Below are 228152 nucleotides of genomic sequence, written 5' to 3'. Positions count from 1 at the left end.
TTCTTCGGCCGGATTGAACCGGCAGGCCGTTCGCTCCGTCAGAAGCGCTGGATCATCCCCACCTGCACGCCCTTGACCGTCGCGCCCGGATACGCGGGCGTCAACCCCGTCACGTTCACGCCGCGCAGCGTGAACGTGCCCGTGCCGCGATTGCGCAGCCAGCCCGCGCTGGCATACAGCAGCACGCGCGGCGACAGATCGTATTCGGTCATCGCGCTGAACTGGTCGGCGTCGTTGCCCTTGCCCGACCGGTCGCGCAGGTACGCATAGCCGAGCGCCGCCCGCCAGCGCGACGACACCGCATAGCGCACCGACACGGCCGCGCCGTCGTCGTGATAGCGCGGCGTGCCGCCATCGCCGTTGAACATCGAGACGAAGCCGGTCAGCTTGCCGACCGTGTACGACACGCCGCCCATGTTCGAACGCAGCGCGCCCGAATCGTTGGTCTGCTGATGCGCGAACGCGATCCGGAACGGCCCCTGCCGGTACGCGAACGTCGCGATCGTGCCGCCCAGCCCGTTCGCGCCGCCGGCCGACGGGTCGCGCATCGACACCATCACGGTGCTCGTGAAGCCGTGAAAATCGGGCGACAGATACGTGATCGCATTGCTCTCGTACGGCGTGATCTTCGAAAGGTTGTTGAGGCCCGACGCGATGGTGCCCGCGCCGAACGCATCGATCTGCCCTTTGAACGGAATGTAGATCGGCGAATACTGCCGCCCCACGCGCAACTCCCCCCAGCGTGAGCCCACACCTACCCAGGCCTGCCGGTTGAACAGCGTGCCGGCGGTGGACAACGTGCCGTCGTTGGAGCCGAAGCCGCTCTCGATATCGAACAGGATGCGCACGCCGCCGCCGATCGGCTCCGCGCCGCGCAGGCCGATGCGCGAGCCGCGATACGCGCCGGAATCGAGCCGCGGCACCCAGCCCGAGCCGGGGTTGGTCACTTCGATGCTGGTGTCGATCACGCCGTAGAGCGTGACCGAGCCTTGCGCGAGAGCAGGCATCGCGGGCACGCACATCGCCGCGAACGCCAGCACGCGCACGCGGAAACGAGTCGAACGGCCGAACGGGGTGGCGCGCATGCTTGCGCGCGCAACGAAATCGTGACGCATGAACGAGAGGAACGGTCGCTTCGCCGGAACGCGTATCCGCGATCGACGGCGGCTCGCCCGCATGGGCGTCGAGCCGTCATCGGCCGTGGATACGCGGCCAGGTCGAACATGAAATGGAATGGAAAACCGCTGCGCCGGAAGCGAAACCGCCGGCGGGAAACCGGCCCGAAGGCCGCCTCCCGCCGGCGTCGATTCCAGCGCGGCGCACCCGAATGGCGTGCGCCGCATGCCGGGTTACTTGCTGTCCGGCAGCGCGTAGGCGATCACGTAATCGCCGAGCTTGGTGCCGAACGAGCCATGGCCGCCCGCCGCGATCACGACGTACTGCTTGCCGTTGACCTCGTAGGTCATCGGCGTGGCCTGGCCACCGGCCGGCAGGCGCTGTTCCCACAGCAGCTTGCCGTTGTTGGTGTCGTAGCCGCGGATGTAGTTGTCCGCGGTGGCGCCGATGAAGAACACGCCGCCGGCCGTGGTGGCCGGGCCGCCAAGCATCGGCATGCCCATGCGGAACGGCAGCGGAACCGGCGAGCTGTCACGCACGGTGCCGATACGGCGCTTCCAGACGATCTGGTTGGTCTTCAGGTCGATCGCCGACACGTAACCCCAGGCCGGCTGCTTGCACGGCAGGCCGAGCGGCGAGAGGAACGGGTTCAGCGTCACGCCGAACGGCACGCCGTATTGCGGCTGGATGCCCGATTCGGTGCCGCTGCCCTTGGCGCCGGCTTCCGGCTCCATCGGGTTGCCCGGCCCGCGCGGGATCAGCTTCGAGACGAACGGCAGCGCGATCGGGTTGGCGATGGCGATCTGGCGATCGGTATCGACGGCAATGCCGCCCCACTCGAACATCCCGAGGTTGCCCGGGAACACCAGCGTGCCCTGCTCCGACGGCGGCGTGAACGTGCCTTCATAGCGCAGGCGATGGAACATCACGCGGCACACGAGCTGGTCGAACATCGTCGCGCCCCACATGTCGGCGTCGGTCAGCTTCTGCTTCGGACGGAACGTCAGGTCCGAGAACGGCTGCGTGGCCGATACGTGATCGCCGGTCGCGGCGCCCTGCGGCACCGGCAGTTCCGGCGCCGGCACCACGGTCGCGCCGGTACGGCGGTCGAGCACGAAGATGTTGCCGGTCTTGGCCGGGGCGTACACCACCGGCACCTTGTTGCCGCTCTTGTCGGTGATGTCGGCCAGCGTCGGCTGGGCCGGCTGGTCCATGTCCCACAGATCGTGGTGCGCGGTCTGGTAGAACCAGGCCAGCTTGCCGGTCGATGCGTGCAGCGCCAGCAGGCCGCTCGCATAACGTTCCTGCTCCGGCGTGCGGTGGCCGCCCCAGATGTCCGGGGTGGTCACGCCCATCGGCAGGTAGACGATGTCGAGCTTGGCGTCGTAGGCGGCCGGCGCCCACGAGTTCGGCGAGTTCCAGGTGTAGTGCTCGCCCGGGCCGGGGATGTGGTTCGGGTCCTTCGCGCCCGGATCGAACGCCCACAGCAGCTTGCCGGTGCGCGTGTCGAAACCGCGGATCACGCCGGACGGCTCGCGCGTCGAGAAGTTGTCCTCGACCGAGCCGGCCACCACGATCACCTTGTCGGTGACGATCGGCGGCGAGGTCGGCTCGTACATGCCCGGCGTGGTGACCGGTTGCAGATGCTGCAGGTCGAGATCGCCGTTGCTGCCGAACTCGGCGCAGCGCTGGCCCGTCTGCGCGTCGAGCGCATACAGGTGGCCGTCGTTGACCGGCAGGTAGATGCGGCGCGTGCAGGCGCCCGGCGAGGTGTCGACGGCGGCGGTGGCCGGGGCCGACGGTGCGGCCGGCGCGCTCGCGGCGGCATCGGTGGCGCTGGCGGCGCTGCCCGATGCGGCGGCCGTGTCGGCAACCGAAGCAGCCGATGCGCCCGAAGCGGCGGCAGCGGACGCATCAGGCGTCACGCTGGCCGCGGCCTGCGATTGTGCGTCGGCCGAGAAGTCGTGATACGACACGCCGCGGCAGGTCACGTGCTGGAACGACGGATCGTTCTTCAGGCGCGGATCGAACTTCCACGCCAGCTTGCCGGTGGCCGCGTCGAGCGCGAACAGGATCTGGTGCGGCGAGCACAGGTACAGCAGGTTGCCGATCTTGAGCGGCGTGACCTCGTTGGTGATCTCGCCCGGATCGTTCGGGCCTTTCTTGTCGCCGGTGCGGAACGTCCATGCCACTTGCAGATTTTTCACGTTCTCGGGCGTGATCTGCTTGAGCGGCGAATAGCGCGTGCCTTCCTGGGTGCGGCCATAGGCCGGCCAGTCGGCGTCGGCGATACCGGGGATCGGCGAGGTTTGCGCGGGCGTCTCGGCCGCGAGCGTGCCGTTCAGTTCCTGCGGATCGTTGAAGTTCGCATAGACCAGCACGCCGGCCCAGATCAGCAGCGACACCGTCAGCGCCCAGCCGTTCGCGGCGCGCGCGCCGTTCAGCTTGCGCGTGACCAGCACCAGCAGCCAGACGCCGAACACCACCAGCACGCCGGAGCGCGGCGCGAGCGCCCAGAAATCGAAGCCGGATTCGCCGACCGACCAGATCGCGGTGCCGACCAGCAGCAGCGCATACAGCGTCAGCGCCACGGCGCGGCGGCCGCGAATCAGCCAGGCGAACACCAGCAGCACGATGCCGGCGACGATGTAATACACGGAGCCGCCGATCGCAGCGAGCCAGGCACCGCCGACCAGCAGGTAAAGCCCTGCCAGCAAGGCGAACAGCCATGTCAGGCCGCCGATGACACCGAGCGACGAGGATTGTTTTGTCATGATCCCAACCTTTTGTTTGAGACGGTTTATCAACAGATCTGCGCGTGCGAGCACGCAGGTCATCCTCCATCGTTGTTTTTTGTTATGGCGACTACGGCAACGCGAAACGGCAAGCCCTACCGCCAGCGCGCTGCGCGCATGCGGTACGGCGGAATCTGGGAACACACCACGAAGCGTGCGACGCGTCCGGCCGCGCGAGAAGAAAATCGCTGCGACGACGGCGCGTGCATCATGTCGGCGGCAGCCCGGCCCCTGGCGTGCGTGAAGCAACGCAAGGCCCGGCTGCCCGAAGAAACGCCCACCCGGTTTGCCTGATTGTCATGTCCTTCCCGTCACGTGAATGCCTGGCATACACATCGAATACGGAGACGCCGCGCGCGTGAAGCGCGCGAGCCGTCAACGCATGAAAGACTTCTGAAACATTCGGCTCATATCGTTTAGGGTCGCAAATATAACGGGTTTTCCCGCAATCTGCACGTTCGAGGGGCCGGAGGTGCGCACCTTGCCGCGTCGAAACCTGCCTCGGCTTCGCGCCGTTCGGCCCACCGCAAAACCCGTTCCCGCTCAGTGATAACCGGCGTCGCCCTCGCGCACCTTGCCGTGGAAAACGCGGTACTGCATGAAGTTGTAGACGAGGATGATCGGCAGCACGATCACCGTGCCGACCAGGATGAACCACTGGCTTTCGGGCGGCGACGAGGCATCCCAGATCGACAGCGACGGCGGCACGAGATTCGGCCACATGCTGATCACCAGCCCGCTGTAGCCGAGAAACAGAATGGCGAGCGTCAGCACGAACGGCTGCACGTCGCGGCGCCGGTTCACGGCGCGGAGGATGCCGAAGGCGCAGGCCAGCACCAGGATCGGCACCGGCGAGAACACGATCAGATGGCTGCCGCCGAACCAGCGCTCGGACACGGCCGGCAGCCCGATCACGGTCCATGCGCTGACCAGGAAGATCGCGCCGAGCAGCAGCAGGCACAGCGGCTTCATCAGGAAATAGGCCTTCGCCTGCAGCGCGCCCTCGGTCTTCCAGATGATCCAGCCGCAACCGAGCGTGGCATAGGTGATCAGCAGGCAGAAGCCGCAGAACACGCTGAACGGCGACAGCCAGCCGAACGGGTCGCCGGCGAAGGTGCCGTCGACGATCGTCGTGCCTTGCAGCAGCGAGCCGAGCACCACGCCCTGGCAGAAGGTGGCGAGCATCGAGCCGCCGATGAACGCGAGATCCCAGAGGTTCTGCGTGCGCGTGGCCTTGGCGCGCAACTCGAACGCCGCGCCGCGGAAGATCAGCCCGATCACCATCAGGATCAGCGGCAGGTAGTTGGCCGGCAGCAGCGTGGCGTACGCCACCGGGAACGCGCCGTACAGCACCGCGCCGCCGAGCACCAGGAAGGTTTCGTTGCCGTCCCACACCGGCGCGACGGTATTGAGCATGACGTGGCGTTCGCGCTCGGCGTCGAAGAACGGAAACAGCAGGCCGATGCCGAGGTCGAAGCCGTCGAGCATCACGTAGAGAAACACGCCGAGCCCGACGATGAAGGCCCACAGCACGGGAAGATCGAGAACCATCGCGTCACTCCTGGTCGATCGCGTCGCCGGGCCGCGACAGCGCCCGATTGTGCAGCCCCGGATGGGCCGTCTGCCTGTCGTCCGCATGGCCGTGGCCCGACGATGGCCCCTTGCGCATCAGCTTCAGCATGTAATACACGCCGGTGCCGAACACCAGGAAATAGACGATCACGAACAGCAGCAGCGTGACGCCCACCTGCTGGCCGGTCAGCGGCGACACGGAATGCTCGGTGCGCAGCACGCCATACACGGTCCACGGCTGGCGGCCCACCTCGGTGGTGATCCACCCGGCCAGCAGCGCGACGATGCCCGACGGCCCCATCCACACCATGAAGCGCTGGAACAGCCGCGATTCGTAGAGCCGCGCGCCGCGCCGCAACCAGCAGCCGAGCAGCACCGCGAACAGCATCAGGAAGCCGAGCCCGGCCATCACGCGGAACGTCCAGAACACGATCGGCGAATACGGGCGATCTTCGCGCGGAAAGGTCTTGAGGCCGCGTATTTCGCCATCCCAACTATGCGTGAGGATCAGGCTGCCCAGATGCGGCACCTGGATCGCGTAGCGCGTGACCTCGGCGTCCATGTCGGGCAGCCCGAACAGGTTCAGTGCGGTGCCGCCGTGCTCGGTTTCCCAGATGCCCTCGATCGCGGCGATCTTGGCCGGCTGGTATTCGCGCGTGTTCAGGCCGTGCGCGTCGCCGATCAGGATCTGCAGCGGCACGAGCGGCAGCAGCAGCCACAGCGCCATCGAAAAGCTGCGCGTGACGGCCGCGTCGCGTCGCCCCTTCAGCAGATGCCACGCACCGCAGGCCGCCACCAGGAAGCCGGCCACGATGAACGCGGCCACCGTCATGTGCAGCAATCGATAGGGGAACGAAGGATTGAAGATGATCTTCCACCAGTCCACCGGCACCAGCCGGCCGTTCTCGATGCCGAAGCCCTGCGGCGTCTGCATGAAGCTGTTCGAGGCGAGGATCCAGAACGTGGAGATCAGCGTGCCGAGCGCGACCATCAGGGTGGCGAAATAATGCGCGCGCGGGCTCACGCGCTGCCAGCCGAACAGCATCACGCCGAGGAAGCCGGCTTCCAGGAAGAACGCCGTCAGCACTTCGTAGGTCAGCAGCGGGCCGGTGACGTTGCCGGCGATGCGCGAGAAGCCGCCCCAGTTGGTGCCGATCTCGTAGGCCATCACCACGCCCGAGATCACGCCCATGCCGAAGCCCACCGCGAAGATCTTCGACCAGAACAGGAACATGTCCTTGTAGGACGAATCGCCGGTTTTCAGCCACATGCCTTCGAGCACCGCGAGAAAGCTGGCCATGCCGATGCTGATCGCCGGAAACACGATGTGGAACGACACCGTGAACGCGAACTGCAGACGCGCCAGATGCAATGCGTCGAAGATCTCCATGCGGCCCTCTCCCTGCGCCGGCACCCGGGGCGGGCGCAGGCTGCATGCCGTGCTGTCTGCGATCGTGACGGCGGTAGCGCCCGCTGAATCCGGGATGCCCGCCGCGATGGTTGCCCGTGCATCGAATCGGCCGATATCAAGCAGCGCGAAACAATCGGGTCCGTTGAAACGCGCCATCCGCTTCGCAGCGGGCGGCGCGGCCTCAACAATAAACCATCCTCGGGAAAGGTAAAAGGCGCTTGGAGGAGCGAGCCACCGTCATGAAGCGGCGGGCAGCCTTCGTGCCTGTAAGGAAAACCGGCAGGGCGCGCGCCCTGCCCGCCGCATCACGCCTTGGCGCGCGATGACACCAGCCGGTACGCGGCGATCGAGCCGCCCACCGCGATCAGCACGGGGATCAGGAAATCGTGGCCGACGCGCGTGAATTCCACCATCAGCACGATGGCCGTCAGCGGCATCTGCATCGAGGCGGCCAGGAACGCGGCCGCGCCGACGATCGCGAACGCGCCGGTGGCCGCGCCCGGCCAGACCAGGCTCCACACGCCGCCCAGCACGATCGCCAGCAGCGCGCCGTTGGCGAGGCCCGGCGTCAGCAGCCCGCCTTCCGCGCCGGCGCGCAGGCTGCCCCATTCGATCGCTACCTTCAGCACCAGCAGCGTGGCGGCCGTGCCGATCGTCAGCGCGCTGTCGAAGCCGAGCGCGGCCGGCCCCTTGCCGTTGCCGAGCAGCGCCGGCAAGGCGATCGACAGGCCGCCGATGATCGCGAAATTGAGTACCGACAGCACCGGCAGCCGCCAGTCGCGCGGCGCGGCGGCACGCGCGGCCGTGGTCAGGCGCGTGAAGCCGTAGGCGGCCACGCCGAACACCGGCCCGCACACGGCGGACCACACCACCAGCGAGGCATCGATGGCGAGCGGCCCGACCGTGTATTGATGTTCGTTCCCGAGGCCGATCCAGGCCACCACGGCGGCGATCGCCGAGCTGGCCAGCGCCGGCACGGCGGCCGACCAGCCGAAGCTGCCGAGCAGCACTTCCATCACGAACACCGCGCCGCCGAGCGGCACGTTGTAGACGGCGGCCAGCCCGGCGCCCGCGCCGCAGGCCACCATCAGCCGCTGATCGCCGGCCGACAGCCCGGCGCGATGCGCGATCCAGCCGGCCCACAGCGAACCGATCTCGCGCGGCGCCACCTCGCGGCCGAGCGGCGAACCGAGCGCCACCGTCACGATCTGCAGCAGCGCATGCACGGTCGTGCTGACGATCGGCATGCGCGGGTCGGCGGCCTTCACGGCGCGCTTGATGCTGACGAGCGGCTTGCCCCAGCGATACAGCGCCCACCAGCCGAACCCGGCCACCAGGCCGCAGCCGGTCAGCACCAGCACGCGGCGCAGCGGCGAGGCCTGCGACACGCCCTGCAGGAAGCTCTCGTTGCTGATCACGTGGGCAACGCTGTAGCCATAGGCCAGATGCTGGATCGCATGCAGCAGCAACGCCAGCAGCATGCCGCCGAGGCCCGCGCCCACGCCGGTCAGCACCGTGACCAGCGCGAGGCGCACCAGCGGGCGGCTCGCGGTTCGCGGCGCCTCGGCGACGGGCGCGGCCGAAGCGGCGGACGGACGGGACGAGGCGGCGGGACGGGCAGCGGGAGAGGACATGGTTCGGTGATCGAAGAAAGGGCGAAGGCCGGCGGTTGAACCGCGACATAAACGCGGGCGCACGCGCCCGCAATGATCGACATGCTAGACACCGCCCCTTCATGAAACAAATGGATTTTTCTACTCGATTCATTTGTTCGATGCATATCTCGAAAAGCGCCTGCGTCAGAACGCCCGCCCCCGCGTTTTCCCTGAGCAGGCCAATCTTGACGCCGACACGCGAATCGACAACACTGCACATCGACACAGTGTGATCACAGATCAAACCCGGAGACTCCCGCCTTGGCCCCTCGTATCGCCCCGCCCGCCCTGCAAGCCGTCGAATCGGAAACGATGGCCGATCAGGTCTATCTGCAACTGCGCGAAGCGCTGATGAGCGGCCGGTTCGCGCCGGGCCAGGCCCTGAGCCTGCGCGGCGTGGCCGAGGCGGTGGGCTCCTCCACCATGCCGGTGCGCGCGGCGCTCACTCGCCTGCGCGCCGAACGCGCGCTGGTGGACGGCCCGAACCGCGCGATGGTGGTGCCGCCGATGACGGTCGAGATGCTCGAAGAGTTGCGCGACGTGCGGATCGCGCTCGAAGGCTGCGTGGCGGCGCGCGCCACCGCGCGCATGAGCGATGCCGAAATCGAGGAAGTGCGCGCGCTTTGCGAGGTCATGCACGGGCACGCCGAGGCCGGCGACACGCGCGAATACCTGCGCGGCAACTTCGCGTTCCACCGCGCGATCTACCGGCACGGCGCGAGCGAAAGCACGCTGGCCATCGTCGAGAACCTCTGGATGCGGATCGGCCCGTTCCTGAACATGGTGGCGCCCGACATCCCCCACATGCGCCGCTCGATGGTGGCGCACCGCGCGATCGTCGATGCGCTGGCCCGCCGCGACAGCGCCGGCGCGCGCGCCGGCATCGCGCTCGACATCGATGGCGCCGCACACGACCTCACCGCCACGCTGAACACCGCGCAGGCCACCCGACTCAAGCCCGTGCGCGCCTGACGGCGCACCGGCAACGCGGCATCGGCGGCACCCGCCGCCGCGGTCGCGACAACCCTCAGTAGAACGAAACAGGAGACCTAACGGCATGGCCATTCTCGATCTGCTCAAACCCTATTCCGGCCTGCGCGTGCTCGTCACGGGCGGCGCCGCCGGCATCGGCCTCACGATCGCCGACGCGTTCGCGGAATGCGGCGCGCGCGTGCATGTGTGCGACGCCTCCGAGGCCGCGATCGCCGCGCTGAACGACCGCCCCGGCAAGCCCGCGATCGGCGCGACGCTGGCCGACGTGGCCGACCCGGCCGCCATCGACCGCGTGTTCGCCGACGTGCGCGCCACGCTCGGCGGCCTCGACGTGCTCGTCAACAATGCCGGCATCGCCGGCCCCACCGGCGGCATCGACGAGATCGATCCGGGCGACTGGCAACGCACCATGTCGATCAACCTCGACGCGCAATACCGCTTCGCGCGCCAGGCCGTGCCGATGCTGCGCGATTCCACGCACGGCGGCTCGATCATCGCGCTGTCGTCGGTGGCGGGCCGGCTCGGCTATGCGTTCCGCACGCCCTACGCGGCCACCAAGTGGGCGATCGTCGGCCTCGTCAAGAGCCTCGCGATCGAACTGGGGCCGGTCGGCATCCGCGTCAACGCGATTCAACCCGGCATCGTGCGCGGCCCTCGCATGACCGCCGTGATCGACGCGCGCGCCAAGCAGCTCGGCCTCGGCTACGACGAGATGGAAACGCGCTACCTCGAAAAGATCTCGCTGCGCCGCATGACCGACCCCGACGAGATCGCCGCCACCGCGCTGTTCCTCTGCTCGCCCGGCGGCCACGGCATTTCGGGGCAGGCGCTGTCGGTGTGCGGCAACGTCGAAGTGCTGTAAGCGCGCGCCCCAACGATCCGATCCACGAACCTCACGAGAATTCCTGCCATGGCCAAAGCCCGCAAGGTCATCATCACCTGCGCCCCGACCGGCGCGATCCACACGCCGTCGATGTCGCCGTACCTGCCCGTCACGCCGCGCGAAATCGAGGACGCCGCGGTGGCCGCCGCCGAAGCCGGCGCCGCGATCCTGCACCTGCACGCGCGCAACCCGTCCGACGGCAAGCCCACCCAGGACCCGGCCGTGTTCGCCGAATTCCTGCCGAACATCAAGGCGCGCTGCGACGCCGTCATCAACCTGACCTCGGGCGGCAGCCCGCACATGACGATCGCCGAGCGCCTGCGCCCCGCGCATCACTTCCAGCCGGAAGTGGCCTCGCTGAACATGGGCTCGATGAATTTCGGCCTGTATCCGATGCTCGACCGCTTTCCCGACCTCAAGCACCCGTGGGAGCACGAGCACCTCGCGAACAGCCGCGACCTGGTGTTCAAGAACACCTTCGCCGACATCGAAACCATCCTGACGAGCTGCGGCGCGAACGGCACGCGTTTCGAATTCGAGTGCTACGACATCTCGCATCTGTACAACCTCGCGCACTTCGTCGATCGCGGCCTCGCCAAGGCGCCGTTCTTCGTGCAAAGCGTGTTCGGCCTGCTCGGCGGGATCGGCGCGCACCCCGAGGACCTGATGCACATGCGCCGCACGGCGGACCGCCTGTTCGGTTCGGATTACGAATGGTCGATCCTCGGCGCAGGCCGCAACCAGATCCCGCTCGCCACGATCGGCGCGGCGCAGGGCGCGAACGTGCGCGTGGGGCTGGAGGATTCGCTGTGGATCGGCCCCGGCAAGCTCGCCGAATCGAGCGCGGCGCAGGTCACGAAGATCCGCCAGGTGCTGGAAGGGCTGTCGCTGGAAATTGCAACGCCGGCCGAGGCGCGCGCCATGCTCGGCCTGAAGGGCGGCGACGCCGTGAACTTCTGACGCGCGGCGGCCCGGGCCCTGAGCGCTGGCCGCCCGGCCGCCCCGTTCGCCAGCCCGCGCTCGCCGAGCGCACCCCACCGATAAACGCGCGACCGGCACGCCCGCGCAGGCCCTTGACCGTGAACCCGCACGCCGGGCTGGCCCCGTGTGCCGGATCGTTGCAGATGGAGACCTTTCGATGTCAACGCACACCGCTTCCCTGTCCGCCGTCGAAGGCGACGCCCGCGCGTCGCTGAACCGGCTGCTGTTCCGCAAGCTGATGCCGATCCTGATCGTCGCCTACGTCATCAGCTTCCTCGACCGCACCAATATCGCCTTCGCGAAGCACGCGATGGGCGTCGACCTCGGCATTTCGTCGGCGGCCTACGGCCTCGGCGCCGGCCTGTTCTTCCTGACCTACGCCGCGCTCGAAATCCCCAGCAACCTCGTGCTGCACCGCGTGGGCGCGCGCTTCTGGATCACCCGCATCATGATCACCTGGGGCCTGCTGTCGGTCGCGATGGCGTTCGTGCAGGGCGAAACCTCGTTCTACGTGATGCGCCTGCTGCTCGGCGCGGCCGAAGCGGGCCTGTTTCCCGGCGTGATGCTCTACCTGACCTACTGGTTCGGCCGCGAGGAACGCGCACGCGCCACCGGTTATTTCCTGCTGGGCGTGTGCGTGGCGAACATCGTCGGCGGGCCGCTGGCCGGCGCGCTGATCGAACTCGACGGCGCGCTCGGCCTGCACGGCTGGCAATGGCTGTTCGCCATCGAGGGCATTCCGGCGATCCTGATGGCCTTCGTGGTGTGGCGCAAGCTGCCGGACCGGCCGAGCACCGCCACGTGGCTGCCGCCCGAAACGGGCCGCGCGCTCGAACGCTCGCTGCTCGCCGAGCAGCAGGCCGGCAGCGCCGCGCAAGGCGGCCATTCGTTCGGCCTGGCGGTGCGCGATCCGCAGATCTGGCTGGCGATCTTCGTCTACTTCTGCCACCAGTTGACGATCTACACGATGATCTTCTTCCTGCCCGGCATGATCTCCGCCTCGGGCAAATTCTCGCCGTTCGCGGTGGGCCTGCTCAGTGCAATGCCGTGGGTCGCCGCCGCGCTCGGCGCCGCGACGCTGCCGCGTCTCGCCCGCGATTCGAAGCGCTCGCGCACGCTGCTGTGCACCGGGCTGGTGGTGATGGCGCTGGGCCTGGTGTGCGCTGCCTATGCGAGCCCGGCGCTCGGCCTGCTGTGCGTGTGCGTGGCCGCCGCGATGTTCTTCGTGGTGCAGGCGATCATCTTCACGTTCCCGGCCTCGCGGCTGTCGGGCAGCGCGCTGGCCGGCGGCCTCGGGCTCGTCAACACCTGCGGCCTGCTCGGCGGCTTCGTCGGCCCCACCGTGGTGGGCGCGATCGAACAGGCCACCGGCAACGCCAAGAACGGCCTGACGCTGCTGGCCGTGGCGCTGGCGATCGCAGCCGTCGTCGCGCTGCGCCTGAAGCACGGCAACGAGTAACGCCGACGGGCGGGCCAAGGCCCGCCCATCTCCATTCGGCGCAACCGCTGCTTCTGGATCAGAAGCGGTGCGTGATGCCTGCCAGCACCGACACCTGATTCGGCGTCGACGAGGCCGTCAGCCCGTTGATGTTCGCCACCGCGGCCTGCCCCGTCGAATCGGTGCCCGACGCGTGCTGATACAAGCCCACCAGATACACCTGCGTGCGCTTCGACAGGATGTAGGTCGCGCCGATGTCGCCCTGCTGATAGGTCACGTGGTTCGCGCCATAGCCGCGCGTGTAGTCGTAGGCCGCGCCGAGCAGCCAGGCCGGCGTCAGGTAGTAGCGCAGGTTCAGCTCGGCGTTGTGGAACGCCGCCGCGCCGCGATAGCCGAGCGGATCGAGCGCCGCGTGCGCGCCCAGCTCGCCGAAACGCGTGTTGGTGTACACCGCGCCGATGATCGCCGGGCCGGCCGTATAGGTGCCGCCCACCGCCACGATCTGCTCGTTGCCCGCCGAGGCATAACCCGAATACACGCGGCTGGCCGCCATGTTGCTGCCGGTCGCGCTCGACGTGCTGTTGTTGCCGAAGTACGAGAAGTTCGGATCCTTCACATGCACGTAGGCCGCGCCGAGCACGAACGGGCCGCCCGTGTAGCCGAGCCCCAGCGACCAGATCGAATTGCGCCCGAACTGCCCCGGCGTGCCGCCGAAGCTGTACAGCCCGCTCGCGCGAAACCCGTTCACCGTCGGCGTGGTGTATTTCACCGAATTGTTCGAACGGTAATCGTTGTTGGTGTTGTCGAGGTCGCCCGGGTGGCCGCCCAGGTAGGTGGCCCATTGCGTGCCGGCGATGAACGGCCCGATGAAATCGACCGAGGCGTCGTACTGCCGCCCCACCGTCAGCGTGCCGGCGCGCTGCGACGCCAGCCCCATCCAGGCTTGCCGGCCGAACAGGTCGCCGCCCTGCTGGAAGCCGCCCGTCGTCGACGAATAGCCGTTCTCCAGGTCGAACACCGCGCGCAGGCCGTTGCCGAGATCCTCCGAGCCGCGCAGGCCCCAGCGGTTGCCGAGCACGTTGCTGCTGTTCATCTCGAACTGGCGCTTGCCGCCCGCGTTGTTGGCATAAACGATCGCCGTGTCGATCGTGCCGTACAGCGTGACGCTCGACTGCGCATGCGCGCTCGCGGCGGCGCCCATCGCCGCGCCGGCGGCGAGGCTCGACGCCAGATGCGCGGCGAACAGGCGCCGGGTGCGCGAGCGACGCGGCGGCTGCGAATGACGCGGGTGGCGTGAATGGCGCGAAGGGTTCATGCGGGCTCCTCTTGGTCCGTCGGGCGGGCCGTTGCGTGGTGTCGTATCGTCAAATTAGTCAGGACTCCGACTCTCCCGGCACGCGGCGCGAACGCCGTCGCAAGCGGTGGTGAGGCGCGGGCCGATGCCGCGTTCGGATGCCGAAGTGTTGCCCAGCCCGCTCGCTTCGCTCCAACAAGAAAATAAATTCGCGTCAAAAAGTTTTTGCTATCGAACCGGCCGCGACGCAACGCCCGCCGTGCATCGTGCCTTCTCGAAAAATGGCCGCGCTATCATCGGGACCATTCTCGCCACGCCCGACCTGCCCCAATCTGCCCCGATTTGCCCCGGCCCGCGCCGCGCGCGCAGGCTCCGCTTCCGCCCCGTTTTCCGCTCCGCATCATGAATATCCGTTTTCTCGAAACCTTCATCTGGCTCGCCCGCCTGCAGAACTTCCGCCTGACCGCCGAGAAGCTGCACACCACGCAGGCGGCCGTGTCGAGCCGCATCGCCGCGCTCGAGGAAAGCTTCGACGTGCGGCTGTTCGACCGCAATTCGCGCTCGGCCACGCTCACGCCCGCTGGCCGCAAGATGCTCGGTTATGCCGAGCGGATCGTGCGGCTCGGCGACGAGATGCGCCGCGAGGTCGAGGACACCGACGGCGACGCCGGCCTGATCCGCATCGGCGTGATCGAATCGATCGTGCACAGCTGGTTTCCGGCGCTGATGGCGCAGATTCGCGAGCGTTTTCCGAGGCTGGAGGTGGAGGTGACGAGCGACACCACGATCCATCTCGTGCAGTGGCTGCGCGCCGATGCGGTGGATCTGATTCTTCAGACCGATACGCTGGCCGACCGCGAATTCGTCAACGCGCCGCTGTGCGAATTCCCGATGCGCTGGGTCGCCAGCCCCGCACTGGGCCTGGGCGGCGAGCGCATCACGCTCGAACAGTTGGCCGAGCACCCGGTGATCAGCTTCTCGCGGCATTCGGGGCCGCATACGGCGATCGAGCGCGAATTCGCGCGCGCCGTGGAGCGGCCGGTGCGCGTGAACTGCATCAGCTCGGTGGCCGCCATCGTGCGGCTGGTGGCCGACGGCTTCGGCGTGGCCGCGCTGCCGCCCGCCATCATCGAGCGCGAGCTGCGCGACGGCTCGCTGGTGGTGCTCGACGCCGACAGCAACTTCACGCCGATGCCGCTGGTGGCCTGCCATCGCCTGCCGCATCCGCTGTCGGCGCGCATCGCCGAGCTGGCGGCGGATACGGCGCGCGCATTCATGGCCGCGCGCGGCCCCGAGCCCGACGACGCCTCGCGCCGCGCGCCGAAACGATAAGAAAACCTGTTCAAACCGTATTTTTTTTCTTGTTGGACCGACCCGGCCCGCCCTCGCCACACTGCGCCTGTCCGAAACCTTACGCAGGAACGCCTCGATGAGCGATCAGCCGACTTCCCGGCCCGGCCAGCTTTGCATCTGGACCGACACCGACCCCAGCACCGAAGACGACTTCAACGCCTGGTACGACCGCGAGCACATGCAGGAGCGCGTCGGCATCGCCGGCTTCACGCATGCACGGCGCTTCCTCGCCAACGACGGCGCGCCGCGTCGCTATCTGGCGCTGTACGAAACCACGGCGCTCGACGTGTTCCATAGCGCCGCCTATCAGCAGGCGTTCACGCGGCAGACCGAATGGTCGCTGCGCAGCTTCGCCCGGATGCGCGACAACCAGCGCCGCGTCGGTGCGCTGACGTTCGCCGCCGGCAACGGCGAAGGCGGCCGTCTCGCGCTGTTCACGGCCACGCCGGCCGTAGTCGCCTCGCCGGCCTGGCGCGACGCCGCCACCGCCGCCGCAGCCACCACCGGCGTGCATGCGGTGCGCGTGTTCACCACCGACGCCACGCTGTCCGCGCCGATCGCCACCGGCGCAGGCGCGCCCACCGCCGCGCTCGCCGATGCGCTGATCCTCGTCGAGGCGAGCTCGGCCAGCGCCGCGCGCGACGCCGCGCAGCATCTGGCCGCACTCGCCGATCTCGAACCGTCGCAGGTGCGCGGCTTCGACCTGCTCTGGCGGCTCGCGGCCTGAGCCGCCTGCCCACACCACATCACCGCCGCATCACCGCCGCATCACCGCCGCTACCCTGATGGAGAACAACATGAACAGCCTCGCCAGCCGGTCCCCGATGGCCGGACAGCCGAAAGCCGGACGCGGCCGCCTCGCCAGCGCGAGCATGATCGGCACCTCGCTCGAGTGGTACGACTTCACCGTCTACAACACGCTCGCCGCGCTCGTCTTCAACCACCTGTTCTTCCCGTCGGTCGATCCGCTCGCCGGCACGCTGCTGGCATTCTCGACCTACGCGGTCGGCTACGTGTCGCGCCCGCTCGGCGGCCTGATCTTCGGCAACCTCGGCGACAAGCTCGGCCGCCGCGCCGTGCTGATGCTGACGCTGGTGCTGATGGGCCTGACCACCGCGCTGATGGGCGTGCTGCCCACCTATGCCACGGCCGGCATCCTGAGCCCGATCCTGCTGGTCGCGCTGCGCTTCGTGCAGGGCATCGCGCTCGGCGGCGAATGGGCCGGCGCGGTGCTGCTGGCGGTCGAGCACGGCAACCAGAAGAAGCGCGGCCTGAACGCCTCGTGGGCGCAGGTGGGGCCGTCGTTCGGCACGCTGCTCGGCACCGGCTGCATCGCGCTGCTGACCGCGGCCGTGTCGTCCGATGCGTTCCTCGACTGGGGCTGGCGCGTGCCGTTCCTCGCCAGCATGCTGCTGGTGATCTTCGGCATGTGGGTGCGCCGCAGCGTCGGCGAGACGCCCGCGTTCGAGAAACTCAGCGAATCGCACGCCACCGCCAAGGTGCCGGTGGCCGAGGTGTTCACGTTCCACTGGCGCCGCCTGCTGCTGGCCGGCGGCTCGCGGATCGGCTCGGATGTGCTCTATGCGCTGATCGTGGTGTTCACGCTGACCTATGTCACGACGGTGCTGAACCTGTCGCGCTCGCTGGCGCTGACCGCCGTGCTGTGCGGCACCGCCTGCAACGCGCTGACCGTGCCGCTGTTCGGCGCGCTGTCGGACCGCTTCGGCCGCCGGCCGGTATATCTCGGCGGCGTGCTGGCGGCGATCATCTGGGCCTTCGCGTTCTTCTCGCTGGTCAACACCTCGCAGCCGGGCCTGATCGTGCTGGCGGTGGTGGTCGGCCTGGTGATTCACGCGGCGATGTACGGCCCGCAGGCGGCGTTCGTCACCGAGCAGTTCCCGACCCGCGTGCGCTACGCCGGCTCGTCGCTGGCCTACACGCTGGCCGGCATTCTGGGCGGCGGCTTCGCACCGCTGATCATCGTCGCGCTGTTCCGCCAGTGGCATACGACAACCGCCGTGTCGCTGTACGTGACGGGCGCGCTGGTCATCACGTCGATCGCGCTGCTGGCCGCCCGCGAAACCGCGCATCGTCCGCTCGAGGACTGACCCTCAAGCCCTTCGCGGCCCGTGCCGCACTCCCCGCCGGCGGCACCCCGGCGCGCGCCTTCCAGCAAGGCCGCGCGAGGCGGCGCCGGCTCCCGCACTTCCCGATTCCGATCATGACTCTGCTTTCCTTTACCGTTTCCTCGCTCGACAGCGAGCCGCGCACGCTCGACGTCGCCCTCGACGCGCTCGTGATCGCCGGCTGGGCCGGCCGCGACGCCGCCGCGATCCAGCATCACATCGACGAACTCGCCGCGCTCGGCGTGGCGCCGCCCACCAGCACGCCGTGCTTCTATCGCGTTGCCGCCGACCAGTTGACGCAGGCGCACGACATCGAGGTGCTCGGCGGCGACACCAGCGGCGAGATCGAATGCGTGCTGTTCGACAGCCCGCTCGGCACGCTCGTGACGATCGGCTCCGACCACACCGACCGCAAGACCGAGGCGTACAGCGTCGCCGTGTCGAAGCAGGTGTGCGCGAAGCCGGTGGCGCGTGAAGCGTGGCGTTACGCCGACGTGGCCGCGCATTGGGACCAACTGGTGCTGCGCTCGCGCTTCGTGGCCGCCAACGGCACGACGCGCCTGTATCAGGAAGGCGCGGTAGACGGCCTGCTGCCGCCCGCCGCGCTCTGGCAGCGCTATGCCGAACGCGATGCGGCGGCACTGCCGGCCGGCTGCGCGATGTACAGCGGCACGCTGGCCGTGCGCGGCGAGATGGCGGCGATGACCAGCGGCGACGCGTTCGAACTCGAACTGCACGATCCGGTGCTGGGCCGCAGCCTGCACCATCACTATCGCGTCGAAGCGTTGCCGATCGTCGCCTGACGCATCCGCCCCCGGGCGCGCCCGCCGCGCGCCCGTTTCCCTATTTCGCACACGATCAATTTGCCGGAGACGCCCCGATGACCTTCGCTCCCGCCACCCCGCTGCTGCAACTGGCCGCCCGACTCGATGCCGGCGCCACCACCAGCCGCGCCCTCGTCGATACCGCGCTCGACCGGATCGCCGCCGACGGCGGCCACGGCGCGCACGCGTTCTGCCATGTCGATGCCGACGACGCCCGCCGCCAGGCCGACGCGCAGGATGCGCTGCGCCGCGCCGGGATTCGCCTGTCGCCGCTGGCCGGGCTGCCCGTCTCGGTCAAGGACTTGTACGACGTGGCCGGCCAGCGCACGCGCGCCGGCTCGCGCGTGCTGGACGACGCGCCGCCGGCCGCGCAGGACGCGCCGACCATCGCGCTGATGCGCCGCGCCGGCGCGGTGCTGATCGGGCGCACCAACATGAGCGAATTCGCGTTCTCGGGGCTGGGCGTCAACCCGTGGTACGGCACGCCGCGCTCGCCGTGGCAGCCGGACGAGCCGCGCGTGGCGGGCGGCTCGTCGTCGGGCGCGGCGGCCTCGGTCGCGCAGGGCATGGCGGCCGCCGGGCTCGGCAGCGACACCGGCGGTTCGCTGCGGATTCCGGCCGCGTTCTGCGGGCTGACCGGCTTCAAGCCCACCGCGCGGCGCATCACGACGCGCGGCATGTTCCCGCTGTCGACCACGCTCGATTCGGCCGGCGCGATCGCGCCGAGCGTGGCCTGCTGCGCGCTGGTGGACCGGCTGCTGGCCGGCGAATCGATCCAGGCCGGCGGCTTCGCGCTCGACGCCGCGCCGCTCGACGGCCTGCGCCTCGCGGTGTTGAGCCACTACGTGACGGATCAGATGGACGACACGGTGGCGCGCGCCTGGGACGACGCGCTGGCCCGCCTGTCGCGCGCCGGCGCGAAGCTCGTGCCGCTGCGGCTGCCGGTGCTCGACGCGCTGCCGTCGATCAACCGCTTCGGCTTCTCGCCGATCGAGGCGTACGCCACGCATCGCACGACGCTGGCCACGCGCGCGGGCGATTACGACCCGCGCGTGCTGGCGCGGCTGCGGGTGGGCGAACCGGCCGGCGCGGCCGACTACCTCGACCTGCTGGCCGCGCGCGCCGATGCCATCGCGCAGGCGCGCGCGGCGCTCGACGGCTTCGACGCATTCCTGATGCCGACCGTGCCGGTGGTGCCGCCGCCGATCGCGCCGCTCGAATCGGACGCCGCGCGCTTCGCGGCGGCGAATGCGCTGGCGCTGCGCAACCCGTCGGTGATCAACTTTCTCGACGGCTGCGCGGTGTCACTGCCGTGCACGCCGGCCGGCGCGGCGCCGGTGGGCTTGAGCGTGGCCGGCCTGGCGCTGGACGATGCGCGCGTGCTGCGCGTGGCGGCGGGTATCGAGCGGGTGTTCGGCGGCTGATGTACGGCTTGGGCTTGGGCTTGGGCTTGGGCTTCGAGGCTTCGGCTTCGGCTTCGCGCTTAGAAACTCGGGCCTCGGCCCAGGCCCTCCACCCTCAACGCCCCTCGATCTCCCGCTCCATCATCAGGTCTTCGTAGAACGCCCCGAAGCCCCGCGTCTTGTGACGGATGTGCATCTCCAGAATCCAGACGTGGGCGCTCGGCACCACGTCGGCCGTCGACAGCGTGCCGGCGAACTTCGGTTCGTGCGGAAAATCGGCGATCCGGTGCCCCGACATCCGCTTCAAGTTCAGTTCCCAGCCCATCGCTTGCGCCTCGCGCGTGGCGAACTCGTACAGCGCGCGCCCCGTGATGCGCTCGGCGCGCCAGAGGTCGTGCACCGTCTGCCAGAGCCGGAACACGTCGGCGCGCGCCCGATGCATCTCGGGGTCCGCGCCCACCACGAAGGTTTCGCCCGCGTCGCCCTCCCAGCGGTCCCACACCGGGCCGATATCGATGAAGAAGATGTCGTCAGCCGCCAGCACCACGCCGGGCGCGGACGGATTGCCATATTCGCGCACGGTGTTCGCGCCGAAACGCACGATGATCTTGTGCCAGCCGCGCAGCAGGCCGTGCTCGCGCAGCACCGTGCGCGCGACGCGCGTGGCGTCCTCCTCGCGCATGCCCGGCGCGATGCGCGCCGCGATCGCGTGCACGGCCGCGCGGCTGCGGCGGCGCACGTCGAGCATGCCCGCGATGTCGAAATTCGGGCCGACGTCCTCGTAATCCTCGCGCTGCATCATCGCGCCTCCTGTTGCGCACACGCTGTATCGCCCTGCGGGGGCGCGCCGGGCAGCACCACGTCGGCATGATCGAACGCGCGGTCGAGCCGGAGTTGACACGCCAGCCGCGTGCCGGGGGCCGCGTCGAGAAAGTCGAGCAGATCGGCCTCTTCCTCGCCCGGGGGCGTGATAGTGCTCTCGCTTGCGTGGCCGTCCTGGCGCGCGGTCACCGTCACGGCGCACGTCGCGCACACGGCGTTGCCGCCGCACACGTGCTGGAGCGCGATCCCGCCGCGCATCAGCGCGCCGAGCAGCCGTTGCCCCTCGGCGGCCATCAGGTAGCCTCCGCCGCCATCGGGCCAATGCAGGTTCAGGCGGACCAAGGCGTCTCGCGCGGCATGCCGCGCGACGGGCGGCGAGAACGGATCGGCGAAGAAACGCTCGGCCCGCAAGCCGCGCGCGCCGACGAGTCCCGCCTTCGCGGCCTCGACCATCGCGGGTGCGCCGCAGGCGTATACGTCGACGTTGGCGAGCGACGCGAAATCGTCCATCACGGCGGCGACCATCGAGCCGTGCCGAACGCCGTCGGCGGCAGCGTCGTCGCCCGACAGCACCGGTACGTAGCGAAAGTGCGGATTGCCGGCCGCCCACGCGCGGCAGCGCGCGTCGGCATACAAGTCAGCCGCCGTGCGCCCGCCCCAGTAGAGATGCACAGGGCGCTCGCCCTCCCACAGCCGCTCGGCCTCGATCATCGCCGCGAGCGGCGCGAAACCGGTGCCGCCGGCCATCAGCACCACCGGGCACGCGGCCGGCGAGTGCCAACCGAATTCGCCGAGCGGCCCTTCGATGCCGACGATCGCGCCCACCGCGCGCTGCCCGCCGCCCGCGAACAGCCACTCGGTAAACTCGCCGCCCGCGACCTTGCGCACATGCAGTTCGAGCGTGCGCCCGCCATCGCACGCGCGCGCCAGCGAAAACGGCTTGCAGCCGTTCGCCGACCAGCGAATCGACACGCACTGCCCGGCCTCGTACATGAACGGCGCGGCGTCGAAAAGATCGAGCCGCACCACCGCGATATCGGCGGCCACCAGCTCGACAGCCTCGATGCGCGCGGCGCGCACCGCGCTCGACGCATCGCCCGCTTGCGGCATGCGAATCGCGAGATCGGAGCGCGGGTAGGTCTGGCACATCAGCACCGGCTCGGGCGCGCCACCGGCCGCCACCTCGCGCAGCGGGCCGTCGCGGCCGGCCGCGTAGCAACCGGCCAGCACCTCGCCGCGACACTGGCCGCAAAAGCCGTCGCGGCACGAGAAGCGGATCGGCGCATCGGCGTTGATGGCCGAAGTCAGCACGTCCTCGTGCGGCCCGGTCGGAAATTGCAACTGCGTGGGGGAGTCCGTGATCTTCACGACTGTTTTTCAATCCCTCGATATCGGCGATGGCGGCATCTTGCCGTGCCGAAACCCGGGCAGCAATGATTCCGAGCCACCGCGATGTGCAATTTGTTGCGCTTATGCGGTCTGGAACGCGTATTGGCTCATGCGGCAAAATCCGCCGACTCGGCTGCGCACGTTCACCAACACGCTGACAGCCGTCGCCGCGCGGCAGGCGCTGACGCTGCCCGCCAGCACGGAGAGCGATCAACCCAACTGCGCATAGGCGATCCATTCCGGCTCACGGCGCAAGCTCACGCGTCCTTCGCGGCGAGCGCTGGCGCGGCGCTAAACCTCGGCCGCCTGCGCAGCCAACGATCAACCCGCCTGCGGATACGTGATCCGCTCCGGCTCGCGGCGCAGGATCACGCGCCCCGCGCGCACCGACACGAGCGGCTTGACCTGGCGGCGCACCGCGTCGTAATCGCTCACTGCATCGAGCACCAGCAGGTTCGCGGGCCGCCCGGCCTCCAGCCCGTAGCGCTCGCCGAGCGACAGCGCCTTCGCGCTGTGATCGGTGACGAAATCGAGGCAGCGCTGCAGTTCGTCGTAACCCATCATGTGGCAGATATGCAGGCCGGCATCGAGCACCCGCAGGATGTTGCCGTTGCCGAGCGGATACCACGGGTCCTGGATCGAATCCTGACCGAAGCACACGTTGATGCCGGCGCGATCGAGCTCGCCCACGCGCGTCACGCCGCGCCGCTTCGGGAACGTGTCGAAGCGCCCCTGCAGGTGAATGCTTTCGGTCGGACAGGAAATGAAGTGGATGCCCGAGCGCTTGAGCAGACGGAACAGCTTCGAGCAATAGGCGTTGTCGTAGGAACCCATCGCCGTGGTGTGGCTGGCCGTCACGCGCGCGCCCATCCCGCGCACGCGCGCCGCCTCGGCCAGCACTTCGAGAAAGCGCGAATGCGGATCGTCGGTTTCGTCGCAATGCACGTCGACGAGGCAGCCGCTGCGCTCGGCCAGATCCATCAGGAAGTGAATCGAACTGACGCCCTGCTCGCGCGTGTTCTCGAAGTGCGGAATGCCGCCGACCACGTCCGCGCCCATCTCGATCGCGCGCGTCATCAACGCGCGGCCGTCGTCGAACGATTCGATCCCTTCCTGCGGAAACGCGACGATCTGCAAGTCGATCAGCCCGCGCGCCTCCTCCTTCACCTCGAGCATCGCCGCGAGCGCGGCCAGCGTCGGATCGGTCACGTCGACGTGGGTGCGCACGTGCTGGATGCCGTGATCGCGCAGCATCGCGATCGCCGTGTGGGCGCGCGTCTTGGTGTCCTCGTGGGTGATGGTGGCCTTGCGCTGGCTCCAGCGCTCGATGCCCTCGAACAGCGTGCCGCTGCGATTCCATTCGGGGTCGCCCGCCGTCAGCACCGCATCGAGATGGATGTGCGGCTCGACGAACGGCGCGATCGCGAGCCGGCCGCCCGCGTCGATGTCGTCGCCCGATGCCGTGACCGAGCCCTCCTGCGGCACGATTCGCGCGATCGTCGCGCCTTCGAGTTCGAGGGTGTGGAGGCCGCTGCGGCGGCGCAGCGTCGCGTTGACGATCTTCATGGACGTTCCTGTGGTGGGGCGGGCGGCGTTCATTCTAATCAATCGACTCCGCGCCAAAAAAACGCCGCCACTGTTGCGCGATCCGGAAGGCTGCCCTCCGCGCCGCCCGGTGTTTCCGGGGGTGGCCGCTCCCTACACTGCAGTCATTGGTTCGGCGCTTGCAACAACGACGCCGGCCACCCACCCGCAAGGAGTCACACCATGAAAAAGATCGTCGTCTCGACCGCTGTCGCCATGCTGATTGCATCGCCCGCCCTGGCCTTCGCGCAAACCGCGCATCACGGCCTGACCCGCGCTCAGGTGATCCAGGAACTGGTCGATCTGGAATCGGTCGGCTACTCGCCGTCCAGCGGCAACGATTCGGCCTACCCCGCCGACGTGCAGGCCGCGCAGGACCGCCTCGCCACCAAGCGTCTGGCCGCGAGCCAGGCCGCCAAACAGTCGTATGGCCCGAACGGTGCGGCCGTGTCGGAAGCCGGCAAAGCGGTTCGGGCCGACTAAGGCAGTCGGCGCGTCCGAGCCTAGGCGCTCAGGCCATTGCCGGTCAGCAGGCAGGCAGTAATAGCAAACGGCGCGGCCACAGCCCGCGCCGTTTTCATTGGGAATCCGAATCGACAGGAGCGGACGCCATGCTTCGATACGCTCGCGCCCATACCCCACACCGCCGCGTTGCCGGCGGTACCCGATCAGCCCGCCGCACCAGCCTTGACGCGACGCGACGAGGCCACGGCCGCCTGCATGCGCGCATCGAGCGCGGCCAGCAGCGCCTCGTCGCGCGCAAGGCGATCGGGCATGTCGGCGCGCAGGAATTCCACCCACGTGCGCACCTTCGCATCGACGAAGCGTCGCGACGGATACAGCGCGTAGATGTTCATGCGCTGCAGCGTGTGGCCGGGCAGCACACGCATCAGCGAACCGTCGCGCAGCAGGCCGATCGCCGCGTACAGCGGCAGCATGCCGATGCCCACGCCCTCGCGGATCGCGATCGCCAGCGATTCGGCCGTGTTGGTCTGCAACGGCCCGCTCACGCGAATCTGCTCGACCTGGCCGGTGCGGCTTTCGAGCAGCCAGTCGTGAGTGGGAAACGCGGGCGTCTGCAAGGTCAGGCAATCGTGGGCGGCAAGCGCCGCCGGATCGGCCGGCGCGCCGCGCGAGCGCAGATAGGACGGCGACGCACACAGGATGCTGAAGGTTTCGCCAAGCTGATGCGAGACGAGTTCGGAATCGGGCAGCGACGAGGCCGTGACCACCGCCATGTCGTTGCTGCCATCGAACAGGTCGGGCATGCGCTGCGACAGCGACAGCTCGACCGAGACATCCGCATGCTGCTCGCGATACGCGTTCAGCGCGGGCAGCACGTAATGCTGGCCGATGCTCGCGTAGCTGTGCAGCCGCAGCACACCGGACGGCCGCTCGTAGGCGCCGCTGGCTTCTTCCTCGGCGGTATCGACGTCGGCCAGGATCTGCCGGCAGCGCAGCAGATAGTTCTCGCCGGCCGGCGTCAGCGACAGGCGGCGCGTCGAGCGGTTCATCAAGCGCGTGCGCAGCCGCGCCTCGAGTTCGGAAACGGCGCGCGACATCGCGCCGGTGGTCGAGTTCAGCGACATCGCGGCCGCCGTGAAACTGCCTGCCTCCACCACGCGGGCGAACACCCGCATGTTTTGCAACGTGTCCATTGTTATTCAGTACGGCAGAAGAAGCCGACATTGTCCGCCCGTCGTCCTGCCCGATTGTTGCCAGCCCTGCAACTCTGGTTTCCCCTAGGATCGATTAATGGCGGAATATCGTCCTCCTACAATCTGCGCCGCAGCGGGCCGGGCTGCGACGTCACTCCGGCCCACCTCCGTCGAACCCCGCGCGCCCGTCTCGCCCCCGCATTGTCGTGATGAAACTCCCGTCCGCGTCTGTCCGTGTTGCCGCCGAAACCCGGCGCTGGTCGGCCCGGCTCGCGCCCATGGCCCACCTTCTGCGCGAGTGGGCCTTCTCCGACGGCCTGATCTGGCTCCATCTGGCCAAGACCGTCGCCGCCGCGTTGCTGGCAATGGGCATCGCCATGCGCCTCGAACTTTCGCAGCCGCGCATCGCCATGACCACCGTGTTCGTGCTGATGCAGCCGATGAGCGGGATGGTGTTCGCCAAGGCGTTCTACCGGACTATCGGCACGGCCGTGGGCCTGGCCGCCGCGCTGGCGCTGGGCGGCCTGTTCGCGCAGCAGCCCGAGCTGTACATGGCCGGCATCACGCTGTGGGTGGGCGCCTGCATCGCGGCGGCCGTGCGCAACCGCCATTTCCGCTGGTACGGCTACGTGCTGGCCGGCTACACGGCCGCGCTGATCGGCATCCCGGCCGTGATGACGCCCGACGCGCTGTTCCTGTCGGCGCTGACGCGCGCGGCCGAGGTGACGGTGGGCATCGTCTGTTCGGCCGCCGTCAGCGGGCTGGTGCTGCCGCTCAGTTCGAGCCGCGCGCTGATGCGCTCGCTGAACGCGCGGCATGCGCGCTTCGTCGCGTTCGCGGCAGCGGCGCTCGGCGGCACGCTGGCGCGCGGCGAATTCGAGCGGCGCTTCGCCGATTTCGTCGACGACATCGTCGGCTTCGATGCGATCCGCGCCTATGCCTCGTTCGAGGACCCCCGCATCCGCGCGCGCAGCCGGCGCCTCGCCCGGCTCAACGGCGAATTCGTCAGCACCTGCACGCGCCTGCATGCGCTGCGGCAGTTGCACCGGCGGCTCGTGCATCGCCGCGCCGCGACGGTGCTGGCCGCGCTCGCGCCGCCGCTGGAACGGCTCGCGGCGGCGCTGGCGGCGTTGCAGGCGGGCGCCGCGCCGGGCACGGCCAAACACGGCGCGGCGCTGCGCGCGTTGCGCGAGCTGCTGACAGCGCTGCCGCAACTCGCTCGCGACGCACGCGCCGCGATCGCCACCGGCCCGGCCGACGACCTGCTCGATTTCGACACGGCGATCGAACTGATGACGCGCTTCGTGGACGAATTCGCCGGCTACGCACAAACCCACGCCTCGCTCGCCACCGATTCGCACGCGCTCGAAAACACCGCGCCGCGCTATACGGTGCGCACCAACAACGTGTTCGTCGCGTTCACGTTCGTGCGCAGCGTGGTGGTGCTCGGCATCGTCGGCGCATTCTGGCTCGCGACCGCTTGGCCGAGCGGCGGCCTCGCCACCATCGCCGCCGCGATCGCCTGCGCGCTCAGTTCCACCTCGCCGCGCGCGCCGCGCTTCGTCGCGCAGATGGCCGCCGGCGCGGCGGTGGCGACGCTCGCGGGTTACCTGGTGGTGTGCTACCTCTACCCGAACATCGACGGCTTCCCGCTGCTGTGCGCGACGCTCGCGCCGCTGCTGGCGGCCGGCGTGTTCGTGACCACCCGGCCCGCGCTGTCGGGCTACGGCGTGGGCTATATCGTGTTCTTCTGTCTGCTGGCCGGGCCGGACAACGTGACCGTCTACCAGCCCGACCTGCTGCTCAACAACGGCATGGCCGTGGTGGCCGCGATGCTGACGGCCGCGCTGGTGTTCGCCGTGATCTTCCCGACCGAAATGCCCTGGCTGATCGAGCGCATCCAGCGCGACCTGCGGGCGCGCGTGCGGCTTGCCTGCGAGGCGCCGCTCGACGGCCTGCACGGACGCTTCCAGTCGGGCGCGCACGAGCTGACCTCGCACCTGCGGCAACTGCTGATGAAGCGCTCGGCGCGCCATCGCGCGAGCCTGCGCTGGTTGTTCGTCACGCTGGAGATCGGCCACGCCGTGATCGACCTGCGCGGCGAGCTGACGCCGTTCGACGCGGCGCGCGCGGCCGGCACGCTGCGCTGGCTCGCGCCGGTGCGGCACATGCTGGCGATGCTGCCCGACCTGTTCGATGCACCCGACGCGCGCAAGCTGTTGCGCGCGCAACGATCGGTGGCATTGGCGATTCGCGCGATCCTGCGCGCGCGCCCGGCCTGGGAGGCCTCGTCGGCCGACAGCCGGCGCATGCGTCGCGTGCTGGTGGGGCTGCATTTCATCCGCGCCGCGCTGCTCGATCGCGACGCGCCGTTCGTGCGCGCACGGCGCCGGCCGCACCGCCTGCGCCGACACGTCGATCTCTCCTGAATCTGGAAGAATCCTGCCCAAGGCAGGTGGTTAATCCCGAGGCGGGGCGCTCCTATAGTGACCTCAACGCCGCAACCGCGGCACTTCCTCAGGAGAACCAACATGAAGCCGATGCAACTCGCGATCGCCGCCCTCGCCCTTTCCGCCGCCTGCGCCGCCCACGCCCAAACCGCCTCGGGCAACGCGCAACCGGCGCCGCAGCAAGCGCACGGCACGCAGCGCGCCCCGCAACAACCGGCGCAAACGCCCGCCGATTGCGTCGGCCCGGCCAGCTTCTGCAACATCTATTTCGGCAGCTGATTCGGCTTGATGCATCGTAACGAGCAGTACCGAGAAAGCAGGCAGCACGCATCTCAAGTCCGACGAATTCCTTCCTGAAGTATTTCGGAATTCTGACTTTTTGCTGTCAAAGTCGTCTGCGACACTCGCGGCTCGAATTTCCTCCCGCCCGCGAACATGACTGCCCTGACGACCCGCGCGACCTGCGTCGCCCTTGCCTGCTTCCTCGCCGCCTGCGGCTCCGACGACACCCCGCAAACGGCCGCCACGCCGCCGGCCACCCAGCCGGTCACGTCGCCCGTCACGGCCGCCGCGCCAACCTATTACCAGACCAAGACGCCGTACCAGCCGCAGCAAGATCCGGCCACCTACGAGGCCGCGCCGTCAGGCTACGCGCCCGTCTACACCGAACTGGTGGCGCGCCACGGCTCGCGCGGGCTGTCGAGCTTCAAGTACGACGGCGCGATCTACGCCATGTTGCTGAAGGCCGACGCCGACGGCGCACTGACCGACCTCGGCAAGCAACTCAAGGCCGACACGTTCACGATGATGAAGGCCAACGCACTGCTCGGTTACGGCGTGTCGGGCATCTCGACGCCGGGCTACGGCAACCTCACGCTGGCCGGCATCCGCGAGCATCAACAGCTCGCCGCGCGCCTGCTGCAACGCATGCCCGCGTTGTTCGACGGCTCGCGCAAGGTGGTGGTGGTCAACTCCGGCCAGGATCGCGCGGTCGACAGCTCGACCTACTTCTCGGGCGCGCTGGTCACGAACAAGCCCGTGCTGAGTGCCGCCATCACGTTGCCGGCCGCGCCCGCGCCCTATCCGGAAGGCGCGCCAGTCGCGCAGCCGGCCGGCACCAACCGCTTCCTGCTCTACTTTCATGCGCTGAAGGCCGCCACCGACCTGGTCACCACCACGACCGACGCGAACTACACCACCTATCGCGACAGCCTCACCTATCAGGCCTATTCGAGCGACGCGACCGTCACCGCCAAGCTGGCCGACATCAACGCGTCGCCCGCCGCCAGCGACGCCGCGCAGGCCGTGCTCTCGAAGCTCGTCACGCCGGCCTTCCTCGCCAAGCTCGGCACCACCGGCTATACGTTCGCGAACACCGGCACCTACACGTTCGCCTCGTCGGACGCGCTGTTCAGCAACACGCTCAAGGGCGACGGCAAGACCCCCATCAAGACGGCCGTCGATGCCGTCAACGTGCTCTACAACCTGCTGCAGGTGGCCCCGGCGATGACCGCCGAAACGGGCGGCGTGACCATGGAGAAGTACATCGCGGCGCCGCAGGCCCGCTACCTGGCCTATCTGCAGGACGCGGCCGACTTCTACCAGAAGGGGCCGGGTGTGCAGGAAGCGAACCCGGTGACGTACAAGATGGCGACCATCCTGCGCGACGATTTCTTCGCGCAAACCGACGCGATCGCCAAAGGCGACCTGACCAACGCCGCCAAGCTGCGCTTCACGCACGCCGAGGAAATCATCCCGTTCGCCTCGGTCATGAACCTGAAGAACGTGTTCGTGCCGGTGCCGGCCGCGCAAACCTACACCTACGACAACAACCCGTGGCGCGGCGATCAGGTGTCGCCGATGGCGGCGAACGTGCAATGGGACGTGTACCGCAACGGCGCGAGCCTGGCCGTGCGGATGCTGTACAACGAGCGCGAGACCGATTTCCAGGCTGCCTGCGACGGCGCCAAACTCGCGCCGACCAGCCATTTCTACGATTACGCCAAGCTGAAGACCTGCTACGGCTACCTGTGATCGGCCGCGCGGCCCGTGGCTCCGGGCCGACGCCAGCCGTATCCGACCCTCGCGCCCGCCCGGTGGATTACGCCGCGGCGGGCGCGTTTTTTTCGCGGCTTTTCCGCAACGCTTCGTCAAACCGAAGAATCCGTCGAAGCGAAATTGTTGACAACGCCCGGCCTCAGGCATAAATTCGGGTTTACACCTAGGTGTTAACCCGCAAATTCTCTTGGATTGATCATGTCGAGCGCCAAGCAAGTCCGCACCCCGTCCCGCAAGTCCTCGTTCCTGTCGCAAGTCGGCGCAGCGCTGCGCAGCGTCTGGGCGATGTTCGAGCTTCAGTCGCAACTGCAGATGCAGGCCGCCATGAGCTACGCGCGCGGCCCGGTGCCGGCCCGCGTCGTGGCGCGCCGCGATCGCCGCATCTGAATTCGCGCGTTTTTCCATCTCGTTTGAATCCGGCTCGCGCCTGAATGGCGCGCCGGGTGGCGGGCGCGCCATTCAGCACGCTCCACCGCCGCCGCACGGTTCTGCTGCTTCGATCCCGTCTCAAATGAACACGGCCCGGTTATACCGGGCCGGTTGTCGTGACGCGTCATGCATTGACATTGGGCGCGGCCGACATGCTCCCGTTGCGCTGGTAGAGCGTGCGGCGGCGTCAAAAGACCGAGATTGGCGAATCCCGGAACGGCTGCCTTGCCGGGCAGCCGGCAAGGCAGCAAACGCTCAGGCGGCCTGACCCACGACAGGCGATTCGGTGTCGGATTCGGCCCGCGAGTTCTCCGCGAACCGCGACAGGTCGCGATACGCCGCGCCCGGATGCCCCTCTCCAAGCCGCGCCCCCTCGCCGAACAGCTTCTCGCGCAACGTGCCGGGCCGGTAGGCCGTGGGATACACGCCACGCCGCTGCAACTCCGGCACGAGATAGCCCACCACGTCCTCGAAACTTTCGTGCGCGAGCGCGTAGGCCAGGTTGAAGCCGTCCACGCCGGTTTCCTCGACCCATTCCTGCAGGATGTCGGCCACCGTCGATGGCGAACCGACAAACACCGGCCCCAGCCCGCCGATACCGCCGAAGCGGGCCAGCTCGTCGATCGTCCAGGCCTTGTCGCCGCCGGCCAGATGCTCGACCGCCGAGACGATCGCATTGGTTTCCACGCGCCGCACCAGATCGGTGGGCGCGTACTCGCCGAAATCGATGCCGGTCCAGCCCGACATCAGCACCAGCGAGCCGTCGTACGACACGTAGCGCTGGTATTCCTCGAACTTGGCCTGCGCCTTCGCATCGGTCTCGTCCACGACGATCGTCACGAGCGTGTAGATCAGCAGCTTGCGCGGGTCGCGCCCCGCCTCGGCCGCGCGGCGGCGGATATCGGCCACATAGTCGCGCAGCGTCGCGCGCGTGGGCGCGGCCACGAACACGCATTCGGCGTGCTGCGCCGCGAACGCCTTACCCGCGCCCGACGCGCCGGCCTGATACAACACCGGCGTGCGTTGCGGCGACGGCTCGCACAGGTGATAGCCGGGCACCTCGAAATGCCGGCCCTTGTGGCGGATTTCGTGAATTTTCGACGGATCGGCGAAGATCCGCCGCTCGCGGTCGCGAAGCACCGCGCCGTCCTCCCAACTGCCCTCGAACAGCTTGTAGAGCACCTCCAGATACTCGGCCGCGATCTCGTAGCGGTTCGAGTGATCCTCCAGCCCCGTCTGCCCGACGTTGCGCGCGCCGCTTTCCAGATACGACGTGACGATGTTCCAGCCGACCCGGCCCTTGGTGTGATGATCGGCCGTGGAAAGCCGCCGCGCGAACGTGTAGGGATGCTCGAACGAGGTCGAGGCCGTGATGCCGATGCCCAGATGCTCGGTGGCCAGCGCGATCGGCGCGGCGAGCTGGATCGGATCGTTGACGGGAATCTGCACGCCCTGATGCAGCGCGTGATGGTTGCTGCCCTGATAGACGTCGTAATAGCCGATCACGTCGGCAATGAAGATGCCGTCGAAGAAGCCCTTCTCCAGCGTCTTCGCGAGGTCGGTCCAGTAGTCGAGATCCTTGTACTGCCACGAACGGTCGCGAGGATGCGCCCACAGGCCCGGCGACTGATGGCCGATGCAGTTCATCTCGAACGCGTTGAAACGGATGGCTTGGCTCATGATTCGATGGCTCCGGTCGGACGATGCGCCGTGCGCACGGCAATCCGATGAATCTATCGAACCGGCTGGAACGCTTCCAATATCGATTCCGGCAAACCTTATCGATGCGGCGGGGTTTGCTTATCGGCGCGGGCGGATTGTGCTCGGCAAGTGCATGGCGCAACGGCAGCCGTGGCTGCTGTCTCGCGAGCTGCAACGGAATCGAGCGGCTGAATGGCCAGGCGCAGCCCCATCGCCTTGAGGATCGCCATCATGCTGGCCAGCGACGGATTGCCTTCGGGCGAGAGCGTGCGATAAAGCTGCGTGGGGTTGAGTTCCGCATGCGCGGCTACCGCCTGCATGCCGCCAAAAGCCTGCGCGAGCTGGCGCAGCACGCTCAACAACTCGGGCTGATCGCCGTCGCCGAGGATATCGTTGATGACTTCGAGCGCCAGCGCCGGATCGCGCCGATACAGCTCGGACATCGCTTCGTCATGGGATTTGCTTCTCATTCGTCCAACCTCCATTGCCAATCGAGCCAGTAGCCTGATCTGTTAGGCAATCACCTTCGTTTATAGACGAATCAGTGTCAAGAAGAAGGCACCCCAAAGATTGGGCTTGCGCAACCATCCGAGCAAGCTAGCCGATCGACCAGCGCGACCGCTTTGGGGTATGTCAGCGTGGAGTTGCACCTTAGCGACCAGCCCGCTTCGCTGTTCGAGTGGAAGTGGCTGTTCGCGGCACAACCCAAGGGGGAGCCGCCAGCTTTTCGGTGATCCAGTTGGAAAAGGCGCGAGTCTTGGACGGCGTGCCGGCCGCCGCCGGCGTGACCACATAGACCGCCCCGCGATCGAGCAGCGCCCAATCGGGAAGGATTTCGACCAGCCGGCCCGATGCCAACTCGCGGCTGGCATACCAGTCCGATGTGTACAGGATGCCTAATCCACCGACAGCCGCTTCGACCAATAGCTCCGCATCGTCCGACGCCAGTGGCCCAGACACGGTGACGCCAAGCGTCCCGCCTCCGGGCTTGATGAAGTTCCACCGATAGGGATCGTGTCGGCCGGTGAAGCAGAGGCACGGATAGTCGGCCAGGTCGTGCGGCGTCTGGATGGCCGGATGCCGGGCGATGAAATCCGGGGACGCGCAGATCAACCGGCGGCGCTCCGCGACCTTGCGAGCGACCAAACGCGAATCGGGAAGCTCGCCCAAGCGAATGGCGAGATCGAAGCGTTCGCCGATCAGGTCGACGAAGCGATTGCTGGTGTCCGCCTCGATGGTGACGCGCGGATGCATGCGCAGGAACTCCACGATCAGCGGTGTCAACCACAGGCGACCGAAGTTGCCCGGCAAGGTGATGCGCAGATGGCCGCGCGCCTCGCCATCGGCGAACGCAATCGCTTCGCGTCCTGCCGCCTGCAGGTCGTGCAGCAGCGGCCGAATCCGTTCGAGATAGGTTCGACCGGCCTCGGTAAGCGCGACCTTGCGCGTGCTCCGTTCGGCCAGCCTGACGCCCAGGCGCGCCTCCATCGCACTCAAGCGGCGAGAAACGGCAGTGGGATCGCGCCCGAGCTGCCGACCGGCCGCGGCAAACGATCCCGTATCGGCCAGTGCCACGAAAGCCGCCAGTTCGTTCAAATCGGAGAATAGAGATTGCTGCATATTTCGCAGGTATGAACTGTATTTTCTCCATATTCTATATAAAAACGCCGTGATTTACAGTGGCTTGCCTTCAGGAGAAAACCACATGCAATCCATTCAAATCACGGCACCTTCGTTCGATGCCTTCCGTCGGGTCGCGCTGCCCGAACCCACTCGAGCTGGCACGGGACGCATCCTTGTCCGCATGAAGGCCGGCAGCGTCAACTTCGCCGATCTCGCCGTAGCTTCCGGCCACTACCCTGGCGCCCTGTATCCCAACATTGCGCTGTCCGACGGTGCGGGAGAGGTCATCGCTGTCGGTGAAGATGTCTGGCAAGTTGCCGTCGGCGATCGCGTCGCCATCCACGTCAAGGCGCACTGGATCGCTGGCCGGCCTGGCGCGGAACTCGCCAACCCGATGCGTGGTGCGACGCTGCCCGGCTCGCTGGTCGAAATCGCCGAACTCGATGCGGCCAGCGTCGTCAAGCTGCCGGACTATTTGAGCTGGGAAGCCGCGGGCACGCTCCCGATCGCCGCGATGACGGCATGGCGGGCGCTGGAGTCGGCGCAGATCGGCCCGGCATCCACGGTCGTGCTACTGGGCACGGGCGGGGTGTCGATCTTTGCGTTGCAACTGGCCAAGGCGCGCGGGGCGCGGGTCATCATCACCTCCTCGTCCGACGAGAAGCTGGCACGCGCCAGCGCTTTGGGCGCCGATGAAGTCTTCAACTATCGAAAGGATGCCGCCTGGGAGGCGTTCGTTCTGGAACGTACGGGTGGCGTCGGTGCCGATCTGGTCATCGACCCGATTGGAGGGGAAGGTGTCACTCGCTCCGTGAGCGCTGCACGGCACGGCGGCACCGTGGCCGCCATCGGGTTCCTCGGCGGTGGGACTACGCCGCTGGATTTGCTGTCGGTGATCTTCAGGGAAGTGCGCGTTCAAGGCAGCAACGGCGGGTCGGTGGCGGACTTGGCGGGAGCGGTGGCGGCCATGGCTGCACATCGCATCGAGCCGGTCATCGACCGCACGTTCGGCCTCGACGGCTTGACGAAGGCTTACGAGCTGATGGCGCAAGGCGGCCACTTCGGAAAAATTGCGATCGGCTTCGATTGGTAATGGCTTCCGCTTCCCGCCGCGCGCCTCTGCCGCGAACAGCTTGCCGATCAGTGCGACGAAGCGCGTGGTTGGCGGATCCGGCGTGCGTGTGGCCTTTGGCGCCGACATCGGTTGGACCCACCCGATTACTTGATAAACCTGCTGCATCGAGTGGCGGCGTGGTTCAGCCAAATGCGCTGCTGGCGTCAGCGTGAAACGAAAAAAGCGACGCCGGCCCCTCGGGACCGACGTCGCTTCCTACCTCCCCCTTCAAGCGGCGCTACCCGCCCCCCGCTTGCGTCAGGCCGTGGCGTTCAACGCATCGGCCAGCGCACCGACCAGATCGTCGATCTCGCGTGCCTCGGCGATGAACGGCGGCGCGAGCTGGATCGTGTCGCCGCCATAACGCACGTAAAAACCTTTCTCCCAGCAGCGCATCGCCACTTCGTAAGGCCGGCGCGCCGGCTCGCCCGGCAGCGCCTCGATCGTGATGCCGGCCGCCAGCCCGAAGTTGCGGATGTCGGCCACATGGCGTACGCCCTTCAGGCCATGCACGGCGTTCTCGAAATGCGGCGCCAGCGCGCGCACGCGGCCCACGCCGTCTTCCTTGACCAGCAGATCGAGCGCGGCATTGCCGGCCGCGCAGGCCACCGGATGCGCCGAATACGTATAGCCGTGCGGGAATTCCAGCATGTACTCGGGGCCGCCGGCCGCCATGAACGTGTCGTAGATTTCCTTGGTGGCCACCACGCCGCCGAGCGGCTGCGTGCCGTTCGTGACCTGCTTGGCAAAGTTCAGCAGATCCGGCATCACGCCGAACGCATCGGCGCCCGTCATCGCGCCGGCACGGCCGAAGCCCGTGATGACCTCGTCGAAAATCAGCAGGATGTCGTGCGCCGTGCAGATGTCGCGCAGACGCTTCAGATAGCCCTTCGGCGGCACCACCACGCCGGCCGACCCGGAGAACGGCTCGACGATCACGGCAGCGATGTTCGACGCGTCGTGCAGCGTGATCAGTTCGAGCAGGCGGTCGGCCAGTTCGGCGCCCTGATCGGGCAGGCCGTGCGAGAACTTGTTTTGCGCCAGTTGCGTGTGCGGCAGGAAATCGGCGTCGATGCCCTGGCCGAACAGCTTGCGGTTCGCGGCGATCCCGCCCACCGAAATGCCGCCGAAGTTCACGCCGTGGTAGCCCTTCTCGCGGCCGATCAGGCGCGTCTTGGTGCCCTTGCCCTTGGCGCGCCAGTAGGCGCGCGCCATCTTCAGCGAAGTGTCGGCGGCTTCCGAGCCCGAGCCCGTGAAGAACACGTAATCGAGGCCGGCCGGCGTCAGATCCTTGATCCGGTTGGCCAGCTCGAACGATTGCGGATGACCGAACTGGAACGCCGGCGCGTAATCGAGCTTGGCGATCTGGCGGCTGACCGCCTCGACGATCTCGGTGCGGCCGTGGCCGAGGCCGCAGCACCAGAGGCCCGACAGGCCGTCGAAGATCCGCCGGCCGTCGGCGCTCGTGTAATAGGCGCCCTTGCCCTCGACGATCAGGCGCGGGTCCTGCTTGAACTGGCGATTGGCCGTAAACGGCATCCAGTGGGCGTCGAGCCAGGCGGCGTCGGTGCGGACGCCGTCCTGTTGCGGGGTGTGCTGGGTGGCGGTGATCTCGGTCATGGCGGTCGGCGCGGCGCGCTCCTCATCGGTTCGTGTGTTGCGCATTGTTGGGTCGCCAGATAGTCTTGTGAATACCGCAATATCAATGTTTACTTGAACATTCATGCAAGTAAGAACTCCCCGCCAGCGCGCCCTGCTCGGCCAGTTGAGCGACATGGACCTGCGCCTGCTGCGCGTCTTCAAGGTGGTGGTGCAATGCGGCGGGATGGCCGCGGCCGAACTGGAACTGAATATCGGCATTTCCACCATCAGCCGTCACGTCAAGGATCTGGAAACCCGGCTCGGCCTGGTGCTGTGCCGGCGCGGCCGGGCCGGCTTCACGCTGACGCCCGAGGGCCAGACTGTCTACGAGGAAACGCTGCGGCTGCTGGCTTCGCTGGAGGCGTTCCGCGCCCGCGTGGACGGCATCCACGACCGAATGGGCGGCGAACTGCACATCGCGATGTTCGACAAGACGGCCACCAACCCGGCCGCGTGCATCGCCGAGGCGATCCGCCAGTTCGCCGAAGCCGCGCCGGACGTGACGCTGAACCTGCACGTCGGCTCGATCCAGGAGATCGAGCGCGGCGTGATCGACGGCAGCTACCAGATCGGCGTGATTCCCGAGCACCGCAGTTCGGGCAGCCTCGTCTACACCGATCTGTACGACGAACGGATGCTGCTCTACTGCGGCGCGGGCCATCCGCTGTTCGGCGCGGCGCACGACAAGCTGACCTGGGAACGGATTCGCGAGCAGGGCTTCGCCGGGCTCGGCTATCACTCGCCGAACCTGCAGCTCACGCACCGCGCCAAGCTCACGCGCAGCGCCACGGCGTCGGACCAGGAAGCGGTGGCCACGCTGATCCTGTCGGGCAAATTCCTCGGCTTCCTGCCCGATCACTACGCCGAGAGCTTCGAGCGCGCCGGGCGCATGCAGGCCGTCGCGCCGCGCCGGTTTCACTATCGTTGCCGGTTCGTGAGCCTGTTGCGGCGCTCGCCGCAGCCGTCGCGGGCGGCCTCGTTGTTTCAGGAATGTCTGACGACGGCCCACGCGGGCCAGATCAAGGCGGCGAAAGCCGGTGCGACGAAGCGCACGGCTGCCGGAGCGGAAGGAAAAGACTGAAGCCGGGACATCTTGAAAACGGCGGCGCGGCTGCGTTCTGCAACGCTCGCCGCACCGCCGCCGCAAGCCGGCCCGCCACCGGCGGCCCAACACGCCGGAACGGGCCACAACCCTCACCTCAATCGCGCGGCTTCACGGCCAGATGCGTATCGAGGAACGCAATCATCGCTTCGTAGAACTCGTACTGGTTCTCCTCGTTGGCGAAGCCGTGCCCCTCGTTCTCCTTGAGCATGTACTGCACGTCCACGCCGCGCGAGCGCAGCGCCTCGACGATCTGGTCGCTCTCGGCCTGCTTCACGCGCGGATCGTTCGCGCCCTGCGCGACGAACAGCGGCGTGACGATGCGATCGACGAAGAACAGCGGCGACGCGTCGTGCAGCGCGCGCTTGCCTTCCTCGGTGTTGGGGTTGCCGATCTGCTCGTACATCATGTCGAGCAGCGGCTTCCAGTAGGGCGGCACCGATTCGAGCAGCGTGAACAGGTTCGACACGCCCACGTAATCGACCGCCGCCGCATAGCGCTCGGGCGTAAACGTCACGCCGGCCAGCGTGGCGTAGCCGCCGTAGCTCGCGCCGTAGATCGCGACGCGCTTCGGATCGACCACGCCCTGCGCGATCAGCCAGTCCACGCCGTCGTCGATGTCGTTCTGCATGGCGCGGCCCCACTGGCCGAAGCTCGCCGCCCAGAACGCGCGCCCGTAGCCCACCGAGCCGCGGAAATTCATCTGCAGCACCGCGTAGCCGTGATTGGCCAGCATCTGCACCTCGGGGTTGAAGCCCCATTGATCGCGCGCCCACGGGCCGCCGTGCGGATTGACGATCAGCGGCAGGTTCGCCGCCTTGGCCGCGCCCTCGCCGTCGAGCGAATGGCCGGCCGGCAGCGTCAGGTAGCCGTGAATGCGCAGGCCGTCGCGCGAGGTGTATTCGATCGGCTGCATCGGCGCCATGTCGGCCGGATCGAGCCAGGGCTTCAGGTCTTCAAGCTGGGTCAGCTCGCGCGTGGCCACGTCGTACAGCCACACCGCGCCGGGCGAACGATCCCACGCGTTGCGCACGATCATCCGCGATTCGTCGCGCGTGATGCTGGCGATGCTCGATTCGCCGCCGGGCAGGCGCGCGTCGAGATCGGCATGGATGTTGCCGATATGCGCGTCGAGGTGATGCGCGCGCACCTTGTCGTCCTGGTACCAGATGGTGGTCAGCACGCGCCGCGTGTGCGAATGGCCGAGGCCGGTCACGTCCACTTCGTCGTGCTCGAACAGCAGCGTGCCTTCCAGCGCCGTGCCGGGATCGAACTCGAAGATCGCCGTGCGGTCGCGGCCGCGATTCGACGCCACGTACAGCTTGCGGTCGTCGAACGTGAACAGCAGCGGCGCCAGCATGTCGCGAAAACTCGTGGTGGCGAGCGGGCGGAACGGCTCGGCCTCGTCGTCGCGGTACAGCAGGGTCTGGTTCACGCCGTCGCCCGCCACGGCAACCCGCAGGCGGCCCGCGTGATCGGTCATCCAGCCGAGGATGTTGCCGGGGTTCTCGGCGATCACGGTTTCCTCGCCGCTGGCCACGTCCACGCGCACCACGTCGAACACGGTCGCGTCGCGGCGGTTGTGCGAGATCAGCACGAAGCGGTCGTCGTCGATCAGGCTGTCGACGATGCCGGCGCGCACGGTTTCGTACGGCGTCAGGTCGACGATCGCGCCGCCGTCGATCGGCACGGACAGCACGTGGTAATTCTCGTCGCCACCGAAATCCTTGACGAACAGCACGCGGTCGTTGCCTTTCCAGAAGTAGCCGCCGATATCGCGCGCCGATTCGCTGGTCAGCGCGCGCGCCTCGCCGAGCGGGCGGCCCTTGTCGTCGATCGCCTGCACGAACACGTTCAGGCGGCCGTGGTGACGCGCGAGAAAGCTCAGGTGACGGCCATCCGGCGACAACTGGAAGGCGGTGCGTTCCGGGCGGCGGAAGAAATCGCGGACGGCGTGGCGCTTGACGTTGGCGTGCTGCGGGGATCCCTGCATGGACTCTCCTGTTCCGGTGATGCCCGAGGCGCGGTTCGCGCCGCGCTCGCGGGCGGACCGGACATTCTAGCCTCGCACGCGCAAACGGTTCCTCAGGCCTCGGCCGGCGCGGCGCGCGCCTGGCGGTCGGCCGCGTCGAGCCGCTCGCGCAGCGTCTCCAGCGCGCGCAGCATCCGGCTCGACAGCCCCCACTCGGAACGATGGATCAGCCACAGCGTATCGAGCACCGCCGCACCGCACTCGATCACGGCGATCGATTCCTGGCGCGCGAACGCCTGCCGCGCATAGCGCGGGATCACCGTGAAGCCGAGCCCGCGCGAGACCGGTTCGAGGATCAGCGCGACCTGGTTGGTGAACGCACGGCGCGGCAGCCCGCGCACGCCGGGGTTGTCGGGAAAGTGGCGGCTCAACAGGCGGCTGGCCATCGCCAGCCCGTCGGGGTGATCGATGAAGCCGAGCCGTTCGAGATCGGCCCAGCCGTGCACGTAGTCGCCCGCCGGCACCACCAGCTCCAGCGGCTCCTCGGCGAAACGGCGCGCGGCGAGCCGCTCGTCGTCGGGCTTGAGCGTGACAAAGCCTACTTCGTAGAGATTCGACAGCACCGCGTCGAGCACCTCGCGATCGGGCGCGAAGCGGTGCCGCACCACCAGGCCGGGCGTCTGGAGCTGCATGTCGAGCAGCCAGGGCGCCATCGCGAGGCCGATGCTGCCGGGCGTGATCAGGCTGATTTCGCCGCAATCGGCGTCGGCTTCGGCCAGCCGGCCGCGCAGGCGGCGGTCGGCACGGCCGAGTTCGGCGCAATAGTCGAGCATGATGCGGCCGGTGGGCGTGATGTCGATGCCGCGCGAGCGGCGGATCACCAGCAGGCCGAGCTGATCCTCAAGATGGCGCAGATGCTGGCTGACGGCTGCCTGCGTGAGGCCGAGCCGCTCGGCCGCACGCGTGAAGTTGCCGGTTTCGACCAGCATCACGAAGGTGCGCAGCCATTGGGGGTTCAGCAGCGTGGTGCCGGCGATGATGCCGGCCGGCGATATGGTCATGGCGGGGCGCGGGAGGGAAAACCGGAGCGGCCCAGTTTAGCAGGTCGCCCGCGCCCGGCCTGCCCCCATCTCGCACTGACTCACACCGCCCGCTTGCTGCGCCGGAACTGGTCGAACAGCACCGCCAGCAGCAGGATGCCGCCGCGGATCAGGTACTGATAGAAGGTCGGCACGTTCATCAGGCTCATCGCGTCCTGCACCGCGCCCATGATCAGCACGCCCACCAGCACGCCCGCGATGGTGGCCACGCCGCCCGTCAGCGACACCCCGCCAAGCACGCAGGCCGAAATCACGCCCAGTTCGAGGCCGACCGAGGTTTTCGGGTCGCCGAGGCTCATCCGCGAGGCCAGCATCACGCCCGCGAAACCGGTCACGAGGCCCTGCAGCACGAACACCGCGATCTTGATGCGCGTGACCGGCAGGCCCGCGAGCAGCGCCGCCTCGCTGTTGCCGCCCACGGCCAGCACGTTCTTGCCGAACACCGTCTTTTTGAGCAGGAAGCCGAACACCACGAAGCCGACGATATTGCTCCAGATCGGATACGAAATGCCGAGGAACGCGCCGCCGCCCAGCTCGAAGAAGCGCTCCTCGGAGATCATCACGGCATCGCCGTTCGAGGTCAGGAACGCCAGCCCGCGCACCGCCTCCATCATCGCCAGCGTGGCGATCAGCGAATTGATGCGGAACCGCGCGATCAGCACGCCGTTCACCAGGCCGACCGCGCCGCCGGCCAGGATGCCGGCCGCCACGCCGATCACCACGCTGTGCGTGGCGGTGATCACGGTGGAGGCCACCACGCCCGAGAACGCCACGATCGAGGCGACCGACAGGTCCACCTCGCCGAGCGCCAGCACGAACATCATGGTCACGGCGATCGAGCCGATCAGCGTGACCGACAACAGCAGGCCCTGGATATTGCGGACCGTCAGGAAGTCGGGCACCGTCGCGGACAGCACCGCGAACAGCACGACGAACACCACCACGATGCCCGACTTGTTGATCATGTCCCAGGCGCGCGCCCGCGAGGGCGTGATGGGGGCGGCGGCGTCGTTGAGGCTGGGGGTACTTTTCTGCATGGCTCGGTTCATCTCTCGTCCATCGGTTCGGCCGGGCGGCGCGGCGCGCGCAAGCGCGGGCCGGCGCCCGGAATTCAGCGCGGCAGCGCCAGCTTGATCAGTTCATCGGGCGAGGCGTCGGCCTTCGCCACCACCCCGGCGATGCGCCCCTCGCGCATCACCACGATGCGGTCGGCCACGCCGATCACCTCGGCCAGATCGCTCGACACCATCAGCACCGCGCGCCCCGCCTCGGCCAGCCCGTACAGCAGGTGGTAGATCTCGGCGCGCGCGCCCACGTCGATGCCGCGCGTGGGCTCATCCATCAGGAACACCTCGATCTGCTCGGCCAGCCAGCGCGACAGGATTACCTTCTGCTGATTGCCGCCCGACAGCGTGCCGATCGGGGTGTCGCCGTTGCGCGTCTTGATCGCCAGCTTCTGGATGTAGTCGTGCGCCAGCGCGCGCTCGCGCTTCTCGTCGAGCAGGAAGCGCGCCGGGCTGAAATGGCGGCGCGCGCTGATGTTGAGGTTGTCGGCCACCGACGCGATCGCGACGATGCCCTCCTGCTTGCGATCCTCCGGGCACAGCGCCACGCCGGCGCGCACCGCGTCGCGCGGGCTGGCGAAGCGCACCGGCTTGCCGGCCAGTTCGACATGGCCCGCGCTCGCGCGCACCGCGCCGTAGATCAGCTTCATCAGCTCGGAGCGGCCCGCGCCCACCAGCCCGAAGAAGCCGACGATCTCGCCACGCCGCGCCGCGAACGACACCGGCTCGGCCAGCCCCGGGCCCATCAACCCCTTCGCCTCGATCAGCACCTCGCCGGCCGCGCGCGGCCGGTAGCCGTACACGTCGGCGATCGAGCGCCCGACCATCGCCGAAATCAGCCGGTTGCGATCGAGCTCGGCCACCGATTCGAACGTCTCGATGCGCCGGCCGTCGCGAAACACCGTGACGCGATCGCACAGCGCATACACCTCGTCCATCCGGTGCGTGACGTAGATGATCGCGCGGCCCTCGGCGCGCAACGCACGGATGATCCGAAACAGGTTCTCCGTCTCGCGCGCCGACAGCGAACTGGTGGGCTCGTCGAACGCGATCACGCGCGCGTCGCGCATCAGCGCCTTGCCGATCTCGATCATCTGGCGCTGGCCGATCGACAGTTCCTTGACCGGCGTGCGCGGATCGATCCGCTCGCCCAGCCGCTGCAGCTCCGCCATCGCGCGGCGCACCAGCGTGCGCTCGTCCAGCACGCCGAGCCGGTTCGGCAACTGGCCGAGCATCAGGTTGTCGGCCACCGTCAGCTCGGGCACCAGATGCAGCTCCTGGTAGATGATCGCGACGCCCGCGTCGATCGCCGCGCGGGTGGTCGCGAAGCGCTGCTCGACGCCGTCGAGCCGCAGGCTGCCCTCCTGCGGCTGGTTTACGCCCGACAGTACCTTGAGCAGCGTCGATTTGCCCGCGCCGTTCTCGCCCATCAGCCCGTGCACCTCGCCCGCGCGCACCGCGAGCGACACGCCGTCGAGCGCGCGCACGCCCGGAAAGCTCATGCTGACGCCGGCCAGTTCGAGATAGGCATCGGCCGCGACGGCCGTGGTTTCGTGGGTCGGATCGTTCATCGGATCGGGTCTCCCGCTGCGCCGTGCCGGCTCAGATGCCCAGCTCGGCGCGCACCGCCAGCCAGTTCTCGCGCGTCATCAGCTTGCCGGTCGTTTGCGTGTCGGCCGGCGGCTGCTTGCCGCTGCGGACCCAGTCGATCAGGTTCTGCGCGCTGTCCTTGCCGTGGTTGGTCGAGCTGACGGCGATCGTGCCGTAGAAGCCCGTCGGCTGCTTCTTCTGGAACTCCGCGAACGCCTCGCCCGCGCCGTTGATGCCCACGCCGATCACGTCCGACGACGGCAGATGCAGTTGCTCGGTGGCGCGCACCGCGCCCAGCACGCTTTCCTCGTTGAGCGCGAAGATCACCCATTTCTTGATCGTCGGATGCTGGGCCAGCACCGGCGAAGCGGCGTTGAAGCCGCCTTCGTCGTCGGTGGTCTTTTGCGGCGCGTCGAAGATGTTGTCCTTCTTGAAGCCGCTTGCCAGCAGCGATTGCGTGGCGCCGTCGGTGCGCAGCTTGGCGGTGGGCAGCTCGTAATCGGTGATGCGCAGCGCGCCCACTTCCTCGGGCTTCCAGCCGCGCTTCTTCATCTCGTCGGCGAGCGCCTGGCCGACCTGATTGCCGATCTTGAACGCCGACATGCCGAGGTGCGGCACGCCCGCGAGCGGCTTGCCCGACGAATCCACCAGTTGGTCGTCCACCGTCACGAACTTCATGTTGTAGTGCTTGGCGCGAGCCTGGATCGCCGGGCCGAGGCGCACGTCGGGCGCGCAGATCACGAAGCCCTGCGCGCCTTGCGCGCCGAGGTTGTCGATCGCCGCCAGCACCTTCTCGCCGTCCGGCGTGCCGATGTTGACGACCGAGAAATTCTCCTTCTTGCCGAGCGCGGTGGCGGCCTTCTGTTCGTTGATGAACCAGGCCTGCTCGGGCATCTTCACGAGGAAGCCGATCTTGGCGGGCGCGTCGGCCGAGGCCGGCAGCGCGGCGCCGAACGACGCGAGGCACAGGCCGGCCAGTACGGCGCGGAAGGTCATGCGGCGGGTGTCGGTGAAGCGGGTCATTCGGTGTCTCCTCTCTCTGTTGTCGGCGGTTGCCGGTATGGGTCTCGTTATCGGAACTGTCTCGATCAATGGCCGAACGGCTCGACGGCGATCTGCCGTCCCAGCAGGAACGCATCGGCCACCAGGCGAAGCGGGCTGGTATCGACGTCGTCGGCGCCGTGCGCGATCAGCCAGTGGAAGCGGTCGTAGAGCGCCGCGTATTCGCGTTCGGGGCCGAGCGCGACCGGCGCGCCGCCGATCGTCAGGCGCTTGCCGCCTTCGGCCAGGCGGAGCGGGCCGTCGTCGGTATCGACGTCGATCTCCCATTGCTCGACGGGGCCGTGCCGCCAGTCGAATTCGGCATGTACAGGCGCGCCCATGGCGTCCACGCCGTCGAGTTCGGCCGTGATCGGCGTGGCGCAATCGGCCGGCACCCGCAGCGTGGCGGCACGCAGCGCCACCTCGTGCGGCAGGATTCGCGTGACGATCGACAGCGCGTTGATGCCCGGATCGAACACGCCGAGGCCGCCCGGCTCCCAGATCCACCGCTGGCCCGGGTGCCAGCGCCGTACGTCTTCCTTCCAGCGCACCCGCACCGCGCGCACGGTGCGGCCGGCCAGCCATTCGCGGGCCGGTTCTACGGCGCTCGCGCAGCGCGAATGCCAGGTCGCGAACAGCGTGCGGCCCTGCTGGCGCGCCAGCACACGCAGCGCCTCGACCTCGCTGAGGCTCGCGCCGGGCGGCTTTTCGAGCATCACGTGCTTGCCGGCCAGCAGCGCGGCGCGCGCCTGCGCGTAGCGCACCTGCGGCGGCGCGCACAGCGACACCGCGTCGAGCGCCGGCTCGGCGGCCAGCAAGGCGTCGATGTCGGGGTAGTTGCGCACGCCGTGGACCTGCGCGTTGCGGCTCGCGGCAGCGGCGAGCGCGAAGCCGGGGTGGCCGGCGATGGCCGGCAGGTGCTGGTCGCGCGCGATCTTGCCGACGCCGACGATGCCGAGGGTGGTGACGGGCGGATTCATCGGCGTCATTTGCCCCAGCGCAGCACGAGCGGATCGAGCCGGCGCGCGATCGCGATCAGTTCGGCGCGCGTCTCGGGATGCATGGCCGGCAGCGGATGGCGCGGCAGGTCGCAGTCGATCACGCCGCCTTCCTTCATCAGCGCCTTGCAGGCCAGCAGCCCGGCCTGGCGGTTCTCGTGGTTGATCAGCGGCAGCCAGCGCTGATAGGCGTCGAACGCGGCGTCGAGCTGGCCCGCGCGATGCGCGTCGACGATGGTGCGAATGCCGTCGGGGAAGCCGCCGCCCGTCATCGCGCCGGTCGCGCCGGCATTCAGGTCGGCCAGCAGCGTGATGCCCTCCTCGCCGTCCCACGGGCCTTCGGCCACGTCGCCGGCGAGCCGGATCAATTCGCGCAGCTTGTTGGCCGCGCCCGGCGTCTCGATCTTGAAATACGACACCTGCTCGATCTCGCGCGCCATGCGCGCCAGCAGCGGGGCGGACAGCACGGTGCCGCTGGCGGGCGCGTCCTGGATCATGATCGGGATCTCGATCGCATCGGACACGCGCGCGTAGAACTCGACGATCTGCGCCTCCGGCACGCGAAACGTCGCGCCGTGATACGGCGGCATGATCATGACCATCGCCGCGCCCTGCTCCTGCGCGCGCCGGCTGCGCGCCGCGCACAGCCGCGTGCCGTAGTGCGTGGTGGTGACGATCACCGGCACGCGGCCGGCCACGTGGTCGAGCACGGTGCGCGTGAGCGTCTCGCGCTCGTCGTCGGACAGCGAGAACTGCTCGGAGAAGTTCGCGAGGATGCACAGCCCGTCCGAGCCGGCGTCGATCATGAAATCGAGGGCGCGCTTCTGGCTGGGCAGATCGAGTTCGCCGGTTTCGGTGAAGGTGGTCGGTACCACGGGAAACACGCCGCGGTAGCGGGGCGTCGGGTTCGAGGTCATGAGCTTCGTTCCTGCTTCGGAGTCGGGTTCGGGTTCAGGTTCAAACGTACGGCTGGCGGCTGGCTATGTGCGGCTGGCCTCGGGCTTCGGGCTTCGGGCTTCGGGCAGCTTGCAGCTTGCAGCTTGCGATGGCCGACGACCTCGCCGCGCTCAGGATTCGCGGGCATAGGCCGCGTGCCCGCCGTCCGCGCGTGGCCGCAGCGCGGCGCGCACCGCGAAGGCCGCCAGCACCGCGACCAGCAGCGTCGCCGCGAGGAAATACAGGCCGGCCGCGAGGCTGCCGGTTGCGTCCTTGATCACGCCGACGCCCCACGGGCCGAAATAGCCGCCGAGGTTGGCCAGCGAGTTGATCGTGGCGATCCCCACCGCGGCGCGCGCGCCGCTCAGGAATTCGCCGGGCAACGCCCACACCACCGCCTGGATCGAATAGATCGAGAACGCGGTCAGGCTGATGAACAGCAGTTGCAGCACGGGCGCGCGGAACCAGGCGCTGGCCGCCAGCGTCAGCGCGGCGAACGCCGACACCACGACGATGTGCCAGTGCCGCTCGCGGCGGCGATCCGAGTGGCGCGGCACGATCAGCAGCCCGGCCACCGCGAACAGATACGGCACGGCCGACAGCAGGCCCGCCGTGGCGTCGCCCACGCCGAACGCCTTGATGATGGTGGGCAGCCACAACGACAGGCCGTAGATGCACAACGGGAACGGCAGGAACAGCACGGCGAGCAGCAGCACGCGCGGGTCCTTGAGCGCCGAGAACGGGCTGCCGTGCGACGCGGCGGCGGCGGCCCTGCCGTCGGCGCCCGGTTCGAGACCATATTCACGGCGATCGGCCGCGAGCGCCTGTTCGATCCAGCGGCGCTCGTCGGCATCGAGCCAGCGCGCCTGCGCCGGCGAATCGGGCAGCAGGCGCAGCGTCGGCAGGCACAACAGCACGGCCGGCAGCCCGCTCAACACGAACAGCACCTGCCAGTTGGCGAGGCCGAAAAAGCCGTGGGTTTCCAGCAGCGCGCCGGCCACCGGCCCGGTGACGATGCCCGCGATCGGCTGCGCCAGCACCAGCAAGCCGATCACGCGGGCGCGATGACGCATCGGGAACCACTGCGTGAGGAAATAGAGAATGCCGGGGTACAGCCCCGCCTCGGCCGCGCCGAGCAGGAAGCGCAGCACGTAGAAGCTGCGCGGGCCGCTGACGAACGCCATCGCCATCGTGATCGCGCCCCAGGTGAACAGGATGCGGGCGAACCAGACGCGCGCGCCGAAGCGCGTCAGCGCCAGGTTGCTCGGCACCTCGCACAGGAAATAGCCGATGAAGAACAGGCCCGCGCCGAGGCCGTAGGCGGCATCGCTCAGGCCGATCGCAGCGTTCATGTGCAGCTTCGCGAAGCCCACCACGGTGCGATCGACATAGGCCACTACATAGATCAGCGCGAGGAACGGCACCAGCCGGCGCGCGATATGGCCGACGATGCGGGTTGCCTCGGCGTTGGCCGCCGAATCCTGCGCGTGCGGGCCGGCCTCGCCGGGGCGCACTGCCTGCGAATTGCTCATTGCGTCTCCTTCCACCATGTCATTGGCCCGCGTCGCGTCGTGCGCGCGGATCTCGTCGGGCGCCGATCGGCGGCGCCTGCCGCTCCCGGCTCTGCCTTCGTGCGGTCGGTTGGCCGGCCGTCGGTGCTGTTTTGTCGTGCTGTCGTGCTGTCGTGCCAGACCCTGCCCCGCCGCCCTGCTGCCCGGCCGTGGCGGACCAACCATTACGGGCCCGCCCGGCGCGTCGTGCCACGCCGTTCTGCTACCGAATCTTGGCGGCCCCGACCATCACAGGCCGCCCGACACAGCCGGCCCCACCGTTACGTCAATGCGAGTGGCGCGGCACCTCGGCCCCGCGCATGCCGACCAGGAAATCGAGGTCGCAGCCTTCGTCGGCCTGCAGCACGTGATCGACATAGAGCCGGGCATAGCCGCCGCGCCCCTGCTGCTCGGCCACGCCCGGCGCGGCGGCCGGATCGACGTCGCTCAGGCGGCGCTGCAATTCCTCGTCGCTGATATCCAGATGCAGCCGTCCCGCCTCGCAGTCGAGTTCGATCCAGTCGCCGTTGCGCACGGCCGCCAGCGGGCCGCCCGCCGCCGCTTCGGGCGCGACGTGCAGCACCACCGTGCCGTAGGCGGTACCGCTCATGCGCGCGTCCGAGATCCGCACCATGTCCTTGACGCCCTGGCGCAGCAGCTTGGGCGGCAGGCCCATGTTGCCGACCTCGGCCATGCCCGGGTAACCGCGCGGGCCGCAATTCTTCATGACGAGGATGGAATCCTTGTCGACCTCGAGCGCTTCGTCGCCGATGGTCGCCTTGTAGTGGTCGAAGTTCTCGAACACCACCGCGCGGCCGCGATGTCGAAGCAGCTCGGGCGACGCCGCCGACGGCTTGAGCACCGCGCCGCGCGGCGCGAGATTGCCGCGCAGGATGCAGATCCCGCCGTCGGCGATCAGCGGCCGGTCGAGCGGGCGGATCACTTCCTCGTCGTAGTTGGGCGCCTCGCGCACGTTGTCCCACAGCGATTTGCCGTTGACCGTCAGCGCGTCCGGGTGCGGCAGCAGCTTCGCCTCGCCGAGCCGGCGCAGCACGGCCGGCAACCCGCCCGCGTAATAGAACTCCTCCATCAGGAAGCGGCCCGACGGCTGCAGGTCCACCACCGTCGGCGTGCCGCGGCCGATCCGCATCCAGTCTTCCAGTTCGAGCGGCACGCCGATGCGGCCCGCGATCGCCTTCAGGTGGATCACCGCGTTGGTCGAGCCGCCGATCGCGGCGTTGGTGCGGATCGCGTTCTCGAACGCGGCGCGCGTGAGGATCTTCGAGAGCTTCAGGTCGTCGAGCGCCATCTGCACGATGCGGCTGCCCGACAGGTGCGCGAGCACGTAGCGGCGCGCGTCCACGGCGGGAATCGCCGCGTTGTGCGGCAGCGCCACGCCGAGCGCCTCGGCCATGCAGGCCATGGTGGACGCGGTGCCCATCGTGTTGCAGGTGCCGGCGGAGCGCGACATGCCCGCCTCGGCCGACAGGAAATGATGCAGATCGATCTCGCCGGCCTTCAGCGCCTCGTGCAGCCGCCAGACGGCCGTGCCCGAGCCGATGTCCTTGCCTTCGAGCTTGCCGTTCAGCATCGGCCCGCCGCTGACCACGATGGCCGGCACATCGCAACTGGCCGCGCCCATCAGCAGCGCCGGGGTGGTCTTGTCGCAGCCGGCCAGCAGCACCACGGCGTCGATCGGGTTGCCGCGGATCGCCTCTTCCACGTCCATGCTGGCCAGGTTGCGGGTGAGCATCGCGCTCGGCCGCAGGTTCGATTCGCCGTTCGAGAACACCGGGAATTCCACCGGGAAGCCGCCCGCCTCGTAGATGCCGCGCTTGACGTGCTCGGCGATCTTGCGGAAGTGCGCGTTGCACGGCGTCAGTTCGGACCACGTATTGCAGATGCCGATGATCGGCCGGCCGTCGAACTCGTGATCGGGGATGCCCTGGTTCTTCATCCAGCTCCGATACATGAAGCCGTTCTTGTCGTTGGTGCCGAACCAGTGGTGGGACCGCAGCTTGGGTTTGGTTGCCGTCATGCTCGTCGTGGGGTAGCGGGATTTGCGAGCAGTCTAGAGAGAAGCTTGATAACCTACTAATGAATTATCGGATGTCTCCGATACCTGTTTTTATATCCTCGTAAACACCGAAACGATGGTCGACGCGAACCCCTGGTACATCCGCACCCGCCTGAAAACACGGCAATTGCTGCTGGTCGTGGCGCTCGCGGAGGAAGGCAACATCCACCGCGCGGCCGCCGTGCTCAACATGACGCAGCCGGGCGCCTCGAAGCTGCTGCGCGAGCTGGAGGACATGCTGGGGACGGTGCTGTTCGATCGCATGCCGCGCGGCGTGCGGCCGACGCTGTACGGCGACGCGCTGATCCGCCATGCGCGCGCCGTGCTCGGCAGCCTCGAACAGGCGCAGGAAGAACTCGACGCGCTGAAGGCCGGCCATCTCGGCCACGTGGCGATCGGCACCATCACCTCGCCCGGCGTGCGGCTGCTGCCGGCTGCCATCGCGACGGTCAAGCAGCGGCATCCGGCGATGCGGATCTCGGTCGAGATCGAGGTCAGCAGCGTGCTGCTGGAGCGTCTCGCGCACGACAAGCTCGATATCGTGGTGGGCCGGCTCTCGGCCGAGCACGACAAGCTGCCGCTGCATTACGCGTCGCTGGCCGACGAACCGGTGCACGCCGTGGTGCGGCACGGCCACCCGCTGCTCGGCCGCGATGCGCTGACGCTGGCCGACGTGCGCGAGCTGACCTGGGTGGTGCCGCCCGCCGGCAGCGTGCTGCGTCATCGCTTCGAGCGGATGTTCCAGCGCGCCAGCCTGGCGCCGCCCGCGCGGATCGTCGAGACGGCCGCGCTGCTGTTCATCACGCGGCTGCTGGAGGAAAGCGACATGATCGCCGTGCTGGCCGCCGACGTGGCCGAGTACTACGCGGCGCACCGGATCGTCGAGATCCTGCCGCTGCCGATGCAGTGCCAGATGGACGACTACGGCCTGATCACGCGCTCGGACCGGCTGCCGACCCCGGCCACGGCAATCGTGATCGAGGCGTTGCGGGCGTCGGGCGGGCTGGGAGCGGAGGGGGGATGAGCCGGGACGGCGGTGGCGGGTAACGGCCGTCATGGCATCGACGGCTGCAACAGCCACGCTCGCCACCGCGACAGAGGCACCAGGAATCGCATAACGGCACGATTGCGGCAACGAGAACCGCTGCACACGCAACCCCGCCCGCCGCACGCTGCGGCACCGCAAGCCCGCCCCGCGTGCCCCCGCCTCACGGACCGCGTAACGCGCTAGGATCGACGCTCCTCATCCCGCCGCCCCGTCCACCGGCCAGCGGCGCAACCCGGAGCGCCCCGATGACCCAGAACATCTACGACGATCCGTCGTTCTTCGCCAACTACGCCAAGCTGAACCGCTCGCAGCACGGCCTCGACGGCGCACCCGAGTGGCCGGCGCTGCGCGCGCTGCTGCCCGAACTGGCCGGCCGGCGCGTGGCCGATCTCGGTTGCGGCTACGGCTGGTTCTGCCGGTGGGCCGCCGAACAAGGCGCGGCCAGCGTGCTCGGGATCGACGTGTCCGAGCGCATGCTGGAACGCGCCACCGCCTCCACGCGCGGCACGAGCGTCGCGTACCGGCGCGGCGATCTCGAACGGCTCGACCTGCCCGCCGAGGCGTTCGACCTCGTCTACAGCTCGTTGGCGTTCCACTATCTGGAGAATCTGGCCGGGCTGTTCGCGGCGATCCATCGCGCGCTCGTTCCGGGCGGCCGGCTGGTGTTCTCGACCGAGCATCCGATCCTGACCGCGCCGCGCCACCAGGGCTTTCGCACCGACGCCGACGGCTGGCGCTTCTGGCCCATCGACGGCTACCAGAACGAAGGCCCGCGCGTCACCCATTGGCTGGCCGAGGGCGTGGTCAAGCAGCACCGCACGCTCGGCACGTTGCTGAACCAGTTGATCGGCGCGGGCTTCACGCTCGATCATCTCGACGAATGGGGGCCGACGCCCGAACAGATCGCCGCCCAACCGGCGCTGGCCGAGGAGCGTGAGCGCCCGATGATGGTGCTGATCGCGGCCACTCGCCAGGCGCGCTGACGCCCCCCGCCGCGCTCACGGCGGCGGAAACTGCGCGGCGGTACGCTGCCCGTCCACATTGGCCACGCGCTGCCAGCGCAACAGGCTGCGCCAGCCCAGCACGCTCGATTCGCGCGCACGCTCACGCACGATCAGCATCAACGGCCGCCATGTCGCGCGCATCGCCAGCACCTCGTCGATCGCGCGCCGCGCGGCCTCCGCGCCGGCCGCATCGCCGCGTTGCTCGGCCAGTTCGGCCAGCGCGCGGTAACCGTCGATCCACACGCCCGCCTCGCCTCGCATCGAATAATTGACGTTGTAGTGGCAGTAATGGCTCGTCTCGCCGAGCCCGCGTATCTCGCGCTCGAAATCGCCGAGCAGGATCGCGGCGCGCTCGCGGTTCGCGGGCGTGTCCTTCTCGCCCGACGCATCCGCGTCGAGCGTCTCGATGCAGCGCATCAGCCAGGCCTCGCGATTGCCGTCGATCTCGGCCAGCATCTCGCGCGGCGTGGCGTAATGGCGGTCGAGGTCGGCGTCCTGCTTGTCGCCGATCGTGAACGGCGAGATTTCGTGCTGCGCCTTGATCCACGCCAGGTCGCGCGTCACGCCGATCTGCATCGGCACCGATTCGCGCTGCACCGCGCCGTGCCGGCCGCCCTCGCCGACCGGCACCGACTGATTGGTCAGCGGTGCGAAATTCAGGTTGGCCGCGACGCCGGCGCGCTGCTGCGCCGTATCGCCCTTGGCGTTGCCGATCCGCACCTGCCCGCCCGTTTCCGAGCGTTTGTCGCGCGTGCGTTCGGCTTCGACGAACAGCGAGGCATCCGCACCGAGCGTCTGCGCCACGCCGTGCGCATCGTTGAAGCGCGCCGACGGCAAGCGGGCCGACAGGCGGCCGGTCAGCGTCTGCGTGCGGGTCACGGCATCGAGCTGCGCCACCACCACCGCCGGATTGCGCGCGAACACCGCTTCGAGCGGATCGCGATAGGCCCGGCCGCGCGCCGGCTCGATCAGATCCCAGCGCACCAGGCTGTCGAGCGCGTTGACCATGTTGGCGCGCATCTCGTCGTCCTTGTGGCGGCTGCGCAGGAAGCGCACCACCGTCGAATGCGTGTCGGTGCGCTGGCTCGCGGCGCGCGCCGTGAACGCCGCCTGCAGCGCTACGCCCGGCGCGACCTGCGGCCCGACCGCCACGCCGGCCGTGGCCTCCTGCGCCGACGTGTGCGCGGTGCCGAACGACATCTCCATGCCGAGAATCGGCATGAACATCTGCACGAACGCCTCGTCGCCCACCGATTTCTCGGCCGTGAAGATCGGCGAGACGATTGGCGAGCTCGCGCCGTAGGGCAGCGTCGGCAGGTTCACGCCGAGCGTGCCGCCACCGCCGATGCGCACGCGGTCGCGCAAGCGGCTGTTGGCGATGAACGGCTGAAAGAACGCGAGGATGTCGGTCTTGTCGGCGAAGCGCTCGGATTTGAGCAGGCGCAGCGCGGCGTCGAGGCCGGCGTCGTCGGCCGTCTCGCCGGGTTCCGCTCGCAGGGATGCCGGCAGTTGCTCGGCCAGATGCGTCTCGATCCGGTCGATCGCCTCATAGGCGCTCAGGCCACTGCCGCAGGCCGTGTGCATCGGCTCGGGCAAGTCGACCGCCTGCGCCTTGCGCAGCCGGTTCGGCTCGCCATTGCGCGCGGCGCGCGCGCCGCGCTCGCGCCGCGCCTGCTCGCCGAGCACTCGCCCGATGCCGGTGCGATCGCCGGCGTCGAGCCGGATCTGCGACGGATGCCGCCCGCGCTGCTGCAACTGCTTCAGGTATTCGACGGTTGCCTGCGCCGCCGCGGTTGCCCGACGCAGCTCGGGCGAGCCGCCGTGGGTGCGGCATGCGGCCAACGTGCCTTCGAGGTGCGCGATGCGCTGCCGCACATGCTGGTCGACCTGAATCCGCGCGGACTGCATGCCCATGCTCTCGCCGACGCGATAAGCCTGGTTCAGCACGCGCCGCCGGAACGGCGTCTTGTTCAGATTGGGCATCGCGCGCCGCCATGCCGACGGTCGCGCCCCGGCCGCCCCGTCCGGCGCCGACGCGCCCGCGCGCACCACCCATTCGGTGATCGCCTTGTTCAGGCGATCGACGTGCTGCGCATACGGCGAGCCGGGCGCGTTGCTCAGGTAGCCGTTGCGCACCGCGTTGTACGCGGCGTGATCGACATCGTCGAACGCCTCGGCCGGATCACCTGCCAGATGACCGCGCGCGACCGTCTTGGCCTGTTGGAGCCATGCGGCGATATCGGGCGAAACGGCCTCGGCGCGCTGTGCCTCGTCGGCGTTCCAGAACACGCGCAACACCTGCGAGCGCGCCGCGTCGGGCGGTGCGGCGCCTTCGCTCGACAGCGCGTGCAGCAGGTCCGTGCCGCGCGGCAGGCTGGCGAGCTTGCGGCATACGGCCAGCGCGGCAAGGTCGAGCGGATCGGACGACGCCGCTGCGCTGGTCGTTGCAGCGCTGGTCGTTGCAGCGCTTGCCGTTGCCGTACTCGCCGCCGCCGCGCCGGCCGTTGCAGCACGTTCCGGCAAACCGGCCGCCAGCGACACCCAGTGCGCGGCCGGCTGTCGCCCGAGGTGCGCGAGCAGCGGCGCGGCGTTCGACGCTTCGACGCCGGTGTCGGCCATCGCGCGCGTCACGATCTCGATCGTCATCGACGGCGGCAACGGCAGCGGCGGCGCGGGCGCCGTCAGCCGTTCCGCCAGCGTGCGCAGCGCCGCCTGCAACCCGGCCGGCGCCTCGGCGCCGTACACGTTGCCCGCATCGATCAGTTGCGCGACCTGGGCCTCGCGCGCCGCCGCAATCGCGGCCTGTTCGCGCTGCGCGCCGGTCGAGCCGGGCGCGGCATCGGGCGACGCCTGCGCTTCGGCGCGCTCGACGCGATCGGCCTGCTCGCCCTGCTCGGCCAGCACCAGCGACGCCTTCAACAGCGACGGCACCGCGCGGTCGGCCGCCTGCCAGCGCGCCTCCACGCGCGAGCGCTCCTGCATCAGCTTGGCGATGTCGGCGTGCCGCTCGGAGAATTCACCAAGCCGCGCCTCGCAGCGCGCCTTCTGCGCCTGCGCCTCGGCCAGCACGCCGCGCGCCGCGCCGATCTGCTCCGAGATCCGCGCCACGACGATGCCCGCTTCGACCGAATCGGCTGAATCGGACGAGCCGTCGGCCAGCGCCGCCTGCTGCTTGCCCAGCGAATCGATGCGCGCCTGCGCCTGGCCGAGGATCAGGTCGATGTCGTTCATCTCGTCGCCGAGCGTGACCAGCGTTTCGGCCTGCCGGGCATGCAGCCGCAGCGCGATGTCGATTTCCTTGCGGCGCGAGCCGACGTCGTCGCGCAACGTGTAGATGCGCGATTTCAGATCGTCGAGCCGGCGCAGCGCGAACGCGTGCGTCTGATCGGCGCGATCCGACAGATGGCCGAGGCTGACCAGCTCGAGCAGCTCGGTGCCGTGGATCGCTTCGTGCAGCGCGTGACCGGCATCGCGCGCGGCGAGTTCGGCGATGCGCAACCGGGTGCGGGCGGCGGCTTGCGCGGCGAGGGCGGGGTTGGGGGTCGGGTGGGTTGTCGGGTTGGACGTCGCTTTGGACGTCGCTTTGGACGCCGCGCTGGACGTCGGGTCGGGCCTCGCGTTGGACGTCGGGTCGGTCGCCAGGTTGGACGTCAAGCGGGCCGTCGGGCCGGACGTCGGGTCGGTCGCCAGGTTGAACGCCAAGCGGGCCGTCGGGTGGACCGTCGGCGTAGCATCGCCGGCACCAGGTGAACGGCCAGTCACCCCATTCGGATTCGGCACGGTATCGGCACCGGATGAACCGCCCACGGCCTCCCCCTGGCCACCGGCCGTTCCCGCATCGGCTGCACGGCTCGCCGCCGCCAGCACGGCAGCGTCGCTGGCCGCCACCGCAGCGCGCGCCGCGCCGACGTCGGCCACCGCCGCGTCGAGCGCCGTGCGCCGCTGCGCGAGCCCTTGCAACAAGCGCCGCGCCTGCTGTTCGTTGTCGAGCCGACCACGCGCGAGCACCGGGTCCTTGCGCGAGCCGGGCGGCGACAGCCGCATGCCGCGCCCGGCCGAGAAACTGGCGATATCCTTCAGCGGCGTTGGCGCGAGCCACGGCACGAGCCGTTTCGCCGCGCGGTTCGCGGCCGATTCGTGCGGCCGTTCGTAGACGGTGATCGACGGCTGGTCAAGGCTGCCGGCCATCGCATCGGCTAGCGCCAGCAGCTTGCGCGCGTCGTCGAGCACCGGATCGCGATCGGCGTCCGGCGTCGTTGCCACCGGCGCGCCGAGCGGCCCGGGCGGCCCCGCCACGCCGGCATGCGTCTGCCCCGGCACGCCCGCGCGCAGCGGCCCATTGACCGTATGGCTGGTGCCGGGCACGCCGGCCGTCACCGCGAACTGCCGTCCCGACAACGCCCCGGCCAACCGCGCCTTCAGCGACGGCCGTTCGGCCTCGGCCGGCTTGCCACGCGCGCGTTGCAACGACGCCAGCGCGTCCGGCCCGAGCCGGTGCACCACCGGCCGCGCCGCGCCGTCACGCGCCGGAGGCGGCGTCAAACCGGCCGCTGCCTCCGAGCCGGCGGCCGTCTCGCCGGCCGACTCGGCCGGCGACGTCCCGAGCGGCGCCCCCGCACGACGAATCGACTGCGTCATGACCGCGCCTCCGGCAGCACACGGCCGACCGAGCGAGGCAATACGGAACACAGGGCGCGGCAACTGAGCGGACACATCGAAACAGCTCCAGATCACAAGGGGTGTGACCGGAACGGTAAACGCTCGCGAAACGCTCGGTTATAACGAAAAATGCATTGAAAATCAGCGACATACGGGCATGCATTTCAATGCGAAGTGATGTCCCGAAATGCGAAGAACGATGGCTCGTGCGTCACTTCGCGCAACTGACATCGCCCTCCTCGCAATGCAGATGCTTGTCGAGCAGCCGGGTCTGCGCCTGCGTGAGTTGGTCGACGCATTGCGCCTGCACCATCGGCGCCACGCTGCCGCCACTCACGCCGCCCACCTCGAACGCGCATTGGGCGTCGCGCCAGGCCACCCAGCGGCGCTGCGCTTCCCTGAGCCTGGTGGCGGACGTCGCGTCGAGCCGGCCGAGCAGATCGCGGTAGGTCCGATTCAGTTGCGCGTCGGATTTCACGCTCTTGCTCGCGGCACAGGTGTTCATGTCGAGTTGCGTGGTGGCGCTGTCCATGCAATCCGGCGCTTTCGCGAACGTTGCGCCACTCGCGGCGAACAGGAAACAGGCCAGCAGGGGCTTGAGCGTCATCATCGGGTTCCGGAAAAAGACGAAGGGAAAAATCGGTTCGCGCACATCGTGGCGGGGCCGGACGGAACGATCAAGCGCGCGGGCCGCGCGGCCTCGGATTTCGGCGCACGGCTTCGTGCAGCCGCCAAGACGGTCGTCGAACAATCTGGCAAGATTCGGTGATTTGTTCGCTTGCCAACAACAATCTCGGCATTTTATACGACGGCCCGCGGCGTTTCAGCCACAGCGTATTTGCCGCGAAAGTACCCATCACGCAACAGATCGTCCCGCCGCCAAAACGGTCGACCCGCTTGCTAAACACGCTGCCGGCCCTGCGCTCCGCACCCGCATGCCCCCGTCATATCCTTCTGCGACAAGCCTTTCCGGCCGATTCGGGCTTCACCCCAGCGCTCTGTTTCGCCACGAAACGAAACGAAATGCCGCAAATCCTGTCGCCCGATTTTGCCGCCCCGGGGGGCCCGTTGATTTTGGTTAAACCCAGGTCAGACATCGGCATGTCAAAATTGAACCTGCGAAAAAGCAAATCGTTACAAATCCGTATATATTCCGCCGATGGACCAAAGAAAATTCATCGCGCCGCCGCCTCCCCGCACGTGGGATGCGCGGCTCGCGCGCCGGCTCGTCACGCCGCTCGTCGACACGCCCGTCACCCCGAATCATCTGACCACGCTGCGCCTGCTGATCGGCCTGGCGGGTGCCGTCTGTCTCGCGCAGGGCGGCTTCGGCTGGATCAATGCCGGCGCGTTCCTGATCGTGCTGTCGAATTTCGTCGATCACACCGACGGCGAACTCGCCCGCATCAGCGGCAAGACCAGCAAGATCGGCCACTTCTACGATCTCGCCAGCGACGCGGTGATCACCATCGCGCTGTTCGTCTGCATGGGCGCGGGCGTGGTGGCGCAAGGCGGCCGCATGTTCGCGCCGCCGGTGCTGCTCGGCACGTTGGCCGGCGCGGCCGTGGCGCTGATCTTCTTCCTGCGCATGCGGATCGAATCGTTCGCGGGCAAGGCCGGCACCAAGCAGGCCTCGATCGGCGGCTTCGAAACCGAAGACGTGCTGTATCTGCTGCCCATCGTCACGCTGCTCGACGGTGTCGAGCGCTTTGTCCTGGCCGCCGCGATCGGCGCGCCCGTGTTCGCGGCCTGGGTCGTGATCGATTACTGGCGCGTGGTGCGCCGCGGCGCCGTGCCGGCGGCCGACAGCCCGAAGGCCTGACCATCCCATGAGTACCCAGACCGAAGCCGGATTCGAACCGCGCGCCAGCGCCCCGACTGCCGGCCACGCCGCCCCAGGCAACGCCGATGGCGCCGTCTCCCGCGCCGCCGCCGCGCTCGATACCGATCACCTGCATCGCGAATTCGACCGCCAGGGCGCGTTCATTCATCTCGAATCGTTCCTGCCCCCCGACGCCTCCGGGCGCCTGGCCGACCTCGCGCGGGCGCTGCTGCCCGACGTCAACCGGAACTACCTGCCCGGCCACAAGCAGGGCGGCAGCGTCAGCCGCCACACGATCGACGAGAAGGCGCCGTTCATCGCCGAGCTGTACCGCTCGCCGGCCCTGATCGCATTCCTCGAAAAGCTGACCGGCGACACGCTGCAGGTGTCGCCCGCCGACGATCCGCACGCCTACGCGCTGTACTACTACACGAAGCCGGGCGACCACATCGGTTGGCACTACGACACGTCCTACTACGACGGCCGCCGCTACACGCTGCTGATCGGCGTGATCGACGAATCGACCTGCCGCCTCGATTACGAACTGCACACGCGCAACCCGGCCGTGGCCGACGAACCGGGCACCACGCAAATCCCCGACGGCGGCATCGTGCTGTTCGACGGCGACAAGCTGCGCCACCGTATCTCGCCGATGGGCGAGAACGAAATGCGCGTGTCGCTGACCTTCGAATACGTGACCGACCCGGGCATGCGCCCCTGGAAGCGCTTCATCTCGAACATGAAGGACGCGATCGCGTACTTCGGCTTCCGTCAGGTCTTCAAGCAGCTCGCCACGCGCCGCCCCGCACAGAAATGACTCGCGCTGGAATCATCCTGCTGTCCATCGGGACGGCATTGTTCATCGCCCTGCTGTCCTGGCAGGGTTTCGGCGCGGTCGTCTCCACGCTGGCCACGGCCGGCTGGGGCCTCGCGCTGGTCGCCGCGTTCCATCTGATCCCGCTCGTGGTCGACGCTCGCGCGATCGCCGTGATGTTCCCGCGCGGCACGCCCGGCGTGTCGACGCGCGAGATGCTGTCGGCGCGCTGGGTGCTCGAATCGGTCAACAGCCTGCTGCCGGCCGGCCAGATCGGCGGCCCGGTGCTGATGGCGCGCTACCTGTCGCAAAAGGGCATCCCGATGCCGCACGCGGCGGCGGCCGTCACGGTCAGCACCACCATGCAGGCGCTCGCGCAGATCCTGTTCGCGCTCGGCGGCATCGCCGTGTTCAGCTTCGGCGCGAACAGCGCCGCGGCCACCCACCTGCGCACGCCGGCCCTGATCGCCACCGCCCTGCTCGGCGCCTGCGCGTTCGGTTTCTATCTGGCGCAGCGGCGCGGCCTGTTCGGCCGGGGCCTGCGGATGGTGTCGAAGGCGCTCGGCCCGCGCGACTGGCCGTCGCTGGCCACCCGCGCCGACGCGATCGATTCCGCCGTCGGCGAGCTGTACGGCAAGCGCGATCGCGTGATCGCCACGTTCTGGTACAGCTTCGGCGGCTGGCTGCTCGGCACCGGCGAGGTGTGGCTCGCGCTGCACTTTCTCGGCCATCCGGTCAGTTGGGTGGATGCGCTGCTGCTCGAAAGCGTCGGCCAGGCGATTCGCGGCGCGGCGTTCATGATTCCCGGTTCGCTCGGCGCGCAGGAAGGCGGCTATCTGCTGCTGGCGCCGCTGGTCGGGCTGCCGCCGGATGCGGCGCTCGCGCTGTCGCTGTCCAAGCGCGCGCGCGAGCTCGCGCTCGGCCTGCCCGGCATTCTGTATCTGCATTTCAGCGAAAGAAACTGGCAGCGGCGCCGTGCGCCGCAGCTCGCGGACTAGGGCCAACCCGCGCCGTGCCTGGCGGGCGAACCCTCGGCCGGACCGCATCCGGCCAAGTAACCATTACATAGCGTGGAGTATTCAATGCGAGCCATCATCCTGGCCGCAGGCCTCGGCCTGCGCCTGCAACTGCCTCCCGAAGCGCAGTATCCGAAGTGCCTGCTGCGCTTCGACGACGTATCGCTGCTCGAGCGCCACCTGCGTCTGCTCGAATCGCTCGGCGTGACCGAAATCGTCCTCGCGCTCGGCTTCCAGCACGAGAAGGTCGAGGCCGAACTGGCCCGCCTCGGTCGCCAAGCCGAAATCGTCCTGAACCCGCGCTTCGATCTCGGCAGCGTGCTGACCGTCCACACCGCGGCCGACGCGCTCACGCGCGGCGGCGACGTGCTGCTGATGGACGCCGACGTGCTGTACGACGACAGCATCATGCAGGCGCTGGTCGCGAACCCCGAGCAATCGGTCGACCGCCTGCTGATCGACCGCGATTTCGAGGCCGGCGACGAGCCGGTCAAGCTGTGCGTGAAGGACGGCGTGCCCGTCGAACTGCGCAAGCAACTCGCCGTCGACCTGCAATACGACACCATCGGCGAATCGGTCGGCTTCTTCCGCTTCAGCGAAGGCACGGCCAAGCGCCTCGCCGAGATCGTCGCCGGCTACATCGATTCGGGCCGGGCCAACCTGCCCCACGAGGAAGCCGTGCGCGACCTGCTGCTCGAAGGCGGCCGCCCGTTCGATGTCGCCGACGTGACCGGCGCACCGTGGATCGAAATCGATTTCCCCAACGACGTCGCCCGCGCGGCTGACGAAGTTCTCCCGCTGATTCAGCGCAATACCGTAGGAGCCGCACGATGAACGCACGCGAACCCAATAACTTCACCGAATCCCGTGCCGCGCGGCTGCGCCGCATGCTGACGAGCAACCAGCTCGAATTCCTGATGGAAGCGCACAACGGCCTGTCCGCGCGAATCGTGCGCGAAGCCGGCTTCAAGGGCATCTGGGGCTCGGGCCTGTCGATCTCGGCCGCGCTCGGCGTGCGCGACAACAACGAAGCGAGCTGGACCCAGGTGGTCGACGTGCTCGAATTCATGGCCGACGCCAGCGACCTGCCGATCCTGCTCGACGGCGACACCGGCTACGGCAACTTCAACAACATGCGCCGCCTCGTGCGCAAGCTCGAACAGCGCGGCATCGCCGGCGTCTGCATCGAAGACAAGCAATTCCCGAAGACCAACAGCTTCATCGACGGCGAACGCCAGCCGCTCGCCGAGATCGACGAATTCGCCGGCAAGATCAAGGCCGGCAAGGATTCCCAAACGGATTCGAATTTCTCGATCGTGGCACGCGTCGAAGCGCTGATCGCGGGTTGGGGCATGGATGAAGCGCTGCGCCGCGCGCACGCCTACGCCGATGCCGGCGCCGACGCCATCCTGATGCACAGCAAGCTGTCGCGTCCGGACGAGATCCTCGAATTCGCGCGCCAGTGGAACAACCGCGCGCCGATCGTGATCGTGCCGACCAAGTACTACAGCACGCCGACCGACGTGTTCCGCCAGGCCGGCATCAGCACCGTGATCTGGGCGAACCATCTGGTCCGCTCGTCCGCCGCCGCGATGCAGGCCACCGCGCGCGACATCTTCGAGAACGAAACGCTCGTCAACGTCGAAGACCGCGTGGTCACCGTCAACGAAATCTTCCGCCTGCAGGACGCCGACGAATATTCGGCGGCCGAGCGCATCTACCTGTCGTCGTCGTCGCGTTCGTCGAACTCGGCCATCGTGCTGGCGGCCAGCCGCGGCAAGGGCCTCGAGGCCGTGACCGAAGACAAGCCGAAGGTCATGCTGCCGATCGCCGGCAAGCCGCTGCTGCGCTGGCTCGTCGACGGCTTCAAGAAGGAAGGCGTCAACGACATCACGGTGGTGGGCGGCTATCGCGCCGACGCGATCGACACGGCCGGCATCAAGCTGGTGGTCAACGAGCGCCATGCCGAAACCGGCGAACTGAGCTCGCTGGCCTGCGCGCTGGGCAAGGTCAAGGGCGACACGATCGTCTCCTACGGCGACCTGCTGTTCCGCAGCTACATCGTGCGCGATCTGGCCGAAAGCGACGCCGAATTCACCGTGGTGGTGGATTCCTCGCTGACCGATTCGACCAACCAGAGCGTGCGCGACTTCGCGCTGTGCTCGTCGGCCGACGACCGCGGCCTGTTCGGCCAGAAGGTCAGGCTGCAACGCGTGGCGAGCGACGCCGGCAACGGCGCGCCGCACGGCCGCTGGGTCGGCCTGCTGAACGTGCGCGGCGCCGGCGTCGAACGCCTGAAGGCCACGCTGGCCACGCTGCAGGCGCGCCCCGATTTCGACCAGCTCGATATCCCGGCGCTGCTGAACGCGCTCGTCGAAGCCGGCGAGAAGATCGCGGTGCAGTACGTGCACGGCCACTGGCGCGGCGTGAACGACCTCGACGAATTCCGTCGCGCCGGCGATTTCGCGCACGGCCAGACGCCGCTCGCGAACGGCGCCCCGGCCGGGGACACCCAATGATCGAGGCAGCCCAGTTCGTCGAGGCCGCGCGCGCGCGCGGTTTCGATTCGTACGCGGGTGTGCCCTGCTCGTATCTGACGCCGTTCATCAATTACGTCCTGCAGGACCCGTCGCTGCACTACGTCTCGGCGGCCAACGAGGGCGACGCCGTCGCGCTCGCGGCCGGCGCGACGCTGGGCGGCCGGCGCAGCATCGCGATGATGCAGAATTCGGGCCTCGGCAACGCGGTCAGCCCGCTGACCTCGCTGACCTGGACCTTCAAGCTGCCGCAACTGCTGATCGTCACGTGGCGCGGCAAGCCCGGCGAGCACGACGAGCCGCAGCACGCGCTGATGGGCCCGATCACGCCGCAGATGCTCGACACCATGGAGATTCCGTGGGAGCTGTTCCCGACCGAGGCCGAGCAGATCGGCCCGGCGCTCGACCGTGCGATCCGTCACATGGACGAAACCGGCCGGCCCTACGCGCTCGTGATGCAGAAAGGCAGCGTGGCCGCCTATCCGCTCAAGGATGCGCCGATGCCCGCGCCGCGCCCGCACGTCGTGCCGGTTGCGACCGCGAGCCGCGCCGCCGAGTTGCCTTCGCGCCATGACGCGCTGTCGGCCGTGATCGCGCGCACGCCGCTCGATTCGACCGTGGTGCTGGCGTCCACCGGCTTCTGCGGGCGCGAGCTGTACGCGCTCGACGATCGCGCCAACCAGCTCTACATGGTCGGCTCGATGGGCTGCGTGACGACGCTCGCGCTCGGCCTCGCGCTGGCGCGCCCGGACCTCACCGTGGTGGCGGTCGACGGCGACGGCGCCGCGCTGATGCGCATGGGCGCGTTCGCCACGCTCGGCGCCTACGGCCCGAAGAACCTGATCCACCTGCTGCTCGACAACGGCGCGCACGAATCGACGGGCGGCCAGTCCACCGTCTCGCCGTGCGTGTCGTTCGCCGCCGTGGCCGCCGCCTGCGGCTATGCGTCGGCGCGCGAGGGCGACCTGAGCGCGATCGACGCGCTGTTCGCCGAGCCGGCCGACGGCGCGCGCTTCGCCTGCGTCAAGATCCGCACCGGCGTGCCCGATGGGCTGCCGCGCCCGACCGTGACGCCGATCGAAGTGAAGGAACGTCTGATGCGCCACATCGGCGCGGGAGCCGAATGATGCTGCTGCTGAACCCCGGCCCGGTCACGCTGACCGAGCGCGTCCGCCAGAGCCTGCTGCAAACCGATCTCTGCCATCGCGAAAGCGAGTTCTTCGACCTGCAGGACGAAGCGCGCACGCGCCTGGTCGCCGCCTACGATCTCGACCCGGCCGAATGGCAGGCCGTGCTGATGACGGGCTCCGGCACCGCCGCCGTCGAAAGCATGATCGCAGCGCTGGTGCCCGAGGACGGCAAGCTGCTCGTGATCGAGAACGGCGTGTACGGCGATCGCATCGCGCAGATCGCCAAGCAATACCGGATCGCCCACACGCTGCTCAAGCACGAATGGATGGAAGCGCCGGACCTCGGCCGCATCGAGGCCGCGCTGGCCGCCGACCGCGCCATCACGCACGTGGCCGTGATCCATCACGAAACCACCACCGGCCGCCTGAACGCGCTCGGCCCGATCGCCGAACTGTGCCGCCAGCATGGCGCGCGCTTGCTGGTCGACGGCGTCAGCAGCTTCGGCGCCGAGGCGATCGATTTCGCCGACGGCGTGACCGACGCGGTGGCCGCCACCGCCAACAAGTGCCTGCACGGCGTGCCCGGCGCGGCGTTCGTGATCGTGCGCAACGCGGCGCTGGCGCGTGCCGCGAGCCGCACCTATTACCTCGATCTCGGCCGGCTCGCCAAGCTGCAGGCGCAGCGCAACACGCCGTTCACGCCGTCGGTGCACGCGTATTACGCGCTCGTCGAGGCGCTGCGCGAGTTCGAGGACGAAGGCGGCTGGCAAGCGCGTCACGCCAGCTACAAGGCGCTTGCCGACCAGGTGCGTGACGGCCTGGCCGCGCGCGGCATGTCGCTGGTGCTGCCGGACGGCGAATCGTCGGTCGTGCTGCGCGCCTACACGCTGCCGGCCGGCGTCGGCTACGCAACGCTGCACGACGGCCTCAAGGCGCGCGGCTTCGTGATCTACGCGGGCCAGGGCGGGTTGTCGGCCTCGCTGTTCCGCGTGTCGACGATGGGCGCGATCGCGCCGGCCGACATGGATCGCCTGCTCGAAGGCTTCAGTGCGCTGACGCGCTGACGCGTTCAAGCGCCGGCTCGCCGAGTCACCGGCATGACGCAAAACGGACGCTTCGGCGTCCGTTTCTTTTTGTCGCGGCGCGTCGCGTTAATACGGGCAGGCGCGGCCGGGCCGATCCATTAGAATCGTCCGGACGTGCGATGCGCGCAGCCGGCAGCCACGGCGCGCCCATCGCGAATTTCCACGCGAGCGCCTTGCCTTCCCGTTGCCCGTCATGACCGCATCCCCGCTCCGCCTGCCCGCCGCCCTGCGCTCGCTGTTCCGCCCGCTGCTCGATCCGTATCGCCGCTACCGGCACGCCAAGCTGATCCACGCCGCACGCGTCGCGCTCAGCGTGCTGGTGTCGATCGCATTGTCCACCGGGCTCAATATCCCGCACGGCGAATGGTCGTCGATCACGGTGCTGATCGTGATCGGCGGGCTCCAGCATCACGGCAATATCCGCAAGAAGGCGGCCGAGCGCGCGCTCGGCACCACCATCGGCGCCGTGGCCGGGCTGGCGCTGATCGTGCTGCAATCCACGCTGCATGTCTCGATCGTCACGTACCTGGTGATGAGCGTGCTGTGCGGGCTCTGCGCCTATTACGCGATCGGCAAGGCCGGCTATGTCGCGCTGCTGTCGGCGATCACGATCCTGATCGTGGCCGGGCACGGCGACAACGAGATCGTCGACGGGCTGTGGCGCGCCGTGAACGTGATCGTCGGGATCGGCATCGCGCTGGCGTTCTCGTTCGCGTTGCCGCTGTACGCCACCTATTCGTGGCGCTACAAGCTGGCCGATTCGCTGCGCGCCTGCGCGGTGGTGCATGCGCGGATCGTCAGCGCGCAAACGGTCAGCGATACGGCTCACCTGAAGGAAATGGCCGCGCTGAACGCGCTGCTGGTGCAGATGCGTTCGCTGATGCCGTGGGTGTCGAAGGAAACCGACATCACGATGGCGCAGCTCGACGCGATCCAGCGCTCGCTGCGGCTCGTGATCAGCTCGCTCGAAATGCTGGCGAGCGTGCAGCCGGCCGATGGCGACGTGGCCGGCCGCCACTACGTGCAAACGGCGCAACGCCCGCTGAACCGCCGCATCCACGGCCTGCTGATCGGGCCGAGCCGCGCGCTGAAATTCGGCACGCTGGCGCGCCTGCAACCGCTGCCGGCCGTCAGTGCTCCGGCCGACGGCGAGGTGCCCGCGCAGTTGTCGGGCTTCGTGTCGATCAACGACAAGATCGCGCGCGAAAGCGACGTGATGCGTCAGCGCCTGCAGGACGTGGCGGCGCAGTGGTACATCTGATAGGGCGCGCGTGAGGAGGCAGGCATGGTGACGAAGGATTCCGCCGTCGGCCGCGACGACGCCGACGCCTCGGCCCTGATCGACGCCCGCATCGCCGAACTCGACGACTGGCGCGGCGCCGCGTTGGCCCGCATGCGCGCGCTGATCCGGCAGGCCGACCCGGACGCGATCGAGGAATGGAAATGGAGAGGCACACCGGTGTGGTCGCACGACGGCATCCTGTGCACCGGCGAATCCTACAAGGCGGTGGTCAAGCTGACGTTCGCCCAGGGCGCGGCGCTGGCCGATCCGGCCGGCTTGTTCAACGCGAGTCTCGACGGCAAGGTGCGGCGCGCGATCGACATCCGCGAAGGCGAAGCGGTGGACGAGGCGGCCTTCGTCGCGTTGATCCGGGAGGCCGTCGCACTCAATCGGGCGAACCGACAGGCCAAGGCCGCGGCCAAACCCAAACGTCCCAAAGCGGCCGGGTAATCCGGCGCGCTCCGCCCCCCCTCAAGCGCTCAATACCGCGACAACCGGTTGCCCGCGTCGATCCGCACGTGGTCGCCGGGTTGCCAATCGCCCGCGCCGGGCACGTCGAAGCCGCGCATCGTGCCGTCCGAAAGTTGCACGTCGATCCGATAGCCGGACGGTGCGTTCATCTGCTGCCCCACCTGATTGCCGACCGCCGCGCCGCCCAGCGCGCCGATCACGGTGGCCGCGCTGCGGCCGTGGCCATGACCGATCTGATTGCCGAGCACGCCGCCGACGAGCGCGCCGACCACCGTGCCCGCCACGCCCGACGGGCTGGTGCCGCCGCCGATCGGACGGATCGCCGCGATGGTGCCGTATTGCACGCCGTAGCCGGGCTGCGCATATGAAGGCTGCCCGTAGCCTGCTTGCGGAGGCTGCGCGCCGTACGGCTGCGTGCCGGGTTGCGGATACGGCGGCTGACCGGACGAATCGTCGGGCTGCCCGTAGCCGGGCGGCGGGCTCGGAGGCGGATAGGCGGACGGCCCCGCGTTGCCGGGTTGGCCTTGATAGCCCTGTTGACCTTGATAGCCCGGCTGGCCTTGATATCCCTGTTGGCCGCCATAGCCGGGCTGGCCGGGTTGCGGGCCGTCGTCGTCCGAATCGTCAGGCGGTGGTGCCGCGTCGGGTGGCGGATAACCGCTCTGCCCGTTCATGTTCGGTGCATTCGGCGCGGGCTGCGCGCCGCCGTAGCCGGGCGCACCGTATTGCGAGTTCGGCTGCGATTGATAGGGCTGGGCCTGCTGCGGTTGCGGCCGATCAGGCTGCGCATTCGGTTGCGCATACAACGGGTTCGTCTGGCCGTACGGCGGCGGCACGTAACCGGGCGCATCGGCGCCACGCTGCGGGTAACCGGGTTGATCGGGTGGCGGCGGCGCGCTGACTGGCGGATACGCGGGCGCGCCGTCGTCGTCCTGATTCGAATCGCCTTGCTGCGCCGGCGCATAGCCGGGCTGCCCGTAGCCGCCCTGCCCGCCGCCGACGTATTGATCGTTGCCGCCGTAAAGCCCGGCCGCGAAGCTCGCGCTCGCGGGCAGCACCAGCGCTGCGGGCAGCAGCCACGCGGCGCGAGCCAGCAACGGCCTCAAGCGCAAACGCAAAGGAAAACGATGCAACGCGGGGGGAAATCGTAAGGAGTGAAAGCCATCGTCGTGGCGGGCGCATGCGCCCGCGATCGGGGATCAACGCCACGAGTATAGGGAACGGCCGGTGGCGGCCCGCCCGGATTCGGGTAACGATCTGTAAAGTCTGTTGCCGCCGCAATGATGCAGCGCGGCAGCGGCGCGCGCGCTTCGGCATAATGGCGTCACGCCCGTCGCGCGGACGGCTCGCGCGCAACCCGCGCCCTCGCCTGCCGCGTCATCCGGCCCCGTCCTTGCCACCGGAGCATGCCGCATGTATCCACCCGTCGAACCCTACGCCCATGGTTATCTCGATACCGGCGACGGTCATCGTCTGTACTGGGAGCGCTGCGGCACGCCGGGCGCCAAGCCGGCCGTGTTCCTGCACGGCGGCCCCGGCGCCGGCAGCGGGCCGAATCATCGCCGGCTGTTCGACCCGGCGCGCTACGACGTGCTGCTGTTCGACCAGCGCGGCTGCGGCCGCTCGACGCCGCACGCGAGCCTCGAGAACAACACCACGCCGCATCTGGTCGCCGATATCGAACGGCTGCGCGAGATGATCGGCGTGGAGCGCTGGCTGGTGTTCGGCGGCTCGTGGGGCAGCGCGCTGGCGCTGGCCTATGCGCAAACGCATGCCGAGCGCGTCAGCGAACTGGTGGTGCGCGGCATCTTCACGCTGCGCCGCGCCGAGCTGCTGTGGTATTACCAGGAAGGCGCGTCGTGGCTGTTCCCCGATCTCTGGGATGCGTTCCTCGCGCCGATTCCCGAAGGCGAGCGCGGCGATCTGATGGCCGCCTATCACCGCCGCCTGACCGGCGACGACGAAGCCGCCAAGCTCGCCGCCGCGCGCGCCTGGAGCCTGTGGGAAGGCCGCACCATCACGCTGCTGCCGAACCCGGCTCTGGCCGCCGCGTTCGACGACGCGCACTACGCGCTGGCGTTCGCGCGCATCGAGAATCACTACTTCGTCAATCGCGGCTTCGTCGAGGAAGGGCAACTGCTGCGCGACGCGCACAAGCTCGCCGGCATCCCGGGGGCGATCGTGCAGGGGCGTTACGACGTCGCCACGCCAGCGCGCAGCGCGTGGGAACTCGCCAAGGCCTGGCCGCAAGCGAGCTTCGAACTCGTGCCCGACGCGGGCCACGCCTACGACGAGCCGGGCATCCTGAAGGCGCTGCTCGCCGCCACGGACCGCTTCGCCGGCGCCTGATGCACGCACACGCCCATCTTTCCGACGCCGCCCGCCAGCGCGGCGTCACCCAACAATCCGTCAAGCAACCGAGGTCAGGCCGTGGTGGTCGGTGAACGTTTCAACAGCATTTCGCATCTCGTCGGTGCCCTGCTTTCCGTGGCCGGGCTGGCCACGCTCGTCACGATGGGCGCGCTCAAGGGCGACCCGTATCGCGTGGTCAGCGCGAGCATCTACGGCGCGGCGCTGCTCGTGCTTTACGGGGTGTCGACGCTTTATCACTTCGTCAACACGCCGCGCCTGAAGGCGATCCTGCAGAAATGCGACCACTCGGCGATCTACCTGCTGATCGCCGGCAGCTACACGCCGTTTACGCTGATCGCGCTGCGCGGGCCGTGGGGCTGGACGCTGTTCGGGGTGGTGTGGGGGCTGGCGCTGTTCGGCATCGTCCAGGAACTGACGCTCGGGCGCCGCACGCGGATCGTCTCGATGGTGCTCTACGTGCTGATGGGCTGGCTCGGCGTGATCGCCATGCGGCCGCTGATGGCCGCGCTGTCGCCGGATGGCGTGGCCTGGCTGGTGGCCGGCGGCGTGCTCTACAGCGCCGGCATCTACTTCTTCATCAACGACGAGCGGATCCGCCACGGCCACGGCATCTGGCACCTGTTCGTGCTCGGCGGGAGCCTGTGCCAGTTCATCAGCGTGGCCGTCTACATCATGTGAGTTTTTCGACGCGCAGCAGCGAGCAGCACCACGCGTAGCTCGCCTCCACATGCACGATCATCGCAAGGCGCGCGCGTTCGCCGTCGCGTGCGAGCAGCGCCTGCACGAGCGCGGAATGATCCATGCAGGCCACCCGCGCCGGATGCCGGACGATCGGCAACGACGCGTACACCGCCCCGAACGCCTCCTGAATCGCCTGTTCCTGCTCGACCAGATGCCGCGAGCCGCTCGCCTCGGCGATCAGCAGATGCAGACGCGCATCGGCGGCGCGGCGCAGGTCGACATCGAGCATGCCCTCCACGAACCCCCGCGCCGCGGCCTCGATCGCACCGAGCTGCAACGCCGACGCGCGGCGCGCCGCGAGCAGGCAGGTTTCGCCCGACACGGCGCGCCGCCAGTCGACCAGGCTGCGCAGTTGCGCCGCATCGATGCGGCGTTCGAGCGCCATGCTGTGCAGCCGGTCGCGGATGTCGGGCGCGACGAACGTGCCGCCGAAACGGCCGCGCTCGGTGGTAACGAGGCCCAGGTCGCGCACCACGATCAGCGCGCTGCGCAGCGAGTGGCGCGGCACGCCGTACGATTGCGCGAGTTGCGCCTCGTCGGGCAGCTTGGCGCCGGCCCGTAATTCGCCGCTGCTCAGGGCGTCGAGCAGGCGTTCGAGGATCGCATCGGTGGCGCTGGCGCGGGCCGACGCCGTGGTTGATGAAGCGGCGTGGAGAGGTTCGGACATGCGTCGGGAGCGGATCGCGGAGATCGTCTCGTCTGAAGAATGGCGCAGTATGGCACGCCTGCGCGTCCGGCATGATATGGCGCAAATTCGGCGCCCGGCATCGTCGCCGCCCCTCTGGTCGGGCATCACGGCAGGCGATGGTTTCGCGGTGCAGCGGCCCCGTGCGCGACCGTCCGTAACAGGATGCGTGCCCGCGTTCAGCGCAGGTCCGTCAGCAACTGCTCGGCCAAAAAATCGCAGGGCGGCCGCGCCGAATTCGCGCTGCGCGCGAGCACCACTTCCACCTCGCCGAGCGACGGCAGCCCTTCCGCCTCGCCCACCGCCTGCAGATGCGCCGGCATGCTGCAGCGCGCGAGCGGCGCGATCGCCAGCCCCGCCTCCACCATGCTGATCACGCCGAGCAGGCTCGGGCTTTCGTACGACATCCGATACTTGATGCCGGCCTGGTTGAGCGTGCCGACCGCCCGCGCCCGCGCGGCGCTGCCCTGCGAAAACACCGCGATCGGCAACGGCCGCTCGTTCCACACCGCCGCATTGCCCGGCAGCGCGGCCCACACGATCGGCTCGTGGCGGATGAACTCGGCCGGCATGCCGCGGGTGCGCGTCATGCACGCCAGATCGACCGTGTTGTCCTTGATCAGCGGCACCAGCGCGCTGCTCGGCAGGCCGATCACGCGAATCTCCACGCGCGGATGCGCCTGCGCGAACTGGCGCAGCACCGAGGGCAGCAGCGTCGACGCGTAGTCGTCCGGCACGCCGATCGTCACGCGCCCGCGCACTTCCGGGCGCACCACGGCGGCCCAGGCCTCCTCGCGCATCGCCAGCATGCGCCGCCCGCATTCGACGATGGTGCGGCCGTCGGCCGTGATCGTCAGGCTGCGCGTGCTGCGCTCGAACAACGGCTTGCCGAGCGCATCCTCCAGCGCCTTGACCTGCATGCTGACCGCCGAGGACGACCGATGCACGGCCTCGGCCGCGCGCGCGAACGAACCGGTATCGGCGATCGCCACCACCATTTCCAGCACGTCGAGATCGAGCTTTTTCATATTCGTCAGAAAGGCTGAGTAATGCGTTCAGTTTAATCCGTTTTACTGAGCATCCTCGCCGGCCGATACTCGGTTTCACCGGGGCGCGCCGCGCGCCGACAGACGCGCAAGGACGCAACAGTCATGAGTACGATGGTCGAATTCGTCACGGTGGGCGGGATGCTGGCGGTCACGCCGGGGCCGAACATGGTTTGCGTGATGTCGCGCTCGGTGTCGCAAGGCCGCCGCGCGGGCCTGATCTCGCTGGCCGGCGTGATGCTCGGCTATCTGACCTACATGTTCGGCGCGGCCTTCGGCATCACGGCGATCTTCCTGACGATTCCGGGCGCGGCGCGCACGCTGGCCGCGGTCGGCGCGCTGTATCTGGCGCATCTGGCCTGGCAGGCGGTACGGCCCGGCGGCCGCTCGCCGCTCGAAGTGCGCACCCAGCCGCCCGAGCAACCGGGCCGGCTGGTCGCGATGGGCGCGGCCACCAGCCTGCTCAACCCGAAGCTCGCGATGACGTTTCTGTCGCTGCTGCCGCAATTCATCGACCACCACGCCAGCAGCAGCGTGTTCCAGCAGTCGGTCACGCTCGGCTCGGCGCTGATCGTGGTGTTCGCCACGGTAAACGGCGCGGTGGCGCTGTCGTCGGCATCACTGGCAGGGTTTCTCGCCGCGCGGCCGCGCTGGCTGCTGGCGCAGCGTTGGGCGATGGCGGCGATGCTGTTCACGCTGGCGGTGCGGATGGCGCTCGACGCGTGGCATTGGGGGGCGTAGCGGCGGGCGCGTCGTCGGGAAACAGGTGCGCGCACATGAAATCGACGAACACGCGCAGCTTCGGCGAAAGCTGCCGGCTCGACGGCCACAGCACCGAGAACTGCCCCGGCGCGAGCGTAGGCGCATCGAGCACCTCGACCAGCGCCCCGCTCGCCAGCGCATCACGCGTCAGGAAATCGGGCATGAAGCCAATTCCGAACCCGGCGATCACCGCGCCGCGCAGCGCCTCCATGTTGTTGCAGGTCATCGCGGTGCGCAGGCCGGGCGGCTCGCCGCCGTCGGGCAGCAGCGCCCACGGTTGCAGCTTGCCGGTGGTCGGGAAGCGGTAGCGCACGCAATCGTGCGCGGCCAGATCGGCCAGCGCGCGCGGCACGCCGGCTCGCGCCGCATAGCCGGGCGAGGCGCACAACACGAAGCGGAACGGCCCGAGCCGCCGCGACATCAGGCTCGAATCGCTGAGCGTGCCGCTGCGAATCACCGCATCGAAACCACCCTCCACCACGTCCACCAGGCGATCGTTGAAGTCGAGATCCAGCTCGATGTCGGGGTAGCGCGCGCTGAACGCCGGCAGCACCGGCAACAGGAAGCGGTAGCCGATCACGGGCAGGCTCACGCGCAGCCGGCCGCGCGGCGTTTGCGCCGCCTCCGACAGCATCGCCTCGGCCTCGCGCAGATCTTCGAGGATGCGATGGCAGCGCTCGTGAAAATGCCGGCCCTCCTCGGTCAGCGTGACGCGCCGTGTAGTGCGGTGGAACAGCCGCACGCCGAGCGAGCGTTCGAGCCGCGCGATGGTCTTGCCGACCGCCGAGGCCGAAATGCCGAGCTTGTGCCCGGCCGCGACGAAGCTCAAAGTTTCCGCCGTGCGCACGAAGGCGACGATGCCGTTCAGGTTGTCCATGCCGGTTCGATATTCGTAATTCATTAATATTGCGGAATTCAACTCCGCTATCTACGGAATCCTACGGTGTTTTTCATCGATTGAATCCGAATTATCGTCTGTCGCTCTGGCTACAACGTCTCGCAACCGCGAGGCGGCGGCCGCTTCGACAGGAACCCCGATGTCCGATGCCTCCTTCCACTCCGCCTCGCCGCCGGCCCGCCGGCTGATCGTGCTCGGCGCCGTCTGCCTGGCCGCGCTGGCGCTGCCGCTGGCATTTTCCGGGGGCGCGGTGGCCACGCCCGCCATCGGCCGCGACCTCGGCGGCGGCCCGGTCGCCGCGGCCTGGATCACCAACGCGTTCATGCTCGCGTTCGGCAGCCTGCTGATGGCGGCCGGCACGTTGGCCGACCGATTCGGCCGCAAGCGCCTGTTCGTGATCGGCGTGGCCGGCTTCACGCTGGCCTCGCTCGCGCTCGGCTTCGCGCCGACCATCCTCGCCGTCGACCTGCTGCGCGCCGCGCAGGGCGTGGCCGCCGCGGCCGCGCTGGCCGGCGGCACCGCCGCGCTCGCGCAGGAATTCGATGGCGCGGCACGCACCCGCGCGTTCAGCACGCTCGGCGCGACGTTCGGCATCGGCCTCGCGTTCGGGCCGGTGCTGGCCGGCTGGCTGATCGCGCAGTTCGGCTGGCGCGCGATCTTCGTGACGGGGGCGGTAGCCGGTGCGCTATCGCTCGGCCTTGGCGCGTCGCGCCTGCGCGAATCGCGCGATCCGCACGCGCGCCGCCTCGATCGCGCCGGCACGGTGAGCTTCACCGCCGCGCTCGGTTGCTTTACGTGGGGCCTGATCGAAGCACCCACGCGCGGCTGGACGTCGCCAATCGTGGTCGGGTTGCTGACAGCGTTCGTGCTGGGGGCGGCGGCATTCGTGATCGTCGAGTTGCGTGCCGAACGGCCGATGCTCGACCTGTCGCTGTTCCGCTACCCGCGCTTCGTCGGCGTGCAGGTGCTGCCGATCGCCACCTGCTACTGCTACATCGTGCTGCTGGTGGTGCTGCCGCTGCGCCTGATCGGCGTGGACGGCTACGACGAGATCCACGCCGCCTGGCTGATGCTGGCGCTCTCCGCCCCGATGCTGGTGGTGCCGTTCGTGGCGGCGATGCTGACGCGCTGGCTGTCGGCCGGGGCGATCTCGGGCATCGGGCTGGTGATCGCGGCGGCCGGCCTGCAGCTGCTGGCGGCCGCACTGCGCGGCGGCCACGATGCGGAAGCGATCGGGCCGATGTTGATGATCGGCGTGGGGGCGGGGCTGCCGTGGGGCTTGATGGACGGCCTGTCGATCAGCGTCGTGCCGAAATCGCGCGCGGGCATGGCGGCCGGCATCTTCAGCACGACGCGCGTGGCCGGCGAAGGCATTGCGCTGGCGATCGCGGGCGCCTTGCTCGCGGCGCTGACGCAACCCGGCCTGCACGGCGCGGCCCCGGCCGCCGCGCCGACCGCCATCACCGAAGCTGCCGCGCGGCTCGCCACCGGGGATCTGGCCAGCGCCGCCGCCCGCCTGCCGGGGGTGGCCCCGGCCGCGCTGCGGGCTGCCCATCATGCAGCGTTCGGCCAGTTGCTCGATGCGCTGACGGCCATCACCGTGCTGTGCGCGGTGGCGGCGTTCGCGTTCCTGAGCCGCGTGCGGGTGGACGACGCACCGATGGGCGATGCGCCGCCCGCCGCACCGGTGCCGGAAGGCGGCTGACCGCCCGTGCCCGAGCGCCGAACCCTGCCAACCCGCGCCGATTGGAATCCGGCTTGGCAGGCGGCGGTGTTTTTCTTTATCATGGCGCTTGCATCCAGAGTCGGGCTTCCCGACGCCAACCTGCCTACCCGGGCAAGGTGGACGCCTTCAGGCGATGCGGCCGATAGTCGGCAACGAAACGGGAGCGGCATGGCCAGCACCGGTTCGAACTACCTCTTTACCGGAGCTTGCATGCAGCAGTCTTCCCGCCTTTCTTCCGTGGCAGAACTGATCGCCGATTCCTCGCTGTGTCTGCCCGGCTTCAAGCTGACGCACCGTTTCCATATCGTTTCTCTCGCCCATGGCGATGCCGCCGCGCGCGTGAGCGCCTATCTGGCCGAGCAAGGCGCTCGCGCCGACAGCGCGCCCGCCCTGCGCTGCCGCGAACTGCTGACGCAAACGCTGGTGCTCGACGGCATCGGCGAGCGCCGCGCCCGCGCGCTGCGCGAGCAACTGCTCGCGATCGACGGCGTGCAACGGATTCGGCTCGAACATTGTTTCGTACGCGACGACGCGCCGGCCGACGACGCAGCCGACCTCGGCCGTCCCGTCAGCGTGACGGCCGCCTGAAGCGGCCCGAGCGGGCGATGGCGGCCCAGCGCGGCAAGCGCGCCGCGCCGTTGGTGCTTCAGGCCGCGCCGCCCTTCGCCGCGGCTTCCGGCTCGATCGGCTCCACCGTCACCCCGACCGTCAGCACCTGATCGGCGCCGCCGCCGCGAATCACGCCGCGCAACGGCGTGACATCGGCGTAATCGCGGCCAACCGACAGCATCACGTAATCGTTGCCCGGCGCGCGATCGTTGGTCGGATCGAGCTGCAACCAGCCGCCATCCTCCGGCCAGGCCGGATCGTAGACTTCCACCCACGCATGCGAGGCGTCTGCCCCGATCAGGCGCGGTTGCCCCGGCGGCGGCTGAGTCAGCAGATAGCCGCTGACATAACGCGCGGCCAGCCCGATCGAGCGCATCGCGCCGATCATCACATGCGCGAAATCCTGACAAACACCCTTGCGCAAGGCCAGCGCGGCCAGCGCCGTGGTGTTCACGTCGGTGCTGTTCGGCGTGTAGGCGAACTCGGCATGAATGCGGCGCATCAGGTCCCACGCGGCCTGCACGAGCAGCCGGTCCGCCGTGAAGCTGTGGGCGGCGTAGGCGGCCAGATCGGGATGGCAGGCCACGTGCTGGGACGGAAACACGAATTCGCTGGCCGCGTCGTACGGCGCGCCGGCGCGGTACGTCAGCCGCTCGCGCACCGCTTCCCAACGGCTGGCGGTGCCGGCCTCGGGCGTGGCGATCGACGCCGGCGGTTCGCCGCGCTTGCCGGCCGACAGCTTCGGCGGGCTCACGCGCACCACGCTCTGGCTGCGCACGAACAGCTCCTCATGCGGCTGGTTCAGCGCGAACGAGGTGCGCTGGTTGCCGAACGCGTCGATCTCCACGCCGATGCCCTCGGGCAGCGGCTCGATCGCGAGCGCGAAATCGATCAGTTGCTGGCGCGGCAAGTCGAGCGGCCGCAAGCGCGCCTGATGTTGCGCCGATTCGACGCGCGCCGCGTAGCGGTAACGCGTGTCGTGCGTGACGCGCAGCGTGCGCGGCTCGGTGACGGACACGGCCGGAGCCGCGGCAACAACAGCGGCCGCGGCCACGGTCGCCGCGCCACCGGCCGGCACGGCGCCCGCCTTTTTCGGCGGCTCCGCATCGTGCGCCGCCGCGCTGTCGGCCGCGCGACCCGCGCGCTTGGCCACTTCGCCAGCTTTTCCGCTCATCCCCATAGCGACCTGCCCGATTCCCGCACATGACTGAAATAACGCTCGCCGATCCGGTTCGACAGCTCCCACGCCGCACGGCCGGTGGCCTGAAGCCGCTCCAGCAGCACCGCATGGCGGCCATCCTCGTCGGTTTCGCAAAGCGCGTGCAACGACCAGCTTCCGATATCGGGCATGGTCTCGGTCAGTTCCGACAGCGCATACCCCTCGCCATGCTCGACCTTGGTCAGCCGGCCCTGCATCTTCTGCACGACCCAGGCCAGCGAGCGCGGGTTGTCGCCGTCGAGCACCACCAGCGACAGCAGCGGCGCGACGTCGAAGCAGCGCTGGAACTGCGAGCGGAACGTGATGGTGCTGTCGAACAGTTCGAGCACGAGTTCGAAGCCGTCCTGCTTGGTGGCGGCGCCGTCCTCGAAAGCAAAACGCAGCACGCTCGACAGGAAATCGACGCGATCGATCTGCCGGCCGATCGACAGCAGCCGCCAGCCGTCGTCGCGCGTCATGTTGTCGGTCTGCGCGCCGGTGATGGCGGTCAGCAGCAGATTCAGGCGGTCGAGCATGTGCAGCGCGGCGTTGCCGAGCTGCTCCTCGGGCTCGTCCTCGCCGGCGCTGCCCGGCTCGTCGAACAATTGCGTGGCGTCGTCGACCAGCCGCCACTGATCGCGCGAGAGCCGCTCGCGGATCGCGGCCGCCGCGCCGCGCATGCCGAACACGCAGGCGGCGATGCCGGTGCCGTGATCGGCGCGGCGCGACAGCGTGCGTGCCAGCGCCTGCTGGAAATCGCGCGGCGAGGCCGCGGCCGATTGCGTCTCGGCCGGAATCAGGCCGTTCTCGCGGCACAGCGCGTCGAGCAGTTCGAGGTGGGCCGGGCTGTCGACGTCGTCCTCGCCGCGCAGCCTCTCGAACGCGGCGCGCGCCAGGCGGATCAAATTGACGGCGCGCTCGGTGTAGCGGCCGAGCCAGAACAGGTTCTCGGCGGCGCGGCTCGAAATCGTGCGCGGCCGCGCGACCAGATCGTCGGGACCGAGATGCGTCTGCAGCATCGTGGTCGGATCGATCGCGCCTTCGGTGATCACCCAGGTGTCGACGCTGCTGCCGCCGCGCGGCATCGGCGCATTGAACAGCTCGTCGCGGCTGCCCACCCGCGACAGCCCGCCCGGCAGCACGCGCCACGAACCGGCCCCGTCGGCCATCGCGAACACGCGCAGCATCAGCGGCTTGGGCACGATCCGCGCGCCGCCTTCATAGGCGTGCGCACTGCTCGGCCAGGTGGGCGCCTGCGACGGCGGCAGGTCGGACTGCACGACGTAATGCGCCGGATTGGCGAGAATCCGCGCGCGCCATTCGGCCAGTTGCTGCGAGGTCAGCCGCGCCCCGAGCACCGGGTCGAAACGGCCGCCCGCCTGCGCGTTCGGCGGATAGGCGGGCTTGATGATGGCGCGCGCGAGTTGCGGCAGCGCGTCGGCGCAGGCCGCGGCCTCGCCGCACCACCAGGTGGGCAGCGCCGGCAGCGCCAGCGGCTCGCCCAGCACCTGTTCGGCCAGCTTCGGCAGGAAGCCGAGCACGCCCGGCGATTCGAGGAACGCCGAGCCGGGCGCGTTGGCCAGCAGCACGTTGCCGGCGCGCACGGCCTGCAGCAGGCCCGGCACGCCGAGCATCGAATCGGGACGCAGTTCGAGCGGGTCGAGCCATTCGTCGTCGACCCGGCGCAGGATGCCGTGCACCGGCTCCAGCCCGCTCAGCGTCTTCAGATAGACATGGTTGTCGCGCGCGGTCAGATCGCCGCCCTCGACCAGCGTCAGGCCCAGATAGCGCGCCAGATAGGCGTGCTCGAAATAGGTCGGCGCATGGCGGCCCGGCGTCAGCAGGACGATCCGCGAATTCTTCTTGGCCGGGCTCATGTCCTGCATGCTGTGCAGCAGCGCGCGGTAGCTGGCCGCCAGCCGCTGCACGCGCAGGCCGCGGAACGCGCGCGGAAACAGCCGCGAGACGATCACGCGGTTTTCGAGCAGATAGCCGAGCCCGGTCGGCCCCTGCGTGTGCTGCGCCACCAGCCGCCACTGGCCGTCCGGCCCGCGCATCAGGTCGAACGCGGCCAGGTGCAGCCACATGCCGCCCGGCACGGACGCACCGCGCATCGGCCGCAGGTAGCCGGGGTGGCCGGTGACCAGCGCCGGCGGCAGCAGCCCCTGTTCGAGCAGGCGCTGCTCGCCATAGACGTCGGCCATGACCGCGTTGAGCAGCCGCATCCGTTGCAGCGCGCCCTGTTCGATCTGGGTCCAGTCGTCGGGCGCGACGATCATCGGCAGCAGATCGAGCGACCAGGGCCGCCCCGCGCTGCTGCCGGCGTTGGGATCGTGCAGTTGGTAGGCCAGCCCGTTCTCGCGCATGCGGCGTTCGAGCGCCTCGGCGCGACGGTCGAGGTCGGCGAAGCCGACGCTGCCGAGCTGGGTGAAGAATTCGCGCCAGACCGGCGCGAGCGCGGCCGTCTGCAACGCGGCGGTGCCGCCGCGCAACTCGTCGTAGCGGCCTGTCACCGCCGGGGCGGCCAGCGCCGCGCCGAGTTCGGCGGCGTCCTGGATCGATCCTGTGTCGAAGAGCGTATGCATGGCGTCGTCGGCGGCCAGATCGTCGGTAATTTGGGAAAGCACGGTGTTCGTTTCGTCAGCCTGGGGCGGTTCGCCACGTCGGTCGCGGACCCCGCGTCCGCGGCGTGCGCCGCCCTTCGAGGCGGAATCCTAACATCCCGCCAAGTCGATACCGGCCGGGATGGTGCAATCGCCCCACCCCGGCCGGCTCGCCCCGGCCTTGTATCTTTAAGCCTCGGACCAACTCGGGTAGCCCGAGCGGCCTCTGGGTTGAAACACGAAGCCCGTGACTGAGCACTGGGCGCCCGGGTTGGACCGTCCTTTCTTGCAGCCCGAACGGTTGTAGGAATGTAGAGTTCGCATAAACAAGGATGGGAGCGAAGGGACGTGTCCGATACTGTTTTCGTGGGAATCGATGTGTCGAGCCGGACGCTGGAGGTGGCCACCAGCACGCAAACTGCGACGTGGCAGGCAACCAACGACGCGGCCGGCATCGAACAACTGGTCAGTCAATTGCGTGAACTTCAGCCGGCGCTGATCGTGCTGGAGGCCACCGGCGGCTACGAGTTCGAGGCTGCGTGCGCACTTCAAGCCGTGGGCCTGGCCGTCGCCGTGGTCAACCCTCGCATGGCGCGCGACTTTGCGCGAGCCATGGGCGCGCTGGCCAAGACCGATGCGCTCGACGCCAGGATGCTGGCCGCCTTCGCTCGCGTGCTGCACCAGCATCCCGAGCGCGAGCGTTTCGTCAAACCGCTTGCCGATGCCGAACTCCAGCGGCTTCAAGCCCTGGTGCTGCGGCGTCGGCAACTGGTCCAGATGATCACCGGCGAGCGACAACGCTTGCGGCTTGCCCATGCTGCAGCCCGGGCCAGCCTCGAACGCGTCATCGATTTCCTCAAAAAGGAGCTCGACGACAGCGATACCGAGGTCGCCGCGCACGTTGCGCATCATCATGCCGAACTGGCGCGCACGTTGCGCAGCGTGCCTGGCATCGGCTCGACCAGCGTCGCCGTGCTGCTCGCCGAGCTGCCCGAACTGGGCAAGCTCGATCGCAGACGCATCGCAGCACTGGTCGGCGTGGCGCCGCTGAATCGCGATTCGGGGCTCATGCGCGGTCAGCGCAGCATCTGGGGCGGACGCGCCGACGTGCGTCGCACCCTGTACATGGCCACGCTCACTGGCGTGCGCTACAACCCTGTGCTGCGCGAGTACTACCAACGTCTCGTCCTCGCAGGCAAGCGAAAGAAAGTCGCTTTGGTCGCCGCCATGCGCAAGCTGCTGACGATCATCAATGCCGTCGCAAAACATCGCGTCGACTGGAATCCCGACTTTCATATCGCTTGACTCACAAGACGGTTGCTCAGTCGCGTCGCAAATCGAGCGTGAACGGGAATTCGCGGCTCGGCGCGGCCGGCTCCACGTCCATCCGGCCCGGCGTGTGGCCGATCGACACGAAGCGCGCGAGCCGCCGGCTTTCCGCCTCGTAGGCGTTGACCGGGAACGTCGCGTAGTTGCGGCCGCCCGGGTGCGCGACGTGATAGCGGCAGCCGCCCAGCGAGCGATGCATCCACGTATCGACGATGTCGAACGTCAGCGGCACATGCACGCCGAGCGTCGGATGCAGCGCCGACGGCGGCGCCCACGCCTTGTAGCGCACCCCCGCCACGTATTCGCCGGCCGTGCCGGTCGGCTGCAACGGCAGCGCGCGGCCGTTGACCGTCACCACGTGGCGGTTGTCGTTCAGGCCGCTGACCAGCACCTCCAGCCGCTCCAGCGAGGAATCCACGTAGCGCACCGTGCCGCCGGTCGCGCCTTCCTCGCCCATCACGTGCCACGGCTCCAGCGCGCTGCGCAGGCTCAGCTCGATCCCCTTCACGGCCACCTGCCCGTACAGCGGGAAGCGGAACTCGAAGTGCGGCGCGAACCAGGCCGCGTCGAACGGGAAGCCCGCTTCGCGCACCTCGGTCATCACGTCGTCGAAATCCATCTTGACGAAGGCCGGCAGCATGAAGCGGTCGTGCAGCGCGGTGCCCCAGCGCGTCAGCGGCGTGCGGTACGGCGTATCCCAGAAACGGGCGATCAGCGCGCGCAGCAGCAATTGCTGCACGAGGCTCATCCGCGCGTGCGGCGGCATTTCGAACGCGCGCAGTTCGAGCAGGCCGAGGCGGCCGGTCGCCGAATCGGGCGAATACAGCTTGTCGATGCAGAACTCGGAGCGGTGCGTGTTGCCCGATACGTCGATCAGCAGGTTGCGCAGCACGCGATCGACCAGCCAGGGCGGCATGTCCTGGCCGAACAGCAGCTTGCTGCGCTCGATTTCCTTGAACGCGATATCGAGTTCGTAGACCTGATCGTTGCGCGCCTCGTCGACGCGCGGCGCCTGGCTGGTCGGCCCGATGAACATCCCGGAGAACAGATAGGACAGCGACGGATGGTTGTGCCAGTAGGCGATCAGGCTGGCCAGCAGGTCCGGGCGGCGCAGGAACGGGCTGTCGGCCGGGGTGGCGCCGCCGAGCACGAAGTGATTGCCGCCGCCGGTGCCCACGTGGCGGCCGTCGATCATGAACTTCTCCGACGACAGGCGTGTGCGCCACGCCGCGTCGTAGAGGAATTCGGTCTGCTGCACCAGTTGGCGGAAATCGTGCGCCGGGTGGATGTTCACCTCGATCACGCCCGGATCGGGCGTCACGGCCAGCACCGTCAGGCGCGGGTCGCGCGGCGGCGGGTAGCCTTCGAGAATCAGCTTCATGCCGAGCGCGCGCGCCGTCAGCTCGATCGCGCCGAGCAGGTCGAGGTAATCCTCCAGTTCGGCCAGCGGCGGCATGAACAGGTACAGCACGCCCTGGCGCACTTCGGCGCACAGCGCGGTGCGCGTGATGTCCTTCGCCGATTCGAAGCGCGCCGGCGGGCGCGATGCAGCGGCGGTGGCGGCAGCAGCGTCCTGCGCGGCGTGCGGCTGGCCGGGACGGCGGGCATCGCCCGCGCCGGCTGCCTCGGCGTCGAGCCGCGATTGCCACGCGGTGCGCGGCGCGGCGGCCGCGACGCGATGGCCGCCCACCAGATACGGCGGCGCATCGGCCGCGCCGAGATAACGCGCGCGCAGCATGTCGGCGGTCGGCAGCGGCGTGTGCGGCGCGAACGGGTCGCGCTCGACCAGGTACGGGAAATCGGTCTCGCTGACCCACGGCAGCGAATCGAGCGGCAGGCGATAGCCCATCGGCGAATCGCCGGGGAACAGGTACATGCGCTCGTCGCGGAAGAACCACGGGCCGGTTTCCCAGCGCGGCCCGGCCAGCTCCGGCGACTGCGGCAGCGCCTTCAGCGGCAGCACGTAGCCGATCACGGTGTCGAGCTTCTGCTCGAACACCTTGCGCAGCCGCGCGCGTTCGAGTTCGTCGTCGAGACGCGAGTCGAACGGATCGACGTTGACCGGCAGGCGGCGCTCGCGCCACAGGTAATACCAGGTGTCCTCGAAGCCGGGGCGAATGTGGTCGGTGCTCAGGCCGAGCCGGCCGGCCAGCGCGCGGATGAAGCGCTGCGCATCCTCGGTCGTGTAGCGGGAGGGCTCGCGCTCGTCGGCGAACAGCGACGGGTCCTGCCAGACCGGCTCGCCGTCCTTGCGCCAGAACACCGACAGCGCCCAGCGCGGCAATTGCTCGCCCGGATACCACTTGCCCTGCCCGAAATGCAGGAAGCCGCCGTCGCCGTATTCGGCGCGCAGCTTCTGCACCAGCGAGGTGGCGTAGCCGCGCTTGGTCGGCCCGAGCGCATCGGTGTTCCACTCGGCGCCGTCGCGGTCCTCGATCGACACGAAGGTCGGCTCGCCGCCCTGCGTGAGGCGCACGTCGCCGGCCTGCAGCACGGCGTCCACGTTCGCGCCCAGTTCGAGCACGTCGGCCCATTGCGTCTCGGTGTACGGCTTGGTCACGCGCGGCGATTCGTAGATCCGCGTCACGCCCATCTCGTGCTCGAACGACACCTCGCATTCGTCGATCAGGCCCTCGACCGGCGCGGCGCTGGTGGGCTGCGGCGTGCAGGCGAGCGGAATATGCCCTTCGCCGGCCAGCAGGCCCGAGGTGGGATCGAAGCCGATCCAGCCCGCGCCCGGCAGATACACCTCGCACCACGCGTGCAGGTCGGTGAAATCGACTTCCGTGCCGCTCGGGCCGTCGAGCGATTTGACGTCGGGCGTCAACTGGATCAGGTAGCCCGACACGAAACGCGCGGCCAGGCCCAGGTGACGGCACACCTGCACCAGCAGCCAGCCCGTGTCGCGGCACGAGCCGGAGCCGAGCGTCAGCGTTTCCTCGGGCGTCTGCACGCCCGGCTCCAGGCGCACCAGGTAGCGCACGTCGTTCTGCAACTGCTGGTTCAGCGCGACCAGGAAATCGATCGTGCCCTGCGGCTTGCGGTCCACCGTGGCCAGGTAGTCGCGGAACACCGGCGACGCGCTGGCCGCCGGATCGCAGACCAGATACGGCGCCAATTCATCGCGCAGGCCGGCATCGTAGGTGAACGGGAACTGGTCGGCCGACTCCTCCAGGAAGAAGTCGAACGGGTTGTAGACGGACATCTCCGCCACCAGGTCGATCGTGATCTCGAAGCCGAGCGTGCGCTCCGGGAACACCAGGCGGCCCATGTAGTTGGCGAACGGGTCCTGCTGCCAGTTCACGAAATGCTGCGCCGGCTCGACCTTCATCGAGTACGACAGGATCGGCGTCCGGCAATGGGGCGCGGGACGCAGCCGCACGATTTGCGGGCCGAGTCCGACGAGGCGGTCGTAGCGGTAACGGGTGGTGTGGTGTAGCGCGACGTGGATGGACATGTCAGGGTCGGTCGGTTCGGTTCAGGTCGGGACGACAGGCGCTGCGTTCGGGAGAAGCGATTCGCGCGAGGCGCACGCGGGCGCCCCGGCGGATCGATGCAAAGGGGGACGGGCCGGCGGGCGGCCGCGACGGGCGCCGGTCAACGGGCGCGGTCGGCGAATCGGGCGACCACCTCACACCAGTTCGGGCGACTGGATCACGCTGATCTCCACGGCCGACGTGCTGGCGCCGATGCCGGTGACCGGGCGTGCGTCGCGGTAATCGAGGCCGCTGGCCAGGCGCACGTAACGCTCGTCCGGGCAGCGGTTCATGAACGGATCGAAGCCCACCCAGCCGAGCCCTTCGACATACGCCTCGGCCCAGGCATGGCCCGACGGCGGATAGGTGGTCACGGTGCCCTGCTGCATGCGGCCCTGCGGCGCGGTGGCGTCGCTGGCCGAATGGCGGATGCCGTCCGCGTCCATCGACATGCGCTGCGACTGCTGCGCGCCGCCGCTGGCCTGCATGGTTTCGGCCATCCGTTGCAACGCGCCGTCGGTCAGCAGATAGCCGCTCACGTAGCGGGCCGGCACCTTCAGCGCGCGCGCCGCCGCGATGAACGCGTGCGCGTGGTCGCGGCTGGTGCCCTCGCCCGCTTCGAGCGCGGCTTCGGCGTCGCCGTCGCTGTCGGCCAGCTCCGGTGCGTAGCGGATTTGCGCATGCACCTCGCTCATCAGCCAGTGCAGCGCGTCGAGGCTGTGGTGTTCGAGCGGCAGCGCCTCGGCGATCGCGCGCACGCGCTCGCCGGCCTGCGTGTAATCGGTGGCGCGCTCGAAGATCCACGGCACGGCGTAATCGTCGGCGCTGCCGACGATGCCCGCGCGATCCTGGGTTTCGATCACGCCGGCGGCCACCACCGTCACCTCGGGCCGGTCGCCCCGATCGTGGCGCACCAGGTCGATCCGGTTGCCGAGGCCATCCACATAGCCGACCGTCGGCTCCACCCCGTCGATCGTCACCTGCCAGGCGCGCACCGTCTGCCCGAGGCCGTTGGGCGGACGCAGGCGCAGGCGTTGCAGGGCGTGCGTGGCGTTTTCGTCGAATCGGAAACGCGTGATATGGCGAATCGCAAGTCGCATGATGGCGCTCTCAGTCGAAGTTGTAGGCTTGGGCGATTTCCGCGCCGAGTTTGTTGTTCCGGCCGATGAAATCGGTCAGGAACTCATGCAGCCCACTCTTGAAGATCCGCTCGACCGAATTGTCGGGCAACATCTCCAGGATTTTGGCGGCGCTTTCGTGACATTCGTGCGTGACGCCGTAATCTTTTCCGAGCCGGTTCAGGCTCGACATCACGCGGCCGGAGCAATAACGCAGCGAACGCGGCATCCGGCCATTGAGAATCAGGTAATCGGCGATGTTGATCGGCTTGTACTGCACGTCGTACACCCAGCGGTACGAGCGGTGCGCGGCCACCGAGCGCAGGATCGATTCCCATTGGTAGGTGTCGATCATGGTGCCCACGTGCGACACCGACGGCAGCAGCAGGTGGTACTTCACGTCGAGAATTCGCGCGGTGTTGTCGGCACGCTCGATGAACGCACCGATTTCCGCGAAATCGAAGATCTCGTTGCGCAACATGGTGCTGTAGAAGCTGCCGAGGATCAGCGCGGTTTCGCGCTTGATGTGATCGAGGATCGCCGGCAGCCCGCTCGAATTGAACGGCCGCGCCAGCAGGCGCTTGACCGATTGCCAGGCGTCGTTGACCGTTTCCCACAGCTCGCGCGTGATCGCCGTGCGCACCATGCGCGCGTTCGAGCGCGCGTATTCGATGCACGACAGCACGCTCGACGGGTTGTCGCGATCGCGCAGCAGGTAATCGGCCACGTTATCGACCGTGTATTCGTCGTACTTTTCCCGGAATCCGTCGTCGGCGCCCGAGCTCACCAGCACCGACGACCATTCGGCCGGCGCGTCCGAGGTGCGCGTGAGGGCCATTCGCAGGCCCGCGTCGACGATCCGCGCGGTGTTTTCCGCGCGCTCGATATACCGGTACATCCAGTAGAGACCGCTTGCAGTCCGTCCAAGAAGCATGTCCTGTCGCTCCGATCGTTATTGCTTTCGCGCGCGGTTCGATGGTTCGAGCGCCGCGCGCACCGGGTGTGGTGTGGGCCGTCTCAGTCGGCCAGCACCCAGGTGTCCTTGGTGCCGCCGCCCTGGCTCGAGTTGACGACCAGCGAGCCTTCCTTGAGCGCCACGCGCGTCAGGCCGCCCGGCGTGATGCGAATCCGGTCCGACACCAGCACGAACGGACGCAGATCGACGTGGCGCGGCGCGAGGCCCGCTTCGGTCAGGATCGGCGTGGTCGACAGCGCGAGCGTGGGCTGCGCGATGTAGTTGCTCGGCCGCGCGCGCAGCTTGGCCGAAAAGGTTTCGCGCTCCTCGCGCGTCGAGGCCGGGCCGACCAGCATCCCGTAGCCGCCCGAGCCGTGCACTTCCTTGACCACCAGTTCCTCCAGGTGCTCGAGCACGTACTTGAGGCTGTCCGCCTCGCCGCAGCGCCAGGTCGGCACGTTCTCCAGCAGCGCCTTGCGGCCCGTGTAGAACTCGACGATCTCGGGCATGTACGAATAAATGGCCTTGTCGTCGGCGATGCCGGTGCCGGGCGCGTTGGCGATGGTGATGTTGCCGGCGCGGTAAACATCCATGATGCCGGGCACGCCGAGCACGGAATCGGGGCGGAACGTGAGCGGGTCGAGGAACGCGTCGTCGAGGCGGCGGTACAGCACGTCGATCGGCCGGAAGCCTTCGGTGGTGCGCATCGCCACGCGGCCGTCGATCACCTGCAGATCGCTGCCCTCCACCAGGTGCACGCCCATCTGGTCGGCCAGGAACGCGTGTTCGTAGAACGCCGAGTTGTGGATGCCCGGCGTCAGCACGGCCACCGTGGGGTTGTCGGCGTTGCCGCCCGGCGGGCAGACCGCCGCCAGCGACTGGCGCAGCAACTGCGGATAGGTTTCCACCGGCCGCACCTTGACGCGCTGGAACAGCTCCGGAAACAACTGCATCATCGTTTCGCGGTTTTCGAGCATGTACGACACGCCCGACGGCGTGCGCGCGTTGTCTTCCAGCACGTAGAACTGGTTCTCGGCGGTGCGCACGATGTCGACGCCGATGATGTGCGTATACACGTTGCCCGGCGGCCGGAAGCCGATCATCTCGGGCACGAACGCCTCGTTGTGCGCGATCAGGTGCTTCGGCACGATGCCGGCGCGGACGATTTCCTGGCGGTGATAGATGTCGTCGAGAAAGGCGTTGAGGGCCATCACGCGCTGCTCGATGCCCTGCGAGAGCCGCGTCCATTCCTGGCCGGAGATGATGCGCGGCACGATGTCGAACGGGATCAGCCGCTCGGCGGCCTCGGCGTCGCCGTAAACGGCGAACGTGATGCCCGTGCGGCGGAACACGCCCTCGGCGTCGTGCGCTTTCTGCGCAAGGCTCGCGGGGTCTTGCGTATCGAGCCATTGCTTGAGGCGCTCGTAAGGCGCGCGCACCGAGTCGCCGGATAACAACATTTCATCGAATGGCTTCATTCAGGATTTCTCTCCATCTCATTCTTGTGTTCGGCATCGACTGCCGGACCGGCATTACCTGTGAGAGCAAGGTCCGTGCCTCCCGCCAAGCCGATTCCGACGCCGATATGGCACCGTTTGATGACATTGCGCACCGCGCCGGTGCGCGCCCCGACGCCATACGCGACGCGATGCGCCGCGGCGAGGCATTTGCCGGCCGGACACCTCGCGAACCGCGCACGACGCCGGGCGGCATGCGCCGACGCTGTGCATTGAAGCCGTCGACGATCATGCACCGCTTTCGCCAACTTGCCTATCGGCGCACGCGGGGATTGATCGTCGCTCCAACAAGGCGCAGGCGGGCGTGACGCGGCGATGACGACCCGATCCGATTGCGTGCGCAACCAAGTGGGATCGGGGGCGGCCGACCGCCTTTCATCACCGCCGACATCCCTCCCCCGCTCAATCACAAATGAGAATCATTTGCATTTGATCGTGATTTGTTCGATGATTCGTCCATCGACTCAACGGATGAACACCATGACCGCTCTTCTTTCTCCGGCGGCGGCGCATGACGCCCCCGCCGACGCCCTGGCCAGCCTGCTCGGCCGCCAGTCCCACTGGCCGCTCGCCGAGCCGGGGCCGAGCGAGCGCGAACTCGACGCGATCTTCGACGCCGCCCTGCGCGCCCCCGACCACGGCAACCTGAAGCCGTGGCGCTTCGTGCTGATTCGCGGCGAGGCGCGACGCGCGCTCGGCGACGTGCTGGTGCGGCTCGCCGACGCCCGCGAACCGGGCGCCCCGGCCGGCGCCAACGCGCACCGCGCGAACAAGCCGCTGGCCGCGCCGGTGCTGATCGCGATCGCCGCCGCGCTGGTGCCGCATCGCAAGGTGCCCGAAACCGAACAACTGCTGGCCGTGGGCGCGGCCGCGATGAACCTGCTCAACGCCATCCACCAGCTCGGCTACGGCGGCTTCTGGTCGTCGGGCGTCGATTCGCGCGAGCCGGTGCTGCACGACGCGTTAGGCTTCGCGCCGAACGAGCAGTTGCTCGGCTTCATCTACGTGGGCACGCCCGCCGCCGATGCGCCGGCCACGGCGCGCCCCGCGCGCGAGGCGTTCGTGCGCGAATGGCGCCCGCAGGCCGATGCCGACCGGAGCCTTGCGGCGCAACCCGCCGCCCGCTGATCCGCTTGCCGCGCGCCGCTCGCCCACTCGCGGGCGGCGGCGCGCCCCGAACGCGGCCCGCCCTGCCGGCAGCCGCCCAACCGAAGCTTTCGACGCCCCTGGAGGTGCCATGAGTGACACGCGACTTGGCGCGGGCCGCCCATCCCTGTACGACGACCCGCTCGCGGGCGACCCCGATACCGCCGAACGCGTCGTGCTGACGGCCGTGCGAACCTGGCTGCACCCCGAATGCGGCGGCAACCGCCAGGCCCGCGCCGCCCACACCTGGCGCGACGTGCTGGTGGAAGCCGGCCTGCATGCCGACGGCCTCGATCACTTCGACATGATGATGAACACATTGGCCTGTTCGTCGCAGCGCCCGCTCGACATGCGCTGCCGCTGCGCGCAGGACCTCGCCTACGACGAAGCGTCACTGCTGCAGGCCATCGCGCATCTGCAATCGACGCACGGCGAGGCCGCGATCGGCGTACTGAACGACTGGCTGCCCGCGTTTTCGGTCAGCGGCGTGCTGAAACTCACGCGCTGGTTCTCGATCGCACTGCTCGACGCCGGGCTGGAGATCCGGGCGCGCGAACGGAACGTGACCTACATGCATTGAATGCACCGGCGCGCCAGCGCCGAAACCGCGGGCGAAACGGCGGGCGAAATGGCGGGCGAAGCGGCGAAATTGGCGAAATCGCCTGACGAAACGCTGTCGATCGCCCCGCTCATCAGCAGACAGCGCCCGTCTCGCATACCATGGCAGCCTTTTCATCGATGTCTGGAGACGCTTCCGGTATGAACGACACCGCTACGGCCACCGCCGATACCCGCCACGCACTGCTGCGCGAGCGCTACGGCGCCACCTGGGCCCCGCAGGCCGATGCCGCCGACGGGGCCGTCAACGACGTGATCGCCACGCTGCTGCGCCACCGCACGGTGCGCGCCTACGCCGAGCGCGCGCTGCCCGCCGATATCCTCGAAACGATCGCCGCCGCCGCCCAATCGGCGCCGACCTCGTCGAACCTGCAGGCGTGGAGCGTGGTGGCCGTGCGCGACCCCGAACGCAAGGCGCGCCTGGCCGTGTGCGCCGGCAATCAGAAGCATGTCGCCAAGGCGCCGCTGGTGCTGGTGTTCATCGCCGATCTGTCGCGCCTGCGCCGCGTGTCGGAGCAGGAACAGATGCCGGGCGCGGGCCTCGGCTATCTCGAAGCCTTCCTGGTGGCCGTGGCCGACGCCGCGTTCGCCGCGCAGAACACCGTGGTCGCGATCGAATCGCTCGGCCTCGGCTGCTGCTATATCGGCGGCATGCGCAACCAGCCCGAAGCGGTCGCGCAGGAGCTGGGGCTGCCGCCCGAGGCGTTCGCCGTGTTCGGCCTGACGATCGGCTATCCCGATCCGGCCGTCACCAACGACGTCAAGCCGCGCCTGCCCGCGCCGCTGGTGGTGCACGAGGAACGCTACACGGCCGAATCGAGCGCGCAACTGGCCGACTACAACGCGTCGATGGAAGCGTTCCAGCGCATGCAGCAGATGACGGAATCGGGATGGACCGGGCAGGCGTCGCGCCGCGTGCGCGGGCCGGAAGCGCTGTCGGGCCGGGATCGGCTCGCCGAGGCGCTGGCCACGCTGGGTTTCGGTCTGAAGTAAGGCGGGAAGGAAAAACGCGGGCGGGCGCGCCTTGCGCGGCCCGCCCGCGCATGGCGGATCAGGATCGGGGCAAGCTGGGCGGATCAGTCCGGCTGGCCGTCGTCGCCGCAGCACTTCTTGTGCTTCTTGCCGCTGCCGCACGGGCACGGATCGTTGCGGCCGACCTTCGGCGCGTCGCGCTGGATGGTCTGCGCGAGCAGGCGCTCCTGCGTCGGGCCGCGATGCGGCAGCCAGAATTCATAGATCTTCACGACCGCCGGGGGCACCTGCTCCGAGAGCCGCTCGCGCTCGGCCGGCTGGTCGAGCAACGCGCGTTCGTCGTCGTCCAGGTCGTCGCTGCCGAGCAGGCGCAGCGGACGCAGCATGGTTTCGGCGTCGGCGTGGTCGATCAGCAGTTGCCAGTCGTCCCAGCGCAGGCCCATGCCCTGGAAGAAGCCGTTGGCCCAGGCTTCGGCGTCGATGAACTCGTGCGTGCCGTTCTCGTCGTCCACCTCGTTGACGCTGAACAGCGGCGCGATCGACGACGGATCGGCTTCGAAGGTCTGCAGGATCGCGTTGTAGTGCCGCATCATCAGGTTGAAGACGTACTCGGCCTGCTCGTAGTTGGCGAAATCGGGCGCGTCGTCCTCGCTCGGCCCCCAGACGTCGGCCAGCCAGTCGGTCGGGGCGATCGTGGTCGGGCCGATCGCGATCGCGGTCAGGTAACCGTCGAGCATCTCGATCGTCATGGTGTTCTCCGACATGATGTCGGACGTCAGGAACTGGTCGAGTTCGTCGAGGGTCTTGTCGTCGGTGTGGGTCATCGCTGTGCGCCGCGCCGGGCGAGCGCGAACGATTCGCGAACGCACGGCGGAAATGGAAAACCGGCATTCTACCGCCGCGCGCCGGCCGCGCAATGACGATTCAGCCGCGAGGCGCCTCGCCCGCCGCCGGCGGCCATGTGCGCGGCGGGTTGACCAGCGTGACGATCACGTAGCTCATGATGGTCAGCATGAACCACGCAACCAGCTTGCTCGGCGACACCAGCGTCCAGCCGTCGCGCTGCGCGGGGTAGAGCCAGGCCTGGCTGAACGTGCCGACGTTCTCGGCCAGCCAGATGAACAACGCGATCAGCAGGAACCCGAGCAGCATCGGCATGCGGTGATAGCGGCGGCTGACGCGGTAATACACATGGCAGCGCCGGAACGCCACGGCCACCAGCGCGATCAGCCCGTAACGCAGGTCGAACCAGTAGTGATGCGTGAAGAAATTCACGTAGATCGCCAGCGACAGCCCGGCCGTGACCGGCAGCGGCGGATGCCCCGTGAAGCGCAGGTCGAATTCGCGGATCGCCCGCGCGAGATAGCTGCCCACCGACGCATACATGAAGCCGGTGAACAGCGGCACGCCGCCGATCCGCAGCACCGCGTACTCGGGATAGACCCACGAGCCCACCGCCGTCTTGAACACTTCCATCGCCGTGCCGGACACGTGGAACAGCAGGATCACCTTGACCTCGTCCCAGGTTTCGAGCCGCAGCGCGATCAGCGTAATCTGGATCGCCACGGCGGCGAGCGTCAGCAAGTCGTAACGTGACAGCGCCGCATCGCGCGGGTAGACGAAGTGCGTGGCGATCAGCAGGCCCACCATCAGCCCGCCGAACAGGCACACCCAGGCTTGCCGGAAGCCGAACACCAGGAACGTGTGCAGGCCCTGCGCCGCACCGCCGCGCAGGCGGGTGGCGGCGGTCACGCGCGCCGCCAGCGCTTCGATGGTGGCGTCGGCGCGCGAGCGCACCGCCAGGACAGGCGGATTGGTCGTCATCGGACGGCCTCCCATGCACATCTCGATGGCAGGCAGATGACTGCGCCGCGTTGTTGCCCCGATCGATTCATTTTCACCACGCGCTCTCGTTGTTGTCGGTCGTGCCTGCCGATATCGCGCCGTTTCGGCCGCCATCGCGGCATCGGCGTGCATCGGTTACGCAATCGCCCCGGGCGATTTCAGGAATGCGCGGCAGTATATCGGCCGATTTGTCGCCTTGGTCATTCGCCCGTCAAATCGTTCAGGCAGAAAACCGGGCGACATGCGAAGCAAGGCTGGACGAAATGCGCAGAATCGGAGAAAATCGCGCCACTCGCCTTATTCGCCGCGACATTGCGTCGCGCTGCGTACCCCCTTCTCCGGGTAAGGCGGCGAACCCCGCGCGGCAAGGCTTTCCAGCCTGCCCAGCCTGCTTCTCCCGCCTTCGGCGCCCGGCCTGACGGCCCGGCCCGAGACGCAATCCGTCTCGAAGTCGGGACAGATAGAAAATCCCGATCCCGCTCATTGAAACAAGCAATTTCCCATTGCCCGGTCGAGTCGTCATACTTGCGTTTCCTGATCACCACCCGATCACCTTTTCACTCAAAGGAAACAGCAAATGCCGATCATCAACAGCAAGCTCCAACCGTTCAAGGCAAACGCATACCACAAAGGCGATTTCGTCACGGTCAGCGATGAAGATCTGAAGGGCAAGTGGTCGGTCTTCGTGTTCTACCCGGCGGACTTCACGTTTGTGTGCCCGACGGAACTGGGCGACCTGGCCGATCGTTACGCAGAATTCCAAAAGCTGGGCGTTGAAATCTACGGCGTGTCGACCGATACGCACTTCACGCACAAGGCATGGCACGACACGTCGGACACGATCGCCAAGATCGAGTACCCGCTGGTCGGCGACCCGACGCTGACGCTGGCACGTGCATTCGACGTGCTGATCGAAGAAGAAGGCCTGGCACTGCGCGGCACGTTCGTGATCAACCCGGAAGGCGAAATCAAGATCGCCGAAATCCACGACAACGGCATCGGCCGTGACGCTGGCGAACTGCTCCGCAAGGTGCAAGCCGCTCAGTACGTCGCATCGCACCCGGGTGAAGTGTGCCCCGCCAAGTGGACGCCGGGCGCAGAAACGCTGACCCCGTCGCTCGACCTCGTCGGCAAGATCTAAGCTTCCCCCAGCAGCAAGACGGTATCAAGGCGCCGCAAGGCGCTCGACAGTGCGGCCCGAACCGGGCCGCACGTCCCCTCGCCTCCGGCGAGGTGCCAAAAACACTACGGAATCCGAATTATCATGCTCGACGCCAATCTCAAGACCCAGCTCAAGTCGTACCTCGAGAAGCTCACCCGTCCGATCGAACTCGTCGCCTCGCTCGACGATGGCGCGAAGTCGCAGGAGCTGCTCGCGCTGCTGAACGAGATCGGCGAACTGTCGGCGCGCGTGAGCGTCATCGAACGCCGCGACGACACCGAGCGCAAGCCCTCGTTCACGATCGGCGAACCGGGCAAGGCCACCGGCATCCGCTTCGCCGGCATCCCGATGGGCCATGAATTCACCTCGCTCGTGCTCGCCTTGCTGCAGGTCGGCGGTCACCCGCTGAAGCTCGACGAGTCGACGATCGAACAGATCCGCAGCCTCGAAGGCGATTTCTCCTTCGAGACGTATTTCTCGCTGTCGTGCCAGAACTGCCCGGAAGTCGTGCAGGCGCTGAACGTGATGGCCTTGCTGAACCCGCGCATCCGCCACGTGGCGATCGACGGCGCGCTGTTCCAGGATGAAGTCGACCAGCGCCAGGTGATGGCCGTGCCGACCATGTTCCTGAACGGCGAAAGCTTCGGCCAGGGCCGCAGCAGCGTGAAGGAAATCCTCGCCAAGATCGACAAGGGCGCCGGCGCCCGCGCCGCCAAGGAACTGGCCACCAAGGAAGCGTTCGACGTGCTGATCGTCGGCGGCGGCCCGGCCGGCGCGGCAGCGGCGATCTACTCGGCACGCAAGGGCATCCGCACCGGCGTGGTGGCGGAACGCTTCGGCGGCCAGGTACTCGACACGATGGCGATCGAGAACTTCGTCTCGGTGCAGGAAACGGAAGGGCCGAAGTTCGCGGTGGCGCTCGAACAGCACGTCAAGCAATACGACGTGGACGTGATGGACGTGCAGCGCGCGACCAAGCTGGTGCCGGGTGCGCTCAACGAGATCCACCTCGAGAACGGCGCGGTGCTGAAGGCCAAGACCATCGTCCTGTCGACCGGCGCACGCTGGCGCGAACTGAACGTGCCGGGCGAACGCGAATACCGCAACAAGGGCGTGGCCTACTGCCCGCACTGCGACGGCCCGCTGTTCAAGGGCAAGCGCGTGGCCGTGGTCGGCGGCGGCAACTCGGGTGTCGAGGCCGCGATCGATCTGGCCGGCATCGTGCGCGAAGTGACGCTGATCGAATTCGGCGCCACGCTGCGTGCCGACGACGTGCTGCAACGCAAGCTGCGCAGCCTCAAGAACGTGACCGTGATCACCAGCGCGCAAACCACGGAAGTGACCGGCGACGGCCAGAAGCTGAACGGCATCGTCTACCTCGAACGCGAAAGCGGCGAGACCAAGCGCATCGATCTCGAAGGCGTGTTCGTGCAGATCGGCCTGATGCCGAACACCGAATGGCTGAAGGGTTCGATCGAGCTGTCGCGTCACGGCGAAATCGTGGTCGATGCGCGCGGTGCGACGTCGATCCCGGGCGTGTTCGCTGCCGGCGACGTGACCACGGTGCCGTACAAGCAGATCGTGATCGCGGTCGGTGAAGGCGCCAAGGCGTCGCTGTCGGCCTTCGACTACCTGATTCGTCAGGACGTCGAACCGGCGCCCGCCGCCAAGCAGGCGGAAACCGTCGCGGCCTGATCGCGGCCCGGAACGCCACAACAGTTCTACCCTTCGCCCTCGCTCGTCATGCCCCCCATGCAGCGAGGGCGCTTTTTCCAGGCCCGCCCGTTCGGCGGGCTTTGTCTTGTTGCGCGGGCATCGCTCGCCACACGCGCTTGACGCCGCCTCACGCCTGCGTCATTCTCGCGTTCATGAACGCACCGCGCCGCCATGCCACGACACGCACCACGACCGCCTTCGGCGGGTCGTGAGGTCGGCGCGCAGCAGTTCATTTCTGCCTGTTCCACCCCAAGGCCCCGCCAGCGATGCGGGGCTTCGTCGTTTCTGGACGCGCATTCCCCGCCTCGCCGGCATTCGATGGAGATGCCACGATGTCCGACCGACCCGACCGACTCAGCCGACCCCGCCAACCGTTTCCCGCCCGCGCTCTGCTGATCGTCGACATGCAGCACGGCCTGTTTCATGGCGCCGACGCGCCGTATGAAGGCGAGCGCCTGCTCGCGAACCTGCGCACGCTGATCGGCCGCGCGCGAGAGGCCGGCGCGATGATCCTCGCTGCGCGCCACGTGGGCGCGCCCGGTACGCCGCTCGCGCCGAACAGCGCGCTGGTGCAGTTGCTGCCCGAGCTCGGCCTCGATCCGCAACACGACATCGTGTTCGACAAGCAGCGCCCGAACTGCTTTTCCGGCACCGCGCTCGCCGCGCGCCTGGCCGAAGCCGGCGTGCGCGAGCTGGTCGTCGCCGGCATGAAGACGCAGTATTGCGTCGACACGACCTGCCGCGCCGCGCCCGAGCACGGCATCCGCCCGGTGCTCGCGGCCGACGCGCACAGCTGCATGGACACGCCCGTGCTGCCGGCCTCGGCCATCGTCGCGCATCACAACCTGACGCTGGCCGGACCGTTCGCCGACGTGCTCGCCACGCACGATTGCCATTTCTGAACGATGCGCTTGCACCGCGCGCCACGCTGCAACACGGCGCGCGACGCAAGTGCTACGCTACGCGCGGCAATGCATCCGCGTTGCCCTCCCCCGATGACTCAGGTTCCACCATGTTGCGTGCCGGCCTTTCCGAATTGACGGCGTTCGTTGCGATCGCCGAACAGCGCAGTTTCCGGGCCGCCGCACTCTCACTGGCCGTCTCGCCGTCGGCACTCAGCCATTCGATGCGCAGCCTGGAGGCGCGGCTCGGCGTGCGCCTGTTCAATCGCACCACGCGCTCGGTCGCGCTGACCGAAGCCGGCGAGCAGTTGCTGCGCCGTGTCGGCCCGGCGCTCAGCGATCTGGAAAACGCCGTGGACGAAGTGGCCACCGCGCAGAATCGCCCGGCCGGCTCGGTGCGCATCAGTGCTTCGGAGTCCTCCACACGGCTCCTGATCCGCCACGTGCTGCCCGGCTTCCTGCTGCGTTATCCGGATATCCACGTGGAGTTCGTTACCGATACGCGGCTCATCGACATCGTGGGCGAAGGCTTCGACGCCGGCATCCGCGTGCTCGACGACGTGCCGCGCGACATGATCGCCGTGCGCTTCGGGCCGGAGATGCGCTTCATCGCGGTGGCCTCGCCGGCCTATCTGGCGCGCCACCCCGCGCCCGAGCGCCCGGCCGACCTGATGCAGCACCGCTGCATCCGCTTCCGTTTCGAGAGCGGCGCGATGTATCGCTGGGATTTCCAGTCGAACGGCAAGACCAGCAGCCTCGACGTGGGCGGCCCGATGACGCTCGGCAATATCAATTCGATGATCGAGACGGCGCTGGCCGGCATCGGCGTGGCCTGGGTGCCCGAGAACCAGGTGGCCGAGTATCTGGCCGACGGCCAACTGGTGGCGCTGTTGCGCGAATGGAGCGTGGCGATGCCGGGGCTGGCGCTGTACTACCCGGCCAACCGCCATCCGCCCGCGCCGCTGCGGCTGTTCGTGCAGGCGGTGCGCGACTGGGTGTCGGGCGACGCGCCCGAGAAGGTTTGAGGCAATTGAGGCAAGCATGACGACCCGGCCCGCACGCCGGATCGTTGCACGCGCAACCTCATGCCGCGTGCGATGCGCGCACGATCACGGCGACGGCGCGACGAAGAACAGCCAGACCACGCAGATCATCGACGCGAACCACACTAGCGAGCGCAGCGACGCCCAGTTCGCGACGTAGCACACCCCGTGCAGCACGCGCGCGACGACGAACGCCGTGGCCAGTTGATCGACGCGCACCCCGTTCGCGCCGTTGTGCCAGGCCACCACGAGCGCCGCCGTAAACAGCGCGAGCGCTTCGAGCGCATTCTGATGCGCGCAGACCGCGCGGCCGCGCCAGCCTTCGAGCTTCGCCAGATACGCGCGCGGCGCGGTGTTGTCGTAGCCCTGGCGCGCCTTCGCGCACACGGTCCATACAAACGGCAGCAGCACCACGATCAACAGGCAGGTCTGCGAAGCAATCATTCCAGTCTCCTATATTGACATCGAGCAATGACAAGATCCGGCGCAGCTTAGCATCGGCGCGGGCGGCCGCCGTACAGAAAAACTAGACGGGTTCCTCTGCCGCAACGCGGAAACCCCGGCCCGGCATGCTTATCACCCTGGCGCATATGCTTCATCCCAACGCTTCTTTGGCCGTGCCGCCGCCGGGCGCTAAGCTAAGTTCCCCTTTTTTCGCGCATCGCCGTCGCACCCGATCATGCCGACCACCGTTGAACGCGCCGCCGACTGGCTGCTGTCCGGGCTGGAACTGCGCAGCACGCTGTTCCATGCGGGCCGTTATTGCGGCGTCTATCAGGCCTCGACAGCGGGCCATCAGCGCGCGAGCTTCCATCTCGTGCTGCAGGGCGAATGCTGGCTGCATCTGCCGGCCACGCCCGCGCGAGCGGCGCAGAGCACCCGGCTGACGGCCGGCGACGCCGTGTTCCTGCTGCACGACGTGGCGCATTGCCTGTCGCCAAGGGAACGCGCACCCGAAGCCGACGAACTCGGCCAACGGCTCGGCACCATGACGGCGCTCGAGGCCGACGCCTCGGCGGGCAGCGTGGGCCTCGCCTGCGGTTTCTTCGAATTCCGCTCCGATCTCGGCGACGCGATCCACGGGCTGCTGCCCGACCACATCATCGCGCGCCACGACGACGCCCGCCTGGCCGGCGCGCGCGTGGTGTTCGACTTGATCCGCGAGGAAGTGCGCCGTACCCCCGATGCGCCCTCGCCGCTCGTCGACCGCCTGACCGACGTGCTGTTTTTCTACGCACTGCGCAGCATCGCGAGCGCCGACAGCTTCGCGCCGGGGCTGTGGTCGGTGATGCGGCGCGCCGAATTCGCGCCGCTCGTCAATGCGATCATTGCGAGCCCCGCCGACGACTGGACCACCACCTCGATGGCCGGCTTCTGTCACATGTCGCGCGCAAGATTCTGCAAACAGTTCGCCGATGCCTGCGGCCAGCCTCCCGCGCAATTCCTCGCGCTGCTGCGCATGAAGGTGGCCGCCGAACTGCTGCGGCACGGCGCGTCCACCTGGGATGCGGCCGAACAGGTCGGCTATCGCTCCGAATCGGCCTTCGCGCAGGCCTTCAAGCGCGTCACGGGCCTGCCGCCCGGCGCGTGCCGCCGCGAGCGCATGCAGGACGCCTCGGTCTACGCACCCATGCATTGAGCGGCGCCGCGCCCGAGACGAATCCGCAGGAAACGCAGACGGGGCCGCATTGCCCGCTGCCGCCGGGCGCCGCCACAATGGCCGTCCGAACGATTTCCGCTGTTTTCGAGGACACCATGGCACGTCTGCCGCTGCACACCGTCGATACCGCTCCCGAAGCGAGCCGCCCCTATCTCGAGCAATCGCTCGCGGCGAACGGCTTCCTGCCGAACCTGGTCGCCTCGCTCGCGAACGCGCCGGCCGCGCTCGAAACCTATCTGACCGTGGCGGCGATCAATGGCCGCAGCGGCCTGTCGCTGGCCGAACGCGAGGTGGTGCAGATCACCGCCGCCGCGATCCACGGCTGCGGCTTCTGCGTCGCCGGCCATACCGCCGTGGCGCTGAAGAAGGCGCAACTGCCGGCCGACCTGGTCACGGCGATCCGCGACCAGGCGCCGATTCCCGACGCGCGGCTCGCCGCCGTGGCCGACTTCACGCGCGCCGTGATCGACACGCGCGGCAACGTGTCCGACGCCGCGCAGGCGGCGTTTCGCGAGGCCGGCTTCAGCGACGCGAATGCGCTCGAAGTGATTCTCGGCGTCAGCCTCGCCACGCTCTGCAACTTCGCGAACAACTTCTCGCACAACGCGCTCAATCCGCAGCTCGAAGCCTACCGTTGGGAACCCAAGGCACAACCGGCATGACCTCGCTCACCAGCACGCGCAACACCGGCCTCGGCGACTGGCTCGACGCGCACGCCGAATCGCTCGACACCGAACCGGCGCACGCCGCCGAGGTGCTGCCGCGGCTCGCGCGCGCGGGCCTGAGCGCGATCGGCGTGCCGGCCTCGTCGGGCGGCGCGGGCGGCAACATCGCCGATGCGATCGATGCGGTCGCGCAGGTGGCCGGCCATTCGCTGGCCGCCGCCTTCGTGCTGTGGGGCCATCGCACCTTCGTCGAATACCTGCTGCAAGGCGACTGCGCGCCGTTGCGCGAGCGCTGGCTGCCGGCCCTGATCGACGGCACGACCGCCGGCGCCAGCGGCCTGTCGAACGCGATGAAATACCTGTCGGCGATCGAATCGCTGCAGATGCGCGCGACGCGGCATGCCCAGGGCTACGCGCTCGACGGCAGCCTGCCGTGGATCACCAACCTGCGCCCGGCAGGCTTTCTGGCCGCCGCGGCGTTCGAGCACGACGATGGCGCGCCGCCCTCGATCTTCGCGCTGCCGCACGACGCGCCGGGCCTGCAGCGCAGCGACGATCTCGATCTGGTGGCGCTGCGCGGCAGCAATACCGCCGCGTTGCGCCTGGAAGGCGTCGTGCTCGACGCCGCGTGGCGCATCACCGCCGACGCGCCCGCGTTTCTCGCGCGCCTGCGCCCGGCGTTTCTCGGCCTGCAATGCGGCATGTCGTTGGGGCTCGCGCAGCGTGCGCTGACGGCGGCATCGGCCAGCGGCGACGCGTCCCGCGAGGCGATCGCGGAAGAGATCGACGCACTCGCCGCCGAATTGGCGGCGCAACGCGTGCAATTGCTGTCGGGCGTGCTCGACGGCCGCTTTCTCGCGCAACCGGCCGCGCTGTTCGAATTGCGGATCGCGCTGGCCGGCACCGTGAACGCCGCCGTCGGCCTCGAAGTGCAGGCCAGCGGCGGACGCGGCTACCTGCGCGGCAGCGGCGGCACCGCGCGGCGCGTGCGCGAAGCGGCGTTCGTGCCGATCGTCACGCCGAGCCTCGTGCAGTTGAAGACCCAGCTCGCGCGCCACCGGCAGGCCGACGCGGCATGAGCGGCGCGCGCCTGGAAATCGGCGGCCTCGCGCTGCGCTACGCGAGCCGCGAGGTGCTGCACGGGGTGGATCTGGTGGTCGAGCCCGGCGAGATCGTGGCGCTGCTCGGCCCCAGCGGCTGCGGCAAATCCTCGCTGCTGCGCGCGATCGCGGGCCTCGTCGCGCCGAGCGCGGGCGCGGTGCGGCTCGACGGCGAACCGATCGCGGGGCCGCGCGCCGACGTCGCGCTGGCGTTCCAGCATCCGGCCCTGCTGCCCTGGCTCAACGTGGAACGCAACGTCGCGTTCGGCCTCGACTTTGCCCGGCAGGCCCCGCTCTCGCGCGAGCAGCGCAAGTCGCGCGTGAGCGACGCGCTGCACGCCGTCGGCCTCGAACACGCGCGCCACTGGCGGCCGACGCAGTTGTCGGGCGGCATGGCGCAGCGCGCCGCGCTGGCCCGCAGCCTGGCCCGCGAGCCGCGCGTGCTGCTGCTCGACGAGCCGTTCGGCGCGCTCGACGAAGTCACGCGCGCCGGCATGCAGCGCCTGCTGGTTTCGATCGTGCGCCGCACCGGCGCCACCGCCGTGCTCGTCACGCACGACATCGACGAGGCGCTGCGGGTGGCCGATCGCATCGTGCTGCTCGGCCACGGCCGGCTCGCGGGCGAATGGCCGGTGAGCGTCGCGCCGCCGCGCGAGTCCCAACTGGCCGCGCTCGGCGCGCTGCGCGTGCCGATCCTGGCGGCCCTGCATGCGGCCATGCCGTCCGCCGCGTTCCTGTCCGAACCATCCGATTTGTCCGATTTGTCCGATTGATTGCCCCGGCCGATCGTTCCGATCGACCGACTCCACCACGGTGAATGCCTGACGATGTGCGATATCCCGATGTCCCGCCGCGAGTGGCTCAAGCTCGCCACCCTGTTCTCCGTGGCCGGCGCCGCGCCGCTGCTCCATACGCTGAATGCGCGCGCGGCGGCCGAGCCCGACGCGCCGGTCCGCATCGGCTACCTGCCGATCCTCGACGCCGCGCCGCTGCTGGTCGCGCATGCCAACGGCCTGTTCGACGCGGCCGGCGTGAAGGCCGAAAAGCCGGTGCTGCTGCGTAGCTGGGCGCAGCTCGTCGAGGCCTTCCTGTCCGGGCAGGTCAACGTGGTGCACCTGCTCTCTCCGATGACGCTGTGGGCGCGCTACGGCAGCCGCGCGCCGGCCAAGGTGGTGGCCTGGAACCACGTGAACGGCTCGGCCCTCACGGTCACGCCCGAGATCGGTTCACTGGCCGATCTCGGCGGCAAGACGGTGGCGGTGCCGTTCTGGTATTCGATCCACAACGTGATCCTGCAGGACATGCTGCGCAGCCAGGGCCTCACGCCGGTGCTGCAGAAAGGCGCGACGCCCGGGCCGAAGGAAGTGGCGCTGATCGTGATGGCGCCGTCCGACATGCCGCCCGCGCTGGCCGCGCGGCAGATCGCCGGCTACACCGTGGCCGAGCCGTTCAACGCGGCGGCCGAGCAGCTCGGCATCGGCAAGATCCTGCGCTTCACGGGCGACGTCTGGCGCAACCACGCCTGCTGCACGATCTTCATGCACGAACAGGACCTGACGCAGCGCGCGGATTGGTCGCAAAAGGTGGTCGACGCAATCGTGAAGGCGCAGCTCTGGACCCGCGCGCATCCGCAGGAGGCGGCCCGGCTGCTGTCGAAGGAAGACGAGCACCACTACACGCCGCACGCCTCCGCCCTGCTCGGCCGCGTGCTCGCGCCGCCCGCCGGCGACGCCGGCCGCTATCTCGGCGATCGCGCGATCCGGCATGCCGACTGGCACTCGGGGCGCATCGACTTCCAGCCGTATCCGTATCCGAGCTACACCGAGGAACTGGTGCGGCGCCTGAAGACGACCCGCACCGAGGGCGCGAGCGGGTTCCTCGCGCAGCTCGATCCGGCCTTCGCGGCGCGCGACCTGGTGGACGACCGGTTCGTGAAGAAGAGCATCGAAGCGGCGGGAGGCATGGCTGCCTTCGGCCTGCCGGCCGGCTATACGCGCCAGGAGACGATTCTTGTCTAGCGTGCTGCCCGTCGATCCGGCCGCGCCGCGCGCGGGGCAGGCGCCCGGTGCGCGGCGAGCCCGCGCTCGCGCGGCCCTGCTCGGCGTAGCGGGCCTGGCCGCCGCGCTCGGCCTCTGGTGGCTCGCCGTGGCCACGCTCGGCGGCAACAACGCGATGCTCGCGCAGTTCTCGCCGTGGCGCGCCTGGCAGGCGCTGCCGACACTGATCCACGACGATCAGTTGCTCGGCCACGTCGCCACCAGCCTGCGCCGCATCGCGGCCGGCCTCGGCTGCGCGCTCGTGGTGGGCGTGCCGGTGGGCTTCGCGATCGGCAGGCTGCGCTGGCTGGAGCAGGCGCTGTCGCCCACACTGCAATTCCTGCGCATGGTGTCGCCGCTGTCGTGGATGCCGATCGCGGTGATGTCGCTCGGCGTGGGCGATCGCTCGGTGATCTTCCTGCTCGCCTTCGCGGCGGTGTGGCCGCTGATCCTCAGCACCGCGGCCGGCGTCGTGCAGCTCGATCGCCGCTGGATCGAACTGGGCCACAGCCTGGCCGCCACGCGCGCCGAAATGCTCTGGCACATCTATGTGCCCGGCATCGCCGCGCAAGTGCTGACCGGGGTGCGGCTCGCCATCGGGATTCTGTGGATCGTGCTGGTGCCGGCGGAAATGATCGGCGTCAGTTCCGGGCTGGGCTATTTGATTCTCGACACGCGCGACCGGCTCGCCTATTCGGAACTGACCGCCGTGATTCTCGTGATCGGCGTGCTCGGCTTCACGCTCGACCTGGCAGCCCGTGCGCTGGCCGCCCGGCTGAACGGCGGCCACGCGCCCGAGGACGGACGCTGAGGCAGGGGCGCTGGGTACGGACTCCGAGGCACGAACTTCGACGCACGGGCTCCGAGGCGCGGCCCCTGACGCACGGACTCTGAAGCACGGGCTCCGAGGCGCGCCCCCCCGACGCACGACTCTGAAGCACGAACTCCAACGCACGGGCTCCAAGGCGCGGCCCCTGACGCACGGACCGCCGCGGCGCTCACGCGTCGAGCGCCGCTTCCTCGAAGTCGATCAGCACCTTCATCGCGCGGCGGCGATCGCCGGCCAGCGCGAACGCCTCGTTGGCCTCGCGCGCCGGGAACACGCGCGTGATGGCCGGCGCGAGATCCACGCGGCCCTCGTTGATCAACTGCACCGCGAGCGCGAATTCCGAATGGAAGCGGAACGACCCGCAGATCGTCAGCTCCTTGGCCACCACCACGTTCTGCGGAATCGCCACGTCACCACCGAGGCCGAGCTGCACCACCACGCCGCGCGGGCGCAGCGCATCGAGCCCGTCGCGCAGCGCGCGCTCGTTGCCCGAGCACTCGATCATCACGTCGAACGTGCCCTTGTCGGCCGAGAACGCCCGGGTCCATTCGGGATCGGCGGCGACGTTGATGGTGCGATCCGCGCCGAGCGCCTTCGCCACGGCCAGCGGCTCGTCCACCACGTCGGTGGCCACCACCTCGCGCGCGCCGTGCGCCTTCGCGGCGGCCACCGCCAGCGCGCCGATCGGCCCGCAGCCCGACACCAGCACGCGCCGCCCGATCAGCGGGCCGGCGCGCGACACGGCGTGCAGGCCCACCGCGAACGGCTCGGCCATCGCGGCCAGCGTGAACGGCACATGGTCGGCCACCTTCACGCACTGCACCGCGTCGCACACGAGCGCGCCGCGAAACGCGCCCTGGATGTGCGGCATGCGCATCGCGCTGCCGTAGAAGCGCATGTCGAGGCACTGGTTCGGCAGGCCTTCGAGGCAGAACTTGCACTTGCCGCACGGGCGGCTCGGGTTGACGGCCACGCGGTCGCCCACGCGCACGTCGGTCACGCCCTCGCCCACCTCGACCACCGTGCCGGCCACTTCATGGCCGAGCACCATCGGCTGCTGCAGGCGGATCGCGCCGAAGCCGCCGTGCCGGAAATAATGCAGGTCGGAGCCGCAAATGCCGCCCATCGCAACCTGCACCCGCACCTGGCCGGCGCCCGGCGTTTCGACTTCGCCGGCTTCGTAACGCAGATCGTTCGGTGCGTGAATGACGAGACACATGCAACGCAGTTTCATGGGGCGTCCTCCTGTTTCTTCGGGTTCCTGAAGGATAACGTGTGCGTCGCTCATACCGTGCTCGTCAGGCCGCCGTCGACGAACAAGGTCTGGCCGTTGATGAAATCGGCCGCCGCCGAGGCGAGAAACACCGCCGCGCCGCACAGCTCGTCGACGCGGCCCCAGCGGCCCGCCGGGGTGCGCTTGCAGATCCAGTCGTTGAACGCCGGATCGTTGACCAGCGCCTGATTCAGTTCGGTTTCGAAGTAGCCCGGCGCGAGGCCGTTGGCCTGGATGCCGTGGCGCGCCCAGTCGGCGCACATGCCCTTGGTCAGCATCCGCAGCGCGCCCTTCGAGGCCGCGTACGGCGCGATCGAGGGCCGCGCGAGTTCGCTCTGCACCGAGCAGATGTTGACGATCTTGCCGTGGCCGCGCGCGATCATGTGGCGCGCCACCGCGCGCGACACGATGAACGCGCCGTCGAGATTGACGCGCATCAGCGCGTGCCAGTCGTCGTCCGCGAACTGGTCGAGCGGCGCGCGGCGCTGGATGCCGGCGTTGTTGACGAGGATGTCGATCGGGCCGACCTCGGCCTCGAACGCGTCGATCGCGGCCGTGGCCTGCGCCGAATCGGTCACGTCGAACACCGCGGGCGCGGCGTCGAAGCCCTGCTCGCGGAACGTGGCGGCCAGCGCGGCCGCCTTCTCGGGATTGCGATCGTTGATCGCGATGCTGGCGCCGGCTTCGGCGAGGCCGCGCGCGAGTGCCAAGCCGATGCCGCGTCCCGACCCGGTCACGAGCGCGCGGCGCCCGTCGAGCCGGAACAGGCGATTGACGTCTCCCATGCCTGTTCTCCGTATCTTTCGTGTGCACGCCGCGCGCGGCCGGGAATCGGCGCGCTGCGGCGGCGCGCCAAGTAAACCGCATGCCGCCACGCCTCGCCAATGCTGTTTGCTGATGGCGTCATCACGAATCGTGATCGAAGCGCGAAGGGCCGGCGACGCAACGCGCCAGCCGGCCCTTGGGGCGATGCCGCTACTGCCGCTACCGCATCAACCGTCGCGGAACAAGTAGCTGTAGGCGCTCAACGCCGGTACGCCGCCCAGATGCGCATACAGCACCTTCGAGCCTGCCGGGAACTCGCCGAGCCGTACTTTCTCGATCATGCCGTGCATCGATTTTCCTTCGTACACCGGATCGGTCAGCATGCCCTCGAACTTCGCCGACAGGCGGATCGCCTCCAGCGTGCCCTCGCTCGGCAGGCCGTATTCGGGGCCGCCGAAGCGCTCGTCGAGCACCACGTCGGCATCCGTGATCGCACGGCCCAGCTCGACGCGATCAGCGGTGCCGCGCGCGATGCGCAGGATCTGCTCGCGCGTCTGCGCCGGCTTGGCCGACGCGTCGATGCCGATCACGCGATCGGCGCGCCCGTCGGCCGCGAAGCCCACCACCATGCCGGCCTGCGTGCTGCCCGTGACCGAGCACACCACGATGTAGTCGAAGCGGAACCCCAGTTCGGCCTCCTGCGCGCGCACTTCCTCGGCAAAGCCCACGAAACCGAGGCCGCCGAGCGGATGCTCGGAGCAGCCGGCCGGAATCGGATACGGCTTGCCGCCGCTGGCGCGCACGTCGGCCATCGCCTCTTCCCAGCTCTTGCGGATGCCGATGTCGAAGCCGTCCGGCACCAGCCGCACGTCGGCGCCCATCATGCGCGACATCTGGATATTGCCGACCCGGTCGTACACGGCGTCGCTGTAGTTGACCCAGTTCTCCTGCACCAGCACGCACTTCATGCCGAGATGCGCGGCCACCGCCGCCACCTGGCGCGTCTGGTTCGACTGCACGCCGCCGATCGACACCAGCGTGTCGGCGCCCTGCGCGATCGCGTCGGGGATCAGGTATTCGAGCTTGCGGGTCTTGTTGCCGCCGAACGCGAGGCCGCTGTTGCAGTCCTCGCGCTTCGCGTACAGCTCGACCTTGCCGCCCAGATGCGCACTGAGCCGCTTGAGCGGCTGGATCGGCGTCGGGCCGAAGGTTAGCGGGTAACGCGGGAATTTCTGAAGGTTCATGCTGCGCTCCTTGGGCGATGGATTCGGTCGTGGCGCGCGGCACCGGCATGGCCCGGCGCCGTCGTGCGGCTGTCATCGAAACGACCCGATCATCGTAGAAGCGATCGAACGAACCAGGGTTGCGAATAAATTGTCGATTTTCGATGTTTGGAAAACAGATGGATAATCGGGCGGAACTTCATTAGGAAAACTCACCCATGTGCGCAACAAAACGAACATCGGGAAGCGCGACGTCCGCCCGGGCCAAGGCCGAGGCGGCGGGCGCCGAACTGGACCGCACCGACCGCGCGATCCTGCGGGCGTTGCAGAAGGACGCCTCGGTCTCGAACGTCGCGCTCGCCGCGCGCGTGAACCTGAGCCCGCCGGCCTGCCTGCGGCGTGTCGAGAAACTGAAGGATGCGGGCCTGATTCGCGGCGTGGTGGCGTTGCTGGAGCCGAAGGCGCTCAATGCCGGAATGCTGGTCATGATCGGCGTGGTGCTCGATCGCTCCACGCCCGAATCGTTCGCCGCGTTCGAGAAGGCCGCGCAGAAGGTGTCGGGCTGCATGGAATGCCATGTGGTGACCGGCGAGTTCGATGCGTTCATGCTGGTGCGCACACGCGACAGCGAAACCTTCAACCGGCTGCACGCCGAGCAATTGCTCTATCTGCCCGGGGTTCGGCAGATCCGCACGTTCGTGGTCCTGAAGGAAATTTTGTCGACCACGCAGTTTCCGATCTGAAGCGGTCGGAATGCCCATGAGCGCCTGTGACAGGGCCATGACCAGCCGCGAATATTCACGACCGAAAGCCAATTGAATGCTGTTTTAAATGGATGGTTACAAACCGTTGCACCTGAAATAAGCCGGCTTCGTATCATCGAGTTCGTTCGGCAACGAACCCGGATCACGCAAGCCCATCGATGACGTCGGCCGCCACGACACGGCGTATCCGGTACTACAACCACACTATTCCGTTCAGGACATCTCCATGAAAAAAACGCTGCTCGCATCGGCCCTGGCCGTGACGCTCGCCCTCCTCGTGACGAACGCGGAAGCCCGCCCGCACAAGGTTTGCCATTTCGATCACCACCACCATCGCAGCTGCCATTGGGTGCATTAAGCCTTTCGCAGGCTGATCGAAACCGGCCGTCGCAACGATGGCCGGTTTGCCCGCACCACGCGGCGCACGTCACTACCCATGCTTCGCCATCCGTAGCAAACCTTCCGCTCTTCCCGCCCGCTTTCCCATTTCGCATCCTGTAGCCGCTCGTCACCTGCCGTTCGTGCCGGATGCCATGTCACGTCCACATCGCGTATTTGAGAAAAACGGGATAAATGGGACAAATGAGAAATATGCTAGAGTCGTGACTCCTTCATGCTTTCCGGGCTGGAAACACCGACATGTCGAACCGGGATCGAGCGATCGCCCTGTGCGCCAACGAGTGCGGCAGGATCAGGGAAACCGTTCTGTCGGAACTCGACGCCACCCGCGACAGGCTGGCCCGGGCCGAATCGCTGTCGCGCGCCGTGCCCGAAGGAGCCAAGCGCGCCGCACTGCTCGCGCGCCTCGAAGCGGAACAACATAACGTCGCGCCGCTCACGGCGCCCCCCTCGGTTTGCTGAAGGAGCTGCCCATGGAACTCGCAACCCGCAGAAAAAAAACCGCAACGCGTGCCGACCTGATCGCACTCGCAACCGGGCATTACTCGGGCGACCCGGAAAAGCTGCTCGACCGCGTGGCGGCGGATCTGCTGTGCGGCGCCTCCGCCGAACTCGAACGCAAGCACATGGAGCGCGACGACATCCTGCTCCAGGCCACGATGCGCAGTGCATTGGCCGCGTCGCTGCGCAAGATTCTCGGGCTGGAGCGATCGCATTCGCGTGCGGCATCGGTCGCGCAACAGGGTTTGCCGGTTTCCAGATTGAGCCCCGAGGAGGTACTCGAGCAATCGGGCATGTCCAGGAGCACGCTTTACCGCGGTGACGGCACACGCTTCTACAGCGTCATCCCGGCAGGCATGCAGAACGGCCGCGCCTACCCCGCCTGGCAATTCGTCGGCGACATACCGTCGATCATGCCCGGCGTGCTTCGCATCCTCCAACGGAAGTCGAGAACACGGATTCACGGCTTTTTCCTGACCGAGCAAGATTCGCTGAACGAACTGTCGCCCGCGGAAGTGATCGCCGGCCTGCCGTTTGCCGATCGCGGCCCCTTGGCGCAAGCGCAAACGCGAATGCTCGGTCTTTCGCAAGGCGCACGGCTCGACAAGGTCATCGCACTCGCGAAGCTCCAGGCCGAGGATCCCGACTGAGACTGCAATGTGAGCAGGCCAACCCTCATCGATGCACCGCTTCCGGGCTATCTGACGGAGATCGTCCCGACCACTGCAGCCGGTTGGGCATCCACGACATCATCGGCTCGCCCGATCACGAAGCCTGCCAATGGCTCGGCCTGCGGCTGCGCAACGCGATGCTGACGCTGGCCGCCAATGCACGTCCCGACGGCTTCGTCTACCCATCGCGACGCGTGCACGGCTACCCGGCACTGGCGCTCGGCGATTGGGCGACGCCCGCGCTGTTCGGCCGGTCGCAAATCTCGATGGAGCGCTTCGACGGCTCGGCCATTCATCGGCATTTTCTCGACGACCCGATGCTGACCGATGGTCCCGATGCCGATGCGCCGCCCTTGATCCGGCTCTGATGCACGACGCCCCATGAAAAACGCCAGGCGCGGATTCCTCCGCGCCTGGCGTTTTGCTTTGCACCGGCCCAAACCCTCACTCGGGCCGGCCAGTCATTCGATCAGAATCAGAACACCGGGTGCCCGCTGATCACGCTCGGCAGCCAGGTCGAGAAAAACGGCCAGTAGGTCACGATGTTGATCGCGCTGAAGATCGCCAGGTAATACGGCCAGGCCGTCTTGGTGGTCTCGCCGATCGACACCTCCCCGATCGCGCAGCCCACGAACTGCACCGAGCCGATCGGCGGATGCACGAGGCCCAGCGAGCAGTTCAGCAGCAGCATGATCCCGAACTGCACCGGCCCCACGCCGCACGCCATCGCGATCGGCAGGAACAGCGGCGTGGTGATCAGGATGTGCGCGGCCATGTCCACGAACGTGCCGAGGAACACCTGCAGGATGTTGATGTACAGCAGCATCAGCCACGGCTGCGCGTTCGATTGCAGCAGCAGGTGCTCGATCGAATCGGGAATTTCCAGGTACGACATCTGGAAGCGCAGCATGTTCGACACGGCGATCAGCAGCAGCACCACGCCGGTCGTGCGCGCGGCGTGCGACAGCGCGCGCATCAGCTTCTTCATGGTCAGCGTGCGGTAGATGAAGATCGTCAGCACCAGCGAATACACCACCGCGATCGCGGCCGCCTCGGTGGCGGTCGCAATGCCCTTGGCCACGCATACCAGGATGATCGCGATCACGCCAAGGCCCGGCAACGCGCCGGCGAACGCACGCGCCACCGCAGCCCAGCCCGGGAACTTCTGCAGCGCGGTGCTGCCGTCGGCGCGGCGCGGATAGCCGTAGCGGCGCGCCTGCCAATAGGCGGCGAGCAGCACGAAGCCCATCACCCACAGCACCGGCAGCAGGCCCGAGAACAGCAGGTCGCCGATCGACACGCCGCTCACGCGCTGGCCGTTGAGCATGCCCACGATGCCCTGCGCGGCGAACGCGTAGATGATCATGTTGGTCGAGGTCGGCATCAGCGCGCCGGCCAGCGAGGCGTGGGTCGTGACGTTGACGGCGTACGCGGCGCTGTAGCCTTCGCGCTTCATCAGCGGAATCACCACGCCGCCCATCGCCGAGGTGTCGGCGGTCGGCGAACCGGACACGCCGCCGAACAGCGTGCAGGCCACCACGTTGGCCATGCCGAGGCCGCCGCGGAAGTGGCCGACGATCGCCTGCGCGAACTTCAAAATGCGGTCGGCGATGCCGCCGTGCAGCATCAGCTCGCCCGAGAAGATGAAGAACGGCACCGCCAGGAACGAAAACGCGTTCATCCCGGAGATGACCGACTGCATCGCGGTGGCGATCGGCAGGCCCTCGGCGAGATAGGTCGCGACGCAGGCGAGCCCGAGCGCGAACGAGACGGGCACCCCGAGAAACAGCAGCAGCAGGAAGCTGATGGAAAGGATTGCGAGTTCCATGTTGGGTCAGGTTCGGTTGCGTTTGCGCAGCGCAAGCAGGTGCTCGAGCGAGAACAGGATGATGGCCAGGCCGGCCGGCATCGGGATCAGGTAACGGACCGATTCGGGCAGGCCGATGATCGGGATGCGATCCTCGAAGGTGGTTTCGGCCATTTGATAGCAGCCGGCGATGATCGCCACGGCGAACGCCATCAGGCAGAGATGCTGGAAGGCGTGCACGACCGTCTGCGCCTTGGGCGAAAGCCGCCGCACGAACGAATCGAGGCCGATATGGCCGCCGTCGCGCACCTTCATCGCGGCGCCGAACATCGCGATCACGATCACCAGCAGCAGCGCGATCGGCTCGACGAAATCGGGCGCGTTGTTGAAGACGTAGCGCATCACCACGGCGTAGAACACCATGGCCGTCAGCACGACGAGACTCGCCGACGCCACCACCGCGAGCGCCATGAACAGCACGTCGTTCGAGTGCTTGATGAACCTCATTGGGAACCTCTCGGGACAGGAAACGCGGCCGGGCGAAGCCTCGCGCGGCCGTTGAAGCACGGGCGCGGGCCGCTCGCTTGTCGCGGCGGCCCGTGCACCGGGTGTTACTTGATCTGCTGAATCTCGTCGACGATCTGCTTCATCATCGGGGTCTTCTCGTACTTGGTCCAAAGCGGCTGCATCGCCTTCACGAACGCGGCGCGGTCGATCTGCGCGGCCGGCACGATGGTCGCGCCGCCCTTCAGCACGGCGGTGCGCGCGTCGGCTTCACGCGCCGTCCACAGGTTCACGTAGTACGGCACGGAATCGGCGGCGGCCTTCTTGATCGCGGCCTGTTCCTGCGGGCTCAGCGTGTCCCAGATCTTCTTCGAGAACACCAGCACTTCCGGCGTCATGGCGTGCTGCGTTTCCGAGAACACGGTCGCCACTTCGTAGTGCTTGGTTTCGTCGTAGGACGGCAGGTTGTTTTCGGCGGCATCCACCAGGCCCGTCTTCAGGCCCGTATAGACTTCCGAGAACGGCATCGGGGTCGGCACGCCGCCCATCGCGCGGATCTCGTCGACCATCAGGTCCGACGGTTGCACGCGCACCTTGAGGCCCTTCATGTCGGCCGGCGACTTGACCGGGCGCTTCGCGTAGATCGAGCGCGCGCCGCTTTCATAGAACGTCAGCGCGATCATGCCCTTGGCCTTGAACGCGTCGAGGATCTTCTGGCCTTCCGGGCCATACATCACCTTGCGGAAGTGCTCGATGTCGCGGAACAGGAACGGGAACGACGGGATCATCGATTCCGGCACGATCTCGTTGAACGCCGCGCCGTTCGCGCGAACCATGTCGATCGCGCCGATCCGCACCTGGTCGACCGTTTCGTTCTCCGAACCGAGCGCGCTGTTGCCGTAGACCTTGATCGAATCCTTGCCGTCGGTCGCCTTCTTGATCTCGTCGCTCATGAACTTCACGGCCATGTTGGTCGGGAAGGTGTCGCTGTGGACGTCGGCCGAGCGGAACACGCGGGCCTCGGCGGACATCGTCGTGGCCGCGGCGAGCACCGCGACGACGGCGGCGGTGACGCGCGTACGCGTGAAGATCGTTTTCATGGTCAAGTCTCCTCAGGGAATATCGAGTATTGGTTTTGCCGTGCCGGGCAGGCGGCGTTCGTTGCGCGCTGCGTTCCGTCTTGTCGTCCGATCACTGTCAGGCAGCCACCCGCTGTCTCACGTCGTACAACTAGGAAGCGAGTCTATCGGGCCAGAACCACGCTTGTACACTTGGTGCATACCCGCAGAGGGCCACCTCGCCGAATCTGCCTCTCAGGCAGGTTTTATATAGGATTCAACGACTTGAATCCGAAACTCGCGCCCTTCGCCGCAGCGCCTCCGCGCGACCGAGGGAAAACTCTTTGGTGGTCCTGACTGCTCGGACAGATGTCATTAGACAACTGATCATTGCGGGTTAACCGCGTTTCGTTTTTGCCGTGGCGGCTTCGGCCGACGGCAAAGCTGCCCGCACAGGTTGATCGCGGTCGTCCCGGAATCAACCGTGATGTCCGAGCACCGGCTTACCGAATGCCTCGCATTCATTTCAATTGCCTTTCGTTCGCATGCCGAAACACGCCGGGCCGCGCGCGCATAGCTGCTATGCGGCCGGCGCAACGCGCCACGTGCGGCCGTCGCCATAATCGGTTCGACGATGCAGCCCGCGCCACCCGCGCCTTCGGGCCGCCTCGCCGCACCCATAACGACAGACGACAGGCGCCCATCCGCCTGCAGGAGACGATCGATCATGCAACCGTGGTACAGCACGATGGCGCCCGCCCAGCGCCGAACCTTCTGGGCATGCTTCCTGGGCTGGGTGCTCGATGCGATGGACGTGCAGTTCTTCGCGTTCGTGATTCCGACGCTGCTCGGCGCGTGGAGCATGACCAAGGCGCAGGCCGGCGTGATCGGCACCTCGGCGCTGGTGTCGTCGGCGATCGGCGGCGTGATCGCGGGCGTGCTGGCCGACCGCATCGGCCGCGTGCGCGTGCTGAAGCTGGCGATCCTGTGGTTCTCGTTGTTTACCGGCTTGTCCGCGTTCACCAACGGCTTCGAGCAGTTGCTGTTCACGCGCAGCCTGCAGGGCCTGGGCTTCGGCGGCGAATGGGCCGCGGGCGCGATCCTGATCGGCGAGGTGGTGGACAGGCGCATTCGCGGCCGCGCGGTCGGCGCGGTGCAGAGCGGCTGGCCGGTGGGCTATGCGCTGGCCGCACTCGCCTACTGGGCGCTGTTCAACGCGCTGCCCGAGCATCTGGCCTGGCGCGTGCTGTTCCTGATCGGCATCCTGCCCGGCCTGCTGGTGCTCTGGATGCGCCGCAACGTCGGCGAATCGGCGGCGTTCGAGGCGGCGGCCGAGCATCGCGCCCGCACCGGCATGCTGGAAACGTTCGCGCAGGTGTTCGCGCCCGGCGTGCTGCCGCGCACGCTGCTGGCCTCGCTGATGGCGGCCGGCGCGCTCGGCGGCAACTACACGATCCTGACCTGGCTCGTCACCTACCTGCGCCAGACCCAGAACCTGCCCGTCAACCTCGCCACGCTCTATCTGGTCGTGAACCTGCTCGGCTCGTTCTGCGGCTATATCGGCATGGCCTACCTCAGCGACGGCATCGGCCGCCGCGCCACGTTCGCGCTGTCGGCGGCCGGCGCGATCCTGACCGTGCTGGCCTACACGCTGCTGCACCTGCCGCCGCTCGCGCTGCTGCTGCTCGGCTTCCCGCTCGGCCTGTTCCAGTCGGGCATCGTGTCGGGGATGGGCGCCTGCTTCACCGAGCTGTTCCCGGCGCAGATCCGCGCCTCGGCCGGCGGCTTCTCGTACAACTTCGGCCGCGGCATCGGCTCGCTGGTGCCGGCCGCGGTCGGCTTCACGAGCGCCGCCGCGGGCCTCGCCAAATCGATCGGCATGTGGGCCGCCGCGTCCTATGTGCTCGTCCTCATCGCCGCGGTATTCCTGCCGGAAACCCGCAACAAGGAGCTTGAAACCCATGTCTGACCTCACCCAGCCGCGCAACGGCGGCCGCCTGCTGGTGGATGCGCTGGTGCGCAACGGCGCCGATACCGTCTACTGCGTGCCCGGCGAAAGCTACCTGCCGGTGCTCGACGCGCTGTACGACACCCCGGGCATCGCCACCATCACCACGCGCCACGAGGGCGCGGCGTCGAACATGGCCGACGCGTACGGCAAGCTGACCGGCCGCCCCGGCATCTGCTTCGTGACGCGCGGCCCCGGCGCGACGCACGCGAGCAACGGCGTGCACACCGCCAACGAGGATTCGACGCCGATGCTGCTGTTCATCGGCCAGATCGAGGGCGGCTTCGCGGGGCGCGGCGCGTTCCAGGAAGTGGACTACGGCCGCATGTTCGGCGGACTCGCGAAATGGGTGGTGGAGATCGACCGCATCGAACGGATTCCGGAGGTCGTCGCGCGTGCGTTCAGCGTGGCGATGTCGGGCCGGCCGGGGCCGGTGGTGATCGCGCTGCCCGAGAACGTGCTGTTCAACGCGCCCGAGGCCGAGGTGGCCGACGCGCCGCCGGTGCGCATCGCGCGCGCCGCACCCGACGCGCAGGCGATGGCGGAGCTGCGCGAGCGGCTGGCGCAGGCCGAGCGCCCGCTCGTGATCGCGGGCGGCACCGGCTGGGACGAAGCCGGCTGCGCCGCGCTGGCGCGCTTCGCAGCGGCCAACGACCTGCCGGTAGCGGCGTCGTTCCGCCGCCAGGATCTGCTCGACAACCGCGACCCGCATTACGTCGGCCAGTTGGGCCTGGGCGTGTCGCCGGCGCTGGCCGCACGCGCGAAGGCGGCCGACCTGCTGCTGGTGATCGGCTCGCGGCTCGCCGAAACCACTTCGTCGGGCTATACGCTGTTCGACAGCCCGGTCACGAAGCAGACGCTGATCCACGTTCATCCGGACCCCGAAGAATTGGGCCGCGTCTATCAGGCGGCGTTGCCGATCGCGGCCTCGCTGCCGGCCTTCGCGCAGGCGCTCGACGCGCTCGCGCCGCTCGACGCGGCCATCCGGCAGCGCTGGCACGAGTGGACGGCCGCCGCGCGCGCCGATTACGTGGCCCACTCCACGCCGCCGCCGGCCTCGCCCGAACTCGATGGCGTGGATCTGGCGCAGGTGGTCGCGCATCTCGACGCGGTGCTGCCCGACGACGCGGTGATCACCAACGGCGCGGGCAACTACACGGTGTGGGTGCATCGCTTCTACCGCTACCGCCGGATGGCCACCGAGCTGGCGCCCACCAACGGCGCGATGGGTTACGGCTTCCCGGCCGCGATCGCCGCCAAGCTGAAGTTTCCGGCGCGCGAGGTGGTGTGCTTCGCCGGCGACGGCTGCTTCATGATGTATCCGCAGGAATTGGCCACAGCCGTGCAATTCGGCGCGCCGCTGATCGCGATCGTCGTCAACAACGCAATGCTCGGCACCATCCGCATGCATCAGGAGCGCGAGTATCCGGGGCGCGTGTCGGCCACGCGGCTGGTCAATCCGGATTTCGTGGCGATGGCGCGTGCGTTCGGCGCGCATGCCGAGCGCGTGGCGCGTACCGAGGATTTCCCGGCCGCGTTCGAACGCGCGCGCCAGGCCGGCGTGCCCGCGGTGATCGAGTTGCGCACCGATCCGCGGCAGATCACGCCGGCGAATCGGTTGGGTTGAGATCGAAGGGGCTTGGGCGGTTCGGCGGGTTCGTGCGGTATTCGGGCTTGATTCGAACGCGGTTCGGCCCCCTGGAACGCGTCGCCGGCAGGCGGCGCGAACCGCGCCGGTGACCCCCGAATACGCCTGCGACGCCTAAGCTTCGGGCGGAGCCGGCACCCCAACCGGCGCCTGCGGCGCAAGCAGCGTCGTGCCGGGCCAGCTGCCGTCATCCACCAGCGTCGCGGCCAGATCGCGGATCGCGCGCGTCACCTCCCACACCCCCTCGGGCATCGCGCGGTTCTGCGGCCAGGCGATCGCCACCTCGCGCGTGACGGGCGGCGTACTCAGCGCGAAGCAGCGCAGCCGTCCCCCCGCCACCTCCTCCACCACCGATGCCGCCGGCAACACGGTGCATCCGCAACGTTCCATCACGAGGCGCTTGGTCAGCGAGATCGAGCCGTCGCATTCGAGCGCGATCTGCGGCGTGAAGCCATGCCGCTCGGCCAGCGTTTCCACCAGCAAGCGCAGCCCATGATGCGTGCTCGGCAGGATCAGCGGAATCCGGCCCAGCTCGCGCACGTCGAACGGCCCGGGCGGCAGCATATAGCCGGCATAGGTGACCAGGCACACCGCCTCGGTCAGCAGCGCGTCGAACTGCATCGCGCCGCGATGCTCGGGCACGTACATCACCGCGAGATCGATCTCGCCGTCGCTGAGGCGGCCGAGGATCTGGCTCGCCAGCCCCTCGACGAAACGGATGCGCGTATCGGGATAGCGCGCCTTCAGCAGATTGCCGAGGCGGCCGAACATGATGCGCGCGACGGTGGGCTGCGCGGCGATGGTCAGGCTTTCGGGGCCGCGCCCGCCGCCGCTGCGCATCGCCTCGCGTGCCTCGTCGAGCGTGCGTTCGAGCGTCTGCGCATAGCCGAGCAGGTGCCGGCCGCGCTCGGTCAGCTCCACGCCGCGCCCGCTGCGGCGAAACAGGCGCACGCCCAGCTCCGCCTCCAGCAAACCGATGCGCCGGCTCACCGTCGACTGGTTGGTGCCCGACTCCATCGCCGTGCGCGAAATGCTGAGCGTTTTCGCGACGTGCAGAAACACCTTGAAATCGTCCGAATTCATCCGCGGCCCGCCGATCGTTGCACGCTCACCGGTAGCTCACCGTGGCGTGCGGCTTGAGCGGATCGCGGTCGGGGAACAGGCCCATCTGGAACAGGCAGGCCGAGCGGGCATCGTCGGTATCGACATGGATGGTGGCCGGTTCGTTGGCCGTGGCGGCGTGCTGGCCCGTCATCTGGCAGCCGTTGTCCCACGGGCCGCGGCTGCGTTCGGTGTCGAACCACACGCCGATGCGCGGGCCGGCCACGTTGGTGGCGAACTGCAGGTCGCAGCCGCCGGGGCGGTTGTCGGTATCGACCACGATGGCGGACGCCTGCGCGCGCGCTTCCTCCAGCGTGCGCACCACCGGCACGCGGTTGATCCCGGCGTTGCCGCATTGGCCCGGGTCGCCGGTGGGCGTGAAGCGCGTGATCGGCTGCCAGTCCTGCAGGCTGCGGTCCGGATCGATGACGGCCAGTTGCATGACGCAACCGCCCGGCGCGCCGTTGGTGGCCATCCGGATCGTGCGCGACCAATCGCCGAAGCCCGTCACGATCTCACCGTGCGCGCCGCCGTTGCATTGCGCGGCCGAGATGCCGCCCTGCACGGTCGGCTCCCAACGTTGGTACAGCTCGACGTGCGCGTAGCGCGCGTCGCTTGCCGCCGCATGGCCCGCCGCCTGAGCGGCCAGGGCCGCCGAGCCGAAGGTCAACATGCCGCCCAGCGCCAGCCATTCGATGATTCGCGTCATCACAACCCCATGGTTCGTGGTTAGCTCGTCGGCCCGTATCGATCGCCGGTCGGGATGCGGGCCGTTCGTGTCGCGCGGTCGATTCTACCGTTCCGGTTCGTTGCGAAATCATGCGAATCGTCAACGGCGCGCGGGCGGCCGCACGCTCAACCGCCGCCGCCGAGAAAGCGCAACAGCCACAACAGGAAATGGAACACCAGCACGAGCAGCGCCCATAGCCGTTCGAGCAGATCCCACAAGCCTTCCCGCCAGACGCCGGATGTCGCGCCGGCCCACCATCCATTCATCGTGCCTCCGTCGTGTGCCCGCGACCGGGGCGCGGCGCCATCTTCGCATGCTTCGCGGCGCGGGCGGCCCGCTCGCGTGCAACGGCGGCGCACCAAAAAAACGCCTCGGCCCGGAAGGTTCCGGTGCCGAGGCAAACCGCGTTTCGATAACACTCTTTGGGGAAAGAGTGCGCTTCACTTTAGGAAGTTGTGCCCGCAGATGCAATTTCGGCGTCTTACCGCATCTTTCCGTGCCGCCGCGCGGTTCGGGCAGATCGGCCGCCGGCCCCGCCCGCCACCGATCGCGGCGCATTACACCGGTAATGCGCGCGACGTTCAACGCACGCGCCCCGGCCGCGTTTCGCGCCCGCCGGGGTCAACGTTCACGATCGGACGGCCCCACGCCGAACGTGTTGGCCACCGCGCGCACCGCGTTCGCGTAGAGCAGCACGTCCACGCCCACCGCCACGAACAGGCAACCGAGCGACAGGTAATGACGCGCGAGCGTCGCATCGTCCGTCAGCGTGCCGGCCGCCTTGCCGCTGCGCACGATGCGCGCGATGGCGTCGTCGATCGCGAACTGCACGTCGGCATGGCGCGGGTTGCCGCGATGCCCCATCGACGCGGCCAGGTCCGCCGGCCCGATGAACACGCCGTCCACGCCGTCGACGGCGCAGATCGCCTCCAGGTTCGCCAGCGCGGTGGCGCTTTCGGCCTGCACCAGCAGGCAGATTTCCTCGTCGGCCAGATCGAGGTAATCGGTGCGCTGGTTCCAGCGCGAGGCGCGCGCCACCGCACTGCCCACGCCCCGCACGCCGCGCGGCGGGTAGCGCACCGCCGCCACCAGCGCGCTCGCCTGCTCGGCGGTTTCGACCATCGGCACCAGCAAGGTGCGCGCGCCCGCGTCGAGCAACTGCTTGATCAGCGCGGCATGGCCCTCCACCGGCCGCACCACCGCCTCGGCGCGATAGGGTGCCACGGCCTGCAACTGCCCGACGATGCTGCGCACGTCGTTCGGCGCGTGCTCGCCGTCGATCAGCAGCCAGTCGAAACCGGCCGTCGCGGTGATCTCCGACAGATAGGGCTCGGCCATCGACACCCAGAAGCCGACCTGCTGGCGCCGCGCCGCGAGCGCGGCCTTGAAGCGGTTCATTCCATACGAATGGCTTGCAGTCATGGTGGTGCGTTCCTCTCGATCAATTCGCTTGGCATGGCGAAGCAAAACGGCCTGCCTGGCCCGCTCGCCGCGCCCTCAATTCAGACTTTTCGATTCGGCTTCGATCAGATGATTCCCCGCCTCCAAACCGGACTTTCAAAACTTACTTGGCGCATTTCTTAGTTATCCAAATTCATATGACAAATACGAATCCCTTGATGTACGGGGTTTACAAGCCGCTATTCAAACGATCGATCAGAACTCATTCATGCATTTCCGGGATTGCGATCCGTCCCCGTAAGGATTCCGATCATTTCGGATGCCAAGCTTTTACAGGTAACTATTAAGAATTGTGAACGCGCGCCGTTACCCGGAACAGAAGCTCTTGCTGCACGCGTCAGCGCAGCGGGAGAAACGGACCGGCCTTCCATCGCGACGATGGCGGCGAACGCGACCGGGGTGTCGTGTAGCCACGTTGCCAGGCGGTCCCCCTGACCGCGGGATGGCGGTTGCGAACACAAAGAATGAGTCACGACATGAATATCGAGCGCTTCAACCCCGCCCAGTTCCGCCCGGGTCAGATTCGTACGCTGGCCACCGTCGTTTCGATGACGTTGATCGCATCCGTGATTGCCGGTTGCGGCGGTGGCGGCGGCGGCGATACGCCCACCGCGTCGGCCGCGGCCGGCAACGGCACCAGCAGCGGCACCACGGCATCCACCTCGGGTTCGTCCTCCGGCACCTCGTCGAACAACTCCGCGATGTGCACCACGGCCCTGGCCTCCTCGCAAGCCGCCACGGCCTCGACCACCACCAGCAGCAGCACCACGTCCAGCACGACGACCGACGGCAACTCGACGGCCACGCCGTCGCTGGTGTCTTTGAGCGCGTTCGAGGCACCGGTCGATCACCTGATCGTCAAGCTCGCCTCGGCTTCCGCCTCGACCAGCAGCAACGGCGCCCGCACGCTGGCCGCCGCGTCCACCGCCGCCGATCCGGCGCGCGTGGGCAACGTGATCAGCCGCGTGCTGACGCAATGGAACACGCAACGCTCGAAGGCCAGCATCCTCGCCGCGACCAGCACCGGCGGCAGCACCGCCGCGCTGCCGAGCTTCGACAACGTGCAGCTCGAGCGCACCATGTCGGACGGCTCGGCCGTGGTGTCGCTCGGCAAGCGCGTGTCGAGCACCGACGCCAACACGCTGGCGCAAGCGTTCGCCGCCGACAGCGACGTGGCCTACGCCGAACCGGACCGCCGCCTGTTCGCCAGCGCCGCCACGGTCACGCCGAACGATCCGAGCTACGCGCAGCAATGGAACGACTTCAGCACCGCGACCGGCACCAACATGCCGGCCGCCTGGAGCCTGACCACCGGCGCATCGACCGTGGTGACCGCCGTGCTCGACACCGGCTACCGCCCGCACACCGACATCGCCGCCAACCTGGTGGCCGGCTACGACTTCATCACCGACGTGAACACCGGCAACAACGGCCACGGCCGCAGCGCCGACGCGACCGATCCGGGCGACTGGGTCACGCAGGCCGAACTGAACGATTCGACCAGCCCGTTCTACAACTGCGCGAGCGCGCCGAGCAACAGCAGCTGGCACGGCACGCAGGTGGCCGGCCTGATCGGCGCGGTCGGCAACAACGGCACCGGCATCGCGGGCGCGAGCTGGTTCGGCAAGATCCAGCCGGTGCGCGTGCTCGGCAAGTGCGGCGGCACCACCAGCGACATCGCCGACGCGATGCGCTGGGCGGCCGGCATCTCGGTGTCGGGCGTGGCCGACAACCCCACCCCGGCCAAGGTCATCAACCTGAGCCTCGGCGGCAGCGGCCCGTGCGGCAGCACGTTCCAGTCGGCCATCAACGACGTGATCGCGCGCGGCGTGACGGTGGTGGTGGCGGCCGGCAACGACGGCCTCGCCAACGGCCAGGATCGCCCCGCGAACTGCACGGGCGTGATCGCCGTCGGCGCGACCGATTCGACCGGCAAGCGCGCCTGGTACAGCAACTACAGCCCGGAAATCACGGTGAGCGCGCCGGGCTCGACGATCCTGTCGACCAGCAACACCGGCACCACCAGCCCGGGCAGCGACACGTATCAGACCAACAGCGGCACCAGCCTGGCCGCACCGCAAGTGGCCGGCGTGGCGAGCCTGATGCTGGCGCTCAACCCGAACCTGACGCCCGCGCAGATCTCGCAGAAGCTGATCGCCACGGCCCGCCCCTCGCAGATCGCGGTCACGTCCTCGTCGGCGTGCACGGCGATGGCGCCGGGCGCCGGCCTGATGGATGCCGGCGCGGCGGTTGCGTCCGCAACGAATTAAGCAAGCCCGTCCCTGTCACGGCATCGTGGTTCGATGCCGCTCCCCACGGCGCCCGCGTAACGCTTCCACGTTGCGCGGGCCGTCGTTTTTTACGCCCTTGCGGTTCCCGCCCACGTGCGTGCGGCAGGCTGCAATCCGCCGCCTGTGACACGCATGTGACACCGGCCGCTCCGGTGCGTCGGGACATTCCCGCCCCCACGCCCGGCACGTCTCGCGGCGTTCGGCCCGTTTCCGTTCGCGGCCCGCCGTTACCCCATTTGTCACAGGTCTGCCATTTCCGGCCGATAGAGTCCTGCTTCATTCAAGCAGAACACCCCCACGCCTCCATGCCGAGTTCAGCGCGCGCGTCCCAATCCGTTCATGCGATCACCAGCCGTGTGCTGACGACGAGCCTCGTCGTCAACCTGGTGCTGATGGCCGCGCAGGCCGGTGCCGCCTATGCCGCGCATTCGTCGGGGATCTTCGCCGATACGGTGCATGCGGCGGTCGATCTGCTGGCCGATGCGCTGCTGCTGGTGGCGTGCCGGCTCGACGCGAAGCTGCCGCCCGAACAGCGCCCGACCTACGAGCCGTTCGCGCTGCTCGGTCTCGGCGTGCTGCTGCTCGCCACCGGCGCGCAGATGGTATGGAGCGCCACCACCGACCTCGGCTCACCGAGCGACGTGACGCCCGATGCGTTGTCGTTCGCGGTGCTGGCGATCGCACTGGCGGGCAAGGAAACGCTGTCGCGCTGGATGCTGCGCCGGGCGCGCGCGATCGGCGGCGCGGCGTTGATCGAGGCGAGCGCCTGGCATATCCGCACCGACGCCCTCACGCTGCTGGTCGCCACCCTGGCGCTGGCCGGCGCGCGCGCCGGGCTGCCGCGTCTCGACGAGCTGGCGGCCACGCTGATCGGCGTGATGATCGTGCGCACCGGCTATCTGTTCGCCAGGCGCGGCTATCAGTTGCGCGCGGAACAGACGGGCGGCGTGTATCGGGCCGAATCGCGCTGAATATTGCGTTGAATATTGCGCTGATCAAGGCGCTGATTGCGGGTCTGGAAATCGGGCCGATGATCAGACTGGAAATCGCGCTGGAAATCGGACGGGCGATCGCGCCGACGCTCACCGAATCGGGCTGAGTATCGGGCCGACGGTTGCACTGAAAAGCGCGCCGATTCGCATCAAGCAGCCCCCGTTCGCACCTCGGCGGCGCCCTTCCCCACTTCCCTTCTCCAACGCTCCGACCCGGCGCCCCCGCTCAGGCGGACCGCGCCTCGGGATGGCGTTCGAGCCATTGCGCCAGGTCCGCCTTGTATTGGGCGAGCGCGTCGTCGTACATATCGAAAATGCAGGGCGCGCAGCCGGATTGGCAGCAATCCTCGAGTTCGGGCGGCACGGGGGCCTCCGGACGCGGATCGGCGGGGGAAGCGGCCGGCTGGGTATCGGCGGCGGAAATGGAAACAGCGGCGGAAGCGGGAGGTTGCGGGGAATTCGACACGGCGTGACTCGGGCAAGCGGCGGCAGGGAACAAGGAACAAGGAACAGGACGAAACGCAAGTATAGGCTTGCGCAGCGCCCCGTTCCCGCCGACGCGCCCGGAAATTCAGGCGGCCGGCGCCATCGGCACGTCGGTTGCCACCGGGGCGGCGGCCCGGCGCGGATCGAGATCGAGATTCGTCATCAGGCTCTTGACCGTGCGGATCACCTGCCCCGGCGTGATGGTGCGCGAGCATTCGAACTGCCGGTCGGTGCCCGCATGGCGCGGACACCACGCGAAGTCGCGGTGATCGAACTCGATCGACGTGTCGTTCCAGCAGCTGTTGCAGACGTGGAAGTTGATCACGCGGTACGGCGTCTCGAACTCGTTCATCGGGTGCGTGAAGCCGCTGATCATGACCACCGGCTTGCCGAGCGCCCAGGCCAGCCACGACAGCCCGCTCGACAGCCCGATGAAGAAATCGGCGTGCAGCAGCAGGCTTGCGCGCTGCTGCAACGGCAGGTCGCCGGTGAAATCCTCGCTGCCGTACGGGATCAGATTCCACATCAGCTTGTCGCCATGCGCCGGCTGCTTGTCGATGCAGAGCACGCGGTAGCCGCTCGCCTTCAGGAACTTCACCAGTTCGTACCAGCCGGTCGGGTGATTCCAGTATTTGCATTGCGACGACGATTGCGCCGCGATCACCACGTAAGGCTCGGCGATCTGGCGCGTGGTGTCGCGCACGCCGATGCGCGGGCGGCGCTCCACGGCCATCAGGCCGAGCAGGTACGGGATCGTCTTCTGCAGGCCGCTGACGCGGAAATCGGTCGGCTGATGCGTGCGGTCGTCGCACGGGAAGAAGATGCCGAGGTAGTAGCTCGCGTAGCTGCGCGCCAGCACGGCCGCCTCGTCCTCGGGGCGCACGTATTCGAGGTCGGGATAGGCATCCTCGAACAGCGACCACAGCGCCGCGCCCATCGACACCGCCACGCGGCAACCGTGGGTGCGGCGAAACTCGTCGACGTAGGGAAACCAGGCGAGGATGTCGCCGAGCGTGCCGACCGGCAGACGCATGTAGACCTGCCGGTCGCGCGCGTCGTAGTCGTGCTCGAACACCAGTTCGCCGTCGCGCAGCACCTCGATGCGAAAGCGCACGAAATAGCGCTTCGTGCTGCTGACGATGCCGTCGTCCACCGGCTCGTCGAACAGCACCACGTCGGCGTCGGTATCGAGCAGGCGCACCTGCCACGAACCGGGCGGCACCTGCACGCGGCAGCCGTAGTTGAAGTCGTAGCGGATGCCGTGCGGCCCTTCGAGCACCGGCGGGCCGGGATCGACGATCGCGGTCGGCACGGTGTCGACCGGCGCGGCGGGGGCGAACGGGGCCACCGGCGCGGAGAACGCGACCGGCACGGCGGCGGGCGCCAGCGACGCCGCCGGTGCAAGGGCTGATGCAACAGCAACAACCGGTGCAACGGCAGGCACGGCGGCCGGGATCGGCATATCGGCCGCCGTTTGGCGCGGCAGACCCGCCAAGCCATCGGGCGCCGCGACGCTCGACGCCTTGCCAGTCACATTGCCCATCGCCTTGCCCGCCACATCGCCAGCCGCATTGCCCGCGGCGATACCCGACGCGGACACCGCGGACAACGCCGCCTCGATGATCGACGACGTGCGGCGCGCAGCCAGCGTATCGAGTTCAGTCGACATAGCGCAGCCCCACCGTCACCGACCACGGTTGCGAATAATCGTGGCCCTTGCCGTAACCGAACGCGCCCCAGGCCCGCACGTGGCGCGTGAGCGTCGCGCCCACGCCGAGATCGGCGTTGATCCAGGTCTTCGGCAGCGCGGCCGTCAGCGCGGTGCCGCCGATCGTGTCGTTCAGCCCCGCGTTGAACACGTGCATGGCTTCCACGCCGACATACGGGTCGAGCTTCAGGTCGCCCACCGCGAACGACGCGCCGACCCGCGCGCCCGCGCCGCCGAACACCACCGATTTCGATTGCAGCACGACCGGCGTGCCGAGCGAGGTTTGATAGGACACCGCACCGTCGTGCTGCCAGGTGGCCTCGACGCGCGGCTCGGCCCACCAGCGTCCGCCGAGCTGCCAGCGCTTGCCGGCGTCGATCGACAGCGCGAAGCCCGATTGCGCGTAGCCGCCGGTGGCCTGGTTGCCCGAGGTGGTGACGCCGAGCGATTGCTTGAAGCCGAGGTAGCGCACCACGGTATCGGCGAACAGGCCCGACGGCGTGTCGATGCCCGCGTAGGCGCCGATGTTCCAGGGCCGCGCGGTGCCGTTGCCGAGGCCGTCGAAGCTCTCGTTCGCTTCCGCGTAGCCGCCCGTCGCGCCCACGTGCACCGTGCCCGCGTGCGTGGCGAAGGCCCAGTCGCGGCCGATCTGCGCGCCGTACAGCGTCGAATCGGTCGCGGTGCCGCCCGGGTTGGTCTTCAGGCGCTGATCGTAGGCGCGCACCCACAGGCCGCCGCCGTCGCCCGCGCCGCCGCGCAGGTCGCCGAGATACGAGAACGTCGTTTCGAGCTGCTGATACCAGAGCATCGGCGTGGTGGCCGCCGCGGCCTGCGCGACCGAGGCGATGTCGCTGGTGCGGCCGGTATTGGCCAGGAAGTAGTTGCCGCCGTCGTCCTGCAACGCGAACTTGTAGGCGCCGACATCGATGCCGTTGCCGCCGCCCGCCAGCGTGAACGTCGCGCTGGTGCCGGCCGCCTGCACGAGCTGCACGCGCGCGTTGGCGGCCGCGGCCGTGGTGCTGCCGTCATGCACCGACAGCGAATACGCGCCGGTGCCCTGCGCCACCACCAGCCGGTCGGCCTGCCCCGCGCCGACGTTGGTATTCAGCACGAACTGGCCGCTGCCCGACAGTTGCCCGACGCTCAGCGTCTTGAAGCCGCCGCCCTTCGGCGCGGCGAACGCCACCGTGCCGCCCTGCATCGCGAGCGTGCCGGCGGACACCGCAGCGTTGCCGGTCAGCAAGTCGGTGGCGGCTTCGTCGAGCGTCAGCGTGCCGCCGGCCAGCACCACGCCGGCCAGCGTCTGCGCGGCCACCGGCCCCGCCGCCGTGTTGCCGCCCACGTCGACCGTCAGGTTGCCGCCAGCCGCCACCGTGCTCTGCGCGGCCGAGCCGCCGAGCAGCACCGTTTGCGCACCGCCCGCGTTGACCTGCGTGCCGGTGGCCAGGCCGCCGCTCGACACGAGCTGGATGCCGCCGTTGACCACCGTCGAGGTGGTCGCGCCGCCGGTGAACACCACTTGCGAACCGGCGCTGACCACCGTGCCGACGGCCGAGCCGCCGGCCGACACGTATTGCTTGCCGCCCGTCACCACGCTGGCGTTGGCCTGCCCGCCCGAATAGATGCGCATCAGGCCGCCCGTGCCGACCACCGAGCCGCTGGCCAGGCCGCCGCGCGACACGCCGAAGCTGCCGCCCGACACCACCGTGGTGCCGGTCGCCACGCCGCCCGCCGATATGTACTGCGTGCCGCCCGACGACACCACCGTGCTGACCGTCGAACCGGCCGAGAACACCGTCTGCAGCCCGTCGTTGCCGATCACGGTGCCGGTCGCCACGCCGCCGCGCGACACCACCTGCCGCCCGCCCGCGAGCTGCGTGCTGGTGGTGCCGCCGCCCGACGAAATGGTTTGCGTGCCGCCCGACGAGACGGTCGCGCCCACCGCCGTGCCGCGCACCGTCTGCTGGCCGCCGTTGTTGATGGTGGTGCCGTTGACGGTCTGGCCGGCGGCCACCGTCGACACGCAGGCCGCGCCGCCCGGCAGGGCCTGGTTGTCGCACGATTGCGCGTGCACGGCAGGCGCGATCGCAGGCAGCGCCAGCGCGACCAGCGCGGCCGGCACACGTGACGAAGCGGCGCGCCGGACCGTCGCGCCAGGCACGGCGAGTCGATCCGGGGTGGAGTTCGGGCTGCGCAAATTCATACGGTCTCCTGATTTTCTTGGATATGTTCCGGATTCGTGTCCGGGGTACTGCCTGCTGATTCGTGATGATTCGTGGAACCCGCTCGCGCGGGCTCCGTGCGCCGCTCAGGCTTCGCGCGCGGTGTTGCCGAACAGCGCCGCGATGCCGGCGGGCGAGCCGAACACCGCATCGGCGTCGTGGCCCGCGCCCGGAATCCGGTGCGTTTCATGGGTGCAGCCGGCCGCGCCGCGCGAGGCGATATAGCGGGCATAGGCCAGGCCGCGCCCGAGCCGGTGCTCGCCTTGCGTCATCGCCGCGCACGAGCGGTCCAGCGCCGGGTGTTCGGGATCGCAGTCGCGCTCGCCGAGCAGCACGGTCACGTCGCGTTCCAGATAGGCGCGCTCGAACGCGCCCGGCTCGGCGGCGGCGGGCTGCTCGCTCGCATAGGCGGGCAGCGCGTCGAGGCCGTATTTCCAGTCGTTGAAGCCGGTGCAGCGCGCGCCGTCGAACGGCGAGAAGCCGCCGTCGGCATCGGGGCGCAGCCGGTCGAAATACACGTAGGACGACGGATTCGCAATCACGTAGCGCAGCGCCACGCCCTGCGCGCTCAACGCCGCCTCGCCGCGTGCCAGCACCGCGTAGCGCTGCGCGACCTGGCCGCCGCCCGAATGACCGGCCACCACCACTTCGCGCAGCGCGGGGAACGTGGCGCGGTCGGCGAGCGCCGCGAGCAACGCGTCGAGCACGTCGAACGAGCTGACCGGTGCGGGCGCCAGTGCCTCGCCGCCGCCCATCCAGCCGGTCCAGTCCCAGCACAGCGTGGAGGCCGGCAGCCGGTGCGCTTCCACGTCGGCCTGGGCGAGGAACTGCGGCACCAGCAGCACCGTGTCGTTCGAGTTGCGGCCGGCCGCGGCGCGGGCGCGATGGGCGAAGCGGAAATACGCGTCGGCATTGCGCAGCCGGCCGTGCAGCAGGATCACGGCGGTCGTGACGTCAGGCTGCGAGGCGTTCCATTCGCCGGTGGCGAACAGCGGCACGATGCCGGTGCCGGCCGGTGCGTTGACGGTCAGGTGTTGCGGCGCGATGACATCGACGGGCCGTTCGTTCGGCGCGCGTTCGTCGTGGGCGTGGTCGGGCACGGTGCTCAAGCGGGGGTCCTCGTGGTGGCCGCTGCGTCGGCGCCGAGTTCGGGGTGTCCGCGACGGGACAGCCCGACCAGGGCGAGCGAGACGAAGCCGGCAAAGATCAGATAGAACGCGGGGGTCAGGCTGCTGCCCGTCAGCGACGTCAGCCCGGTGATGGTGAACGGCGCGAGCCCGCCGAACAGCGTGACCGCGACGTTGTACGACAGCGCCACGCCCGACGAACGGCTGCGCACCGGGAACAGCGTCGCGAGCATGCCCGGGTGGGCGCCCGACATCGCCGCGAGAAACACGGTGGAAATCAGTTGCGCGATCAACAGGCGCTCGGCCGACGGCGCGGACACCACGAACACGAACAGCGGATACGCGCACAGCATCCAGGCGATCGTGATCGGATAGAACAGCCGGTACGGCCCGTAGCGGTCGGCCAGACGCCCCGACAGCGGGAACAGGAACAGATTCAGCAGGCCCGAGAAGAACGCCCCGCGCAGCGCGACCTGCAACGGCAGGTGCAACTGGCGCTCGACGTACACGGCCAGATAGGAGTGCCACACATAGTTGGTGGCGGCGCCCACCGCGATCACGCCCATCGCGCACAGCGCGGCGCGGCCGTTGTCGCGGAAGAACGTGCGCAGCGGCACCTTCGGGCGCTCGCCGGCGCTTTCCGCGCGCAGTTGCTGGAACTCCGGCGATTCGGCCACCTTGTGACGGATGTAGAAACCGAGCGGGCCGGCCAGCGCGCCGCACAGGAACGGCACGCGCCAGCCCCACTCCACCAGCGAGGCATGCGACAGCCGCGTGGTCAGCAGATAGCCCGCGGCCGACGACAGCAGCAGCGCGAACGACTGCGCCGTCATGTTGAAGCTGCCGTAGAACATCTTGCGGCCCGGCGGCGCGTATTCCACCAGCATCGCCGAGGCGGTGGCGAACTGCCCGCCCACCGACAGCCCCTGCAGCACGCGCGCCAGGATCACCAGCGCGGGCGCGGCGTAGCCGATCTGCGCGTAGCCGGGCGTCAGCCCCATCAGCAGCGTGCTGCCGGCCATCGAGATGATCAGCAGCGACAGCGCGCGGCTGCGGCCGGCGCGGTCGGCATACACGCCGAGCAGGATGCCGCCCAGCGGCCGCACGAAGAAGCCCACCGCGAACGTGGCCAGCGTCAGCATCAGCGACACCAGCCCGTTGCCGGACGGGAAGAACACCTGCGCGATGATCTTCGAGAAATAGCCGTAGATCAGGAAGTCGAACCATTCCAGGCCGTTGCCGAGCACCGACGCGAAAATCGCGCGGCGCACCATCGACGGCGACATGCGCACGGCCACGGCAGACTCCGCCGCCGCGCTGTCGCGCGCAACCTCGGTCACGTGATTGGCTGAATTGGCTTGACTCATGATCCGCACCCCGGCGTGTCGTAGATGGCGGCCAGTGCGCAGGCCGAGGTCAGCATTTTCGCGCCGTTGTGGCCCACGCCGGGCACCACGTGCAGATGCTGGTTCAGGCCTTGCGGATGGCGCGCCTGCAGATAGCCGAAGTAGGCTTCGGCGCGCGCGAGGCGTTGCGGGCCTTGCGCCTCGGCCGGGCAGCTCTGGTCGAGCGCCTTCTGCTGCGGATCGTCGTCGTTGCCGCCCACCAGGTACGTGACCTGCCGCGCCGCGTAAGCCGATTCGAGCTGGGCGGCGGTGCGATCGGCCAGGTACGGCGGGCGCCTGGCCATGCCGTATTTCCAGTCGTCGAAGCCGGGGCACGCGGCGGCGTCGAACGCGGCCGGCTTGCCGTCGGCGCCGGGGCGCTCGGCATCGAAATACGCATACGACGACGGGCTCGACACCACGTAGCGCAGCGCGATGCCCGCGCGGGCCAGCACGCCGGTTTCGCGCGCCGCCACCGCGTAGCGCTGCACCACCTGGCCGCCGCCCGAATGGCCGGCGAACACCACCGTCTTCAGGTTCGGAAAGCGCGTGCGGTCGGCCAGCCGTTCGACGATCGTGTCGAGCACCGTGTAGGAGCTGACCGCAACCGGCGCGAGCGCGGCGTCGCCGGCCATCCAGCCGTTGGCGTCCCAGCGCAGCAGCGCGGCATTGTCGGTTTCACCGGCTTCACCGCTGCGGCCGGCCAGGTCGAGCGAGGCCAGGAACTGCGGCGCGATCAGCAGCGTGCCGCTCACATCGGCGCCTTGCGCGGCGGCCGCGTCGCGGCCCTGCTCGGCGCTGTGGAAATAGCGGTCGGCGTTGCGCAGCTTGCCGTGGATCACGATCACCGCGCGCGTCACCTCGGGCAGCGGCTGGTTCCAGTCGCGCGACAGGTAGAGCGGGAATTGCGCGGCGCCGGCCGGCGTGGCGATCGGCATGCGCGTCGCCGAGATCCGCGCGACGGGGCGCAGGTGCGCGTTGTAGACGTGCGGCGCGGCGGCGGCCGAAGCGGCAGCGGTGGCGGCGCTCCCGGTCGATGCGGCGGGGGTGGCTGTCGCCGCCGAAGCCGCCAGCGCGGAGCCGGCCATCGTGGCCAGCGCGCCGGCCGCGATGGCCAGCCCGGTGCGCCGCGCGAGGCGGGTGAGGATCGGTACGGATTGCATGCGAACTGCTCCTGAGGGCGCGGGCCGCGCATCGCACGGCCCTGGCCCGACTGCTGACGAATAAAACCGTGCTGCGAGTGCGGCGTGCTCAGAACCGCGTGAACATGCCGAGCGTCACGCCGGTCTGGTTCGGCCCGAACGCCGTGCTGTCGGTGGTGCCGACCGGCGTGTAGGCGCCGTTGTTGCCGCGCGTCGCCTGGGCGTAGGCCACGGTCGCGTACAGCGAGGTGCGCTTGGACAGCGCGTATTGCGTGCTCAACACCCCCATCCAGGTATTGGAGTTGCCGGGCGTCTTGTCCTGATCGTAGTAATAGGCGGCCGTCACCTTCAGGTTGCGCGCGAGCGGATAGCGCACGCCGCCGAAGAACAGCGCCTGCGCCGACGACGCCGTCTTGGTGGTGGCCGGGTTGGTCAGGAAGTGCTCGTAGCCCGCCAGCAACTGGCCGCGGCCGATGTCCTGGCGGAACGCGATGCTCAGGTTGCGCGACTTCGTGAAGTTGCCGGTGGTGTTGATCGCGCCGTTGCGGTAGTCGTAGGCGACGCCCACGCCGAACGTGCCGCCGTCGTAATCGAGGCCGGCGCCGTAGGCCGCGCTGCTCTGGAACGAGGTCGGATCGCCGCCGAAGCTGTAGCCCGCGATCGCAGTGATGCCGGCGAAGCTACCCACGTACTTGATCATGTTGCTGTTGCGCGCGCGGAACGCGAAATCGTTCGACGAGCCGGTGGTCGGGAACCACGTGTATTGCGGCGAGAACTGCATCGGGTCGTAGCGCAGCAGGACGTCGTACATCGGGGTGTATTGCAGGCCGAACGACAGCGAGCCGAACGTGCGGTTCGACAGGCCGACCGCCGAGGTGCGGTTGAACAGCGTGCCCGCCGTGGCCTGGGTGCCGTCGTTGCTGTTGAAGCCCGATTCGAGCACGAACCACGCGGCATTGCCGCCGCCGAGGTCTTCCGAGCCGCGCACGCCCCAGCGCGAGTTGTGGATGCCGCCGGAATTCATCCGGAACAGCGAGCCGCCTTGCGCGCTCGCATGGCTCAGGTATTCGACGTTGACGTCCACCACGCCGTACAACATCACCGAGCTGCCGCCGCTGCCCCCGCCGGTGGCGAGTTGCAGTGCTTCGTCAACTTCGTCCTGCTGCGCGTAAGCGGACGCGCATCCGGCAAGCAGCAGGGCTGCTGCGGCGTGGTGCTTTTTCACTTCGTGTCTCCTGGACCTTGTTGTGGTTTTCGATGTTTCGATGGCCGTCTCCGTCGCCCGGAGAACCCCGCCATATCAGGCTGCAATGTGTCAGGCGCAATCCTAGGGAGTCCCAAACCAGATGTAAAATATCGATTCGCTTGTAGTGCCATATGTCTGAAATATGGCTCGATCGTCCTGCCTGCCGGAGCCGTCCCGATGGAATTGCGTCACCTTCGTTACTTCCTTGCCGTTGCCGAGGAAGGCCAGTTCACGCGCGCCGCCGAGCGGCTGGCGATGCAGCAGCCGCCGCTGTCGCAGCAGATTCGCCTGCTGGAAGAAGAGATCGGTTTCGAGCTGTTCGTGCGCCAGCCGCGCGGCGTGGAACTGACGCCGGCCGGGCGTGCGTTCGCGCAAAGCGCCGAACTGGTGCTCGACACGCTGCAGCAAGGTGTGGCGCACGCGCGACGGATCGCGCGCGGCGAGCTGGGCACGATCGCGGTCGGGCTGACCAGTTCGGCCGGCTTCCACCCGATGACCACCGACGCGATCCGGGCGTTTCGCGCCGATCACCCCGGCATCGAGATCACGCTGGCCGAGCTGAACGCGGCCGAACTGAGCGAGCGGCTGTCGAACGGGCAACTGCACGTGGCGTTTCTGCGCAAGCCGGTGGATACGTTGCCCGGCGTGGCGTTCGAGCCGCTGCTCGACGAACCGATGGTGGTGGTGTTGCCGGTGGGCCACCGGCTACTCGAGGGCATGCAGGGCAAGCAGGGCGAGCCGCCCGCCATTTCGCTGAAGGCGCTCGAACACGAGGAATTCATCCTGGTACGCCGGCCGGGCGCGCCGGGCATGTATGCGGATTTCCTGGCCGCCTGCCGCAGCCAGGGTTTCGTGCCGCACGTGGCGCGCGAGGTGCCGCGCATGCTGACCGGCATCCATATGGTGGCGGCCGGGCTGGGCGTGACGCTGGTGCCGGCCTCGATGCAGCGCTACGACCACCGCAGCGCCGTGTTTTGCCCGCTGGCCGATCCGGCCGGTTTTTCGGCGCCGCTGCACCTGGCTTATCCGATCGAGATGCGCGATCCGGCCGCGGCGCGGTTTGTCGAGTTCGTGCTGGAGAAGAAGGCGCAGGCCGATCGCGAAGGCGATGCGGCCGGGGGGACGCGCGATTGATCGGCGGTGGGAGGTGCCTCGGTCGTGTCGGCCGTGTCAGTCGCTTCAGCCACTGAAGGCACTGAAGGCACTGAAGGCACTGAAGGCGCTAAAGGCCACTTCCAGCGCTTCAGCCGCCAGCCGGCCCCCCGCCGCCCTCGGAGAACAACGCATCGGCCAACGCCACGCCCTCGTCGCTGAGGATCACGTGGCCGATGCCATCCTCGCCGATCTCGGTGTGCGTCAGCCCCGCGCCATCGAGCTGCGTCAGCGTGCGCCGCAACGTGCTCATCGGCACCTGCGAGCGCTTGCTCAGTTTCGCCAGCGACCACGCGCGCCCCGGCGTTTCGGTCAGCGCGTCGCGCAGGCAGGCCAGCACCGCGACGATGACCGGGTCGAGCCCGCCGTCGTCCTGCGTATCCGGTTTATCGCCGCCCACTTGGCCGCCTTCGTGTTCCGTGCCGTTCGTCATTTCGTCTCCTCCTCGTCCGGTTCGATCCGGCCGCCGCTGTCGCTGCCGTTGCCGCCGTTGCCACCCTCTCCGGCCTCGCTGCCCTCGCCGCGCTTTCCGGCCTCGCTGCCCTTTCTGCTCTCTCCAGCCTTGCCGCCCTCGCTGCTATCGCTGCCCTTGCCGCTCCCTCCGGCCTCGTCGCCCTTGCCGCGCGCTCCCGCCGCGCCACCCTCGCCACCCTCGCCACCCTCCCCACGCACCGCCGCCGCCACCAACCGGCCCAGCGTGCGCACCGCCTCCTCGATCTGCGACGACCACGGGTAACTGTAGTTGAGCCGGATGCAATGCTGGTAGTTGCCGGTGGTCGAGAACATGTGCCCCGGCCCGATCGTGATGCCCTCGGCCAGCGCCAGTTGATACAGCGCCATGGCATCGCAGCCGGCCGGCAGTTCGACCCACAGCACGTAGCCGCCGGCCGGCTGGGAAATGCGCGTGCCGTCGGGAAAGAAGCGCCGCACCATCGCGCCCATCAGGTTGGCCTGCTGGGCAAAGGCCTTGCGGATGCGCCGCAGATGGTGGTCGTAGCCGTCGTGGCGCAAATATTCGGCGATCGCCAGTTGGTCGAGCGCGGGCGTGGCCAGCGTGTTCAGGAACTTGAGCTTCTCGACCTGATCGCGGTAGCGGCCCGGCATCGCCCAGCCGACCCGATAGGCCGGCGACAAGCTCTTCGAAAACGACGCGCAATGCAGCACCAGCCCGCGCCGGTCGAACGACTTCAGCGCGCTGGGCCGCACCTCGCCGTAATACAGCTCGTGATAGACGTCGTTCTCGATGGCCGGCACGTCGTGGCGCGCCAGCAGCTCGACCAGCGCGGCCTTGCGCGCGTCGCTCATCCGAAAGCCGAGCGGGTTCTGGAAATTCGGCATCACCATGCACGCGGCGATCTTCTCGCGATCGAGGATGCGCGCCAGCGCGTCGAGATCGATGCCGTCCACCGGGTGCGTGGCCACCTCGATCGCGCGCATGCCGAGCCGCTCGATCGCGTGCAGCATCGCGTAGAAGGTGGGCGATTCGACGGCGATGGTGTCGCCGGGCCGTGCCACCGCCTGCAGGCACAGGTTGATCGCCTCGGTCGCGCCGATCGTCACGACGATCTCGTTCGGATCGACGGCGATGCCGCGCTCGCCGTAGCGCCGCGCGATCTGACGGATCAGTTCGGGGTTGCCGGGCGGCAGATCGTCGATCACGCCCCAGCGCGTGCGGCGGCGCGCAATGCCGTGCATGTGGCGCGCGATCCGCTGCGACGGAAACAGCGCCGAATCGGGATACGGCGAACCGAGCGGCACGGCGTCGTCGCGGGCGATGGTGCGAAGTGTGGACAGCACCAGCCGGCTCACGTCCACCGTCGACGACACCGCAATCGGCGTGCTGACGTTCAGCGCCGGCTCGTCGGCCGCCACCTCGCGCGCCCGCACGAAATAGCCCGACTGCGGCCGGCTCTCGATCGCGCCACGGCTTTCCAGCACCAGATAGGCGCGCACCACGGTGGTGATGCTCAGATCGTGCTGGTGACTCGCCTGCCGCACCGACGGAATCCGCTCGCCCGGCAAATACACGCCGCGCCGGATCATGTCGTCGATCTCGTCGGCCAGCTTCTCGTAACGCTTCATGCGGTCTCGTTCGGATTAACCTGAAGCACAGTTTTGGCTTCAGGTGTGCTGAAAAAACGCAACTGTACTCTTTTTCGACCGCGCCAGGTGTGTACCCATGACGCACTGCGGCAAAGGTACGCTGTTTCCATCGCCGCTAGAGGCGGCCTTACGACACGTAGCAGCCATGAAGAAGAAAGCTCCGACTCCGCGCATCGAACCCTACCACCACGCCGCAGCGGGCTGGGGGGCCGTCAAGCAGGTTGCGATCAACCTGATCAAGGAACGGGTATCGGGCGGCAACTACCGCACGCTGTTCCGCCAGAACCAGCCGGACGGCTTCGATTGCCCGGGCTGCGCCTGGCCCGACCGCCAGCACGCGTCCACCTTCGAATTCTGCGAAAACGGCGTCAAGGCCGTGGCCGCCGAAGCCACCTCGAAGCGCGTGGGGCCCGATTTCTTCGCCGCCAACACCGTCACCGCCCTGCTCGACCAGTCCGACTACGAACTCGAACAGCACGGCCGCCTGACCGACCCGATGGTGTACGACGCCGCCAGCGACCGCTACCTGCCGATCGGCTGGGACGACGCGTTCGCACTGATCGCGCGCCACCTGAACACGCTCGACAACCCGAACCGCGCCGCGTTCTACACCTCGGGCCGCGCCAGCAACGAAGCCGCGTTCCTGTATCAGTTGATGGTGCGCCGCTTCGGCACCAACAATTTCCCCGACTGCTCGAACATGTGCCACGAGGCCACCAGCCGCGGCCTGCCGGCCACGGTCGGGGTCGGCAAGGGCACCGTCACGCTGCACGATTTCGAGCACGCCGACCTGCTGATGATCTTCGGCCAGAACCCGGCCACCAACCATCCGCGCATGCTCGGCGAGCTGCGCGAGGCGGCCAAGCGCGGCGCCACCATCGTCTCGATCAATCCGCTCAAGGAGCGCGGCCTGGAACGCTTCTCCGATCCGCAAAGCCCGATCGAGATGCTGACCATGGGCAGCACCAAGATCGCCTCGCGCTTCGTGCAGCCGACCATCGGCGGCGATTTCGCGCTGATCAAGGGCGTGGCCAAGCGCGTGCTCGAATTCGACGACGCAGCCGTGCTGGCCGGCCGGCCGCGCGTGCTGGACGTGGCGTTCATCGACGAACACTGCGCCGGCTTCGACGCGTTCGCCGACGACCTGCGCGCCGAGGATTGGGCCGCGCTGACCGCCGAGAGCGGCGTGTCGTACGCGCAGATCGATTCGCTGGCCGAGCTGTATGCATCGAGCGAACGCGTGATCGCCACCTGGGGCATGGGCATCACGCAGCACAAGCATTCGGTGCAGACCATCCACATGCTGTCGAACCTGATGCTGATGCGCGGCAACATCGGCCGCGAAGGCGCGGGCCTGTGCCCGGTGCGCGGCCACTCGAACGTGCAGGGCAACCGCACCATCGGCATCGAGGAAAAGCCCACCATGGCGTTCCTCGACAGCCTCGGCAAGGTGTACGGTTTCGAGCCGCCGCGCCATCACGGCTACGACGTGGTGGAAACCATCGAGGCGATGCTGGAAGACCACGTCAAGGTGTTCATCGGCCTGGGCGGCAACTTCGCGATGGCCACGCCCGACACGCCACGCACCTGGGACGGCCTGCGCCGTTGCGCGCTGACGGTGCACATCACCACCAAGCTGAACCGCAGCCATCTGATCCACGGCCAGGACGCGCTGATCCTGCCGACCATGGGCCGCACCGAGATCGACCTGCAGAACGGCGTGTCGCAGGGCGTGACGGTGGAAGACTCGATGAGCATGGTGCACGTGTCGTACGGCATGAACCAGCCGGCCTCGCCCAACCTGCTGTCGGAGACGGCGATCGTCGCGAGGATGGCGATGGCGCTGTTCGGCCCGGGCGATTCGGTCGACTGGCAGGCCTACATCAACGATTACGCGCTGATCCGCGATGCGATCGAGGCCGTGCTGCCCGGCTTCGAGAACTACAACGAGAAGATCGCCCAGCCGGGCGGCTTCCACCTGCGGGTGGCCTCGCGCGAGCGAGACTGGATCACGCCGAACCGCAAGGCAAACTTCATCGCGCACCCGTTGCCGACCGACACGCCGATCCAGCGCGCCCGCGCGCAGCACGGCGAGAAGCTGCTGACGCTGATGACCACGCGCTCGCACGACCAGTACAACACCACCATCTACGCGCTCGACGACCGCTATCGCGGCGTGTTCGGCCAGCGCCGCGTGGTGTTCGCCAACAAGGACGACCTGGCGATGCTCGGCTTCAAGGCCGGCGACTGGATCGACCTGGAAACCGTGTGGCACGACGGCATCGAGCGCCGCGCCGACGGCTTCCTGCTGGTGGAGTACGACATCCCGCGCGGCTGCCTGGGCGCCTACTACCCGGAAACCAATCCGCTGGTGCCGCTCGACAGCACGGCCGACATCGCCAACACGCCCACCTCGAAGTCGATCCCGGTGCTGATGCACCGCGCGGCCGTCCAGCGCGCCGCGGCCTGATCGTCCAGGGCGCGGCGGCGAGCGCCGTCGCGTCCCGTTCCTTTTCCGTTTGCCGTTCCCTGTTTGCCGCCGGCGCGGCGTGCCCGATGGCGCGCCGTGTCGGCAAGGCATCGCGTTTCTGGTAGCGTTACCCGCTTCACCCGCCGCATCGGAGTTGTCGTCATGATCATTCGCCCACGCGAACACTGGTTCCGGATGCTGTTCGTCTGGAACGGCTCGGTGCTGCAATCGATCCTGCCGCAGCTCGCCGTGATGACCGTGATCAGCCTGCTCGCGCTGCTGACCGACGGCCGCATCCTCGGCACCAAGGTGCCGCTGAACCCCACCCCGTTCACGCTGGCCGGCCTTGCACTGGCGATCTTCGCGGCGTTCCGCAACAACGCCAGCTACGACCGCTATTGGGAAGCGCGCAAGCTGTGGGGCGGCGTGCTGACCGCCGGGCGCGCGCTGGTTTCGCAGGCGCTGGCCTACGGCGCAACCGACGACGGCGCCGGCTTCGCGCGCACCGTGATCGCGTTCGTCTACGCGATGAAGCACCAGTTGCGCGGCAGCGATCCGGCCGAGGATCTCGCGCAGTACCTCGACGCCGAAGCCTTCTCGCAGGTGGCCGCCGCACGGTTCCGGCCGGTGGCGATCCTGCATCTGCTGCGCGGCCGGCTGGCCGAACGCCAGCGCGCCGGTGAACTGAGCGACACCCGGCTGTGGATGCTCGACGCGCAACTGAACACGCTCGGCGAGAAACTGGCCGGCTGCGAGCGGATCGCTTCCACGCCGATCCCGTTCCCGTATCACGTGCTGCTGCATCGCACGATCTATTCGTACTGCATGATGCTGCCGTTCGGGCTGGTCGATTCGATCGGCTTCGCCACGCCGTTCGTGTCGGTGTTCGTGTCGTACACGCTGATCGCGCTCGATACCATCGCCGGCCATATCGCCGAGCCGTTCGGCACCGGGCCGCACCACCTCGCGCTCGACACGCTGACGCGCCAGATCGAGCGCTCGCTGCTCGAAACCGCCGGCGCACCGCTGCCCGACGAAATCCCCACCGATTCGCACTACCGCGCCGCGTAGGCGGCCCGTCGCTTCGCATCCGCGCTACGCCGGATCGCATCGCCGGCCGCGCCGCCGCGCGCGCGAGCCGACAATGCGGCCATGAGCGCTCCCGCCACGCTGCCCATCGCCCAGCCCGTCATGCTGCCCGCCGCCGCCCGGCTGCGCGAGCCGATCCACCTCGACCTGCTCGACCCGGCCGCGCGCAAGGATTGGGGGCGGCGCGTGCTGCAACTGCGCGAGCACTGGCGGCCGCGCCATCCGGTCGCGCCGTTCTTCACACTGGGGCTGGCCGCCTATCTCGACCATGGCCCGCACGGCACCGGCCTGTATGCCGATGACGCCGCGCGCCACGCCGCCAACGCGCTGCTCGACGCGCAATTCCGGCCACTGCTCGACACGGTGGCCGCCGCGCTGTCGGCCCGGCTCGGCGCACCCGCCGTGCTGGCCGCCGCCGACGATCGCGCCGCGCTGCCCGGCTTCCATATCTATCTGCCGCATCCGGCGTTCGGCAAGCCGGTGGCGAACGTCCACCGCGACCTGCAATTCCGCGACGTGTTCCCCGCGCACGAGCCCACGCCGGGCGGGCTGATCAGCTTCACGCTGTCGTTGTCCACGCCGCCCGGCAGCGGGCTGCGGCACTGGCCCGCCGAGCCCGCCGAAAGCGACGGCAACGCCGACGGCGAGCCCGCGTTCTTCCCCTACCGCGACGGCATGCTGGTGGTGCACGACGGGCTCGTCACGCATCAGGCCGTGCTTGCCTGCGACGGCGGCGTGGCGCGCATCACGCTGCAAGGCCACGGCCTGCAACGCCAGGACGGCCGCTTCGTGCTGTATTGGTGACATGGGGGACATGCGCGACGCCGCGCCGGAAGGCCCGGGCATTAATGAGAGAATCGCGGATTCATTCGATTCGACGGAGCCTGCATGAAGCGCCTGATGTCCACGCTCGCCGTCACCGCCGCGCTCGCGGCGCTGGCGCCCGCCGTTCCCGCCACGGCCGCGACACCGCCCGGCATCTACGTGATCGCCACCCAGATCGGCGAATTCACCACGCTCGATCCGGCCGAGATCTACGAACTGGTGCCGTCCGAATACGTGGCCAACGTGTATGAGCGGCTGGTGCGCGTGGACCTGCGCGATCCGTCGAAATTCGACGGCCGCATCGCGCAATCGTGGAGCGTCGGCGCCGACGGCCTGACCTACACGTTCAAGCTCAGGCCCGGCCTGAAATTCCACTCCGGCAACCCGGTGACGGCCGACGACGTGGCCTGGTCGCTGCAGCGCACCGTGCTGCTCGGCAAGGGGCCGGCCAGCGTGCTGGCCGACCTGGGCCTCACCAAGGACAACGTCATGCAGAAGGTGCGCGCCGTGGACGCCACCACCGTCACGCTGCAAACCGACCGCAAGACCGCGCCGAGCTTCGTGCTGAACGTGCTGAGCGCCGGCCCCGGCTCGATCGTCGATCGCAAGCTGCTGGAAGCCAACGCGCGCGGTGGCGATTTCGGCAACGCCTGGCTCAAGACGCACGACGCCGGCTCCGGCCCGTATCAACTGGTCAAGTGGACAGCCAACGAGAGCCTCGTGCTGCAACGCTTCGACGGCTATCCGCAGCCCTACCCTATGAAGCGCATCGTGCTGCGCCACGTGCCGGAAGCCTCGGCGCAGCGGCTGCTGCTGGAGAACGGCGACGCCGATGCCGCGCGCAACCTGAGCCCCGACAGCCTCGCGAGCCTCGCCAAGGCCGGCAAGATCCAGGTGGCCGCCACGCCGGTGGCCGCGCTGATGTACCTGAGCCTGAACACCAAGAACCCGAACCTCGCCAAGCCCGAGGTGCAGCAGGCGATGAAGTGGCTGGTGGATTACGACGGCATCCAGCGCAACATCGTCTCGACCACCTACAAGGTGCACGAGACCTTCCTGCCCGACGGCTTCCTCGGCGTGCTCGACAGCAACCCGTACCATCGCGACGTGGCCAAGGCAAAGGCGCTGCTGGCCAAGGCCGGGCTGCCGAATGGCTTCGACGTGACGATGGACATGCCGAACGATTATCCGTACGTGGAGATCGCGCAGGCGCTGCAGGCGAACTTCGCGCAGGCCGGCATCCGCGTGAAGCTGCTGCCGGGCGACGCCAAGCAGGCGATCGGCAAGTACCGCGCGCGCCAGCACGACATCTTCATCGGCGAGTGGTCGCCCGACTACATGGACCCGAACAGCAACGCGCGCGGGTTCGCCTGGAATCCGGACAATTCGGACAGCTCGCCATCGCGCATGCTGGCCTGGCGCAATGCCTGGGCCATTCCGGAGCTGACCAAGCAGACCGACGCGGCGCTGGCCGAGCCGTCGCCCGCCAAGCGCGCGGCGCTCTACCGCAAGCTCCAGCAGGCCGTGCTCGACCGCTCGCCGTTCGTGATCATGTTCGAGAAGGTGGTGCAGGTCGCCACGCGGCCCGGCGTGAGCGGGCCGGAAATCGGGCCGATCAACGATCTGACGTCGTATCGGACGTTGAAGAAGTAGGCGCGGCGGATTTTTGACGCGCTTAGTGCGCGCTCGAATGTCTGATGTAATACCGGTGCCCGATTCGACGGAGTGCGTATGAACCTGCATATGAACCTGCGAATGACACCGAAAAAACCGCGCCTGCTGGTGGCGCTGGCCGCCCTCTCCACCTGCGTCGCGCTGTCCGGTCTGCCCGCGCGCGACGCGCTGGCGGCCACGCCGAAAGACATGTTCGTGATGGCCACGCTGCTCGACGAGTTCTCGACGCTCGATCCGGCCGAAGTCTACGAACTGGTGCCCGAGGAATACATCGCGAACGTGTACGACCGGCTGGTGCGCGTGAACCTGAAGGACCCGTCGAAGTTCGACGGCGACGTCGCCCAGTCGTGGAAGGTGGACGCCGACGGCACCACCTTCACGTTCACGCTGCGCGACGGCCTCAAGTTCCATTCCGGCAACCCGCTCGCGGCCGAGGACGTGGCCTGGTCGATCCAGCGCGCGGTGCTGCTCGACAAGGGCCCGGCCGCGGTGCTGGCCGGCATCGGCCTCACGCCCGCCAACGTCCGGCAAAACGTGCAAGCCGTCGACGCGCACACGGTCACGATCCGCACCGACCGCAAATACGCGCCCACCTTCGTGCTCAACGTGCTCGGCGCGTGGCCGGCCTCGGTGGTCGATCGCGCGCTGCTGCTCTCGCAGCAGCAGAACGGCGATTTCGGCAACGGCTGGCTCAAGACCCACGAAGCCGGCTCGGGCGGCTACCGGCTCGTCAAGTGGACGCCCGGCGACAGCCTCGTGCTGCAACGCTTCGACGGCTACCGGCTGCCGCTGGCGATGAAGCGCATCGTGCTACGCCACGTGCCCGAGGCCGCGACCCAGCGGCTGATGCTCGAAAGCGGCGACATCGACGCCGCGCGCGACCTGAGCCCCGACGATCTCGCGGCCGTGGCGCACAGCGGCAAGGCGAAGGTCATGGCGTCGCCGCAGGCCACGCTGCTGTATCTCGGCCTGAACACCAAGAACCCCACGCTCGCCAAGCCCGAGGTGCAGCAAGCGCTGAAATGGCTGGTGGACTACGACGGCGTCCAGCGCAACGTCGTCAAGACCATCTACAAGGTGCACCAGACCTTCCTGCCCGAAGGCTTTCTGGGCACGCTCGACGACAACCCATATCACCTCGACGTGGCGAAGGCCCGCGCGCTGCTGGCCAAGGCCGGCGTGCCGAACGGCTTCGCCGTGACGATGGACGTGCGCAACGACTACCCGTACACCGAGATCGCGCAGGCGATCCAGGCCAACTTCGCGCAGGTCGGCATCAAGCTCACGCTGATCCCCGGCGACAACAAGCAGACGCTGTCGAAATACCGCGCGCGCCAGCACGACATCTACATCGGCGACTGGTCGGCCGATTACATCGATCCGCACAGCAACGCGCAGGGCTTCGCCTGGAATCCCGACAATTCGGACGGCTCACGCTACAAGATGCTGGCCTGGCGCAACGCCTGGGCCATTCCCGACCTGACGAAGCAGACCGACGCGGCGCTGGCCGAGCCTTCGCCGGCACAACGCGCGAAGCGGTATCAGGCGATGCAGCGCGCGATGCTGGCCGATTCGCCGTTCGTGATCCTGTTCGAGAAGGTGGCGCAAGTCGCCACCGCGCCGGGCGTGTCCGGCCTCGCGGTCGGGCCGATCAACGATCTCGTGTCGTATCGGCAATTGAAGAAGTAGGCGGGGGGCGCGGCGGCGGCAGGAAAACCCGCCGCCGCGCAGCAATGCCTCACTGGCTGGAGAAGGACAGCGGCACCGCCGTGTAGCGCGTACGCGGCGGCCGGCCAGCCGGCGGGCACTCCGGGTCCTGCGCGGACGTGCATACGTAGCGCTGCTGGAACACCAGCCACGGCGCCTGCCCCACGAGCGCGCCGGTCGACGCCCGGTCGTCCTGGCTGTTCTGGATCTGGCCGACGTCCAGCAGCGATGCATAGTTGTTGGCCGTCCACCCGGTCGCCGGCGAGTTGTTGAAGATCGGCACGCCGAAACTGACCGGCTGCGACCAATGCACGAAATCCTTCGACAGCGCATAGGCGATCATCGCGGGCGCATTGGCGGCGCTGCTCGACGGCGCCGCGCCGACCACGATATAGGCCTGGAACGTCGTGCTGTAGCCGAGGTAGAACGGGAAGATGCCGCCCAGCCCGTTCGCATCGACGCAATCCGCGCCGTGCGGCGTATCGACCGTATAGGCGCTGCCGTCCCAGCCTTTCCACGCGGCAGGGTTGGTGATGTCCTGAGTCCGGATCGGGCAGCGTCGATCACCGCCCGAGGCGAGGTTGTCGACGGTCAGCGCGTAATCGTAACCATCCCCGCCCGACACGATATTGGTATTGGTGAAATAACCGGTCGGCCGGCCGAGGTTCGGCGCGTAGGCTGCCTGCGGACGCGCCGCGACGTGCTGGGGCGCCGCGCCGACCAGTGAGAAGCCGCTGCTGCCGGCCGGCATCCGGGCGATGCTCAACGAAGCGTAGGTGCAGCCGAGCGCATTGATCGGCGTGCCGGCCGGCTGCCCGAGACTGCAGCCGGCCGAGGACGGGATCAGGAAGTTCGCATCGGGATAAAGACCGCCGTAATACTCGTTGTGGACCAGCGAGAACACGTCGCCGTTGGCTGCCTTGTAGAAACCAGCCAGCCACATATTGCCCTCGAAAGCATTGCTGTCGGCATTCTGCGGGCTCGCCAGCGCCGGCGTGCAGTTCGCATGAAACGGCTGCAGTTCCGAGCCTTGGCCGTTGATCTGCCCCGTTACCAGGTAGTTGAGATCGCGGCCGTCGTCGGACAGCACCGGAAACTTCATCAGCACGCCCTTGCCGTCGGGCGAGGCAAAGCTGATCGGGTAAAGCGCCGTGTCGATCAGGGGCGCGCAACCTGCGCCCGAATCGTAGAAGGTGTCGTAGACCACCAGCGGCGCGCCGGTTGCCACCGAACCCGGATGCACCGCGCCATTCGGATTGGCCGGGATTCGGAACGAGGCGCCCGCCGACAGTTGCGTGCCGCCCGTCGGCAGGATTCCATAGGCGAACACCGACGAACCCGCCAGGTACTGGTTCGACGCCAGCGTGACCGAGAAGCGGTAGTTGGCGCCGCTGGTGCCGCATTGCGAGGCGACCGCCGGCTCGCTCGGCTGGTTCGCCGCGAAGCGCCCGACGAAGAAGCCGGAGGCGCCCGCTTGCGGCGAATAAGGTTGGTTCAAGTAGAGATCGAGTTGGATTGGCGCGGGATTGCCGACCTGGCAGGTCCACCCCGACAGCACCGGATTGCCGGAGGCATCCGTGCCGAAGCCGTCGACCGCGCCGATGACCTGCCCCGCGGCCATCGCGCCGCCGCAGCCCAGGCCACAGCAGATCGATAGCAGTAATACGGCGATTGCTCTCATGATATTTCCCCTCGTATTGTGATCGTCGTGATGGACGCCCCCTCGCGGGCCCCCGCGGGCCGTCGTCCACGCGAATGATAGGCGAATGCGAGGGTTCGCATCGCCGCAATTGCCTGCCCGGTTTTTGCGGCCGGTTTTCGCTCCCCCTCGCATCCGGCATACTTCGAGTTCGCGCCGCTCGTCGCGCGAACGATTTCACCGCCCAGGAGATGCCCCGCTCGATGTCGTCCCCCATCACGCTGTTCGACGCGCTGCGCACGCTGCCCGCGCGACGCCCGCTCGCGCGCTGGACGCTGCGCATCGTGCGCTGGGCGCTGACGCTGGCGATCACCTTCGCAGGGCTGCTCGCGCTGACCTTCGTGATCGGCCGCAAGGTGCCGATCGATCCGGTGCTGGCGGTGCTCGGCGACCGCGCCTCGCCCGCCGCCTACGCGGCCGAGCGCGCGGCGCTGGGCCTCGACCGGCCGCTGCTCACGCAATTCCTGATCTACGCGCGCGACGTGCTGCACGGCAACCTCGGCATCTCGCTGCTGACCTCGAACCCGGTGCGCGACGACATCCTGCGCGTGTTCCCGGCCACGCTCGAACTCGCCACCATTGCCACCGTGATCGGCATCGGCATCGGCGTGCCGCTCGGCGTGGCCGCCGCGGTGCGCCACAACCGCCCGATCGATCACCTCGCGCGCTTCGTCGGCCTGATCGGCAGCTCGGTGCCGGTGTTCTGGCTCGGCCTGATGGGCCTGCTGCTGTTCTACGCGAAGCTGCACTGGGTGGGCGGCCCGGGCCGGCTCGACCCGGCCTGGGACGGCATGGTCGACACGCGCACCGGCAGCCTGCTGGTAGATTCCGCGCTGGCCGGCGAGTGGGACGTGTTCCGCAACGCGCTCTCGCACATCGCGCTGCCGGCCGCGATCCTCGGCTACTACTCGGTGGCCTATCTGAGCCGCATGACGCGCTCGTTCATGCTCGACCAGTTGAGCCAGGAATACATCGTCACCGCGCGCGCCAAGGGCGTGCCCGAGCGGCGCGTGATCTGGCGGCACGCGTTCGGCAATATCGCCGTGCCGCTGCTCACGGTGATCGCGCTGACCTACAGCAACCTGCTCGAAGGTTCGGTGCTGACCGAGATCGTGTTCGCGTGGCCCGGCATCGGCTCGTACCTGACCGGCGCGCTGCTGAACGGCGACATGAACGCCGTGCTCGGCGCCACGCTCGTGATCGGCGCGATGTTCATCACGATCAACCTGCTGACCGACGCGCTCTACCGCGTGTTCGATCCGCGCGCGCGCTGACTTGCCGCCCCGACCTGCCGCCCCGAACGGATTCCCCCCGATGACCCAGCCTCCCGTTTCCCCCGACGCCGCGCCCGGCCCGCGCTGGCGCGCCTGGCTGCTCAGCGACGCGCCCGCCTCGCGCTCGCAGGCCTCGCTCGGCTTGGCTTACCGCCGCTGGCGCCGCTTCGCCCGCAACCCGCTGAACCTGCTCGGCCTGGCGATCCTCGTCGCGCTGGTGCTGCTCGCAATTGCCGCGCCGCTGGCGATGCCGCACGACCCGCTGCGCCAGGTGCTGAACGACCGGCTGCTGCCGCCCGGCTCGCCCTCGTACTGGCTCGGCACCGACCAGCTCGGCCGCGACATCCTCTCGCGCCTGATCGCCGGCTCGCGCATCACGCTCGGCATCGCGATCCTGGTGGTGGCGATCGTGGTGCCGATCGGCGTGCTGATCGGCACCACGGCCGGCTTCGTCGGCGGCTTCGTCGACAGCGTGCTGATGCGCATCACCGACATCGCGCTGGCGTTCCCGAAGATCGTGCTGGCGCTGGCGTTCGCGGCCGCGCTCGGGCCGGGCGTGGTCAACGCGGTGGTGGCGATCTCGATCACCGCGTGGCCCGCCTACGCGCGGCTCGCGCGCGCCGAAACCCTGCGCATCGCGCAGGCCGATTTCATCCACGCCGCGCGCCTGCAAGGCGCCTCGGGCACGCGCATCCTGCGCCGCTACATCGTGCCGATGTGCCTGTCGTCGGTGATCGTGCGCGCCACGCTCGACATGGCCGGCATCATCCTGACGGTGGCCGGGCTCGGCTTTCTCGGCCTCGGCGCGCAGCCGCCCAGCCCGGAATGGGGCTTCATGGTGGCCTCGGGCCGCAACGTGCTGCTCGACGCCTGGTGGGTGGCCACGCTGCCCGGCGGCGCGATCCTGCTCGTCAGCCTCGCCTTCAACCTGCTCGGCGACGGGCTGCGCGACGTGCTCGACCCGCGCCACGGAGCCTGAACCGATGACCCACGCACCCTCCCCGCCGGCCGCGCCGCTCATCGAGATCGACGGGCTGCGGATCGGCTTTCGCGGCCACGACGGCCAAGTCACCGACGCGGTGCGCGATTTGTCGCTGACGCTCGCGCCGGGCGAGCGGCTCGGCATCGTCGGCGAATCCGGCTCGGGCAAATCGCTGACCGGGCGCGCGCTGCTCGGCCTGCTGCCCGACGCCGCGCAATGGTCGGCGCGCACGCTGCGCTTCGCCGGCCGCGACCTGCAAGCAATGCGCGCGGCCGAACGGCGCAAGCTGTGCGGCGCCGAGATCGCGATGATTCTTCAGGATCCCAAATATTCGCTGAACCCGGTGATGACGGTGGCGCAGCAGATGGCCGAGGCGTTCCGGCTGCGCGAGCCGGGCCTGCGCGGGCGGGCGCTGCGCGAGCGGATCGTCGAGGCGCTCGCGGCGGTGGAGATTCGCGACCCGCAACGCGTGGCCGATGCCTGGCCGCACGAGCTGTCGGGCGGCATGGGCCAGCGCGTGATGATCGCGATGATGGTGTCCACCGGCCCGCGCCTGCTGATCGCCGACGAGCCCACCTCCGCGCTCGACACCGCCGTCTCGATGCAGGTGCTCGCCGTGCTCGACGCGATGGTGGCGCGGCATGGCTCGAGCCTGATGTTCATCAGCCACGACCTGCCGCTCGTGATGTCGTTCTGCGACCGGGTGGCCGTGATGGTGGGGGGCCGCGTGGTGGAAATCTGCGCCGCGCGCGATCTCGCGCACGCGCAACACCCGTACACGCGCGGGCTGCTCAATGCGACGCCGCCGCTGCAAGCGCCGCCCGATCAACTGCCGGTGCTCGCACGCGACCCGGCCTGGTTCGAGGAGACCGGACGATGAGCGCAGCCGCTGACTCGAAAGCATCCGACGCGCCCGAGGCGCCGATGATCGACGTGCGCCACGCCTCGGTGCGCTTCGCCACGCGCACCGGCCATGTCGACGCCGTGCGCGACGTCAGCTTCGCGGTGGCGCGCGGCGGCGCGTTCGGGCTGGTGGGCGAATCGGGTTCGGGCAAATCCACGCTGCTGCGCGCGCTGACGGGCCTCGCGCCGCTGGCAGGCGGCACGCTCGCGATCGATGGCCGCGCCGTGAGCGGCAAGCTCGACCGCGCGTTTCGCCGCGACGTGCAGATGGTGTTTCAGGACCCCTACGCATCGCTGCACCCGCGCTTCACCGTCGACGAGACGCTGCGCGAACCGCTCGCGATCCACGGCATCGCCGACGCCGACACGCGCATTCCGCGCGCGCTGGCCGAGGTCGGGCTGGGGCCGGCGTTCCGCTTCCGCTATCCGCATCAGCTTTCTGGTGGGCAGCGCCAGCGCGTGGCGATCGCCCGCGCGCTGATCGTCGAGCCGCGCGTGCTGCTGCTCGACGAACCGACCTCGGCGCTCGACGTGTCCGTGCAGGCCGAAATCCTGAACCTGCTGCGGCGGCTGCATCGCGAGCGCGGGCTGACGATGCTGCTGGTCAGCCACAACCTCGCCGTGATCGGCTTTCTGTGCGAGCGGCTGGCCGTCATGCAGCACGGCGCGGTGGTCGAGCAACTGGAGATCGCGGCGCTGCGCGAGGCGCGCGTGGCGAGCGACTATACGCGCACGCTGCTGCGCGCGATCGACGGCTACCGGCGAGCCGAGGCCTGAGCCCGACACGGCGTGCGAGACAAGCGCACCCCGGCACGCACTCGCAAGCGGGCCCGCGACTGTCGTACCATCGCACGGCAGGTCCGGCGGATCGCGTGACCGGAACGACCGCCCGGCGCTGCATTTTTGTTCAACTGAATAAGGAGCGCCCGTGATTCATCTCATCGAAACGCTCGTGGTCGGCCTGGTGGTCGGCTTGCTCGCCCGCGCGCTGAAACCCGGCGACGACAAGATGGGCATCGTCATGACCATCGTGCTCGGCATCGCCGGTTCGGTCATCGCCGGCTATATCGGCCGCGCGGCCGGCTGGTATCAGCCCGGCCAGGGCGCCGGCTGGATCGCCTCGATCATCGGCGCGATCGTGCTGCTGGTGGTGGTCGGCGCGGTGCGCAAGCGCGCCCGCTGAGGCTGGTGCGGGCGCTGCCGCCTGGCAGCGCCCGGTTTCCTCCGCGCCGCCTATCGTCACCGCCTTCTACCCCGCTTTTCTTCGCGCTGCCGGCCCTGCCCGGCAAGATCGCCGCGAATTCGATTTAAGTCTCACCCCGGAAATGTCGTCATTACCAGTGAACGAGCCGCTGCATGTCCCTCGCGCCATGCCGGCCGTTCCCGAGCCGACAATTCTGGAGTCCGACATGAATCACCGCCTGCCATTCACCGCGTCGTTGTTGCCGCGCCGTCACTCCGCCGATTCGCTGCGACTGTCGTTCGCCATGCTGATACTGGCGGCAGCCGCCACCGCCGGCCACGGGGCACACGCCGAGAGCGGCACGATCCACTTCTCGGGCCGGATCGTCGAGCCGCCGTGCGCGTTCGGCCTCGACGCAACGCACCTTCAACCGCGCTGCGCCCGCCCTGCATCCGCCGAAATCACGTTCGCGGACGCGCTCGACAAACGCACGCTCGCAACCGCGGCGCTCGTCGCGTCCGGTGCGCCGATCGCACTGCCGGCCGAAGCGCGGCGCGGCGATGCCATGGTGGTCACCGTGAATTACCGCTAGACGGCCGACGAACCGCGGTTCGGGCGATTCGGCGCTACCCGCACCGGATCACGCAAACACCGACGTGACGACCCGCGCGACCGACGCGATCGCCGCGTTGTCGTAGGCCGCATCCTTGGCCGGGCGCGTGGTGTACACGGCCAGCACGACCGGCGCGCGGCTCGGCGAATACAGCACGGCCACGTCGTTCGCACTGCCGTAATCGCCGCTGCCCGTCTTGTCGGCCACGCGCCAGCCGGCCGGCGCACCGGCGCGAATGCGGGTGTCGCCGGTGGTGTTGCCGAGCATCCACGTGACGAGCTGGGCGCGGCCCGCCGAATCGAGCGTGTCGCCGAGCGTGACGCGCCGCAGCGTTTCGGCCATCGCGCCCGGCGTGGTGGTGTCGCGTTCGTCGCCGGGCACGGCGTCGTTCAGCTCGGTTTCGATGCGGTCGAGCCGGAACGCGGCGTCGCCGGTGGAGCGCGCGTAGGCGGTAACCGCCGCCGGGCCGCCGAGCAGGCGAATCAGCAGGTTCGCGGCCGAGTTGTCGCTGTATTGCAGCGCGGCGGCGCACAAGGCCGCCACCGTCATGCCGGTGGCCACGTGCTTGCTCGACACCGGCGAGTAGCTGACGAGATCGTGCGGCGTGTAACGGATCACGCTCGACATCAGCCGCGCGTCGCCGCTCGCGCGCGCCAGCACGGCGGACACGAGGATCGTCTTGAACGTGCTGCAGAACGCGAAGCGTTCGTCGGCGCGATACATGATGCGGGCCTTGCTGCCGGTATCGATCGCGGCGACGCCGAGCCGGCCGCCGAACGAGGCTTCGATCGCCGCGAGCTGGCGCTCGGCGTCGGCGACCTTGGCGCTGCCCTGGCGCGACGTGGCGCAGGCGGCCAGAACGGGGGCGGACACGGCGGCGAGCAACAGCGAGCGGCGAAGCGGGGAATGGGTCATGGCAGGAAGTGGATGTCGTGGCAAGGGGATCGGGGCGGATCGCGGCCGCGTGGCACGGCGGATGCGCCGGAGCCGATTCTGACAGACGCGGCGGACGAATGGTTCGCATCGCTGTCGCATGTGTCGCGTCGCGTAGGGGATATAGGCCGACCTGCGTCACGCGCGGCTCGCGTTCGCGCATTCTTGCAAGCGCGCTCGACGTCCGGCACGCGTTAGCCCACTCCGACATGCACGCACGACGTTCGGCCCGCGTTCAGCCCTGCCGCACCGGCAGATACCCGGCCGGATCGACCGGCTTGCCGTCGCGCCGCACTTCGAACATCACCGCCCCGCCCGCCTCGGCGATCGGCTCGCCCTGGCGGACGATGTCGCCGGTCTTCACCAGCAGCCGGCTGCTGCGCGCGTAGGCGGTCAGGAAATCGGCGTTGTGCTGGACGATCACGAGCGAGCCGTAGTCGTTGAGGCCGGTGCCCGCATACATCACACGGCCGTCGGCGGCGGCGCGCACGGCGCCGGCCGAGCCCATCGCGATCCGGATGCCGCGATTGCGGCCGGGTTGGAAGCCCTCCACCACCGGGCCGTCGGCGGGCCAGGCCAGCGCGACGCGCTGGGCGTGGCGGCGCGTCGCGCGCACGATCTGCGCCGCGTCGGCGGCCGATACCGCCGGGGCCTGAACGGCGGGCCGGGCACCGGCCAACGCGTCGCTCGGCGGCACCGGCTGCGGGCCGCTGGCGCAGCCGGCGACGGCACCCACGGCGGCCAGCGCGGCCGCCAACGCAACACACCGGACGACGCCACGGGACAGTGAGGAAAACTGAGAATACATGCGGAATTCGGCTCGACGGATCAGCCGGCAAGGATCTCAAAATCGGCGCGCGGCACCTGTAAGCGGATGCAAACAAATCTGACAAAGTGCGGCGAGGCGGATTCGCGCATACTGCGTCTCTACCGGCCGATCGTGCCCGCCCCCACTACCTCGATACCGCCCCGGAGCCGCCCCATGGACCAGCCCACCTTCCTCGCCCAACTCGCCCGCGACGGTTTCCCCGCGCCCGTGCCCGTCAAGCGCGGCGCCGGCACGCTCGACGAACACTCGCATCCGTTCGAGGCCCGCGCGCTGATCGTGGCCGGCGAGATCACGCTGCACGTGGCGGGCGTGGACACCTGCTACCGCCCCGGCGACGTGTTCCATCTGCTGCCGAACATCCCGCATCTCGAAACCTGCGGCCCGGACGGTGTCGAATACCTGGTCGGCCGCAAGTAAGCGGCAAGCGGCAGGCCACGCGCTCAACCGAACCGGTCGAGCAACGCGGCCCACGCGGTAGCCGCGCCGATGCACAGCATCACGAGATGCAGCGCGAGCTTGAACGAGACGAACCAATCGGGACTGCCATCCATTTCCGTCACCTTGCCGTTGATCGCACGACGCAATCCGGCGTCGTGCGAGGCATGATGCGCGCGCCCCGCTGCCGCCACCATGCGGATCTCGCTCAGGGCGCCTCAGGCACGGCCTGACACCGCCGCACCGCGATCCCTGTTAGCGTATCGCCTGCCTGTCCGTTGCCGACTACCCGAGCCTTCCCCCATGCGATTCGATCTCACCGACCTGCGGCTGTTCCTGAACGTGTGCCAGGCCGGCAGCATCACCGGCGGCGCGGAACGCACGCATATCACGCTGCAATCGGCCAGCGAGCGGATTCGCGGCATGGAGGACACGCTCGGCGTGCCGCTGCTGCATCGCACCAAGGGCGGCGCACAGCCGACCGACGCGGGCCGCTCGCTCGAACATCACGCGCGCGTGGTGCTGCAGCAGATCGAGCAGATGCACGGCGAGTTGCAGCAGTTCGGCGAGGGGCTGCGCGCGCGAATTCGGCTGCTGTGCAACACCGCCTCGCTCAGCGAATACCTGCCCGACGCGCTGGCCGCCTACTTGCCGGCGCATCCGCAAATCTCGATCAGCGTCGAGGAACGGTCGAGCGAGGACATCGTCCACGCGATCCGCAGCCGCACGGCCGACGTGGGCATCGTGGCCGATTCGGTCGGGCTGGACGGCCTCGAACAGCGGCCGTTCCGCGAGGATTGGCTGCTGGTGGTGGCGGCCGCGTCCGATCCGCTCGCGCGGCGCAAGACGGTGTCGTTCGAGGAGATCGTCGGCGCGGAATTCGTCGGCCTGACCGACGGCAGCGCGCTTCATGCGCACCTGGCCGATCAGGCGCGCTCGCTCGGCAAGCGCATCACCTACCGCGCGCAGTTGCGCAGCTTCGACGCGATCTGCCGCGTGATCGAGAGCGGCGTGGGGGTCGGCATCGTGTCACGGCACGCCGCGCAACGCGCGATGCGCACCATGCAGCTCGCCACCGTCGAGCTGACCGACGACTGGGCCTATCGGCGGCTCGTGCTGTGTGCGCGCGAGTTCGATGCGCTGCCGAACTACACGCGGGAATTCGTCGATTTTCTGAGTGCGGGGGCTGAGGAATGAATGCGCGGGCAGTGCGCTGACGGCAAGCCCGGGTGTCAGCGTTTTCGCATTCACCGACTTCCTGAGCACCGACGCGCCAGCCTGAACGCACAGGCAATGCTTCAGCAGCCCCCCGTGTGCCACCATTTTCGCGAGGCACTGTACATCGACACCGGCCGGTAGCCGCCCGAGAATGATCGCTCTCCCGCTACCCGCTTCCTCCCGTCGATCATGAACACCTATCCGGCATTTCGCGCGGCCGCCTGCCACGTCGCGCCCTACTACTTCGACACGCCCCGCACCGTCGACAAGGCCTGCGCGCTGATCGCCGAGGCCGCCGCCAACGGTGCGGCGCTGGTGGCGTTCCCCGAAGCGTTCGTCTCGTCGTTCCCGGTGTGGTCGGGCGTGTTCGCGCCGGTCGACGTGCACGAGTTCTTCCATCGCCTCGCCTCCAGCGCGATCACGGTGCCCGGCCCCGAGGTGCGGCAGTTGCAGGAATGCGCGCGGCGTCATGGCGTGATCGTGTCGATCGGCATCAACGAAGGCACGTCCGTCAGCCCGGCCTGCATCTGGGATACCAACCTGCTGATCGGGGCCGACGGCCGGCTGCTGAACCGCCATCGCAAGCTGGTGCCGACCTATTGGGAAAAGCTGACCTGGGCCAACGGCGACGGCAGCGGGCTGCGCGTCGTGGATACCCCGCTCGGCCGGATCGGCGCGCTGGTGTGCGGCGAGAACACCAATTCGCTGGCGCGGTTCGCGCTGCTGGCGCAGGGCGAGAACGTGCATGTGTCGTCGTTCTCGCCGCGCTGGCCCACCCATCCGCCCGGCGAGGGCGGCTACGACCTGGAAGCGGCGATCCGGCTGCGCGCGGGCGCGCATGCGTTCGAGGGCAAGCTGTTCAACATCGTCGCGTCGGGCTTCCTGCCGCCCGAGGCGATCGACCTGATCGCCCGCGACGACGCCCGCGCGCGCCGCCTGCTCGAAGAATCGCCGAAGAGCGTGTCGATGATCTTCGGGCCGGACGGGCGCGTGATCAGCGAGGTGCTGCGCGACGAGGAAGGCATCGTCTACGCCGACATCGACCTGGCGAAATGCGTGGTGCCGAAGCAGTTCCAGGACGTGGTCGGCTACTACAATCGCTTCGACGTGTTCGACCTGCGCGTCGATCGCCGCCCGCTGCGCCCCGCCACGTTCCTCGACGGCGCGCAGCCCGGCGGCGACCCCGGCGCCGACGCGCTCTACGCGCCGTTCGTGCCCGACGATTCCCTTGCCGCCGATACCCTTCGATGATCGATCTCTACAGCGATACGCAAACCCGCCCCACCGCCGCGATGCGCGCGGCGATGGCCGCCGCCCCGGTGGGCGACGAGCAATCGGGCGACGACCCGAGCACGACGGCGCTCTGCGCGCGCGTGGCCGCGCTGCTCGGCTACGAGGACGCCGTGTTCATGCCGTCGGGCACGATGTGCAACCTGGTGGCCACGCTGGTTCACACCCGCCCCGGCGACGAGCTGATCGCCGACGCCGGCGCGCATATCTGCGCGACCGAAGCGGCCGGCGCGTCGGCCATCGCGGGCGTGGCGATCGCGCCGCTGGCCACGCGCGACGGCATCTTCAGCGCCGAGCAATGCCGCGCCGCGATCCGCGCGCCATCGCGCACCGCGCCGCGCTCGGCGATGGTGTCGGTCGAGCAGACCACCAACTTCAGCGGCGGCGCGGTGTGGCCGCTCGACACGCTGCGCGCGGTGCGCGACGTGGCGCACGAGGCCGGGCTGATCGCCCACATGGACGGCGCGCGGCTGCTCAACGCGGCCGTGGCCAGCGGCGCGGCGGCGGCCGTCCACACCGAGGGCTGGGACAGCGCCTGGATCGATTTCAGCAAGGGCCTCGGCTGCCCGGTGGGCGCGGTGCTGTGCGGCAGCGGCGAGTTCGTGCGGCAGGCCTGGGTCTGGAAATACCGGCTCGGCGGCGCGATGCGCCAGTCGGGCGTGCTCGCGGCCGCCGCGCTGCACGCGCTCGACCACCACGTCGAACGCCTCGCCGACGATCACGCCAACGCCGCACTGATCGCAGCGCGGCTGGCCGGCCAGGCCGGCTTCCGGCTCGACGCCGCCCCGCCGCCCACCAACATCCTGCTGTTCGACCTCGACGGCCTGCGGCTCGACGCGCACGCGTTCGCCGCCGAAGCGCTCGCGCGCGGCGTGCGGATTCGCGCGCTCGATGCGCGGCGGGTTCGCATCACCACGCATCTCGACGTGTCGAAGGCCGATTGCGAGCGCGCCGCCGAGGTACTGGTCGCATTGGCCGGGGCGTCACTGTCGTGAACGCCGCCCTGTGTCTCGTCGATGTCTTCACGCAGCAGGCGCTGCGCGGCAACCCGGTGGCCGTCGTGATCGCCGACGCCACGCCTTCCGATGCGACGATGCTCGCGCTGGCCGCGTGGACGGGCATGCCGGAAACGGTGTTCGCGACACCGGGCGACGCCGACGCGGATTACCGCGTGCGGATCTGGTCGCCGCGCCGCGAGTTGCCGTTTGCGGGCCATCCGTCGATCGGCACCGCGCATGCGTTGCTGGTCACGCAGCGCGTTGCGGTGCCCGCGGCGTCGCCGGGGCGGCTCGTTCAGGGCAGCCCGTTCGGGCAGGTGACGATGCGCGTGGATGAGGGCGCGCACGGAAGGATCTGGTTTCGCACGCCGCGGGCGGAGGTGGCGATGCTCGATGCGGTCGCGGCGCATGAAGTGGGCGCGGCGCTCGGCCTCGCTTCGGTGGAGGTCGTTTCCGTCGCCTGCGTCGAAGCCGGTGCGCGTTGGCTTGTCGTGCATGGCGAGCAGCCTGACCTGCTCGATCGGCTCACGCCCGATCTAGCGGCGATCGAGGCCCTGAGCGCGCGCCATCGCGTATCGGGCGTCACCGTCGTGATGCCGGCCGCGCAAGCGCCACGCGATATCGCGGTGCGTTCGTTCGGTCCGGCGATCGGCGTGGACGAGGATGCGGCGTGTGGCGGCGGCAACGCCTGCGCGGCGGCGCTGATCGCCGCGCTGCGCGACTGGCGCGAGGACGCCGCGAACGTGGTGGCGATGCAGGGGCGGCACGTCGGCCGCGATGCGACGCTTTACTGGCGCGGCCCGGATCGCGAACGGCGGCTGGAAATCGGTGGCCACGCGGTGCTGGTGTCGCAGGGCACGCTGAAACTGTGAACGGCTGGACGCGGCCTAAGCGACGGCTTGGGTCGGGTCAGCGTCCCGCTTCGTGCCATTGCACGCCGCCGAATGCCGCGTCACCCCGCTTCATACCGGCTCACGCCGCCTCGCCGATCATCCCCGCCAACCGCGCCAGCGCCGCACGGCGCGCATCGTCGAGCGGATAACCGCAGTTCAGGCGAATCCGGTCGTCGAAACCGCGCTCGGGCGCGAACAGCGTGCCCGGCGCGAACGCGATGCGCTCGCGGCCGGCGCGCCGCGCCAGCGCCTCGGCCGACACGCCTTCCGGTAGTTGCGCCCACAACAGATAGCCGCCGTCGGGCATTTCAAGCACGGTGCCCGACGGCGCGCGTGCGCCGAGCCACGCGATGGTGTCGTCGAGCTGCGCGCGGCATTGCGCGCGCAGCCGCCGCAGATGATGCCGGTAGCCGCCGCCGTCGAGAAACTGTCCCACCGCTTCCTGAATGATCAACGGCTGGCCGATGCTCATCGTGCGCTTCAGCTCGACGATCGCGCGATGAAACCGCCCGCCGCTGACCCAGCCGAGCCGCAGCCCCGGCGCGAGCGTCTTGGACAACGAACTGCACAGCAGCACGTTGCCGCTGCGGTCGTAGGATTTGGCCGCGCGCTGCACGGCGTCGAAATGCAGGTCGCTGAACGTGGCGTCCTCGATCAGCGGAATCGACAGCGCATCGAGCCGCGCCACCAAGGCCGCGCGCGCGGTGTCGGTCATGCTCGCGCCGGTCGGGTTGCTGACCGCGGTCGACAGCAGGCACGCACCGATCCGCTGCTCGCCGGCAAGGCGCGTGATCTCGTCGAGCGCGGCGGCGTCGCGGCCCGCGAAGCGCACCGGCAGCGCGCGCAGGCCGAGCCGCGCGAGCGTCGAGAGGAATCCGTAATAAGCCGGCGATTCGACGATCACCGCATCGCCCGGCCGGGTCACCGTCTGCAGGCATAGCCCGAACGCTTCCACGCAGCCGTTGGTGATCAGCACCTCGTCCGCGCCGATATGGCAATTCCAATTCGCGGCGTGCGAGGCGAGGCTGGCGCGCAACCGCTCGGCGCCCGGCGAGAACGACACCGTGGCCAGCAGGCCGCTGTGGCGGCGCGCCGTGGACGCGATGCTGCGCGCCAGCGCCTCCACCGGGAACAGCGCGTCGCCGCACAGCGCCGTGCCGAACGACACGACGCCGGGCAGGCTTTCCATTTCGTTGAGCGCGTCGTGATCGAGCGGGCCGCGATCGAATTGCGGCTCGGAAAGCGTCAACGGCAAAGCAGCGGCCGTACGCGTGCGCCCGGACTTCACGGCGGACGCAGGCGCCGCTTCGGCGGCCAGAACGAAATAGCCGCGCTTCGGCCGGCTCTCGATCAGGCGGCGGTCTTCCAGCGTGCGGTAGGCAGCCAGCACCGTGGTTACGCTGACGGCCCGGTTGCGCGCGAGATCGCGCACCGACGGCAGACGCTGGCCGGCCGTCCAGAGGCCCTGGCCGATCTCGTCCGACAGATGGTCGGCGAGCATCAGATGCAATGCGTTCGACTGATGTCCCATGGGGATGGAGAAGCGGGAGCGAAAGCGGTCGCGCGGCAGACGCGCAGACCGGCGAGGTGTCGCCCGCTGACGCGGGCGGCGTCAAGGATGCGGGGTTTTCGGCGCGATCGCAAGGCGTGCCGAAAAGGCGGTGTGCTCCGGAATTGCGCATCGGTGCCGTGCTTCGACATCATGCGTCGCCAACGCGTCTCGGTAACGTGCTTCGGCATCACGCCCCGATAACACGCGCCGGCATCGCAGATTGCCGCCGCGCCGCCTTCCCGCCCCAAACCCGCCGCGTCAACCGTGCGCCGGCCCGACCGCCATATACACCCCGAGCGCCACCAGCCCCGCGAAGAACACGCGCCGAAACGTCCGCTCGCCCACTACGTTGCGCAGCCCCTGCCCGGCCGCCATGCCGAGCAGCGCCGGCGCCAGCGCGAGCGCCGACAGGCCAATGTCCAACGCCTGCAGGCTCGACGTCGCGGCCAGTTGCGCCGCCAGCACGATCGTCGAGGCCGTGAACGACAGGCCGAGCGCCTGCACCAGCGCATCCTTGCCGAGTTGCAGCGATTGCAGATACGGCACGGCCGGCATCACGAACACGCCGGTGGCGGCGGTTACCGCGCCGGTCAGGTAGCCGACCAGCGGCGACAGCCAGCGCTCGTGCCGCCCCGGCGCGGGCAGGCGCGCGGCGGCCAGGCCCCATACGCCGTACAGCGCCACCACCGCGCCGAGCGCGATGCGCGTCCACGGCGCGGCATGCGCCAGCGATGGCAGGCCGCCCGCAAAGGTGCCGACGGCAAGCCCCGCGAGCAACGACCAGAGCCGCTTGAGCAGCGCGCCGAACGCCGGGCCGCGCGCCAATTGCCAGATATTGGTGACGAGCGACGGCACCACCAGCAGGCTGGCCGCCGCCGCGGGCGGCATGACCAGCGTCAGCAGGCCCATCGCCACCGTCGGCAGGCCCAGGCCGATCATGCCCTTGACCACGCCGGCCACGGCGAACACCGCGACGACGATCGCGATCGTCGAGCCGTGATTGTGCATATGAAACTCCCGGAAACACGCCTGACAGGCGAACGCGCCGATGGTGCCGTCAGGCGACACGGCGCGCCATCTGGCTTTGCCTGAGTCTGGCTCAGGAGAAACGGGGCGGCATGCCTCCCCGCTCGCTGGATGCCGATTCGAGCGGCGGGCACCGCCGTTCGAGAGGGGGTTGCGCGAACGACTGTTAGTTGCAAGTTCATGGAGACCCGATTTGCGCTTGTGCGCGGTTATGATGGCGTCGCCCCGATGCACGCGGGCCCAACATGTCCTTCCCCGCCGCTCCATGACAACGTCCCCGCACTTGCTTCGTATCGCCATGTTCCTGACGAGCGCGTGGCTGCTCGCCGCCTGTTCGAGTGCCCCCGCTCCTGCGCCGAGGCCCGCCGGGCCACCCGTTGCCACGCGTCCGAACGGCCGTCCCGAATTGACCGCAACTTGTCAGATGGTCAAGCCCGACTTTCCGGGCGCCGGCCGATTCCGCGGCGTGGTAAAGCTCGGCTTCGAGGTCAGCGTCGCCGGCGAAATCGAAAACATCACGATGATCGAGTCGACTGGACACTGGCAACTCGACGAAAGCGCCTTGCAAGCCTTGAGGAAAAGTCGATGCAAGCCTTACCTGGAGAACGGAAAACCGAGACGGGCTCATTACATCGTGCCCTACAAATTCGAGGCGAATGACTCCCACCCCGTCACGTCGTACAGCGAAGCATCGAAGGCGGCGCTCTTGCTGTTGCCCGGCACGCCACCGAACGAAGGCGTCGGCCAGACCTATCGCGTCAACATCCCCATCTGCGACGTACGCCGCGCTCCAGCTCAGAAAGCACGAGTATTCGGAACGTATTCGCAGGGCTGGCCGTTGACGATTTACGAACGGCGGCATGAGTTCGCGCGCGTATCGCCTGACGGCGCCGCGCCCGAGTGGGTGGTGTTTTCACTGCTACGGCCCTGAGCGGGTCCGAGTCTCCATCAGAACTTGTGCCGGATCGCCGCGCGCACCGAGAACTGGCTGGCCGTGGCCGACGGCCCGTCGGTGCCGACCAGATAGCCGCCGTCGATCACGCCGCCGGAACGGTCGCCGCCGACGCGCTGCCACGCGCCTTGCAGATACACGTCGGTCTGCTTCGACAGGCTGTAGTCGGCCATCAGCCCGACCGTGTGGTAATGCGGCTTGGCCGCGCCGTCGGCGGTATCGAACGTGCCGCTCGTGTAGGTGTACTGCGCGCCGACGAAGAACACCGGCGTGAGCTGGTACTTGCCGTTGATCTCGAAATTGTCGAAGCGGGTGGCCGACAGCCCGAGCCCCGACAGCGCGCCGGCCGGCAGATAGGCCGTGGCGGACGGGTTCTTGAGGTCGGTCTTGGTATAGACGAAACCGACCGTGGTTTCGCCGAACGTGTAGTTGAGGCCGCCGCCGAAAATGCGCAGCCGGTCGGCCGTGAAGTTCGCGTCGTTGGCGGCCACCGCGCCGTCGGCCGTGCGGCCCGGGTTGTTGGCCTCGAGATAGGCCGCGCCGACCTGCAAGCCGCCGAAGTCGTAGCGCGCGCCGGCGCTGTACTGGCGGTTGTTGGCGAAGCCGGTGGCGTTGCCGAAGCTGTACGCGCCGCCGAAGCTCAGGCCGCCGAAACCGGGGCTGGCGTACTTGACGGCGTTGTTGGCGCGCACCGTGTTGTCGGCGTTGTCGTTGTCGAACGGGTGCGACATCAGCAGGCCGCCCCAACTGCCGGCGGCCGTCAGCGGCGCCAGGTAGTCGACCACGGAATCGTATTGCCGCCCGAACGTCAGCGCGCCGTATTGCGCGTGGGTCAGGCCGACGAACGCCTGGCGGCCGAACAGCCGGCCGCCGTTGCTGGCCGTGCCGTTGTTGACGTCGAAGCCGCTTTCGAGCGCGAAGATCGCCTTCAGGCCGCCGCCCAGATCCTCCGCGCCGCGCAGGCCCCAACTGCTGCGCTGGGCGTAGCCGCTGGCGAGCGCGTAGTCGCTTCGATTGACGCCGTTCACGCCGACGTTGTTGGTGTAGTTCACGCCTTCGTCGATCACGCCGTAGAGCGTGACGCTGCTCTGCGCGCGGGCGGGCGTGATCAGCGCCATGAGCAGCGTGGCGGCAGCGGCGGGCAGCAGGAGCTTGTTCATTGTCGACAGTCTCCGAACCGGAAAACTGGAATGGCCCGGCAGACCGCTCGACGCGGGCTGGGTTCGCCGGACCTCGATTCATGCCTCAACGCCCGGTGGCTGCCGGCAGCGTGAATGACGGTGATGAGTGTGTCACGGCCCGAATGCGCCGTCCACGCCGTTCGAGGTGCCCGCGGCGGCCGTTGCGCAATACCAACTTCGTGTGCGCCGACGCTCGCGCTTTCAAGCAGACGACACACGCCCGCACGGGCTTTTCGGCGATGGCCGACGCCACGCGCCGCGATGGTGCAACGCGCCGCCCGGCGCCAATCTGCCGGGCTTGGGCCGACGGTGGCACAATCACGTCCGTTTCCGCTTCCGCCGTCCGCTTCATGCCGAGTTTCCCGCCGCGCGCCGCCGCGCTAGCGTCCCCGTTCTTCCCCCTGCTCCGCGCCACCCGGCGCCGCCGCGCATGAGCACGCCGCCGCCGCGCCCGGGCCGCTTCGCGGAACTCGATTTCTTTCGTGGGCTGGTGCTGATGGTGATCGTGGTCGATCACATCGGCGGCAGCATCCTGTCGCGCGTGACGCTGCACGCCTACGCGCTGTGCGACGCGGCCGAGGTGTTCGTGTTCCTGGGCGGCTTCGCCACCGCGATCGCCTACAACTCGCTCGCCGAGCGCCAGACCGAAGCCGTCGCGCGCCAGCGCTTCATCCGCCGCGCGTTCGAGATCTATCGCGCGTTCCTGGTGACGGCCGGGCTGATGCTGCTGATCACGGCCGTGCTCGGCGCGCTCGCGATCGACGGCCCCAACATGCCGACCCACGATCTCGAAGGCCTGATGCACCACCCGCTGGCCGCGCTGCGCGACATCGTGCTGTTCCGCCGCCAGCCGTATCTGGCCTCGGTGCTGCCGATGTACGCGTTCTTCGCGGCGCTGGTGCCGCTGGCGCTGCCGATGGCGCGCAACAAGCCGTGGCTGCTGCTCGCGATCAGCCTGCTCAGTTGGCTGTCGGCGCGCCGCATCGCCGGCTATCTGCCGACCGTCGACGGCCTGCCGTGGGATTTCAATCCGTTCGCGTGGCAGTTCATGTTCGTGCTCGGCGTGCTGTCGCGTTGCCAGCCGGTGTACCCCACGCTGTCGAAGCAGCCGCGCGGCGTGCTGGTCACGGCGCTGGCAGTGGCCGTGGTGGCCGCGGGTGCGTATTACCGGCTGCGCATCGAGCCGTTCCCGACCGATCCGGCGATCAAGCAGAACCTCGGCGCGGTGCGGCTCGTCAATTTCCTCGGGTTCGCCTGGCTGGCCGCCAAGCTGGTGCACCTCGGCTGGATGCACAAGGTGGCTCGCCTGATGCCGTGGATCGGCACGATCGGCCGGCAGGGGCTGCTGTGCTTCGTGGCCGGCACGGCGATCTCGCTGTCGGTCGATTCGGTGCTGTACTGGGAAACCGACGGCTATCTCGACGTCCCGCTCGGGCTGACCGCCGACGGGGTGGCGATCGGCCTGCTCTATCTGGTGGCCAAGCTGTACGGCCCGATCGCGGCGAGATTGCCGTTTCTGGGGCCGCGACGCCGGGGTTGACGGGCTGAGGCCAAACCCCGACTGCATCAAACTTCGGCCTCCACAAGGGAACCCGACACACAGTTCGGCTGTCATGACAGCCTTCCTACTGCGCGCGCCGCCCCGGCCGCGCAGACGGCCGCGTCCCGTACACGGGCGGGCGCGCCGCCGTGACCTGATCATCCGTTCCGTACCGAATCAATGAATGAAACCTGGTTTGCGCCGCTCGTCGGCTGTCTGATTCTCGTCGCGGCGTCCTGCGTGATCGCCGCGGCCGTCCGCTTCCTGCTGTTCCGCGTGGTCGCCAAGTTCGCCGCGCGCACGCCCACCCGCTTCGACGACGTGCTGTTCCAGTACGGCGCGTTCAAATGGCTGTCGCGGCTCGTGCCGTTCCTGGTGTTCGAGCTTGGCTTCGGCGCCGTGCCCGGGATTCCCGAACCGGCCGAGCGCGTGGTCGACAAGCTGTTGTTCGCGGTGCTGGTGTTCCTCGCGACGATGATGGTCAGCGCGGTGTTGTCGGCCGTCGAGCATCTGCACCGCACCAAGCCGCGCGAGCAGTCCACGCTGTCGCTGAAGGGCGCGATGCAACTGGTCAAGCTGCTGATGTTCCTGACCGCCGCGCTGGTGGTGATCGGCGCCTTGACGGGCAAGCAGATCGGGCTGCTGCTGTCGGGCATCGGCGCGATGTCGGCGGTGCTGATGTTGATCTTCAAGGACACGCTGCTCGGCCTGGTGGCCGGCGTGCAGCTCTCGTCGAACGACATGCTGCGGATCGGCGACTGGATCACCATGCCGAGCGCGGGCGCCGACGGCGACGTGATCGACATCACGCTGAACACCGTCAAGGTGTCGAACTTCGACCGCACCATCATCACGATTCCCACCTGGAAGCTGATCACCGAGAGCTACCAGAACTGGCGCGGCATGACCGAATCGGGCGGCCGGCGCATCAAGCGCGCGATCTTCATCGACGCGACCAGCGTGCGCTTTCTCGGCGCGAACGAGATCGCCCGGCTCGAACATTTCAAGCTGCTGAAGGATTACCTCGCGAGCAAGCGCGGCCTGCTCGACGAATGGAACGGCGCGCTCGGCGCGGACGCCGAATGGACGGGCAACCGCCGCCAGCTCACCAACCTCGGCACGTTCCGCGCGTATTGCGACGCTTATCTGCAGCAGCATCCGCGCATCCACACCGGCATGACGCACATGACGCGCCAGTTGCCGCCGACGGCCGAAGGCATTCCGATGGAGTTGTACTGCTTCACCGACACCACGGCGTGGCTCGATTACGAGACGATCCAGGGCGACATCTTCGATCACCTGCTGGCGGTGCTGCCGGAGTTCGGGCTGCGCGTCTATCAGCATCCGTCGGGCTTCGACATGCGCGGCATGTTCGAGGCGGCCGGCGCGATGCGTGCGGTGACGCCGTCAGCCGGCGAGGCGGCCAACGAACCCACGGGCCGCGTGACGTCGCATTAAGCCGACCTGAACCGGCCTGAACCGGCCTGAATCAAGCCCCGCCACCTTCCCCGCCCGATCCCCACCACGCCCGGCGCCGGGCTTCCCCGCCCCTCACCGCGCCGAGGCGTCGGCCTCGGCATCCGCTCCGAGCAGCAACGACAGGCGGTGCGCCGTGTCCTTCAGCGCGGCCACCGTGCGCTCGCTGGCCTGCGCCGGCAGGTAATGCACCGAGCCGACGATCGCGAGCGAGCCGAACAGCTTGTTGCCGAACTGGAACACCGGCGCGGCCAGCGCGTTGACGCCGGTGAACGCTTCCTCGGGCGCTTCCGCCCACTGCCGCGAACGCACCAGCGCCACCTCGTGCAACAGCCGGTCGCGCTCGACGATGGTTTGCGCCGTGGGTGCGGCCAGCGGCTGCGCCAGCACGCGTTCGAGCAGCTTGGGCGGCCCGAACGCCAGCGCGATCTTGCCCTGCGCGACGGTGTGAAAATCGAAGCGCGTGCCGGGATGGAAGATGATCTCCAGCTTGCTGCGCCCCGGCACGATGTTGAGCACCACCATGCCCTCGTCGGACACCGTGGTGATCACCACCGTCTGCCCCACCGTGTCGCGCAACTCCTCCATCAGCGGGCGGGCCAGCGTCACCACGTCGAATTGATCGAGCGCGCGCCGCCCGAGCAGGAACATCCGCCAGCCGATCCGGTAGCGGCTGGTGTCGGGGTTCTGCGTCACGTAGCCGTCGCGCTTGAGCGCGCTCAGGTGCCGATGCACGCGCGCCTTCGGAATGCCGAGTTCCTGCGCGAGGTTCGTCAGCGCGCTTTCGTGCGGATGGGAGGCGATGGTTTCCAGCAGACGCAGCGACATCACCGAGGTGGATGAGGTCGCGTCGTCCTGGGCGCCGGGTTCGAGGTCGTCGCTGTCTGCTGCTTTGTTGGTCGCCATGAAGGGGAAGTATCGGGATGATCGTGTGAGGGCCGGAGGCCGCGCGCGGGCGCCCGGCGCGGCCTCCGGATCAGGCGCCCGCGAGCGTCAGCAGGCGCTCGGCGAACACGTGATAGCGCTGATCCTTCGGCCGTCGTGCGTCCTCGATTTTGACATATCGGATCGAACTGCGGCCCCGGCATGCCTGGGGCAGCAGGAAGCAGCGGATGAAGGCCGTCTCGGCGTCCGGCGTGGTGGGCGCGAGCACCGGGTCCCGGCCCAGTTCGAGCCACGCCTGCCCTGCGCCGTGCGTGTGGCGCGCGCCGTCGATCTCGATGGCGATCTCGCCGTGCAGCGTGCAGCGGATGCCCGGGCCCTGATGCACATGCGTGTGCGCGATCCCGCCCGGAGGGAAATCCACGCGGTCGCAACGCATCAGCCAGTCGAAGCCCGGATCGAGCGTAATCTCGGCGGACAGCTTCGAGACCGAATGCGCACGCGGCGCGCTGCCCAGCAGCCCGGCCTCGGCCGAGCGCGCGGCCGCTTGCAGTTCCCAGCGCCAGAGCCGTGCGCCGTCGGCGCCGGCCAGAATCGCGAGTTGCCCGTCGCCCACCCAGCCGGTGCCGCCCGGCTGGTGCTGCGCACCGCGCTCGAACTCCAGCGTGGCGTCGCCGTCGACCACGTAGATCGCGCGCGGCGCGCGCGGCAGGTAGATCGGCTCGGCGCCGGCTTCGATGCGGTCTTCGTAGAGATGAAGCTGATATGCGGACATGGCGGTCGTGTTCCTGTCGTGTTCGTGAAAGTGCATGCAGTATCGTTTATCGATACACATGGTATCGATAGTGGTTAACCATGCTGGAAATTACCACGCCGAGTCCATATCGTGTCGATCATCGATATTTGAGTTTCGAAAATAAGAGGAATCGCATGGAACGGAGTGAGACACATCTGCCGCCGGCCGCCGCCGGGCGGTGGTACGCGAACGCGGGGAAGGCGCAGTGGCAGGCGTTCTGGTCGTCGTATGTGGGCTGGGCGCTCGACGTGATGGACCTGGTGCTGTTCGCGATGGTGATGCCGTCCATCGCCGCCGACCTGCATTTCGATCAGGGGCTGGCCGGCATCGTCGCCTCGATGACGCTGGTGGCCACCGCCGTGGGCGGGCTGGTGTTCGGCTTCCTGGCCGACCGGATCGGCCGCACGCGCTCGATGGTGATGAGCATCCTCTGCTACTCGATCGGCACCGCGCTGTGCGGCGTGTCGCAGGACGTGCAGCAACTGCTGGTGTTCCGGTTCGTGCTCGGCTTCGGGGTGGGCGGCGAGTGGGCGGCGGGCGCCGCGCTGGTGTCCGAGACCTGGCCGGCCGAGCATCGCGGCAAGGCGTTGGCCTGGGTGCAGAGCGCGTTCGCGGCCGGCTATGCGCTGGCCGCCGTGGTGGCGGCGCTGGTGCTGCCGCATTTCGGCTGGCGCGGCGTGTTCTTCGTCGGCATCGTGCCCGCGCTGTTCGCGTTCTGGGTGCGGCGTCATACCGAGGAACCGCAGGTGTGGCTGCGCCAGACGCGCCGCCTCGGCCTGCGCGAGACGCTGGCCGAACTGTTCGGTCCGTATCGCCGCAACACGCTGGTCGGGCTGGCCTTCACGAGCGCGGCGATGTGCGGCTACTGGGGGCTGTTCACGTGGATCCCCACCTATCTGGCCACGCCCGCCGCGCATGGCGGCTCGGGCCTCACGCTGATGAAATCGACCGCCTGGATCGTCGTGATGCAGGCCGGCGCGGCGGTCGGCTTCGTGGTGTTCGGCTATCTGGCCGACTGGATCGGCCGTCGCCGCACCTATCTGCTGTTCTTCGTGGCAGCCGCGCTGGCCGTGCCGGTCTACACGTGGGTGCGCTCGCCGTCGTGGCTGTTCGTGCTCGGCCCGGTGGTGGCGTTCTTCGGCACCGGCTTCTACAGCGGCTTCGCGCCGACCTTCGCCGAGCTGTTTCCCACCCGCATCCGCGCCACGGCGCAGGGCTGGATCTACAACACCGGGCGCGCGCTCAGTGCGCTCGCACCGGCCGCCGTCGGCCTGCTGGCCGGACGCTACGGCGTGCAGACAGGCCTCGCCGCCACGGCCGGGTTCTTCCTGCTGGCCGCCCTGATCGTCTGGGCCTTCCTGCCGGAAACGCTCGGCGAGGCGCTGGACTGACGCCGCGCGAGCGGCGCGCACGAGCTTCGCGTCGCTCAATCCGTTCGCACTCCTTGGTTCCCTGATCCCCGCCCATCCCGCCTGCGCGCGGGGCGGCCCGCACCCACATGCCACGCAAACCCTGCGCGATCGCTGCCGGCCGATCGGCTTCGTCGCGACCCCGAAACGCCTTCATTCACACGCTCATTACTTAGACATGCAAAACAAAATCATGAAGATCGCGCTGGCGGCCGGCTGCCTCGCGTCGAGCCCGTTCGCGCAGGCACAAAGCGCCGTGCAGCTTTACGGCCTGGTCGACGTCTACGCCGGGGCGCAGCGCGCGCTCGGCGGCAAGACCGCCGCGGCCGAGAATTCGAACGGCATGTCCACCAGCTTCTGGGGCATCGGCGGCCAGGAAGACCTGGGCGGCGGCTACTCGGCGGTGTTCGCGCTCGAATCGTTCTTTCGCGCGTCCAACGGCGCGGTGGGCCGCTCGGCGGCCGATCCGTTCTTCAGCCGCAACGCCTATGTCGGCATCAAGGGGCCGCAGGGCTCGCTGCTGCTCGGCCGCAACACGCTGCCGTATTACGTGACCGCGCTCAGTTTCAACCCGTTCGGCAACAGTTTCGGCTTTTCGCCGGTGCTGGTGCAGATGTACAAGGGGCTGCCCGCGCAGATGGTGGTGGGCGACACCAACTGGAACAATTCGATCATGTATGTGTCGCCCACCCTGGCCGGGTTCACCGCCACCGGCGTGTACGCGACCGGCAACCAGGCCGGGCACGACGGCGCGAACCAGGTGGCCGGCGACCTGCGCTACGCGAACGGCGCGTTCGCGGCCGCGTTCTCGTATCAGCGCGTCAAGTATTCGGTCACGCCGGGCGACCTGCAGGCGCTGATCGCCGGGTTCACGCAACAAAGCGCCTACCTGGCCGCGGCCAGCTACGACTTCAAGGTGGCCAAGTTCAGCGCCCTGGTGCAGCGCATCGAGGATTCGATCCAGACCGGCGACATCGCCTCGAACAGCGGCGAGCTCGGCGTGTCGGTGCCGCTCGGCACCGGCTACGCGATGGCCTCGTTCATGTACACCAGGAGCAAGGGGCGCGGCGACCCGATCCGCAAGACCTGGACGGTCGGCTATGACTATCCACTGTCGCGCCGCACCGACGTGTATGTCGCGTATCTGAACGACGCGGCCACGGGGCTTTCGAACGGGTACAACGCGGGGGTGGGGATGCGCACGCGGTTTTGAGGGGCGATCGGGCTACCGGCCGCGCAGCAGGGCCGCCCGGCCTCGCCAGTATTGCCGCACGAACGGATCGACGACGCGGTACGCCCCCTGCCCGGCGCGCGCGATCAGGTTCGATTCGACGAGTTTGTCGATCACGTTCTGCACGTGGCTGGGCTCGACCTCGCGGCCGGTCCTGGCGGCGTATTCTTCGAGCGCCGCACGGCCGAACAACCCCGACACGGCATCGGCATCGTTGCGCGCGATCAGATCGAACACGGCCTGCCCGAGCACGCCGAAATCCTCCACGGCGCGCATCTCGACATCGGCCATCGCCTGCGCGAGCGTGTCGCAGATCACCGGAAAGGCCTGATCGGCCGACAGCCCGCGCTGGCGTACCACGTCCTGCAACTGGACCAGCGCCTTGGTCAATTCCTCCGGACGGCAGCCCAGCAGCCGGAACCCGTCCGCTGCAACCTCGGACGACGGGATGGCCGCGCCGGGCAATGCGCGGATCGCGGCCAGCTTCCAGGCCACGAAGGCCTCGTCGAGCGGGGCGTAGATCGAAGCCTGCGCACCCATGAACGGCTGCGAACGGCGCGTGGCCATCTCCGTGATCAACGAACGATGCGAGCCGGTGCCGAGGAACAACAGGTAGCCGGGCGTGCCGGGCCGCGTGTTGACCGCATCGCGTGCCGCCTTCAGGGCGTGCATCAGCGTGGAGCCGCCGTCCGCGCCCATCGCCTGCTGCACCTCGTCGACGATCAGCACGACGTCGGTGCGCGCCGCATCGACGATCGCCGTGAACGCCTGCGCGAGCGTCGCGCCCCCCACGCCGGCCTCGCCCACCGCATCGATCTGAAAACCGAACGAAAAACCGGCCGCCCCCAGGTTCAGCCCCTTCAGGCGCGACAAGCGGCCGAGCAGCGACGACGACGCATCGGCCAGTGCTGCCAGCGTTGCACGCACCGCCTCCAGCACGAGGTTCATCGGGTTTTTCGACGGATCGGCCCACAAATCGACGTAGATCACCACGGCGCCCTCGCGCTCCAGCTCCGGCACGAGATCCTCGCGCAGAAAGGTGGTCTTGCCGATCCGGCGAATACCCGACAAGAACACGCCCGAGCGTACGTTGACCTCGAGCGGCCCGGGCCGCAACAACTGCCGCGCCATGTCGCGTGCGTAATCCGGCCGGTGATAGACCTGTTGATCGCGCCCCATTCGAACCTCCTTATCCAGCTTTATCCAGACTGGATAATTATCCAGATTGGATAAACCTCTGTAAAGCGATCGATCCAACAGGTCCGGCACTTGCGCCGCCATCGCCCGGAGGCGGCGCATTCATGGCGCGCCTCGCCCGGCCGCGCCAACCGTCCCGCTCCCCCGCCAGCCGCCTCCCCACAACGCTCTAACCCCGTCCCCGTTTTCTCCTCGAACGTTCTCTATCCCCTCGATCGATATTTTCGATTGCCAAACAAGAATGAGAATAATTATCATTCGTGAACATGACTCCCGTTTCGCCACTATGCTTGACCTGACGCGCCGGACCTGACCGGCCCCGAACCCATGTCCGATCCCATGATGCCGTCCCTTCCCTCGCCCGCGCCAAGGCTTCGCCCGCCGACGCCGTGGACCCGCTTCGCCGGTGCGGGTGCGCTGGTGGCGGTCGGCTACATGGACCCCGGCAACTGGGCCACGGCGCTGGCGGGCGGCGCGCAGTTCGGCTATCGGCTGCTGGTGGTGGTCGCGCTGGCCAGCCTGATCGCGGTGCTGCTGCAATGGGTGGCGGCGCGCGTCGGCGTGGTGACCGGGCGCGATCTGGCCGAGCTGTGCCGCGAGCGCCTCGCGCCACGCACCACGTTCGTGCTCTGGCTCGCCACCGAAGCGGCCATCATCGCCTGCGACGTGGCCGAGGTGGTGGGCTGCGCGGTCGCGCTGCAAATGCTGCTGCACGTGCCGCTGCTGGCGGGCGTGCTGATGTCGGCGGTCGGCACGTTCGCGATGCTGGCGCTGCAGCGGCGCGGCCATCGCACGCTCGAAATCTGCGTCGCCGCGCTGATCCTGTTCGTCGCGCTGTGCTTCGTCGCCGAAGTGGCGCTCGCCCGGCCCGATTGGCTCGCCGTGCTCGGCGGCTTCACGCCCTCGCCGGAACTGGTGCGCAACGCGGGGATGGTCTGGCTCGCGGCCGGCATCGTGGGCGCGACGGTCATGCCGCACAACCTCTATCTGCACTCGGCGCTGGTCAAGCGCCACGTGCCGCCCGCCGGCGACGACCGCGACGCAGCGATCGCCGATACGATCCGCGGCGTCGGCTACGACACGTTCGGCTCGCTCGGCTTCGCGTTCGTGGTCAACGCGGCGCTGCTGATCGTGGCGGCCGCCGTGTTCCATACCAGCGGCCACACCGATATCGACGATCTCGCCGACGCCCACCGCCTGCTCGCGCCGCTGGTCGGCAGCGACTGGGCCAGCCTGCTGTTCGCCGCCGCGCTGCTGGCCTGCGGCCTGAACTCGACGGTGACGGGCACGCTGGCCGGCCAGATCGTGATGGAAGGCTTCCTGAAGCTGCGCATGACGGCCACGCGCCGCGCACTGCTCACGCGCGCGCTGGCGATCGGCCCGGCGCTCGCCGCCGTGGTGGCGTTCGGCGATCACGGCTCGGCGCAACTGCTGGTGGCCAGCCAGGTGGTGTTGAGCCTGCAATTGCCGCTGGCCGTGATTCCGCTGGTGCGCTTCGCGTCCGACCCGGCGCTGATGGGCCGCTGGCGCGTGCGTGGCGCGGTGCTGGCCGCGACCTGGGCCAGCACCGCGCTGATCCTCGCGCTGAACGTGGCGCTGCTCTGGCAACTCTGGGCCGGCTGAGGCGCGCCGTGCCGGCAAAGCGGCGAAAGCTGGCGAAAGCGGCGGCTCGGCGGCCCGTGCAATGGCGTTCAAGACGCCCGCCGCGCCCGCCCGAATAATGCGGTCCTCATCGATAGCCGGAGGACATCCGCATGACGCAGGACCTTTCCCCTTCTTCTGCCACCCCAACCGCCTCCGCCGCCCCGGTCACGCCCGAGCGCTGCGTGATCGTGGTCGACAGCCAGTTGCCGCCGGGCCGCGCGGCCAACGCCGCCGCCGTGCTGGCGCTGACGCTCGGCCAGCGCCACCCGGCCCTGGTCGGCCCGCCGCTGGTGGATGCCAGCGGCATCGCGCATCCGGGCCTGATCCCGATCGGCATCGCCGTGCTGGCGGCCGACGCCGACGCGCTGCCCGCGATCCGCGACAAGGCCGTGGCGGCCGGCTGCGACGTGGTGGATTTCCCGGTGCAGGGCCAGCAGACCACCGACTATTCGGCGTTCCGCGATGCGGTGGCGCTGGTCGACACGGCCACGCTGCGCTATGTCGGCGTCGCGCTGGCGGGCGCGCGCAAGCCGATCGGCAAGATCGTCGCGAATCTCGGTTTGTTGAAGTAGGCGAACCGGAGTCGAAGCCAGCGAGCGGCGCGCCTCAGGCGCCGCGCCGCCGCCCGAGCGCCGCATCGCGGAACACGCCCGGCGTGACGCCCATCATGCGGCGGAACGAACGCGTCAGATGCGCCTGGTCGGCGAAGCCGGTGGCGGCGGCCACCTCGCTGAGCGGCCGGCCGAGCCGCATCAGCGCGATCGCCGAGCGCACCCGCGCCTGCCGCTGATACGCATGCGGCGTCATGCCGAGATGCCGCTCGAACGCGCGAAACAGCCTGAACACCGGCAGCCCGGCCGCGCCGGCGATCTCGTCGAGATGCACCTGGCTGTCGAGCCGGTGATCGAGGAATTCGCGCGCGATGCGCACCGCCTGCGGCTCCGCGCCGGCCTCGCGCGGCACCAGCGGCTCGTGCACGTGCCGCTCGAACAGGCGCGCGACAAACCGCAGGTAACGCTCCTCGCGACGCAGCGCATCGGCCTGCACCTCGGAATCCCGATGCACGCGGCAGAACAACGCGTTGAGCCTCGCGTCGCCGATGATCGGCCCGCGAATCGCCGCGCCGCGCTCGGCCGCGCCGCCGTCGGCCAGCAGCGAGCGCAGATGCTCGGTGCGCACGTACACGGTGCGCTGCCGCCAGCCGCTCGCATCGACTGGCCAGCCGGCGTGCGGCGCGTCGGCGTCGATCGCGTAGAGGTCGCCCGCCTTGGCCACGAACTCGCTGCCATGCATGCGGATCCGGATCGCGCCCTCGGTGATCAGCGCGAAGCAGGCCGTGTCGTGAGTGTGGACGTCGTAGGAGAAATCGTGGAAATCGCCGTGCAGCAGGTCGGCGGCCAGCTCGGGCGCGCGCCAGATGCGTACGTCGGTTTTCGGGTCCGGCGCCCTGGCCGGGCGGGCGCTTCGGGCGTTCATGATCGGGGGCGGCGGAGGCTGACGAGTGAGGGTCGCGCCAATGTACACCATCCACGGGCATGCGTTTTCCAGTCGGCCGGTGGGCCTGCGAGGCGGCCGGCCGAACCGCCGGTCCACCGGTCCACTGATCTGCCGACTTGCCGACTCGCCGACCGTCCGACCCATCGGCGCACGGCCCCAGCGCCGTCGAGCGCGCTGCGCGACAATCGGCGGACCCAACCGGCGCATCCCCCGCGCCACCCCGCTGGAGGCTCCCAAGATGCCCGCCCAACCCGCCCTGCGCGAGATCGATCCGTCGAAAACCTACCGCCTGCTCGAATCCGGCCCGGTGGTGCTGGTCGTCACGCACGACGGCGTGCGCCCGAACGTCATGACGATGGGCTTTCACATGGTGATGCGCCACGCGCCGCCGCTGATCGGCGCAATCATCGGCCCGTGGGACCACAGCCACGCCGCGCTGCGCGAGACGGGCGAATGCGTGCTCGCGGTGCCGGGCGCGGACTGGGTGCGCACCGTGGTCGACATCGGCAATTGCAGCGGCGCGGCCGTCGACAAGTTCGCGCGCTTCGGCCTCACCGCGCGGCCGTCGAAGCAGGTCGCGCCGCCGCGCCTGGCCGGCTGCCTGTACAACATCGAGTGCGTGGTGGAAGACGACACGCTCGCCGAGCGCCACGACCTGTTCGTGCTGCGCGCGGTGGCCGCCGCCGTGGACGACGCGCGCGAGGAACGGCGCGTGCTCCATCATCGCGGCGACGGCACGTTCGCCGCCGACGGCGAGGTGTTCGACCTGCGCGAGCACATGCTGAACTGGAAGGGGTTTCAGGTCGATATCTGACGGCGCGTGAATAGTCCGCGCGCGGATATCGATAGCTGAAATGATCGGTTCGCTGCAGCAGCCGAAACCGTTACGTTAGCGGATTCGTTGACCGCTCATGTTCCAGGAATCCGCTCCATGTCCCGACTCACGCGCCGCGCCTTTTCCCGTTCCCTGCTCGCGCTGACGCTGTCCGCCACCGGCCCGTTCGCGCGCGCCGCCCAGCCCGCGCCCAACGTGCTGCGCATCGGCTATCAGAAATCGTCGACGCTGATCACGCTGCTGAAGGCGCGCGGCACGCTCGACCGCGCGCTCGCGCCGCTGCAGACGCGCGTCGAATGGCACGAGTTCGCCAGCGGCCTGCCGCTGACCGAGGCGCTGAACATCGGCGCAGTCGATTTCAGCGCCGACGTGGCCGATACGGTGCCGGTGTTCGCGCAGGCCGCGCAGGCGCGGTTCGTGTATGTGGCGCAGGAAGCGCCGTCGCCATCCGCGCAGGCGATCGTCGTCAAGCGCGACAGCGGCATCGATTCGCTGGCCGGGCTCAAGGGCAAGGACATCGCCACCACCAAGGCCGCCGGCAGCCATTACCTGTTGCTGGCCGCGCTGGCCAAGGCGGGGCTGACGCCCGCCGACGTCTCCGTCCACTACCTGACGCCGGCCGACGGCCGCGCCGCGTTCGAGCGCGGCAGCGTGGCGGCCTGGATCACGTGGGACCCGTACGTCGCATCGGTCGATCGCCGCCCCGACGTCAAGGTGCTGGCCGACGGCAAGGGGCTGGCCTCGTACCAGCGCTATTACCTCGCCTCGACCGAGTACGCGACCGCCCATCCCGACGTGGTGAAGGCGCTGTTCGACGCGCTGACGCAGGAAAGCATCTGGCTGCGCGCGCATCAGGATGAGGCCGCGGCCGTGCTCGCGCCGATCTGGGGGCTCGACGCCGCCACCATCGCACGCGCCAACGCGCGCCGCAGCTACCTCGTGCGCGCGGTGCTGCCGGCCAACTACGGCGAGCAGCAACAGATCGCCGATACGTTCAAGAACGCCGGCCTGCTGCCGGTGCGCGTCGATACGAAACAGGCGTTGCGCTGGGATTTCGCGGCACGCAAGGCCGTGCCGGCTGGCGCCTGAGGTTCGGCGCCTGAGGTTCGGCGCCTGAGGTTCGGCGCCTGAGGTTCGGCGCCTGAGGTTCGGCGCCTGAGGTTCGGCGCCTGAGGTTCGGCGCCTGAGGTTCGGCGCCTGAGGTTCGGCGCCTGAGGTTCGGCGCGCAGCCGGCAGAATGCCGGCTGCGCGCCATGTCGGTTCATGCCCTCTCGTTGCAGGCGCAACGATCGATCGGCAGAAAAACGGACGGCGCAAACCGCCCGCGCCACGTTCAGCGCGCGGCCCAGCGCGTCTGCGTGACGTCGAGCTTGCCCGGCACCAGCTTGAGCGCCGTGAACGCGTCGGCGATCTGCTGCTGATAGGCCAGCGTGGCGTCGGTGATCGGCTCGACCTGATAGCTCGCGCGGCCCAGCGCCAGTTCGAGCGTGGCCGCATCGAGCCCCACCAGCGGCGACAGTTGCGCCGCCAGCGCCGGAATATGGTCGCGCGCCCACACGTCGGTCGCATCGATCTCGGCCAGCACCGCGTGCACCAGGTCCGCATGCGCGTTCGCGAACGCGCGGCTCGCGAGGTAGTACTGCGTATTCCTGACCAGGCCCTCGCCGTTGCGCAGCGTGCGCGCGCCGGTCTGGCGCTCGACCGCGGCCAGGTAGGGATCCCAGATCACCCAGGCGTCGATCGCATGCTGCTCGAACGCGGCACGCCCGTCGGCCGGCGCCAGGTACACGGGCTGGATGTCGCGATAGTCGAGCTTCGCGGCCTCCAGCGCCGTGACCAGCAGATAGTGAACGTTCGAGCCGCGGTTGAGCGCGACCTTCTTGCCGCGCAGGTCCGCCACGCTGCGGATCGGCGAATCGTGCGGCACGACGATCGCCTCGCCCTTCGGCGCCGGCGGCTCCGCGCCGATATAGACGAAATCGACCTTGCCGGCCTGCGCGAAGATCGGCGGCGTCTCGCCCACCGTGCCGATATCGACCGCGCCCGCCGCCAGCCCTTCGAGCAGTTGCGGGCCGCCCGGGAATTCGATCCAGCGCACCGTGACGCCCTGCGGCGCGAGCCGCTTCTCGAGCGAGCCGCGCGCCTTCAGCGCCACGAAATTGCCGTATTTCTGATACCCGATGCGCAGCGTCGTATCGCCGGCCGCGAGCGCGGCGCGGCTCGCACCCAGCGCGGCCAGGCCGCCCGCGCCGATTGAGCCGATCGCGGCCGGCCTGGCCAGCGCCAGCGCGGCGGCCGCCACCGCCTTGAGCCAGTCGCGGCGCGCCGCGCCGGGCGCCGTCAGATCGGCATCGTCGCTGGGGAAATTCGGGTGCCCGTGTCGCATCGTCGTGTTGGTATCCGTGGTTCGGTTTGCGGTAGCGCGGCGGCCTGCCGGAAGCGGCCGGCCGGAGCGCCGATGGTAATCAAACCGGCCCGCAAGCCAAATCCGAATTGCTGCAATGCTTATCGAGACGATGCGATAGCGGCGGCCGGACGATCAGGCGATCGTCAGCGTGACGGGCGGCAGCCCGGCGATCTCGCCGATCGCCACGCCGCTGCCCGCGGCGCGCACGAGGCCCACGTAGGTGCCGGTGGTCAGGATCTGATCCGGCGTGATGGCGGTGCGGCGCGCCACGGTGACGTGATTGACGAGCCACGGCAGCAGCCGGCGCGGGTCGCCGGCCGGGTTGCCCGGCGTGCCCGCGAACAGCGGCTGGCCGTTGAACGTGAACGACAGCGGCGGCGCGAGGAACGGCAGGTCGTCGCGATACGGCACGAACTCGCCGGACGCCAGCGCCGCGTGACTCAGCAGGTCGGCCAGTTGGGCCAGACGATCGACGTCGGGATGCTTCGCGAAGCGGCTGCCCACCACCTCGATGGTCGCGCCCACCCCCGCGATCGCGCCGAGCACCTCGGCGTCCGAATAGGCCGTGTCGCTCGGCTCGAAGCGGCGGCCGAGCCGGAACGCGATCTCCAGTTCCAGCCCGAACGGACGGCCCGCGTCGGCCGTGTAGACCGAGGTATCGCCCTGCGTCACGCCGTGCGCCGGCAGCGGCGCGGCCTGCGCCGGGCCGTCCGGCGTTTTCGCGCCGACCTTCCAGCCGCCGATCGCGCCGCCGAGCGCCTCGACCAGCACGTGCTGCTGGTCGTAGGCCGCGTTCGCGTCGGCCGGCGTGACGCCTTCGGGCAGCGTGTCGATCTGCGTGTGGTGCGTGTGCGCCTGCGCGAGCAGGCGGCCAAGGGAAAGGGAGTCGTTCATCGCGGTCGGTGGTTCCGAGAAAGGAGAAAGGCGCAAAAAACCGGGCACACGACGCGGGCCGTGCGGATCGCCGCGCCCGCGCCACGCGCGTCAACGCCACATGCTACCGGCGATTGGCCGACTCCGCCGCTGCTGCGGCGCGCGGGGTTCCGCCCGCGCCCCGGCTCAGAACCGGTAACCGAGCGAGGCGAACGTGGTCCACTCGGTACGCCGCTCGGTCACCGGGCTGTTCGCCGCGAAGCGCTGCAGGCGGCCGAGCGTGGAATTGAGGGTGCCGACCCAGTGACGCGAGAAGTCGTGCGTCATGTAGAAATTCAGGTGCACGTCGCGCACGCCCGAGCCGGTCCCGTAGGTCGGCAGCCCCGACGATGCGCTCTCGGCCGGCGAGATGCCGAACAGCGTGCGCGTGTACGCGCCGTTGGCCCAGGTCAGCCCCGGCCCGATCGAGAACAGCCAGCCCTTGAGCGGCAGCGAGGCATACAGATCGGCGCTCGCCGTGGTGCCCTGCCCGTAGCCGACCACGTCGCGATACACCGCCAATGCGCCCGTGAACGCCCACACGGTGTAATCGGCGAACAGCTTGAGCTTCGGGCCGTCGTGCACGTCGGGCAGCCCGCGCAACCGGGGGTCGTCCTTCGCGTCGCGCGACTGGAAGTCGAAGCTGACCGCCATGCCGAGGTGGTAGTTCGGGTTCGACACGACGTTCCAGCCGAGCACGTCCGGCCCTTGCGAGAAGAAGCGGTCGCGGTAGGAAATGTCGAGCGCCGGAAACGGATAGGCCTTCAGGTGGCGCGAGCCCGGATATTGCGGCGCGACGTACACGCCCGGCCCGACGGTGATCTTCCACGGCGACGCGCTGGCGGTGGCGTCGGTATCGGAATCGGCTTGCGCGTGCGAGGCGAGCAACATGACGGCGGCCGCGCAGGCCGCCTTCGCGGGAATCGAAACTGGCTTCATTTATTTGGTCTTGCGGGCTACCGCCGCGAGCTGACGCAGCCGCCGCGCGAGCGCTTTCGACACGACGGGCGGCGACCCCGCGCCGGCGCCGTGCGCAATCTCGCTCTCACGCAGAAACAGCGCGGTTTCGCGCGCAACGATTTCCCGTTCGTTATCGGAAGTGATCATGTGATACGAATCGTCGAGCCAGATGGTGCGCAAAAAGCTCGCGCCGATCCGGTCGATGATGGAATTCGGGTTGCGCGGGCTCGAGGTTTCGTCGTCGATCGCGTGGATCACGAGCGTGTCGTTCTCGATGCTTTCCACGCCCTTGCTGGCCTGGCGCGCGAGCCGGTTGGCCTGGTGCAGCGCCGGCAGCGAAATTTCCGACGGGCCGACCTCGCTGAACGAATCGCGCTCCATCGCGCGCGCGATCTTGGCGCGCAGCGCCTCGTTGCGCAGCCCGAACGGCTCGGCCTCGCGGTAGCGATAGCGATGGCGCAGCGGCGTGTAATACGCCAGATCGAGGATGAAGCGATACCAGGGGATCGCCCAGCCGTTGTAGGTCAATGTCAGCGACAGCAGCGCCAGCGCCTGCGCGCCCGGCCGCTCGCGGATCAGCCGCAGCGCGAGCGCGCCGCCGATCGACAGCCCGCAGATCGACACGCGCTCGTAGCGCGCGGCCAGCGCATCGTACTCGCGCACCGCGCCCTCCAGCCAGCGCTCCATCGGCAGCTCGGTCGAGCCGGCGCTGTAGCCCTCGATCACGGGCGCACTGATCGTGAAGCCTTCGTCGTGCAGATAACGCGCCAGATAGCGCAGTTCGAGCGGCGAGCTGGACAGCCCGTGCAGCAGCAGCACCGCGTGGCCGTCGCCTTCGTTGAAGATGGGCGCGGCGCCCGACGGGCGCGCGGCCTGGCCGATGTCGTTCGCGTTCATCTCAAGCCTCCTGCGGCGTCGTGCGCAGCACCAGGAAATCGCCGGCGTGCGTGGTGAAGCGCTCGCACACGCACTGCGTCAGCCGGAAATCGCCGGCCTGCGCCGACACCTGCATGCGCACGCGATGGCTGCCGGCCGACAGCGTGTTCGACACGCGCGTCGCATCGTCGGGATGCACTTCCTGGAACAGCCGGCCGGGGGCGACTTCGCCGTCGAACGGCAGCGGCGCGTCGACGCTCTGGCCGACCTGCGCACGCTGCATCGCGTCGCGCGCGAGCGCCTTGATGAGAATCAGGTCCTGCTGGTGCTGCGCCAGGTGGCGCAACAGGCGGTGGGTTTCGTCGACGGCGCGGCGCGCCAGCGCGCGCTCGTTGTCCTGGCGCAGCAGCATCTCGTAGCGCGACTGCGCCACCGCCGTGACGAGCTGGGCGCGATACTGCGCGCGGCGCAGCCGCTCGACCAGCACGATCACCAGCAGCGTGACGAGCGGATAGGACACCAGCAGCACCACATCGCCACGCGTGATGGTGGTGACCGCATCGATCGAGCCGTACGGCGGCACGAACAGGAAATCGGCGATCGCGAGGCCGAGCAGCATGACCGTCAGCGCCGGCGCGAGGCCCAGATAGTATTCGACGAGCACGGCCGCGATCGCGAACGCGGTGCCGGGCATGATCGGGCCGAGCAGTGGATGCAGGGACAGCCGCACCGCGATCGCGAGCGACAGCGCGCCGGCCGCAGTGGCCCAGCGCCGCATGCCGGCTGGCGCCCACAGACTCGCATTTCGAACTTTCATGGCTCTCGGATCGTGCAAAAACGCTGGAATGGTACCGAGTTTCGTCTGGATTTTGGCAAACACGACACGATGTTTTTCAAACACTGGGAAGTGGCGCAGCTTGCCTCATGCGTTGACACGTCATCGTCATTTTTTGTGTCGTTTTGCATCGATGCCGCCGGCCGGGTGCGTGGCGATGGCCACGCCGCCGGGCGTTGCGGCGCAACATGTTGCGTCCGCATCCGGTTGCCGCAAGCATGGCGGGCGCCCGGCGCGCAGCCACCGGCGCGAGCAAGCCGCGTGCGCGGCCAGCCCGCGGTGCGTTCACACACTTACATCCCGTCGATCGGCGTGACGTCCGGCCCGAACACCACGCAGCCGAACGCGAAACGGCCGGTCGTCCCGGCCAGCGCCCCCGCAAACCGCACGGACGGCAAGCGGTGCGCCCCCGGCAGATAGGTGCTGCCCGGCTCGGCCAGCGCCTCGGCCTGCAGCTTCGAAAGCGGTGCGGCCCAGTGCAGGTAGCTGGCGTGGAAGCCCGCGGCGTGGCCGTCTTCCATGTTGTTGCCGATGTCGAGCCCGGCCGGCACGGCCGACGGCATCGGCACCAGCCGGCGCGCGGCGGCGAAGGCGGCCAGTTCGCCGGTGGTTTCGGCGTAGACGGTCAGGTCGTAATCGACTTCGGTGTCGCCGCTTTGCTGCCGCGACAGATGCAGTTGAGTCACGGGCAAGCCCTCGATCGCAACCGGGCGCGGAAAGCGCACGCGCATTTCCTCCCAGCGATCGGCCGGCGCGTCGCGGCCAGCGTCCACCACCACGCTGCCGTCATGCGCATAGCCGACAAACGCCATGCCCACGCCACGCCAGGCGGTACGCTCGGCCGGTGACGGCCAGTGCGCGCCAGGCGCGCAGCTCAGCATCGACTGGAACCGCGACGCCGCGAGATCGACGCCGTCGGCCCGCGCCGGGCGCGCCGCCAGCGACAGCGCCAGGGTCGCGGCCAACGCCGCGAAGACGGCCGCCGCGCGCCCCCGCCGGTCGGCCGGCCCCGCAGGCCCCGCCGCTAAACGACGCGACACGGCCGGCGCCGGACGCGCAAGGCGCGTGGCGCCGGAAAAAAGGGGACGGCACGAGTGATTCATCGATGCAGCGAACGCTGCGCTCCTTCGGTGTACCCGCCACGAGCTGGCACAGCGCGGCGGGGTCTGGCCCAGCATCATGCCGACAAGCGCGCGGCTTGCCAAGCGCCATGCGCAGGGCGAGGCGGGCCGCTGCCGCTGGTGCGCGAGGCCGGGTGCGGGCCGGGTGCGGGCCGATACGGCACGATCGGCCGGAACCGCCGGAACGGCACGGTCGCCTCCGCCGCCGCGCGCTCACAGCATGCTGCGCGGCCGCGTCATCGTGCCGTCGGCGAAACGGCGTGCGCGGAACGCGCCGAGGTCGAGCGACGACTGCCCCGCATCGACGATCTCGGCCAGCAGCCGACCGACGATCGGCCCCATCGCGAAGCCGTGGCCGCAGAAGCCGGTGGCGATCGCCAGGCCCCGCACCGCGTCGGGCGCGTCGATCACCGGGATGCCGTCGGGCAGCACGTCGATCAGGCCGGCCCAGGTTTCCACGGCCTGCGCGGCGGCCAGGGCCGGGAAGATCGCCTTGAGCCGCGCCAGCGCGCGCGGCCCCTGCGCCGGGTTCGGGCGCGGCTGCGGATCGCGCGGCTCGATCGCGTCGTAGCCGCCCGACAGCCGGCGACGCAGGTCGGCCAGCAGCGCGCCGTCCACCCGCACGCGGAATTTCTCGCGATGCTTCCAGAACTCCGGCAGATACATCGACAGCCCGCGCAGATGGCCGAACGTGAAATCGAGGTCGACGGTCATGTCGTCGGCCAGGTTGATCGCGCCGTCCGCGCGCTGGCGGATGCCGAGCCCGTGGCCCCAGATCGTCGCGGCCGAGACGGCCGGCAGCGCGTTGGTGCGGATGCAGGTGCCACGCACGGTTTGCTGCGGCAGGCGGATGCCCACGCCGTCGAGCAACCGGAAGCTGGTCGCGCCGGCCGCGCAGATCACCCGCGTGGCCTTCACGAAACCGCGCTCGGTCACCACGCCCGTCACCGCGCCATTCGCCGTCTCGATCGATGCCACGCCGCAGCCGTCGAAGAAGCGCGCGCCCAGCTCGATCGCCTTCGCGGCGAAGGCCGGCGCGGCGCGCCGCGGCTCGGCCTGACCGTCGGTGGCGGTGTAAAGGCCGCCCTTCACCGGCGCGGACAGCCCGTTCACCTGGCGGCCCACTTCGTCGCGCGACAGCATGCGGGTATCGAGCCCATGCTCGCGGGCCGTGTCGAGCCAGGCCGTATAGGTGGCGTGATCCTCGTAGTTGTCGGCCAGATAGAGGCAGCCGCCCTGCCGCCATTCGAGATCCGCGCCAAGCTCCTGTTCAAGCCCTTCCCAGATCCGCATGCCGGCCATCATCAGCGGCACCTCGGCCGATTCGCGGCCCTGCTGGCGCACGAAGCCCCAGGCGCGCGTGGATTGCTGGCCCGCGATGCGCGACTTGTCGAACACCACGACCTTCAGGCCGCGTCGCGCCAGATAGTAGGCGGCGGCGCAGCCCATGATGCCGGCGCCGACGATCACGACGTCGGCCTCGGCGGGAAACGGTGCGTCGGCGCGCGAAAACGCGCGATGGAGTGGATAGGTGGTGGTCATGCGGGCGTTAGGAGAATCAGTGACGACGAAGCCGATCGGGCAAAAAGGGCAAATCAGCGCGCCATTCTACCGGCGGCGGTGCGCACCGTTATGCGTCCGAAAAAGGGCGGCGCGCATGCCGGCGACAACCGCACACCACACACCGTCATACAGCCGTGGCACGCTGCGTACCATGCGACGTGTGCCAACGCGCGCAATGCATCGCGCGGCCGGCGCCGGAGACGGCCGGATCGCGCGCTCAACCGCTTGGCCGAGGGCGTCAAGTAGCCGCCGGAAACGTTTACACAAAACTTCACGATCGACCGGAATCCGCGCCCGACGCGACATCCGGCAAAGTTTGGTTACAGCTTTCTCATTCGCCGGTGTAAATGTCGGCGGAGCACTTTCCAATTTGCGGTAAAGTTAACGTTTGCGTGCGTGGCCGGTCGGCTCGCTCTACTACAAGCGGCTTCGTCCGTCAGACCCAAACGTCGTACAGCAACATTTTCGACCCGATCGCACCCGCAGCATGGCCAACGAAGCAGTGACCACGGATTCCCTCGCCGTCGCCGAACGCGTGCGCGAGTTGATGAGCCGCAACGGCATAGGAAAACGGCAGCAGACCACCGAGCTGTGCCGCATTCTCGATCTCAGTTTTTCCCAAGGGCATCGCAAGCTGCGTGGCAGCAGCCCCTGGACCCTCTCCCAGATCCGCAAGGTCGCCGAAGCCTATGGCGAGCCGGCCGCGCAGTTGTTCGGCGCGCAGTCGCTCGACCCCGGCATGGTCGGCGCGAGCGCGCACGACGCCGTGCTGTTCGCCGGCGTGACCGAAATCCCCTGCACCGTCTGGATCGGCGCGCTGCTCGAACCGGGCGCGCGGCCCGAATTCGTCGCCTACGAGCATCAGGGCCGCTGGCGCGTGTTGCGCCACACCGGCGTGCTCTATCAAAGCGCCTACGACGTCCACAAGATCGAGATCTACCCGCGCCGCGCCGAAAGCGACCGGATGCTGGTGGCCGTGATCGATCCCGACCGCGTGGCCGCCGATGCCGTGTGCCGCCATCTCGACGAGCAAGGCTTCGCCACCGCGCATTTCGAGCGCCTGCCCACCTTCCTCGATGCCCTGCAAAGCCAGGCGTTCGACGCCGTGCTGACCGAATGGCTGGTGGAAGGCCGCCCCGCCATCTCGGCGATCCGCGCCGTACGCACCTCGGACAACCCGGGCGCACCGATCTTCGTGCTGACCGGCGCGCTGCTGTCGGGCCAGGCCAGCGAGGCCGAGATCAGCGACGTGATGCGCACCTTCGACGTGGCCTGCTACGAGAAGCCAGGCCGGCTCGGCCTGCTCTGCGCCGATCTGGCCAAGCGGCTCGCGCGCGCCTGAACGCACGCAGTTGAGCGCGCGCCGGGCATCGCGCCCGGCCATGCGCGCAGCGGGCCGCCACGCGGCGGCACCGCCAGGCTGACCGGGATTGCAGACCGGGGCAGCACCGCAACACGCTGCGACAGGCCGCCACGCCGGCCATGCGCCTGCGTACAATAGCCGGCGCCCTCCCCTCCGAGTCCCTTCATGGCCCGCATCATCCCCGACGACTGGCAAAGCCTGGCCGCCACCGGCGCCGCGCAACGCGAGCGCGACACGCTCGCGATGCTCGAACACGCGCTGCCCGCCGCGTACATCGTGTATCACGGTGTCCACTGGACCCGCCCCGATCATCATTTCTCGGTGTTCGGCGAGGCCGATTTCGTGGTGGTGAGCCCGTCCGGCCGCGTGCTGCTGGTCGAGCAGAAGGCCGGCTTCCTGCGCGAGACGCCGAAGGGCTTGGCCAAGGTCTACATGAAGACCGAGCGCAACGTGGCGATCCAGCTCGCGCACATGCAGGAAACGCTGCACCGCCGCCTGACCGCCGCGTTCGGCGCCGGCGAATACGGCGTGGATGCGCTGCTCTACTGCCCCGATCACACCGTGGCGAACCCGGCGATCGCCGGGCTGCCGCCCGAGCGGATCGTCGACGCCTCGCGCCGCGACCAGCTCGCCGCCGTGATCGCGAGCCTGCTGCCCGAGGACGAACCGCCGTTCGCGAGCGCCGCCAAGATCCACCACTTCCTGTCCGACGAGCTGTCGCTCGCGCCCGACACCAGCGCGCTGGTCGGTCAGGCCGACACGCTCGTCACGCGGCTGTCGGCAGGCCTCGCCACCTGGGCACGCCGCCTGGAAATCGAGCCGTTCCGCCTGCGCGTGATCGCCACCGCCGGCTCGGGCAAGACCCAGCTCGCGGTGCGCGTGATGCGCGACGCCGTGGCGGCCGGCAAGCGCGTGCTCTATGTGTGCTTCAACCGCCCGCTGGCCGATTCGATCAAGCGCGTCGCGCCCGACAGCGCGATCATCGCCAACTACCACCAGTTCTGCGATTCGGTGCTGCGCGACGCGGGCCACACGCCCGATTTCAGCGAACCCGATGCGTTCGCGCGCCTGGAGGCGCGCTTCGCCGACACCCCGGTGCCGGAACGCTGGCATGTGGATGTGCTGATCGTCGACGAGGGTCAGGATTTCCAGCCGGCGTGGGCCGCCGCGCTCGGCCGCGTGTTGAGCCCCGGCGGCGCGTGGTGGTGGCTGGAAGATCCGTTGCAGGCGCTCTATTCGCGCGACGACGTGCCGTTCGACGGCTGGGTCACGCTGCGCGAGCTGACCAACTACCGCAGCCCGCGCGACGTGCTGCATTACCTGCGCAACGTGGTGGGGGAATTCGAGCCGCTCGCCGCCGAGTTGAAATCGGGCAGCCCGTTCGACGATTCGGGCGTGACTTTCAATGCCTACGACGACGGCGACGTCACCGGCGAGGCCTGCATCGACGCCACCAAGCGCGCCATCACGCAGGCGCTGTCGCTGGGTTTTCGCAAGCAGGACATCGCGGTGCTGTCGTATCGTGGCCGCGAGCATTCGGTATTCACGCCGCTCGACCAGCTCGGGCCGCACCGCGTGCGCCGCTTCACCGGCAAGTACGACCTGTTCGGTACGCCCGAATATCAGGACGGCGACGTGCTGCTCGATTCGATCTATCGCTTCAAGGGGCAGGCCGCGCCGTGCGTGATCCTGACCGAAGTGGATTTCGAGCGCTTCGATGCGCGCGCGGCGCGCAAGCTGTTCGTCGGCGCCACGCGCGCGACGATGAAACTGATCGTGGTGGCGTCGGAACGTGCGGCCGCGCGAATCGCGCCGGCTGAATGAGGCGCGAATAAAGCCCGAATAAAGCCCGAACAAGGCAGCGCGCCATTCGTCACGCGCTTCGGGCTTGCCGCCTGTTTGCTTCCTGCCTTAACTCAACATCACTCAACGTCAACCTCAGGCCACGCGGAACGCGCGCACCGCGTCGCGCAGCCCGTCGGCCTGCTCCTCCAGCGCCGCCGCGGCCGCCGCGGCCTGCTCGACCAACGCGGCGTTCTGCTGCGACACCTCGTCCATCTGCGACACCGCGCGGCTGACCTGCTCGATGCCGTCGCGCTGCTCGTCGGATGCAGTGGCGATCGCCGCCATGCTGTCGTTGACGCGCGTGATCGCCTCGCGAATTTCGCTCATCGTGTTGCCGGCCGTGCCGACCAGCCGCGAGCCAGCCGCCACGCGCTCCACCGATTCGCCGATCAGCGCGCGGATCTCCTTGGCCGCCGTGGCCGAACGCTGCGCCAGCGTGCGCACCTCGCCCGCCACCACCGCGAAGCCGCGCCCCTGCTCGCCCGCGCGCGCCGCTTCCACCGCCGCGTTCAACGCCAGGATGTTGGTCTGGAATGCGATGCCCTCGATCGTGCCGATGATGTCGGCCACCCGCTGCGAGCTGCGATCGATGTCGTTCATGGTGCCGATCACCTCGCCCACCACCGTCGCGCCCTGCGAGGCGATGCGGCTCGCGTCGTCGGCCGATTCGCGCGCGTCGCGGGCGTGATCGGCGTTCTGGCGCACCGTGGTGGTCAGTTGCGTCATGCTGGCGGCCGTCTCCTCCAGCGCGGCGGCCTGCTCCTCGGTGCGTTGCGACAAATCGGTATTGCCGGCCGAGATCTGCCGCGTGGCCGTGGCGATCGATTCGGTGCCGTGCGAGACGCGCCGCACCGTGTCGGCCAGGTTGCGCTGCATGCGCGTGACGCCCGTCACCAGTTCGGCCATTTCGTCGCGCGAGGTCCAGGTCAGTTCGCGCGTCAGGTCGCCGTCGGACAGGCGGCGGAAGTGTTCGAGCAGCTCGGAGATCGGGCGCGAGATCGCGTAGTGCAGGCCGATCGCGCAGCCGAGGCAGGCGGCCAGGCCGAACGCGATCGTGACCACCGACACCAGGCGCAGCAGCGAGAAGCTGTTCTGCGCGCCGTCGTAGACAGTCTTGCCGCGCGCCATGCCGTACTTGTCGAGTTCGACGGAGGCCTTGCTCAACGCCACCGACAGCGCCGGGGAAGTCTTCATCATCAGTTGATCGGCCTGATCGGGATGGCCGTTGCGCATCGCGTCGATCATCGGCCGGATCGCCTGCGCGATGAACGCCGAGCGCGCCACGCCCACCGCATCGGCCAACTGCTGCTCGCCTTCGTGGCGCGGCAGCGCGCTGTAGTCCTGCCAGGCGTGGTCCGAGATCGCCAGATACGATTCGGCCTTGTTCAGCACCGAGGCCAGGTCCGGACGATCCGGGTGGAGGATCGCGCGGTCGAGCGTGGTGCGCACGATCGTCAGGTTCAGGTTCGCCGAGGCCAGCGCGGTTTGCGAGGCCAGTTGCGAGGCGTAGGCGTCCTTCAGTGCGTCGTTCGAATTCTGCATGCCGGCCAGGCCGATCACGCCCGTCACGCAGAGGATCAAGGCAGCCAGCGCGAGCGTCGAATAAAGGCGCGTGCGAATCGAAAAACGGGAAAACAGGGCGTTCATGGCGGACCGTCGACAGGGCTGATGGCGCTCGCGCGCACGGGAATTGCTGCCGGTGTTTACGGAAAAAACAGACAAAACTTGATATTGTGTTTTCCCTAATAAAACAAAAATCGAAGGACGTTACGCAAAAGTTTGATCTCGCGCATAGTGGCGACTTCGGTACCTCTTCAGGCCCTTATGTCTCCGAGCGCTCACGCGAACCCGCGTTGCAATTTCCGAAATACCGGCAGCGCCAACGCCCGCCGCTCGCGCGCGATCCGGCCCGGTGCCGGCCGCGACGCCGCAGTGCACCGCGTACTTCGCGACGATTTCACGCACACACGCTAAAATCCGCGCATGCCGACACCGACCTCGCCCTCTCCCGCCGAGCCGCCTTCCGACGGCACGATCTCCAACGAGTACACCGTCGACGAGCTGGCCCGCGTGACGGACACCACGGTGCGCAACGTGCGCGCGTACCAGGATCGCGGCCTGCTCACGCCGCCGCGCAAACGCGGCCGGGTCGGCATCTACGACGACACCCACGTCGCGCGACTCAAGGTGATCAACCATCTGCTCGCGCGCGGCTACACGCTGTCGAACATCCAGGATCTGATCAAGGCCATCGACGACGGCCACGACCTGCGCTCGATTCTCGGCCTCGAGAACGCGATCGGCGGACGCTGGTCGCACGAGCGTCCGAAAACCTATTCGCTGGCCGATCTCGTGTCGCTGTTCGGCCCGCAGACGCCGGCCTCGCTGCTGCGCGTGACCGAACTCGGGCTGCTCGAACGGCGCGGCCTGTCGTTCGTCGCGAAGACCCCGGCCCTGATCGAGGCGGCCGGCGCGCTGGCCCGCGAAGGCATTCCGGTGCGCGACCTGGTGGACGCGATGGCGATCGCGCGGCCGCACTTCGATGCCATCGCGCGCGTGCTGGTGGACCTGGTGGTGCGCCGGCTCGACCGCTACGACGAAGGTTCGCTGCCGCCCGCCACCGACGTGCCCGCGCTGGTCGATTCGATCTGGCGGCTGCGCCCGCTGTCGGCCACGTTCGTCGAGGCCGAGATGAACCGCGCGCTCGAAGCGGCCTCCGGCGATTATTTGGGCGGCCGCGTGGCGACCATCCTCGACAAGCGACTCAGCGACGAAGCCTCGCGCGGCGAAGCGCAACCGGCCGCCGATCCCCCCGGCAACACGCGCGGCAAGCGCTAGAAACCATAGTCGCGCCGTCGTCATATTGATATCGGCAATGCTTGGTTGGTCCGCGCGGATGCCCGTGCGACGATTTTTCGAATGCGGCGGCCCCCGATGCACGAGGGCCGCCGTTTTCGATGAATCGCGCCGTTCGGCGCCGCTCCGGAGATTGCCCGATGTCCTTCGCATCGCCCCGCCTCGCCCGCCTTTCGCGCTGGCTTCCCGCTACCCTGTTCGCCGCCGCCACGCTGATTTCCGCGACCGCCGCCCCCTCCGCCTGCGCGCAGGACGGCGGCGATCACGTGCTGCGGATCGGCTATCAGAAGGCGGGCCTGCTCGCGGTGGTCAAGGCGCAGGGCGCGCTCGACGCGAAGCTCAAGCCGCTCGGCTATGCGATCAAGTGGTTCGAATTCCCGGCCGGCCCGCAACTGCTCGAAGCGCTCAACGCCAACAGCATCGATTTCGGCTACACCGGCGCGCCGCCGCCCGTGTTCGCGCAGGCCGGCGGCGTGCGCTTTGTTTACGTGGGCGCCGAGCCGCCCGCGCCGCACAACGAGGCGATCTTCGTGAAGGCCGGCTCGCCGATCCGCGACGTGGCCTCGCTGCGCGGCAAGAAGATCGCGTTGCAGAAAGGCTCCAGCTCGAACTACCTGCTGCTGGCCGCGCTGACCAAGGCCGGGCTGCGCTACGAAGACATTCACCCCGTGTATCTCGCGCCCGCCGACGCGCGCGCCGCGTTCGAGAGCGGCGACGTCGATGCGTGGGTGGTGTGGGACCCGTACTATGCCGCCGCGCAAAGCGCGCTGAAGGTGCGCACGCTGTCGGACTACACGGGGCTGGTGGCGTCGTACAACTTCTACGAGGCCACGCGCGATTTCGCCGGCTCGCACGCCGACATCGTCGGCGCGGTGCTGCGGCAGATCCGCGAGACGGGCCTGTGGGTCAACGCGCATCCGGCCGACACGGCCGCGATCATCGCGCCGAAGGTCGGCCTCGACACGGCGCTGGTGGAAACCTGGCTCAAGCGCGTGCCGTTCGGCGCGGTGCCGGTGAGCGACAAGATCGTCGCCTCTCAGCAGGCCGTGGCCGATGCGTTCTACGGCGTCAAGCTGATCCCGCAGAAGCTCGACGTGGCCGCCAACGTGTGGCGCGATCCCGCGGTGGAAGCCGCGCTGGCGGCGAAGTAAGGCCGCACGACGTAACGCCGGCGTATGGGGCGGGTGACGGCCGCCCCTGATGCCTGCGCCCCGCCCTTCGACTTCGGTGCGAGCGCGTCGCGTACCTGTCGATCATCGTCGCGCTCGCGCGGTTCGGGCCGACGATCCCTACCTCCATCTCCACGCCGTGCCGGCGGAACGTGTTGAAGCCGCGATGCGGCATGCAACCGGATGGGCCGTCGGCGGGCGAACGGGCTTGGCGCAAGTGTCGAAGCGGCCCCTGCCCGCTCAACGGCCGAACTGCTGCCGCACGACGTTGTCGAGCGTATCGGCCAGCTTCGCGGCGTCCTCGCCGGGCAGGCCGATGCCGAATTCGTGGCGCACCGCGCGGCCGTCGATCAGATAAAGGCTCCAGGTCATGTCGGTGGACGACGTCGAGCGCATCGTGTGCAACGCGCCCCAGATCGCATCGGCATCCGAACGAATGCCGCGCAGTTGCCCCTCGCTCAACGCCGCGCCTTCCTGCGCGACGCGCTGCAAGGTGAAATTGCCGGCCGCGTCGCGCGCGGCGGCCGTGACCACCCGTGTGATGCGCCCGCTGTCGTAATCGACCACCAGCCACAGCGACTGCGGCGTCATGAAGCCGCCGCGCGCCAGCATCAGCCCGTGCGCGGGCGGGCGGATCGCCGTGACGATGAAATCCATCGCGCAATCCTGGCAGACATAGCCGGCCGGCAGCAGTTGCGCGCCGGTGGCGCCGGCCGGATGCACGACCGGCGCCGGTTGCGGGGTGCGCGGCGTGTCGGAGCCGGCGCAGGCGGACAGCAGCGCCGCAACGGTCAACGCGAGAACAATGACAGGACGCAAGCGTGCGCTCCTTCGGTGCATGACAGACGATCAAGGGGCGCGGCCGGCGCGGATTGCTACGCAAACGGCAACGCATGGCGCGCCATCATCGCATTGCCCCCGGCTCTCCGCAATGACGAAAGCAATCGGTAATAAATATTTAAATCGATAGAAAGACAACGCATGCGATTTGCACACGTTTAGCGCATTGCGAGAATGTCAATATCCGCTCGAATCGATTTCCCCAATCATTAATCTGAAAATCGTTTCTGTTTTTTTAATACCACGCTCGGGGTATTTCAACGCCATTTTTATTTTCGTCGTCCTATCATGCGGCCCATTGCCCGATCGTCATGCGAACGCCGCCACGCCCGCCCAGAAAGCCTGCCAGGCGCGGCACGCAGCGCCGTTTGATTTGCGTCGATTCACCTGAATCGATTACGCGCATCCACCGCGCGCAATGATTCCACCGGTCATTTCGGCAATCCGGCAACGTAGTCTCGCATTCCGCTATTCCCTATCGTCCCTTCTGGAGGCCATACGATGAAACCCACCCTGATCGCCGCCGCATTGTGCGGTGCGTTTGCCGTCACGACGTCGGCGCATGCGCAAAGCAGCGTCACGCTCTACGGCCTGATCGACACCGGCATCGTGTACACCAACAACCAGCTCGGCCACAGCGCCTGGCAGGAAAACAGCAGCTCGACGCAGAACACGGTGTTCGGCCTGAAGGGCAGCGAGGATCTCGGCGGCGGCCTGCATGCGGTGTTCAAGCTGGAACAGGGCTTCCTGCTCAACAACGGCGCGCAGGCGTTCTCGGGCGACGGGTTCGGCTCGCAGGCCTGGGTCGGCCTGCAGAGCGACCAGGCCGGCACGCTGACGCTCGGCCGCCAGTTCGACGTGTTGAACGACCTGGTCGGGCCGCTGACCGCCGAGCTGAACACCTGGGGCGGCAGCATCGCCGCGCATCCGTTCGAGAACGACAACCTCGCCGCGAACTCGGTGGTGGTCAACAACACCGTGAAATACGCGAGCCCCACCTGGAACGGCCTGACGTTCGAAACCATGTACGGCTTCAGCAACAAGGCCGGCAGCTTCGCCAACAACCGCGCGTACGGCTTCGCGCTGTCGTACGCGCAAGGCCCCGTGAATCTCGCGGCCGGCTACCTGCAGTTCAGCAACGCGGGCAATGCGGCCGGCGCGATCACGTCGAGCGACGCCAGCGCGAACTTCGTCTCGCAGCGTCAGCGGATCTGGTCGCTCGGCGGCAACTACACGTTCGGGGCGGCCACCGTCGGCCTGGTCTGGAGCCACACGCAGATCGACAACGCCACCGGCGTGTTCTCGTTCGGCACCGGCAGCTACCTCGGCTCGGGCGACAGTTCGGCGGGCAGCCTGGACGGCACGCTGCGCCTCGACAACTACGAAGTGAACGGCAAGTACGCGCTGACCCCGGCGTTGAGCGTGTCGGGCGCCTACACCTACACGCGCGGCGCCTACAACGGCGCGTCGCCGGGCTGGAACACCGCGATGCTGCAGACCGATTACGCACTCAGCAAGCGCACCGACATCTACCTGGAAGGCGTGTTCCAGAACGTGCACGGCGCGCCGGCCGGCTCGGTGCTGTCGCATGCGATGATCAACACGCTGTCGCCGTCGTCGACCGACAAGCAGGTGGCCGTCACGGCCGGCCTGCGGCATACGTTCTGATGCGGGTGGTTTAAGCATGGCCGCCGGCTCGCAGGCCGGCGGCCATGCGTGCTGCGTGCTGCGTGCTGCGTGCTGCGTGCTGCGTGCTGCGTGCTGCGTGCCTGCGGCGTAAAACGGCCTCATCGGCGAGATGGCAAACGGCCTCGCGCCCGACCTCATCAACGCCCTCACGACGGGCCTCGCAACCCGTCCGATCAGCAGCACGCGGCCCGACAAGCCCGGACTCAACCGATCTCAATCGGCCTTCGACAACACCGTCTTGTCCGCGCCGACCACCAGCAGCACCTCCGCCTGCTGCGCGCCCAACGAGCGGATCCGGTGCGGGATGCGCGCATTGAAGTGCACCGCATCGCCGACCGACAGCGTCACCTTGTGATCGGCGAAATCGATCTCGACCTTGCCGCGGTGCACGAACAGGAACTCCTCGCCTTCGTGCTCCTTGTAATCCGACGCCTCGAATTCCGCCGGCGGCGAGATCATGAACGGCACCAGCCCCGCATGGCCGCCGCGCGGCGAGAGGATTGCGTAGCGCGGCTGATCGGCGTTGCCGCCGTCCTCCCCGCCCTGCGCGACCGGCACACGGTCCGCCACGCGCACCACCGTCACCGGCTCCTCGCCCTGCGCGACCGAAAACAACTGGTTCACGTCCACGCTCAACGCGCCGGCCAGCTTCATCGCCGTCGCGATCGACGGCGTGTTCAGGCCGCGCTCGACCTTCGACAGATAGCTCTTGGTCAGCGCCGTGCGGTCCGCCAGATCCTGCAGGCTCAGGCCCAACTGCTTGCGCAACATTTTCAAACGAATCGCGAGCACCGATATTTCCCCAAATTTTCCCGAACCGAAATGACACGTCGTGTCATATACTACACGCCGTCAACTTCCTGCCCTGCACGGCAGGTCGGTCACACCCTGAATGATTGATCGCCAGGAGGCGCGTCATGCCCGACACACTGAACCTCACGAAGTCCGAAATCGTTGCCCGCTCGCAGGCGCTGATGAACGCCGAACTCGCCGAGCAGCGCTGGACCCCGCGCCAGAAGCTCGCGCTCACCTGCCGGATTCTATTCGATGGGGGCCACGATTCGGGCCTGGCCGGGCAGATCACCTGCCGCGCGGAAGACACCGACACGTTCTACACCCAGCCGCTCGGCCAGGGGTTCGACGAAATCACGCACGATGGCCTGCTGCGCGTCGATCAGGACCTGAAGACGCTCGACGGCAAGGGCATCCCGAACCCGGCGAACCGCTTCCACACCTGGGTGTATCGCGCGCGGCCGGACGTCAACTGCATCATCCATACGCATCCGCTCTACGTGTCGGCGCTGTCGATGCTCGAAACGCCGCTGGTGGTGTCGCACATGGACATGACGCCGCTCTACGACGATTGCGCGTTCCTGGCCAAGTGGCCCGGCATTCCGGTCGGCAACGAGGAAGGCGAGATCATCTCGAGCGCACTCGGCAGCAAGCGCGCGATCCTGCTCGCGCACCACGGCATGCTCGTGACCGGCAAGACGGTCGAGGAAGCCTGCCTGCTCGCGCTGCTGATGGAGCGCGCCGCGCGCCTGCAACTGATCGCCATGCAGGCCGGCACGATCCAGCCGATTCCGGCGCCGCTGGCCAACGAGGCGCACGACTGGACCTCGACGCCCAAGCGCCACGCCGTGACGTTCGACTATTACGCGCGCCGCGCGCTGCGCCACCACCCCGATTGCCTCGGCTAAACCGGGTGTCGACGCCTCGACGCCTTGTCCGATTCATTCGCCCCGATTAGCCCCATTCGTCCCATTCGTCCCATTCGCTCGATAGCCAGTCAGTCAGGAGTCCACATGTCCCAACCGCAATTCGCCGGCATCATCGCCTACCCGATCACGCCGTTCACGGCGAACGACACCCTCGACCTCCCCGCGCTGCGCGCCGGCATCGACCGCCTGGTCGACAGCGGCGTGCATGCGATCGCCCCGCTCGGCAGCACCGGCGAAAGCGCCTATCTGAGCGAGGACGAATGGAACGAGGCGGCCGAGGCATCGATCGGCCAGGTCGCCCGGCGCGTGCCGGTGGTGGTCGGCATCTCCGACCTGACCACGCGCAACGCGATCCGCCGCGCGCGGTTCGCCGAGCAGGCCGGCGCCGACGCGGTGATGGTGCTGCCGATCTCGTACTGGAAGCTCGCCGAGCAGGAGATCTTCGATCACTACGCCGCGATCGCCGCCTCGGTCGGGACGCCGATCATGGTCTACAACAACCCGGCGACCAGCGGCGTCGACATGAGCCCGCAACTGATCGCGCGGCTCGTGCGCGAGATCGACAACGTCACGATGGTCAAGGAAAGCACCGGCGACATCCAGCGCATGCACACGCTGCGCGAGCTGTCGAACGGCGAGATTCCGTTCTACAACGGCTGCAACCCGCTCGCGCTCGAAGCGTTCTGCGCCGGCGCGACCGGCTGGTGCACGGCCGCGCCGTGCCTGATTCCCGAGCTGACGCTGGCGCTTTACCGCGCGACGCAGCAAGGCGCGCTGGCCGAGGCGCGCGCGCTGTTCTACCGGCAACTGCCGGTGCTGAACTTCATCCTGAAGGGCGGCCTGCCGACCACCGTCAAGGCCGGGCTCAAGCTGCAAGGGCACGACGTCGGCGCGCCGCGCCGCCCGCTGCAAGCGTTGTCGGCCGAGCAGACCGAGCGGCTGGCCGGGCTGTTGAAGGCGGTGGCGTAACGCTGCTGGGCTGGGCTGGGCTTGGCTTGGCTTGGCTCGGCTCGGCTCGGCTCGGCTCGGCTCGGCTCGGCTCGGCTCGGCTCGGCTCGGCTCGGCTCGGCTCGGCTCGGCTCGGCTCGGCTCGGCTCGGCTCGGCTCGGCTCGGCTCGGCTCGGCTCGGCGGGGGCAGGTTGATGCACGAAGCGGCCGCATGCTGCGCGCCAGACCACGTCCATCCGGTGTTCGGGCGCTCGTATCAAACCACCCGCAACACCTCGTCCGCCGGCTCGCATTCGCGCGTCACAGACCGCGCCGGCCGGTACTCGCCGCGCAGCAACGCGTATTGCGCGAGATCGCGAAACGCCCCGCCCCAATACCCGGCCTCGCGCTGATACCCCTCGCGCACGAAACCGAACGCATCGAGCGTGCGCAACGACGGCGCGTTCTCGGGATGCACGCGCGCCTCGATGCGGTTGAGGCCCATCGGGCCGAAGCCGTGGTCGAGCACGGCCGTCAGCGCCTCGCGCATCAGGCCCTGCCCGCGCGCCTCGGGCGCCAGCTCGTAGCCGATCACGCAACTGCGCCACGGCCGGCTCCAGCGGAACAGCCCGCAAGTGCCGACCAGCGCGCGATCCTCGCGCCGTTCGAGCGCCCAGCGCAGGCCGCTGCCGGCGATCCGCCAGGCGGTGTAGGTATCGATCAGGCGCGAGGCCTGGGCGGGCAGCGTCATCGGGTCCGCGCCGTACCAGCGCATGCCCTCGACGTCGCCGTGGATGGCGTACAGCGCCGGCGCGTCGGCCGCGCGCAGTTCGCGCAGCACGAGCCGGCGCGTCATCAGGCTCGGAAAGGGTTCCATCGGATGGGTCGCTCGCGCGCCTCGGGTGTTGGCCGGTTCGGGCGGCGCCCGGGGCCTGGGTAGCGTGTCGCCCGCGATCCTCGCACGAGGCGGGGCGCACGGCCATCCGTGATCTTACGCAGTCGATATGAAAGCCGGTGAGCGGGCCGGCGAGCGTTGCGTCAGCGCGACGCCCGCCGGCCATCGCGCCGGTCAGTCCGCGTTCGAGCCGCCGAAATCGACGATCTCCACCCAGTTCGCGCCCTTGCCCACCGGCGTCTCGCCGAGCGGCGCGAGCGCGCCGCTGCGCGCGTCGATGCGGTAGGTTTGCAACGAGGTCGACAGCTGCCCCACCGCCAACAGATAACGGCCCGACGGATCGATCGCGAAGCCGCGCGGCTGCTTTTCGGTGGGCGTGGTGGCGATCCGCGTCAGATGGCCGGTGGCGCGATCGACGCGCCACGTGGCCAGCGTGCTGGAGGTGCGCTCCGACGCGTACAGGAAGCGGCCGTCCGGCGTCAGGTGCAGGTCCGCGCCCCACGGCGTGGCGTCGCCGAAACCGGGCGGCACGATCGACACGGTCTGCACCGGCTTGACGCGGTCGTGATCGCGGTCGAACGCCAGCACGTGCAGCTTGCCGTCGAGTTCGTCGATCAGGTAGATGAAGCGCTGATCGGGCGAGAAGCGGAAATGGCGCGGGCCGGATTTCGGCGGCAGCGCATAGCCGGGCTTCGGTTCGAGCGTCAGCTCGCCGCTGGCCGCATCGAAGCCGAGCTTGAGCCAGGCGTCGGCGCCGAGCACCGAGGCAAACACCGTGCGGTTATCGGGCGCGGGCAGGATGGCGTGCGCCTTCGGGCCGGTCGGGATGGTCTGCCGCACCGGGCCGGCCACGCCGTCCGCGCCGATCGCGTTCACCGCCAGCAGCGCGCCGTCGTACGAGGCCGAGAACAGCCAGCGCCCGCTCAGGTCGGTCGACAGGAACGGCATGCTGTGCGCGAGCGGCGCCTGGCCGAGTTCGACCAGATGGCCGTCGAGCGGATTCACCGCGAAACTGAGCACGCGATACGGCTGCGAACGCACGCCGGCGTACAAGCGCAGATGATCGGGCGACAGCGTCATCGGCATCACCGTGCCGCCCACCGGCACCGTTTCCACCGGCGTCACAGCGCCGGTTCCGGTATCGAGCCGCAGCACGGAGATCGTGCCGCTGTCGGCGTTCGATACATAGGCGTAGGTGGCGGCTTGCGCGGCGGGCGCGGCCGTCAGGGCGGCGGCCAGCGAAACGGCGGCCGCGATGGCGCTCAGGGCACGGTGGCGAGTCATTCTTTATTCCTATTGTCTGTTGTCGTATAACTTGAATCGTTCGATGAGATTGAATTGCACCATCTGCGGCTTGTCTCTCCGCAAATAGCCTCGTTTAGCCGGACTGCCGCCTGCCAATTTTATCGAATTCAAGTCGCGTGACATCGTACATCTTGATTTTCCGAGCAGCTATGCTCCATGACCCTGATATCGCCTGGTGCCGACCGATATCGGTCACCGCCCCCGGCCGCCCCATGCTTTCGGCCGGCAAGCCACGCGCCGCCCGAGCGCCGCTCGCCTGCGCGCCGCATTTTCCCACGCGCCCCCTTTGCCATTTACTTCGAAATCCGAATCAAAATAAAAATGGATGCGCCCGCAACCATCGACGCAAGCCACGCATCATTCATAGGTGCATTCGCACCCGCTTCGCCACCGCCCGGCCCTGTCTTCCACAGCCGAAAGATTGTGAACGCGCATGCCGCATTGCAGCGTCGATTCGATAACAAAACATGTTGCAGAGCGTAAAACCATCGACCAATCCGCAAGGATTGCGCTACATTGCCAGCCTAGAGATGGCGCATCCGACGCTATCGACATCGACGCCCACCATCCACGAGGACATCATGCGTGTTATCCGATCCACCGCGCTGATCGCGGGTTCGCTGCTGACCCTGACACTCGCCGCCGGCGCGCATGCGCAAACCCCCGCGCCCGCCGCACCGCAAACCGCACAACCGGTGCTGCCCGTGATCGCAACGATCGCGCCGATCTACAGCCAACTCGTCTATTTCCGCCTGCCCACGCGTTTCGTGTCGATCTACGAAGGCACGCGCGGCGACGACTACGCGCACGAATGGGTGCTGCCCGGCGAAACCAACGCGAACTGGTCGCAGATGATCACGCTCACGGGCGCGCAGAACGTCATCGCCAAGCACCCCGAAGCGGACGCCAAGAGCTACGCCACCAGCATCGCGGCCGGCTTCCAGAAGGCCTGCCCGCAAACCTTCGCGGCCAAGGGCATTTTCGACGGCAAGCTGAACGGCAGCGACGCGTTCTCGATGGTGGTCAGTTGCGGCAACGCCTCCGCCAGCGCGGGCCACAGCGAAACCACGGCGATCACCGTGGTGAAGGGCACGAAGGATCTGTACACGCTGCAATGGGCCGAGCGCGGCCCGCTGGCGGCCAAGCCCGCGCCGATCGACGCCGCCATGTGGCTGCAACGCGTGCGCAACCTGATGCCGCTGAAGGTCTGCCCGATCGTGCAGGGCGAGAAGGCCCCGTACCCGAGCTGCAGCGCGAACGTGTCCTGATCGATCGCGCGCCGGCCCGCCGACCATCGACGGGCCGGCCCCGCAAGCGCCTTTCCGCGCGCGGCGTTCGCCGCGCCGCCTCGCTCAGTCTTCCGTCTCGCCGCGCGCGCGCCGCCTGAGAATCGCGATGAACTCCTCCATCTGCGGCGACGCCACCTCGTGCTTGCGCGTGATCGCGCTGTAGTGGCTCATGCTGCGGCGAATCTCCACCGGCAGATACGCGAGCAGCCCCTCCTCGACGAACTTGCGCACCACCGACTGCGGCTGCAACGACACCATGTCGGTCGATTGCAGCAGTTCGAGCGTCGAGAAGATCGACGGCGTCTCCACCATGCCGACCGGCGCGACCAGCCCCGCGCCGGCGAACGTCTCCTCGAACAACTGGCGGATCGCGGTGGGCGGCGGATAGAGAATCCACGGCCACGCGCCGAGATCGGCCACATCCACGCGACGCGCCTTCAGCAGCGGATGATGACAGCCCACCACCACCCGCACCGGCTCGTCCGACAGCTCCACCGCATCGAAGATCGCGCGATGGCGCGGCTCGGTCAGCCGGCCGATCATCAGGTCGAGCTGCTTCTGTTCGAGCCAGATCGCAAGCTGATCGCTGCTCTGCTCCACCAGCTTGATGACGAGCCGCGGGCGCTGCCGTTGAATCTCGCGCACCGCCGCGATCACCAGTTGCGCGGCCGAGGCCGAGATCGCGCCCACCGTCAGGTGCCCGTAACCGCCGCCCTGCTGCGTGACGAATTCGTTGGCGAACTTGCCGAGATCGGCCATCGCGCTGCTCGCGTAACGGATCGCCAACTGGCCGAGATCGGTGGGCCGCATCTCGCGCGGCAGCCGCTCGAACAGGCGCGCGCCGAACATGGTTTCGATGTCGCCGAGGATCTTGGTGGCGGCCGGCTGCGTGACGTGCATCTGCTCGGCCGCCGCGCGCAGGTTGCGGGTGCGGCCCAGCAGTTCGAGCAACTGCAGGTGCCGGAACCGCAGCTTCGGCGGCAGCGTGGCGGCAAGCTGGGGGCGATGGCGATCCATGAGGGTATTCCCGCGCTCGGCGATAACCGAAAGGAATCGAGTCTAACAATTCTTCGATTGGACGTTTATCGCTTCGCTGCATAAAGTGCAACGAAGTGGGCGTGCCCGAGACATACGGCACGGCCGAAGCCCCGCCCCGCTCCACTCCCCGAATCCAGACGAGACGATCGATGAAGCTCGATACCCCCGATACCGACACCCGCGCATCCACCCCCGCCCAGCCCCAACCGAACGTGGTCACGCTGCATCCCGACGACGACGTGGTGATCGCCCGCCAGCAACTCGTTGCGGGCGCATCGATCGATGCGGGCCTGCCGGTGCGCGGGCTGATCCCGGCCGGCCACAAGGTGGCGCGACGCGCGGTGGCATCCGGCGCGCCGGTGCGCCGCTACGGCCAGATCATCGGCTTCGCGTCGCGGGCGATCGAAGCCGGCGAGCACGTGCACGTCCACAACCTGTCGATGGGCGAATTCGAGCGCGACGGCGCGTTCGGCGCCGATGCGAAACCCACGCAAGCCGCCGCCGCACGCGCGCAGTTCGACGGCATCGTTCGCGCCGACGGCCGGGTCGCCACGCGCAACTACATCGGCATCCTGACTTCGGTGAACTGCTCGGCCACGGCCGCGCGCGCGATCGCCGACCAGTTCCGCCGCGACATCCGCCCCGAGGCGCTCGACGCGTTCCCGAACGTGGACGGCGTGGTTGCGCTGACGCACGGCCTCGGCTGCGGCACCGCCTCTGACGGCGAGCCGATCGCGGTGCTGCGCCGCACGCTCGGCGGCTATGCGCGGCATCCGAACTTCGCGGGCGTGCTGATCGTGGGGCTCGGCTGCGAGACGAACCAGATCGACGCGCTGCTGCGCGATCAGGCGATCGAAACGGGCGCGACGCTCGAAACCATGACGATCCAGGCCAGCGGCGGCACGGCCGCCACGGTGGCGGCCGGCGTGGAGGCGGTCAGGGCGATGCTGCCGCGCGCCAACGCGGTGCGGCGCGAGCCGGTGGACGCCAGCCATTTGATCGTCGGCCTGCAATGCGGCGGCTCGGACGGCTATTCGGGCATCACCGCGAACCCGGCGCTCGGCGCGGCGGTCGACCGGCTGGTGGCGCACGGCGGCACCGCGATCCTGTCGGAAACGCCCGAGATCTACGGTGCCGAGCACCTGCTGACGCGCCGCGCCGTGTCGCCCGAGGTGGGCGAGAAGCTGATGGCACGAATCCGCTGGTGGGAGGAATACTGCCGGATCATGAACGCCAACATGAACAACAACCCGTCGGCCGGCAACAAGGCCGGCGGCCTGACCACCATCCTGGAAAAATCGCTCGGCGCGGTGGCCAAGGCCGGCACCACCAACCTGGTCGACGTGTACCGCTACGCCGAACCGGTGCGCGCCAAGGGACTGGTGTTCATGGATACGCCGGGCTACGACCCGGTGTCCGCCACCGGCCAGGTGGCGGGCGGCGCGAACCTGCTGTGCTTCACCACCGGGCGCGGCTCGGCCTATGGCTGCGCGCCCGCGCCGTCGCTGAAGCTCGGCACCAACGCCGCGCTGTGGCAGCGGCAGGCCGAGGACATCGACATCGATTGCAGCGCGATCCTCACCGGCGACGCGAGCATCGACACGCTCGGCCAGCGGATCTTCGAACGCATGCTGGCCACCGCCTCGGGCACGCGCACGCAAAGCGAAATCCACGGCTACGGGCAGAACGAATTCGTACCGTGGCAACTGGGCGCGACGCTCTGAACGCGTTCGTCGTCACGTCGACGCCAAGCGGGTGGCACGATCGAGATCGCGCGCCGCCCGCTTGGCTGATCGCACCGCATCGCCGGGCCGGTTGTTCCCTGGCTCCTTCACGCCTCATCGACCTCACCACACCGATTCCGCCATGACCCAAGCCGTCCGATATTCCGCTCCCGAACTGCAGGCCTTCGCCGATGCGCTGCTCGTCGCCGCCGGGCTCGACGCGCCGCACGCGCGCGCCGTCGCCGAGATTCTCGTCGATGGCGACCTGATGGGCCACGACACGCACGGTCTCGCCCAGCTTGCCGCCTATGTCGGCGAGATCGAGCGCGGCACCATGACCCGCTCGGGCGCGCCGGAAGTGCTGTCCGACCGCGGCGCGGCGCTGCTGTGGGACGGCCGCCGCCTGCCGGGGCCGTCGCTGGTGCTGGCCGGCATCGAGACGCTCGCCGAGCGCGCGCGCCGCTACGGCAGCGCCACGCTGGTGATCCGCCGCAGCCACCATATCGCCTGCCTCGCCAGCTACCTGGAGCGCGCCACCGCCGACGGCTTCATGATCGTGCTCGGCTGCTCGGACCCGGCCGGCAAGAGCGTCGCGCCGTTCGGCGGCACCCGCGCGGTGTTCACGCCGAACCCGATTTCCGCCGGCATCCCCACCTCGGGCACGCCGTTCCTGATCGACATCTCGGCCTCGCTCGTCACCAACGGCATGAGCGGCCGGCTCGCCAAGGCCGGCCAGCAATTCGACGACGACGTGCTGCTCGACGCCGACGGCCATCCGAGCCGCGACCCGGCCGTGCTCGCCACCACGCCGGCCGGCACGATCCTGCCGCTGGGCGGGCTGCCGTTCGGCCACAAGGGCTTCGGCATGGCGCTGCTGATCGAGGCGATGACGGGCGGGCTGGCCGGCTTCGGCCGCGCCGACCCGTCCGAGGGCTGGGGCGCGACCGTGCACCTGTCGCTGTACGACCCGAGCGCGTTCGGCGGCGAGGCCGATTTCAAGCGGCAGATGGACTGGATCGCCGACGCCTGCCGCAACAACCCGCCGCGCCCCGGCTTTTCATCGGTGCGCATGCCGGGCGACCGCGGCCTCGCGCGCAAGCGCGAGCAACTGCGCGACGGCGTGCAACTGCATGCGGCGATCGCGCCGGCGCTGGAAGCCTGCGCGCAGCGTTACGATTTGAAGCTGCCGGCGCCGCTGGCGGGCTGAAGCACGAGCAACTGCACGCTGCGATCGCGCCGGCGTTGGAAGACTACGCACAGCAGCGCCGCTGGCGGGATGAAGCGGCGGCACAGGTCCGGCACAGCCGAACTGTCAGGCAAGCTGGCGGGATGAGGCGGCAGGCTGGAGCGTGGGCCGAACCGGCAAGCATCCCGCCGCTGAACCGCTCCTCACCACAACCCGCCTCAAACGAAAAATCCCGCGCGAAACGCTTCGCGCGGGATTTTTTCATCGTGCTGCGCGGCGGCCTGTTTCAGCCTGCCGCGCCCTGCACTCGACAGCGCGACCGCCTCAGCGCTCCGCGCCCTGCTCACGCATCGGCACCGGCTCGCCGACCAGGAACCAGTAGCCGATCATCGCCACCACCACCACGCTCGCGCCGACATACAGCGCCGGCTTGAACGAGTGCGAGGCCTGCACCATGAAGCCCGTCACGACCGGCGCGAGCGCGCCGCCGAAATAGCCGCCGAAGTTCTGCATCGCGCCGATCGAGGCCGTCGAATTGGCCGGCGCGGCGACCGAGGCCATCGCCCACGCCGCGCTCGACGAGATGTACATCAGGAACATCGATACCGAGATGAAGGTGATCGCGAGCGCCGTGTTGTCGGTCAGCGCGGTCAGCGTGGTGAACACCGCGATGCCGAGCAGCGAGGCGACCATCGGATACTTGCGGCTGTTGATCTGCGACACGCCGCGCCGGGCCAGCACGTCGCAGATCTTGCCGCCCGACAGGCTGCCGACCACGCCGAACAGATAAGGCACCGCGGCCACCCAGCCGGTGCGCGCGATGGTCAGGTGATGCTCCATCTGCAGATAGGTGGGCAACCAGGCGTTGTAGAGCCACAGCACGTAGATCGTGCCGAAGAAGCCGAGCAGCATGCCCCAGGTGGTGCGGTAATGCAGCAGATGACGCCAGTCGGCCCAGGTCGGCCGCGTGCTGGCCACGCCTTCGGTGTCGTCGAGATATTCGCGTTCGCGCTGCGTCAACTGCACGTGGCGCGGGTCGCGGTGCAGCAGATAAAAGGCCAGCGACAGCCCGAGCCCCGCCACGCCCATCACGACGAACATCCAGCGCCAGCCGAGGTTCAGCATCAGCACCGTCAGCAGCGGCGCGGAGATCGCCGTGCCGAGCGTCGACGAGCTGTTCCAGATGCCGGTGGCCGAGCCGCGCTCGTGCTTGGCGAACCAGTCGCGCACGATCCGCGCGCTGGTCGGGAACTGCGGCGCCTCGCCCACGCCGAGCACCATGCGCGCCGCGAAGAACTGCGTGAAGCCGTTGACCACGCCGCCGAAGGTTTGCGCGATCGACCACAGCGCGAGGCTCGCCGCCAGCGTGACGCGCGCGCCGAGCCGGTCGATCAGCATGCCGGCCGGCAATTGCGCGAACGCATAGGCCCACAGGAACGCGGACAGCAGCAGGCCCATCTGCGGCACCGAGAAGCCGAGATCCTGGCGAATCAGCGGGGTGGCGATCGCCAGCGTGGAGCGATCGAGGTAGTTGACGACGCCGGCCATCAACAACAGCCCGAGCGCGGTGCGCTGGATCCGGCGCACGCGCGGCGTGGCCGCGTCCTGCGCCAGCGCCGGCGGCGATTCGGCATCGATCGGCAGCGCCGTGGGGGTGCTTGGCTTCATCGTGGTGTCTCCTGACAGTCTCGTTCTATCGTTCTATATATGGGCCGCCCCGATGGGGGCAGGCATGTCGAAACCCGATCCTGACCAGCACTGCGCCAACGGCGACGCAAGGTACCGGTTCCGACAAACATACAGGCGGCCGACGATGAAAATCCAATCAAATTTTGCAGGGAAGCGATTCCATTCGCTTATCGCGCGTTAGGGGCTAACCCGTTGCCGGGTAAGCCCTACGCACATCGCAAGGGCGTGCCGCGCCCGTTTTTAGGTCGCACGTCGTATGAGTATGGAACTTCGTTCCGTATTTATCGCCGCACCCGGTCGATTCTGCCGACGTCAAACGCATATCTGGCGAAGCTCGCCGGGTTTACCTCGATGCGCCGCAAAACAAAAATGGAATAACGTTCCGAATCGTCATCAGACGACAGTTCAAACCTACCCGGAGACAACCCATGGCACGTCGAACGACCCGCAAACCCGCCCTGCTCGCCTTGAACGCCCTGCTCGCCGCCGCGCTGGCCGCGGCCAGCCTGAGCGCCGGCGCCGCCACCGCTGCATCCGGCAGCGAGGCCGCCGTCACGAAGGCAGCGGAGCAATTGCGCGCGGCGCTGGTGTCCGGCGACGAGGCAACGCTGAAGAAGCTGACCGAGCCGCAACTGAGCTACGGCCACTCGTCGGCCAAGATCGAGGATCGCGCCGAGTTCATGAAGGATCTGGTGGGCACGCATGCGTTCAAGTCGGTCACGCTGTCGGACCAGACCGTCAAGGTGGTCGGCGACAACGCGATCGTGCGTCACGTGTTCGATTCGGAAAACAACCAGCCGGACGGCTCGGTCACGCGCTCGCACATCGGCGTGCTGCAAGTCTGGAAGCACCACAGCGACGGCTGGCGGCTGCTGGCCCGGCAGGCCGTGCCGCTGCCGCAGAAAGCGGCGCAATGAAAAAAGGCGGCGAGCCGGCGCGATGCCGGCCCGCCGCCTCGAGCGCGGGGCGATTCGGGGCGGGGATCAGGCCGCCACCGCCCCCCGCGCCTTCTTCACGATCGGCATGACCCGCTTGGCCGGATCGTTCTCCAGCGCCGGCACCGTCGAGAACAGCTCGGCCACCCAATCGGCGAACACGCGCACCGTCATCGACAGATGGCGGTTGTGCGGATAGACGATCGAGATCGGCTTGGGCTTCGGATACACGCCCTGCAGCACCTCCACCAGCGAGCCGTCCATCAGGTGCGGGATCACCGAGAACAGCGTCGGCTGGATCAGCCCGAAGCCTTCGAGCGCGCACGTGACGCAACCGTCCGAATCGTTGACGGTGACCACCGAATTCATGCGCACCTCGCGCAGCTTGCCGTCGATCACGAAGGTCCACGGTATCGCGCGACCGCCGCTCGCGTAGGCGAAATTCACGGCGCGGTGGTGTTCGAGTTCCTCGATCGTCTTCGGCTCGCCGAACTGCTCCAGATAGGCCGGCGACGCGCAACTGACGCGATTCATGACGCCCACGCGGCGCGCCACCATCGACGAATCCTCCAGCGGCCCCACCCGGATTTCGCAATCGTAACCATCGCGCACCAGATCGACGAGCCGGTCGGCCATGCCGAAATGCAGCTCGATGTCGGGATAGCGCGCATGAAACAGCGGCAGCGCCGGCAGTACCACGCGCCGCCCGAGCGACGACGGCATGTGCACGCGCAGCGCGCCGCGCGGCTTGCGGTTGCCCACCTGGAAGCTGGCATCGGCCTCCGAGATTTCCGTCAGAATCCGCATGCAGTGCTCGTAATAGCCGGCGCCTTCGGGCGTCAGCGACAGCCGCCGCGTGGTCCGGTGCAGCAGGCGCACGCCGAGCAGCGCCTCGAGGTTCTGGATGATCGTCGTGACGGAAGCGCGTGGTATCGAGAGCGTTTCCGCGGCGCGCGTGAAGCTATTTGCATCGACCACGCGCGTAAAAACCTGCATCGCCTGTAAACGGTCCATCAAATCCCCCTTTCTTGCTTTTCAAACGGCCAACGGAACAGGATAGAGCGTCGGGGTATCGCGATTCAAGAGGCACCGCGATTATTCGCGCGACGCGACCAATCCCGCGCATGGCCGTTGCACTGGCCGCGATGCGCCGTCGATTTCGCCTGAACGCGCGAGATTGGCGTGGCGCCCCGGCCTACGTGTTTTCACCAACGCACCCCCAGCCGCGCGGCGCTCCAAGAAATTCTCCCTTCGATTCAATGCATTGCAGCGCAAAAACGGCCGCCGCACGACGCTAGAGGCCGGCATCTACTCGCTTGCGGTTTCGCCCGTCACCGACTATCGTTACATCCGTCAATGTCACATTTAAAAATGAACCGGAACGGAGACACCGCATGAATGCCCGTACCCTGCCCGACCGAGACGGCATGCCCGAATCCGTCGACATCGCCATCATCGGCACCGGTTTCGCCGGCCTCGGCATGGCGATCCGGCTGCGCCAGAAGGGCCGTGGCGATTTCGCGGTGTTCGAGAAGGCCGCCACGGTGGGCGGCACCTGGCGCGACAACCACTACCCCGGCTGCGCCTGCGACGTGCCTTCGCATGTCTATTCGTTCTCGTTCGCGCCGAACCCGCGCTGGACCCGCGCGTTCGCCCCGCAACCCGAAATCCGCGCCTATCTGGAGCGCTGCGTCGAGCAGTTCGGCGTGGCGCCCTACCTGCGCCTCGGCCACGAGCTGGCCAGCGCCGAATACGACGACGTGGCGCACCGCTGGCGCCTGAGCTTCGCGAACGGCAGGCAGGTGTCGGCGCGCGTGCTGGTGTCGGGCATGGGCGGGCTGTCGCGCGCGGCGCTGCCGCAGATCGACGGCCTCGACAGCTTCCAGGGCCACGCCTTCCACTCGCAGCACTGGGATCACCAATACGACCTGCGCGGCAAGCGCGTGGCCGTGATCGGCACCGGCGCGAGCGCGATCCAGTTCGTGCCGCAGATCGCCCCGCGCGTCGCGCAACTGGCGCTGTTCCAGCGCACGCCGCCGTGGATCATGCCGAAGCCCGACCGCCAGCTCACGCGCGTCGAGCAGTGGATGTTCCGCGCGCTGCCGTTCACGCAGAAGCTCGCGCGCACCAGCCGCTACTGGATGCTCGAATCGCGCGTGCTCGGCTTCGCGATCCACCCCGGCATCATGAAGCTGGTGCAGAAAGTGGCCGAACGCCATATCCGCAAGCAGATTGCCGACCCGGCGCTGCGCGCCACCGTCACGCCCGACTACACGCTCGGCTGCAAGCGCGTGCTGATCTCGAACGACTACTACCCGGCGCTCACGCGCGCCAACGTGGACGTGGTCACCGATCCGATCGCGCGCATCGAGCCGAACGCGGTGGTCACCGCCAGCGGCCAGCGGCACGAGGTCGATTGCCTGATCTACGGCACCGGCTTCCAGGTGGCGGACCCGTACCCGCGCGGCGTGATCCGCGGGCGCAACGGCGTGGACATCGTCGATACCTGGCGCGACGGCGCGCACGCCTACCTCGGCACCGCGCTGCCCGGCTATCCGAACTTCTTCATGATCGTCGGCCCGAACACCGGCCTCGGCCACAACTCGATGGTGTTCATGATCGAGTCGCAGATCGAATACATCCTCGGCGCGCTCGACGCGATGGATCGCGACCGCGCCGATGCGATCGAGGTGCGCCCGCTGGTGGAGGCCGACTACAACGCGCGGCTGCAACAGCGCCTGAAGCGCGCGATCTGGTCCACCGGCGGCTGCAAGAGCTGGTACCTGGACCCGCGCACCGGCAAGAACACCACGCTGTGGCCGGGCTTCACGTGGCGCTTCCGGCAGGCCACCGCGCAATTCTCGATCGCCGATTACCAAGCCTACGCGGCGGCGCGCCGCGATGCCCAACCGGCCGCGGCCAGCGCTGCCGCCGCCACCGACGCCCCGGCCCGCAGCGCCCCGGCCGTCTGACGACAAGGAGCACACCGATGAAATCCTTCCACGACAAGGTCGCCGCGATCACCGGCGCCGGCTCGGGCATGGGCCGCTCGCTCGCGCTGCAACTGGCCCAGGCCGGCTGCCACGTGGCGCTGGCCGACCGCAACGGCGTGGGCCTCGCCGAAACCGAGCGGATCGTGCGCGCGCTCGCGCCCACGGTACGCATCACCACCTGCGTGCTCGACGTGGCCGACCGCGCCGCCGTCCACCGCTGGGCCGACGACACCGCGCGCCAGTTCGGCCGCGTGAACCTGGTATTCAACAATGCCGGCGTGGCGCTGTCGAGCACCATCGAGGGCATGGATTACGCCGACCTCGAATGGATCATGAACATCAACTACTGGGGCGTGGTGCACGGCACCAAGGCGTTCCTGCCGCACCTGAAGGCAGCGGGCGACGGCCACGTGATCAACACCTCCAGCATCTTCGGCATCTTCGCGCAGCCGGGCATGAGCGCCTACAACTCGACCAAGTTCGCGGTGCGCGGCTTCACCGAATCGCTGCGCCAGGAACTCGACATGATGCGTTGCGGCGTGTCGGCCACCTGCGTGCATCCGGGCGGCATCAAGACCAACATCGCGCAGTCGAGCCGGATCTCGCAGAACATGCTCGGCTTCATGGTCGACAGCGAGCAGCAGGGCAAGGACGACTTCGAGAAGTTCTTCATCACGACGCCCGAGGAAGCCGCGCGCGTGATCCTGCACGGCGTGCGCAGGAACAAGCGCCGCGTGCTGATCGGGCGCGACGCGCGCGGCGCCGACTGGCTCGCGCGCACGTTGCCCGCCGCCTACCAGGCGCTGGTCGTGCTGGCGACCAAGCGCGAACGGGCCAAGGCGCGCAAGCGCGCCGCGCGCGGCGGCACGCTCGCGCCGGCCCACTCGACCTACAACAACACAGGTAATCAGGGAGAACCGTCATGATGCCCGTCCGCCGCGACGTCCGTTTCGCCATGCCCCCCGATCGCGCGTGCGACTGGCACGTCAAGGGCGTGCCCGTCACCCACTTCATGAACGCGCTGTCGCTGCTGTTCCCGGCCGGCGAGCGCTTCTTCATGGATTCGGTGCGGCACTATCGCGACCGGATCGACGATCCCGAACTGAAGAAGCAGGTGGCCGGCTTCATCGGCCAGGAAGCGATGCACACGCGCGAGCACATCGAGTACAACGACCTGCTGCAATCGGCCGGCCTGCCCGCGCACAAGCTCGACAAGCGGCTGTGGTGGGTGCTCGGCCTGTTCAGGAAAACCTTGCCGCCGTCGATGCAGTTGGCCATCACGATCGCTTTGGAGCACTACACGGCGATGCTGGCGAACCTGCTGCTCGAAGGCCACAAGCAGCGCATCGACGGCTCCGTCGACGGCTACACGCAGATGTGGATGTGGCACGCCATGGAGGAAACCGAGCACAAATCGGTGTCCTACGACGTGTGGCTTCGCGTGATCAAGCCGGGCCTGGGCCGCTACCTGCTGCGCACCGGCACGATGCTGATCACCACCGCGATCTTCTGGGCCATCGTGTTCGATTACCACGTGCGCCTGATGTTCGCGCACCGTCGCCGGTACGGCCGCTTCTCGGGCATGTGGACGCTCGTCAAGTACCTGTACGCGCCGCGCGGCGGCGTGTTCCCGGGCATTGCGCGCGAGTGGTTCGGCTTCTTCCGCCCGGGCTTCCATCCGTGGGATTACGACAACCGCCGCTATCTGAGCGAGATCCCGAGCCTGCTGGCCAAGATCGACGAGACCAACGCGCGCTACGCCGCCGAGGCCGCGCCGCGCCGCGTGCCGCTGCATCCGGGCGCCGCCGCGCCGGCTCACTGAGGCGCGCGCCATGACAAACCCGCGCGACACGCTCATGGTCGATTCGGACGGCGTGCGGCTCGCCGTCCACCTGAGCGGGCCGCGCGACGCGCCGCCCGTGATCCTGGTGCACGGCTACCCCGATTCGTCGCGCGTGTGGGACCGCGTGCGCGAGGTGCTGGAGCGGCGCTATCGCGTGATCGCGTACGACACGCGCGGTTCGGGCGAATCGGATGCGCCGCGCGCCACCGCCGCTTATCGGATGGCGCAACTCGAACGCGACCTGTCGGCGGTGGCCACGGCCGCCTGCGGCACGCGGCCGTTCCATCTGGTCGGGCACGACTGGGGATCGATCCAGAGCTGGGAGGCCGCGACCGATCCGGCGATGCGCGGGCGCATCCTGTCGTACACGTCGATTTCGGGGCCGTGCCTCGATCACGTGTTCCGCGCGCCGTTCAACCTGCGGCAATCGCTGAAATCCTGGTACATCGTGTTCTTCCACCTGCCGGTGCTGCCGCCGCTGTTCTGGCGGCTCGGCGGCGCGCGGCTGTGGCCGCTGTGGCTGCGCAGCACCGAGCGGATTCGCGCCGAGGCCGATCCGCACCAGTTGCGCAACGGCGTGAACGGCATCCGGCTGTATCGCGCGAACTTCATCGCGCGCTCGCGCGCGCCGCGCGAACGCTATGCGCAGGCGCCCGTGCAGATCCTGGTGCCGACCCGCGACCGCTACGTCACGCCCGTGCTCACGGAAAACCTCGAACGCTGGCTCGGCCCGCACCGACGGGAATTGATCGACGCGTCGCACTGGACGGTGCTGCGCGACGCGGCGCTGATCGCCGAGCGCATCGACCGCTTTGCGGCGCAGTACGAGCCGGCGTTCGCGGTGCAGGCACCGGACGAACCGGGCGTGGCAACGCCGGACGACAACGCCGCAGCGCACCGCACGCGCCGCGCCGGCGCCAACGATGCCGACGGCGCGCGGCCGGCCGGCGATGCGCCCGTCAAACCGCAGGCAAGCGCCTGAACAGCGTGTCGTATTCGACGACCAGCCCGTCGTCGTCCACACTCAGGCCGGCCTTGAAGCGGCCGTCGATCCCTTCGTAGCGATAGCGCCGGCCTGGCTCGATGCAGACGTAGGTCTGGGTGGCACGCGCCACGCTCAATTCGGGAATCGTCACGTAGGCGACGTCGATCGTGCGCCGCTCGTCGCGCTTGAGCCCGAGGCGGCGGATCGGCAAGGTATTGGTGAACGGCGTGGCGGCGATGTCGAGGTCGACGCAGCCTTCGAGCGCGGGCAGCGCGCTGCGCTCGCCGATATCAAGCACTTCGCACCAATGGCCGCCGCGATCGCGTTCGAGCGTCAGCGTGGCGCCGCCCATCACGGTGAGCGTCGCGCGCGTGGTGCGCCAGTGCGCATCGCAGGCGACCCGATAGGCCAGGCCATAGCGCCGGCCGTCGTCGTGCCGGCCGACGATCACGCTCTCCGCCAGATAGCCGCCGCCGTCGCGTACGAGCGTCAGGTGTTCGATTCCGTCGCTGTCGAGCGACGCCCAACGCACATCGCGCATGCCGGGGACCTCCGTGGGCAGCCCACGCGGCGGTGCCGCGCGCAGTGCGCACGATCGTAGCGCAAATAGCGGGTATCCGGCATCGCTTCTCCCCCTCGTGCGGCGATCCCCTATGCTCGCGGCTTCCCGGGCCGCAGCCGCGTTGCGGCCCGTTGCCGATTGCGCCATCGATACCGCCGCCATGCCCGCCCGCCTTCGTTCCGGTCTGCTTCTGCCCGCCCTGTCGCCGCTTGTGCTGCCGGCGGAACTGCGCACGCTGCTGCGCGGCCTCGGACAAATTCTGTTGCAGGCCCATGCAGGCACCGGCGCATGCGTGCTGGCGGGGTTGACGCTCGCCTCGCCCGCGCTCGCGGCAGCGGCGCTGGCCGGCACCGCCGCCGCGAATCTGGCGGCCTTGCTGACGGGCGGCACACGCGATGTTGACGACGCGGCGCAGGCCCGCCTCGGCCTGCACGGCTACAGCGGCGCGCTGGCCGCGCTCGCGCCGGTGGCGCTGCTGGCCGATCGCGCCACCGCGTTCGCGCTGGCGGTGATCGCGGCGCTGCTGGCCGGTGCGCTGTACCGGCCGGTCGAGCACCGGCTCGCGCGCTTCGGCGGCGCGGCCTACTCGCTGCCGGCGGTGCTGACGATCGGGCTGTGGTTGCCGTGGGTGTCATCCGGCGCGGTGACGGCCGCCAGCGCCCATGCCGGCGCCTTCGACCTGCCAGCCTGCGCCTCGGGCGCGGCGTTCGGCGCGATCGCGCAGGCCGGCTTCGCGAGCGGTGCGCTGCCCGGCGCGATCATGCTGGCCGGCGTCGCGCTCGCCTCGCCGCGCGCCGCGCTGCTCGCGCTGGCCGGCGCCGCGGGCGCGTCGCTGCTGATGCTGGCGGCCGGCTCGCCCGCGCCGCATTGCGCGGCCGGGCTGCTCGGCTACAACGGCGCGCTGGCCGCGCTCGCGTTGAGCGGCTTCGGGCTGCGCGCGGCGCTCGGTGCGGCGCTGCTGGCGGCGGCGCTACAATGGCTCGCGCTGCGGGCCGGCCTGCCGCCGTTCAGCGCGCCGTTCGCCGTCGCGGCGTGCGGCGTCGCGATGGCGTTGCGCCTGCCGCGCGGCGATGCGCATGCCGCGAAACCGGCTGCGCACATGGCTGAACGCACGGCGGCACAAGCCGCCGCGAACCCGGCCATGCCAGCCGCCACGCAGCCCGCCGCAAGCGCATCCCCTTCGCTTTCCCCTTCCGATTTTCCCAACTCCCGGAGATCCGTCATGCCCACGTTCCAGATCGACCTGTTCGAAGGCCGCACCGTCGAACAGAAACGCCGCTTCGTCGAAGCCATCACGCGCGTGACCTGCGAGACGCTCGATTGCGCGCCGTCGTCGGTCGACATCATCCTGCGCGACGTGAAGAAGGAAAACTGGGCGACGGCCGGCAAGCTGTGGAGCGACAGCGAGTAAGCGAGTCCGGTGCGACGCGCCCGGAACCCGGGCGCGTCAACCCCAGCCGGCCATCATCGCGCCCATCCCGGCCAGCAGGCCGCCCATCAGGCGATTGAGCGCGCGCACGCGCGTCGGCCGCCGCAGCCAGTGGCTCAGGCGCTGCGAGAACAGCGCCATCGACGCCACCCCGGCCACGAACAGCACCACAAAGCTTGCCGCGAGCGCCAGGTATTGCGCATTGACGCTCCAGCGCGCGTCGGTGCTGATGAATTGCGGAAAGAACGACGGGAAGAACAGCAGCGTCTTCGGATTGAAACCGGAGGTCGCCACGCCGCGCCAGAACAGGCCGCGCGACGTGCCGCTCGACGCCGGCCCCTCGCCGGAGTGGGCGTCGGCCGCCGGCCCCGTCAGCGAAACGCTGCGCCACTGCCGCACCCCGAGCCACACCAGGTAGGCCGCGCCGACCCAGCGCAGCACGCCGAGCGCACGCGCGTCGATCGTCAGCAGCGAATTGAGGCACAGCGCGGTCAGCATCAGTTGCAGCAGCACGGCCACGGTGCCGCCCCACACGCACGGCAACGCATGCCGCCAGCCGGCGCGCAACGCGAGGCTCATGGTCAGCAGGTTGACGGGACCGGGGGCGTAGATCAGCACGAGCGCGGCGGCGACGAACGAGAGGTAAAGCTGGAACGACATGGTTCGGGAGGGAGGGCAAAAGGCAGGTGGTGAAAACAGCGAAAGCGCGGATCAGCGCCATGACGCATGCCTGTCCGCCCGGCGTCGCGACTCGTGATCGCGGCGACGCTCACCGTTCCGAAGGGTGCTCGGATCGGTCGTGCCGGGCATTCGGGCATGGAGAAAATATACCCGGCTGCCCACTGAAAAGGCTTCTGCTTATCCAGTGAAATGCGCGCAAAACCGGAAGCTTCTTCAGATAAACTCGCGATTCCCGGAACAGAATTCCCTTTCGACCATGGCCACTCGCGAACGCTCCCCCAAATCGCTCGACAACCAGGATCGCAAGATCCTGCGGGCGCTCCAGTCCAATGCCCGGCTGTCGAACGCGGAGCTGGCCGAACAGGTGGGCATGTCCACCACCGCCTGCTGGAACCGTACGCGCCAGCTCGAAACCGATGGCTATATCGACGGCTACGTCGCGCTCGTCAACCCGCGCAGGCTCGGCTATGCCGACATCGTGATCCTCGAAGTCACGCTCGATCGCCACGAGGACGACGCGCTGGCCCGCTTCGGGGCCGAGCTGGCCGCCCTGCCCGAGGTGCTGGAGGCCTACCTCGTCTCCGGCGAATACGACTACTGGATCAAGGTGGCGGTGGACGGCACGGCCGGCTACGAACGCTTCCTGCGCGAGAAGCTCTACAAGATCTCCAGCATCCGCCACAGCCGCTCGATGTTCGCGCTGCGCTGCGTGAAGGACGTGCCGTCGATGCAGGTATGAGGGCGAGCCGGCCGCGCGTTCAGCGGCCCATCGTCAGCACCATCCGGAACGTGGCCTCGCCCGAGCGCATGCGCCGGTAGGCCTCCTCGGCGCGTTCGAGCGGCAGCGTCTCGATGCGCGGGCGCACCCCGGCGAGCACGCTGAAATCGAGCGCACGTTCGTTCTCCCATGGCGAACCGGTGATCGAGCCGAGCACGCCGCGCTCGCCCGCCACCAGATGCCCCGGCGACACCGGCAGCGGGTCCCTGCCCGCGCCCAGCACCACCAGCCGCCCTTGCGGCGCGAGCCCGGCCATCAGCGCGGCCGCCGCCGCCGCGTCGCCGATCGTGGTCAGGATCGCCTGCGCGCCGCCGAGCGCCAGCAGGCGCGCCGCGGCGTCCTCTCGCGCGGCATCGACATACACGTGCGCGCCGAGCGCCAGCGCATCGGCCGCGATCGATGCGCCGCGCCCCACCGCCACCACGCGAAACCCCATCCGCCGCGCGTATTGCAGCGCCATGTGACCCAGCCCGCCGATGCCGAGCACGGCCACCGTGTCGCCGGCCTGCGCGCCGCATTTCTTCAGCGCGTTGAACGTGGCGATGCCGGCGCAGAGGATCGGCGCGGCCTCCTCCGAGGCGAGTTCGTCGGGGATCGCGACAAGGCCCGTGGCGCGCGCCAGCATCATCTCGGCGTAACCGCCGTCGCGGCTCGCGCCGACGAACGGCTGGTTCGCGCACAGCTGAAACTGGCCGCGCCGGCACGCCGGGCAGATCAGGCAATGGCCGCCCAGGCGGCCGACGCCCACGCGCTGCCCGAGCCGCCAGATCGGCGGCACGCCCGCGCCGAGCGCCGCGATGCGCCCCACCACCTCGTGGCCCGGCACGCGCGGCGGGGTCAGCGCCGGATCGGCGCGCTCGATGTCGGCCGCGTCGGCACCGCATACGCCGCAGGCTTCCACTTCGATCAGCACTTCGTCGGGCGGCGGCGCGGGCGTGACGCGCTCGACCCATTCGAGGCGGCCCGGCGCGCTGGCCTGCATGGCGCGGTAAGTCGGTTTCATGATGGCTCCCGGAGCACTTCCTCGGGCGGCAGCGCGGGAGTGACGCGCTCGACCCATTCGAGGCGGCCCGGCGCGCTGGCCTGCATGGCGTAGTAAGTCGGTTTCATGATGGCTCCCGGTTCGATGAAAGGCATGACACTGGCGCGCGGCCTACGCCATCGAGCCAGGCATGCACGCCGCGCTCGGCCGCCTCGACGGCTCCGGCCACGTAGCCCGGAAAGCGCGGCGACCATTCGCTCGCGATGCCGGTCAGGCAGCCCTGCCATGGGCCGATGGCAACGGCGGCCGGCGGCGCGATGCCGTGGCCCGCGCCGCCATCCTGATCGGCGGCGGTCGCAACAGTGGGCAAACGCGCCCAGTCGCGGATCGCCTCGGCGCGCGGCGTGGCGGCCTCCGCGCCGAACAGACGCACGAGTTGCGCGCGGCATTGCTCGCGCAGCACGGCGTCGGCCACGCGCGAGCGCGTGCGCGCCGGCACGCCGAAGAAGCCGAACAGCGCGCCCGCGCCATGCGCCGGCGAGGCGTCGTGCAACTCCGCGAGCGGGCCGCCCGCGCTGCGCGCCGCGCCCGACAGGCCTGCCTCGCGCCAGAACGGCGTGTCGTAGACGGCCAGGTATTTCGCGTGCGGCGCCATCCAGGTGGCCGTGTCGCGCCACGCGATCGCGAGCGCGCGCGGCAACGCCGGCTCGAACGCGATGGTGGCCGCCGCGAGCCGGGGCGGCAGCGCGAGCAGCACATGCCCGGCCCGATACGTGGTGATTCGGTCGCAGGTATCGGTTGCGTCCAGTTCGATGCCCGACGCCACGCGACGAATCCGGCGCACCGTCTCGCCCGTGACGATCCGCGTGGCGTGCAGGCGCGCACGCACGGCCTCGACCAGCGCCGCCATGCCGCCGTCGAGCCGCATCGAGCCGGTCGCATAGCCCGGCACGCGCTGCGGCGCGACGTGCGGCGAGCGCTCGACGAGCATGTCGCCGGATTCGTGCTGGGCGCTGCTCGGCAGGCCCAATGCCTCGATCAGGCCGCTCAACGCGGGCTGCATCGACGGCCAGAACCACGTCGCGCCGAGATCGAAGCGCGGGGAGTCGTCCGTCAGGACTTCGGCCGCGCCCATCTGCGCGGCCGTCGGCGATTCGATCCGCCCGCCCAACCGCTCGCCGGCCTCGATCAGCACGACCGCCACGCCTTGCCGTTCAAGCCGCCACGCCGCGACGAGGCCCGCCAAGCCGCCGCCGACGATCACCGCGCTGGCGTCGCGCGTCATGCCGGCACCTCGTCGGGCGTCTCGTCGGGCGTCTCGTCGAGTGTCTCGCGCAGTGTCTTCACATAGACGGTCGTGCCGGCCGATTGCGCGCGGCAATCGGGGCGGTCGCCATCGGGCAGGCGAATCCAGCTTCCACACGGGTAGCTGCGATCGTCGAGCCATAGCGCGCCGTCGACCACCAACAATTCGACGCGCCCCGCCGCCGCGAGATCGGGCGCGGCCTGCGCGGCCAGCCGCTGCAACGCCACGGTTTCGCTCGGCGAATCGAACAGCGGGCAGAACTCGAGCTCGCCGCGTTGAAGCCAGGCGGCCGGATCGCGCGTGTCGATGCGCACGGTGTGCGTGTCGTCGGCCCGCATCTGGCGCAGCTTGACGAACAGCAGCGCGCCGTCGTCGCTCGACGGCCGGTGCGCCGATCCGGGCGGATTGCGCAGATACCAGCCGGCCGGGTAATCGCGCTCGCCTTCGGAGAACACGCCCGCGAGCACCAGGATCTCCTCGCCGCCCGGATGCGGATGGCTCGGAAACGACGAGGCGCGCGCGTAACGCACGAGGCTGGTGGCGCGCGCCTGCTCGCCGCCGACACGATCGAGCATCACGCGCTCGACGCCGGCCTGCGGCGAGGCAATCCAGCGGTATTGATCGGCCGGCACCACGGCACGGCGCGCGAAATCGGCATTGACGAGCATGAAGACATCCTTGATAAAACATGCGCCGCGGCTTCGAGTGCGAGCGGGAATCCGCGGCGGGGGCACGGGAGGTGCCGCAGATTGCGGCGGTTACGGCGGTCGCAGTCGTCGCGATGTTGCGGCTGTTACGGCGATCGCAGCAGTTGAGGCAGTTGAGCCGTCGCGGTGGTCGCAGCAGTCGCAGCAGCAGTGATTGCAACCTCAGCCGCAATCACGGCCACCCTACGACCCGCCCCCCCTCAAGCAGCCGGCAGCGCCGCATGCGCTTCAAGCACACGCGCCGAATAGGTCAGCGCCGCCCCCGCGTTCAGCGCAATCGCCACGCCGAGCGCCTCGGCGATCTCCTCGCGCGTCGCGCCGTGCTCGACGGCCTTCTGGGTATGCACCGCGATGCAGCCATCGCAGCGCGTCGTCACGGCCACGGCCAGCGCAATCAGTTCGTGGATCTTCGGTTCGAGCTTGCCGAGCTTCGCGCCCGCGCCGTCGATCGTTATCAACCCGCGCATCGCGTCGGGGTTCAGCTTCGCAAAATCGCCGACACGCTCCAGCAGCGCGTCGCGGTAGCCATTCCATTCCTGCATCATGATCGGTTGCTCCTCGGGTCAAGCGGCTTGGTAGACGCGCACATCGGGCGCGGCGTCGAGCAGCGGCGTCAGCTCGCGCACCACGTCGGCGGTAAACAGCGCGCTCGTCAGATAGGCCTGCGCGTGCGCCTCGGTGTCGAAGCCGTGCAGCACCTGCACGTCCGCGTCGCGCAGCAGCAGTTGCTTCGAGGCCGCGCCGGGGATCGTGTCGAGAAACGCCGCCTTGTACTTCTCATAGACGCCGGCCGCCGCCGCGCGCTGCGCCGCCGCGACCTTCAGCGTGATTTGCAGATAAACCATGGTTCGACTCCTTCGATAGGGGGATGAGCGACGCTCAGGCGTGGCGGCCGGCCATCACGCCGCCGTCCACCGGCAGCACCGTGCCGGTGATCCACGAGGCTTCGGCCGATGCAAGAAACAACATCGCTTCGGCCACGTCCGCCGGCTGGCCGTTGCGCCCGAGCGGGTGGAACGCGTTGAAGGCCGGCAGCGTGGCCTTGACCTGATCGTCCGACATGAACGTGTTGTAGACCGGCGTTTCCACCACGGCCGGGGCGACCGTGTTGATGCGAATGCGCGACGGCGCGAGTTCGATCGCGAGATTGCGCGTGAGCGCATGCACGCCGGCATTGGCCGCCGAATAGGCCGCCGACGGCGTCGCGCCGATCGCCTGCAGCGCCCACAGCGAGCCGGTCTGCACGATCGCGCCGCCGCCGCGCAGTTGCATCGCCTTCGCGGCGGCCTGCGCCATGAAGAACTTGCCCTTCAGGATGATGTCGAGAAAGCCGTCGTATTCGGCCTCGTCGACCTCCAGGAACGGCTTCGGGGTGAAGATGCCCGCGTTGTTGATCAGGATGTCGACGCCGCCGAAGGCCTGCGTCGCCAGTTCGACCAGCGCGGCGGCCGCGGCCGGCGTGGCGATGTCGCCCGCCAGATGGCGCACCCGCGCGCCGCTCGCGTCGATCTCGGCCGCCGCCTGCTTGAGCTTGGCCTCGTTGCGCCCGCCGATCACGACGCTCGCCCCCGCCTTGACGAGCCGCGCCGCGACCTCCTTGCCGATGCCCGAGCCGCCGCCGGTGACGATCGCCACCTTGGAAGAAAAACTATGCATGATGAACTCCGTTCGTGATCGTGGAAGGCCACGGGGCGGGCGCGCGGCGCGATTGCCTGGGATGCCCGCCTTGCCGTGGTTCGATACGGCATTGTTCGCCTTCAAGCGATGCGGCACAAACCAGATAATGTGTGTCGCATCAAAAGAAAATCTTTATCGATGCGTGGCGTGCCGGCACCCGCCGGCGTATCCTCGGCGGATCGCCCCGCCCCTGCCGCCCTCATCGTGAAAAGCCCCGTTTTCCTGAACGCGCTGCGCGCGTTCGAAGCCAGCGCCCGCCATCAGAGCTTCTCGGCGGCGGCTGCCGAACTGAACGTCACGCCGGCCGCGGTCGGCCAGTTGGTGCGCTCGCTGGAGGACTGGCTCGGCGCGCCGCTGTTCCATCGCGGCACCAGCGGCCGCGCGCGGCTCGTGCCGACGCCGAGCGCCGAACGCGCGCTGCCCGAGATCCGCGCCGGCTTCGACCGCCTGTCGATCGGCCTCGACCGGCTGCGCGAAGGCACGCGCTCGGGTGTGCTGACGGTGGCCGTCAGCCCCGCATTCGCCGCGAAGTGGCTGCTGCCGCGCATCGAGCGCTTCCACACGCGTTGCCCCGAAACCGACGTGCGGCTCGACACCAACCTGAAACCGGTGGATTTCGTCGCGCAGGGCATCGATATCGGCGTGCGTTACGGACGCGGGGTGTGGGCGGGGCTGGTCGCCGAAAAGCTGATGGACGAACAGATCGATCCGGTCTGCTCGCCGGGCTGGCTCGCGCGGCACGGCGCGCCGGCCTCGCCGCACGCGCTGGCGGGCAAGGCGCTGATTCACGATCTGTCGGTGGAGCCGAACGCGGGGTTCGCGTCGTGGGAGGCGTGGCTGGCCCACGCGGGGGCCGGCGAGGTGGATGCGCGGCGCGGCATGCAGGTCAACAATTCGGCGGCCGTGTTGCAGGCCGCCATCGACGGTCACGGCGTGGCGCTCGCGCGCAGCGTGCTGGCCCGCGACGACGTGGCCGCCGGCCGGCTGGTGCCGCTGTTTCCGCAGATCCGCTTCGCGTCGGCGCTGGGCTACTACGTCGTCTATCGCGCCGATTGCGCGGCGCAACCGAAGCTGGTGGCGTTCAGGGAGTGGCTGATGGCCGAGGCGGCCGGCGGTGGCGAAGCCGCGCCTGCGTAGCGCGGCGCGGTCGTTATCGCGCCCCGGTATTGCAGTAGTTGTTGCTGCCTTGACTGCCGCCTTATAGCGGCCGCTTTTCGGCTGCTATAAGGCCACTACCCGAGCCGCACCTCAGCGCCGCCAGGATCAGCACGTAGCCTGCGCGAGCGCATCGATATTGCCGCCTTATAGCAGCCGTTTTCGGCCACTACCCGAGCCGAGCCTCAGCGCCGCCAGGATCAGCGCGTGGCCTGCGCCTGCGCGAGCGCATCGAGCGCCGCGCTGCGCGCCTGGACACGCGCGAACAAGCCTTCGACGTCGAAGCCGTCGAGATCGATGTCGAAGCGCTCGTCGAGGCACGCCGCCCAGGCGGCCGGATCGGCAAGGCGCTCGCTCGTGGCCTCCCCGTGCGCGTCGCGCAGCGTGAGCACGTCGTTGAGCAAGGCAGCGCGCCCGTCGGGCAGCACGCGGCTGACGATCAGGTCGTTGACGAACTTCGAATCGGGATGGGTGGACGTGTACCAGTTCGCCACGTCGATATCGACGCGCTCGACGCGCCGCGTGCCGAACCGGTAGACGCTCTCCCAACGCTTCGTCGTCCTGAATTCGAGATCGAACTCGCCCGGCACCGGCGCGACCACCATCCGGTAGTCGCCATGCGGCGTGCGCTGCACGCGGCCGGGCGTGGCGGCCAATGGCGCGGTTTGCGTCACGGCGCCGAAACCCACGTCCACATTCCAGCTTTCGCCATCGAGATCGACGCGCAGCAGCTTGTGGGTTTGCGGCGTCGCCACATCGGTGGTCTGCTGCCAGCGCACGCGCGCGATCAGCGGCGTGACGCGAAACCCGAACTGCCGCAGCACCGCGTGGAACAACCGGTTCTGCTCGAAGCAGTAGCCGCCGCGACGGCGCGTCACGAGCTTGGACGCCAACGACATCATGTCGAGCCGCACCGGCAGCCCGATCAGCGGATCGAGATTCTCGAACGGGATCGCGCGCGGATGCAGCAGATGCAGTTGCCGCAGCGCGTCGAGCGTCGGCTCCACCCTGCCGCGATAGCCGATGCGTTCGAGGTAGATCGGGAGATCGAGATCGTTGTACATGCTGGAGGAATCCGTTGGGAGAGGGAGCCGTCGGCGGCTGCGCGTTACCTTAGCACTGCGTGGCATCCGGCGCCCGAAAAACACCGCGGGCCGCGTGGCATGCGCGGCCCGTCGTGGTTGCCGTGGTGCCGTGCAACATGGCCCGGCAATCAGCGCGTCACGCGGCGCAGCGCCAGCGTGGCGGCCGGCGGCACGTCGATGCCGTGCGCCGACGCGTAGTGCACCGCGTCATGGAGCGTCGTGGTGGCGGCGTCGATCTGGTCGGGGGCGTGTTCGGCGAAGCGCGAGGCAGTGGCGTCGACCGCCTGCGCATGGCCGTCGCCTTGCGGCAAGGCCTCGAAGCGTTGCAGGCCCTCGCCGAGCGAGGCAAGGCCGGTGCGGAACGTGTCGCGATCGATGCCGGCCGGCGGCGCCGAGGCGAACGCCTGCGACAACGCCTGCGCCACCGATTGCTGCGCGCCGCCGATCTGCGTCAGCGCGGTGGCCGACACCGGCTCGGCCGCGCCATCGTCGGCGCCGAGCCTGCCGGCGGCGCCGGCCGCCTGCCCGGCCGCGCCGGACAGCCCCATCGCCGCGGCCAGATCGGCCTGCCCCGCCAGCACACGGCGGTTCGCATCGACATAGTCGTGCCAGTTGGCGGAGGGAGAGGGCGAGGACGACGGAGAGACCGGCGCGTCGCCACGATCACGATCCTGAACGGCGGCGTATTGGTATTGCGCGTATTGCGCGGCAGCGGGAGCCGCAGCGCGTCCCGGGCCGTGCGTCTGCTGGGCATGCGCGACCGCGCCGGCGGCAAAACCGGCCGCCGCCATGAAGGCCGTTCGCGCATGCGTCTTCGCGATCGACCGAACCTTGTGTGCGTGTTTCAGCGCTTTCATGGGGGAAATTGTCCGCGCTGCCGCAAGGCCGGTGCAATCGCCGATACATCTCGAAACGAGTTGCCGGGAAGCTGAACGGACCAGGCCGATTTTTTCCCGAAGCGAAACAAACCGGGCCGGGTGCCCATCGGCAGGCCGCCCGTCCGCCTCTCAACCCGCGAACATCGACGGCAAGCGCCGCGCCACCCAATCGCCGGCCTGCTGATAAGCCTGCGCGAGTTGCAGCACGCCGAAATCGTCGCGCGGCCGGCCGATCAGTTGAATGCCGGTCGGCAAGCCCGCCGCGTTGAAGCCCGCCGGTACGTTGACGACCGGGCTGCCTGCGAGCGTCCACGGCGTGACGGTTTCCATCCAGCGGTGATAGCTGTCCATCGCGCGCCCGTCGATGGTGGCGGGCCAGCGCGCCTCGACGTCGAACGGGAACACCTGCGCGGTGGGCGCGGCGATGAAGTCGTAGCGCTCGAACATCTCCAGCAGGGCCTGATACCACGCGGAGCGCGCGGCGCTGGCCTCCACGACGTTCTCCGCCGTCATCGCCAGCATGCCCTCGACCTCGAACACGGCCTCGGGCTTGAGCAGCGCACGCCGCGCCCGGTCGCGGTAATGCACGAGCGCCGCCCCGCCCGACATCAGGTGCCGGTGCGCAAGCCAGACCTGCCAGATGCGCGCAGGCTCGAACGCCGGCAACGCCGCATCGACCTCGCAGCCGATCGTGCGCAGCGTGCCGAGCGCCTGCTCGCCCAACGCGAGCAGGCCCGGTTCCATCGCGAGGTAGCCGTTCCAGTCGCCCACCCAGGCGATCCGCTTGCCGCGCAGATCGGCATCGAGCGGTTGCGTGAAGCGCGCGGGATCGTCGTCGAGCGATTGCGCGTCGCGCGCATCGCGGCCGGCCTGGATCGCGAGCAACTGCGCGAGATCGGTGACGGTGCGGCCCATCGGCCCTTCGGTGCTGAACTGCTGGTAGAACACGTCGGCGGCCGGCCAGCGCGGCACGCGCCCCGCCGACGGCCGGAAGCCGAGCACGTTGCAGAACGCGGCCGGGTTGCGCAGCGAGCCGCCGAAATCGCTGCCGTCGGCCACCGGCAGCATGCGCGCGGCCAGCGCCGCCGCCGCGCCGCCGCTGCTGCCGCCCGCGCTCTTGCCGAGATCGTGCGGGTTGCGCGTGGCGCCGTACACCTCGTTGAACGTGTGCGAGCCGAGCCCGAACTCGGGCGTGTTGGTCTTGCCGATGAAGATCGCACCGGCCGCACGCACGCGGGCCACCGAGAGCGAATCCACATTGGGCACGAAATCGCGGAAGATCGGCGAGCCCATCGTCGTGACGAGGCCCTGGGTCAGCGCGAGATCCTTGGGCGCCTGCGGCATGCCGTGCATCCAGCCCTGCCACTCGCCGCGCGCGAGCGCCGCGTCCTTCTCGGCGGCCTCGGCCAGCAGCACGGCGCGCTCGCGCAGCGCGACGATCGCGTTGACGCGGCCGTTCACGCGCTCGATGTGGTCGAGGTAGGCGCGCATCGTCTCGACGCACGAGAGCTGCTTGCTGCGGATCGCGTCGGACAGCGCATGCGCGGGCAGCGCGACGATCGGATCAAGGGAAAGGGAAGACGAGGGAGAAGCGGGGGTGTTCATGCGGCACTCCTGAAACGGACGAGGGGGGAAGCCGGCCCGATGGCGGGCACTTCGAAGAATGCCAACAATTATAGGGAGCCAAGACGGGCATGACTGCGCGATTTTGTCATCAATTCCGGATTTTTCTCGCATAATCCATTGCGATACCCAATGAATTGTCGCCAATTATGCATCACGATTGCAATAATCCTGGCGCTCTCTCCCCATGCTCAATAATCGTGTCGTATGTCATTTATGCGCATAAACATAAAATTTTAGATTTTTCATTCACCGTGGCGTTGCGGCGCAACGCGCGTGCGCGGCCGGCGTTGATGCGATTTTTATGCACGCCGCCGCAGTCTTTACACGATCGGTATCGCGATGCGCCTACGCTGCGGGCATCGCTTCCGATCCTTCGCCGCCATGCTGAAACTGCTCGTTCCCGTCGGTCATTCCCCGCGCGCCCTGCAAGCCGTGCGTCACGCCGCGTTCCTGTATCGCGAGCGCTGCGTGTCGGAGGTGCTGCTCGTCAACGTGCAGCCGCCGCTCGGCGGCGCGCGCGGCGACGCGTTTCATACCCATCGGGAACTCGATCAGATCGGCCGCGCGGCGGCCACCCACGACCTGGCCGAGGCGATCGCGATCCTGCGCGACGCGGGCGTACTGCATTCGGTGACGATGCGCTTCGGCGCGACGGCCGATGCGATTGCGCGTTGCGCGCTCGAACACGGCTGCGACGAGATCGTCGTCACGGCGCCGCGCCGCAATCCGCTGCACTGGTTGGTGCGATTGCTCGGTTTCGGCCTGCACGACCGGCTGATGCGGCTGACCAAGGTGCCGGTGACGGCCGTGCAATGAGCGATATGACGCTCGCTGCCTGCGCGGTGAGAATGGTTGCGTGGTCGGGATGACTGAACATCGGCCGCTGCCGGTTGCCCGACAACGGCCGATGCTCGCGCGCACCGCACCGGGCCTGAGGCTGCCAACCCGGCGCGGCGCACGCCGGCTCAACGATAGCGTTGCAGTTCCGGATCGTTGATCGGCTGCTCGGCCAGGTTCGTGATGGCCGGCAGCGCGCTCAGGTGCGGCAGGCCGTTCAGGCCGATCCACTTGCCGGTCTTGTCGCGGTAGATCACGGTGGGCGTGCCGTCGAAACCGAGTTCGCGGAACATCGTTGCGTTCGCATCGAGTTTGGCCTTCGCGTCGGCCGGCACCACCGGCAGCGGTGCGATGCCGCCCGATTCGTCCTTCTCCGAGTAGCGCGTCTCGAGCGTGTTCAGCAGCGCGGCGCCGTCGGGCGCCTTGAGCAGCGCGGCGGCCTTGCCGGTCGAATCGGGCTTCAGGAACGCCAGCGGAATCCAGCGGACCTGCAGGCCGGCCGCCTCGTAGGGCCGCAGCGCGCGCCACATCAGGTGGCAGTAGATGCAGTTCGGATCCATGAACACATAGACCGTCGATTTGACCTGCGCGCCGCTCGCGCCTTCGACGATCGCGGGGGCGGCCTGCACGCGCGCGATCTGCGCGGCGTTCAGCGTGGGCGGCGGCGGTTCGGCCGCCTGGCTCGTCAGTCCGATGCTCAGGGCCACGGCGGCCAGGGCGATGCTGATCCGTGTCTTCATGAAATCCTCGTGGTGTTCCGGGAAAAGCCGCGCCGGTGCCGGAATCGGCTCGCGCGGCGACGGTGCAGCATTCTCGCGCGTTCGGCGCAATCGTGCGCGCCGTCGCGCGAACCGGGGGTGCCGGCCGCCGGCAGCGGCGGCAAAATCGGCCACGATACCGGCCCGCGCGGGGCGCACGGCTGACGCCAGGATGACGGCGCTGCCAGCCAGCCGTCAGCGCGCGCGGCGCGGCGTGACGAAGCGGAACGTCAGGTTGATGCGCTCGCCCTGCACGGCCGGCGCTTTCGCGAGCCGGTGGGTCCAGTCGCGCTGGGTCGCGCCGTGCATCACGAGCAGGCTGCCGTGCGCGAGGCGATAGGCGCGCACCACGCCGGTGTCGCGATGCCGCAGGTCGAACATGCGCGCCACGCCCAGGCTGACCGACGCGATCACCGGGGCCTCGCCGAGTTCCGGCTCGTTGTCGCTGTGCCAGCCCATGCCGTCCGCGCCCGAGCGGTAGCGGTTCAGCAGCACGCTGTTGAAACGCGTCGCGCAGGCGGCCTCGGCCAGTGCGCGCAATTCGGCGACGGCGGGCGTCCACGGGGCAGGGATATTGCGCAGCCCGGAGTAAACGTAGACGGCATCGGGCTCGCCCTGCCAAGCCGTGAGCCGCGGCATCGGCACCGGCCCGCGCGGGGTGCGGATCGACTCCTGCTTCCAGTCGACCTCGGCGCGCAGGTGCGCGAGCAGCAGGTCGGCCCGCTCGCGCGGCAGCCAGTCGGGGTGCCAGTCCACATCGGGGGCCGGCAGCGTGTCGAACAGATCGTCCATCGTCGGTAGAAATCCTCACATCCGGCTATCATCGCGGCATGGTACGGGCGCCGCAAGGCCGGCGCATCATGCGGGCTTGCGCTTTCTTTCGTACTTTTTCCTTTCGCGCGACTTTCGCCCCGCGGCAACGTTGCAGCGCTCGTCGTCGCCTTACCTCCTGTCAACCGGGCCACCGCCCCTCTCTATACGGATCGATCCATGACGCTCTCCGATTCCGCTCTCGATCAACTGTTCCGCACCGCCCGCACGCACAATGCCTGGCAGCCGAAGCCCGTCGACGACGCGCTGCTGCGCCAGCTCGTCGAACTGACCCTGTGGGGGCCGACCTCGGCCAACGCCAGCCCGGCACGTTTCGTGTTCGTGAAGTCGCCCGAGGCGAAGGCCAAGCTCAAGCCGGCGCTGGCCGAAGGCAACCTCGACAAGACCATGGCCGCGCCCGTCACGGCGATCGTCGGCATGGACATGGCCTTCTACGAACACCTGCCGAAGCTGTTCCCGCACGCCGACGCGCGCAGCTGGTTCGCCGGCAACGACGCGCTGATCGAGGCCACCGCGTTCCGCAACGCGTCGCTGCAAGGCGCGTACCTGATCCTCGCCGCGCGTGCGCTCGGACTCGACGCCGGCCCGATGTCCGGCTTCGACGCGGGCAAGGTCGAAGCCGCGTTCTTCGCCGGCACGCAGGTCAAGGCGAACTTCCTGATCAACCTCGGCTACGGCGACCCGGCGGGCCTGTTCCCGCGCAGCCCGCGCTTCGCGTTCGACGAGGCCGCCCGCATCGAATAAGCGCGAGGCCGATGCCGCCCTCGCCCTCGCCGCCCTGGTCGCGTGCGATGCGCCGAGGCGGCATTGGCCGAAGTTCGTTTGCGAACATCGCGCACGCCGCCCCTCCACCGCCCCACCCCACTTCAGTTGTCCCGATCATGCGACGCATCCCCGCCTTCCTGTTGCGGATGACGACCTTCGGCGTGCTGTTCCACGTCTATGTCGGCCTCCGGTTGATTCCCGATTTCTCGTCGAACGCCGCGCGCGTCGCGGCCGTGCTGTGGCTGATCGCCTCGTGCTTCGTGATTCCGCTCGGCATGCTGTCGCGCACGTTCGAGCGCCAGCCGCTCGGCGACCGCGTGGCCTGGGTCGGCCTGCTCGAAATGGGCTTCTTTTCGTCGCTGCTGGTGCTGACGCTGCTGCGCGACGTGTTGCTGCTCGTGCTGGCGGGCGTCGATGCGGTCGCGCCGGACGTGGTGCGGCTCGCCGATTGGCGCGCGGCGACGGCGCTGGCCGTGCCGCTGCTGGCGCTGGCCGCCAGCGCGATCGGCTTCCTCAACGCGCGCCGCCTCGCACGCGTGGTGGAGGTGGCGGTGCCGATCGACGGCCTGCCCGCCGCGCTCGACGGCTTCACGATCGTGCAGATCAGCGACGTGCACGTCGGCCCGACCATCAAGCGCGGCTACGTCGAAGCGATCGTCAATGCGGTGAACGGCCTTCGGCCGGACGCGATCGCGGTGACGGGCGACATCATCGACGGCAGCGTGGCGCGGCTCTCGCCCCATACCGCGCCGCTCGGCCAGTTGCGCGCGCGGCACGGCGCGTTCCTCGTGACCGGCAACCACGAATACTATTCGGGCGCCGACGCGTGGGTGGCCGAATTCCGCCGCATCGGCCTGACCGTGCTGATGAACGAGCACCGCACGCTGGAGCACGACGGCGGCCGGCTGGTGCTGGCCGGCGTGACCGACTACTCGGCCGGCCAGTTCGATCCGGCGCAGCGCAGCGATCCGGCCGGTGCGCTGGCCGGCGCGCCCGCCGACGTGCCGTGGCGCGTGCTGCTCGCGCACCAGCCGCGCACCGCGAACGCGGCGGCCGAGGCCGGCTTCACGCTGCAACTGTCGGGGCATACGCACGGCGGGCAGTTCTTCCCGTGGAACTTCTTCGTGCCGCTGCAGCAGCCGTTCGTGGCCGGCCTCGCCCGGCTCAAGGGCATGTGGGTCTATACCAGCCGCGGCACCGGCTACTGGGGGCCGCCGAAACGCTTCGGCGCGCCGTCGGAAATCACCCGCATCCGGCTGGTGACGGGGCGCGCGGCTTAACCCCGGCCCGATCGGGGCAAGATTCTTTCCTCGAACGCCACCACAAGCAGAAAAATCCGCAAGCCTGGCGCCCCGAAACCGAAATTTCCGGGGCGCGTGCGGGGGCATAGTGATCGTCATTCCGTTCCCCATGGAGTCGATTTCATGCTCACCGGACATCCGGTCCCGATCCGCTCGCAATGCCATGTCGACGGCCGCTGGATTTCCAGCGACAGCGGCGCGACGCTCGACGTACGCAACCCCGCGGACCAATCCGTCATCGGCCAGGTGCCGATGCTCGATCGCGCGCAGATCACGGCCGCGATCGATGCGGCGCAACGCGCGTTCGAACGCTGGCGCTGGGTGCCCCAGGCGCAACGCAGCGCGCTGCTGCTGCGCTGGCATGCGCTGCTGATCCGCCATCTCGACGATCTCGCGGCCCTGCTGGCGCTCGAACAGGGCAAGCCGTTCGCGCAGGCGCAAGGCGAATTGCGCTACGGCGCGAGCTTCGTCGAATGGTTCGCCAACG

General features: G+C 68.8%; 197 protein-coding genes, 6 pseudogenes and 1 riboswitch (2 of these 204 running past the window's edge). Of the genes and pseudogenes, 106 read left to right on the top strand and 97 right to left on the bottom strand.

Annotation, left to right across the window (positions count from 1 at the left end; translation table 11 throughout):
* Positions 1-17: the end of a TetR/AcrR family transcriptional regulator gene (locus tag AB4851_RS12455; protein WP_414447449.1), read on the top strand. 646 nt of this gene lie to the left of the window's left edge; the window shows 17 of its 663 coding nt (coding positions 647-663); its start codon lies off the left edge, out of view; it ends in the stop codon at positions 15-17.
* Positions 18-38: 21 nt separating this feature from the next.
* On the opposite strand, the gene AB4851_RS12450 is transcribed toward AB4851_RS12455, so the two are convergent.
* The 5 genes from AB4851_RS12450 to AB4851_RS12430 all read right to left on the bottom strand — a co-directional run bounded on the left by AB4851_RS12450 (position 39) and on the right by AB4851_RS12430 (position 8528).
* Positions 39-1085 carry a porin gene (locus tag AB4851_RS12450; RefSeq protein WP_414447448.1) on the bottom strand — a complete coding sequence of 349 codons (1047 nt, stop codon included), beginning with the start codon at positions 1083-1085 and terminating at the stop codon, positions 39-41.
* Positions 1086-1349: 264 nt separating this feature from the next.
* Positions 1350-3890, bottom strand: a complete 2541-nt coding sequence (locus AB4851_RS12445; protein WP_414447447.1) for a glucose/quinate/shikimate family membrane-bound PQQ-dependent dehydrogenase — start codon at positions 3888-3890, stop codon at positions 1350-1352.
* 564 nt (positions 3891-4454) lie between these two features.
* On the bottom strand, positions 4455-5462 hold the full coding sequence (cydB, locus tag AB4851_RS12440) for a cytochrome d ubiquinol oxidase subunit II (protein ID WP_414447446.1): 1008 nt from the start codon (positions 5460-5462) through the stop codon (positions 4455-4457).
* A 4-nt stretch (positions 5463-5466) separates the two neighbouring features.
* Positions 5467-6873: a cytochrome ubiquinol oxidase subunit I gene (locus AB4851_RS12435; RefSeq protein WP_414439355.1), complete on the bottom strand. Its 1407-nt coding sequence runs from the start codon at positions 6871-6873 to the stop codon at positions 5467-5469.
* 326 nt (positions 6874-7199) lie between these two features.
* Positions 7200-8528 (bottom strand): chloride channel protein, encoded by a 1329-nt coding sequence (locus AB4851_RS12430; protein WP_414447445.1) that lies wholly within the window; start codon positions 8526-8528, stop codon positions 7200-7202.
* A 282-nt stretch (positions 8529-8810) separates the two neighbouring features.
* On the opposite strand from AB4851_RS12430, the gene AB4851_RS12425 reads away from it, so the two are divergent.
* The 4 genes from AB4851_RS12425 to AB4851_RS12410 all read left to right on the top strand — a co-directional run bounded on the left by AB4851_RS12425 (position 8811) and on the right by AB4851_RS12410 (position 12865).
* On the top strand, positions 8811-9521 hold the full coding sequence (locus AB4851_RS12425) for a GntR family transcriptional regulator (protein WP_414439357.1): 711 nt from the start codon (positions 8811-8813) through the stop codon (positions 9519-9521).
* Between the two features lie 85 nt (positions 9522-9606).
* On the top strand, positions 9607-10404 hold the full coding sequence (locus AB4851_RS12420) for an SDR family oxidoreductase (RefSeq protein WP_414447444.1): 798 nt from the start codon (positions 9607-9609) through the stop codon (positions 10402-10404).
* 48 nt (positions 10405-10452) lie between these two features.
* Positions 10453-11385: a 3-keto-5-aminohexanoate cleavage protein gene (locus tag AB4851_RS12415; RefSeq protein ID WP_414439359.1), complete on the top strand. Its 933-nt coding sequence runs from the start codon at positions 10453-10455 to the stop codon at positions 11383-11385.
* Positions 11386-11563: 178 nt separating this feature from the next.
* Positions 11564-12865, top strand: coding sequence for an MFS transporter (locus AB4851_RS12410; protein WP_414447443.1), 1302 nt, complete (start codon positions 11564-11566; stop codon positions 12863-12865).
* A gap of 58 nt (positions 12866-12923) precedes the next feature.
* On the opposite strand, the gene AB4851_RS12405 is transcribed toward AB4851_RS12410, so the two are convergent.
* A complete protein-coding gene (locus tag AB4851_RS12405; protein ID WP_414447442.1) occupies positions 12924-14159 on the bottom strand; it encodes a porin in 1236 nt (411 codons plus the stop codon).
* Between the two features lie 381 nt (positions 14160-14540).
* On the opposite strand from AB4851_RS12405, the gene AB4851_RS12400 reads away from it, so the two are divergent.
* The 5 genes from AB4851_RS12400 to AB4851_RS12380 all read left to right on the top strand — a co-directional run bounded on the left by AB4851_RS12400 (position 14541) and on the right by AB4851_RS12380 (position 19865).
* Positions 14541-15470: a LysR family transcriptional regulator gene (locus AB4851_RS12400; protein ID WP_414447441.1), complete on the top strand. Its 930-nt coding sequence runs from the start codon at positions 14541-14543 to the stop codon at positions 15468-15470.
* Positions 15471-15567: 97 nt separating this feature from the next.
* Entirely contained in the window at positions 15568-16218 is a 651-nt protein-coding gene (locus tag AB4851_RS12395; protein WP_414447440.1) for a hypothetical protein, read from the top strand.
* A 58-nt stretch (positions 16219-16276) separates the two neighbouring features.
* Positions 16277-17599: an MFS transporter gene (locus AB4851_RS12390; protein WP_414439364.1), complete on the top strand. Its 1323-nt coding sequence runs from the start codon at positions 16277-16279 to the stop codon at positions 17597-17599.
* Positions 17600-17712: 113 nt separating this feature from the next.
* Positions 17713-18420, top strand: coding sequence for a DUF2848 domain-containing protein (locus tag AB4851_RS12385; RefSeq protein ID WP_414447439.1), 708 nt, complete (start codon positions 17713-17715; stop codon positions 18418-18420).
* A 77-nt stretch (positions 18421-18497) separates the two neighbouring features.
* Entirely contained in the window at positions 18498-19865 is a 1368-nt protein-coding gene (locus tag AB4851_RS12380) for an amidase (RefSeq protein WP_414447438.1), read from the top strand.
* A 94-nt stretch (positions 19866-19959) separates the two neighbouring features.
* Here the strand turns inward: AB4851_RS12380 and AB4851_RS12375 are convergent, their stop codons facing one another.
* From AB4851_RS12375 to codA, 3 genes are all read right to left on the bottom strand, one after another.
* Positions 19960-20646 carry a M24 family metallopeptidase gene (locus tag AB4851_RS12375; RefSeq protein WP_414447437.1) on the bottom strand — a complete coding sequence of 229 codons (687 nt, stop codon included), beginning with the start codon at positions 20644-20646 and terminating at the stop codon, positions 19960-19962.
* Positions 20643-22034, bottom strand: coding sequence for a 2Fe-2S iron-sulfur cluster-binding protein (locus tag AB4851_RS12370; RefSeq protein ID WP_414447436.1), 1392 nt, complete (start codon positions 22032-22034; stop codon positions 20643-20645). Before AB4851_RS12370 ends, AB4851_RS12375 begins: the two co-directional genes overlap by 4 nt.
* A 342-nt stretch (positions 22035-22376) precedes the next feature.
* A complete protein-coding gene (codA, locus tag AB4851_RS12365; protein WP_414447435.1) occupies positions 22377-23621 on the bottom strand; it encodes a cytosine deaminase in 1245 nt (414 codons plus the stop codon).
* A gap of 201 nt (positions 23622-23822) precedes the next feature.
* On the opposite strand from codA, the gene AB4851_RS12360 reads away from it, so the two are divergent.
* The gene (locus AB4851_RS12360) at positions 23823-24122 is read left to right on the top strand and encodes a DUF4148 domain-containing protein (protein ID WP_414447434.1); all 300 of its coding nucleotides are present in this window, start codon (positions 23823-23825) and stop codon (positions 24120-24122) included.
* A gap of 185 nt (positions 24123-24307) precedes the next feature.
* Here the strand turns inward: AB4851_RS12360 and AB4851_RS12355 are convergent, their stop codons facing one another.
* Positions 24308-25297: a LysR family transcriptional regulator gene (locus tag AB4851_RS12355; protein ID WP_414447433.1), complete on the bottom strand. Its 990-nt coding sequence runs from the start codon at positions 25295-25297 to the stop codon at positions 24308-24310.
* Between the two features lie 209 nt (positions 25298-25506).
* On the opposite strand from AB4851_RS12355, the gene AB4851_RS12350 reads away from it, so the two are divergent.
* The 4 genes from AB4851_RS12350 (at position 25507) to AB4851_RS12335 (ending at position 30192) form a co-directional block, all read left to right on the top strand.
* On the top strand, positions 25507-27726 hold the full coding sequence (locus AB4851_RS12350) for an FUSC family protein (protein ID WP_414447432.1): 2220 nt from the start codon (positions 25507-25509) through the stop codon (positions 27724-27726).
* Positions 27727-27828: 102 nt separating this feature from the next.
* The gene (locus AB4851_RS12345; RefSeq protein ID WP_414447431.1) at positions 27829-28026 is read left to right on the top strand and encodes a hypothetical protein; all 198 of its coding nucleotides are present in this window, start codon (positions 27829-27831) and stop codon (positions 28024-28026) included.
* 156 nt (positions 28027-28182) lie between these two features.
* Positions 28183-29781: a histidine-type phosphatase gene (locus AB4851_RS12340; protein WP_414447430.1), complete on the top strand. Its 1599-nt coding sequence runs from the start codon at positions 28183-28185 to the stop codon at positions 29779-29781.
* Positions 29782-30003: 222 nt separating this feature from the next.
* Positions 30004-30192, top strand: coding sequence for a hypothetical protein (locus AB4851_RS12335; protein ID WP_414439375.1), 189 nt, complete (start codon positions 30004-30006; stop codon positions 30190-30192).
* 297 nt (positions 30193-30489) lie between these two features.
* On the opposite strand, the gene AB4851_RS12330 is transcribed toward AB4851_RS12335, so the two are convergent.
* From AB4851_RS12330 to AB4851_RS12320, 3 genes and pseudogenes are all read right to left on the bottom strand, one after another.
* On the bottom strand, positions 30490-31914 hold the full coding sequence (locus tag AB4851_RS12330; RefSeq protein WP_414447429.1) for an LLM class flavin-dependent oxidoreductase: 1425 nt from the start codon (positions 31912-31914) through the stop codon (positions 30490-30492).
* Positions 31915-32102: 188 nt separating this feature from the next.
* A pseudogene (locus tag AB4851_RS12325) lies at positions 32103-32405 on the bottom strand (DNA-binding protein); the annotation flags it as partial.
* Positions 32406-32586: 181 nt separating this feature from the next.
* A complete protein-coding gene (locus tag AB4851_RS12320; RefSeq protein WP_414447428.1) occupies positions 32587-33555 on the bottom strand; it encodes a LysR family transcriptional regulator in 969 nt (322 codons plus the stop codon).
* A gap of 85 nt (positions 33556-33640) precedes the next feature.
* Here AB4851_RS12320 and AB4851_RS12315 point away from each other — a divergent pair, with 85 nt between their 5' ends.
* Positions 33641-34651 (top strand): zinc-dependent alcohol dehydrogenase family protein, encoded by a 1011-nt coding sequence (locus tag AB4851_RS12315; protein ID WP_414447427.1) that lies wholly within the window; start codon positions 33641-33643, stop codon positions 34649-34651.
* A 279-nt stretch (positions 34652-34930) separates the two neighbouring features.
* Here the strand turns inward: AB4851_RS12315 and AB4851_RS12310 are convergent, their stop codons facing one another.
* Complete coding sequence (locus tag AB4851_RS12310; protein ID WP_414449180.1) at positions 34931-36292, bottom strand: aspartate aminotransferase family protein; 1362 nt, start codon at positions 36290-36292, stop codon at positions 34931-34933.
* Between the two features lie 103 nt (positions 36293-36395).
* Here AB4851_RS12310 and AB4851_RS12305 point away from each other — a divergent pair, with 103 nt between their 5' ends.
* The gene (locus tag AB4851_RS12305) at positions 36396-37394 is read left to right on the top strand and encodes a LysR family transcriptional regulator (protein ID WP_414447426.1); all 999 of its coding nucleotides are present in this window, start codon (positions 36396-36398) and stop codon (positions 37392-37394) included.
* 118 nt (positions 37395-37512) lie between these two features.
* Here the strand turns inward: AB4851_RS12305 and AB4851_RS12300 are convergent, their stop codons facing one another.
* From AB4851_RS12300 to AB4851_RS12260, 9 genes are all read right to left on the bottom strand, one after another.
* Positions 37513-39408, bottom strand: coding sequence for a S9 family peptidase (locus AB4851_RS12300; RefSeq protein ID WP_414447425.1), 1896 nt, complete (start codon positions 39406-39408; stop codon positions 37513-37515).
* Between the two features lie 92 nt (positions 39409-39500).
* Positions 39501-40448 (bottom strand): LysR family transcriptional regulator, encoded by a 948-nt coding sequence (locus AB4851_RS12295; protein WP_414447424.1) that lies wholly within the window; start codon positions 40446-40448, stop codon positions 39501-39503.
* An 80-nt stretch (positions 40449-40528) separates the two neighbouring features.
* The gene (gene araH, locus AB4851_RS12290; protein ID WP_414439382.1) at positions 40529-41536 is read right to left on the bottom strand and encodes an L-arabinose ABC transporter permease AraH; all 1008 of its coding nucleotides are present in this window, start codon (positions 41534-41536) and stop codon (positions 40529-40531) included.
* Between the two features lie 62 nt (positions 41537-41598).
* A complete protein-coding gene (araG, locus tag AB4851_RS12285; protein ID WP_414447423.1) occupies positions 41599-43122 on the bottom strand; it encodes an L-arabinose ABC transporter ATP-binding protein AraG in 1524 nt (507 codons plus the stop codon).
* 31 nt (positions 43123-43153) lie between these two features.
* Positions 43154-44164, bottom strand: a complete 1011-nt coding sequence (locus AB4851_RS12280; RefSeq protein ID WP_414447422.1) for an arabinose ABC transporter substrate-binding protein — start codon at positions 44162-44164, stop codon at positions 43154-43156.
* A 65-nt stretch (positions 44165-44229) separates the two neighbouring features.
* The gene (locus AB4851_RS12275; protein WP_414447421.1) at positions 44230-45162 is read right to left on the bottom strand and encodes a Gfo/Idh/MocA family protein; all 933 of its coding nucleotides are present in this window, start codon (positions 45160-45162) and stop codon (positions 44230-44232) included.
* Between the two features lie 5 nt (positions 45163-45167).
* The gene (locus tag AB4851_RS12270) at positions 45168-46097 is read right to left on the bottom strand and encodes a dihydrodipicolinate synthase family protein (protein WP_414447420.1); all 930 of its coding nucleotides are present in this window, start codon (positions 46095-46097) and stop codon (positions 45168-45170) included.
* 150 nt (positions 46098-46247) lie between these two features.
* A complete protein-coding gene (locus tag AB4851_RS12265) occupies positions 46248-47648 on the bottom strand; it encodes an MFS transporter (RefSeq protein WP_414447419.1) in 1401 nt (466 codons plus the stop codon).
* Positions 47649-47952: 304 nt separating this feature from the next.
* Positions 47953-49704, bottom strand: coding sequence for an IlvD/Edd family dehydratase (locus tag AB4851_RS12260; protein WP_414439388.1), 1752 nt, complete (start codon positions 49702-49704; stop codon positions 47953-47955).
* A 115-nt stretch (positions 49705-49819) separates the two neighbouring features.
* Here AB4851_RS12260 and AB4851_RS12255 point away from each other — a divergent pair, with 115 nt between their 5' ends.
* Both AB4851_RS12255 and AB4851_RS12250 read left to right on the top strand, forming a co-directional pair.
* On the top strand, positions 49820-50767 hold the full coding sequence (locus tag AB4851_RS12255; RefSeq protein ID WP_414447418.1) for a LysR substrate-binding domain-containing protein: 948 nt from the start codon (positions 49820-49822) through the stop codon (positions 50765-50767).
* A 269-nt stretch (positions 50768-51036) separates the two neighbouring features.
* Positions 51037-51774: a class I SAM-dependent methyltransferase gene (locus AB4851_RS12250; RefSeq protein WP_414447417.1), complete on the top strand. Its 738-nt coding sequence runs from the start codon at positions 51037-51039 to the stop codon at positions 51772-51774.
* A gap of 15 nt (positions 51775-51789) precedes the next feature.
* On the opposite strand, the gene AB4851_RS12245 is transcribed toward AB4851_RS12250, so the two are convergent.
* Positions 51790-56433 (bottom strand): hypothetical protein, encoded by a 4644-nt coding sequence (locus tag AB4851_RS12245; RefSeq protein ID WP_414447416.1) that lies wholly within the window; start codon positions 56431-56433, stop codon positions 51790-51792.
* A gap of 232 nt (positions 56434-56665) precedes the next feature.
* Positions 56666-57064, bottom strand: coding sequence for a lysozyme inhibitor LprI family protein (locus AB4851_RS12240; protein WP_414447415.1), 399 nt, complete (start codon positions 57062-57064; stop codon positions 56666-56668).
* A gap of 549 nt (positions 57065-57613) precedes the next feature.
* Here AB4851_RS12240 and AB4851_RS12235 point away from each other — a divergent pair.
* The 9 genes from AB4851_RS12235 to AB4851_RS12195 all read left to right on the top strand — a co-directional run bounded on the left by AB4851_RS12235 (position 57614) and on the right by AB4851_RS12195 (position 66590).
* Complete coding sequence (locus AB4851_RS12235; RefSeq protein WP_414447414.1) at positions 57614-58276, top strand: CDP-alcohol phosphatidyltransferase family protein; 663 nt, start codon at positions 57614-57616, stop codon at positions 58274-58276.
* Positions 58277-58283: 7 nt separating this feature from the next.
* Entirely contained in the window at positions 58284-59093 is an 810-nt protein-coding gene (locus AB4851_RS12230; RefSeq protein WP_414447413.1) for a 2OG-Fe(II) oxygenase, read from the top strand.
* A complete protein-coding gene (locus tag AB4851_RS12225) occupies positions 59090-60088 on the top strand; it encodes an HpnL family protein (protein ID WP_414439396.1) in 999 nt (332 codons plus the stop codon). The genes AB4851_RS12230 and AB4851_RS12225 overlap by 4 nt, the downstream gene beginning before the upstream one ends.
* Before the next feature lie 84 nt (positions 60089-60172).
* A complete protein-coding gene (locus tag AB4851_RS12220) occupies positions 60173-60940 on the top strand; it encodes an NTP transferase domain-containing protein (protein ID WP_414439397.1) in 768 nt (255 codons plus the stop codon).
* The gene (aepX, locus tag AB4851_RS12215) at positions 60937-62625 is read left to right on the top strand and encodes a phosphoenolpyruvate mutase (RefSeq protein WP_414447412.1); all 1689 of its coding nucleotides are present in this window, start codon (positions 60937-60939) and stop codon (positions 62623-62625) included. Before AB4851_RS12220 ends, aepX begins: the two co-directional genes overlap by 4 nt.
* Positions 62622-63770 carry a phosphonopyruvate decarboxylase gene (aepY, locus tag AB4851_RS12210; RefSeq protein WP_414447411.1) on the top strand — a complete coding sequence of 383 codons (1149 nt, stop codon included), beginning with the start codon at positions 62622-62624 and terminating at the stop codon, positions 63768-63770. The genes aepX and aepY overlap by 4 nt, the downstream gene beginning before the upstream one ends.
* Positions 63770-64837 carry a 2-aminoethylphosphonate aminotransferase gene (locus AB4851_RS12205; RefSeq protein WP_414449179.1) on the top strand — a complete coding sequence of 356 codons (1068 nt, stop codon included), beginning with the start codon at positions 63770-63772 and terminating at the stop codon, positions 64835-64837. The genes aepY and AB4851_RS12205 overlap by 1 nt, the downstream gene beginning before the upstream one ends.
* Positions 64838-65051: 214 nt before the next feature.
* The gene (locus AB4851_RS12200; RefSeq protein WP_414447410.1) at positions 65052-66119 is read left to right on the top strand and encodes an FUSC family protein; all 1068 of its coding nucleotides are present in this window, start codon (positions 65052-65054) and stop codon (positions 66117-66119) included.
* Between the two features lie 24 nt (positions 66120-66143).
* Positions 66144-66590 (top strand): DUF1801 domain-containing protein, encoded by a 447-nt coding sequence (locus tag AB4851_RS12195; RefSeq protein WP_414447409.1) that lies wholly within the window; start codon positions 66144-66146, stop codon positions 66588-66590.
* Positions 66591-66619: 29 nt separating this feature from the next.
* On the opposite strand, the pseudogene AB4851_RS12190 reads toward AB4851_RS12195, so the two are convergent.
* Positions 66620-67162 (bottom strand): annotated as a pseudogene (locus tag AB4851_RS12190) (glycine zipper 2TM domain-containing protein); the annotation flags it as partial.
* Between the two features lie 862 nt (positions 67163-68024).
* Here AB4851_RS12190 and pip point away from each other — a divergent pair.
* A complete protein-coding gene (gene pip, locus AB4851_RS12185; protein WP_414447408.1) occupies positions 68025-68960 on the top strand; it encodes a prolyl aminopeptidase in 936 nt (311 codons plus the stop codon).
* Between the two features lie 81 nt (positions 68961-69041).
* Positions 69042-69662 (top strand): PAQR family membrane homeostasis protein TrhA, encoded by a 621-nt coding sequence (gene trhA, locus AB4851_RS12180; protein WP_414439403.1) that lies wholly within the window; start codon positions 69042-69044, stop codon positions 69660-69662.
* On the opposite strand, the gene AB4851_RS12175 is transcribed toward trhA, so the two are convergent.
* Both AB4851_RS12175 and AB4851_RS12170 read right to left on the bottom strand, forming a co-directional pair.
* Positions 69655-70392 (bottom strand): FadR/GntR family transcriptional regulator, encoded by a 738-nt coding sequence (locus tag AB4851_RS12175; protein ID WP_414447407.1) that lies wholly within the window; start codon positions 70390-70392, stop codon positions 69655-69657. The two genes, trhA and AB4851_RS12175, sit on opposite strands and share 8 nt — an antisense overlap.
* Positions 70393-70589: 197 nt before the next feature.
* Positions 70590-71438: a LysR substrate-binding domain-containing protein gene (locus tag AB4851_RS12170; protein WP_414439405.1), complete on the bottom strand. Its 849-nt coding sequence runs from the start codon at positions 71436-71438 to the stop codon at positions 70590-70592.
* A gap of 123 nt (positions 71439-71561) precedes the next feature.
* Here AB4851_RS12170 and AB4851_RS12165 point away from each other — a divergent pair, with 123 nt between their 5' ends.
* Positions 71562-72197 (top strand): LysE family translocator, encoded by a 636-nt coding sequence (locus AB4851_RS12165; protein ID WP_414447406.1) that lies wholly within the window; start codon positions 71562-71564, stop codon positions 72195-72197.
* On the opposite strand, the gene AB4851_RS12160 is transcribed toward AB4851_RS12165, so the two are convergent.
* A complete protein-coding gene (locus tag AB4851_RS12160) occupies positions 72148-73095 on the bottom strand; it encodes a LysR family transcriptional regulator (RefSeq protein WP_414439407.1) in 948 nt (315 codons plus the stop codon). The two genes, AB4851_RS12165 and AB4851_RS12160, sit on opposite strands and share 50 nt — an antisense overlap.
* Positions 73096-73255: 160 nt before the next feature.
* Between AB4851_RS12160 and AB4851_RS12155 the strand changes: the two genes are divergently transcribed.
* Both AB4851_RS12155 and AB4851_RS12150 read left to right on the top strand, forming a co-directional pair.
* On the top strand, positions 73256-74821 hold the full coding sequence (locus tag AB4851_RS12155; protein ID WP_414447405.1) for an MFS transporter: 1566 nt from the start codon (positions 73256-73258) through the stop codon (positions 74819-74821).
* An 85-nt stretch (positions 74822-74906) separates the two neighbouring features.
* Positions 74907-75009: riboswitch (SAM-I-IV-variant riboswitch) on the top strand.
* A 43-nt stretch (positions 75010-75052) separates the two neighbouring features.
* Complete coding sequence (locus AB4851_RS12150; protein ID WP_414447404.1) at positions 75053-75430, top strand: hypothetical protein; 378 nt, start codon at positions 75053-75055, stop codon at positions 75428-75430.
* Between the two features lie 58 nt (positions 75431-75488).
* On the opposite strand, the gene AB4851_RS12145 is transcribed toward AB4851_RS12150, so the two are convergent.
* Positions 75489-76631 (bottom strand): transglutaminase family protein, encoded by a 1143-nt coding sequence (locus AB4851_RS12145; protein WP_414447403.1) that lies wholly within the window; start codon positions 76629-76631, stop codon positions 75489-75491.
* Positions 76622-79234: a circularly permuted type 2 ATP-grasp protein gene (locus tag AB4851_RS12140; protein ID WP_414441989.1), complete on the bottom strand. Its 2613-nt coding sequence runs from the start codon at positions 79232-79234 to the stop codon at positions 76622-76624. Before AB4851_RS12140 ends, AB4851_RS12145 begins: the two co-directional genes overlap by 10 nt.
* A 366-nt stretch (positions 79235-79600) precedes the next feature.
* Here AB4851_RS12140 and AB4851_RS12135 point away from each other — a divergent pair, with 366 nt between their 5' ends.
* On the top strand, positions 79601-80557 hold the full coding sequence (locus AB4851_RS12135; protein ID WP_414447402.1) for an IS110 family transposase: 957 nt from the start codon (positions 79601-79603) through the stop codon (positions 80555-80557).
* A 16-nt stretch (positions 80558-80573) separates the two neighbouring features.
* Here the strand turns inward: AB4851_RS12135 and AB4851_RS12130 are convergent, their stop codons facing one another.
* The 5 genes and pseudogenes from AB4851_RS12130 to AB4851_RS12110 form a co-directional block, all read right to left on the bottom strand.
* The gene (locus tag AB4851_RS12130) at positions 80574-84038 is read right to left on the bottom strand and encodes a DUF2126 domain-containing protein (protein WP_414447401.1); all 3465 of its coding nucleotides are present in this window, start codon (positions 84036-84038) and stop codon (positions 80574-80576) included.
* Between the two features lie 174 nt (positions 84039-84212).
* A pseudogene (locus AB4851_RS12125) lies at positions 84213-84431 on the bottom strand (transglutaminase family protein); the annotation flags it as partial.
* Positions 84414-85157 (bottom strand): annotated as a pseudogene (locus AB4851_RS12120) (transglutaminase domain-containing protein); the annotation flags it as partial. The pseudogenes AB4851_RS12120 and AB4851_RS12125, both read right to left, overlap by 18 nt.
* Before the next feature lie 10 nt (positions 85158-85167).
* A complete protein-coding gene (locus tag AB4851_RS12115) occupies positions 85168-86109 on the bottom strand; it encodes an alpha-E domain-containing protein (RefSeq protein ID WP_414439412.1) in 942 nt (313 codons plus the stop codon).
* Between the two features lie 83 nt (positions 86110-86192).
* Positions 86193-87608 carry a circularly permuted type 2 ATP-grasp protein gene (locus tag AB4851_RS12110; protein ID WP_414439413.1) on the bottom strand — a complete coding sequence of 472 codons (1416 nt, stop codon included), beginning with the start codon at positions 87606-87608 and terminating at the stop codon, positions 86193-86195.
* Between AB4851_RS12110 and AB4851_RS12105 the strand changes: the two genes are divergently transcribed.
* The 4 genes from AB4851_RS12105 (at position 87599) to AB4851_RS12090 (ending at position 90404) form a co-directional block, all read left to right on the top strand.
* Positions 87599-87955 carry a hypothetical protein gene (locus AB4851_RS12105; RefSeq protein WP_414447400.1) on the top strand — a complete coding sequence of 119 codons (357 nt, stop codon included), beginning with the start codon at positions 87599-87601 and terminating at the stop codon, positions 87953-87955. The genes AB4851_RS12110 and AB4851_RS12105 overlap by 10 nt on opposite strands.
* 172 nt (positions 87956-88127) lie before the next feature.
* Positions 88128-88775 (top strand): nitroreductase, encoded by a 648-nt coding sequence (locus AB4851_RS12100; protein WP_414447399.1) that lies wholly within the window; start codon positions 88128-88130, stop codon positions 88773-88775.
* A 109-nt stretch (positions 88776-88884) separates the two neighbouring features.
* Positions 88885-89373 (top strand): hypothetical protein, encoded by a 489-nt coding sequence (locus AB4851_RS12095; RefSeq protein ID WP_414447398.1) that lies wholly within the window; start codon positions 88885-88887, stop codon positions 89371-89373.
* 179 nt (positions 89374-89552) lie between these two features.
* Entirely contained in the window at positions 89553-90404 is an 852-nt protein-coding gene (locus AB4851_RS12090) for an NADPH-dependent oxidoreductase (protein ID WP_414447397.1), read from the top strand.
* A gap of 83 nt (positions 90405-90487) precedes the next feature.
* Here AB4851_RS12090 and AB4851_RS12085 read toward each other — a convergent pair whose 3' ends face one another.
* Positions 90488-91207: a UPF0149 family protein gene (locus tag AB4851_RS12085; RefSeq protein WP_414439418.1), complete on the bottom strand. Its 720-nt coding sequence runs from the start codon at positions 91205-91207 to the stop codon at positions 90488-90490.
* 100 nt (positions 91208-91307) lie between these two features.
* On the bottom strand, positions 91308-92207 hold the full coding sequence (locus tag AB4851_RS12080; protein WP_414447396.1) for a DUF817 domain-containing protein: 900 nt from the start codon (positions 92205-92207) through the stop codon (positions 91308-91310).
* Between the two features lie 598 nt (positions 92208-92805).
* On the opposite strand from AB4851_RS12080, the gene ahpC reads away from it, so the two are divergent.
* From ahpC to AB4851_RS12060, 4 genes are all read left to right on the top strand, one after another.
* Positions 92806-93369: an alkyl hydroperoxide reductase subunit C gene (gene ahpC, locus AB4851_RS12075; protein ID WP_414439420.1), complete on the top strand. Its 564-nt coding sequence runs from the start codon at positions 92806-92808 to the stop codon at positions 93367-93369.
* A 123-nt stretch (positions 93370-93492) separates the two neighbouring features.
* Positions 93493-95085, top strand: a complete 1593-nt coding sequence (ahpF, locus tag AB4851_RS12070; protein ID WP_414447395.1) for an alkyl hydroperoxide reductase subunit F — start codon at positions 93493-93495, stop codon at positions 95083-95085.
* A 353-nt stretch (positions 95086-95438) separates the two neighbouring features.
* A complete protein-coding gene (locus AB4851_RS12065; RefSeq protein WP_414447394.1) occupies positions 95439-96008 on the top strand; it encodes an isochorismatase family protein in 570 nt (189 codons plus the stop codon).
* A 110-nt stretch (positions 96009-96118) separates the two neighbouring features.
* Complete coding sequence (locus tag AB4851_RS12060; protein WP_414447393.1) at positions 96119-97033, top strand: LysR family transcriptional regulator; 915 nt, start codon at positions 96119-96121, stop codon at positions 97031-97033.
* Positions 97034-97117: 84 nt separating this feature from the next.
* Here the strand turns inward: AB4851_RS12060 and AB4851_RS12055 are convergent, their stop codons facing one another.
* Positions 97118-97495 carry an MAPEG family protein gene (locus AB4851_RS12055; protein ID WP_414439424.1) on the bottom strand — a complete coding sequence of 126 codons (378 nt, stop codon included), beginning with the start codon at positions 97493-97495 and terminating at the stop codon, positions 97118-97120.
* 235 nt (positions 97496-97730) lie between these two features.
* Here AB4851_RS12055 and AB4851_RS12050 point away from each other — a divergent pair, with 235 nt between their 5' ends.
* From AB4851_RS12050 to AB4851_RS12025, 6 genes are all read left to right on the top strand, one after another.
* The gene (locus AB4851_RS12050; protein ID WP_414439425.1) at positions 97731-98690 is read left to right on the top strand and encodes an AraC family transcriptional regulator; all 960 of its coding nucleotides are present in this window, start codon (positions 97731-97733) and stop codon (positions 98688-98690) included.
* A gap of 116 nt (positions 98691-98806) precedes the next feature.
* Positions 98807-99373, top strand: coding sequence for a carboxymuconolactone decarboxylase family protein (locus tag AB4851_RS12045; protein ID WP_414447392.1), 567 nt, complete (start codon positions 98807-98809; stop codon positions 99371-99373).
* A complete protein-coding gene (locus AB4851_RS12040) occupies positions 99370-100455 on the top strand; it encodes an acyl-CoA dehydrogenase family protein (RefSeq protein ID WP_414447391.1) in 1086 nt (361 codons plus the stop codon). Before AB4851_RS12045 ends, AB4851_RS12040 begins: the two co-directional genes overlap by 4 nt.
* Positions 100452-101249: an ABC transporter ATP-binding protein gene (locus tag AB4851_RS12035; RefSeq protein WP_414447390.1), complete on the top strand. Its 798-nt coding sequence runs from the start codon at positions 100452-100454 to the stop codon at positions 101247-101249. The genes AB4851_RS12040 and AB4851_RS12035 overlap by 4 nt, the downstream gene beginning before the upstream one ends.
* 54 nt (positions 101250-101303) lie before the next feature.
* Complete coding sequence (locus AB4851_RS12030; RefSeq protein WP_414447389.1) at positions 101304-102494, top strand: ABC transporter substrate-binding protein; 1191 nt, start codon at positions 101304-101306, stop codon at positions 102492-102494.
* On the top strand, positions 102487-103323 hold the full coding sequence (locus AB4851_RS12025) for an ABC transporter permease (protein WP_414447388.1): 837 nt from the start codon (positions 102487-102489) through the stop codon (positions 103321-103323). The genes AB4851_RS12030 and AB4851_RS12025 overlap by 8 nt, the downstream gene beginning before the upstream one ends.
* Positions 103324-103510: 187 nt before the next feature.
* Here AB4851_RS12025 and AB4851_RS12020 read toward each other — a convergent pair whose 3' ends face one another.
* From AB4851_RS12020 to AB4851_RS12010, 3 genes are all read right to left on the bottom strand, one after another.
* Positions 103511-104575: an L-idonate 5-dehydrogenase gene (locus tag AB4851_RS12020; protein WP_414447387.1), complete on the bottom strand. Its 1065-nt coding sequence runs from the start codon at positions 104573-104575 to the stop codon at positions 103511-103513.
* A 50-nt stretch (positions 104576-104625) separates the two neighbouring features.
* Positions 104626-105399 carry an SDR family NAD(P)-dependent oxidoreductase gene (locus AB4851_RS12015; protein WP_414447386.1) on the bottom strand — a complete coding sequence of 258 codons (774 nt, stop codon included), beginning with the start codon at positions 105397-105399 and terminating at the stop codon, positions 104626-104628.
* Positions 105400-105606: 207 nt separating this feature from the next.
* Entirely contained in the window at positions 105607-106623 is a 1017-nt protein-coding gene (locus AB4851_RS12010) for a 1-aminocyclopropane-1-carboxylate deaminase (RefSeq protein ID WP_414439433.1), read from the bottom strand.
* 197 nt (positions 106624-106820) lie between these two features.
* On the opposite strand from AB4851_RS12010, the gene AB4851_RS12005 reads away from it, so the two are divergent.
* The 5 genes from AB4851_RS12005 (at position 106821) to AB4851_RS11985 (ending at position 109305) form a co-directional block, all read left to right on the top strand.
* On the top strand, positions 106821-107345 hold the full coding sequence (locus AB4851_RS12005; protein WP_414447385.1) for an Lrp/AsnC family transcriptional regulator: 525 nt from the start codon (positions 106821-106823) through the stop codon (positions 107343-107345).
* A 247-nt stretch (positions 107346-107592) separates the two neighbouring features.
* Complete coding sequence (locus tag AB4851_RS12000) at positions 107593-107724, top strand: HHHH-motif protein (protein ID WP_414439435.1); 132 nt, start codon at positions 107593-107595, stop codon at positions 107722-107724.
* Between the two features lie 281 nt (positions 107725-108005).
* Positions 108006-108227: a hypothetical protein gene (locus tag AB4851_RS11995; protein WP_414447384.1), complete on the top strand. Its 222-nt coding sequence runs from the start codon at positions 108006-108008 to the stop codon at positions 108225-108227.
* Entirely contained in the window at positions 108221-108916 is a 696-nt protein-coding gene (locus AB4851_RS11990) for a hypothetical protein (RefSeq protein ID WP_414447383.1), read from the top strand. Before AB4851_RS11995 ends, AB4851_RS11990 begins: the two co-directional genes overlap by 7 nt.
* 83 nt (positions 108917-108999) lie before the next feature.
* A complete protein-coding gene (locus AB4851_RS11985; RefSeq protein WP_414447382.1) occupies positions 109000-109305 on the top strand; it encodes a hypothetical protein in 306 nt (101 codons plus the stop codon).
* Positions 109306-109412: 107 nt separating this feature from the next.
* Here AB4851_RS11985 and AB4851_RS11980 read toward each other — a convergent pair whose 3' ends face one another.
* The 3 genes from AB4851_RS11980 to AB4851_RS11970 all read right to left on the bottom strand — a co-directional run bounded on the left by AB4851_RS11980 (position 109413) and on the right by AB4851_RS11970 (position 112348).
* Positions 109413-110765 (bottom strand): TRAP transporter large permease, encoded by a 1353-nt coding sequence (locus AB4851_RS11980; protein WP_414439439.1) that lies wholly within the window; start codon positions 110763-110765, stop codon positions 109413-109415.
* Between the two features lie 6 nt (positions 110766-110771).
* Positions 110772-111251 carry a TRAP transporter small permease gene (locus tag AB4851_RS11975; RefSeq protein WP_414447381.1) on the bottom strand — a complete coding sequence of 160 codons (480 nt, stop codon included), beginning with the start codon at positions 111249-111251 and terminating at the stop codon, positions 110772-110774.
* Between the two features lie 104 nt (positions 111252-111355).
* Positions 111356-112348: a TRAP transporter substrate-binding protein gene (locus tag AB4851_RS11970; protein WP_414447380.1), complete on the bottom strand. Its 993-nt coding sequence runs from the start codon at positions 112346-112348 to the stop codon at positions 111356-111358.
* 685 nt (positions 112349-113033) lie between these two features.
* Here AB4851_RS11970 and AB4851_RS11965 point away from each other — a divergent pair.
* Positions 113034-114275, top strand: a complete 1242-nt coding sequence (locus AB4851_RS11965; protein ID WP_414447379.1) for an MFS transporter — start codon at positions 113034-113036, stop codon at positions 114273-114275.
* Positions 114268-115941 carry a thiamine pyrophosphate-binding protein gene (locus tag AB4851_RS11960; RefSeq protein ID WP_414447378.1) on the top strand — a complete coding sequence of 558 codons (1674 nt, stop codon included), beginning with the start codon at positions 114268-114270 and terminating at the stop codon, positions 115939-115941. Before AB4851_RS11965 ends, AB4851_RS11960 begins: the two co-directional genes overlap by 8 nt.
* 135 nt (positions 115942-116076) lie before the next feature.
* On the opposite strand, the gene AB4851_RS11955 is transcribed toward AB4851_RS11960, so the two are convergent.
* From AB4851_RS11955 to hpaI, 4 genes are all read right to left on the bottom strand, one after another.
* Positions 116077-117045 carry a LysR family transcriptional regulator gene (locus AB4851_RS11955; RefSeq protein WP_414447377.1) on the bottom strand — a complete coding sequence of 323 codons (969 nt, stop codon included), beginning with the start codon at positions 117043-117045 and terminating at the stop codon, positions 116077-116079.
* Positions 117046-117070: 25 nt separating this feature from the next.
* Positions 117071-117772, bottom strand: a complete 702-nt coding sequence (locus AB4851_RS11950) for a hypothetical protein (RefSeq protein ID WP_414447376.1) — start codon at positions 117770-117772, stop codon at positions 117071-117073.
* A 146-nt stretch (positions 117773-117918) separates the two neighbouring features.
* The gene (locus AB4851_RS11945; protein WP_414439446.1) at positions 117919-118059 is read right to left on the bottom strand and encodes a hypothetical protein; all 141 of its coding nucleotides are present in this window, start codon (positions 118057-118059) and stop codon (positions 117919-117921) included.
* Between the two features lie 355 nt (positions 118060-118414).
* Positions 118415-119215, bottom strand: coding sequence for a 4-hydroxy-2-oxoheptanedioate aldolase (hpaI, locus tag AB4851_RS11940; protein WP_414447375.1), 801 nt, complete (start codon positions 119213-119215; stop codon positions 118415-118417).
* A gap of 515 nt (positions 119216-119730) precedes the next feature.
* Here hpaI and AB4851_RS11935 point away from each other — a divergent pair.
* Positions 119731-121524 (top strand): S8 family peptidase, encoded by a 1794-nt coding sequence (locus AB4851_RS11935; protein WP_414449178.1) that lies wholly within the window; start codon positions 119731-119733, stop codon positions 121522-121524.
* 326 nt (positions 121525-121850) lie between these two features.
* Entirely contained in the window at positions 121851-122516 is a 666-nt protein-coding gene (locus AB4851_RS11930; RefSeq protein WP_414447374.1) for a cation diffusion facilitator family transporter, read from the top strand.
* A gap of 247 nt (positions 122517-122763) precedes the next feature.
* Here the strand turns inward: AB4851_RS11930 and AB4851_RS11925 are convergent, their stop codons facing one another.
* The 7 genes from AB4851_RS11925 to AB4851_RS11895 form a co-directional block, all read right to left on the bottom strand.
* On the bottom strand, positions 122764-123003 hold the full coding sequence (locus AB4851_RS11925; RefSeq protein ID WP_414447373.1) for an oxidoreductase-like domain-containing protein: 240 nt from the start codon (positions 123001-123003) through the stop codon (positions 122764-122766).
* A gap of 105 nt (positions 123004-123108) precedes the next feature.
* Complete coding sequence (locus AB4851_RS11920; RefSeq protein ID WP_414447372.1) at positions 123109-124692, bottom strand: autotransporter strand-loop-strand O-heptosyltransferase; 1584 nt, start codon at positions 124690-124692, stop codon at positions 123109-123111.
* Positions 124682-126934 carry an autotransporter outer membrane beta-barrel domain-containing protein gene (locus AB4851_RS11915; protein ID WP_414447371.1) on the bottom strand — a complete coding sequence of 751 codons (2253 nt, stop codon included), beginning with the start codon at positions 126932-126934 and terminating at the stop codon, positions 124682-124684. Before AB4851_RS11915 ends, AB4851_RS11920 begins: the two co-directional genes overlap by 11 nt.
* Positions 126935-127039: 105 nt before the next feature.
* On the bottom strand, positions 127040-128062 hold the full coding sequence (locus AB4851_RS11910) for an alpha/beta fold hydrolase (RefSeq protein ID WP_414447370.1): 1023 nt from the start codon (positions 128060-128062) through the stop codon (positions 127040-127042).
* Complete coding sequence (locus tag AB4851_RS11905) at positions 128059-129366, bottom strand: MFS transporter (protein ID WP_414449177.1); 1308 nt, start codon at positions 129364-129366, stop codon at positions 128059-128061. The genes AB4851_RS11910 and AB4851_RS11905 overlap by 4 nt, the downstream gene beginning before the upstream one ends.
* Positions 129367-129443: 77 nt before the next feature.
* Positions 129444-130553, bottom strand: coding sequence for an alpha/beta hydrolase (locus AB4851_RS11900; protein WP_414449176.1), 1110 nt, complete (start codon positions 130551-130553; stop codon positions 129444-129446).
* Positions 130554-130716: 163 nt separating this feature from the next.
* On the bottom strand, positions 130717-131832 hold the full coding sequence (locus tag AB4851_RS11895) for a porin (RefSeq protein ID WP_414447369.1): 1116 nt from the start codon (positions 131830-131832) through the stop codon (positions 130717-130719).
* Between the two features lie 198 nt (positions 131833-132030).
* On the opposite strand from AB4851_RS11895, the gene AB4851_RS11890 reads away from it, so the two are divergent.
* Complete coding sequence (locus AB4851_RS11890) at positions 132031-132987, top strand: LysR family transcriptional regulator (protein WP_414447368.1); 957 nt, start codon at positions 132031-132033, stop codon at positions 132985-132987.
* 109 nt (positions 132988-133096) lie between these two features.
* Here the strand turns inward: AB4851_RS11890 and AB4851_RS11885 are convergent, their stop codons facing one another.
* Both AB4851_RS11885 and AB4851_RS11880 read right to left on the bottom strand, forming a co-directional pair.
* Positions 133097-133438 (bottom strand): ArsR family transcriptional regulator, encoded by a 342-nt coding sequence (locus AB4851_RS11885; RefSeq protein ID WP_414447367.1) that lies wholly within the window; start codon positions 133436-133438, stop codon positions 133097-133099.
* Between the two features lie 233 nt (positions 133439-133671).
* Positions 133672-135087, bottom strand: a pseudogene (locus AB4851_RS11880) (PLP-dependent aminotransferase family protein); the annotation flags it as partial.
* 166 nt (positions 135088-135253) lie between these two features.
* Between AB4851_RS11880 and AB4851_RS11875 the strand changes: the two are divergent.
* The 5 genes from AB4851_RS11875 (at position 135254) to AB4851_RS11855 (ending at position 142855) form a co-directional block, all read left to right on the top strand.
* Positions 135254-137578 (top strand): FdhF/YdeP family oxidoreductase, encoded by a 2325-nt coding sequence (locus tag AB4851_RS11875; RefSeq protein ID WP_414447366.1) that lies wholly within the window; start codon positions 135254-135256, stop codon positions 137576-137578.
* 162 nt (positions 137579-137740) lie between these two features.
* Positions 137741-138649 carry a bestrophin family protein gene (locus AB4851_RS11870; RefSeq protein WP_414439458.1) on the top strand — a complete coding sequence of 303 codons (909 nt, stop codon included), beginning with the start codon at positions 137741-137743 and terminating at the stop codon, positions 138647-138649.
* A gap of 81 nt (positions 138650-138730) precedes the next feature.
* On the top strand, positions 138731-139471 hold the full coding sequence (locus tag AB4851_RS11865) for a hypothetical protein (RefSeq protein WP_414447365.1): 741 nt from the start codon (positions 138731-138733) through the stop codon (positions 139469-139471).
* 84 nt (positions 139472-139555) lie between these two features.
* Positions 139556-141145: an ABC transporter substrate-binding protein gene (locus AB4851_RS11860; protein WP_414447364.1), complete on the top strand. Its 1590-nt coding sequence runs from the start codon at positions 139556-139558 to the stop codon at positions 141143-141145.
* Between the two features lie 102 nt (positions 141146-141247).
* Positions 141248-142855, top strand: coding sequence for an ABC transporter substrate-binding protein (locus tag AB4851_RS11855; RefSeq protein ID WP_414447363.1), 1608 nt, complete (start codon positions 141248-141250; stop codon positions 142853-142855).
* Between the two features lie 49 nt (positions 142856-142904).
* Here the strand turns inward: AB4851_RS11855 and AB4851_RS11850 are convergent, their stop codons facing one another.
* Complete coding sequence (locus tag AB4851_RS11850; RefSeq protein WP_414447362.1) at positions 142905-144554, bottom strand: hypothetical protein; 1650 nt, start codon at positions 144552-144554, stop codon at positions 142905-142907.
* Between the two features lie 221 nt (positions 144555-144775).
* On the opposite strand from AB4851_RS11850, the gene AB4851_RS11845 reads away from it, so the two are divergent.
* From AB4851_RS11845 to AB4851_RS11820, 6 genes are all read left to right on the top strand, one after another.
* The gene (locus tag AB4851_RS11845; RefSeq protein WP_414447361.1) at positions 144776-145846 is read left to right on the top strand and encodes an ABC transporter permease; all 1071 of its coding nucleotides are present in this window, start codon (positions 144776-144778) and stop codon (positions 145844-145846) included.
* A gap of 40 nt (positions 145847-145886) precedes the next feature.
* Entirely contained in the window at positions 145887-146825 is a 939-nt protein-coding gene (nikC, locus tag AB4851_RS11840) for a nickel transporter permease (protein WP_414447360.1), read from the top strand.
* A 4-nt stretch (positions 146826-146829) separates the two neighbouring features.
* Positions 146830-147708: an ABC transporter ATP-binding protein gene (locus tag AB4851_RS11835; protein ID WP_414447359.1), complete on the top strand. Its 879-nt coding sequence runs from the start codon at positions 146830-146832 to the stop codon at positions 147706-147708.
* Between the two features lie 44 nt (positions 147709-147752).
* On the top strand, positions 147753-148508 hold the full coding sequence (locus AB4851_RS11830; RefSeq protein ID WP_414449175.1) for an ABC transporter ATP-binding protein: 756 nt from the start codon (positions 147753-147755) through the stop codon (positions 148506-148508).
* 151 nt (positions 148509-148659) lie between these two features.
* Positions 148660-148914 carry a GlsB/YeaQ/YmgE family stress response membrane protein gene (locus tag AB4851_RS11825; protein ID WP_414439465.1) on the top strand — a complete coding sequence of 85 codons (255 nt, stop codon included), beginning with the start codon at positions 148660-148662 and terminating at the stop codon, positions 148912-148914.
* A gap of 157 nt (positions 148915-149071) precedes the next feature.
* Entirely contained in the window at positions 149072-149506 is a 435-nt protein-coding gene (locus tag AB4851_RS11820) for a hypothetical protein (RefSeq protein WP_414447358.1), read from the top strand.
* A gap of 48 nt (positions 149507-149554) precedes the next feature.
* On the opposite strand, the gene bla is transcribed toward AB4851_RS11820, so the two are convergent.
* Both bla and AB4851_RS11810 read right to left on the bottom strand, forming a co-directional pair.
* Complete coding sequence (bla, locus tag AB4851_RS11815) at positions 149555-150442, bottom strand: class A beta-lactamase (RefSeq protein ID WP_414447357.1); 888 nt, start codon at positions 150440-150442, stop codon at positions 149555-149557.
* Positions 150443-150695: 253 nt separating this feature from the next.
* Positions 150696-151268 carry a murein hydrolase activator EnvC family protein gene (locus AB4851_RS11810; RefSeq protein WP_414447356.1) on the bottom strand — a complete coding sequence of 191 codons (573 nt, stop codon included), beginning with the start codon at positions 151266-151268 and terminating at the stop codon, positions 150696-150698.
* A gap of 174 nt (positions 151269-151442) precedes the next feature.
* On the opposite strand from AB4851_RS11810, the gene AB4851_RS11805 reads away from it, so the two are divergent.
* On the top strand, positions 151443-151706 hold the full coding sequence (locus tag AB4851_RS11805) for a cupin domain-containing protein (RefSeq protein ID WP_414447355.1): 264 nt from the start codon (positions 151443-151445) through the stop codon (positions 151704-151706).
* A 23-nt stretch (positions 151707-151729) separates the two neighbouring features.
* Here AB4851_RS11805 and AB4851_RS11800 read toward each other — a convergent pair whose 3' ends face one another.
* Positions 151730-151921, bottom strand: coding sequence for a hypothetical protein (locus AB4851_RS11800; RefSeq protein WP_414447354.1), 192 nt, complete (start codon positions 151919-151921; stop codon positions 151730-151732).
* A gap of 106 nt (positions 151922-152027) precedes the next feature.
* Between AB4851_RS11800 and AB4851_RS11795 the strand changes: the two genes are divergently transcribed.
* The 4 genes from AB4851_RS11795 to AB4851_RS11780 all read left to right on the top strand — a co-directional run bounded on the left by AB4851_RS11795 (position 152028) and on the right by AB4851_RS11780 (position 156102).
* Positions 152028-152921 carry a LysR family transcriptional regulator gene (locus AB4851_RS11795; protein WP_414447353.1) on the top strand — a complete coding sequence of 298 codons (894 nt, stop codon included), beginning with the start codon at positions 152028-152030 and terminating at the stop codon, positions 152919-152921.
* Between the two features lie 210 nt (positions 152922-153131).
* Positions 153132-154193, top strand: a complete 1062-nt coding sequence (locus tag AB4851_RS11790; RefSeq protein ID WP_414447352.1) for a carbon-nitrogen hydrolase family protein — start codon at positions 153132-153134, stop codon at positions 154191-154193.
* Positions 154190-155227, top strand: coding sequence for a threonine aldolase family protein (locus tag AB4851_RS11785; protein ID WP_414447351.1), 1038 nt, complete (start codon positions 154190-154192; stop codon positions 155225-155227). The genes AB4851_RS11790 and AB4851_RS11785 overlap by 4 nt, the downstream gene beginning before the upstream one ends.
* Positions 155224-156102, top strand: a complete 879-nt coding sequence (locus AB4851_RS11780; RefSeq protein WP_414447350.1) for a PhzF family phenazine biosynthesis protein — start codon at positions 155224-155226, stop codon at positions 156100-156102. Before AB4851_RS11785 ends, AB4851_RS11780 begins: the two co-directional genes overlap by 4 nt.
* Positions 156103-156202: 100 nt before the next feature.
* Here AB4851_RS11780 and AB4851_RS11775 read toward each other — a convergent pair whose 3' ends face one another.
* Positions 156203-157624 (bottom strand): PLP-dependent aminotransferase family protein, encoded by a 1422-nt coding sequence (locus tag AB4851_RS11775; protein WP_414447349.1) that lies wholly within the window; start codon positions 157622-157624, stop codon positions 156203-156205.
* A gap of 309 nt (positions 157625-157933) precedes the next feature.
* Positions 157934-158683 carry a sulfite exporter TauE/SafE family protein gene (locus AB4851_RS11770; RefSeq protein WP_414447348.1) on the bottom strand — a complete coding sequence of 250 codons (750 nt, stop codon included), beginning with the start codon at positions 158681-158683 and terminating at the stop codon, positions 157934-157936.
* Positions 158684-159125: 442 nt separating this feature from the next.
* On the opposite strand from AB4851_RS11770, the gene AB4851_RS11765 reads away from it, so the two are divergent.
* Positions 159126-159632: an energy transducer TonB gene (locus AB4851_RS11765; protein WP_414447347.1), complete on the top strand. Its 507-nt coding sequence runs from the start codon at positions 159126-159128 to the stop codon at positions 159630-159632.
* A gap of 17 nt (positions 159633-159649) precedes the next feature.
* Here AB4851_RS11765 and AB4851_RS11760 read toward each other — a convergent pair whose 3' ends face one another.
* Positions 159650-160813 (bottom strand): porin, encoded by a 1164-nt coding sequence (locus AB4851_RS11760; RefSeq protein ID WP_414447346.1) that lies wholly within the window; start codon positions 160811-160813, stop codon positions 159650-159652.
* Positions 160814-161264: 451 nt separating this feature from the next.
* Here AB4851_RS11760 and AB4851_RS11755 point away from each other — a divergent pair, with 451 nt between their 5' ends.
* Both AB4851_RS11755 and AB4851_RS11750 read left to right on the top strand, forming a co-directional pair.
* A complete protein-coding gene (locus AB4851_RS11755; protein WP_414439477.1) occupies positions 161265-162374 on the top strand; it encodes an OpgC domain-containing protein in 1110 nt (369 codons plus the stop codon).
* A gap of 180 nt (positions 162375-162554) precedes the next feature.
* Positions 162555-163832, top strand: coding sequence for a mechanosensitive ion channel family protein (locus AB4851_RS11750; RefSeq protein WP_414447345.1), 1278 nt, complete (start codon positions 162555-162557; stop codon positions 163830-163832).
* Positions 163833-163925: 93 nt separating this feature from the next.
* On the opposite strand, the gene AB4851_RS11745 is transcribed toward AB4851_RS11750, so the two are convergent.
* Positions 163926-164756, bottom strand: a complete 831-nt coding sequence (locus AB4851_RS11745) for an IclR family transcriptional regulator (protein ID WP_414447344.1) — start codon at positions 164754-164756, stop codon at positions 163926-163928.
* Positions 164757-164826: 70 nt separating this feature from the next.
* On the bottom strand, positions 164827-165507 hold the full coding sequence (locus AB4851_RS11740) for a hypothetical protein (protein WP_414447343.1): 681 nt from the start codon (positions 165505-165507) through the stop codon (positions 164827-164829).
* Positions 165508-165662: 155 nt separating this feature from the next.
* On the opposite strand from AB4851_RS11740, the gene AB4851_RS11735 reads away from it, so the two are divergent.
* Entirely contained in the window at positions 165663-166919 is a 1257-nt protein-coding gene (locus tag AB4851_RS11735) for an MFS transporter (RefSeq protein ID WP_414447342.1), read from the top strand.
* Positions 166920-167115: 196 nt separating this feature from the next.
* Positions 167116-168150, top strand: coding sequence for a porin (locus AB4851_RS11730; RefSeq protein ID WP_414447341.1), 1035 nt, complete (start codon positions 167116-167118; stop codon positions 168148-168150).
* A gap of 12 nt (positions 168151-168162) precedes the next feature.
* Here AB4851_RS11730 and AB4851_RS11725 read toward each other — a convergent pair whose 3' ends face one another.
* Entirely contained in the window at positions 168163-169347 is a 1185-nt protein-coding gene (locus AB4851_RS11725) for an ATP-binding protein (RefSeq protein WP_414447340.1), read from the bottom strand.
* Between the two features lie 357 nt (positions 169348-169704).
* Between AB4851_RS11725 and AB4851_RS11720 the strand changes: the two genes are divergently transcribed.
* Both AB4851_RS11720 and AB4851_RS11715 read left to right on the top strand, forming a co-directional pair.
* Complete coding sequence (locus AB4851_RS11720; protein ID WP_414449174.1) at positions 169705-170988, top strand: Nramp family divalent metal transporter; 1284 nt, start codon at positions 169705-169707, stop codon at positions 170986-170988.
* A 131-nt stretch (positions 170989-171119) separates the two neighbouring features.
* Positions 171120-171581, top strand: coding sequence for a DUF2000 domain-containing protein (locus AB4851_RS11715; protein ID WP_414447339.1), 462 nt, complete (start codon positions 171120-171122; stop codon positions 171579-171581).
* A gap of 34 nt (positions 171582-171615) precedes the next feature.
* Here AB4851_RS11715 and AB4851_RS11710 read toward each other — a convergent pair whose 3' ends face one another.
* Positions 171616-172485, bottom strand: coding sequence for an AraC family transcriptional regulator (locus AB4851_RS11710; RefSeq protein ID WP_414447338.1), 870 nt, complete (start codon positions 172483-172485; stop codon positions 171616-171618).
* A 259-nt stretch (positions 172486-172744) separates the two neighbouring features.
* On the opposite strand from AB4851_RS11710, the gene AB4851_RS11705 reads away from it, so the two are divergent.
* The gene (locus AB4851_RS11705) at positions 172745-173320 is read left to right on the top strand and encodes a flavin reductase family protein (RefSeq protein ID WP_414447337.1); all 576 of its coding nucleotides are present in this window, start codon (positions 172745-172747) and stop codon (positions 173318-173320) included.
* 117 nt (positions 173321-173437) lie between these two features.
* Positions 173438-174430: an aliphatic sulfonate ABC transporter substrate-binding protein gene (locus tag AB4851_RS11700; RefSeq protein ID WP_414447336.1), complete on the top strand. Its 993-nt coding sequence runs from the start codon at positions 173438-173440 to the stop codon at positions 174428-174430.
* 244 nt (positions 174431-174674) lie between these two features.
* On the opposite strand, the gene AB4851_RS11695 is transcribed toward AB4851_RS11700, so the two are convergent.
* From AB4851_RS11695 to AB4851_RS11665, 7 genes are all read right to left on the bottom strand, one after another.
* Positions 174675-175727 (bottom strand): sulfonate ABC transporter substrate-binding protein, encoded by a 1053-nt coding sequence (locus tag AB4851_RS11695; protein WP_414447335.1) that lies wholly within the window; start codon positions 175725-175727, stop codon positions 174675-174677.
* Positions 175728-175880: 153 nt separating this feature from the next.
* On the bottom strand, positions 175881-176642 hold the full coding sequence (locus tag AB4851_RS11690) for a 2-keto-4-pentenoate hydratase (RefSeq protein WP_414447334.1): 762 nt from the start codon (positions 176640-176642) through the stop codon (positions 175881-175883).
* A gap of 165 nt (positions 176643-176807) precedes the next feature.
* Positions 176808-177599 carry a MipA/OmpV family protein gene (locus AB4851_RS11685; RefSeq protein WP_414439491.1) on the bottom strand — a complete coding sequence of 264 codons (792 nt, stop codon included), beginning with the start codon at positions 177597-177599 and terminating at the stop codon, positions 176808-176810.
* Positions 177600-178517 (bottom strand): alpha/beta hydrolase, encoded by a 918-nt coding sequence (locus AB4851_RS11680; RefSeq protein WP_414447333.1) that lies wholly within the window; start codon positions 178515-178517, stop codon positions 177600-177602.
* Between the two features lies 1 nt (position 178518).
* Complete coding sequence (locus AB4851_RS11675) at positions 178519-179313, bottom strand: DUF4118 domain-containing protein (protein WP_414447332.1); 795 nt, start codon at positions 179311-179313, stop codon at positions 178519-178521.
* Positions 179314-179624: 311 nt separating this feature from the next.
* On the bottom strand, positions 179625-180371 hold the full coding sequence (locus AB4851_RS11670) for a hypothetical protein (RefSeq protein ID WP_414447331.1): 747 nt from the start codon (positions 180369-180371) through the stop codon (positions 179625-179627).
* 294 nt (positions 180372-180665) lie between these two features.
* Positions 180666-181994, bottom strand: a complete 1329-nt coding sequence (locus AB4851_RS11665; protein WP_414447330.1) for an NAD(P)/FAD-dependent oxidoreductase — start codon at positions 181992-181994, stop codon at positions 180666-180668.
* Positions 181995-182502: 508 nt separating this feature from the next.
* On the opposite strand from AB4851_RS11665, the gene AB4851_RS11660 reads away from it, so the two are divergent.
* Positions 182503-183357, top strand: coding sequence for a helix-turn-helix domain-containing protein (locus AB4851_RS11660; protein ID WP_414439496.1), 855 nt, complete (start codon positions 182503-182505; stop codon positions 183355-183357).
* A 186-nt stretch (positions 183358-183543) separates the two neighbouring features.
* On the top strand, positions 183544-185202 hold the full coding sequence (locus tag AB4851_RS11655) for an ATP-binding domain-containing protein (protein ID WP_414447329.1): 1659 nt from the start codon (positions 183544-183546) through the stop codon (positions 185200-185202).
* A 114-nt stretch (positions 185203-185316) separates the two neighbouring features.
* On the opposite strand, the gene AB4851_RS11650 is transcribed toward AB4851_RS11655, so the two are convergent.
* On the bottom strand, positions 185317-186870 hold the full coding sequence (locus AB4851_RS11650; protein WP_414447328.1) for a methyl-accepting chemotaxis protein: 1554 nt from the start codon (positions 186868-186870) through the stop codon (positions 185317-185319).
* Positions 186871-187206: 336 nt separating this feature from the next.
* Here AB4851_RS11650 and AB4851_RS11645 point away from each other — a divergent pair, with 336 nt between their 5' ends.
* On the top strand, positions 187207-188061 hold the full coding sequence (locus AB4851_RS11645; protein WP_414447327.1) for a MerR family transcriptional regulator: 855 nt from the start codon (positions 187207-187209) through the stop codon (positions 188059-188061).
* Positions 188062-188219: 158 nt separating this feature from the next.
* On the top strand, positions 188220-189230 hold the full coding sequence (locus AB4851_RS11640; protein ID WP_414447326.1) for an aliphatic sulfonate ABC transporter substrate-binding protein: 1011 nt from the start codon (positions 188220-188222) through the stop codon (positions 189228-189230).
* Positions 189231-189488: 258 nt separating this feature from the next.
* Here AB4851_RS11640 and AB4851_RS11635 read toward each other — a convergent pair whose 3' ends face one another.
* A complete protein-coding gene (locus tag AB4851_RS11635) occupies positions 189489-190067 on the bottom strand; it encodes a hypothetical protein (protein ID WP_414447325.1) in 579 nt (192 codons plus the stop codon).
* A 522-nt stretch (positions 190068-190589) separates the two neighbouring features.
* Between AB4851_RS11635 and AB4851_RS11630 the strand changes: the two genes are divergently transcribed.
* Complete coding sequence (locus tag AB4851_RS11630) at positions 190590-191756, top strand: porin (protein ID WP_414447324.1); 1167 nt, start codon at positions 190590-190592, stop codon at positions 191754-191756.
* Positions 191757-191990: 234 nt separating this feature from the next.
* Here the strand turns inward: AB4851_RS11630 and AB4851_RS11625 are convergent, their stop codons facing one another.
* On the bottom strand, positions 191991-192548 hold the full coding sequence (locus tag AB4851_RS11625) for a helix-turn-helix domain-containing protein (RefSeq protein ID WP_414449173.1): 558 nt from the start codon (positions 192546-192548) through the stop codon (positions 191991-191993).
* 146 nt (positions 192549-192694) lie between these two features.
* On the opposite strand from AB4851_RS11625, the gene AB4851_RS11620 reads away from it, so the two are divergent.
* Positions 192695-193477 (top strand): aldolase, encoded by a 783-nt coding sequence (locus tag AB4851_RS11620; RefSeq protein WP_414447323.1) that lies wholly within the window; start codon positions 192695-192697, stop codon positions 193475-193477.
* Between the two features lie 105 nt (positions 193478-193582).
* Positions 193583-194467, top strand: a complete 885-nt coding sequence (locus AB4851_RS11615) for a dihydrodipicolinate synthase family protein (protein WP_414447322.1) — start codon at positions 193583-193585, stop codon at positions 194465-194467.
* A gap of 235 nt (positions 194468-194702) precedes the next feature.
* Here AB4851_RS11615 and AB4851_RS11610 read toward each other — a convergent pair whose 3' ends face one another.
* Both AB4851_RS11610 and AB4851_RS11605 read right to left on the bottom strand, forming a co-directional pair.
* Positions 194703-195302 carry a GNAT family N-acetyltransferase gene (locus AB4851_RS11610; protein WP_414447321.1) on the bottom strand — a complete coding sequence of 200 codons (600 nt, stop codon included), beginning with the start codon at positions 195300-195302 and terminating at the stop codon, positions 194703-194705.
* Positions 195303-195494: 192 nt separating this feature from the next.
* Entirely contained in the window at positions 195495-196604 is a 1110-nt protein-coding gene (locus tag AB4851_RS11605; RefSeq protein ID WP_414447320.1) for a lactonase family protein, read from the bottom strand.
* A gap of 602 nt (positions 196605-197206) precedes the next feature.
* On the opposite strand from AB4851_RS11605, the gene AB4851_RS11600 reads away from it, so the two are divergent.
* Positions 197207-197893, top strand: a complete 687-nt coding sequence (locus tag AB4851_RS11600; protein WP_414447319.1) for a hypothetical protein — start codon at positions 197207-197209, stop codon at positions 197891-197893.
* Positions 197894-197977: 84 nt separating this feature from the next.
* On the opposite strand, the gene AB4851_RS11595 is transcribed toward AB4851_RS11600, so the two are convergent.
* Positions 197978-198931: a LysR family transcriptional regulator gene (locus AB4851_RS11595; RefSeq protein WP_414447318.1), complete on the bottom strand. Its 954-nt coding sequence runs from the start codon at positions 198929-198931 to the stop codon at positions 197978-197980.
* Positions 198932-199101: 170 nt separating this feature from the next.
* On the opposite strand from AB4851_RS11595, the gene AB4851_RS11590 reads away from it, so the two are divergent.
* Together AB4851_RS11590 and AB4851_RS11585 are read left to right on the top strand one after the other, a co-directional pair.
* Entirely contained in the window at positions 199102-200676 is a 1575-nt protein-coding gene (locus tag AB4851_RS11590; RefSeq protein ID WP_414447317.1) for a UxaA family hydrolase, read from the top strand.
* A 142-nt stretch (positions 200677-200818) separates the two neighbouring features.
* A complete protein-coding gene (locus AB4851_RS11585) occupies positions 200819-201883 on the top strand; it encodes an Ldh family oxidoreductase (RefSeq protein ID WP_414447316.1) in 1065 nt (354 codons plus the stop codon).
* A gap of 303 nt (positions 201884-202186) precedes the next feature.
* On the opposite strand, the gene AB4851_RS11580 is transcribed toward AB4851_RS11585, so the two are convergent.
* Positions 202187-203530, bottom strand: coding sequence for an MFS transporter (locus tag AB4851_RS11580; protein ID WP_414447315.1), 1344 nt, complete (start codon positions 203528-203530; stop codon positions 202187-202189).
* Between the two features lie 449 nt (positions 203531-203979).
* On the opposite strand from AB4851_RS11580, the gene AB4851_RS11575 reads away from it, so the two are divergent.
* A complete protein-coding gene (locus AB4851_RS11575) occupies positions 203980-204468 on the top strand; it encodes a nuclear transport factor 2 family protein (RefSeq protein WP_414447314.1) in 489 nt (162 codons plus the stop codon).
* 66 nt (positions 204469-204534) lie between these two features.
* Here the strand turns inward: AB4851_RS11575 and AB4851_RS11570 are convergent, their stop codons facing one another.
* Positions 204535-205500 (bottom strand): LysR family transcriptional regulator, encoded by a 966-nt coding sequence (locus AB4851_RS11570; protein ID WP_414447313.1) that lies wholly within the window; start codon positions 205498-205500, stop codon positions 204535-204537.
* Positions 205501-205880: 380 nt separating this feature from the next.
* On the opposite strand from AB4851_RS11570, the gene AB4851_RS11565 reads away from it, so the two are divergent.
* From AB4851_RS11565 to AB4851_RS11550, 4 genes are read left to right on the top strand one after another with little or no spacing between them, the layout of a single operon-like run.
* Positions 205881-207458: a flavin-containing monooxygenase gene (locus AB4851_RS11565; RefSeq protein ID WP_414447312.1), complete on the top strand. Its 1578-nt coding sequence runs from the start codon at positions 205881-205883 to the stop codon at positions 207456-207458.
* Between the two features lie 17 nt (positions 207459-207475).
* Positions 207476-208405 (top strand): SDR family NAD(P)-dependent oxidoreductase, encoded by a 930-nt coding sequence (locus AB4851_RS11560; RefSeq protein WP_414447311.1) that lies wholly within the window; start codon positions 207476-207478, stop codon positions 208403-208405.
* Positions 208402-209301 carry a metal-dependent hydrolase gene (locus AB4851_RS11555; RefSeq protein ID WP_414447310.1) on the top strand — a complete coding sequence of 300 codons (900 nt, stop codon included), beginning with the start codon at positions 208402-208404 and terminating at the stop codon, positions 209299-209301. Before AB4851_RS11560 ends, AB4851_RS11555 begins: the two co-directional genes overlap by 4 nt.
* A gap of 10 nt (positions 209302-209311) precedes the next feature.
* Positions 209312-210304 (top strand): alpha/beta fold hydrolase, encoded by a 993-nt coding sequence (locus AB4851_RS11550; RefSeq protein WP_414447309.1) that lies wholly within the window; start codon positions 209312-209314, stop codon positions 210302-210304.
* On the opposite strand, the gene AB4851_RS11545 is transcribed toward AB4851_RS11550, so the two are convergent.
* A complete protein-coding gene (locus AB4851_RS11545) occupies positions 210282-210848 on the bottom strand; it encodes a putative glycolipid-binding domain-containing protein (RefSeq protein ID WP_414447308.1) in 567 nt (188 codons plus the stop codon). The two genes, AB4851_RS11550 and AB4851_RS11545, sit on opposite strands and share 23 nt — an antisense overlap.
* On the opposite strand from AB4851_RS11545, the pseudogene AB4851_RS11540 reads away from it, so the two are divergent.
* Both AB4851_RS11540 and AB4851_RS11535 read left to right on the top strand, forming a co-directional pair.
* A pseudogene (locus AB4851_RS11540) lies at positions 210847-211854 on the top strand (urea transporter); the annotation flags it as partial. The gene AB4851_RS11545 and the pseudogene AB4851_RS11540 sit on opposite strands and share 2 nt — an antisense overlap.
* Positions 211855-212091: 237 nt before the next feature.
* A complete protein-coding gene (locus tag AB4851_RS11535; protein WP_414449172.1) occupies positions 212092-212280 on the top strand; it encodes a 4-oxalocrotonate tautomerase in 189 nt (62 codons plus the stop codon).
* A gap of 36 nt (positions 212281-212316) precedes the next feature.
* On the opposite strand, the gene AB4851_RS11530 is transcribed toward AB4851_RS11535, so the two are convergent.
* The gene (locus tag AB4851_RS11530; RefSeq protein WP_414447307.1) at positions 212317-212958 is read right to left on the bottom strand and encodes a LysE family translocator; all 642 of its coding nucleotides are present in this window, start codon (positions 212956-212958) and stop codon (positions 212317-212319) included.
* Positions 212959-213235: 277 nt separating this feature from the next.
* Here AB4851_RS11530 and AB4851_RS11525 point away from each other — a divergent pair, with 277 nt between their 5' ends.
* On the top strand, positions 213236-213718 hold the full coding sequence (locus tag AB4851_RS11525) for an Lrp/AsnC family transcriptional regulator (protein WP_414439521.1): 483 nt from the start codon (positions 213236-213238) through the stop codon (positions 213716-213718).
* Between the two features lie 19 nt (positions 213719-213737).
* Here the strand turns inward: AB4851_RS11525 and AB4851_RS11520 are convergent, their stop codons facing one another.
* From AB4851_RS11520 to AB4851_RS11495, 6 genes are all read right to left on the bottom strand, one after another.
* The gene (locus AB4851_RS11520; protein WP_414447306.1) at positions 213738-214760 is read right to left on the bottom strand and encodes an alcohol dehydrogenase catalytic domain-containing protein; all 1023 of its coding nucleotides are present in this window, start codon (positions 214758-214760) and stop codon (positions 213738-213740) included.
* A 103-nt stretch (positions 214761-214863) separates the two neighbouring features.
* Positions 214864-216024: a flavin monoamine oxidase family protein gene (locus AB4851_RS11515; RefSeq protein WP_414447305.1), complete on the bottom strand. Its 1161-nt coding sequence runs from the start codon at positions 216022-216024 to the stop codon at positions 214864-214866.
* Positions 216021-216713: a cupin domain-containing protein gene (locus AB4851_RS11510; RefSeq protein ID WP_414447304.1), complete on the bottom strand. Its 693-nt coding sequence runs from the start codon at positions 216711-216713 to the stop codon at positions 216021-216023. Before AB4851_RS11510 ends, AB4851_RS11515 begins: the two co-directional genes overlap by 4 nt.
* Before the next feature lie 239 nt (positions 216714-216952).
* Positions 216953-217297, bottom strand: coding sequence for a carboxymuconolactone decarboxylase family protein (locus AB4851_RS11505; RefSeq protein WP_414447303.1), 345 nt, complete (start codon positions 217295-217297; stop codon positions 216953-216955).
* A gap of 18 nt (positions 217298-217315) precedes the next feature.
* Positions 217316-217597, bottom strand: coding sequence for a hypothetical protein (locus AB4851_RS11500; RefSeq protein WP_414447302.1), 282 nt, complete (start codon positions 217595-217597; stop codon positions 217316-217318).
* Positions 217598-217631: 34 nt separating this feature from the next.
* Positions 217632-218408, bottom strand: coding sequence for an SDR family NAD(P)-dependent oxidoreductase (locus tag AB4851_RS11495; protein ID WP_414447301.1), 777 nt, complete (start codon positions 218406-218408; stop codon positions 217632-217634).
* Positions 218409-218633: 225 nt separating this feature from the next.
* Here AB4851_RS11495 and gcvA point away from each other — a divergent pair, with 225 nt between their 5' ends.
* Entirely contained in the window at positions 218634-219566 is a 933-nt protein-coding gene (gene gcvA, locus AB4851_RS11490) for a transcriptional regulator GcvA (protein WP_414439528.1), read from the top strand.
* 218 nt (positions 219567-219784) lie between these two features.
* Here gcvA and AB4851_RS11485 read toward each other — a convergent pair whose 3' ends face one another.
* From AB4851_RS11485 to AB4851_RS11475, 3 genes are all read right to left on the bottom strand, one after another.
* On the bottom strand, positions 219785-220648 hold the full coding sequence (locus AB4851_RS11485) for an arylamine N-acetyltransferase family protein (RefSeq protein WP_414447300.1): 864 nt from the start codon (positions 220646-220648) through the stop codon (positions 219785-219787).
* 149 nt (positions 220649-220797) lie between these two features.
* Complete coding sequence (locus AB4851_RS11480) at positions 220798-221526, bottom strand: hypothetical protein (RefSeq protein ID WP_414447299.1); 729 nt, start codon at positions 221524-221526, stop codon at positions 220798-220800.
* Positions 221527-221676: 150 nt separating this feature from the next.
* The gene (locus AB4851_RS11475) at positions 221677-223152 is read right to left on the bottom strand and encodes an amidase (RefSeq protein WP_414447298.1); all 1476 of its coding nucleotides are present in this window, start codon (positions 223150-223152) and stop codon (positions 221677-221679) included.
* Between the two features lie 402 nt (positions 223153-223554).
* Here AB4851_RS11475 and AB4851_RS11470 point away from each other — a divergent pair, with 402 nt between their 5' ends.
* Positions 223555-223989 carry a universal stress protein gene (locus AB4851_RS11470; protein WP_414447297.1) on the top strand — a complete coding sequence of 145 codons (435 nt, stop codon included), beginning with the start codon at positions 223555-223557 and terminating at the stop codon, positions 223987-223989.
* 149 nt (positions 223990-224138) lie between these two features.
* On the opposite strand, the gene AB4851_RS11465 is transcribed toward AB4851_RS11470, so the two are convergent.
* The gene (locus AB4851_RS11465; RefSeq protein WP_414447296.1) at positions 224139-224750 is read right to left on the bottom strand and encodes a thioredoxin fold domain-containing protein; all 612 of its coding nucleotides are present in this window, start codon (positions 224748-224750) and stop codon (positions 224139-224141) included.
* 213 nt (positions 224751-224963) lie between these two features.
* A complete protein-coding gene (locus AB4851_RS11460; protein WP_414447295.1) occupies positions 224964-225560 on the bottom strand; it encodes an alpha-ketoglutarate-dependent dioxygenase AlkB family protein in 597 nt (198 codons plus the stop codon).
* A gap of 198 nt (positions 225561-225758) precedes the next feature.
* Here AB4851_RS11460 and AB4851_RS11455 point away from each other — a divergent pair, with 198 nt between their 5' ends.
* From AB4851_RS11455 to AB4851_RS11445, 3 genes are all read left to right on the top strand, one after another.
* Positions 225759-226343 carry a malonic semialdehyde reductase gene (locus AB4851_RS11455; RefSeq protein ID WP_414439535.1) on the top strand — a complete coding sequence of 195 codons (585 nt, stop codon included), beginning with the start codon at positions 225759-225761 and terminating at the stop codon, positions 226341-226343.
* A gap of 137 nt (positions 226344-226480) precedes the next feature.
* Positions 226481-227644 (top strand): metallophosphoesterase, encoded by a 1164-nt coding sequence (locus tag AB4851_RS11450; RefSeq protein ID WP_414447294.1) that lies wholly within the window; start codon positions 226481-226483, stop codon positions 227642-227644.
* 144 nt (positions 227645-227788) lie between these two features.
* On the top strand, positions 227789-228152 hold the 5' portion of the coding sequence (locus AB4851_RS11445) for an NAD-dependent succinate-semialdehyde dehydrogenase (protein WP_414447293.1). 1115 nt of this gene lie beyond the right edge of the window; only the first 364 of its 1479 coding nucleotides appear in the window; its start codon is at positions 227789-227791; the stop codon falls past the right edge of the window.

Source organism: Burkholderia sp. 22PA0099 (assembly GCF_047497165.1).
GTDB lineage: Bacteria > Pseudomonadota > Gammaproteobacteria > Burkholderiales > Burkholderiaceae > Burkholderia.
This window is presented reverse-complemented; position numbering and strand designations above follow the sequence as displayed.

Excerpts from the sequence above, each read along its gene's own strand:
- AB4851_RS12000 (WP_414439435.1), top strand. The coding sequence starts at position 107,593 with ATGAAAAAAACGCTGCTCGCATCGGCCCTGGCCGTGACGCTCGCCCTC.
- codA (WP_414447435.1), bottom strand. The coding sequence starts at position 23,621 with ATGAAGATCGTCAACGCGACGCTGCGCCGCCGCAGCGGCCTCCACACC.
- AB4851_RS12270 (WP_414447420.1), bottom strand. The coding sequence starts at position 46,097 with ATGACCTCGAACCCGACGCCCCGCTACCGCGGCGTGTTTCCCGTGGTA.
- AB4851_RS11620 (WP_414447323.1), top strand. The coding sequence starts at position 192,695 with ATGCCCGACACACTGAACCTCACGAAGTCCGAAATCGTTGCCCGCTCG.
- AB4851_RS11655 (WP_414447329.1), top strand. The coding sequence starts at position 183,544 with ATGGCCCGCATCATCCCCGACGACTGGCAAAGCCTGGCCGCCACCGGC.
- AB4851_RS11760 (WP_414447346.1), bottom strand. The coding sequence starts at position 160,813 with ATGAACAAGCTCCTGCTGCCCGCCGCTGCCGCCACGCTGCTCATGGCG.
- AB4851_RS11795 (WP_414447353.1), top strand. The coding sequence starts at position 152,028 with ATGCGATTCGATCTCACCGACCTGCGGCTGTTCCTGAACGTGTGCCAG.
- AB4851_RS11510 (WP_414447304.1), bottom strand. The coding sequence starts at position 216,713 with ATGCTCGTCAATGCCGATTTCGCGCGCCGTGCCGTGGTGCCGGCCGAT.
- AB4851_RS12165 (WP_414447406.1), top strand. The coding sequence starts at position 71,562 with ATGAGTACGATGGTCGAATTCGTCACGGTGGGCGGGATGCTGGCGGTC.
- AB4851_RS12030 (WP_414447389.1), top strand. The coding sequence starts at position 101,304 with ATGTGCGATATCCCGATGTCCCGCCGCGAGTGGCTCAAGCTCGCCACC.
- AB4851_RS11830 (WP_414449175.1), top strand. The coding sequence starts at position 147,753 with ATGATCGACGTGCGCCACGCCTCGGTGCGCTTCGCCACGCGCACCGGC.
- AB4851_RS12355 (WP_414447433.1), bottom strand. The coding sequence starts at position 25,297 with ATGGACACGTTGCAAAACATGCGGGTGTTCGCCCGCGTGGTGGAGGCA.
- AB4851_RS12015 (WP_414447386.1), bottom strand. The coding sequence starts at position 105,399 with ATGGGAGACGTCAATCGCCTGTTCCGGCTCGACGGGCGCCGCGCGCTC.
- AB4851_RS12060 (WP_414447393.1), top strand. The coding sequence starts at position 96,119 with ATGTTGCGTGCCGGCCTTTCCGAATTGACGGCGTTCGTTGCGATCGCC.
- AB4851_RS11535 (WP_414449172.1), top strand. The coding sequence starts at position 212,092 with ATGCCCACGTTCCAGATCGACCTGTTCGAAGGCCGCACCGTCGAACAG.
- AB4851_RS12405 (WP_414447442.1), bottom strand. The coding sequence starts at position 14,159 with ATGAACCCTTCGCGCCATTCACGCCACCCGCGTCATTCGCAGCCGCCG.
- AB4851_RS12350 (WP_414447432.1), top strand. The coding sequence starts at position 25,507 with ATGAAACTCCCGTCCGCGTCTGTCCGTGTTGCCGCCGAAACCCGGCGC.
- AB4851_RS12005 (WP_414447385.1), top strand. The coding sequence starts at position 106,821 with ATGTGCGCAACAAAACGAACATCGGGAAGCGCGACGTCCGCCCGGGCC.
- AB4851_RS11590 (WP_414447317.1), top strand. The coding sequence starts at position 199,102 with ATGAAGCTCGATACCCCCGATACCGACACCCGCGCATCCACCCCCGCC.
- AB4851_RS11580 (WP_414447315.1), bottom strand. The coding sequence starts at position 203,530 with ATGAAGCCAAGCACCCCCACGGCGCTGCCGATCGATGCCGAATCGCCG.
- AB4851_RS11615 (WP_414447322.1), top strand. The coding sequence starts at position 193,583 with ATGTCCCAACCGCAATTCGCCGGCATCATCGCCTACCCGATCACGCCG.
- AB4851_RS12155 (WP_414447405.1), top strand. The coding sequence starts at position 73,256 with ATGTCCGATGCCTCCTTCCACTCCGCCTCGCCGCCGGCCCGCCGGCTG.
- AB4851_RS11610 (WP_414447321.1), bottom strand. The coding sequence starts at position 195,302 with ATGGAACCCTTTCCGAGCCTGATGACGCGCCGGCTCGTGCTGCGCGAA.
- AB4851_RS11745 (WP_414447344.1), bottom strand. The coding sequence starts at position 164,756 with ATGGCGACCAACAAAGCAGCAGACAGCGACGACCTCGAACCCGGCGCC.
- AB4851_RS11930 (WP_414447374.1), top strand. The coding sequence starts at position 121,851 with ATGCCGAGTTCAGCGCGCGCGTCCCAATCCGTTCATGCGATCACCAGC.
- AB4851_RS11665 (WP_414447330.1), bottom strand. The coding sequence starts at position 181,994 with ATGACCACCACCTATCCACTCCATCGCGCGTTTTCGCGCGCCGACGCA.
- AB4851_RS11545 (WP_414447308.1), bottom strand. The coding sequence starts at position 210,848 with ATGCGCGATGTGCGTTGGGCGTCGCTCGACAGCGACGGAATCGAACAC.
- AB4851_RS11765 (WP_414447347.1), top strand. The coding sequence starts at position 159,126 with ATGGTCAAGCCCGACTTTCCGGGCGCCGGCCGATTCCGCGGCGTGGTA.
- AB4851_RS11710 (WP_414447338.1), bottom strand. The coding sequence starts at position 172,485 with ATGAACGCCCGAAGCGCCCGCCCGGCCAGGGCGCCGGACCCGAAAACC.
- AB4851_RS12415 (WP_414439359.1), top strand. The coding sequence starts at position 10,453 with ATGGCCAAAGCCCGCAAGGTCATCATCACCTGCGCCCCGACCGGCGCG.
- bla (WP_414447357.1), bottom strand. The coding sequence starts at position 150,442 with ATGACCCATTCCCCGCTTCGCCGCTCGCTGTTGCTCGCCGCCGTGTCC.
- nikC (WP_414447360.1), top strand. The coding sequence starts at position 145,887 with ATGACCCAGCCTCCCGTTTCCCCCGACGCCGCGCCCGGCCCGCGCTGG.
- AB4851_RS12380 (WP_414447438.1), top strand. The coding sequence starts at position 18,498 with ATGACCTTCGCTCCCGCCACCCCGCTGCTGCAACTGGCCGCCCGACTC.
- AB4851_RS12020 (WP_414447387.1), bottom strand. The coding sequence starts at position 104,575 with ATGAAACTGCGTTGCATGTGTCTCGTCATTCACGCACCGAACGATCTG.
- AB4851_RS11650 (WP_414447328.1), bottom strand. The coding sequence starts at position 186,870 with ATGAACGCCCTGTTTTCCCGTTTTTCGATTCGCACGCGCCTTTATTCG.
- AB4851_RS11860 (WP_414447364.1), top strand. The coding sequence starts at position 139,556 with ATGAAGCGCCTGATGTCCACGCTCGCCGTCACCGCCGCGCTCGCGGCG.
- AB4851_RS11690 (WP_414447334.1), bottom strand. The coding sequence starts at position 176,642 with ATGAACGACTCCCTTTCCCTTGGCCGCCTGCTCGCGCAGGCGCACACG.
- AB4851_RS12140 (WP_414441989.1), bottom strand. The coding sequence starts at position 79,234 with ATGCATACGCTCTTCGACACAGGATCGATCCAGGACGCCGCCGAACTC.
- AB4851_RS11890 (WP_414447368.1), top strand. The coding sequence starts at position 132,031 with ATGGAATTGCGTCACCTTCGTTACTTCCTTGCCGTTGCCGAGGAAGGC.
- AB4851_RS11935 (WP_414449178.1), top strand. The coding sequence starts at position 119,731 with ATGAATATCGAGCGCTTCAACCCCGCCCAGTTCCGCCCGGGTCAGATT.
- AB4851_RS12345 (WP_414447431.1), top strand. The coding sequence starts at position 27,829 with ATGAAGCCGATGCAACTCGCGATCGCCGCCCTCGCCCTTTCCGCCGCC.
- AB4851_RS11740 (WP_414447343.1), bottom strand. The coding sequence starts at position 165,507 with ATGTCCGCATATCAGCTTCATCTCTACGAAGACCGCATCGAAGCCGGC.
- AB4851_RS12205 (WP_414449179.1), top strand. The coding sequence starts at position 63,770 with ATGCTGCTGCTGAACCCCGGCCCGGTCACGCTGACCGAGCGCGTCCGC.
- AB4851_RS11790 (WP_414447352.1), top strand. The coding sequence starts at position 153,132 with ATGAACACCTATCCGGCATTTCGCGCGGCCGCCTGCCACGTCGCGCCC.
- aepY (WP_414447411.1), top strand. The coding sequence starts at position 62,622 with ATGATCGAGGCAGCCCAGTTCGTCGAGGCCGCGCGCGCGCGCGGTTTC.
- AB4851_RS12095 (WP_414447398.1), top strand. The coding sequence starts at position 88,885 with ATGAGTGACACGCGACTTGGCGCGGGCCGCCCATCCCTGTACGACGAC.
- AB4851_RS12255 (WP_414447418.1), top strand. The coding sequence starts at position 49,820 with ATGGTCGACGCGAACCCCTGGTACATCCGCACCCGCCTGAAAACACGG.
- AB4851_RS12050 (WP_414439425.1), top strand. The coding sequence starts at position 97,731 with ATGCCGACCACCGTTGAACGCGCCGCCGACTGGCTGCTGTCCGGGCTG.
- AB4851_RS12160 (WP_414439407.1), bottom strand. The coding sequence starts at position 73,095 with ATGGACAACCTGAACGGCATCGTCGCCTTCGTGCGCACGGCGGAAACT.
- AB4851_RS12085 (WP_414439418.1), bottom strand. The coding sequence starts at position 91,207 with ATGACCCACACCGACGACAAGACCCTCGACGAACTCGACCAGTTCCTG.
- AB4851_RS11550 (WP_414447309.1), top strand. The coding sequence starts at position 209,312 with ATGACAAACCCGCGCGACACGCTCATGGTCGATTCGGACGGCGTGCGG.
- AB4851_RS12275 (WP_414447421.1), bottom strand. The coding sequence starts at position 45,162 with ATGAATCCGCCCGTCACCACCCTCGGCATCGTCGGCGTCGGCAAGATC.
- aepX (WP_414447412.1), top strand. The coding sequence starts at position 60,937 with ATGAACGCACGCGAACCCAATAACTTCACCGAATCCCGTGCCGCGCGG.
- AB4851_RS12410 (WP_414447443.1), top strand. The coding sequence starts at position 11,564 with ATGTCAACGCACACCGCTTCCCTGTCCGCCGTCGAAGGCGACGCCCGC.
- AB4851_RS11465 (WP_414447296.1), bottom strand. The coding sequence starts at position 224,750 with ATGAAGACACGGATCAGCATCGCCCTGGCCGCCGTGGCCCTGAGCATC.
- AB4851_RS11460 (WP_414447295.1), bottom strand. The coding sequence starts at position 225,560 with ATGGACGATCTGTTCGACACGCTGCCGGCCCCCGATGTGGACTGGCAC.
- AB4851_RS11480 (WP_414447299.1), bottom strand. The coding sequence starts at position 221,526 with ATGAAAGCGCTGAAACACGCACACAAGGTTCGGTCGATCGCGAAGACG.
- AB4851_RS12260 (WP_414439388.1), bottom strand. The coding sequence starts at position 49,704 with ATGACGGCAACCAAACCCAAGCTGCGGTCCCACCACTGGTTCGGCACC.
- AB4851_RS12065 (WP_414447394.1), top strand. The coding sequence starts at position 95,439 with ATGTCCGACCGACCCGACCGACTCAGCCGACCCCGCCAACCGTTTCCC.
- AB4851_RS11955 (WP_414447377.1), bottom strand. The coding sequence starts at position 117,045 with ATGAATTCGGACGATTTCAAGGTGTTTCTGCACGTCGCGAAAACGCTC.
- araG (WP_414447423.1), bottom strand. The coding sequence starts at position 43,122 with ATGAACGATCCGACCCACGAAACCACGGCCGTCGCGGCCGATGCCTAT.
- AB4851_RS12225 (WP_414439396.1), top strand. The coding sequence starts at position 59,090 with ATGACTCGCGCTGGAATCATCCTGCTGTCCATCGGGACGGCATTGTTC.
- AB4851_RS11705 (WP_414447337.1), top strand. The coding sequence starts at position 172,745 with ATGCCCGCCCAACCCGCCCTGCGCGAGATCGATCCGTCGAAAACCTAC.
- AB4851_RS12310 (WP_414449180.1), bottom strand. The coding sequence starts at position 36,292 with ATGACCGAGATCACCGCCACCCAGCACACCCCGCAACAGGACGGCGTC.
- AB4851_RS11960 (WP_414447378.1), top strand. The coding sequence starts at position 114,268 with ATGTCTGACCTCACCCAGCCGCGCAACGGCGGCCGCCTGCTGGTGGAT.
- AB4851_RS11875 (WP_414447366.1), top strand. The coding sequence starts at position 135,254 with ATGAAGAAGAAAGCTCCGACTCCGCGCATCGAACCCTACCACCACGCC.
- AB4851_RS11870 (WP_414439458.1), top strand. The coding sequence starts at position 137,741 with ATGATCATTCGCCCACGCGAACACTGGTTCCGGATGCTGTTCGTCTGG.
- AB4851_RS11950 (WP_414447376.1), bottom strand. The coding sequence starts at position 117,772 with ATGACGCGAATCATCGAATGGCTGGCGCTGGGCGGCATGTTGACCTTC.
- AB4851_RS11485 (WP_414447300.1), bottom strand. The coding sequence starts at position 220,648 with ATGTACAACGATCTCGATCTCCCGATCTACCTCGAACGCATCGGCTAT.
- AB4851_RS12080 (WP_414447396.1), bottom strand. The coding sequence starts at position 92,207 with ATGACGACCAATCCGCCTGTCCTGGCGGTGCGCTCGCGCGCCGACGCC.
- AB4851_RS11675 (WP_414447332.1), bottom strand. The coding sequence starts at position 179,313 with ATGAAAGTTCGAAATGCGAGTCTGTGGGCGCCAGCCGGCATGCGGCGC.
- AB4851_RS11450 (WP_414447294.1), top strand. The coding sequence starts at position 226,481 with ATGCGACGCATCCCCGCCTTCCTGTTGCGGATGACGACCTTCGGCGTG.
- AB4851_RS11600 (WP_414447319.1), top strand. The coding sequence starts at position 197,207 with ATGCGTGTTATCCGATCCACCGCGCTGATCGCGGGTTCGCTGCTGACC.
- AB4851_RS12175 (WP_414447407.1), bottom strand. The coding sequence starts at position 70,392 with ATGTCCGAACCTCTCCACGCCGCTTCATCAACCACGGCGTCGGCCCGC.
- AB4851_RS12235 (WP_414447414.1), top strand. The coding sequence starts at position 57,614 with ATGGACCAAAGAAAATTCATCGCGCCGCCGCCTCCCCGCACGTGGGAT.
- AB4851_RS11475 (WP_414447298.1), bottom strand. The coding sequence starts at position 223,152 with ATGAACACCCCCGCTTCTCCCTCGTCTTCCCTTTCCCTTGATCCGATC.
- AB4851_RS12035 (WP_414447390.1), top strand. The coding sequence starts at position 100,452 with ATGAGCGGCGCGCGCCTGGAAATCGGCGGCCTCGCGCTGCGCTACGCG.
- AB4851_RS11505 (WP_414447303.1), bottom strand. The coding sequence starts at position 217,297 with ATGATGCAGGAATGGAATGGCTACCGCGACGCGCTGCTGGAGCGTGTC.
- AB4851_RS12150 (WP_414447404.1), top strand. The coding sequence starts at position 75,053 with ATGCAGCAGTCTTCCCGCCTTTCTTCCGTGGCAGAACTGATCGCCGAT.
- AB4851_RS12170 (WP_414439405.1), bottom strand. The coding sequence starts at position 71,438 with ATGAAAAAGCTCGATCTCGACGTGCTGGAAATGGTGGTGGCGATCGCC.
- ahpC (WP_414439420.1), top strand. The coding sequence starts at position 92,806 with ATGCCGATCATCAACAGCAAGCTCCAACCGTTCAAGGCAAACGCATAC.
- AB4851_RS11730 (WP_414447341.1), top strand. The coding sequence starts at position 167,116 with ATGCAAAACAAAATCATGAAGATCGCGCTGGCGGCCGGCTGCCTCGCG.
- AB4851_RS11455 (WP_414439535.1), top strand. The coding sequence starts at position 225,759 with ATGACGCTCTCCGATTCCGCTCTCGATCAACTGTTCCGCACCGCCCGC.
- AB4851_RS11530 (WP_414447307.1), bottom strand. The coding sequence starts at position 212,958 with ATGTCGTTCCAGCTTTACCTCTCGTTCGTCGCCGCCGCGCTCGTGCTG.
- AB4851_RS12230 (WP_414447413.1), top strand. The coding sequence starts at position 58,284 with ATGAGTACCCAGACCGAAGCCGGATTCGAACCGCGCGCCAGCGCCCCG.
- AB4851_RS12090 (WP_414447397.1), top strand. The coding sequence starts at position 89,553 with ATGAACGACACCGCTACGGCCACCGCCGATACCCGCCACGCACTGCTG.
- AB4851_RS11810 (WP_414447356.1), bottom strand. The coding sequence starts at position 151,268 with ATGTATTCTCAGTTTTCCTCACTGTCCCGTGGCGTCGTCCGGTGTGTT.
- araH (WP_414439382.1), bottom strand. The coding sequence starts at position 41,536 with ATGAACCGAGCCATGCAGAAAAGTACCCCCAGCCTCAACGACGCCGCC.
- AB4851_RS11725 (WP_414447340.1), bottom strand. The coding sequence starts at position 169,347 with ATGGGGCGCGATCAACAGGTCTATCACCGGCCGGATTACGCACGCGAC.
- AB4851_RS12240 (WP_414447415.1), bottom strand. The coding sequence starts at position 57,064 with ATGATGACGCTCAAGCCCCTGCTGGCCTGTTTCCTGTTCGCCGCGAGT.
- cydB (WP_414447446.1), bottom strand. The coding sequence starts at position 5,462 with ATGGTTCTCGATCTTCCCGTGCTGTGGGCCTTCATCGTCGGGCTCGGC.
- AB4851_RS11625 (WP_414449173.1), bottom strand. The coding sequence starts at position 192,548 with ATGTTGCGCAAGCAGTTGGGCCTGAGCCTGCAGGATCTGGCGGACCGC.
- AB4851_RS11995 (WP_414447384.1), top strand. The coding sequence starts at position 108,006 with ATGTCGAACCGGGATCGAGCGATCGCCCTGTGCGCCAACGAGTGCGGC.
- AB4851_RS12430 (WP_414447445.1), bottom strand. The coding sequence starts at position 8,528 with ATGTCCTCTCCCGCTGCCCGTCCCGCCGCCTCGTCCCGTCCGTCCGCC.
- AB4851_RS11585 (WP_414447316.1), top strand. The coding sequence starts at position 200,819 with ATGACCCAAGCCGTCCGATATTCCGCTCCCGAACTGCAGGCCTTCGCC.
- AB4851_RS11575 (WP_414447314.1), top strand. The coding sequence starts at position 203,980 with ATGGCACGTCGAACGACCCGCAAACCCGCCCTGCTCGCCTTGAACGCC.
- AB4851_RS11855 (WP_414447363.1), top strand. The coding sequence starts at position 141,248 with ATGACACCGAAAAAACCGCGCCTGCTGGTGGCGCTGGCCGCCCTCTCC.
- AB4851_RS11905 (WP_414449177.1), bottom strand. The coding sequence starts at position 129,366 with ATGTCGCCGTCGATGGTGCGCCGCGCGATTTTCGCGTCGGTGCTCGGC.
- AB4851_RS11565 (WP_414447312.1), top strand. The coding sequence starts at position 205,881 with ATGAATGCCCGTACCCTGCCCGACCGAGACGGCATGCCCGAATCCGTC.
- AB4851_RS12335 (WP_414439375.1), top strand. The coding sequence starts at position 30,004 with ATGTCGAGCGCCAAGCAAGTCCGCACCCCGTCCCGCAAGTCCTCGTTC.
- AB4851_RS12220 (WP_414439397.1), top strand. The coding sequence starts at position 60,173 with ATGCGAGCCATCATCCTGGCCGCAGGCCTCGGCCTGCGCCTGCAACTG.
- AB4851_RS12445 (WP_414447447.1), bottom strand. The coding sequence starts at position 3,890 with ATGACAAAACAATCCTCGTCGCTCGGTGTCATCGGCGGCCTGACATGG.
- AB4851_RS12280 (WP_414447422.1), bottom strand. The coding sequence starts at position 44,164 with ATGACCCGCTTCACCGACACCCGCCGCATGACCTTCCGCGCCGTACTG.
- AB4851_RS12110 (WP_414439413.1), bottom strand. The coding sequence starts at position 87,608 with ATGAAGCCATTCGATGAAATGTTGTTATCCGGCGACTCGGTGCGCGCG.
- AB4851_RS11720 (WP_414449174.1), top strand. The coding sequence starts at position 169,705 with ATGATGCCGTCCCTTCCCTCGCCCGCGCCAAGGCTTCGCCCGCCGACG.
- AB4851_RS11965 (WP_414447379.1), top strand. The coding sequence starts at position 113,034 with ATGCAACCGTGGTACAGCACGATGGCGCCCGCCCAGCGCCGAACCTTC.
- AB4851_RS11980 (WP_414439439.1), bottom strand. The coding sequence starts at position 110,765 with ATGGAACTCGCAATCCTTTCCATCAGCTTCCTGCTGCTGCTGTTTCTC.
- AB4851_RS12105 (WP_414447400.1), top strand. The coding sequence starts at position 87,599 with ATGGCTTCATTCAGGATTTCTCTCCATCTCATTCTTGTGTTCGGCATC.
- AB4851_RS11885 (WP_414447367.1), bottom strand. The coding sequence starts at position 133,438 with ATGACGAACGGCACGGAACACGAAGGCGGCCAAGTGGGCGGCGATAAA.
- AB4851_RS12395 (WP_414447440.1), top strand. The coding sequence starts at position 15,568 with ATGAGCGATCAGCCGACTTCCCGGCCCGGCCAGCTTTGCATCTGGACC.
- AB4851_RS12320 (WP_414447428.1), bottom strand. The coding sequence starts at position 33,555 with ATGCAGCAATCTCTATTCTCCGATTTGAACGAACTGGCGGCTTTCGTG.
- AB4851_RS11945 (WP_414439446.1), bottom strand. The coding sequence starts at position 118,059 with ATGAATGGATGGTGGGCCGGCGCGACATCCGGCGTCTGGCGGGAAGGC.
- AB4851_RS12375 (WP_414447437.1), bottom strand. The coding sequence starts at position 20,646 with ATGATGCAGCGCGAGGATTACGAGGACGTCGGCCCGAATTTCGACATC.
- AB4851_RS12450 (WP_414447448.1), bottom strand. The coding sequence starts at position 1,085 with ATGCGCGCCACCCCGTTCGGCCGTTCGACTCGTTTCCGCGTGCGCGTG.
- AB4851_RS12100 (WP_414447399.1), top strand. The coding sequence starts at position 88,128 with ATGACCGCTCTTCTTTCTCCGGCGGCGGCGCATGACGCCCCCGCCGAC.
- AB4851_RS11640 (WP_414447326.1), top strand. The coding sequence starts at position 188,220 with ATGTCCTTCGCATCGCCCCGCCTCGCCCGCCTTTCGCGCTGGCTTCCC.
- AB4851_RS11680 (WP_414447333.1), bottom strand. The coding sequence starts at position 178,517 with ATGAACGCGAACGACATCGGCCAGGCCGCGCGCCCGTCGGGCGCCGCG.
- AB4851_RS11770 (WP_414447348.1), bottom strand. The coding sequence starts at position 158,683 with ATGCACAATCACGGCTCGACGATCGCGATCGTCGTCGCGGTGTTCGCC.
- AB4851_RS11700 (WP_414447336.1), top strand. The coding sequence starts at position 173,438 with ATGTCCCGACTCACGCGCCGCGCCTTTTCCCGTTCCCTGCTCGCGCTG.
- AB4851_RS11800 (WP_414447354.1), bottom strand. The coding sequence starts at position 151,921 with ATGGTGGCGGCAGCGGGGCGCGCGCATCATGCCTCGCACGACGCCGGA.
- AB4851_RS12435 (WP_414439355.1), bottom strand. The coding sequence starts at position 6,873 with ATGGAGATCTTCGACGCATTGCATCTGGCGCGTCTGCAGTTCGCGTTC.
- AB4851_RS12295 (WP_414447424.1), bottom strand. The coding sequence starts at position 40,448 with ATGACCATATCGCCGGCCGGCATCATCGCCGGCACCACGCTGCTGAAC.
- AB4851_RS12195 (WP_414447409.1), top strand. The coding sequence starts at position 66,144 with ATGGTGACGAAGGATTCCGCCGTCGGCCGCGACGACGCCGACGCCTCG.
- AB4851_RS11470 (WP_414447297.1), top strand. The coding sequence starts at position 223,555 with ATGCTGAAACTGCTCGTTCCCGTCGGTCATTCCCCGCGCGCCCTGCAA.
- AB4851_RS11570 (WP_414447313.1), bottom strand. The coding sequence starts at position 205,500 with ATGGACCGTTTACAGGCGATGCAGGTTTTTACGCGCGTGGTCGATGCA.
- AB4851_RS11515 (WP_414447305.1), bottom strand. The coding sequence starts at position 216,024 with ATGACGCGCGACGCCAGCGCGGTGATCGTCGGCGGCGGCTTGGCGGGC.
- AB4851_RS12250 (WP_414447417.1), top strand. The coding sequence starts at position 51,037 with ATGACCCAGAACATCTACGACGATCCGTCGTTCTTCGCCAACTACGCC.
- AB4851_RS11560 (WP_414447311.1), top strand. The coding sequence starts at position 207,476 with ATGAAATCCTTCCACGACAAGGTCGCCGCGATCACCGGCGCCGGCTCG.
- ahpF (WP_414447395.1), top strand. The coding sequence starts at position 93,493 with ATGCTCGACGCCAATCTCAAGACCCAGCTCAAGTCGTACCTCGAGAAG.
- AB4851_RS12360 (WP_414447434.1), top strand. The coding sequence starts at position 23,823 with ATGAAAAAGATCGTCGTCTCGACCGCTGTCGCCATGCTGATTGCATCG.
- AB4851_RS12010 (WP_414439433.1), bottom strand. The coding sequence starts at position 106,623 with ATGAACCTTCAGAAATTCCCGCGTTACCCGCTAACCTTCGGCCCGACG.
- AB4851_RS11900 (WP_414449176.1), bottom strand. The coding sequence starts at position 130,553 with ATGGCCGGCTCCGCGCTGGCGGCTTCGGCGGCGACAGCCACCCCCGCC.
- AB4851_RS12200 (WP_414447410.1), top strand. The coding sequence starts at position 65,052 with ATGACCGCATCCCCGCTCCGCCTGCCCGCCGCCCTGCGCTCGCTGTTC.
- AB4851_RS11865 (WP_414447365.1), top strand. The coding sequence starts at position 138,731 with ATGAGCGCTCCCGCCACGCTGCCCATCGCCCAGCCCGTCATGCTGCCC.
- AB4851_RS12400 (WP_414447441.1), top strand. The coding sequence starts at position 14,541 with ATGAATATCCGTTTTCTCGAAACCTTCATCTGGCTCGCCCGCCTGCAG.
- AB4851_RS12055 (WP_414439424.1), bottom strand. The coding sequence starts at position 97,495 with ATGATTGCTTCGCAGACCTGCCTGTTGATCGTGGTGCTGCTGCCGTTT.
- AB4851_RS11520 (WP_414447306.1), bottom strand. The coding sequence starts at position 214,760 with ATGAAACCGACTTACCGCGCCATGCAGGCCAGCGCGCCGGGCCGCCTC.
- AB4851_RS11645 (WP_414447327.1), top strand. The coding sequence starts at position 187,207 with ATGCCGACACCGACCTCGCCCTCTCCCGCCGAGCCGCCTTCCGACGGC.
- AB4851_RS12305 (WP_414447426.1), top strand. The coding sequence starts at position 36,396 with ATGCAAGTAAGAACTCCCCGCCAGCGCGCCCTGCTCGGCCAGTTGAGC.
- AB4851_RS11555 (WP_414447310.1), top strand. The coding sequence starts at position 208,402 with ATGATGCCCGTCCGCCGCGACGTCCGTTTCGCCATGCCCCCCGATCGC.
- AB4851_RS11605 (WP_414447320.1), bottom strand. The coding sequence starts at position 196,604 with ATGACTCGCCACCGTGCCCTGAGCGCCATCGCGGCCGCCGTTTCGCTG.
- AB4851_RS12315 (WP_414447427.1), top strand. The coding sequence starts at position 33,641 with ATGCAATCCATTCAAATCACGGCACCTTCGTTCGATGCCTTCCGTCGG.
- AB4851_RS11525 (WP_414439521.1), top strand. The coding sequence starts at position 213,236 with ATGGCCACTCGCGAACGCTCCCCCAAATCGCTCGACAACCAGGATCGC.
- AB4851_RS12040 (WP_414447391.1), top strand. The coding sequence starts at position 99,370 with ATGACCTCGCTCACCAGCACGCGCAACACCGGCCTCGGCGACTGGCTC.
- AB4851_RS12420 (WP_414447444.1), top strand. The coding sequence starts at position 9,607 with ATGGCCATTCTCGATCTGCTCAAACCCTATTCCGGCCTGCGCGTGCTC.
- AB4851_RS11685 (WP_414439491.1), bottom strand. The coding sequence starts at position 177,599 with ATGAAGCCAGTTTCGATTCCCGCGAAGGCGGCCTGCGCGGCCGCCGTC.
- AB4851_RS12265 (WP_414447419.1), bottom strand. The coding sequence starts at position 47,648 with ATGAGCAATTCGCAGGCAGTGCGCCCCGGCGAGGCCGGCCCGCACGCG.
- AB4851_RS12300 (WP_414447425.1), bottom strand. The coding sequence starts at position 39,408 with ATGCAGGGATCCCCGCAGCACGCCAACGTCAAGCGCCACGCCGTCCGC.
- AB4851_RS11775 (WP_414447349.1), bottom strand. The coding sequence starts at position 157,624 with ATGCTCGCCGACCATCTGTCGGACGAGATCGGCCAGGGCCTCTGGACG.
- AB4851_RS11630 (WP_414447324.1), top strand. The coding sequence starts at position 190,590 with ATGAAACCCACCCTGATCGCCGCCGCATTGTGCGGTGCGTTTGCCGTC.
- AB4851_RS11915 (WP_414447371.1), bottom strand. The coding sequence starts at position 126,934 with ATGAATTTGCGCAGCCCGAACTCCACCCCGGATCGACTCGCCGTGCCT.
- AB4851_RS11695 (WP_414447335.1), bottom strand. The coding sequence starts at position 175,727 with ATGCGACACGGGCACCCGAATTTCCCCAGCGACGATGCCGATCTGACG.
- pip (WP_414447408.1), top strand. The coding sequence starts at position 68,025 with ATGTATCCACCCGTCGAACCCTACGCCCATGGTTATCTCGATACCGGC.
- AB4851_RS11920 (WP_414447372.1), bottom strand. The coding sequence starts at position 124,692 with ATGTCGACTGAACTCGATACGCTGGCTGCGCGCCGCACGTCGTCGATC.
- AB4851_RS11500 (WP_414447302.1), bottom strand. The coding sequence starts at position 217,597 with ATGGTTTATCTGCAAATCACGCTGAAGGTCGCGGCGGCGCAGCGCGCG.
- AB4851_RS11660 (WP_414439496.1), top strand. The coding sequence starts at position 182,503 with ATGGCCAACGAAGCAGTGACCACGGATTCCCTCGCCGTCGCCGAACGC.
- AB4851_RS11970 (WP_414447380.1), bottom strand. The coding sequence starts at position 112,348 with ATGAAAACGATCTTCACGCGTACGCGCGTCACCGCCGCCGTCGTCGCG.
- AB4851_RS12130 (WP_414447401.1), bottom strand. The coding sequence starts at position 84,038 with ATGTCCATCCACGTCGCGCTACACCACACCACCCGTTACCGCTACGAC.
- hpaI (WP_414447375.1), bottom strand. The coding sequence starts at position 119,215 with ATGACTGCAAGCCATTCGTATGGAATGAACCGCTTCAAGGCCGCGCTC.
- AB4851_RS12245 (WP_414447416.1), bottom strand. The coding sequence starts at position 56,433 with ATGACGCAGTCGATTCGTCGTGCGGGGGCGCCGCTCGGGACGTCGCCG.
- AB4851_RS11735 (WP_414447342.1), top strand. The coding sequence starts at position 165,663 with ATGGAACGGAGTGAGACACATCTGCCGCCGGCCGCCGCCGGGCGGTGG.
- AB4851_RS11595 (WP_414447318.1), bottom strand. The coding sequence starts at position 198,931 with ATGGATCGCCATCGCCCCCAGCTTGCCGCCACGCTGCCGCCGAAGCTG.
- AB4851_RS12385 (WP_414447439.1), top strand. The coding sequence starts at position 17,713 with ATGACTCTGCTTTCCTTTACCGTTTCCTCGCTCGACAGCGAGCCGCGC.
- AB4851_RS11805 (WP_414447355.1), top strand. The coding sequence starts at position 151,443 with ATGGACCAGCCCACCTTCCTCGCCCAACTCGCCCGCGACGGTTTCCCC.
- AB4851_RS12115 (WP_414439412.1), bottom strand. The coding sequence starts at position 86,109 with ATGCTTCTTGGACGGACTGCAAGCGGTCTCTACTGGATGTACCGGTAT.
- AB4851_RS11835 (WP_414447359.1), top strand. The coding sequence starts at position 146,830 with ATGACCCACGCACCCTCCCCGCCGGCCGCGCCGCTCATCGAGATCGAC.
- AB4851_RS12145 (WP_414447403.1), bottom strand. The coding sequence starts at position 76,631 with ATGGGGATGAGCGGAAAAGCTGGCGAAGTGGCCAAGCGCGCGGGTCGC.
- AB4851_RS12340 (WP_414447430.1), top strand. The coding sequence starts at position 28,183 with ATGACTGCCCTGACGACCCGCGCGACCTGCGTCGCCCTTGCCTGCTTC.
- AB4851_RS12390 (WP_414439364.1), top strand. The coding sequence starts at position 16,277 with ATGGAGAACAACATGAACAGCCTCGCCAGCCGGTCCCCGATGGCCGGA.
- AB4851_RS11785 (WP_414447351.1), top strand. The coding sequence starts at position 154,190 with ATGATCGATCTCTACAGCGATACGCAAACCCGCCCCACCGCCGCGATG.
- AB4851_RS11495 (WP_414447301.1), bottom strand. The coding sequence starts at position 218,408 with ATGCATAGTTTTTCTTCCAAGGTGGCGATCGTCACCGGCGGCGGCTCG.
- AB4851_RS11850 (WP_414447362.1), bottom strand. The coding sequence starts at position 144,554 with ATGAGAGCAATCGCCGTATTACTGCTATCGATCTGCTGTGGCCTGGGC.
- AB4851_RS11715 (WP_414447339.1), top strand. The coding sequence starts at position 171,120 with ATGACGCAGGACCTTTCCCCTTCTTCTGCCACCCCAACCGCCTCCGCC.
- AB4851_RS11975 (WP_414447381.1), bottom strand. The coding sequence starts at position 111,251 with ATGAGGTTCATCAAGCACTCGAACGACGTGCTGTTCATGGCGCTCGCG.
- AB4851_RS12045 (WP_414447392.1), top strand. The coding sequence starts at position 98,807 with ATGGCACGTCTGCCGCTGCACACCGTCGATACCGCTCCCGAAGCGAGC.
- AB4851_RS11750 (WP_414447345.1), top strand. The coding sequence starts at position 162,555 with ATGAATGAAACCTGGTTTGCGCCGCTCGTCGGCTGTCTGATTCTCGTC.
- AB4851_RS12330 (WP_414447429.1), bottom strand. The coding sequence starts at position 31,914 with ATGAGCCAAGCCATCCGTTTCAACGCGTTCGAGATGAACTGCATCGGC.
- AB4851_RS11755 (WP_414439477.1), top strand. The coding sequence starts at position 161,265 with ATGAGCACGCCGCCGCCGCGCCCGGGCCGCTTCGCGGAACTCGATTTC.
- AB4851_RS11845 (WP_414447361.1), top strand. The coding sequence starts at position 144,776 with ATGTCGTCCCCCATCACGCTGTTCGACGCGCTGCGCACGCTGCCCGCG.